The sequence below is a fragment of the Nocardioides marmorisolisilvae genome, from assembly GCF_003725775.1.
Lineage (GTDB): Bacteria > Actinomycetota > Actinomycetes > Propionibacteriales > Nocardioidaceae > Marmoricola > Marmoricola marmorisolisilvae.
This window is the reverse complement of the sequence record NZ_RJSG01000002.1, coordinates 2127454-2341384: the sequence shown is the minus strand read 5'-3', so window position 1 is coordinate 2341384 and position 213931 is coordinate 2127454. Positions and strand designations below refer to the sequence as shown.

Sequence of the window (213931 nt, the reverse complement as noted above, 5' to 3'; positions counted from 1 at the left end):
GGGATGCCCGACAGCGGGATGCCCGACAGCGGGATGCCGGAGAGCGGGATGCCCGACAGCGGGGACGCGCTGACCGCGGTGCCCTTCGGGGCCTGGGAGAAGTCGATGCTGCCGATCGGCGTGGCCGCGACGGCGCCGTCGGTGGCAGCGGCGTTGCTCAGCAGGGACGGCGGGATGCCGGTGGTCTTCACCGAGCTGGCGCCGACCTTCACGGCCGGGGGCAGGGTCACGTCGACGAAGGCCTGCGGGCCGGGCGGCGGGGTGACGTCCGAGGTCGGGAAGCGGTAGACCGCGCCGGCCTTGATCAGATCGGGGTTGTCGTGAGCGTTGGGGGCGCCCACCGTGACGCCACCGTTGGCCGGCCAGTTCGCGACTGCAGAACCGTAGTAGGTATCGATGTCCTGATCGGCGGCCGGCTGGCGCAGGTAGCCGTGGAAGGACCACTGGGCCGAGCCGTCGCCCTTGACCTTGGCGACGTACAGCTTGGCGTGGCCGCCCGGGTTCCCGTCGTACCCGCCCTGGGTTGCGGTGCGGCCGACGACCACGGTCGGCACCGATCCACCCCCGTGGTTGAGGTCCACGGCGTCGAACCAGCCGCAGCAGCCGGTCGCGGTGAACTCGGCCTCGCGCACCGCGGTGCCGTTGACCATCCGGTAGATCCGGGTACCGAAGTAGCTGCCGGAGGAGTCCGTGCCGTTGCCGTTGACGGCGAACCGGTTGCCCGAGACCGAGAGCCCGGTGTTGTGGTTCAGGGTGGCCTCGACCTGGAGGTTCATCGGGTAGTGCGCGAACGCAGCGAGGTTGGTGGTCACGTTCCCGTCGGTGTAGCGCCACACGCCGTTACCGGCGGTGTCGACGGCGAGCACCGTGGTCCCGTCGGCGGCGACGTTGACGCCGAAGCCGCTCGCGTTGGCCGAACCCTGGGTGATGACCTCCTTGTCGGCCCAGTCGGCGGTGGTGCTGGTCTGGTTGCTCCGGTCGTAGCGGTGGATGGCGCCGCCGTTGGGGGCGCCGGGCTCGCCGACGATCAGGGACCCGTCCGCGGTGAAGGCCACGGACCAACCGAAGTGACCGTCGACGTTGGCCCCCGTGGTGACCCCGGGGCTCGCCGTGGTCCCGGTCCGCCCACCGGCCCAGACCTCGGTGCCGACGTTCCAGGTCGCGCTGCTGCCGGCGCCGCGCTGGTAGATCTCGACGGTGCCGGCGTGGCTGACTTGCGTCTCTCCGGTCGGGTTGCTGCCGATGACGTCCAGTCCAGAGCTCATCGGAGCGCCGACGGCCACGACGGCGCCGCCGTCGGTGCCGTTGGCGTTCTTCACCTGGTGGATCGCCACGGACGCACCCCAGAACGTGTCCGCGCTGGTGCCGAAGGCGGGCGTGGCCCCGTTCGGGAACAGGTACTGGTCGAAGACCCACTGACCTGCGGCGGTGTCTCGGTGGTAGACCGACACGGCTCCGACGCCGTACCCGCTGCTGCGGTAGGCACCCGGCGACGTGATGGCAAGGATGTCGCCGTCCTGGGCGATCTGGAAGCCGAAGTCGTCAGCGGCGATCTCGCTCTGCGGCTTGATCTCGGTCAGCGCCGTGAAGGTGTTGCCGCTGCGGGAGAACGGGGAGACCCGCCCGACCAGCGTCTCGAAGTCGGTGCCGAACTGCGGAGCGCCCACGATGACCATGTCGTTGCGAGCGGCCAGGCCCCGACCGAAGCCCTGGGTGAGCCCGCCGTGGGTGTTGCTGGTGGTCGGCGGCGTCATCCGCGCGGCATACGTCGCGATGCCGCTCGCGCCGGCACGGCTGAAGGCGAAGACCGCTCCGAACGGACCGCTGGAGTTCGTGATCAGCTGGTTCGGGCCGCCGACGTACAGGTGGGTGCCGGCCGGGTCGCTGGCGACCGATGTACCGAGGGCAGCTGACGGGGTGGTGCCGTTGCTCGGGTCGCCGGACATCTTCTGGACCTGCGACCACGTGCTGGTGCCGTTCCAGTCGAAGAGGTAAGCGGCGCCGGCGCCGGCGACAGTTCCGATCTTCTCGGCGGGCGCACCGGCGAGCACGCCGCCACTGCTCCCGACGAACGTGACGCTCGAGCCGAAGACGGCATCGTTGGGGATCCCCGAAGGTGCCAGGCGCTGCACCTGGCTCCAGGTCCCGCCGCTCAGCTTGAAGACGTCGACCGCGCCGTTGTTGGTGCTGGTGCCCATCGCGGACGGGCTGGACTGGCTGCCTCCGGTCACAGTCTGGACGCCGTCGTCTCCCGGCGCGCCGACGGCGAGCAGGCCGTTGGTGGCGTCGATGTCGACCGCGGTGCCGAACTTCTGCAACACGTCACGACTGGCCTTGGGCGCGTTCAGACCATTGGGTGCGTCGATGCGCTGGTCGAACACGTAGTTGGTGCCGAAACCGGCGCTGCGGTGGAAGACGGCCACTCCGCCGATGTACTCGTTCAGCGCGTCGGGGTTGCCGTCACCGTTCAGGTCGGGTCCCCGGATACCCGGGTTGGACATGTTGGGGATGCCGATCGCCATCAGGTTGCCGTCGACCGCGAACGACTCCGGGAAGGTGTTGATGTTGACGCCGGGGAACATGGCCGAGGTGACCGTGACGGTCTGCTGCAGGTGCGGTGTCGCGGTGAGAGCTGCGCCCTCGGGGTCGCCCGCGAAGGTCCAGACGTCCACGCTGTCGAGGCTGTTGGTCAGACCGAGGACGGTGACGCCGGCGGGCTCCACCAAGAGCTCGACGCCCTGCTGCAGGTACCGGGTAGCACCGCTGGAGGCCGTGGTGGGGGACAGGGTCTGGAGGAGGTTCCAGGCGCCGTTGCCGGTTGAGTCGTGGTAGACGTCGATGCGTCCCTCGATGTCGTTGTAGCCGTTGGCGCGCGCAGACTCGTTGCGGTAGCCCGGCTCCTTGATGGCCATCCAGCGGCCGTTGACGGCGATGGCGGAACCGAAGCCGGCGCTCGCATTCGTGGACGCGGGGGCCAGTGTTTCGACCGAGGAGATGTCGGGGTCGACGACGACGGGGTAGTGGGCGTGCCGGTCGTCGACGACGATCCGGGCTCCGGTGGCGGTCTTGACGAAGCGGGCCGGCAGCTTGGTGCCGCGCGAGTCACGGACCAGCAGGTTGGCGTAGCTGATGCTGCTGCCGGTGCGCGGCTGGAGGTTGAGAGCATCCTTGCCGGTCACGGTGGTGACGGCGCCCTTGATGGCCAGTCCGAGCGAGAGCGAGCCGGTGCCTGCGGGGCGGTTCGAGATCGTCCAGCCCTGCTGCAGCCCGCCGGCGCGGTTCTGGAACCACTCGATCGCGGCCCCGCGGGTGATCGTCGCGGTGGAGTCGGTGGCGAGGGGGGCGGCGGTCGCGGTCAGCGGGACGACGTGGCCGGGGCGGGACAGGCTGGTGGTACGCAGGGTGACGGCGGCCTTGCTGCCGGCGGTGACGGAGAGCGCGCCGTTGCGCGCCACGGTGGCGGCGATCCCCGCCGCACGGTTCGTGACGTGCAGGTTCTCCCCGTCGGTGCGGAACCTCTCCGCAGCGGCCTTGGGGTGCTTGGCCGTCGTGGCGCTGCTGTGCAGCGCGGGGAGCTCCACCCGCGACAGCGCGTCGATCAGGCCGGGCGTGGTCGAGAAGACCATGCACACCAGGGCCATCAGCGCGGCGACCATGCCGACGCTGAGCTGGTTGCCCTGGCTCGTCGTTCCGGCCGGCCTCGCGCTCGCGACTGCCACCGTGCTGTTGCCGTTGCTGTACTGCATGACGTACCCCCGCTAGTTGGATGCAGAAGGAACGCTTTCACGGGTTCCAGACCCCGTACATAGCCCTCTAAGGAGGTTTGTTACATGGTCTGGTCCACTCACGCGGGGGCGTAACCGAACGCGTGCTCGGCGTCACATTCGGACCGTGCTTACGGGCACAGGACCCTTTACGTATCAACTTCGCCCGCGCCAGGATCCTCATCACCAAGGAGGCCGACCACGAGTTCGTGAGGAGTTGAGATGAGCACCGACGTCGTCACCACCCAGCGACCCGTGGCCGGCCAGTCCGGACGGGACAAGGCCGCCCTGGCGATCGCCTCGTTCGGAGCCTTCCTGGCCTTCCTGGACGCCACCATCGTCAACGTCTGCTTCCCGGCGATCGAGCAGACCTTCCACGGCTCCAGCACCAGCACGTTGTCCTGGGTGCTGAACGCCTACAACGTCGTCTTCGCCGCCCTCCTGGTGGCCGGCGGTCGGCTGGCGGACTTGATGGGTCGACGCCGGGTCTTCGTCACCGGCGTCGCGATCTTCACCTTGGCCTCGGTGCTGTGCGCGACGGCCGGGTCGGTGGAGATGCTCATCGTCTGGCGGATCATCCAGGCCGTCGGCGCGGCGCTCCTCGTGCCGGCCTCCCTCGGCGTGGTGATCCAGGCCGCGACGGAGGAGAAGCGCGCGCACGCGGTCACCCTGTGGGGTGCGACCGCCGCGCTCGCCGCCGGTCTCGGTCCGCCGATCGGCGGGCTCATCATCGGCGCCTCGGGATGGCGGCTGGCCTTCCTGGTCAACCTGCCGCTCGGCATCGCCGCGATCGTCCTCGGCATGCGGATGGTCGACGAGAGCCGCTCGCCGGGACGCCGCAAGCTGCCCGACCTGGCGGGCGTCGCGATCCTGGCCGCTGGTCTCGCGCTGCTGAGCATGGCCATCGTGAAGGGACCTGACTGGTCCTGGTCCGGGCCCCGCACCCTGGCGTGCATCATCGCGGGCCTCGCGCTGCTCACGGTGGTCGGCCTCCGGATCACCCGGCACCCCGTGCCCGTGATCGACCCGGGCCTGCTGAAGATCCCGAGCTTCGCGGTCGCGAACCTGGCCACCCTGGCGGCCGGCATGGGCATGTACGCGTACCTGCTCAACCACATCCTCTGGCTGCGCTACGTGTGGCACTACTCCTTGCTGCAGGCGGGATTCGCCGTCGCACCGAGCGCCCTGGTCACCGCCGTCGTCGCCTCGCGGATGGGCGACGTGGCCCACGAACGCGGGTACCGGACCGTCGCGTTCCCGGGCGCGATCATCTGGGCCACGGGCATGTGGTGGTTCGTGCACCAGGTCGGCACCTCGCCGGACTACCTGCGGGACTGGCTGCCCGGCGCGATCATCTCCGGCATCGGCTGCGGCATGACGTTGCCGATCCTCGGATCGGCCGCCGTGGCGGCGGTCCCGGGTGGCCGGTACGCCACGGCCTCCTCGATCGTCAGCGCCGTCCGCCAGCTCGGGGGAGTCCTCGGTATCTCGGTCCTGATCGCGATCGTCGGCGGCGCCAGTCCGCTCGACCCGGCCGGCGCCGTGGCGATGTTCCGCGACGGCTGGCGTCTGTCCTTCTTCTGCTTCCTGGCCGTCGCGGTGGTCGCGATCGCCGTCTCGCAACGGCCTCCGCAGGTCGACGAGCACGCGCCCGACGAGGCGCCGCCGGCGGTCCGCAGACGGCCGCTGGTGGAGGTGCCCAGTCAGGGCTTCGGGTCGGTCTCGGTGCTGCGCGACCTGGCGCCCGAGGCCACCGAGGACCTGGCCGCACGCGGCACTCCGGTCGAGCTGCGCGCCGGCGAGGTGCTGTTCCGCGAAGGGGATGAGGGGCACTCGGTCTTCGTGCTGCTCTCCGGACGGCTGCGGGTGGACAAGGACGGTGAGTCGATCCGCGAGATGGGCAACGGCTCGCTGGTCGGTGAGCTCGCCGTGCTGGCCGGAGCCCCGCGCGGTGCCACCGTGGTCGCGGTCCGCGACTCGACACTGCTGGAGGTCGCCGAGGACGACGTCCGCTCCGTGCTGGCCTCGCGGCCCGATGTTGCGATGTCGGTCGCCGGGATGCTGGCCGAACAGGTCCGCACCCTGCCGGCGCCGCCGGCGAAGAGGGCCGAGCCGTGCACGATCGCCGTGATCGCTGCCGAAGGCGCGGCCCCGATGGAGGTGGCCGAGGCGCTGCTGTTCCGGATGGTCCCGCACACCGAGGTCGCCCTGGTCCACGAGGAGATCACTCCCGATCGGCTCGTCGACCTCGAGGCCGACCACGACCGGGTGCTGCTGGTGGCAGGCCCGTCCGGCGAGTGGCACGACTTCTGCCGACGCCAGGCCGACGTGGTCGTGCTGGTCGTCGATGCGGGCACCCGCGCACTGCCGTCGGTCCCGGGGGCCGAGGTGCTGCTGCTCGGCCGGGTCGACCAGGACCGGGTCTGTGCCGTGCTCGCAGCGACCGGTGCCCGTCGGGTGCACCAGCAGCAGCACCAGGGAGTCGAGGCGCTGGCCGCCCGGCTCGCCGGTCGGTCCGTCGGGATCGCGCTGGCCGGGGGAGGCGCGCGCGCCTTCGCCCACGTCGGGGTGCTGCGCGAGCTGGAGGCGGCCGGCGTGGTCGTGCACCGGGTCGCCGGCACCAGCGTCGGCTCCTACATCGGCGCGTTCTACGCCTCCGGCTGGGCCGTCGCCGACATCGAGGAGCTGCTCCGCGAGGAGTTCGTCCGGCGCAACCCGCTCGGTGACTACGGACTGCCGAAGTACGCCCTGTCCCGAGGCCGGCGGATCGAGCGCGCCGCGATCCGGCTCTACGGTGACCAGGTCGCCGAGGCGCTCCCGCGCGAGCTGACCGTGATGACGACCGACCTGCTGGCCCGCGAGGCGGTCCCGATGCGCAGCGGGCTGCTGCGCGACATCACCCGAGCCTCGGCCGCGGTGCCGGGGTTGCTGCCCCCGGTCCGCGTCGGCGACCGGATCCTGGTCGACGGCGGTGTGACCGGGAACCTGCCGGTCGGCGCCCTCGCCTCCGAAGGCGTCGGTCCGGTGATCGCGGTCAACCTCTCGGTCGGCGCGCGCGACGACTCGCCGAGGACCGGACCGAAGCGGCCGCCGCGGATCCCGACGCTCGGCGAGACGATGGTTCGCACGATGCTGTTCGCCTCCGGCGACGCCGACCGCAGCGCCGCAGACGAGGCCGACCTGGTCGTCAACTGCCAGACCCGGGACATCGGCCTGCTCGAGTTCCACCAGATCGATGCAGCCATCGCCGCGGGTCGTTCCGCGGGCCGCGCGATCGTGGAATCCCTTGCTACGAGGGGCTTCTGAGGTATCGGCAGCGGTGGTGCTCGGTCAGCCCGAGGCTTTCGTACAGCTGCTGGGCCGGCTCGTTCGCGGTCTCGACGTGCAGCCAGACGGTGAGGGCGCCCCGTTCGGCGGCCGCGTCGAGCAAGGTCCTCACAACCGCGAGCCCGAGACCCTGGCGACGCAGCTCCGGGTCGACGTGCAGGCCATGCACACCGACCCAGTCGCCGTCGATGCCGCCCCGCACCACGGCACCCGCGGTTCGGACCACCAGGCGCGGCCCGTCGACGCTGACCTCACCCAGGGCGGCAGCATCGCTGCTGGAGCGCAGCGCCCGGCTGACCGACCCCATCCAGAACGCGGCCTCACCGTCAGGGAGCGGCTGCCAGCCTGAGTCGAGGAACGCCTGCTCGATCTCCGAGCCGACCTCGACCTGGACCTGGGCGGGACGCTCGCGGTCGGCGTACCAGGTCCGGACGGAGTCCACGGCCTCGGTGAACGCGGAGCCGGGGTCGCCGATCGCCAGGCACGAGTTGGTGCGCTTGAGCAGCCGTCCGTGGGGAACTGGGACGCTGCGCAGCTCCCACTCGCCCAGCGGCTCGCGATCCACCCCGGCCCACAGCACCGCGGCGTGACTCTCCGCCTCGCGGGTGCTGATCCGGGCCCGCACCGGGGGCCGCGGCGGCACCGGCTTGCCGGAGACGATGTCGGCCGTCGCGATCTCCACCCGGGTGCCGTCCTCGGTCCGGATCACCGCGATCCCGTCGCTCCACGACTCGCAGATCCCGAGCAGGTCGGTCATCGCCGGACCGCCGCTCGGACCGGTCTCGCCGGGCAGCACGCGCCGTACGACGACGCGCTGGCCGACCACGTGCGGGCCCAGGGAAGCCGCCTGTCCCGACGGCTGACCGGATTTGGTCACGTGTCGAAAAGCGGGACCGCCTGTAGGACTCATCTCCGGGATACTAGGCTTTGCCCCAGTCCGCCCCGGACGAGTAGCTGTAGGAGGAGTCAGGTGACCTACGTCATCGCCCAGCCTTGTGTTGACCTGAAGGACCGTGCGTGCGTCGACGAGTGTCCCGTCGACTGCATCTACGAGGGCAAGCGGATGCTCTACATCCACCCCGACGAGTGCGTCGACTGTGGCGCCTGCGAGCCGGTCTGCCCGGTCGAGGCGATCTACTACGAGGACGACGTCCCGGGTGAGTGGAAGGAGTACTACGACGCGAACGTGCACTTCTTCGACGAGCTGGGCTCCCCGGGTGGCGCCGCCAAGATGGGCGTCATCGAGCAGGACGCAGCGATGGTGGCGGCGCTGCCGCCGCAGGAGCACGACGAGCACTGAGCGTCTCGCGAAGCGTTTCCGGCCGGCTCCCGGACTTTCCCTGGGACCACCTGACGCCGTACGGCGATCGGGCGCGCGCGCACGCTGACGGGATCGTCGACCTCTCGGTCGGCACCCCGGTCGATCCCACCCCCGAGGTGGTGCAGCGCGCCCTGGTCGCCGCGGCCGACTCTCCCGGCTACCCGCTGACCATCGGTCTGGCGGAGACCCGGCAGGCCTGCGTGGACTGGCTGTCCCGCAGCTTCGGCGTCACCGGCCTCGGTCTGGACGGCGTGCTGCCGGTGATCGGGTCGAAGGAGCTGATCGCCTCCGTCGCCCAGCACCTCGGTGTGGAGGAGGGCGACCTGGTCGTCTACCCCGAGCTGGCCTACCCGACGTACGAGGTCGGGGCTGCGCTGGTCGGGGCGGACACCCTGGCCACCGACTCGCTGACCTCGATCGGTCCGCGCACGCCGAAGATCCTCTGGATCAACTCGCCGTCCAACCCGACCGGCCGGGTGCTGCCCGTCGACCACCTGAAGAAGGTCGTCGACTGGTGCCGCGAGCGCGGCGTGCTGCTGATCTCCGACGAGTGCTACCTCGAGCTGACCTGGACCGGCGAGCCGGCCGTCTCGGTGCTGCACCCGGACGTCTGCGGCGGGAGTGCCGAGGGCATCCTCGCGGTGCACTCGCTGTCGAAGCGGTCCAACCTGGCCGGGTACCGGTGTGCGTTCGTCGCCGGCGACCCGGCCGTCATCGGCGAGCTGCTGGCGGTCCGCAAGAACCTCGGTCTGCAGATGCCGGCCCCGCAGCAGCACGCGATGATCGCGGCCCTGAACGACGACGCGCACGTGGTCGAGCAGCACGCCCGGTACGCCGCGCGGCGCGTGAAGCTGAAAGCCGCGCTGGAGGGTGCGGGCTTCACGATCGACCACTCCGAGGGCGCCCTGTACCTCTGGGCTTCCCGGGGTGAGGACTGCTGGGAGACCGTCTCCTGGTTCGCCGACCGCGGCATCCTGGTGGCGCCCGGGTCGTTCTACGGGGTCGCCGGTCAGCAGCACGTCCGGGTGGCCTTGACCGCAACGGACGAGCGCATCGACGCCGCCGTCGCCCGCCTGGGATAGTCCCTACCGTTCTGGCGGCTTTCGAGCTCCGAACCCAGCCAGGTCGCTCGGCACTATCGCTTGACGCGCCACAACAAGCAGTCTTATCGTTTTTCGATATTAACGAAAAACGATAAGGAGGACGTGATGCGCAGCTTCCGTCCCGCTCGGCTCGTCGAGGCCAGCCTGTACCTCGTCGCCCTGCTCTGCGCGTTCTGGTCGACCCTCTGGATCCTCGGGTACACCGGCTTCCAGCGCATCGGCTACGCGGACCTCCCGCGCTGGTTGGACCCGATCAGCCTGGACGGCAGCAACAGCCAGTGGGTGACCAACCCGACCGTCCTGGTCCGCGTCGACCCCAGCCGCTTCGATGCGCTGCTCGCGTCCTACCGGGACCTGAACGGCGGCTTCCCCGATTCTCGTGGGGGAACTCCACCGCACTGGGCCGAGCTGCTGCCCGGCAGCAGCGTCGTCCAGCTCTGGGACTTCACCTTCCTCCAGAAGCTCAGCTTCATCGGCATCCAGCTCGCTGGCTACGCGGGCGTCGCGTTCATCGCGATCACCCTGGCCCGCCTGGTCGCGGACTCGCGCGGGGAGTCGCCGTTCGTCCTTCGCAACGTCAATCGGTTGCGCCGGATCGGCGTCGTCGTGCTGATCGGTGCGCCGCTGCTGTCTCTGGGCCACTGGTTCGTCGAGCGCTGGCTGGTCGAGTCCTCCTCGATGGGGGACACCGTTTCTGTCTACCCGTACCACTGGTCGTCGCTGCCGTGGTGGACGATGCTCGTCGGCGCCGCGGTCCTGGTGCTCGCCGACGTGTGGCACCGCGGCGTACGGATGGCCGACGACGTCGAGGGGCTGGTGTGAGCCCGGTCGACCCGGAGGAGGGTCACCGCATCGGCGTGCGGCTCGACGAGCTGCTCGAGGAACGCGGCATGACGCTGACCGAGCTCGCCGACCGCGTCGGCGTGACGATCGTGAACCTCTCGATCCTCAAGAACGGCCGTGCGAAGGCGGTCCGGTTCTCGACCCTGACCGCGATCTGCGACGCGCTGGGCTGCGACGTCGGCGACGTGCTCTACCTCAGCGAAGGATGACCCGGACGGCGCTGCCGTCGGCGTTCGAGTCCTGCCAGCCCTTCTCCGAGGCCCGGCCGCTGTGCCAGATCAGCCCGTCGAAGGCGATCGACTCGATCTTCAGGTTGCCGGCGTACGCGACCAGGTACGCGGCCGCGGCCCAGCCCTGGCGGTTGCCGTCCTGGCCGGTCGCCACCGGCAGCGTCAGGTCCTGCCGGGCGCCGGTGCGCCGCACCTCGAGCCCGGAGCCGAAAGAGCCGGCCAGCGACCGGGTGACCGCAGCAGCCGTCCCGTGGGTCTTCGGCTCGTGCACCACGCAGGTGAAGTCGCCACCCGGGCTGTAGCCGGTCAGGGCGGAGGCGAGGGCGCGGGCGTCGGGAGCGTGGTCCTCGTAGGCCTCGGGGAACCCGGAGCGCTGCACCTTCTGCGCAGCCTCGGTGATCCGCATGGTCTCGTAGCCGTCGATCTTCACCAGGGCGTCGTAGAACTTGTTGATCGCGTAGTGCTCGTCCTGGATCTGGGCCGCGGTGCCCCAGCCCTGGGAGGGACGCTGCTGGAAGATGCCGACCGAGTCCCGGTCGCCGTGGGCCAGGTTGCGGATCTTGCTCTCCTGGAACGCCGTCGCCAGGGCGATCGACGCAGCGCGCGCGGGCAGGCCACGTCGGACCGCGATGGCGGAGATCAGGGCGGCGTTGCGTCCCTGCTCGGGGTCGAGGTTGACGGTGCGTCCGCTGACGTTCGCCTTGCAGCCCTCCGGGTCCGGCAGCGGGCCGGCGCCCCGCCAGACGGCGAAGATGACCCCGCCGACCACCGCCAGGGTGGCCAGGAAGACGAAGGAGACGACTCCCGAACGGCGACGCTTCCGCGGCATCAGTTCGCGTGCAGGTCGGCGTTCAAGGTGATACCCGCGGCCTTCCACGGGACGGCCTCGACGGCACCGGTGACGGAGTTGCGGCGGAACAGGATGTTGCTCGCTCCGGAGAGCTCGAGCGCCTTCCGGGTGCTGCCGTCGTGCAGCGTCACCTTGGTCCCTGCGGTGACGTAGGTACCGGCCTCGACCACGCAGTCGTCGCCGAGCGAGATGCCGATGCCGGAGTTGGCGCCGAGAAGGCAGCGCTGGCCGATCGCGATGACCTGCGAGCCGCCGCCCGACAGCGTGCCCATGATCGAGGCGCCGCCGCCGATGTCGGAGCCGTCACCGACCACGACGCCGGCCGAGATGCGGCCCTCGACCATCGAGGTGCCCAGCGTGCCGGCGTTGAAGTTCACGAAGCCCTCGTGCATCACGGTGGTGCCCTCGGCCAGGTGCGCACCGAGGCGGACGCGGTCGGCGTCGGCGATGCGGACGCCGGTGGGGACGACGTAGTCGGTCATCCGCGGGAACTTGTCGATGCCGAAGACCTCGACCGGCCCGTCGGCCTTGAGCGCGGCGCGGACCTCCTCGAAGCCGGCCGGCGAGCACGGGCCGCGACTGGTCCACACGACGTTGGCGAGCAGTCCGAACTGGCCCTCGAGGCTCAGCGCGTGCGGGGCGACCAGGCGGTGGCTCAGCAGGTGCAGGCGCAGGTAGACGTCGCTGGCGTCAGCCGGCGCGGAGGCCAGCTCGATCGAGCGCAGGACCACCTCGGTGTGCACGCCGCGGGCCTCGTCCTTGCCGGCCAGCGCGGTCAGGTACGCCGGGGCGGTCGCGTCCGCGGGTGCCTCGCCGAGAGCCGGCGCGGGGTACCAGGTGTCCAGCGTGGTGCCGTCCGCGGCCACGGTGGCGAGGCCGAAGCCCCACGCGCGATCAGGGGTGCCAGAGGTCGCCGCAGACATGCCCTCAAGGCTACCGGGGCGACGGGAGCCGGAGCCTGTCGGTCTCAGGTGGCAGGGTGGCGCCATGGCCATCGCAACCTTCAAGGAGCTCTGCCTCGACACCCACCCGGCCCCGGGTCAGGACGTCACCGCGCTCAGCCGGTTCTGGGCCGCGGCGCTCGGGCTGGAGTTCAAGAGGTTCAGCGACGATCCGGCCGACCCGGGCGACGTGATCGGGCCGGAGGAGGGTCAGGGCATCGCGGTGTGTCCGGTCCCGGAGGCCAAGACCGTCAAGCACCGGGTGCACCCGGACATCAGCGTCCGTGACCTGTCCGAGGTGCTGGAGCTGGGCGCGACCGTGATCCGTCCGCAGGACGAGGAGATCCGCTGGACGGTGATGGCCGACCCCGAGGGTGGTGAGTTCTGCGCGTTCGTGCAGCCGCCCGAGCGGATCGCGACGTACCGGATGTTCGAGTTCAACGTCGACAGCGTGGACGCCGAGGCGAGCGCGCGCTGGTGGGCGGAGGCGTTCGGCGTCGAGGCCGAGCCGAAGGACGGCTACTGGTGGTTCACCGGTGCGCCGGGTTTCCCGTCGAGCGCGGTCTCGCCGTTCTTCGCGATGGTCTTCGGGCACGTGCCCGAGCCCAAGACGGTGAAGAACCGCTGGCACTGGGACGTGTACGGCGAGGTCGAGGACTTCCTCGCCCACGGTGCGACCCTGCTCTGGGAGATGCCGCGCTGGACGGTGCTCGCAGATCCTGAGGGGAATGAGTTCTGCGTCTTCCCGCCCGATGCTGGTTGAGGCGCGGACCCAGATCTAGGTTCCTGAGGAGGTTGCGCAGCAACCATCTCGAAGGACGAAACCCGGTGACCTGACAGGATGAACCCATGCCCCTCGACCTCACCGCGGACGTCGTCGACCTGACGGCTGCCCTGGTCGACCTGGAGTCCGTCAGCGGCAACGAGCGGGCGATCACCGACGCGATCGAGGCCGAGCTCGCGAAGGCCGCGCACCTGAGCGTCACCCGGATCGGCAACTCGCTGGTCGCGCGCACCGAGCTGGGCCGTTCCGAACGGGTGGTCATCGCCGGGCACGTGGACACCGTCCCGCTCAACGACAACCTGCCCTCGCGCAACGACGGCACCCTGCTGCACGGTCTCGGCAGCTGCGACATGAAGGGCGGTGTCGCGGTCGCGCTCAAGCTCGCCGCCGGTCTGCCGACGCCCGAGCGCGACATCACCTTCGTCTTCTACGAGTGCGAGGAGGTCGACGCGGTCCGCAACGGGCTGCGGATCATCTCCGAGCAGCGTCCCGACCTGCTCGAGGCCGACTTCGCGATCCTCATGGAGCCCTCCGACGCCGGTGTCGAGGCCGGCTGCCAGGGCACCCTGCGCGTCGAGGTCAGCACGACCGGCGAACGCGCGCACTCGGCCCGGTCCTGGCGCGGGAAGAACGCGATCCACGGCGCCGCCGAGATCCTCAACCGGCTGGCGGCGTACGAGGCCCGGATGCCGGTGATCGACGGCCTGGAGTACCACGAGGGGCTGAACGCGGTGCTCATCAACGGCGGCGTCGCGACCAACGTGATCCCCGACCGGTGCACGGTCACCGTGAACTACCGGTTCGCGCCGGACCGGAGCGAGGCCGAGGCGCTGGCCTACGTCACCGAGTTCTTCGACGGCTTCGAGATCGCACTCACCGACTCCGCGCCGGGTGCGTTGCCGGGGTTGGACCGCCCGGCGGCCAAGGCTTTCGTCGACGCTGTCGGCGGTCAGGTCGGTCCCAAGTTCGGCTGGACCGACGTCGCCCGTTTCACCGTTCTCGGCATCCCCGCCGTCAACTACGGCCCGGGGGATCCGACCCTGGCCCACAAGCAGGAGGAGTACGTTCCCTTGGAGCAGATCCGTCGTTGCGAGCAGACGCTTCGGACCTGGCTGACGTCCGGGCCGGGTGCCTGATGGTCGGCACGCCCGAGGAGTTCCGGAGCAAGCGCAAGGGCCCGACCCTGCTGCGCGGCAGCCAGGTCGACCTGTCCACCACCGACCAGCGCCTGCTGGACTCACGCGGTCCGTCGGACTGGGTGCACACCGACCCGTGGCGGGTGCTGCGGATCCAGGCCGAGTTCGTCGAGGGCTTCGGCGCGCTGGCCGAGCTCGGCCCTGCGGTCGGCTGCTTCGGTTCGGCGCGGACCAAGGTCGACGACCCCTTCTACGCCAAGGGTGTCGAGCTGGGCCGGGGCCTCGTGGAGGCCGGCTTCGCGGTGATCACCGGCGGCGGCCCCGGAGCGATGGAGGCGGTCAACAAGGGCGCCGCCGAGGCGGACGGGGTCAGCGTCGGGCTGGGCATCGAGCTGCCCTTCGAGCAGGGCGTCAACGAGTACGTGAACATCGGCATCAACTTCCGCTACTTCTTCGCCCGCAAGACCATGTTCGTGAAGTACTCCCAGGGCTTCGTGGTGCTGCCCGGCGGCCTGGGCACCTTCGACGAGATGTTCGAGGCGATGACGCTGGCGCAGACCCGCAAGGTCACCAGCTTCCCGGTGGTGCTGATCGGGGTCGACTACTGGACGGGCCTGCTGGACTGGCTTCGCGGTACGGTGCTTGCCGACGGCAAGATCTCGGAGGCCGACCTGGACATGCTCACGCTCACTGACGACGTCGACGAGGCGGTTTCCATCATGGAGGCCTCGCGATGATGTGGCTGTTCGCGCTCATCATCGTGCTGGTGGTCGGTGGCGTCGCCGTGGTCGCGGTCGGCACCGGCGGCTCGATGGCCACCGAGTACGACGACCGCCCGGACGCCCTGGTGCCGGCCGAAGGTCCGATCAGCGGCGACGACCTGCGCAACCTCCGGCTGAGCACCGCGGTTCGCGGCTACCGGGCCAGCGAGGTCGACGCGCTGCTCGACCGGCTGGCTGATCAGTTGGACGGCAAGCCCGCGGCTGCACCCCAGGCTGCTCCGGCACCCGCTCCTTGGCCGGCTCCCGTGTCCGAGCCCGAGGGTGGGAGCGCGGAGTGAACCCGGAGCGGATCTCGTTGGTGCTGACCGCGCTCGCCGCGGTCGTGGTGGTGCTGACGCGGGTCCGCATGGCGGCCAGCCACGAGGCCGCCGGCCGGCTCGACGTGCCGCACCGGCTCGTCAACCTGCACACCCTGTTCGGCGTACCGGCGCTGGCGCTGTGGGGCGCGTTCCTGCTCGTCGACTCGCTGCGCGAGGTCGTCGGGTACGCCGGCCTGCTGTGCTGGTGGGTGACCACCGTGGCCGGTCTCCTGCTCCTGGTCCGCTGGGTCCCGGCGCACGGACGGCACGCCGCGGATCCTGCCGCCGACTCCTGGGGCGAGGGGCCGGGCCTCTCGGTCCTCGGCCACGTCGGGCTGCTGATCGGGTCCCTGGTGTGGACCTGGTTCCTGGTCTCCGGGAAGCTCAGCTGACGGGATAGTCCCGAGCAGTCGGCACCATCTCAGCGGCCAGAACCAGCCATGTCGCTCGGGACTATCGCCCTTCGAAGACCGGCTTCTCCTTGGCCAGGAACGCGTCGACCGCGCGGCGGTGATCGGCGCTGGCGCCGGTGAAGTTCATCTTCTCGCCCTCGAACGCGAGCGAGGAGGCGAAGTCGTGGCTGCTCGCGTAGTTCACCGACTGCCGGATCGACGCGTAGGACAGCGTCGGACCTCCGGCCAGCTTGGTCGCCAGCGTGGTGACCTCGGCGACCAGCTCGTCGTCGGCGACGACCCGGGTGGCCAGCCCCAGGGCGAGGGCGTCCTCGGCCGGGATCGTGCTCGGGAAGTACAGCAGCTCGATGGCCTTGGCCCGTCCGACCAGGCGCTGCAGCGTCCAGGAGGCTCCGGTGTCGCAGGACAGCGCGACGCCCGGGAAGGCGAGGTTGAACCCGGCCGAGGCCGCCATGATCCGCAGGTCGCAGGCGAAGGCGAGGCTCGCGCCGGCGCCGGCCGCCACCCCGTTGAGCGCGGCGATCACCGGCTTGGGCATCTCGGCGATCGCCGTCACGATCGGGTTGTAGTGCTTCTCCACGGTGGTGAAGAGCGCCTCGGTGCTGCCCGAGTTCAGCAGCTCGACGTGCTCCTTGAGGTCCTGCCCGACGCAGAAAGCCCGGCCGGTGCCGGTGAGCACCACGCACCGCACCGCGTCGTCGGTGGCTGCGGCGGTGACCGCCTCGAGCAGGGCCTCCTTGGTCGCCAGGTTGAGACCGTTCATGCCCTCGGGTCGGTTCAGGGTGATCGTGCCGACGCCGTCGGAGATCTCGTAGGTCACCGGGAGGTCGGTCATCGGGTGGCTCCTTGCAGGTGGTGGTCGATGAAGCGGGACGCGGCGGGCAGCAGCCGGGTGGCGTGCTCGTCGAAGAACGCCGCGGCGCGGTGCCCCGGCCAGTCCCCGGGAAGCAGCTCGCGGGGGAGCCCGGGGTCGGAGAACAGGAACTTGCGCCAGCTGTGCAGCAATTCGGAGCGTACGACGAAGGCACTGACGTCGTCGCCGGTGCCCCGGCCGACGGTGGGGGCGACCAACGCCGCCGCCTCGCCCAGCCAGGCGTCGTACGCGCTTCCCAAGGCGGTCAGGTCGAATGCCCCGAGCAGCGCGTCGGTGGGTTCGGCGTCCTGGCTGGTGAACGCGATCGTGTCCACGCCCTCCTCCTCGAGGAGTCGGTCGACCTCGGCCGAGGCGCGCGGGCTGACCCAGGTGCTGTCGCTGACCGGTGCCATCCCGAGGAAGCGCAGCCGGCTGCGGACCCGCTCACGACGAGCCCGGTCGGTGATCGGGCTGAGCACCCGCAGGTGCCAGTGGCCGTCCCAGTCGGCCTCGTCGGTGCGGTAGATCCGGACCCCGGCCTCGTCGAGCCAGGTGCGGGCGTGCTCGGTCAGGGCGTACCCGCCGGCGTCATCCGCGGTCAGCCACTCCTGGGCGACCATCCGCGACAACGCGGTGCGAACGGCGGGCGCGCTGACGCCCAGCGGTTCGAGCAGCCGGATCAGCACGGCGACGGGCGCACGTCCGCCACGGCTGCGCAGGTGGTCGCCGTAGAGGTCGAACAACGCGGATCGGGCGTGCACGGGCACGAGTCTGCCGTACGGGCTTTCCCATCGATTGTTCGTGGCAAGGCGTCATAGGGAATAATGGGTGCGGCTGGCGTCACATCTGCTCGGGCGCTGGGTTCACACAGGAAGAGGTATGCGCATGGCGGCGATGAAGCCGCGGACCGGCGACGGGCCGCTGGAGGTCACCAAGGAAGGTCGCGGCATCGTGATGAGGGTTCCCCTCGAAGGCGGTGGCCGACTGGTGGTGGAGCTCAACGCGGAAGAGGCCGGCGCTCTCGGAGACGCTCTCAAGGCCGTGGTCGGCTGACGCCGGACCACCCTCCCCAGATTCAGCACGGCTGACGAAGGCCCCGACGCCCGCACGGGCGGTCGGGGCCTTCGGTATTGTCCCCTTTGTGTTCGTGCTGAGCTCGGAGGCGCCCACTGCCGCTGCTGGAGTCGTTGCCCTCGCGTTGCTCGACGACGAGGGCTCGCTCGTGCTGGGGCCTGGATCGGCCGCCCTGGCCGCAGAGCTCGGCGACGTCGACCTCCTGGAGCTGTTCGCTGAGGCGGGCGCCACGGCCACTGCCGGGGACGTGGTCCGGCTGGTCCTGCCCGTCTCGCGCGGGGCGCTCACGATCTTCGGGGTCGGTGTCGGTGACGCCGGTGCCGACGGCCTCCGCGCCGCGGGGGCGGGCGTGGTCCGCGCCGCCGCGGGCCAGGACGTCGTCACCTCGGCCGTCCAGGCCGTCGCCGACGACGCCGGATTGACCGCTTTCGTCGCCGGGGTGGTCCTCGGCTCGTTCCGGTACTCGCTCAAGGCCGACCCCGGTACGCCGGCGCCGCGGTTCGTGCTCGCCTGCGCTGCACCCGAGCTCGCCCCGGTCCTCGAGCGCGCCGAGGTGATCGCACGGGCGAGCAGCGAGGCCCGCCGGCTGGCCACCACCCCCTCGAACATCAAGTCGCCGGGCTGGCTCAAGGACCAGGTCCTCGAGCTCGCCGCACCGTCCCGGCTCAAGACCAAGGTCTGGGACGTCGCTGCGCTGACCAAGGAAGGCTTCGGCGGGATCCTCGCGGTCGGCCGGGCCTCGGCGACGCCTCCGTACCTGGTGCAGCTGGACTACACCCCGGCCAAGGTCACCCGCCGCACCCCGCACGTGGTGCTGGTCGGCAAGGGCATCACGTTCGACACCGGCGGCCTCTCGATCAAGCCGGGCGAGGCGATGACCACGATGAAGCGCGACATGACCGGCGCCGCGGTGGTCGCGGCGACGATGTCCGCGCTCGCGGCACTGGACTGCCCGGTGCGGGTGACCGGCCTGATGCCGCTGGCGGAGAACGCGATCGGCGGGGCCGCGCTGCGTCCTGGCGACGTGATCACCCACTGGGGTGGACGGACCACCGAGGTCACCAACACCGACGCCGAGGGTCGCCTCGTGCTCGCCGACCCGATGCAGTACGCCGTGGACAAGCTGAAGCCGGACCTGCTGGTCGACGTCGCCACCCTGACCGGCGGCATCAAGGTCGCACTCGGCCTGGGCCTCGGCGGGATCTTCAGCAACGACGAGGCCGCGGCCGCCACCCTGATCGCGGCCGGGGCCGAGGCGGGCGAGCCGCTGTGGCGGATGCCGCTGGCCGAGGAGTACGAGTCGTTCCTGGCCTCCAAGGTCGCCGACTCCGACAACGCCCCGGGCCGGGCGCCGGCGATCACCGCCGCGTTGTTCCTCCAGCACTTCGCCGGGGACCTGCCGTGGGTGCACCTGGACATCGCCTCGGCCGGCGACTCCGCCAAGGACGAGCTCGAGTGGTCCCAAGGGCCGACCGGCTTCGGCGCTCGCCTGCTGCTGCACTGGCTCGGGAGTCCCGAGCCGCTCGCGGGCATCGGCGCATGAGCAACCTGGCCGGCCTCACCGTCCGCTGGTCGCTCGTCGACGCCCCCGCCGGCGTCGAGGACGCGCTCGCCGACTACGTCGCGGGCACCTCGCACGCCCGCTTCTCGGCGATGGACGGCCTGCGCTTCAAGACCTGGCGGATGGTCTCCGGTCAGTGGTTCGAGGGTTGCTACGTGTTCGCGACCGCCGAGGACCGCGCCGCGTTCCAGGAGCAGTTCACCGCCACCGCGGACACCTCGCCCGGCTCGCAGATCATCGGCTCCTCGCCGATCCTCATCGAGGAGTGCGCGATCGTCTCCGTCGCCGAGGGTGCCTCGGGCTTCGAGGCGGCGGAGCGCTACTGAACGCTGGCCCGATCACGAGCGATCGGTCAGGATGCTTCTGTGAGCGGCGACCCCGGCGCGTTGCGTGCCCGCGAGGCGATCGGCCGGCGTGCCTGGGCCGAGGCTCGTGAGGCGTACCAGGCGTGCTCCGACCACACCGCCGCCGACCTGGAGTCCTGGGGCCTTGCGGCGTACCTGACCGGGCGCGACGACGAGGCGGAGACGATCCGGGCACAAGCCCACCAGGCCTACCTCGCGGACGGTGACCTCGACGGTGCCTCACGGACGGCGTTCTGGCTGGGCCTGTCGCTGATGATGGCCGGCGAGCCGGCACGCGCCGGTGGCTGGTTCGGGATCATGCGGCAAGTCACGGGCGACGGTCTTGAGTCGACGCGGTGGGGCGGGTACGCGGCGCTCAACCTCGGGATGATGGCTCTCTTCGCGGGCCGGTTCGACGAGAGCGCCGAAAGTCTCGGCCGCGCCCTCGAGGTTGCGCAGCAGTACGACGACCTCGATCTGCGACTGCTGGCCGCAAGCGGACACGGACAGGCACTGCTCGCTCTGGGGCGGCCCGCGGACGGGATGAGCGAGCTGGACGGGGTGATGGTGCTCGCGACCTCCTCCTCGGCCAGCCCGCAGGCGGTCGGTCAGGTCTACTGCGCCGTCATCTCGGTGTGTCGGGGGAGCCTTGACCTCGAGCGCGGCTCGGAGTGGACCGAGGCTCTGAGCCGGTGGTGCGACACGCAGCCGGACCTGATGCCCTACCGTGGGCAGTGCCTGGTGCACCGGTCAGAGGTTCTCCAGGTGCGCGGTCGCTGGGACGAGGCGATCACCGAGGCCGAGCGGGTCCTCGGCGACGACCGCCGCCGGGAGCGCGACGTCGCCCTGGGCATGGCGCTCTACCAGCGTGCTGAGCTGCACCGGGTCCGCGGTGACGACCGTGAGGCGGAGCGCGGTTACCGGGAGGCCCTGGCCGCTGGACATGACCCGCAACCGGGACTGGCGCTCCTGCGACTGGCCCAGGGAAAGGGGGAGTCGGCTCTGCTCTCGCTCCAGCGAGCGCTCGGGGAGACCGGAGTTCCGTTCCTGCGTGTCCGTCTGCTGCCCGCTCTGGTGGAGGTGGCGCTCGCGGTCGGCGACCTGACGGCGGCCGAGGTCGCTGTGAACGAGCTCGAGGATGCGGCGTCACGGCTCGGCTCGATCTACGCCCGGGCGATGGCGGCAACCTCTGCGGGCGCGCTCGCGATCGCTGAAGGCCGGAGCGGCGAAGCCTTGGGCGCGCTCCGAGCCGCCTTGGCCGACTGGGCGCGGCTCGATGCGCCGTACGACGCAGCCCGGTGCCGCTTGCTCCTGGCTCGCGCGTGCCAGGACGTCGGGGACCTGGAGACGGCCGAGCTGGAGCGGGCGGCCGCCCGAGTCGTCTTCACCGACCTCGGCGCCGAGCGCGACCTGGCAGGACTTCCTGGCTCGCCGCAGGCCGGCGTGCCGGCAGGACTGACGCCGCGCGAGGTCGAGGTGCTGCGCCTGGTGGCCACCGGAGCCAGCAATCGCGAGGTCGCGGCGGAGCTGGTGCTCTCTGAGAAGACCGTGGCCCGGCACGTCGCCAACATCTTCGTGAAGATCGGGGTGTCCTCCCGATCCGCAGCCACCGCCTTCGCCTACGACGAGAATCTGGTGTGAGCCTGGGCTGAGGCCCGGTCCCGCGATCTACACATCGATCTGCACAGTTCTGCCGACGTGGTGCGCCCGGTGCGCCTCCTACGTTCGCGTCAACGACGACGAACGAGGAGACGACGATGAAGGCAGTGGTGGCCGGCGGAGGACCGGTCGGCATCTACGCCGCGATCGCGCTGGCGCGACGGGGGCACGCGGTCACGCTCGTCGACCGGGATCCAGGACCTACGGGCTCCGACTGGCAGCGCGCCGGGGTGATGCAGTTCGAGCACGCGCACGGGTGGCGTCCGCAGGTGGTCGAGGCGCTGAGGGCCGAGATGCCGGACGTTCTGGACGCCCTCCTCGATGCCGGTGCTCGTCTGGAGCAGCTCCCCGGCATGCCGGGGATCGAGGCACTCGCGTGCCGGCGGCCTGTGCTCGAGCGGGTGCTGCGCCGCTGCGCCGCACAGGAACCCGACCTGCGCTGGCGGACCGGGCACGTCGACCGGCTCGAGGTGTCGGACGGGCGAACCTCCGGGGTCGTCGTCGACGGCGACCCGCTGCCGGCCGACCTCGTCGTCGTCGCCACCGGCCGCAACAGCCGCCTCGGCGACGAGCTGCGTGGTCCAGCCGAGGGCGGCTCCTGCGGCTTCTCCTACGTGACCCGGGTCTACCGGGCGTTGCCGGGGACGGCACCGTACCGGGGCTTCCCGTCCTTCCAGACCGGCCCCGGTTACGTCAGCGTGGTGATCGGCGGCGACGGGGACACCCACTCGGTGGTCATCGCGTATCCCTCGCATGACGAGACGTTCGGCGGGTTGCGCACCGAAGGTGGTTTCGCGACGGCGGCCCAGCTGGTTCCGAACCTGGCCCCCTGGACCACGCCGGACTCGTTCGAGCCGCTCACCGACGTCCTGGTCGGCGGCCACCTGACGAACACCTACCGCCTGCAAGGACCGGCCCTGGGTCTGCCCCCTGCTACCGGGTTGTTCTTCGTCGGCGACGCCGTCCTGACCACCAACCCGGCGGCCGGACGCAACCTCGCGCTGCTGATCCCGCACGTCCGCCACCTCCTGGGATCGCTGGACGATCACGCCCAGGACCTGGACGACGCCTCACTGGCGCTCGATTCCTGGGCCGAGCAGCACCTGCGTCCCTGGTACCTCGACCACGTTCGCTGGGACCGGACCCTTCTGGAGCGCTTCGACGGTCGGGACCTCGACCTGGCCGAGCGCCTGCCGTCGGACGTCATCTGCGCCGCTGCCGAGGTCGACGACAGCCTGCGCCCGTACGTCGGCATGTACTTCGGCATGGTCGCCGGCCCCGACATCCTCGACGCCGCCGAGCCGCGTGTCCGTGAGCTTCTCGCCGAGGGTTGGCGGCCGAGCACTCCCGGCCCGACCCGTGCCGAGCTCGCCGAAGCCCTGCACGTCCCGACCCGTTGATCGAACCCATCCCTCTCCACGAAACGAGGATCGTCATGAGCACCATCGCCACTGCAGCACCCCCCGTCCACTCCCGCGGCCTCGGTCTGCGGACCCTCGCCTGGGTTGCGCCGGCGCCGTTCGTGGCGCTCGCGATCGCCAACGCGGTCAACCCGGCTGACCTGGGTGGCTCCGCGGCTCAGGAGGTCGCCAGCTTCTCGGCACACGGCACGGCAGCGAGCGTGTCCATCGCCTTCAGCGCGCTGTTCGTCATCACCCTCGTCCCGGCGACGATCGCGATGCTCGTCGCTACCCGGGAGCGCGCCGGCCGGGGCACCGCGATCATCACCGGCTACTGGGTGATCGCCGCCTGCTTCGGCGCCACGGCCCCGGCGCCCGAGGTGATCTCCTGGCTCACCGCTCACTACCACCTGAGCACCAGCGTGGGGATCGCGATGAACAAGGCACTCGAGGGGTCAGCGTTGTACGCCGTGGGGATCCTTCCGTTCGCGCTCGCCATCACGCTGGGTCGCATCGCGCTCGGCGTCGTGCTCTGGCGCCTCCAGATCGCCCCCCGCTGGATGGCCGGCTGCCTGCTGGTTGCGGTTCCGGTCGAGTGGGGCGGGGCTGCCGCGGTCGGCAACGCAGGACCGGCGGTGGCGTACGTGCTCACGGCGATCGGCTTTGCCAGCGCGAGCCTCGCGCTGCTGCGGTCGACCAACGAGCGCACGGCGTGATCGCCGTGCGGGCGATGTGGGTCAGCCTGGGCGGGGCCGTCGTCGTGCTGGTGCTGTCGGGGTGCGGAGGAGGCTCGGAGGAGGCAGCGAACTCCCCTTCGGGGAGCGAAAGCGGTACTCCGGCAGCAGGCGCTCCCCGCAATGCGTGCCGACTGATCACCACTGACGAGGTCGCGCGGGTGCTCGGGGAGCACAGTTCCGACCACACGACGTACACGGTCACGTCGTCTTCCGGGAGCGACGGCTCGTGCACCTATGCGTGGACCGCGAACGGGGGCGGGGACGAGTTCACGGTGAACGAGTTCCCCGCCAGCAGCTACGTGGCGCAACCGGGCGTGGAGCCGCTCGAGATCCCCGGGATCGGGGACCGGGCCTTCGAGGAGGTGGGCAGCTTCTACGTGCGGGTGGGTGCCGAGATGGTCAACGTCGTCAACCTGCAGGAAGGCACCGGCTCCGACGAAGCGTTGCTCGCGATCGCGGCAGGTCGCATGGGTGGCTGAGCGTCAGGGCTTGCAGGCGTTGCGCCAGTTCTGTCCGAACGCGTAGAGCATCTTGCCGATGGTCTTGCACTGCGCGGTGTTCGCGACGTACGCCTTCACCACAGCGCTGCGGGCGGACTGCGGCTTGTAGCTGTCGCCCCAGTAGGGCCACTCCGGCTGATCGCAGTCGGCGTAGCACGCCTGGACGCTGTAGCTGCCCTGCGGGAGGAACGGGTTGGTGTCGACGAACGACAGGTTGCCCGGTCCGACCCGCCCGATGACGGCGTTCACGTTGTAGATCAGGAAGACCGGGGCGCCCGCCTGGGCACCCGGGGTGACGGTGATGTGCACGCCGGGGCTGGCCTTGGTACCCGACGTGGCGGTAAGGCTCGGCGGAGCCGCGTTCACCGAGGTCGGGATGGAGGGGTGGTTCCAAGGGCCGTAGGTGACGGTGGCCCCGCTTCCGAAGCAGGCCGGAGCGCAGACGCCGGCCCGGTAGCTCTTCCGACTGCGCGGACTGCCGGAGTCGGTCAGGATGCTGGTGACCGTGTCCGTCGAGGTTCCGTTGGTGGTCGTCACCCGGGCGTCGCCCCAGACCCGAAGTGCAGGGGGCACGCCGGCCCAGTCAACGGTGAGGACGTCCGGGTTCCCGTAGGCGACCGAGGTGACCACAGGGATCCCGGGGCTGTCGGCACTCGCGATCGGGGAGGCCGGTCCGGCGATCAGCGCGGCGGCGCCGAAGCCGGTGAGCAGGAAGCGTGCAAGCGGTGAGCGCATCGTTGTACCCCACAGTGCAGACGATCGATGCTGCGATCAAAACACGCGCGGTACTCCCGCGTACTGAAATTTGCGGGCCGAGTTCATCAGGACGCGTGGTCCGAGTCGGACTCCGCGGGCATCTCGGACTTCACGGGCGCAGGCCGGACGGTTCCCGGGGCCGGGAAGGCCAGCTCGACGACGATGCTGATGACCACCCAGCAGATCCCGACAGCGATCAGGTAGCGCGTCAGGGCGACGTCGAGCGGCATGGTGCCATCGAGGACGCCGGCCAGCGCGGGCGAGGCCACGACGGCTGCGCCGCCCAGGACCCCGGGCGAGAGCGGACTCACGAGGTCACCGCCATCCCGGACGGGGCCACAAAGGCGGCGCTGACGACACCGACCGAGCGCACCTGGTCGGCGCCGATCAGCTCGGAGTAGGACAGCACCGGGAGCTGGTGCAGGGAGGGCCGGACGAGGCGGCGGACCGCGGGCCGCAACGGCGGCGAGCAGACCAGCACCGGTCGCAGGTTCTGGTTCTCGGCCTCGGTGAGCATCGAGCTGAGCTGCAGCAGCACGCTCTGGCCGAGGTCCGGATCCATCGCGATGACAGCGCCGGCCTCGGTGGGGCGCAGGTCCTCGAGCATCTGCTGCTCGAGCTGCGGCTCCAGGCTGATGACGTGGACGGTGGAGTCGGTCACGTACGGCGCCACGATCGCCGGGCCGAGGGCGGTCCGGGACGCCTCGACCAGCGCGTCGGTGTCCTTGCTGGTGGCCGCCCGCAGCGAAAGCGCCTCGTAGATCCGGACCAGGTCGCGCACCGAGACGTTCTCGTCGAGCAGCGTCTGCAGCACCCGCTGCACCTCGCCCAGGGTCAGCTGCGCCGGGGTGAGCTCGTCGACCACCACCGGGTGCGAGCGCTTGACCACGTCGGTGAGCAGCTTGACGTCCTCGCGGCCGAGCAGGCGGGCAGCGTGGGTGGTGACGACCTCGGCCAGGTGGGTCGTGATCACCGAGGCGCGGTCGACCACGGTGGCACCGGAGAGCTCGGCCTGGTTGCGCAGCTCGGCCGGGATCCACTTGGCGTCCAGGCCGAAGACCGGCTCGCGGGTCGGCTCACCGGGCAGCGATCCCAGGAAGTCGCCGATGGCCAGCACCGTGCCGGCGGGCGACTCGCCCCGCGCCACCTCGATGCCGAACAGCTTGATCGCGTACGTGCGCAGCGGCAGGTCGAGGTTGTCGCGAGTGCGCACCGGCGGGACCACGATGCCGATGTCCCCGGCTACCTTCCGGCGCAGCGCCTTGACCCGCTCCAGCAGGTCACCGCCGGCGCTCGGGTCGACCAGGTCGATGATGTCGGCGGACAGCTCGAGCCCGAGCGGATCCACCTGGATCTCTGCGGCGAGCACCTCGGGGGAGTCCGGCGAGGGCAGCGCGGCGTGTGCCTCGTCCTCGGGCGAGGCCTGCTCGTCCTCCTCCTCGATCCGGGTGCTGGCCAGCAGCATCAGGCCACCGGCCACGATGAACGGGATCTTGGGCAGGCCCGGGATCAGGCAGAGCGCGAGACCGGCGAAGCCGGCCACCCGCAGCGGCGTGCGGCGGGCGGTGAGCTGGCGCAGGATGTCCGAGCCCATGTCCTGGTCGCCGACCGCGCGGGTGACGATGAGGCCGGTGGCGACCGAGAGCAGCAGCGCCGGGATCTGCGAGACCAAGCCGTCGCCGATGGACAGCAGGCTGTACGTCGAGACCGCGTCGCCGAAGCCCATCTTCTTCTGGCCGACGCCGACGCCGAAGCCGCCGATCAGGTTGACCAGGGTGATCACGATCGCGGCGATCGCGTCGCCCTTCACGAACTTGGAGGCACCGTCCATCGCGCCGTAGAAGTCGGCCTCGGCGTGCACCTCGAGGCGGCGCTTGCGGGCCTGGTCCTCGTCGATGAGGCCGGAGTTGAGGTCGGCGTCGATGGCCATCTGCTTGCCGGGCATGGCGTCGAGGGTGAAGCGGGCGCCGACCTCGGCGACGCGGCCGGCACCGTTGGTGATGACGACGAACTGGATGACCAGCAGGATCGCGAAGACGATGATGCCGACGATCAGCGAACCGCCGACCACGAAGTGTCCGAACGTGTCGATCACCTTGCCGGCGTACCCGTCGAGGAGCACCAGGCGGGTGGCGCTGACGTTGAGCGCCAGCCGGAACAGCGTCATCACCAGGATGACCGCCGGGAACGCGGCGAAGTCGAGCGGCTTGCTGATGAACATCGCCGTCAGCAGGATCAGCAGTGCGCCGGTGATGTTCATCGCGATCAGCAGGTCGAGCAGGATCGCGGGCAGCGGGACGACCAGCATCACCACGATGAAGACGATGCCCACCGGGACACCGAGCTGCATCAGACGCTTCATGGACGGACCTTTCTGCTACTTGTCCTGAGGAGGTTGCGCAGCAACCGTCTCGAAGGGCCGTCCGTGGCGCAGCGGCGAGATCGTCCTGACCTCGGAGTCCCTATCGGCCGGGCGCGAGCACAGCTGAGGGCTTTCTGCGGCGTCCGGCCGGGAGCACCGCCGGCAGCTCGCCCTCGCCGCGCGGTGAGCGGTGCGACCCCCCGTGCTGACCACGGCTGCGGCGGCTGATCACGAAGGCGAGCACCTGGGCGACCGCGGCGAACAGCTCGGCCGGGATCTCCTGGCCGACCTTGGTCGAGGTGTACAGGGCCCGGGCCAGCGGGACGTCGCGCACCAGCGGGACCGACTCCTCCCCGGCCCGCTCACGGATCTTCGCCGCGATGGCCCCGGCGCCGCGGGCGACCACCCGCGGAGCGCCCTTCTCGGGCTCGTAGCGCAGTGCTACCGCGACGTGGGTCGGGTTGACCAGCACGACGTCGGCCTGGGCGATGTCGGCCATCATCCGGTTGCGGGCCATGGCCAGCTGCCGGGAGCGGATCGCGCTCTTGACCAGCGGGTCGCCCTCGGCCTGCTTGTGCTCCTGCTTGACCTCGTCCTTGGTCATCCGGGTCTGCTTGCCGACCCGGCGGCGCTGCATCACGTAGTCGATGCCCGCCATCCCGAGCCCGGCCAGGCCGATGTTGCGGATCAGGGCGAGCGCCTCGGCCGAGGCGGTGTCGACCACGGTCTGCATCGGCACCATCCCGCCCAGCAGCGGCATGACCGAACGGATCGCGAGGTAGACGATCAGTGCCACGAAGCTGGTCTTCAGCAGCATCTTCGCGCCCTCCCAGAGCGCGTGCGGACCGAAGACGCGCTTGAAGCCCTGGAGCGGGTTGAGCTTCTTCAGGCTCGGCTTGACCTGCTTGGTGGCCAGGTAGAAGCCGCCCTGGGCGAGCGCGGAGGCCACGCCGATCAGCATGATCGCGCTGCCCAGCACCAGCAGGCTGAAGAACACGTGCTTGCCGGCCTGGCCGAGCAGCGCCAGCGCCTTTCCGGTGGTGGCCTCGTCGCCGAGGCTGAAGCTGGTGATCATCAGGTCGCGCATCGCGTTGATCTCGTGGCCGATCAGCATCGGGGCGGCCATCCCGACGGCCAGCATCGAGGCCCAGGCACCGAGCTCCTGGGTCCGCGCGACCTGGCCCTCCTTGCGCGACTCCTTGCGCCGCTTCGGAGTCGCCTTCTCGGTCTTCTCGCCGGTGCTGCCGCTCATCGCTCGCCCCTCACTGGGCACCCGCGATCGAGGCCATCGCCTGGTTGGCCAGGTCGACCAGACGCTCCATCGCGCCGGGCAGCACCGGGAAGGAGAGCCCGAGGAGCAGCAGCACCAGGCCGATCTTGGCCGGGAACATCACGTTGATCGCGTTGAGCTGCGGGGCGACCTTGGTCAGCAGCGCCAGGCCGAGGTCGGCGATGAACAGCACCGCGATCATCGGCAGCGCGATCTGCACGGCGGTGGTGAAGAACATGCCCATAGCGGTGACCAGGATGTCGGTCGGCTTGGCGACGTCCGGGGTGGTGCCGACCGGCAGGTAGTGGAAGGTGCGCAGCAGGCCGCCGATGACCAGCAGGTGCCCACCGGTGGCGAAGAGCAGCATCGTGGCCAGCATCTGGTGGAACTTGCCGAAGACGGTGTTCATGGTCAGCCCGAGCGGGTCGAAGCCCTGGGCCAGCGCGAACCCGCCGAAGATGTCGATCAGGCTTCCGGCCGAGGCGATCGCCTGGAACAGCAGGTAGGTCACGAAGCCCATGCCGGTCCCGATCAGCACCTGGGTCACGACGTTCACCGCCAGCGCCCAGAAGGTGAGCGGGACGTCGCCGCGCATCCCGGGTGTGATCGCGAACGCGAGGCCGAGGGAGAGCACCACCTTGGCCATCGCGGGGACGGCCTTGGAGGAGAACGGCGGCACGATCGCCAGCCAGGAGACGATCCGCACCGACGCCAGCAGGTAGGCGATCAGCGGCTCGCCGGCCAGGGTGATGGTCATGGGGGAGAGATCCTCAGCTCAGCAGGCTCGGGATCATGTCGAACAGGTCGTTGGTGAAGTCGATGAGCGTGTGGAGCATCCAGTTGCCGCAGACCAGCAGCGCGACGCCGACGCCGATCAGCTTCGGCACGAACGACAGCGTGAACTCCTGGATCTGGGTCATCGACTGGAACAGCGAGACCGTGAACCCGATCACCAGCGAGGTGGCCAGGATCGGTGCGGAGAGCTTCAGCGCGACCAGCATGGTCTGGAGCGCGAGCTGGATGACGGTGGTGTCGGTCATGAGCGCACCTAGGTGTTGTAGCTGGCGACGAGGGACTTGATGACCAGCGCCCAGCCGTCCACCAGGACGAACAGGAGCAGCTTGAACGGCAGCGAGACCATCACCGGCGGCATCATCATCATGCCGAGCGCCATCAGGGCCCCGCTGACGACGATGTCGATCACCAGGAACGGGATGAACACGATGAAGCCGATGATGAACGCCTGCTTGAGCTCGGAGAGCACGAAGGCCGGCACGACGGTCGCCATCGAGACCTCGTTGCGGTTCTTGGGCAGCTTGCGGTCGGCGACGTTGGTGAGCAGCTTGAGCTCGTCGTCGTCGGTGTGGTCGAGCATGAAGGTCTTCAGCGGCTTCACGCCGTCGTGGAACGCCTGCGCGCTGGTCTTGTCGCCCTTGAGGTAGGGCTGCACGCCGTCGTCGTTCATGCTGCCCAGCACCGGCGCCATGATGAACAGGCTCAGGAACAGCGCCAGTCCGGCGAGCACCTGGTTCGGCGGGGTCTGCTGCAAGCCGAGGGCGTTGCGCGTCAGACCGAGGACCACCAGGATCTTGGTGAAGCTCGTGCAGGTCAGCAGGATCGCGGGCAGCAGCGAGAGCAGCGTCATCGCGATGATCACGGTGACCGACGTACTGGGCTTGTTGGTCAGCCCGGACAGGTCGACGGTCACGTTGCTGTCGGTGCCGTTGCCGGTCCCGGCAGGACCGTTCGGCCCCTTCGGGCCCGTGGCCGTGCTGGGCGTCGGGTCGGCAGCCGGTCGGGCGGCCGTGCGCGCGGTCGGCGCCAGCACCTGCGACGTCGGGCTCGCGGTGGGCGTGGCGATCGGCGTCGTCTGCGGCGCCGCCGGTGCCAGCGAGTCGAGGTCGCCCGGGGACAACGCGGAGCTCCCCGCCTGGCCGGCGGCCGGCGGAGGCGGGGTGGGCGCTGCCTGGGCGCCGTACGCCGGGAGCAGCAGCAGACCGGCCGCCGCGACCAGCAGGACCGCGAGTCGGCCCAGGGTCAGGGCCAGGACCTTGATCACGACGCCCGCCGAGCACTTCCCCGGGAGACGGCGGAGAAGGCCTGCTTCCAGGTCTGCGGGGAGAGCACCGATCCGGCCAGCGGGCCGGTGGCCGCGACCTCGGTACGAGCGGCCGGGGCGGCGCGGTGCGAGCCGCTGTGCGCGCCGCGGTGCGACCCTCCGGTACGCCGGGCGGGCGTGGCCTGGACGACCTCGAGCAGCTCCTCGACCGGTGCCTCGGCGAGATCGGCCAGGTCGGTGACCTCGACGGACCCCAGGCTCGGGACCAGCGTCAGCTCGGCCCCGGGATCCAGGACGTCCTCGACGTCGAGCTCGTCGGGGTCCAACTCGGTGAGCACGCTGATCTGCTGCTCGGTGGTGCCCAGCACCAGCACCCGGCTGCCGACCGTGACGACGGAGACTGAAGAGGTCCGGCTCAGCGCCTGGCGGTGCACCACGTGCACCAGCGCGCCCGAGTTGCCGCGGAACTTGCGGGCACCGAAGCGCGCCAGCAGCAGCAGGAGTCCGACGACGATCGACAGCGAGACGACCAGCCGGATGGTGAGTTCCAGCATGACGGCCTCAGCCCACCGCGCTGTCGTCGACGATCTCGGTCACCCGGAGGCCGAAGTCCTCGTCCACCACGACGACCTCGCCGCGGGCGATGAGACGGCCGTTGACGAGCAGGTCGGCGGGGCTGCCGGCGGCGCGGTCCAGCTCGAGGACGGCGCCGGGGGTCAGGGCGAGCAGGTCGCGCACCGTCATCCGGGTGCGGCCGAGCTCGACGGTCACCTCCATGTCGACGCCGTGCAGCATCTCCAGGCCGCGCACCGGCAACGGCGTGACGTTGCTGGCCGGGGCAGGGGCCGAGCTTGTTTCCGTGCCGGTTGAGCTCGTCGAAACCTGTCCAAACGTTTCGACAGGCTCAACCAACGAAGTCGGGGGGACCGCCGGAGCGGGCTCGGCCGCGGGAGAGCCACCGTCGGCGAGCAGGTGGTCCTGGATCAGCACCGAGGCGGCGATGCCGGCGCCGATCAGCGGGACGACGGTGAAGTCGTCGCCGAGGTCGGAGACGACCAGGTCGAGCTCGACCGTGCGGGCGGCCTTGGCCGAGCCTCCGAGGGTCGCGGCGATGGCGTCCAGCGCGGGCTGGACGGCGGCGGCGAGGTCCAGGCCCTCGATCGGGCTGGAGGCCAGCGCCTCGGTCAGCTCGTCGCCGACCAGGACGGCGATCCGCCCGGACAGCCCGCCGTCGACCTCGGCGATCGCGGCGCCGGAGAAGGAGGCAGTCACGTTCTCGTTGCCCGGCTGGGCGCCGGCGGCGATCAACGGCTCGACGGACGGGAGGACGGCGGCGGCGGCGTTGGCGGCGGCGAGCGCGAGGTCGGTCATCGGATCTCCTTACGGGTGCCCACGATCAGGGCGGCGAGTCGCTGGCCCTGGGCGCCGGCGGTGGCGTGGGCGAAGGTCTCCCGCTCGACGCAGACGTCGAGCGGGGCGGAAGCGGGGTGGGACAGGCGCAGCACGTCGCCGGGCACCAGCGCCGACAGCTCGTCCGGATTCAGGTGGGTCGGGCGGAAGCGCACCGAGACCTCGAGCGGGACCTCGGAGAACTGCGCCTGCAGCAGCTCCGCGGCCTGGGCGCGCTTGGCGCGCTCGCGGTCCGAAGCGGGCGCCGGGGCGGCAGCAGAGGCCAGGTGCGGGAGCAGGCCGCTGAACGGCAGGCAGATCGTCATCCGGTAGGGGTGCTCGTCGACGCGGAGGTCGAAGGAAGCCACGACCATCACGTCGGCCGCACCGGCGACCTGGGCGAACTGGGGGCTGTACTCGGTGCCGGTGATGGCCGGCTCCAGCGGCACGATGCCGGCCAGGGAGTAGCGCATCTCGCCCAGCAGCCGCTCGATCAGGCCCCCGATGACGCCGCTCTCGATCTCGGTCAGCGGTCGCTGCGGCTGGTCGGCGTTGCCGGGCCCACCGAGCATGTGGTCGACGCAGGACATCGTCGCGGTCAGCGGGATCTCCAGCACGCCGAGACCCGGCATCGGGTCGGCGGCGAACATCGTCAGGTAGGTCGCAGCGTCCAGCGAGTCGACGTACTCGGCGTAGCTGCGCTGCTCGATGGAGGCGATCGCCACCTGGCACACGGTGCGCAGCGAGGACGTGAACACGGTGGTGGCCTGGCGCGCGAAACCGTCGAAGCCGAGCTGGAGGATCCGGGAGTGCTCCCGGGAGAGCTGGATCGGCCGGCGGAAGTCGTACAGGACCGGCTCGGCGCCGGTCCGGCGACGAGTGCGGGTGGACGCCCGGTTGGACGCAAGGAGGCTCACGCTGGGTCGTATCGGCTCGCGCCGGACCCACCTGAGCGGAAAACCTGGTGGTCTGTACCAGTTACTGGGTGACGAGCTCCGTGAAGTACACCCCCATCACTTCTCCCTCGTAGCGCTCCTTCAGCTCCTTGACCAGCTCCTTGCGGAGCAGCTCGCGGTGCTTCGGGTCGTTCACCTCCGACATCGGCAGCCCGGAGAACACCCCGATGGTGGCGTCCGCGGCCTTGCTGGTGTCGGTCTCCTTGACCCCCTTGACCAGCTGCAGACCGATCGCGATCCGCAGGTAGTGGTCGTCGGCCAGGTTGATCTGGATCGCGTCGAGCTTCACCACGTCACCGGCGACGGGCGGGCCGGGAGGTCCCTTGGGCTTGAGGAACATGACGTACCCGCCGCCCCCGAGCACCAGGGCCCCGACGATCATCATGATCAGCTTCTTCTTGCCGCCCTTGGCCTTCTCGCCGTCCTTGCCGGCCTTCTTCTTGGACTTGTCCTCGGTCGCCTCGGGCGCAGTCGGCATCGCAGTCACGGTCATGAGAGCCCTCCTTGAGCTCCGGGTCCCTTCGGGGTCTTCTTCAGCACGTCCTCGATGAGGGCGCGGGTGTCGCTGGGCAGTGAGGACAGCACGACGATGTCCACGCGCTTGTTGACCTCCTGCGAGCCGGGCTTGCTCGGGTCGACCAGGGGCTTGGTGTGCCCGAAGGCCGACGCGGTCAGGCGACCTGCCGGCACGTGGTCGACCTCGTTCAGGTGGCGCAGCACGGTGACCGCCCGGGCCGCGGACAGGTCCCAGTCGGAGGCGTAGAACTCCGGCTTGCCCTTCGCCTGGTTGGTGTGGCCGTCGATCTCGAGCGGGTCGGGCAGGTCGCGCAGCACGGGCGCGAGGGTGTCGACCAGCAGCCGACCCCGGTCGGTGAGCGTGGCCAGGTTCGGCTCGAAGACGACGTGCCGCGAGACCATGCTCAGCACCAGGCCGCGGTTGTCGATCGTGGCCTGGACGTCGTCCTCGAGACCGTGCGCGGCCAGCGCGGCGTGCAGCCGCTTGAGCAGCTCCTTGAGGCGGTCCACCTCCGCCTTCGCCTCGCTGTACTTGAGGTCCGCCTGGGCCTGGTCGTGCTCGGCGATCGCCTTGGAGGTCGCGGAGGTGGTGGCTGCCTGGACCTGCTTGACGTCGACCGCGAACTTGCTCGGCGCGATCGGCTCCGCAGCCGCCTCGCCGGGCTGGTCGAGGATCGAGCTGGAGCCGTCCTGGATCGAGGTGGACTGGCCGAACCCGGCGGCCAGGCCCTCCTTGAGCGCGTTGAACTTCTTCTGGTCGACCTGGCTCATCGCGAACATCACGATGAACAGCACCATCAGCAGCGTGACCATGTCGGCGTAGGTGACCAACCAGCGCTCGTGGTTCTCGTGCTCCTCGTGCTGCTCGTGACGTTTGCGGCGCGACATCAGGCAGCCTCCGCCTCGGGCTGCTGGCCCGAGGGCAGCAGCGAGCGCAGCTTCTGGGCGATGACACGCGGGTTCGAGCCGGCCTGGATCGCGGCGACTCCCTCGATCGCCAGCTCCATCCGGGCGCACTCGAGCTCGCCGAGGCGCTTGATCCGGCTGCCGATCGGGAGCCAGATGACGTTGGCCGAGGTGACGCCCCACAGGGTGGCGACGAACGCGCCGGCGATCAGGTGGCCGAGCTCCTCGGGGGCGGCCAGGTTCTCCAGCACGTGCACCAGGCCCATGACGGTGCCGATGATGCCGATGGTGGGGGCGTAGGCGCCGGCGTCGGCGAAGAACTTGGCGCGCTGCTTGTCCTCGGCGCGCTTGGCGTAGACCTCCGCCTCGAGGATGTCGCGGACCTCCTCGGGGTCGGTCCCGTCGATCGCCATGGTGACGCCCTTGACCAGGAACGGGTCGTCGATCGCGGTCAGCGACTCCTCCAGCGAGAGCAGGCCCTCGCGGCGGGCGCGCTCGGCCAGTCCGACGACCTCGGGGATCATCGCGCCCGGCGGGTCGACCTTGCCGGTGAAGGCCATCTTCAGCGAGCTGATGATGTTCTTGGCGTCGATCATGGTGCCGCCGGCGATGCTGATCAGGATCGTCGTGCCGAAGACGAGGATCAGCGGTGGGCCGAGCAGGAGGCTCATCGGGTTGCCGCCCTCCATCACGTTGGCGGCGATGACGACGACGAACCCTCCTCCGATACCGATCGCGGGTGCCGGATCCATCTCAGCCCTCCCCGTGCCCGAGCGAGTGGACCGCCGCGAGCGGGCGATCAGGGCCGGGGACGGGTGCGGACGAGTCGGGGACGGGTTGGTCGGCGATGTGGGCGCCGACAGCGATGACCTCGCCGCGGTAGGTGCGGACCAGGTCGATGATCTCCTCGAGGGTCTCCGCCACGACGTACTTCTTGCCGTCGATGAGGGTGACCACCGAGTCGGGGGTCGCGTCGATGCGCTCGATCAGATCGGAGTTCAGGACGAACGCCGATCCCGAGAGTCGCGTGAGCGTGATCATGGGGCGCACCTTCCTTGTGCGATGGAACCCGGGCCGTCCGTGGCCCTTCGTGTGTGTCCATCGGCCCCGCCCCGGCGTACTTGAGGACTTGGGCCGTACCGGTGCTCAGCAGGCCGGCCGAAGATCCGGCCGGAGCACCAGCCGGTACTCCGCGACCCCCTGGTTGCCCGGGACCCGCCCGAGCTCGCCGGGGACGTGGTGCAGCAGCCGCAGCGCGGCGAGGTTGTCGTGGGCCATCACGGCGGCGAGCTGCTCGACGTGCAGGTCGACCGCCCGGGCGACCAGGGCCCGGATCAGCAGGCTGCCGATGCCGCGGCGGTGCCAGGAGTCCACCACCTCGACGGCCACCTCGGCCACGTCCGGGTCCGCGGCCCCGCGCACGAAGCGGGCCACGCCGATCGGCCGCTCCTCGGGGAGCGCGAGCGCGACCACGGCCTCGTGCTGGTCGTGGTCGACCGCGGTGAGCACGCGGAGCTCGTAGGACGTCAGCCGGAGCTTCGGCACCAGGAACCGCTGGTAGCGGGAGTTCGGGCCGAGCTGGTCGAAGATCTCCTGGAGCAGGGCGCCGTCGTCGGGCTCCAGCGGTCGTAGCCGGATCTGGTCCATCGCGGACCTCCTCGTGGGGGAGGCGTCGTTGCCTCGGTACTTCTGTGTACGCCGCAGATGGCCCGTTCGGTTCACTCTTTTCTGGCCCGTACGCGGGCGACGTGACGCAGGTAACGCCCCCCGTCGGTGCTATTGCCGGGCTTCTGGGGCCGGGTGCACGGTGGAAAGGAGGGGAGCCGTGAAAGGGGAACCATGTTCGCTTCGACCGCCAAGGCCTGCGCCGCCGTCGCTGCCGCACTCGCGATGGTGCTGCTCGGCTCGCCGGGTATCGCCAAGCCCGTCCCGTACGCCGACCCGCAGGTCGCCTGGACCGGGCACAACATCATCCTGGCGCCGGACGGCAGTGCGGCGTACGTGCAGGGCAAGTACAAGTGCTACGGCGGCCGCACCGGCACCCACCTGTGGGTCTCGGTCAAGCAGGGGCCGAACCTGAGCGAGCCCGACCACACCAGCAGCTCGGATGCCGATGCCTGGTACGACACCAACTGGAACTTCCAGAACTCAGAGGCCGGCCTGACCGTGCCCTGCGACGGGCACTGGCACGTGACCCGCTACCTGCTGAAGCCGGAGTTCGGCGAGCTGCACCCGGGCAAGGCCTACGTGCAGTTCTGCCTGTTCGACCACACCGGGAACGAGGACAACTTCCCGCAGGGCTTCGCGTTCAACTACAGCTGGAAGCCGGTCCGGATCGGCTGAGAGTGACGAGGGTCTGAGCGCGCCGCGGACGGCACGCTCAGACCCTCGGTTCACTACCGCTTGATGTTGACCAGGTCCTCGAGCACCTGGTCGGAGGTGGTGATCACCCGCGAGCTGGCCTGGAAACCGCGCTGGGCGAGGATCAGGTTGGTGAACTCGGCCGCCAGGTCGACGTTCGACATCTCCAGCGCCCCGGCCGTGATGGTGCCGTTGCGGCCGACACCGGCGACGTCGATGGTGGCGGCGCCGGAGTTGGCCGACTCCCGGTAGGAGGTCTCGCCGACCTTCTCCAGGCCCATCGGGTTGTTGAAGTCGGCGATGGCGATCTGCGCCATGTCGCGCTGGACGCCGTCGTCGAAGATGCCGCGCAGCTTGCCGTCCGAGCCGATGTTGTACGACGTCAGGTTGACGCCGGACGGCACCGGCGGGGTCAGCGCGGTGGTGTCCAGCGTCACCGGGATCAGGCCGCCGGTCGGGGCACCGGTCGCGTCGAGGGCGTAGCCCATGACCCGGTTGCCGTCCGGGGTGACCAGGGTTCCGGTGTTGTCGAAGGTGAACGCGCCGGCCCGGGTGTAGAGCTGCTCGTTGCCCTTGGTGGTGACGAAGAAGCCGTCGCCCTGGATCATCAGGTCGGTCGGACGACCGGTGGTCTGCGTGGAGCCCTGGGTGAAGTTGGCGTTCGTGGCGGCGAGCTGCACGCCCAGCCCGATCTGGATCGGGTTGGTGCCGCCGCGGTTGGCGTTGGCCGCGGAGGCGCCGGTGAGCATCTGGCTCAGGGTGTCCTGGAAGACCGTCGAGCTCGACTTGAAGCCAGTGGTGTTGGCGTTGGCGATGTTGTTGCCGGTGACGTCGAGCATGGTCTGGTTGACGCGGAGGCCGGAGATGCCGGCGAAGAGCGAACGAAGCATGGTGGTGTCCTTACGGGTTGGTGGTCTGGGTCGGGGCGGTGGTGCTGGCGCCGTCGGTCACGGAGAGGACCGAGGCGATCGAGATGGGATCGGTGGCGCCGACGTCGAGCATCGGGCCGTCCTTGCCGAAGGTGACTCCGTGGACGGTCCCGGTCTGGGTGTTGCCGTCGGAGTCGGGCCAGGTGACCGTCTTGCCGATGAAGCCGCTGGCCCCGAAGGACACCTGGGCCTGGAACAGCTGGGCGGTCTTGTCGGCGACGTCCTGCATCTTCTCCAGCGCCGTGAACTGCGCCGACTGGGCCAGGAACTGGCTGGAGTCGGTCGGGTTCATCGGGTCCTGGTAGCGCATCTGCGCGACCAGGAGCTGCAGGAACATGTCCTTGTCGGCCGAGGCGCTCTTGCCGGTCGACGAGGACGAGTCGGCGGTGCCGAACATGCCCTGGGTCGTCACGGACTCGGTTGCCGGGACTGACATCTCTTCTCCCTCCTCACAGGGTCAGGTCGAGACCCGCTGCTGCGGACCTCGTTCCCGACCGGATCGGTGTGACGTCCCGACGCCCGCCTTCGCGGTGTCCTCGGGAGTGGTCATCGCCGTCCGTGGCGAGGTGGTCGGCACGCGTCCCTGCGTGACGATCGGGTGACCGGTCTCCACCGCCGAGCCCGGGGTAGTCCGTGCTCGTGGTGTCGGTCGCTGGGGTCTGGGTGGCGGACTGTCCCGCCTGCGGGGGCTGGTCGCCCTGCGCGTTCTGGTGGCCGTGCTGGGCGCTGGTCTGGGCCTGGGCGGCACCGTTCGGCTGCTGGACGGCGGCCACCGCACTGGTCGGCAGCTCGCGAACCACGACCTTCGCGTCGGTCGCGCCGGCCCGCTCGAGCAGCTGCTTGAGCTCGGGCGATCCCTCGAGCAGCGCGGCGCGGGCCTCCTGGCCCGCGGCGAGCCGGACGTGCACCGCGCCGTCGCGCACGGTCAGCACCACGCGCACCTCGCCAAGCGCCTCGGGCTGGAGCTTCATGGTGATCCGGTGGGTGCCGTTGCCGGCGCTCGTCAGCCCGGTGATCCGGTCGAAGACCTGGTCGGGGACCGAGACGGTGGTCGTGACGGCCGGCGTCGGGGCCGTCGTGGTCGTCGTTGTCATCGCGCTGGTCGGCTGCACCGTCGTGGGCGCGACCTGGGTGACCGGCTGCTCGACCCGCGCGTGCTGGGCCGGTTGCGGCAGCTCGAACCGGGGAGCCGCGGGAGCCTCGGGGGACTTGGTGGCCACCGGGGTGGTCGGGTCCTCGGGGGTGGTGGCCGTCGGCGGCTGTTCGCCGGTGCCGGCTGAACCGGTGTCGGTTCCGCGCTTCGGGTTCACCGGGTGCGTGGTGTGGCCCAGGCCCAGGTGCAGGCCGGGGTGCTCGGTGCGGTTCTGGCCGAGGTGCTTGCCCGGGTTGACCTTGTCGGACGGGGTGATCGGGGTGTCACCAGCGCCGACGCCGGCCCCGGTGGGCGCGGGTGCGACGGGCGGGGCGGCCGGGTTGTTCACGACCGGGTTGGTCACGACGGGGTTCAGGGTCGGGTCGGGCGTCGGCTGCGTCGGCGGCGTCGGCGTCGCGGCCGTCGGGTCGGGAGTCGGGGTCGTCGCGTCCGCGGTCGGGCACGGGTCGGCGGGCGTCCCGGGATCGGTCGCGGGCAGGGTCCTGGTGTCGACGGCGCGATCGTGCTTCGACCCACGAGCGGCCGGCGGGGTGGTGCCGGGGGTTTCGACAGGCTCAACCAGCCCAGGGGCGGGGGATTTGGCAGGCTCAACCAGCCCAGGGGCGGGGGTTTCGACAGGCACAACCAGCGCGGTGGGCCCGGGGGTCGGGGTTTCGACAGGCTCGACCACCGAGCCATCGGTGGCGGTGAGGGCCTGCAGGAACTCCGCCAGGAAGTCCCCGGGAGCCTTGGAGCCCGCCGCGACGCCAGGTGTGGGGACCGGCGCCGCGGCGGGAGTCAGGGGGGCGATCGTCATCAGGCGGCCGCCTTCATCAGGGACATCACCTTGGTGACGTACTGCTGGGTCTCGGGGTACGGCGGGACGCCGTGGTACTTCAGGACCGCGCCCGGGCCGGCGTTGTACGCCGCGAGCGCCAGGTCGGTGCGGCCGAACCGCTGGGTCAGGCTGTGCAGCAGCTTCGCGGCGCCGTCGATCGACTGGGCGGGGTCGAAGGAGTTCGTCACGCCCAGGCTCTTCGCGGTCCCGGGCATCAGCTGCATCAGGCCCTGCGCGCCGGCCGGGCTGACCGCGTTCGCGTTGTAGCTCGACTCGGTCCGCGCCACCGCCGAGAGCAGCGAGGCCGGGACGCCGTACTTGCGAGCCGCGGCGGTGAACAGGTCGGCGTACGGGGTCGCGGTGGCGACCCGGCCCGTGGTGACCGCGCCGGCTCCGGCGGCGGCCGCGTCGGTGGGCAGGATCCGGCGGATGTGGGTCGGGGTCTCGGTGACCTTGCTGATCCGCACGTCGGCGCCGGGGTGCGGCGCCTCGATCATCTGGCCGTCGCCGATGTAGATGCCGACGTGGTGGACCGGGGAGCCGAAGGCGAGCACGTCGCCCGGCTTCGCCGCGGCCAGGCCGCCGGTGACCTCGGTGCCGGCCTTCGCCTGGTCGCCGGAGACGCGGGGGAGGTCGTAGCCGAGGTTCTTGTAGACGAGCTGGACCAGGCCCGAGCAGTCCAGGCCGCTCTTCGGGTCGGTGCCTCCCCAGACGTAGGGGACCCCGAGGTACTTCTTGGCCTCGCTCACCACGTCGTCGCCGGTGGTCGCGACGGTGCTGCCGCTGGCCGCGTCAAGGCTGCTCGCGAAGGCCGCCGCCGAGCCGGTGCTCTGCGGTGCGAGGACGGCGAGCTGTGCCTGGATCTGTGCGATCCGTGCGGTGACGTCGGAAACGCTCATCAGGCCACCTCCCCCGTCCGTCGCAGCCAGCGCTGGGTCGCCAGGTCGTCGAGCTCACGGGCCTCACCCCGCGCCGCCTCGGTACGTCGGGCAGCCAGGCGTCGCTCCAGCAGACCCTCGATCGCGGCGAGCTTGGCGCGGTCGCGCTGCCACGCCTCCAGGGCCGCGGCGCTGATCGTGCGGGTCTGGTCGAGCTCCTCGACAGCGGCGAGTAGCACCATGCCGAGCACCTGGAGCGAGCCGCGCAACGCGACGAAGTCGGCGGCGGAGCCGGCGGCGAACCGGTCGGCGTCGTGGAGCCGGCGACGCAGGTCGTCGACCCGTTTCTGGGCGGCCCGCTGCTCGGCCAGAGCGGTCTGCAGGCCGATCCGGCTGTCGGTCTCGCGGACCCGGCGGACCCGGGCGACGGCGAGCAGGCCGGCGTCGTCAGCGGTGGCCGCGCTGCTCATGCCCTACCTCCGGTCTGTCCGTCGCCGACGAGGGCGGAGAGCCAGGCCCAGGACTCGGCGGGCGGGGTGCTCTGGTGCATCGGCTGGCGCAGGAAGTCGTTGATCGCGTCCATCCGGGCCAGCGCCCGGTCGGCGTCGCGGTCGGCACCGGAGACGTAGGCGCCGATCTCGACGAGCTCGCGGACGTTGCGGTACGCGGCCAGCATCCGGCGCAGCTCGAGGGCCACGTCCTGCTGACCGCGATCGGTGACCGCGGTGGTGACGCGCGAGATGGACTCGAGCACGTCGATGCTGGGGAAGTGCCCGGCGGTGGCCAGGGCCCGGGAGAGCACGACGTGGCCATCGAGGATGGACCGGGCGGTGTCGCCGATCGGGTCCTGGAGGTCGTCGCCCTCGACGAGGACCGTGTAGAGGCCGGTGATGCTGCCGGCCGGCGAGGTGCCGGCGCGCTCGAGCAAGCGGGGGAGCAGGTTGAAGACGCTCGGCGGGTAGCCGCGGGTGGCCGGGGGCTCGCCTGCGGACAGGCCGATCTCGCGCTGGGCCATCGCGACCCGGGTCAGGCTGTCCATCATCAGCACGACGTGCTTGCCGGAGTCGCGGAAGGACTCCGCGATGCGGGTGGCCACGAAGGCGGCGCGCAACCGCTCCACGGGCGGGGCGTCGCTGGTGGCGACGACGACCACCGAGCGGGCCAGGCCCTCGGGGCCGAGGTCGTTGTCGATGAACTCGCGGACCTCGCGGCCGCGCTCGCCGATCAGCGCGATCACCGAGACCTCGGCGTCGGTGCCGCGGGCGACCATGGAGAGCAGGCTGGACTTGCCGACGCCGGAGCCGGCCAGGATGCCGATCCGCTGTCCGCGTCCGCAGGGGACCAGGGTGTCCAGGGCCCGGACTCCCAGGCCGAGCTGGTGGTCGATCCGCGGGCGGCTGAGCGCACCGGGGGCGTGGTGCTCGACGACGACCCGGGTCAGTCCGTCCAGCGAGGGGCCGCCGTCGACGGGCCGGCCGAGGCCGTCCAGCACGCGACCCTGGAGCGCGTCACCGACGCCGATCGTGAGCGGTCCGCCGGTGTGTCGGACCAGGGCGCCGGCCTCCAGCCCCGCGGTGTGACCGAGCGGCAGGCAGACCAGGCCGCGCGGGGTGCTGGCCGCGACCTCGGCCAGGACCGGCACGGGGCCGTCGACCTCGACCAGGTCGCCGACGCCGGCGGGCAGGCCGGTGACGAGCAGGTGCAGGCCGACGAGCTCGGCCACCCGGCCGAGGCGCAGCGGTGCCGCGGCGCCGAGAGCGAGCTGCCGGGTCTGGAGGGTCAGGGCGGTCATCGGAGGGCCTCCCGGACGCGCTCGAGCGCCAGGTCCAGACGCAGGTCGAGGACGTGGTCGGCGGACTCGATGAGGGCGTCGCCGCGGCCGAGCGAGGAGTCGGCGAGCAGCGGCACGCCCTGCTCGGCCAGGGCGGCGGCGCCGGCGATGTCGTCGGGGTGCAGGCGGACGGCGACCACGGGTGCGTCGGGCAACAGGTTCAGCACCCGGCGTACGACGTCGACACCGTCGATGCTCAGCTCGTGGCCGAGCAGCTCACGGGTCAGCTCCCACGCGAGGTCGCTGGCCTGCTCCTCGATCGCGGCGCAGGTGCGGGCGGTCGCCGCGTGCAGGTCGGCGGCCGCGGCGGCCAGCGCGGCCAGCGCGCCGGCGTGCTCGGCGGCCCGGCGGTCCTCGGCGGCACGTCGGGCGTCCTCGGCAGCAGCCGCCTCGCGGGCAGCCTGCTGCCGCGCCTGGCGCTGACCCTCGGCCCACCCGATCGAGTAGCCCTGCGACCGGGCGGCGGCGCGGGTGCTCTCGGCGAGGGTGGACAGCGCGAGCTCGGTGACCGCGTCGCCCAGGACGCGCTCGGACCCGAACCGGGTCCACTCTCCGGTCCGCAGCTCGGGGGTGACCAGCGGGGTCACCGTGGCCTCACTCGACGAATTCATCGTCGTTCCCTCGCCGGACCATGATCTGGCCCTGCTCCTCGAGCTGGCGGATGGTGCGGATGATCGACTGCTGGGCTTCCTCGACCTGGGTCAGCCGGACCGCACCGAGCAGCTCGACCTCCTCGACCAGGTTCTCGGCTGCGCGGCTGGACAGGTTGGCGGTGATCTTCTCCCGCACCGCGTCGGGGACGCCCTTGAGCGCCAGCGCGAGCTCGTTGCTCTCTACCGAGCGCAGGACCAGCTGCACCGAGCGGTCGTCGAGGTTGACGATGTCCTCGAACATGAACATCCGGCTCTTCACCTCGTCGGCCAGGGCGGCGTCGAGGGCCTCGAGCCCGTCGACGATCTGGCGCTCGGTCGAGCGGTCGGAGCGGTTGATGATGTTGACCAGCGGATCCACGCCGCCGACCCGCGACATCTCGGCCGGCTGGAGCATCGAGGAGAGCTTGCGCTCCAGGGTGCTCTCGACCGCGCGGATGATCTCGGGGGAGGTCCGGTCCATCACCGCGATCCGGTGGGCGACCTTGGCCTGCTGGTCGGGGGCGAGCCCGGAGAGCAGCAGCGAGGCCTTGTCCGGGGTCATGTGTGCGAGCACCAGCGCGATCACCTGGGGGTGCTCGTCGACGATGAAGGAGCGCAGCTGCGCCGGGTCGGCGCGGTGCAGGAACTGGAAGGGCATCTGCACCGCAGCGGCCTTGACCCGCTCGATGATCTCGGCGGCGCGGTCGGAGCCGAGGGACTGCTCGAGCAGCTGCTGGGCGAAGCTCAGGCCGCCCTGGGCGATGTGCTGGCGGGCGGTGAACATGTCCTTGAACTCGCCGACGACCTGCTGGGTCTCGGCGGTGCTGATCGACTCCAGGCGGGCGATCTCGGCGGAGATGGCCTCGACCTCGGAGTCCGAGAGGTGGGAGAGCACGCTGGCGGCGCGGTCCTTGCCCATCTGGATGAGCAGGATCGCTGCCTTGCGGACGCCGAGACCGGCGATGGTCGCTGACGTCATGGGCGGTCCACCAGCCAACCGCGCAGCAGCGCCGCGACGTCCTCGGGCTGACGCTCCACGAGAGCGGCGAGCTCGTCCATCATGTCCTCGGTCTCGGAGCGCTCGCTGGTCTCCAGCGCGAGCATCGCCGGCGAGGACTCGATCGGCGCGGTCGTCTGCGCCCGCTCGAGCTGCTCGGCCTTGAGCTGCTCGACCACGTAGGTGGTCGCCTCGGCCCTGGCCTTGGCCCGCTTGCGGCCCTTGAGCCAGGCGAGCAGCAGGATCAGCAGGACGACGAGCACCAGACCGGCGTTGCGGTACAGGCCCATCTGCGCGGTCTTGGCGTCCGCCTTCTTCGCCGCCGCGAGGTCGGCCTTCGCGGACTTCTCGGCGGTGCGGTCGAAGGGCAGGGTGTCGACCTGGACCGTGTCGCCGCGCTTCGGGTCGATGCCGACGGCGCTGGCGATCAGGGTCTGGATCTGGTTGGGGTCGATCTTCCGCGCGGTGGCGGCATCGAGGACCACGCCGATGTGCAGATTGCGCACCGAACCGGGAGCGGCCTCGCGGGTCTCGATCGTGGTGTCGATCGCGTTGTCGTTGGTCTCCGAGCTCTTGGAGTACTTCGAGCCGGAGTCGGTGCCGGTGGTGCCCGAGCTGTCCATCTGGCCGTCGGGACCGACCACACCGTTCGCCTGGGCCGCGGCGCCGGCGCCGTTGTAGAGCTCGGAGGTCTTGGTCTGCGAGAGCGGTGGGTTCTTCGGGTCGTAGGTGTACTTCTTGGTCTGCACCGTGGACTTGTCGAAGTCGAGGTTCGCCGTCACGGCCACGGTGGAGTTGCCCGGGCCGACGACGCGGTCGAGCATCGCCTGGATCCGCTGGTTCATCTGGTCCTGGTAGGAGGCGACCTCCTGGTTGCGGCTGGCCGCTGCGGCTCCACCCGCGCCGTCGGCGCCGCCGGTCCCGGAGAGCACCTGGCCCGAGGAGTCCGCGACGGTGACCTTGGCCGGGTCCAGACCGTCGATGCTGGAAGCGACCAGATTGGTGATCGCCTGCACCTGCGAGCTGCTCAGCGTGACGCCGGCCTTCGGCTCGACGAGCACCGAGGCGGTGGTCGGGTCCTGGTTGTCGGAGAAGACCTGCCTCTCCGGGATCGCGAGGTGCACGACCGCGGTCTGCACGCCGTCGAGCGCCTCGATGGTCTTGGCGAGCTCGCCCTCCATCGCGATCTTGAAGTTGGTCTGCTCCTGGAACGAGGACGTCGAGAGGCTGTTGTTCTTCAGCGCGCTGTACCCGGTGTCGGTCGACGAGCTGGGCAGGCCCTGGCCCGAGAGCGAGATCCGGGTGGCGTAGACCTTGTCCTTCGGCACCATGATCGTGCCGCCGCCGTCGGTGATCTTGTACGGCGTACCGGCGGAGTCGAGCTTGTCGATGACCGCCGAGGCGTCCGAGGACGCCAGGTTGCTGAACAGCGGGGCGTAGCTCGGGGTGGAGGCCCACCGGAAGACCATGAAGCCGGCGAGCAGCAGGGCGCCGGTGCCGAGCACGGCGATGAGCTTCTGGCCGGTGGTGAAGGCCAGGAAGGTGCGCTGGTAGCGCGTGAACGCGCGGCTGATCGAGTCCTTCATCAGACCTGCATCCGCATGATCTCGTTGAACGCCTCGACGGCCTTGTTGCGGACCGCGACGGTGAGCTGGGTGGTGACGCTGGCCTCGGTCGCGGCGATCGTGTAGTCGTGGATCGCGTTGAGGTCACCGGTGGCGGCCTTGACCGCGAGCTGGTCGGACTTGTCCTGGACCTGCTCGAGCCGGTCGATGCCGTCGAGCACCATGTTGCCGAAGTCCTGGCCGGAGGCCGACTTCGCCGCGGTGGTGTTGCTCGGGCTGACCGTCGGCGCCACGTACGGCGTGAAGCCGACGCTCCCGACTCCGGAGACAGTCATGTCAACGTCCGATCTGGAGGGCTGCGTTGTAGGTGTCCTGCGCGGTCTTGGTGGTCTGCACCGAGGCCTGGAAGCCGCGCTGCGCCATCACCAGCTGGGTCATCTGGCTGGCCAGGTCGATGTCCGGGAGCCGGATGTTGCCCTCGGCGTCGGCCAGGGCGTTGCTCGGGTCGTTGACCACGCGGCCCTGGCCGTCGGTCAGCGCGATGCCGGCGACGTCGACGCCGCCGTTCGGGTCGGCCGAGGCGATCACCATCTGGCCCTGGAAGGCCTTCTGGTTGGTGCGGGTCGCGGTGTTGACGTTGGCGATGTTGTTGGCCAGCGCGTCGAGCCAGGTCTGGTGCATGCCCATCGAGGACCCGGCGATGCGCAGCATGTCGAAGGCGCCCATGTCACATGCCCGTCGCTGCGGTCTTGACGAGGTTGAACCGCTCGGAGACGGCGCGGGTCAGGATCTGGTACTGGTACTGGCTCTGCATCGCGGCCAACGTCTCCTTGCGCAGGTCGACGTTGTTGCCGTTGGCGCCGACCGGGGTGTCGGTCGGGGTCGTGATGACGCCGGTGTCGACCGGCTCGCCTGAGGCGAACTCCCCGTCGTTGATGGCGGCCTTGAGCTGGGACTCGAAGTCGACACTCGTGGCCCGGAAGCCGGGGGTGTCGGCATTGGCGATGTTGTCGGCGATCACCTGCTGGCGCTGGGTGACACCGTCGAGCGCGGAAGCCAGGACCTGGCTCACGGCGTCGGACACGGCGAACGGCACGGGATGCCTCCAGTTGCGCGAAGCGGGTGCCGATCCGTGGCGTGGGGTGAGCGATCCGTGCTCGGGGGGTTGTTCGGTCCTGCGCGGGACCGGTTAAGACAAAACGGACATTCCGAACCGTTCGGTTCGAGTCCGGAGGACGTAGGTCCCGGACGTGGTGGCGGTTTCCCACGTGAACAAGGGAAACCGTCACTTACCCGTCGTTGCATCGACGGGTAAGCGCATGAATCGACGGGTCAGTCCACCAGGACGACGGAGAACGGGTCAGGCCACCAGGACGACGGACAGCCGTCCGGGCCCGTAGCCACCCACCTCGACGGCGAGGTCCTCGCGGCGGCCCAGCGTCAGGGCGCGGGCCAGCACGTCACCGGGCAACGGGTTGCCGATGTGGTGCGCGTCGTAGAGGCGGACGTGGGTGGCCCCGTCCTTGTTGAACAGCGAGGCGGCGATGTTGAGCACCTCGTAGACGTTCTCGCGCAGGGTCTCGGACAGGACCCGCTCCTCGATCGCGGCCTGCGCGCCGGTCACCGGCACCAGCCCGATCGCGGCGCCAGCGTGCGCGGACAGCGCCAGGTCGAAGGCGATCACCGAGGTCACCTGCAGGGTGTCGTCGACGTACACGGCGACGGTGCACGGGTTGTTCGGGGTCGGTGCCAGCGGCGTGCTCGGCGAGACCTGGATGTCGCGGTCGAGCAGCTCGGTGAGCAGGTCGCGGATCTCCTTGGTGGCAGGGAGGTAGGAGGTCTGGACGTACACGGCTCAGCCCTTGAGAACGGGGGCGAGCGCCTCGTCGAAGGCCTCGGGGGTGAACGGCTTGGCGATGAGGAACAGCGCGCCACCGGCCTCGGCGCGGGCGCGCATATCGGCGGAGCCCTCCGAGGTGACGAAGCCGAACGGCACCGTCGAACCCGAGGAGCGCAGCGCGGAGAGGAAGTCGATCCCGGTCATCTCCGGCATGTTCCAGTCCGAGAGCACCAGGTCGGGCGCCTCGCTGCGGACCAGGTCGAGACCCTCCTTGCCGTTCTCGGCCTCGATGACCTCGTGACCGGAGTAGCCGGCCTGGCGCAGGGTGCGGATCACGATCTGCCGCATCACCCGGCTGTCGTCGGCGACCAGGATCTTCATCAGGCGTCCTTCCTCACGTAAACGCTGACCAGCAGGGGGGTTCCGGCCCATGAGGCGTCCAGGCGGCAGACCTCGACGCTGTCCGAGGGGCGTGCGACGCGACCCGCGGCGACCACGGGCAGGGAGAGCACGCTCGGGCCCGGCATCAGGCTCTTCACGTTGCCGCCGATCATGTTGACCAGCTCGCCCACGGCGTCGGCGACGTCCTCGTCGAGGGTCTCCTCGACCATGAGCATCCGGCGGGTGACCTCCTCGGCCAGGCCGGTGGGCAGCTCGACGCTGACCATGCCGTGCCACTCGCCGGAGACGGTGACCGCGGCCGACCAGCCGACGGCCAGGTCGGTCGGGGCACCGGGAAGCAGCGGCTCCTCGGAGCCCAGGAACGAGGTCCAGACCTCGTCGACCAGCATCTGCACGTCGTCGTACGACGGCTCCACCGTGATCGTCATGCCGGCACCGCCTTCGCGACCAGGCCGAGCAGCTCGAGCTTGTCGGCGATCGCGTCCGGGGTGAACGGCTTGATCACGTACTCGTGGGCGCCGGCGGCCAGCGCCTTCACGATCTGGCCGTGCTCGCTCTCGGTGGTGACCATCATCAGCGTGATGTCGCGCCACTCGGAGTTGGCCCTCACGTTGGTGATGAAGGTGTAGCCGTCCATCACCGGCATGTTCCAGTCGATCAGGCACAGGGTCGGGATCCGGCCCGCGTTGAGGTGGTCCAGGGCCTCCTGGCCGTCGGCCGCCTCGAGGGTCTCGAAGCCGAGGTCGGTGACGATCCGGCGCAGGATGCTCCGCATCGCTCGCGAGTCGTCGATGATCAGCGCGTACATGGGTCAGGCTCCCGTCATGGCGATGGACTCAGGGGTGGGCTGGGGGCTGAAGGCCGGCACGTTGGCGTAGCCGACCGGGCGGTGCACCTGGACCCGACCGTGGGCCTCGCGGTCCCAGTGGTCGTCCAGGTCGAGGGTGGTCTCCGAGGAACCGAGCAGCATGAAGCCGTCGGGGGAGATCACCTGGCCGACGCGGCGCAGGATGTCCCGCTTCACGTCGAGGTCGAAGTAGATGAGCACGTTGCGGATGAAGACGATGTCGAACGTCGGCAGCGGCGGGAAGCTCGTGGAGAGGTTCAGGTGCTGGGTGCGCACCATCTTCTTGAGGTTGTCGTTGACCTCCCACTCGCTGCCGGCCCGGCTGAAGTACTTCACCAGCGAGGTGGCCGGCAGGCCGCGGTTCATCTCGACCTGGCTGTAGCGACCGGCCTCGACGCGCGCGAGCATCTTGTGGGAGATGTCGGTGGCGAGGATCTGCGCGGTCCAGCCGGGGGGCAGGTGCTCGTCGAGCAGCATCGAGAGGCTGTAGGCCTCCTGGCCGCTGGAGCAGGCCGCGGACCAGATCGAGATGTGCCGGGTGTGCTCGCGGCGCGCCACGATCGAGGGCAGCATCAGCTCGGTGAAGGCCTGGTACGGCGCCATGTCCCGGAACCACGACGTCTCGTTGATGGTCAGCGCGTCGAGCGCTTTCGCACGCTCGGCCGCATCGACCTGGAGGCGGAGCACGTAGGCGTCCACGTCCGTGCACCCGGCTTCACGAGCGAGCGGCAGCAGCCGCGCCTCGACCAGGTACTCCTTGCCCGGGTCGTAGAGCATGGCGGTCTCACGACGGGCAAGGTCGGAGACGAACGCGAAGCTCGAGTCGGAAATCGTCACGGCGCACTCATCGGTCCCGGCCGATCGTTCTTGAGAGGAATGGCGCCCCGAGGGTCGAACGTCCCGGACGGCTCAGGCGTCGGGAGATCCTGCCGATGAGTTCGGGGTGATCCGGGTCCTGGTCGTCGACGACTCCGCGCTGGTGCGCCGCCTCGTCACCACCTCTCTCACGCTCGACACAGAGATCGAGGTCGCCGGGGTCGCGACCAACGGCCGCGAGGCGATCGGACTGGTCGAGGAGCTCGAGCCGGACGCCGTCACCCTCGACATCGAGATGCCGATCCTCGACGGGCTCGGCGCTCTGGACGAGATCCGCAAGCGGCACCCGCACCTGCCGATCATCATGTTCAGCACGCTGACCGAGAAGGGGGCGACCAAGACCCTGGAGGCGCTCTCGCTGGGAGCCTCGGACTTCGTCACCAAGCCGTCGAACACCACCTCGATGGCCGAGTCGATGGCCAGCGTCCGCGAGCAGCTGATCCCCAAGGTCAAGGCGCTGGTCGGCGCTCGCCGCATCGTCGGCCCGGGCCGGGAGAAGCCCGCACCACCGCCGGCACCGGTCAAGCTCGCCGAGCCGAGCAGCACGCCGCCCGAGGTGCTCCTGATCGGCTGCTCCACCGGGGGACCCGACGCGCTGTCCCGGGTGCTCGAGGGCCTGCCCGGCACCCTGCCCGTCCCGGTGCTGGTGGTCCAGCACATGCCGCCCCTGTTCACCACGATGTTCGCCGAGCGGCTCGACCGGGTCTCGCCGCTCACCGTCCGCGAGGCCGCCGAGGGCGACGTGCCCCGGGCCGGCGAGGTGCTCGTCGCGCCCGGCGGGTTCCACCTGCGGGTGAAGCGGTCCGCGGGCGTCGTACGGGCGCACCTGGACGAGGGCCCGCAGGAGAACTTCTGCCGGCCGGCGGTCGACGCGCTGTTCCGCTCCGCGGTGGAGGCGTACGGCGGAGCCGCCACCGCCCTGATCCTCACCGGCATGGGGTCCGACGGCCTGATCGGCTGCCGGCTGCTCGCCGAGGCCGGCGCCCGCATCGTCGTCCAGGACGAGCCGACGTCCGTGGTCTGGGGCATGCCCGGTGCCGTCGCCACCGCTGGCCTCGCCCACGAGGTGCTGGCCCTGGACGACATCGCCGGCAAGCTCACTGCCTACCTTGCTGGTTGACCGACCGGTGCTGGTCGACCGGCCGGTGCTGGTTGAGCGGCCCGTGCTGGTTGAGCCTGTCGAAACCCGGCGCGTGTCACAGCCGAGGACGGGAGGCTCTCTCGTTCATGCTTGAGCGGTGGAGATCCTGCTCTGGCTGCTGCCCGCCGCCCTGGTGACCGGGCTTGCCATGGTCTGGGCCGCCTGGGTCGGTCGCGAGCGCCCGGAGCGCGAGCGCACGCAGGCCGAGCAGGACCGGTTCGCGGAGGCGATCCTGCGTCCGTTGCCGCCCGCGGCGCGCAACCGACCGCGGCCGCGCGAGCGCAGCACCGGCGTCGCGGTACGCCGCACCAGCAGCGATCCGACCCGTCGGTCCGCGTAGTTGTCGGAATCTGACAGGCTGCTCCCATGAGTCGCCGCACGATCGCAGGCCTGCTCGCGTTCGGCCTGGTGGTCGCGCTGACGATCGGCGCTGCCCTGGTGAAGGTGCCCTACGTCCGCTTCCAGCCGGGTCCGACGATCAACGTGCTGGGCAAGTTCGACAACAAGCCGATCATCCAGATCACCGGGCACAAGACCTACACCGACACCGGCGGCCTGCGGATGGTCACGATCATCCCGGACGGACCGACCGACAACCTCAGCCTGATCCAGGTGATGCTGGCGTGGGCCGACCCGGACGTCGCGGTACTTCCGAAGGACGCGGTCTACAAGCCGACCCAGACCAGCAAGCAGGTCCAGCAGCAGTCCGCGGTGGAGATGACCTCCTCGCAGGACAACGCGACCGCCGCGGCGCTCAGCGCGTTGAAGATCGCCTACCGCGTCGACGTCTCGGTCAGCGGGGTCGACCCGAAGGGTCCGTCGGCCGGCATCCTCAAGAAGGGTGACGTGCTCACCTCGGTGGACGGCCTGCGCACCGCGAACGCCTCGAAGCTCGTCGCGGCGATCCGCGCGGTGACTCCGGGCCACAAGGTCGAGCTCGGCATCCGCCGGGGGACCGCGGAGAAGGTGGTCACCGTGGTGACGGTCCCGGCGGCGGACGACAAGAAGGCCTCCCGGGTCGGGGTGAGCATCGCCCAGAAGTTCGTCTACCCGTTCAAGGTCAACGTGCGGCTGTCCGACAACATCGGCGGGCCGTCGGCGGGCATGATCTTCGCGCTCTCCATCTACGACCTGCTCACGCCCGGTTCCCTGACCGGCGGGCAGTCGATCGCCGGCAGCGGTGAGATCAGCGCCGACGGCGTGGTCAGCCCGATCGGCGGCATCGGCCAGAAGCTGGTCGGCGCCCAGCGCGACGGCGCGCGGTTGTTCCTGGTCGCCCAGGAGAACTGCGCCGAGGCGGTGCGCTCGCACTACGACAAGAACAAGCTGCGCCTGGTGAAGGTGCACACGCTCTCCGACGCCATCAAGGCCGTGAACGCCTGGCGGGAGAACCCGAACGCCGCGCTGCCCAGGTGCACCGGGTGAGTGCGCTCGCGTCGGTGGTCCGCGAGCTCGAGGCCCATGCCAGCGAGCTCGGCTGGGACCAGCCGGAACGGATCTACGCGCTCGTCACCACCGCGCAGCTGGTCGCCCAGGAGCCCGGACTGGCCGAGGCGCTCGGCCTGGACGCGGACGACGACGGCCTGACCCCGATCGAGCAGGAGCCGTTGGCCCCGGGGCAGCTGCTCGAGGACGTGCTCGCCGGGATCGAGTGGCCCGAGGACGTCGCCGGCGTCGCCGCGGTCGCGGAGCGGCTGGTACTGCCTCCCGGTGCCGACGACGAGCTGCCGGCCGACGTCGCCGCGGCCCAGGAGTACGCCGCGCAGCACCCCGAGCGCCAGGAGGTCCGGATGGTCGCCGCGGTCCTGCGCGGGGGTGAGGCCGCTTGCGCGCTGAGGTTAAGGTCGCATGACGCGGACGACCTCGTTCTGACCGGGCCGGACCTGGTCCCCGGTTTGTTGGAGCAGTTGCACGCCACGCTTGAGTACGAGGAGACAGCCCGCGATGAGTGACTTCTTCGGCGACGAGCCGGAACAGCCCCGTCCGGCCCCGGTGCGTCACGAGCGCCGCCGCAGCCCGCTGATCCTCACCCTGGTCGTGATGGCCGCGCTGCTGATCGGCTTCTCGCTGTTCGCGGGCATCTGGACCGACAAGCTCTGGTACTCCTCGATCGGCTACGGCCACGTGTTCAGCACGCTGATCTGGACCAAGGTCGGCATGTTCGTGGTCTTCGGCCTGCTGATGGGCCTGATCGTCGGCGGCAACCTCTGGCTGGCCTACCGGCTGCGCCCGGTGTTCCGCCCGAACTCCGCCGAGCAGGCGAACCTGGACCGCTACCGCGAGGTGATCAACCCGCTGCGCCGGATCCTGCTGATCTCGGCCAGCATCGTCTTCGCGGTCTTCGCCGGCGCCTCGGCGACCGGTCAGTGGCGCACCTACCTGCTGTGGCAGCACCGGCAGTCCTTCGGGCAGAAGGACGCCTACTTCCACAAGGACATCGGCTTCTACGTCTTCACGCTGCCGTGGCTGCACTGGCTCGTCGACTTCTTCATGACCGCGTTCGTGATCGGCCTGGTCGCGGCCGTCTTCGTGCACTACGTGTACGGCGGGATCCGGCTGCAGGCGCGCGTCGACAAGGTCTCCGGGCCGGCGCAAGCCCAGATCTCGGTGGTCCTCGGCCTGCTGGTGCTGCTCAAGGCGGTCGACTACTACCTGGACCGGTTCGACCTGACCTCCGCGGGCGGGGGACTGGTCACCGGCATGACCTACTCGAGACAGCACGCGGTGCTGCCGAGCAAGAACATCCTCATCGCGATCGCGGTGATCTGCGCGATCCTCTTCTTCGTCAACGTCTACCGGCGCACCTGGATGCTGCCCGGCGTGGGCCTGGCACTGTTCGCGCTCTCGGCCGTGCTCATCGGCATGATCTGGCCGGCGATGGTGCAGAAGTTCCAGGTCAAGCCCGACGAGCCGGACAAGGAGTCGTCGTACATCGCGAAGAACATCACCGCGACCCGCGACGCCTACGGGCTGACCGACACCCAGATCACGCCGTACGACGCCAAGACCACGCTCAAGGCCTCGGACGTCGTCAACTCGAAGTCGATCCCCGGCGTCCGGCTGCTCGACCCGGGCGAGGTCCGCGACGCCTTCGAGCAGCTGCAGCAGCAGAAGGCGTACTACACGGTGCAGCCGGTGCTCGACGTCGACCACTACAAGGTCGACGGCACCAGCCGGGACATGGTCGTGGCCGCCCGCGAGATCAACGTCGACGGCCTGCCGGCGGCACAGAAGAAGTGGGCGAACCTGCACACGGTCTACACCCACGGCTACGGGATGATCGCCGCCTACGGCAACCAACGCGACGAGCAGAACAAGGAGGTCGCGACCACCACGAACGGTGGCCAGCCGGTCTTCGCCGAGCAGTCGCTCCCGCCGAGCGGCGTGCTCACCTCGCTCACCAACGGTGGCTACCGCGGGCAGATCTACTTCGGCGACAACAGCCCGTCGTACTCGATCGTCGGCAAGGCCAAGGGCGGCAAGGACGTCGAGCTCGACATCCCGCAGAACAACACCTCGGTGGGTACCGCGCAGACCTCGACGTACGAGGGCAAGGACGGCGTCAAGGTCGGCTCGGAGTTCCGCAAGCTCCTGTACGCCGTGAAGTTCGGCGAGCCCAACTTCCTGCTGTCCTCGCGCGTGCACGCAGACTCGAAGCTGCTCTACAACCGCTCGCCGCGGGTCCGTGTCCAGAAGGTCGCCCCGTGGCTGACCGTCGACAAGACTTCGCTGCCGGCGGTCGTGAACGGCCGGATCGTCTGGATCCTCGACGGCTACACGACCACCGACAAGTTCGCGAACTCCCAGAAGCGTTCGCTGCGCGACATGACCTCGGACGCGATCAGCCCGCGACCGACGTACGCGACGCAGCCGACCGACGACATCAACTACATGCGCAACGCGGTCAAGGCGACCGTGGACGCCTACGACGGCACGGTGACGCTCTACGAGTGGGACGACACCGACCCGATCCTGAAGGCCTGGGAGTCGGTGTTCCCGGACGTCGTGAAGTCGCGCCAGAGCATCCCCAAGGAGCTGCTCGACCACTTCCGCTACCCCGAGGACATGTACAAGGTGCAGCGGAACATCCTCGCCGAGTACCACGTCACCAACCCGAAGACGTTCTACGAGGCCACCGACCGCTGGGAGGTTCCGGCCGATCCCGACCAGACCGCGACCACCCAGCCGCCGTACCGGCTCTCGGTCGAGCGCGAGCCCGGTGGTGACCCGGTCTACTCGCTGACCTCGGTCTACAGCCCGGCCAACAAGTCCAACCTGACGGCGTTCATGTCGGTGGGTGCGGATGCCGCGGACACCTCGACCTACGGCAAGTTCCAGATCCTGCGGCTGCCCGACAACACCCAGTTCCAGGGGCCGGGCAACATCGCCAACCAGTTCAGCACCGACCCGAAGGTCGCGGCGGTGCTGCGGAACTTCAAGACCGGCACGGATGCCAGCGTCCGCTACGGAAACCTGCTCACGCTCCCGGTCGACGGCGGACTGCTCTACGTGCAGCCGCTCTACACGGTGCGCGAGACCGGGTCCGGCAAGTACCCGGTGCTGCTGCGGGTGCTCGCCTCCTACGGCAAGGACGTCGGCATCGGCACCACGCTGAGCGACGCGATCCGGAACATCGGCCAGTCCACCGGCGACACCGTGGGCACCGACGAGGGTCCGACCACGACCCCGCCGGACAACGGCGAGACTCCGGGGACGACGACCTTCGACCTGCTCACCCAGGCGGACGCCAAGTTCAAGGAAGCCGACGCCGCGCTGAAGAAGGGCGACCTGGCCGCCTACGCGCAGCGGGTGGCCGAGGCCAGGACGCTGGTCGACCAGGCACTCGCCGCGGAGCCGAAGCCGAAGACCACGAAGAAGAACTGACGTGCCGCGGCTCCCCGAAGCGAGGCCGCCGGCCAAGCCCAGCTCGCAGGGGCAGAAGGACCGGCACAGCCAGATGCTGCGCGCGGCGGTGAAGCTGGGGTCGCAGCAGGACTTCGAGCGCGTGCAGATGCAGGACGTGGCCGCCGAGTCGGAGGTCGCGATCGCGACGCTCTACCGGTACTTCCCGTCCAAGGTGCACCTGTTCGTCGGGGTGATGCGGGCCGAGCTGGAGAAGGTCGACCCGCGCGACCTCCAGGTCGACGCGGACCAGGACCTCGGTGCCGTGGTCACTGACCTGCTCATGCTCTTCACCAAGGAGATGTACGCCAACCGGCGGCTCTCGATGTCGATGATCCAGTCGATCATCCTGTCCGAGGGTCTCGACAGCCCGGACTCGGCCGTCATCGAGGAGGCCTTCCTGGCGCTGCTGCTCCGGGTCGCCGGCTGGCACCGGGACCCCACCGAGGACCAGCGGCGTCGCTGCTGGCTGGTGATCCAGTGCTGGTTCGGTGTGCTGGTCACCACGCTCTCGGGCAACCGCCCGCTGGAGTCGGCCGAGCAGGACCTGCGCCGGGCTTGCGAGCTGCTCCTCGCCGTTGCAGGTTGAGCCACTGGGTCTCGTTGGTTGAGCCTGTCGAAACCCGGCTGTGCTGGTTGAGCCTGTCGAAACCCTGGCCGTGCCGATTGAGCCTGTCGAAACCCCGCCTGTGCTGGTTGAGCTTGTCGAAACCCGGTGACCTTGGTCGCAAACCCGAGTACCGATTTGGGTCAGCCCGCCGCCACACGGTAATGTTCCGTTCACCGACGCGGGGTGGAGCAGCTCGGTAGCTCGCTGGGCTCATAACCCAGAGGTCGCAGGTTCAAATCCTGCCCCCGCTACTCGTCAGGGCCGTGGATCCAGTGGATCCACGGCCCTGTTTGGTTTGGTGATTTGATCGTGTGGGCAGAAAGTGCTCCTTTCCCAGCCACGAGCCACACCCGCGACACACCCCGGTTCCTGACGCCGGGACGGCACCGCAGGCCGCCCTGTGAACGGGCGGGGGAGATCGACCCCTACAACCTGTGGATGATCACCACCACCGCCGAGGCGCTGGCTGCCTCCCTGCCCGACAGTTCCGCTCTCGACCTACCTCACGGACTCACCGTCGACGACGCCCTCCGCATCGCCGAAGCGGTCGCCTCCACGCTGGCCGAGTCCACTCGCCACGTCTATGGGCATGGCTGGCGGCAGTGGGAGCGCTGGTGCTCGGCCAGGCAGACCTCGGCACTGCCCGCGAGTCCGGCGATGATCTGCGCCTACCTCACCGAGCGGGCCAGTGACGGTGCACTTGTTCCCACCCTTGACCTGGCGATCGGCGCCATCTCCTACGCCCACCGCAGCCGCGGCCTGGACGACCCGACCACGGTTGAGGCCGTCAGGCAGGTACGACGCGGATTGCGCCGCATCGTCGGAGCCGCACCCCGGCGCCAGGCACGCCCGCTGGACACCAACGACATCCGCCAAATCCTCGGACCCATCGACCGCACGACGGCGAAGGGAGCACGTGACGCCGCCATCATCCTGCTCGGCTTCGCCTCCGCATTGCGCCGCGGCGAGCTCGCCGCACTCGACCTGACCGACGTCCAGCCCAAACCTGGCGGGCTGCTGCTCCATGTCCGCCGCTCCAAGACCGACCAAGAGGCCATCGGTCAGGTCGTCGCCGTCGCTCACGGCCAGCGCGCCGAGACCGATCCGATCGCCGCGCTCGACGGCTGGTTCGCCCAGCGTGGCCACGACCCGGGACCGCTGTTCACGAGCATGCGCAACAAGACCGTCACCATCGAGCGTCTCTCCGGCAACGCCATCGCCCGGATGCTCCGCAACCGCGCCGAGCACGCCGGGCTGCCGGCCGAACGGATTACTCCGCACTCGCTGCGCGCCGGGCACGCCACCACCGCGGCCGTCGCTGGTGTGAGCCTGGATCGGATCGCGGCGCAGACCCGCCACAAGCGGCTCTCCACCCTGCTGGAGCGCTACATCCGCCCGGCCCAGGCCCTCGAGTTCACCTCCAGCCGCGACCTCGGGCTGTAGGGGCGCCACCGCCACCTGCATGCCCGCCTGAACTGGTCGCACGGCTACCAGACGATCCCGTGAGGACCGGGGTTCTGGCCAGACTGGGTCAAGATGTCCGGCGGGTCGCTGTCAACGCGGCTGCCGGAGTGACACCCTGCGCGGATCGCCAGATCGGTGCGTTTGATCTGCTTGTATCGGATCAGATATCCGATACGACGTCACTCGGCTCGAGTGGTTGAATAGCCCGTGCGGCTGGGTTGCCGTAGGTGGACACAGGTGAGCCGGGAAGTCTGGTCGGCGGCGTGGGCGGTCTCAGTGCCCAGGAAGTTGGCGTGCCCGGGTCATGAGCGACGTGCCGGTGTTCGGGGTGGTGATCCTGGTGGTCGCTGTCGCGGTGCTCGCGGCGATACTGTCCAATCACGTCAGCGAGCGGGTCCGCGTTCCGGCGCCGGTGCTGTTCCTGCTGGCCGCTGCGGCCGCGTCGGAGGTTGTTCCGCGGCTCGGCACCCTGTCGGTGATCACCGACGAGCGGGTCGTGACGGTGGCGCTGATCTTCATCCTGTTCGACGGCGGGGTCCAGATCGGGTGGCGCGAGTTCCGGGCATCGGCGGGCGCGATCCTGTGGCTCGGTGTGATGGGTACGGCGGTGACTGCGGGTGCGGTCGCGCTGGTCGCCCACGCCCTGTTCGGGTTCGACTGGCACCTCGCCCTGCTTCTCGGCGCTGCTCTGGCGCCGACCGATCCGGCGATGGTGTTCTCGGTTCTCGGGGGCAGGGAGATCACCGGGCGGGCTGGCACGATCCTCAAGGGTGAGTCCGGGGCGAACGACCCGGTCGGCATCGCGCTGATGGCGGTGCTGCTCGAGGCGGGCGGTTCCGGGTTCAGCTCGGTGGCGCACGGCATGGCGACCTTCGCACTGCAGATGGTCGTGGGTTGTGCCGTCGGGGTCATCGGCGGACTGTTGCTGGTGCAGTTCGTGCGGCACGTCCCGCTGCCGAACGAGTCGCTCTACCCGGTGCGAGCGCTCGCGGGCGCTGCGTTCATCTACGGCGTCGCGGACGTGCTGTCCGGTTCGGGATTCCTCGCGGTTCTGCTGGCAGGTGTTCTTCTGGGTGACGCGCGGGCGCCGTACAAGCACGACATCGAACGCTTCGCCTCCGGACTGAGCAGTCTCGCCGAGATCGTGGCGTTCACCATTCTTGGACTGACCATCGACCTGCACGACGTGTTCAGCGGAACGGTGCTCTGGGTCGGCTTGGGCATCACCGCCTTGCTGGTCCTGATCATCCGGCCGCTTCTCGTCGGTGTGATGATGCTCCGGATGAACCTCGAGCGGGGGGAGAAGGCGTTCATCCTCGGGGCCGGCCTCAAGGGTGCCGTTCCGATCCTTCTGGGTCTCTTCGCCCTGGGCGAGGGCGGTCCCGGAACGCACCGGCTCTACCTGGTCGTCTTCGTCGTGGTGCTCACCTCAGCCCTTCTTCAGGGGAGTTTGGTGCCGGCGATGGCCAACTGGTTCAAGGTCTCCATGAACGTGGTCGCTCTCGAGCCGTGGTCGCTCGGTCTTCGGTTCCGCGCCGAACCCACCGGGCTCCAGTTCCATGTCGTCGCAGCCGGCTCCGCAGCCGACGGCGTCGAGATCCGTCACCTGGCTGTGGGGGACGAGACCTGGGTCAGCCTGGTAAGGCGCAACGGCGAGCTCGTCGAAATCCACGGCGGCACCGAACTCCGCGGCGGCGACGAGGTGCTGATCATCGGCGGAACCGATGTGAATGGGCTCTTCGGGCCTTCGAGCAAGGCGGGGGACCACCCAGCACCGTGACCAGGCGCTCGGGAACCTCTCAGGTGCAGCGCCTACATTGGCCGGCATGCCGGGCATGGATCACTCGCGACTCCCCCCGTTCGGCTGGACCTCCTTGGTCCACGACTGGACCTTCTCCTTCGGATGGACCATCGGGATCCTGGTCTCCGTCGGCGCCTACCTGTACCTCGTCCACGTCGGCCGCCGTCACGGTGCGCGGTTCCCGGGCTGGCGCGTTGCCTGTTTCTCGGCGGGCGGGCTGCTCCTCCTGGCGACGCTCAGCTCGGCGATCGCTGTCTATGCGATGGCGGTGTTCTGGGTGCACATGGTGGAGCACCTGATCCTGATCATGGTGGTGCCGGCGCTGGTGATCCTCGGCCACCCGCTGACCGCGGTTCGGAATGCGCTTCGTCCCGGCGGGCGGAGGCGGTTCGACGGCGTGCTGCGATCGGGTCCGCTGTCGGCCCTGACCCATCCGCTCACCGCGCTGACCCTGTACGCCGTCGTCATCATCGGAACCCACCTGACCGGTTTCATGGACGCGATGGCGAACGACTCGCGGCTGATGACCGGGGAGCAGGTCGTGTATCTGGCGTCCGGCTGCCTCCTGTTCCTGCCGATCCTCGGACGTGAGCCGATTCGCCGCGACGTGCCCTACCTATTGCGGATCGTCCTGGTGCTGGTCGCCATGGTTCCGGACACCGTCGTCGGCATCGTGCTGCTCCAGACCGACCACGTGAGCTTCCCGGCAATGTTCGCCATGCACCCGTCCTGGGCCCCGGATCCGGTGCAGGATCAGCAGATCGCCGGTGCGTTGATGTGGGCGGCTGGTGACGGTCTGATGATGCTCGCGGGAGTCGGCGTCGTACTGATGATGATCCTCGACCCGCACCGCGAACGCGTCCTCGGCTCGTGGCTGGAGTCGGTGCGTCGCCAGACCCTGGCTGAACAGGCGCGCGCCGGGACCGGTGCGTCCTCGGAGGAGGTGGGTGCGGCACCGGACCCGGAGAGCGGCGAGGCGCTGGGGGCCTACAACGCGATGCTGGCAGCCCTGCACGAGCGCGAGCAGCACCACGGTGGTGTGCCCCGCTGAAGGTCGTCAGCCGACGCTCGCAGGAGAACCAGCAGCGGTGGTCCCGGCTCCCGAGAGTGCGTCGAGTGCGATCTGGTAGTCGAACCACCCGACGGCGTCGGTGCCGGTCCCGGACAGTACCGGGATCGCCCCGCAGCCGCTGCGGTCGAGAGCCTGGATGCCGACGTCGAGCGGATCGGTGACCCGGACCGCCACCGGGAGCTCGATGACCAGGTCCACGGGGGAGGTGTCGTGACGGCCGTCGCTGATCGCCTCGGAGACCGCGCGGGCGGTCACCACCCCGGCGTAACCTCCGCTGCGGTCGGAGACCGGAAGTACGCCGTAGCGCGACGCAGCCAGGGCGTGCGACGCCTCGACGAGCGACGCGTCGTGCGGCAACGCTTCCGGGACTGCTGCCATCAGCTCGCCGAGACTCCGGGACGCCGAGGCGATCGTCTCTCGTACCCCGAGGTCGACACCTCGACGGCGGAGCTTCAGGGTGTAGATCGTGTCGGCGCTGAGCCAGTGGCTGACCCCGGCAGCAAGAACGATCGCGGTCATCAGCGGCAAGATGATGCCGTACTCGCCGGTGAGCTCGAACATGATGATCACCGCAGTGATCGGGGCTCGGGCTGCACCCGCGAAGACAGCCCCCATGCCCAGGAGCCCGTAGACCCCGACGGCGCCGGCGGTGGCCGGGGTCAGGTCGTTCGCGACCACTCCGAAGGCAGAACCCAGCATGGCTCCGACGAACAGGCTCGGGGCGAACACGCCGCCGGAGCCTCCGATGCCGATCGTCAGCGAGGTGGCCACCATCTTCGCGATCAGCAGCACGACCAGGAACCCGAGCGCGTACCGCCCGAAGATCGCATGACCCAGGACGGGGTAGCCGACCCCGTACATCTCGGGGACCGCGACGAGCAGGAGGCCCAGGGCGAGCCCACCGACTGCCGGACGCAGCCACTCCGGTCCTCGCCACAGCGCGTCGCAGAGGTCTTCGATCGCGTAAAGGATCCGGGTGAAGATCACGCCCACGGCGCCGGCGAGGACCCCGAGCACGGCGAAGTACAGGTACTCGATCGGGTGGGCCACGGTGAAAGTGGGCAGGTGCAGGAAGGGGGCGTCTCCCAGAGCGGCACGGCCGATCGCCGAGGCGGTGACGGCGGCGATCACCACCATGCCGAACGACTGTGCCGCGAAGTCGGAGAGGATGAGCTCCATCGCGAAGAACACCCCGGCCAGGGGTGCATTGAAGGTAGCAGCGATGCCACCTGCGGCACCGCTGGCCACGAGCACCCGCAGGCGCGGCTCAGGAAGCCGGAGCAGCTGACCGCACGTCGACCCGAGGGCGGAGCCGATCTGCACGATCGGACCTTCGCGACCCACCGAGCCGCCACCGCCGATACACAGGGCGGAAGCCAGCGCCTTCACTCCGGCAACCTGCGGAGCGATCCGGCCCCCGCGTCGCGCCACCGCATACATCACCTCGGGGACCCCGTGGCCCCGTGCCTCCCGAGCGAAGAAGTGCACCAGGGGCCCGTAGAGCAAGCCGGCGATCACGGGCGTGCCCAGCAGGAACCAGCGGCCCAGTCCCTCCAGGCCAGGGTGCGACGCGCCCGGTACGGCGGCGTAGTCGGGGTGGCCCGCCAGCAGCAGCGTGAAGGTCTTGATGAGGAACCGGAACAGGATCGCGAAGCCCGCCGCGCCCGCACCGACGGTAACGGCCAGCAGTAACAGGCCGCCGCTGCCTGCTCGGAGCTGCACGGTCAGTCGTGATTTGAGGCCGCTCAACCCGGATTCGCTTGATCGCATGTGTTGCAGTATGCAACGATTGCGTACTGCAAGAGAAATGGGGTCTACATGCCGGACGCATCACAGCAGCCCGTGCCCGAGAGCGGGACCGACCAGGTCGGCGACCTTGTCGCTGCTCTCCTGACAGCCTCGAGGGCGCTGGTCGGCATCTCGGCCCGCTCGCTTGCCGGCATCGAGGAGACCGTCACGATCACCCAGTTCCGGACCCTGGTCGTCCTCGCCTCCCACGGGCCCAGCAGCCTGAACCGGCTCGCTGGCCGACTCGGCGTCAACTCCTCCACGGCGATGCGCACCGTGGACCGGTTGGTGGCCGCCGATCTCGTCGTCCGAAGCACGAACGAGACCAACCGGCGCGAGGTCGTGCTCGAGCTCTCGGGCCGCGGACAGCACCTGGTTGACGACGTGACCTCCCGGAGGTGGGAGTCCATCGAACGCATCGTCCGAGCGATGCCGGAAGCCCGTCGCTCGGAGATGGTCAACGCCCTGGTCGCCTTCGCTCAGGCTGCCGACGAACCACTGGTCATCGACGACGCGGCAGCGCTCGCATGGTGATCACCCAGCCCGCAGCACCCGGGCCTGCGATCCGCCTGGACGACCTCACCAAGACCTTCGGACCGCTTCATGCGGTCTCTGGTCTCACCCTCGAGGTCGCCGCCGGCCAGGTCTTCGGCTTCCTCGGCCCGAACGGTGCAGGCAAGAGCACCACCATCCGGATGATCATGGGACTCTCTGCGCCGTCGAGCGGGACAGCGACCGTTCTCGGGACGGACGCGTGGGACGACGGGCCCGGGGTCCGAGCGCGGATCGGGTACCTCGCCGGGGAGCTCGCGCTGCCGCCACGCCTGACGGGTGACGCGATTCTCGGCTGGACGGCTCGCGCCCGCAACGTCGAGAACCGCTCCAGGCGACACGAGCTGGCCGAGCGCTTCCAGGCGGATCTCCGGCGGCCGGTCGGCACGCTGTCGAAGGGCAATCGTCAGAAGATCGGGATCATCCGGGCGTTCGAGCACGATCCCGAGCTCTTGGTCCTCGACGAGCCGACCTCGGGGCTGGATCCGCTGCTGCAGAAGCAGTTCGACGACTTGCTGGCGGAGACAGTCCAGCGCGGACGGACGGTCTTCCTGTCCTCCCACGAGCTCGACGAGGTGCAGCGAGTGGCGCACAACATCGCGATCATCCGTGGTGGAGAGCTGGTCCTGGCCGACACGGTTTCGGCCCTGCGAGCGCGAGCACCGCGTTCTGTCGAGCTCACCTTCAGCGCTCCCGTCGACAAGGCGGAGTTCGATGCGCTTCCTGGCGTACAGGTCCTCGGCCAGCAGAACGGAAGGCTGGTCCTCGCCGTCAGCGGGGAGGTCGGGCCGCTGCTCGAGGCCGCCGCGTCGCACCACGCGATCGACATCCTCGCCCGCCCAGCGGACCTGGACGTGCTCTTTCGTAGCTTCTACCGCGCCCCGCAGGAGGTGCCCGTTGCTCGGTGACATTTCTCGGCTCGACCTGCGGCTGCGAAGGCAGAGCTCGATCGCCTACGCGGTCGGGGTCACCGCCTACGCCCTGCTCATCGTGGTGCTGTACCCCACCTTCCGCGTCGACACCTCCCTCAACAAGCTCACCGAGGGCGACAGCAGCCTGAGTGCGCTGTTCGGAGCAACCGGATCCCTGACATCGCCTGACGGCTGGATGAACGCGAACCTCTACGCGAACTTCCTGCCGCTCTTCGTGCTCTTCATGACCATCGGGTACGGCGCCTCGGCCGTCGCCGGCCAGAACGAGGACGGCACCCTGGGCGACGTGGCGGTGCTCCCGCGAACCCGCGCGGCGGTGCTGCTGGAGAAGGTCGCGACCCTTTCGCTCCTGTCGCTGCCGGTCCCGCTGCTGTGCCTCGTCGCCAGCCTCGCCGGGCACCACTGGCAGGTCGATCTCGCCGTCGGTGCCCTCATCGGGACGACGATCGGCGTCGCCCTGCTCGGCGTCAACCTGGGCCTGGTCGCGTTGGCGTGGGGCTCGTGGACCGGGAGGCGGGGCGGCGCGCTCGGTGTCGCCACCGGCCTGGCCGCGGTGTCGTACATCGTGAGCTCCCTGGCTCCGGTCGTGAGCTGGATCCACCCGCTGCGGTTCTACTCGCTCTTCTACTGGGCCGTCGGCGACGACCAGCTGGTCAACGGACTTTCCGCACCTGGCGTGGCCGTCCTGCTCTCGAGTGCGGTCGCGCTCGGCGCTGTCGCCTGGCGGGGGTTCCAGCAGCTCGACATCCGCTAGGCCTGCGGATCAAGCCTGCGCCGCGGGCAGACCAGCGTGCGGGGCGCCGCAAAGGTGCTACATGAGGAGACCCCGACCGCTTCTCGGGGTCGCGGTCGGGGCTATCACCAACCTACACCGAACTAGGTCGGGCCAAGCTCTGAGTGTCCCCGAGTTGGCACCCACGACGTGAGCCTTCTGCCTGGGATCCTGCGACGGGGAACTCCCTCGGTCTCCTGGCGGAGAGTCAGAGGCCGACACTTCCCTGCATGATGCCGCCGTCGATGACGACAGTCGTGGCTGTCAGGTAGCCGGCCTTGCCGGAGGCGAGGAAGATGACAACGTCGGCGATCTCCGACGCCTTCGCCATGCGCCCGAGCGGGATGGCCTTGTCGAGCGCCTTCATCTCGCTGGGATCGGCCATCGTGGTGGAATTGATCGGTGTTTCCACCGCTCCGGGCGCAACGTTGATGACTCTCACGTCGTGCGGGCCGAGCTCGACTCCTGCGGTGCGGGTGAGCATCCTGACGCCACCCTTGGAAACGCAGTAGGCGATGTTTCCCGGCATGGGCCAGTCCTCATGCACCGAGGAGATGTTGATCACCAGCCCTCCGGTGCCCTGACTGATGAATTGCCTGGCCGCCGTCTGGGTGCCGAAGAACGCACTCTTGAGATTGATCGACATGACCCGGTCGAACTCGGTCTCAGTCGTCTCGAGCAGCGACGCACGGGTCTCTATACCGGCGTTGTTGACCAGTACGTCGAGCCGCCCGTACTGGTCGACCGCGGCCTGGATCATCTTCTGCAGGTCGTCGGCCTTCGACACGTCTGCGTGGACTCCTGTCGCGTGTCCGCCGGCCGCCTCGACCGCGGCGATGAGGTGGGCCGTCTCATCTGGGTGATTGATGTAGTCGATGACGATGCTCGCGCCTTCGGTCGCGGCTGCGAGCACGATTGCCTCACCGATGCCGCTGTTGCCTCCGGTCACAACCATGGATGTTCTTTCGAGCAGCATGCTGGTCCTCCGATCGCAGCTCTCCACGGTAGCTGGCAGTCCTGAGGGGTTGCTCAGCGTCGGCTCTCGTTCTTCAGGATCAGTGGGTTCAGACGGGTCGGTGACACGATCGTCATCATGGCGCTCATCGAGGATTACGCCCTGCTCGGAGATCTGCATACGGGGGCTCTGGTAGCCACGGACGGATCCATCGACTGGTTGTGCCTGCCGCGGTTCGACTCCCCAGCCGCCTTCGCGGCCCTCGTGGACGCTCCAGATGCAGGCCGGTGGCTCGTCGCCCCCGCGCAAGGTGGCACCTGCACCAGCCGTCGTTACGTCGACGCGACGTTGGTGTTGGAGACCGAGTGGGTGACGCCTGAAGGGACCGTGCGTGTCCTCGACTTCATGCCTCCGCGCGGGCTCGCACCCGACGTCGTCCGACTGGTGGTGGGAGTCGCAGGCGCCGTGCCGATGCGTTCCGTGCTCGGGCTCCGTTTTGACTATGGCCGCGTTGTTCCGTGGGTACGCCGTCAAGGCGACCAGATCCTCGCCGTGGCCGGTCCCGACGCGGTCCGGTTGCGCACACCGGTGCCGACCGAGGGACGCGACCTGACCACCGTGTCGGAATTTGTCGTCCGCGCCGGTGAACGGATCCCGTTCGTCCTCACTTGGTTCCCGAGTCACGAGCCGGCGCCAAAGGTCGTCGACCCGGAACAGGCGCTGGTCGACACCCTCGACTTTTGGACCAGCTGGTCCGATGGTGGCACCCCGATCCGCGGGCCTTACCGCGATGCCGTCAAGCGTTCGCTGCTCACGCTCAAGGCCCTCACCTACAAGCCCACCGGCGGCATCATCGCCTCGGTCACCACGTCGCTGCCCGAGCAGATCGGCGGCCCCCGCAATTGGGACTACCGCTACTGCTGGTTGCGTGACGCGACGTTCACCCTCCAGGCACTCCTTTCGGCCGGCTACCTCGGCGAGGCGAAGGCCTGGCGCGAGTGGCTGCTCCGCGCCGTGGCCGGCGACCCTGCGGACCTGCAGATCATGTACAGCGTCGACGGCACCCGCCGACTCCCCGAGATCGAGCTCCCCTGGCTCAGCGGGTACGAAGGGTCTCGGCCCGTCCGCATCGGAAATGCAGCCTCGGGCCAGCTCCAGCTCGATGTCTGGGGCGAGACCCTCGATGGATTCGCACTGGCTCGGGACGCCGGACTTAGCCCGAGTACCGATGCCTGGGATCTGCAGGTTCTGCTCATGGAGCACCTCGAGGGCGCGTGGGACAAGCCGGACAACGGCCTTTGGGAGATGCGTGGCGAGCAGCGTCACTTCACCCACTCCAAGATCATGGCCTGGGTCGCGGCCGACCGGATGGCCAGAGCAGTCCGCACCCACCGACTCGAGGGCCCCGGGAAACGGTGGGAGGAGCTCGGCGCGGCAATCAAGACCGATGTGCTGCAGCGCGGATTTGACGCGGAGCGGCACACCTTCACCCAGTCCTACGGTGCGTCTGGACTCGATGCCTCTCTTCTGCTCATTCCGCGGGTCGGGTTCCTACCGCCGACCGACTCCCGCGTCCTCGGCACGATCGCAGCCGTCAAGAACGAGCTCACCGAGGACGGCTTCGTCAAGCGCTACGAAACCACCGGCTCCGGAGACGGTCTGACCGGCGGCGAGGGACTCTTCCTGGCGTGCTCGTTCTGGCTGGTCGACGCGCTGAACCTCGCCGGCGAGCGGGCCGAGGCCACGGCGCTGTTCGAGCGTCTCCTGACCCTGCGCAACGACGTGGGCCTCCTCAGCGAGGAATGGGATCCCAAGTCCGGTCGGCAGTTGGGCAACACACCCCAAGCCTTCAGCCACTTCCCCTTGGTGACCAGCGCATTGCAGCTCCATGTCGGGCGCGGCCACCACAGCAACCAGCCGATCCGTCACTGACGCTCAAGCGGCAGGCGGCTTCTCCAAGGACTATCTGAGAATCTGCGACCGCGAAAGTCTGTCCTGTCTCGCAGCCGTATCGTCGGGCGTTATGAGAGATATCGGTGCGCCGGAGTTGATGATTGTTCTAGTTGTCTGTGTCCTCATGTTTGGTTCGAAGAAGCTCCCGGACCTCGCACGCGGTTCTGGTCGAGCTCTCCGGATCTTCCGTTCCGAGGTCAGAGATACCGCCGACGACGTGGAGTCGCCGCCGCTGAGCCCTTCACCCGGTCTCATCGACGCGGAGTTCCTGAAGTAGCGCTTCTGACTCGTATGCTCGAGCGCTTGGCGGTGCTGGCGGAGAGCTCATTCCGATCGAGATGCGTACCCGAACATCACTGGCTCGCTGGTGGAGGGCACGATCACCCCGGTTCGTCCCCGGCCCTCCAACCATGCGGCGGCGTCCGCACCCATGACGAAGGCGGCGGTTGCGTCGATGTCGGCCCAGGTGAGGTCGTCGGCGAGGACGGTGACCGAGGCGAGTGTGGTGGGGACATCACCGGTTCGCGGGTCGGTGATGTGGGCCCCCCGCTGGGCCAGCCCGGAGGTGGCGACGGCACCGTCATGGACGGGGAGGACGGCGAGGATCCGCGTGGGGTCGTGAGGGTCCTCGATCCCTACCCGCCAGCCGGGGGAGCTCGAGGTGCGCACCCTGCAGACCATGTCGCCACCACCTGACAGGCAGGAGTCGGTGTCGGCGAGGTCGTCGAGGATGCTGGCTGCTCGTTGGATCGCCCATCCTTTGACGACGCCGCTGGGGTCCAGTTGGATGCCGCCACCGGCTGTCGATCGGCGTACGTCGAAGGCACCGTCGGACTCGACCCGGGCTTGCTCGCCGAGCTCCAGTACCTCGTGGACCTCGCTGGGGCAGTCAGCAAGGGCGAGCTCGCCACGCCCGAGCCTGGAGATCACCGAGTCCGGGCGGTAGGTGCTGAACACGGCATCGACGCTGCGGAGGAACTCCACGATCTCGGCCCAGGCCCAGTCCGCCTTCTCGCCGTTGGCGAACCTTCCGCGCAGAGCGAGGTTCACGGGCATCCCCATCAGGTGCTCGACCCGGCGTTCGATCCTCTGCTCGCTGGTCACAGGGAGGCGTTGTCGAGGGCACTTTGCAGGGAACTGATGTACCCGTCGCTGGTGTAGGTCGCGGTCGTGACGATGTCGATGTGCGCGCTCTGGGACTTGAGGGTTTCTTTGATGAGCGTGGGAATGCTGCGCTTGGCGATGAACTGGTCCATGGCGCCGGTCGGCAGTTTGAGCAGCTTGACGGCCACGATCTTTTTGGCCTGGACGCTGAGCTGGACCTGCACGGGGCCGTAGCGGGTCGGGACTGCCTTGCCGTCGAAGGTCGTGACGGGTCCCTTTGAGGCGTCGACCTTGGCGCTCGACGCGCTGCCGACCGGGGCCGAGTTCGCCGAGGCGACCGAGCCTGCAGTCGAGGTGTAGTAGCTGAAGGCCAGCGCCAGCCCGGAGATCGTGCTGAGGAGCCAGAAGGAGATGCGTTTCATCGGGTCACCATGCGAACGTTTCGATGTGGACGTGAGCGTCGGGGACCCCGGCGTCACGGAGTGTTTTCAAGACCAGTTCCGACCAAGGCACCGGCCCGCAGATGTAGACGTCGCGCTCAGCGATGTCAGGGATCCACGCCTGCAGCGTGGTGAGGTCGTCACCATCGCCGGACGCTGAGCCGATCCAGGAGTCCGGCGCGCGGCGAGGTCCACCGGAGCGGATCACCTGGAGCCCTCGCTGCTGGGCCAGCAGGGTGCTCTCGGAGGGGAAGAGCGGATCGTAGGTGAACCGCTCGAGGTAGACAGCACTGCCGGGCTCGTAGTCCAGCCCCTCGGCCAGCGCGCGCAGCGGGGTGATCCCGACGCCGGCGCCGATGAAGGCCAGTCGGCTCTGTGTCCTCGGCCTGTTGCTGAGACGACCGTAGGGGCCTTCGACGAAGACGCGCGTTCCCGGGCGGAGGCTGGAGACGGCGTTGCTGCCGTCCCCGACGCCTTGCACGGTGATGCGCAGCGTCCGGCCATCGGGAGCGGCGGAGAGCGAGTAGGGGTTGGATCGGGACCACCCGGGCCCGCTCATGAACCGCCAGTTGAAAAATTGCCCGGCTTCAACCTTGAGGCGTCCCAGATCGCGACCGGTGACGTTGACCGACCACATGTCGTGGCCTTCGTCGACGACCGACTCGACCTTGAGCCGGTGACGCAGGTTCACCGTGACCGGCAGACCGACCCGCCAAACCAGGACCGTCCCCATCGTCACTCCCCAAGCCGTCCACCAGAAGAGGGTCTTCGAGGGCGAACCGACGAACTGCTGTCCGGTCCAGAGCTGGTGAGGTATCGCGAGGCCCACGCCGAGGTAGGCGTAGAGGTGCATCAGGTGCCAGGACTCGTAGCGCAGCTTGCGCCGTGCGGCCTTGATGCTCGTGACCGTGACGCCGACCAGGTAGGCGGATCCCAGGACGGAGAGCAGCACGCCGGGGAAGGTGGTCACCAGGTTCCAGAACTGGCGGGGGAACGCGGGGAGGGTGCCGCCGTCATAGCCCCATGTGATCGTGACGATGTGGGCGACCATCAGGTTGAACGAGGTGAACCCGATCCAGCGGTGCAGACCGACCAACCGGTCCTGGCCGAACGCGCGCTCTATCGCCGGAAGACGTGCCATCAGCAGGATCTGCGCGAGGAGCAGGACCGAGGCCACCAGACCGGTGATCCGGCCCACGGATGTGAGTCCGCTGGCCCAGCCGCCGAGATCGGTCAAGCCGCCTCCGTCGATCCACCAGTAGGTGACGAGCGCCAACGCGGCGACCAGGATCACCGTGCTCAGGATGCGGACGTCAGCGTCGTACCGAGCTCGCTGCCCAGGCCTATTCAGCGATCGACCGGGCTTCGCGGGAACCTTGCCTACTGAGATCATCAGGACTGGCCCGCTCTCGCGCCATTGTGGGGAACATGCGCAGCTGCTCCAGGATCTGGTCCACAGTGATTCGGCGCCCCGCGCCGATTAGATGGGTAGGTCACGAGGATTTGTTTGGGGCGCGGGTCCCTTTCGTCGCGAACCGAGGGCTCTGAGGAGGCCGCCTGTATTCAAGGCCCCTTGAGCTTGTCGCCCCGATCCGACGGCTCAGTCCGAGTCGACCTAAGACTGTCCGCTCATCGGCAGGTCCGGGCGTCCGTGACGCGGCGGTTTGACGCACCTCCAGTTCGCCGCGACATCGTCCGGCAGGGCCCGCTGCAGGTGCACGTGTTCGACACTGTGGCCCGCCTGACGAGACGTCTCACCAGGTAGGGGGCACTGGAGGACGTCTAGGAACCCAAGACGACCCTGCGCGGCAGCCTCGCTCCGTTGTCATGCGAGCGAGTAGCGACCGGGGAAGTGGGTATCGACCTGGGAGTCGCTACTTGTGGAGGAATAGGCCATGAGTGACCCAGATATCGACCCAAATGCGATCGATGACCCGGAGATGGTGGACGACATCGAGCAGGAGGCACGACCGCCTGGCGATGCCGACCTCGACCCGGAGGCGCCTCTCGACCGGGTGGACCCGGTCGACGAGGAGGCTGAGGAACCGATGGAGGCTGGACTGAGGGATGTGCCGCACTGACGGCAGGTTTCAGCGTTGCTGTGAGGAGTTGACGTGAGGATCGCGATCGTGGGCGGTGGCCTTGCTGCCGCTCATGCCATCGAGGAGCTGCGGCGACTCGGGCACGAGGACCAAGTCGACCTGTTCTGCGCGGAGGAACACGTCCCGTACAACCGGCCACCGCTGTCCAAGGGCGTGCTGCTCGGCAAGGACGACGAGTCCTCGATCTTCGTCCACGACGAGCAGTGGTACGTCGACAACGCCGTCGAGCTGCATTTCGGCGACGAGGTCACGGCTCTGGACCTCGAGGGCAAGCGGATCGCGGTCGGATCCGAAACCTTCGGCTACGACCAGCTGTTGATCAGCACCGGGGCGGCCCCAAAGCGCTTGGCCGATGCCGACCAGAACGCCGGATCCGTGGCGTACCTGCGCACGCTCGAGGACTCACGGGCCCTCAAGGCTGCCTTCGGCCCCGATCGGTGCGTCCTGATCGTGGGCGCCGGTTGGATCGGGCTCGAGGTCGCCGCGGCAGCCCGGACGGCCGGATCGTCCGTCACCGTGGTGGAGTCTGCGGAGCTGCCGTTGCTGCGGGTCCTCGGACCGGAGGTCGCCACCATCTTCGCCGAGCTGCACCGGTCGCACGGCGTCGACCTGCGCCTGGGCGCCGGCATCGAGAGCTTCAAGTCGGACGGTTCCGGCACGAGCGCCGTCCGCCTCGAAGACGAAGCCGAGATCGAGGCCGACCTCGTCGTCGTGGGCATCGGCGTGACACCCAACGACGGCCTAGCAGCCGCTGCCGGCCTGGAGGTGGACAACGGGATCCTTGTGGACGAGCGGCTGCGCACCCTGGACCCGAACGTCTTCGCGGCCGGTGACGTCGCCAATCACCTCCACCCTGTCCTCGGGCGCCGGATCCGCGTGGAGCACTGGGACACCGCCATCGAGCAGGGGAAACTCGCCGCCCACAACCTCCTCGGCGCCGAAGAGCCCTACAGTCGACTGCCCTACTTCTTCACCGATCAGTACGACCTCGGCATGGAGTACGTCGGCTACGTCGGCTCGGACGGCTATGACGAGGTGATCCTGCGTGGTGATCCGCGTGACCAGTTCACCGCGTTCTGGCTCAAGGGTGACCAGGTACTCGCCGGCATGCATGTCAACGACTGGGACGCGATCGATCCGATCAAGGCGATCGTCGGAAGCAGCGTGCCTCCCGGTCGGCTGCGCGATCAGTCGGTCGATCTTGCAGCGATCGCCCCCTAGGAGCTCCGGCGCACGCTAGTGGGCGAACAGCCAGACGACTACGAGGATGGCGAGCACGGACATGATGATGAGCGGCAGGATTCCTGCCAATCCGGCTCCGTCGCCCGTGTCCTCACCGTCGTCGTGATCCATGTCGGTTGCCGGCCCTTCTTGGGTGGCACCGCCCTCCGTTGACCAGTCGCTGCCGGTGCTGTCGTCGCGAGCCGGGTCGGAGGTTACGTCGCCTAACGGCTCATCGGGGTCGTGGTTCCGGTTCGTCATGACGGCTCCTTCCGTTGGGCCTGCTGCCTTCTCAGCGATACCCGATCTGGGGACCTTCTCAGCGATACCCGATCTGGGGACGATCACGCGCCCGTGCGCATGCGTCGGTCTGGAACCGGGCACGAGAACCACGGAGGTGCGCATGCTGGACACGGTTGTCTTCGATGTCGACGGGACTCTCGTCGATTCCTCGTACCACCACCTGCTCGCGTGGTCGCGTGCCTTCCGTGCTGTCGGAGTTGTGGTGCCGTCTTGGCGCCTGCACCGGTGCATGGGGATGGGGGGTGACCAGTTGGTCACGGAAGCCGCTGGCGAAACGGTGGAACGCATGGTCGGGGACGAGGTGCGCGATCGCTGGCGGTCTGCCTACGATGAATGCCTCGCGGAGGTGAAACCGTTCCACGACGCGGTTGCCGCGCTCGAGAGCTTTCGCCACTCGGGTGTGGAGGTGGTCCTGGCCACCTCTGGGAACCAGGCGCACATCGAGCGGACCCTGGAGATCCTGGAGCTCGCTCCGGATACGTTCCCGCTGGTCAGCAGCGCAGACGTCGACGCCACCAAGCCCGCTCCAGACTTGATCGAGCTCGCCATGGACGCAGTGAACGGCAACGTCGGCGTTCTGGTCGGCGACACCGTGTGGGACGTACGCGCTGGGGAGCGTGCTGGCACGCCCGTGATCGGCGTTCTGACTGGCGGAGTCAGCCGCGCAGCGCTCCTCGACGCCGGTGCGATCCGCGTCTTCGACGACGTCTCAGCACTCCGACGAACCATCCCCGAGGTGCTCGCCCAGTTCGCTTCCGTGACTGTGCGACGAGCCTGAACCGACGAATGAGCCCGGACCCGACGGGTACCACCCCACCAACGAAGGAGGATCACAGATGAGCACAATTGAGAAGGCAATCGACGTCGAGGTGCCGGTCCGGACGGCATATGACCAGTGGACCCAGTTCGAGTCGTTCCCGAAGTTCATGGAGGGCGTCGAACAGGTCCGTCAGCTCGACGACACCCACGTGCACTGGAAGGCCGAGATCGATGGCATCACCCGGGAGTGGGACGCCGAGATCATCGACCAGACCCCCGACGAGCGCGTCACCTGGCGCTCCACGGACGGCACCACGAACCAGGGGACCGTCTCGTTCACCCCCGAAGCACCGGGCACCCGCGTGACGCTGCGCCTCGAGTTCGAACCCGAGGGCATCATCGAGAAGGCTGGGGACGTCCTCGGCATCGTCGAGCGTCGCGCCGAGGGCGATCTGAAGCGATTCAAGTCCTTCATCGAGTCACGTGGCGTCGAGTCCGGCGGATGGCGTGGCGAAGTGGCTCCCGGTGAGGTGGGAAACCAGTGAGCGGTCCGCAGATCGACCCTCCCGTCGACCCCGGTCCTGAGCCGCAGATCGTGCCGGGCACCTCCCGGCCGATCCCGGTCGACCCGAACCTGGACCCGCAGACCCACCCCGCGCCGGCGGAGAGCTGAGGAGAACCCATGAGCGATGTCGTCGACCTGATCATGAGCGACCACCGCGAGGTGGAACGCCTATTCGACGTACTCAAGAACGACCCATCCACACGGGCACTGAACCTGCCAGTACTCACCGCCCTGCTGACCGCGCACAGCCGCGCCGAGGAAGCGGAGGTCTACCCCGCGGCCGCCGAGGCTGGAGGTGCCGAAGACGTTGAACACGGCCAGAAGGAGCATCTCGAAGCCGACCAGCTCCTCGCTCGGCTCGCCGAGACCGACCCTGACGCCCCCGAGTTCGAGAGCCGACTCCAGGATCTCGTCGATGCCATCAGCCACCACGTGGAGGAGGAAGAGACGACCGTGCTGCCCGCGATGCGCGAGCGCATGAGCCAAGACGAGCTGCGCGACCTCGCTGAGCGGTTCTCGCAGGTGCGCGCAAACCTTCTGGGCGAGCAGCCCGACGACATCACCCGGGAACAACTGGTCCAGCAAGCCCAGAATCTTGATCTGGACGCTGCGTCTGGCAGGAGCAAAGCAGAGCTGGCCGCCGAACTCAAGGATCAGGCCGAGCTCTAGGCGAGCAGCTCGGGAGACGCCGCAGGAAGGCTGCGGGTTTCAACGAGTTGGCGTGCAACCTCGCGCAGTTTGATGTTGTTGTCCTGGGAGTAGCGGACAAGGACGGCGAAGGATCGTTCGGCGTCGAGGTCATAGCGCTCCATCAAGATCCCCTGGGCCTGGCCGATGATCTTGCGGGCATCGGCTGCCAGCCAAAGGCCTTCCTGTTTGCGTGCGGCGGCGATGGCGACAGCGGCGTGACGAGCCAGGACGTGCGCGACGGCCTGGTCGTCGAGGTCGAACTTCTGGGGTAGGCGACTGTAAAGATTCAGCGTGCCGAGGAGTTCCTCGCTAGTCGCGAGGCGGACACCGAGCAGGCTGCGGATCCCGGCGCCGGCTACCCGAGCGGCCCATGCAGGCCATCGGGACTCGTTCTCAGTGTCGTCAACGACGATGACGGGGCCGCCCTCGAGGGTGTCGATGTCCGGGCCCTGTCCGATGTCGAGCTGGACCTGGTCGATCTCCTCGATGAGGGGGTGGGTCGCGGCGACGGTCTCGATCCTGGGCCCTTTGTGCACGAACGTGACGCCGGCGAAATCACAGTCGACCGCTTGAAGGGCGTAGTCCAGGACCCGGTCGAGGGTTTCGATTGTGCTGGGTTCGCTGTGCAGTTGCAGCGCCATCTCTGCGATGGAGTCGGCGTCGAAGAACTGGCCACCCATGATCTAAGCCCCCCACGAAACCACGTGAACCCCGCGGCCGCGCTGCTCGAGCCGCATCACATTTCGGACGATAAACCGCAAGCGCCGACTGTGCCAAGCACCCGGCTCGCTTCGCGGAGGCTGATTTGGATGGATCTATCGGGGCACATGTCAGTCAGGGCGATTGCTGAGGCGCCTCGGCGATTGGTTAGGGCTCGAGCGTCAAACCCAGAGCGCACGGGCCCGCCCCCTTATCGGGTTTGACCCCGCTCGCGTCGGGCAACTCAATTTCGAAGGACACCAACGCAGGAGCAGGACCATGTCCAAGAAACCCGCCGAAGAGGCACAGCAGAACTACGAAGATCTCAAACGGGCTGGCGAGAAGCGGAAGAACGACCAGAAGGCCACTCATCGTCCGCCGATCCAGAACTCTCGAGCAGCGGCCAAACGAGCGCGCAAGGATTCCAACTCCGAGCGCCTCAAGCGGTCGTGGATCGCGCGCGAACGTGCTCTCGCCACGGGCTCGCCCACCCTTATCGAGCTGGCTGTTGCCACAGCTCTGGGAGTGGGGCGCCGGCTCGTTTCACTACGTTGAGCGGACCCCGTTGCGCACCGACGCAGTTGTGACTACAAATGCATCTAAGGTCTCAAGAAGGCGGGACCGACGGTCTCGGGCTGTTGCCCGGCTCCGCCAGGAGTCAGCATGTCTCTTCCACACATCTCCCGATCAGAACACGGCGACACGATCGTCCTTCGCCCCGTCGGAGAGTTCGACCTCTCAAACCTCGACCTGCTCCGCTCCACCTTCCTTGAGGCAGCGACCCCCGAGACGAGCAGGATCGTGATCGACCTCTCGGGCACCACCTTCGTGGACTCGATGGCCATCGGGACGATGCTGGGCGTCGCCCGGCGCGCGAACGGGTGGGGCGGATGGGTACGTCTCGTCGGACCACGTCCCAACGTCCGCCGGGTGCTGCACCTCACGGGCCTGGACAAAGTGTTCGCGATGTACGACACCGTCGACCAAGCGGTGATGCACGTCCAGACCTGAGCCCGCGCGAGTTTCGATAACGCGGTTCTGGGCACTGCAGGAGGGCATCCATTCCGCGATTACGCATCGCGGACGAGGAAAGGAACGAACATGTACATCGGACTTGGAATCGTTCTTCTCGCGGCTGGTTTGATCCTGGCCTTCGACGTTGTCACCGTGGACTTGAACTTCATCAATGACGGAGCGCTCGGAGCGATCCTGATCGTCTGCGGAATCCTCGCCATCGTCCTTTCCCTGGTGGTGAGCGACCGCTACCGACGTCGCACGGTTGTCGACGAGCCGCCGGTCGTGGAAGAGCGTCGCATCCGTTGAGCCGCCTGCGGTTGACGACCATCGGGTTGAAGCCGCTACGTCGAGCAGCGGGGGCGCTTCTGGTGCTCCCGCTGCTCTGTTCTGGCTGTGCTGTCCAAGCCGGAGCTCCGGCATCGGAGTCGTCGTGGAAGTCCGACACCGACAAAGCCCTCGGATCAGCACTGAGCGGCCTCGGCACAGCCCGACTGATACTGGACAACCAGTCCCACGGGCGCCTTCCCGCCCGGTACGCCGCGGTGTCTCTGCGTGACGCCCTCCGCGTCCTCCAGACCGAGACCTCGGGCTACCTGGCCGCTCAACCGCCGGCATCCAAGGAGACCGAGAACACTGCCGCGGTCCGGGCGATCGAGGAATCCCTGACCGCGCTGAACCAGGCTGCCGTGGCCGACCCCACCTCGAACGCACAGCGCCGCACGGCGTACCGGGCCGTTGACGCGGAGTACCAGCGCGTCGAGAAGCTGCAGAAGAAGCTGGTCGGCTGATGAAGAAGGTCTTCGCCCTCGCCCTGGGCATCCTCACCGCGATCGGCGGTTTCGTCGACATCGGTGACCTGGTCGTCAACGCCCAGGTCGGTGCCCGGTTCGGCCTCTCCCTTGGTCTCGTGGTGGTGGTCGGTGTTCTGGGGATCTGCGTGTTCGCCGAGATGTCCGGCCGCGTCGCTGCGTGCAGCAAGCGCGGCACCTTCGACCTCGTCCGGGAGCGACTCGGTCCCCGGATGGGTCTGCTCAACCTCCTGGCCTCTTTGATCGTCACTGTGCTGACCTTCATCGCCGAGGTCGGCGGTGTCGCGCTGTCGCTGACCTTGGTCAGCTCGGTGAACGAGGTCCTGGTCGTGCCGCTGGTCGGGCTGCTGGTGTGGCTGGTGCTGTGGCGAGCCAAGTTCTCACTGATGGAGAACGTCCTCGGCCTCCTCGGACTGTGTCTCGTCGTCTTCGCCGTGGCGCTCTGGAAGCTGTCACCCGCCTGGGGGGACCTGACCCACCAGATGGTCGCGGTCGCCAAACCCGGTGACGAGACCTGGCTGACATATTGCTACTACGTGGTTGCGCTGTTCGGCGCTGCGATGACGCCGTACGAGGTCTTCTTCTTCTCCTCCGGAGGCGTGGAGGAGAAGTGGGGGATCAAGGACCTGACGACCATGCGCGCCAACGTGTTCGTCGGGTTTCCGCTTGGCGGGCTACTCTCGCTCGCGATCGCCGGCTGTGCGTCCGTCGTCTTCGGACCGGCGAACATCGACGTCGCCTCGTTGAGCCAGGTCGGGATGCCGATCGGGGTGGCGTTCGGCAAGGTCGGCATCGCGATCGTGCTGGTCGGGTTCGTCGCCGCGACGTTCGGTGCGGCGTGCGAGACCGGACTCTCCGCCGGCTACAGCCTCGGCCAGTACTTCGGCTTCCAGTGGGGCAAGTACGTCGGCCCGGGCAAGGCGACCAGGTTCCACCTCGTGATCGTGGTCTGCACCCTGCTCGCCGTCGCCGTCCTGATGACCGGCGTCGACCCGATCATGGTCACCGAGATATCGGTCGTCGGTTCGGCCGTGGCGCTGCCGTTGACGTACTTCCCGATCTTGGTGGTGGCCAATGACCGTGACTACATGGGCGAGCACACCAACGGGATGCTCGCGAACACCCTCGGCAGCGTCTACCTGGTCCTAGTCGTGGTCGCCTCGATCGTGGCTATCCCATTGCTGATCGTCACGGGAATGGGGTCGTGATGGACAACCGACTGGACGGAGGGCGCTTCGACGCCGCGCTCCATCTGCTGGATCGCCAGGTCGGCGACTGCGACGGTCTGCTGGTCTGCAAGGTCGACGACCTGGAGCTCTCCTACTACGACGACGGCTCGCCGGCGGCGGTGACCCGGGTGCTCGCCGGCCATGCTGCCCTGGTGCCGCGGATGTCGAGCCGCACTGGTCACTGGCTCCGCAAGCGCTGGGTCAGCCTCGGGATCCAGTACGCCGACCGGGACGTACCGCTCTCCTTCCCCTTGGAAGCCATCGAGCACCTCGGCTCCGGCATCGAGTTGAACGTCGAGCGCGCAGGACTGCTCGACCGGCAGCCAGCGGCAACATCGGGAGTGACGCTGCACCGAATGGGGGAACTGCTCGGGATGCAGATCGAAACCGAGCACCCGGAGCTGCGCGGCAAGGTCCTCGACGTACGCCTGGAAGCGACCAGGAAGGACCGCTGGCCGATGCGACAGCTCGTGATCGGACCCGGCCGCCCGGGATCACTGCTCGGCTACGACCGTGGTGACTTCAACGGGCCGTGGATGGTGCAATCCCTGGTGGAGCGGCTGCACCGGCACATCCGGTTGATCGACTGCGACGCCGTTGAGGACATCGATTGGGACGCCGGCGTGGTGCGGATCGCCTCGGATGCTGTCGCCGAGGACGCGTCCCTGGCCAAGGCTCCGGGGTGAGGCTGCGGACCGTCTCGTGCCAGCAGCCCGGTTGGCGCAGGATCCGGCACGGCCGCGGCTTCCGCTACCTCGACGAGCACGGCGAGCCCCTGGCGGCGGACGACGTCGAACGGGTCCGCGACCTGGTGATCCCGCCGGCCTGGACCGACGTCTGGATCTGCCCCTACCCACGCGGTCACCTTCAGGCCGTCGGTACCGATGATGCCGGCCGGCGGCAGTACCTGTACCACCCGCAGTGGCGCGAGCAGCGCGACCTCGAGAAGTTCGAACGAGTCACTGCACTGGCGAGCACGTTCCCCGGCATGCGGCGCAAGCTGCGCCACCAGCTGCTGGCGCCCGCGGGCGACGACGACGTCGAGCGGCGCCGCGTTCTCGCAGCCGGCGTACGGCTGATCGACCTCGGGTGTTTTCGACCAGGGTCCGAGGAGTCGGCCGACGAGTTCGGGAGTCACGGACTGACCACACTCGAGCGGCACCACGTACGACGCGAGCACAGCGTCCTGATGTTCCGGTTCTCCGGCAAGGCCGGAATCGAGCACGAGGTCCTTGTTGAAGACCCGAACCTGGTCTCGGCCCTGGAATCTGCCTTGAAGCGGCCGGGGGGCGCGCGTTTGCTCGCCTCGAAGGTCGGTGCCCGCTGGAAGCCGATCACGGCCGAAGAGCTCAACGAGCACATCCGCGCGGTGACAGGGCTCGACATGACGGCGAAAGACTTCCGAACCTGGCACGCAACCGTGACCGCTGCCGTCGTGCTCGCAGAGAGCCCGATCCCGACCTCAGCCAGCGGACGGAAGAAGCGCATCCGCGAAGCCGTCGTCGCGGCATCCGAACTGCTCGGGAACACGCCCACCGTAGCCAGATCAGCCTACGTAGATCCGCGGATCATCGACCTGTTCGAGTCCGGAACCGTTCTGGACCCGATCCCCGGAGGATCCGACGCACTCGACCGCGCCGTCGTCCGACTGCTCAACGACTAACCGCCCGCCCCGCATACGCGCGGCGGGCGGCAGTCACATCACCGGTCAGATCAGGACGTCACAGGACGTCGTCGATCTTGTCCTTGACCTTGTCCTTCGCGTCCTCGACCTTGTCGCTGACGTCCTCGACCTTGTCCTTGACGCTGGCCTTCGCCTGATCGGCCTTGCCCTCCGACTTCAGTGACTCGTCATCGGTCATTGCGCCGGCGGCTTCCTTGCCGCGACCGGCAAGGTCCTGAGCACGGTTCTCCAGTCGGTCATCGAGACCCATGGTCATCTCCTTCGATCGGTTGTTCATGTGAGGTACCCGATCCGGACTGGCGCATGCGTGTGAGCGGACGTACGGCCGGGCCTTCGAGCACGGCGCCGTCCGCGGCAAATCGGGATCCGTGCAGCGGACAGTCCCAGGACCGTTCGGCGTCGTTCCAGCGCAGCGTGCCACCCAGGTGCGTGCAGATCGCGCGGACTGAGCAGCCTTCCGCCACGACACCTACCGGCCGCGGGTCGACCCCACTACGGCCCACGTCTCCGGTGCGCTGTGGGAAGTCTTCCGAAACTGTCTGTGTCTGCGCTGAGATCAGCCGAGCGACGGCGGTCGCTCCGACGTTCAGGTTGCGCCGCACCAGGTTGACTGCACTCCTGGGCCTGGTGATCCGACGTTCAAGCGGACGGGCCCAGGAGGGCGCGCTTCCGAGGATCGAGCCGCTGATCCGAAGAGCAGCGCAAACTCCGTTGGACAGGCCCCACTTGTTGTAGCCGGTGGCCACCCAGATGCTGCCCATGCGTCGGGGGAGCCGGCCGACGTACGGGATGTCATCGTGAGAGGCGTAGTCCTGCGCTGACCAGGAGTGGGTCTCGACTGCGCCGGGGTATGCCTCCGCGGCCCAGGCCCGCAAACGCTCCACCTGATCAAGTTCTGGGATACCGCGGCCGACGACGTGCCCGCCCCCGCCGACAAGAAGTACGGATGGATCTCCGGGGACGTCACGCAGAGAGCGCACATCGGACCCCGCCGAGATCATCATCCCGGCAGGGATGTCGGCTCCGGTGAATGCCAGGAGGTAGGACCGGTGTGCTTCGAGCTTGGCGAAGTACAACCCGCGATCCAGGATCGGGGAACCCGTGGCCATGACAACCTGCTGGCAACCGAAGTCTTGGTCGTCTTCGGTGCGGACGACCGGGTGCTTGGCCCAGGAGACGTCGACGACGCGCTGTCCCTCGCCGATCCTGCCCCCATGACGCTCTACCTCGTTGGCAAGCACGAGGACCAGCTCAACCGGGTCAAGCTGGAACTGATCGGCGACCGTGACCGCTGCATGTACCTCGAACGGCGTGGCCAGCGATGTCTGCCAACTAGCTGAGAGGCCGAGCAGTTCCGCCGCACGTAATTCGGCAGCGACAGCCGGGATCTGATCGGTGCTGGCGGCGTACGTGATGGCCGAACGGGGCTGGTAGGCCACTGAGTGGTCCTCGCAGAAACGCCGGAGCCAGGCGGCGCCCTCCTGATTCCCTTCAACGTACGCGCGCGCCACGGACTGAGGATGGGCGCCCAACAGTCGTGAAAGCTTGGTGCCCTGAAGCACAGAAACTTTCCCGGTGTTGCGGCCTGACGCGAGGGACCCGACGTGGTTCGCCTCGAGGACGACGACGTCCTTTCCCGCTCGAGCTAGGAGGAGGGCCGCGCACAAGCCAGTAACGCCGGCGCCGATCACCACCACGTCGGCCTGGCTGGAGGGAACCCGCGCGCGTGACGGTCCTCGGCTGTCCCAGAGGGACAAGCTGGTCAGCGGCCGACCGCCCTCTCCAGCTCGGCCTTGTTCATCGACGAACGGCCCTTGATGTTCTTCTTACGCGCTTCGGCGTACAACTGGTCGCGGGTGCGGCCTCCGGGTCCCTTGTGGGAGCGCAGTCCGCCCCGCCGACCCGAGGAGATGTCGTCGGTGGATGTCCGGCTCTTCTCGCGCGCTTCGCCACTCCTGGCTCGTTCCTTGTTCACCGTGCGGGCGGCGATCTCCTCTGCTTCGTCCTCGCTGCGACCGCGGTCTTCCAGTCCGTCCTTGATGTGTTCGTACTGACGCTCGCGCTTGGCGCTCCACTGACCTCTCGGCATGGCTACCTCCTCGATCAACGATCTGGTACCCGGCCCGATCGTGTGCAAACGCGCGCTGGACCCGGAGGACGATGCAGTGTTTCTCGAAGCCTGTTCCGGGTACTGCCCACCTAGTGCCACAACCGTGTGGTCAAGCACAGATAGGAGCAGTCCCATGGGCACCATCCTTTGGCTCATCTCCGTCGTACTGGTCGTCGTCGGCATCGTCGAGCTCATCCAGGGAGCGATCCTCTTCGGACTCGTCCTGATCATCGTCGGCCTCCTCGTCGGTCCAGGTGGCGTCTCGATCTTCAACGGCCGAGCACGGGTCTGAGCGCGGAGCTTGCGATGACCACCGAACCGTTGGACCCGAGCAATCCGCAGACCCAGCCGCCGGGCGATCCGATCTCACCGGGGAACCCGGGCGACCCGCTGGACCCAGCCACAGATCCAGACATCGACGACGACTAAAGAGGCAGTCCCCTCAGCCCTCCGGTTAGGGGCTCTTTGGCTGTCCCCGATGGTGGAAGAAGAGCGGGACCAAACCCCACAGCGATCCGAAATGCCCAAGGCCAGCACGAAGGCGACGATCCCGGTTCGTTCCTCGGACTACGTCGAAGCGCTCGATGACGGCCTCAACCTCGCGGGGATCGAGCGGGTCCTCGAGCTCGAGGCAGAGATCGCCGGACTCCACGCCTCACTTTTCAGGATGTAGCCGAGCCCAAGCAAACAGGTCACTCACGTGGGTCGCATGCACCGATGCGGACCGGTAACCCGCGCGACGAGTACACCCCCGCGGGCATTCGTCGCGCAGGCGGTAGCCGCGGAGGTGGCCGGAATCGGGTCTTGGTAGATCAGTGACGTCTCCGCCCGCGGAGTTGCCCGCTCATCGGCTGATTCGGGCATGTCCGGGACGCGACGGCTGTTCACCGATGTCGTCGGATCGACCCGCTGTTCCAAAGCACGGGCCTACTCGACGTGCAGTCCCGCTTCGCGGGCGATCACGATGGCTCGGGACCGGTCGGCGACGTCGAGCTTGGCGAAGATGCGGCTCACGTAGTTCTGCACGCTCTTGGTCGTCAGGTGCAGGCTTCGTGCGATGTCGGCGTTGGCTTCTCCGCGGGCCATGAGCTGGAGGATGGTTCGCTCACGCTCGGTCAGCTCCGGGAAGGCCGAGCTCGGCGTCGGTGCTTGCAGGAGCCCGGCCAGCTGTACGGCGAGTTCGCGGCCGATGTAGGCGTCCCCCAGGCCCACAGTCGAGACGGCCTGGATGAAGTTCTCGCCGTCGGTGTCCTTGAGCACGTAGCCGCGGGCGCCGAGCACAAGAGCCTGCCGCAGCGCAGTGCTGTCCTCCCGCATCGTCACGACCAGGATCGAGGAGCTGGGCGACTCGTTCAGGATCGCTGGGATGGCGTCGAGCCCACCGCCGCCGGGCATCTGGAGATCGAGCAGGACCAGGTCAGGTTGGAGGCTGCGCGCCTCATCGACCGCGGCTGGACCGCTGTCGGCCTCTCCCACCACCTCAACGTCGGGCATGGTCGCCAGCAGCGCCCGCACGCCTCGGCGGAAGAGGGCGTGATCATCGACGAGAAGGGTCCTGATCACGGCGCGTCTCGTATCTCGGCAACCACGGCGGTGCCTCCTCCGGGGTGAGAACCAATCGAGAGGGAGCCGCCCACCTCGTCGGCGCGCTCGCGCATGGCCGCGAGGCCGATGCCGGGTCGGGCGTCGGCGGGGATCCCGGTCCCATCGTCGGACACCGTGAGCCGGATGAGCTCGCCCTCGCGGACGATGGTGACCTCGACCCGATCGGCTCGGGAGTGCTTCACGACGTTGTGCACCGCCTCGGTCGCGATCCGCAGCAGTGCGACCTCGACGGCTGCAGGCAGCGCCTCGGTCTTCACGTCGATGATCAGACTCGGTCGGTCGAGGGCGGCGAACTGGTGCTCCAACGCCCCGGCGATGCCGAGCTCATCGAGCAGCGGGGGACGAAGTCCGTAGACCAGTCGGCGCAAGTCGCTCGAGGTGTGCTCGAGATCGGCAAGCAGCCCATCGACCGTCGGTCGCAGATCCTCCTGATCGTGGACCCGGCGCTGCAACGCCTTGAGCTGCAGCTGGATCGAGGCGAGCGACGGAGCCAGCCCGTCATGCAGGTCACGCCTGATCCGGAGGCGCTCCTCCTCGCGAGCCGTGACGACCTGGTTGCGGGACTCCACTGCGCGTACGGCCGCCCGCTCGGCGATGACTCGGAGAGCGAGCTGGTGCGCCAGCTCGCTCAGCACCGCGTGGTCGGCACGGGTGATGCCGCGACCCTGGCGCCGCTCGGCGGTTCGGATGACACCGAGCTTCTGGTCTGCGTACGCGATCGGGATTTCGACGCTGGTCGTTCCAGATCGCCGTGCGCCGCTCGACTCGATGCCGTCGAGGTCGACCTCGACCCAGTCCAGGTGCGTGGCACGCGCAATGGCCTCCGCCAGGGTGGGTGCGTCGCCCCTCGGGCCGGATATCGCCTGGATCGCGGCGTACGGCTCGTGGTGCTGAGAGGCGAGCTCGTGAACGCTCTCGTCGAACCAGCGCCAGGCCGGCACCGCGGCCGCGGCGACGAGCGCGAATGCCACGAGGTTCCGCCAATCTGCGGCAAGCGGTCGACCGCCGGCACCGAGGACTGCGCCGACGGTGACGTCGACGGTCACCAGCAACGACACCGTCAGGACGCCGGCAACGACCGAGGGCCATCGGGTGGCCCTCGGCGTCGCCTGTCCCGTGGCCGTCACGACTCAGCCGGTTCCTGGTCTCGGCGCAGGATCAGGAAGATGACGAGCACGGCCGCCGCAACGCTCAGGATGGCGAGTGATCGCAGGGTCAGGTCGTCCGCGGTCACACCGAACAACGAGCTGAGCCCGTCCAACCCGCGAACGGCGATCGTCAGGAACGCGCCCCAGCGCAGCCCCCGCCAGATGCCGAGGCTGCCGACCAGGCCGAGGACGCCGAGGATGACGCCGACGACCAGGACGGCGAACGGGGGCTGGTCGGTGCGGTCAGAGACGCCGTCGGACCCGAGGGGGAGCGGTGCGATCGAGACAGCGAGACCGACGAGACTGATCATCGCGTTGATAACCGCAGCAGCGGCCTTCGAGGTGGAGATTGGAGGAATAGACATGATGACTCCTGGACTCGGGAGGCCGGGCGGCCTCGGTGCTGTCGAGTCTGGTGGGGTCACTTTCCCACGCACGATGGTGCGAAGTCCTCGGATGCGTGGGAAGTTCTCCCCGGGCGGGCCTGCAGAGGTCGCGGGAAGAATCGGCAATGCTGCCGTGCGCATCAAACGGTCCTGGGCCGTGGGCGCAACATCGCGTAGAGCCTGTCGGCCGCAAGCCAACGACTTTCATCTGCTCAAGCGTCGCGACGTCGATCAGTTCCGGAGCGCTTGGCAGCGAAGACGAGGCTCGAACCCAGTGCGAGCAGCAACAGGTCGATCCCGAGCATCCGGGCGGTGATCGGGTTGCCAGACGCAGGTAGCACGCCGCCATGCCCAGGGCTCGCTGTGACCCCGTTCGAACCGACCGTGCTCGCCGGCGCGCTCACCGCTGTGCCGCCGTTTTCGCTCTTTGCGGAGAAGCGCAGCTCGAACGCCGTCGAGTCAGACATGGTGTCGTTGCCAGCACTGCGCGGGAACTCCAGGGACATGGCCAATGTCTCGGTCTCTCCGGGGTCTATCGACCCCAAGGCGGCCCCGGAGGAACCGAGGCTGGCCAGCGTGCCTTGCCAGAGCTGAGCACCAGCCGCAGTGCGCACCGTGAGCACCAGCCACTTCGAGAGCTCGCCGCCGTTAGGGTCGCAGGTGACGTCACCGTCGTTGGTCTCCGGTCGGAGACACCCGTTCTCGAGGTCGCGCAAGTCCGTTGCCCGCAACGTGAGGTCCGCCGCAAAGCTAGAGCTGTCGCGTACGGACACTGTGCCGCTGGTGGTCAGACCTGGCGCCAGGTTGAGATCGCTGAAGACCGGGGTGTTGCTGACATGCACGAAACCGTGGGCGTCGCCCGGGACGTCGATCAGCAACGAGCCGCCGGAGGCCGTCGCCGGTGAGAGCCCCACCATTGGTGCAGATGCGAGCACCACGAGCACGACGAACCTGTACGACGTGGACAGCAGCCCCACGACATGCTCCTCACGTTCTCGATGAGATCGCCCGGGCTGGTCGACCTCGCGCTCAGCATCCCTGCGGGACGCGAGGTGTCGCATCGTCAGATTTGTTGAAGTTGCTACCCCCGAGATTCAACAACTTTGACGATGCGCGACGGGGTCGACCACGGCGATCCTCGACGAGATCAAGGCCGACGGTGGCCGCGGTCGGAGCCACATCGGGCCTAGTGCAGGCGTCATCCGGAGGCTCGCCAACCCCTCTCGCCCTATGGAGAAACCATGAACAGCAAACTCGTCAAGGGCGCCCTTGCCGGCGTCGCGTGCATCACCCTCGCAGCCGGCGGTGCTACCTACGCGGCCTGGTCAGACTTCGGCAGCGTCACCGGCAATGTCGCGGGAGCTGGTCACTTGGTGCTCAACGTCAACCAGGGCACACAGACGGCCGAATCGATGACCCTTGCGCCAGGCCAGGGCCAGTCGAAAGACTTCTACATCGCTAGCAACGACGGCCAGTCGGTTCCCAACGGAGAGCTCTACATCACCCTGAAGAACCTGGTGAACCACGAGGACGGCTGCACGTCCAACTCCGAAGCAGCTGCCGAGAACGGTGGGAACGAAGCCATTATCACGGCTCCTGGCTACAGCCCCTCGACCTCATGTGGTGACAACGCCGCTGGCAACAACAACGGCGAGTTGGGTTCCGAGGCGCGCATCGAGATCATCCAGTACGGCCCGTCGAGTACCGGTCAGTGCAGCAGCGTTGCCCCGCTGGCAGGGATCCCGAACTCGGTGGTGCAGAACTTCACCTACGTGAACACCTTCGCCAACACCAAGATCCCGGTCGTGGCGCTCGCGCCCGGACAGGCCACCTGTGTCCGTGCGGTCGTGCAGCTTCTCTCGACTGCGGACAACAAGGTCCAGGGCGACTCCATCACCTGGGACTTCCGGTTCGACCTCGAGCAGATCTGATCCATCACGCCTGACGGAGGGCCGCTCCTCCCCCGAGCGGCCCTCCCCAGCGAACCGACCGTCTACCGAAGAGGCAACGTGACACCGGAACGCACGTCAGCAACTCGACACTGGCTCCGCGCGAGTCTGCGTTGGGTGGCTGTTGCCGTGCTGGCTCTATTCGGACTCGTTGTCCTGGGCGCGGTCGCCGTGCTGATCGTTCTTCCCCGGGCGACACACGGCTCGGCCCTGACAGTTCTCACCGGGAGCATGACACCGGCCATCCCGGTGGGATCCGTCGTGCTGGATCGACCGGTGGACACCAGAACGCTGCAGGTCGGGGACATAGCGACCTACCAGGCGAAGCCGGGGGTCGCCGAGTTCATCACCCACCGGATCGTCCGGATCGACAGGAGCACCGTCCCGGCATCGTTCATCTTCAAAGGCGACGCGAACCGTGGCGCGGACGCAGACCCGGTCCCGGCCACGGCGATCCGCGGGCGGGTATGGTTCCACCTGCCCTACCTCGGTGCGGTCCGGGATGCACTCCACGGCACCAGTGGGCTGGGCCTTCTGGCGATGCTAGGCCTGGGAGGGTATTCGATTGCCCAGTTCTGGAGCCTTCTCCGCGAACGCCGTCGCAACACGGATGGTCAGGTTGATCCTGACACCTACGTAGCGCCGGCGCTCGTTGTCCGCCCGATGATCCTGGTCTCGCTGCAGCGCTCCGAGCTGGCGAGCGCCGGCGGGTCACCTGAGGACTGGGCTCACTCGCACGACGCCATCTTGGTGGGCCAGGACGAGGCCACGTGCCAACTCCTGCTCGCGCCTGCCGAGGACGAGGTCGAGGCAGCCGTCGATCTCCTTCGCACCCTCAAGCCGATCAGCCTGCTCGTCACTGAAAGGCCCGTCCATGCGTAGGCCACGTTTGCGCAGCGTCTTCCTCACCGGCATCGTGTGTCTCTTGCTCGGCGTCGCGCTGAGTCCAGCGGGAACCACGACCGCGCAGTTCTCCGATTCCGTTTCGGTCCCGGCTTCGGCAGGGGCCGGGGTCTGGGACAACGGTCCACCAGCCTGTCCCGTCAGCGGCACGGGGAGTCTTCATCTCGAGCTCTACGTCGACCAGCCACTGCTTCAGGCAGTCCTGCTGACGAGGATCAACGTGCAATTGGCGTTGGGGCTCGTCGGCGTCGATGTCCTGGTCGCCCTCGGAATCACTGACGATCCTCGAGGCGCCGGAAACGGTTCTCCGTGCGTGCCAGCCCCGTGCCTCAACCCACCATCGAGCGGGTTGTCGGTCGCACTGTGCGCGACGCTCGAGGCTCTGCTTCTCCCCATTGCGCACTCGTCGTCGGCAGCGACTCCGGGGCACGTGAGCACCTTCTCGTCGACCGCGAAGCCGGCACCGGTCGATCCGAGACCGGGCAGCCCCGTAGCCAGCGATCCGGCTCCGGCAGANCATCCGTTCCGACTCCATCCGTTCCGACTCCATCCGTTCCGGCACCGTCGGATCCGGCACCGTCGGATCCGGCACCGTCGGATCCAGCACCCTCGGATCCAGCAGTGTCCGACCAAGTTCCGTCTGGCGTGCAATAGTCGAGAGATGGTTCGGCTCTCGGGTGGTTTCAGTCGACGTGCACGTCTGCTGTGCAGGTCGACCTGCCGCGCGAGAAGGGTTCTGCCGGTAGCCGCTGGCGCGGTCTCCCTGGCAGTTCTCTGCGGACTGGTGCTCGCTCGGCTGATCAGCGCGCCGACGAGGGCTCACGCGGTGGCGGACTCGATCAACGTCTTCCTGCTGGGGTCTGCGGCATTGTTCATGGGCGCGGGCGTGATGTGGCTCGTTTGTTGGCGGCTCCAGAGGGACGCGCGGAGCGCGACCCTCGGCAGTGCCATCACATTCTTCGGCGGAGTCGGCATTCCGTTGACGGTGACTGTGCGTGTGGTGTCAGGTGATCCGAGTCATGGGATATGGCTGACCCTCTTTTGCTGTGGGCCTTCGTGTCCGTGCTGTGCATGACTCTCGTTGTCCACGCCCATTGGGGTCGTGCGCTGAGCGACCACAACCGCCCCCGACGTTTGTTGGTCCGTCTCGGTGGTGGTCTGGTCGTAGCCCTTGTCGCGCTCCTGGCGCTGCAGCGCCTCCGCCCGGAGCTTCACGATCTCGCCGCACCGACGCAGGCCGGCATGATTGGGCTGGCGGGGGGCTGGTTGGCGACTGCTTACGCCGTTCGACGAACGGGAACCCACGTGCACTCCTTCGATCTGACCCGGGGACTCGTGGGGATGGCAGTCTCCCAAGTCCTGGTCGGCATCGGTCGCGCCGATCGTGACCTTCCGACGTTGGCAGGCATTGCAGTGATGTGCTCAGTTGCTGCGTCGTTCGTCGACCGCGCATCCGGGGACCTGGACACTGCGCTCGCTGCCACCCGCTCGCGTGTCAGGGAGGTCGTCGACGAGCTCGCCGATGCGCGGGAGACCGTGGATACCTCGAACCGCAGGCGGGCAGACGTCACCCACGACGCACGGAATGCGATCGTGGCGATTCGTGCAGCGATGTTCACCCTGCGACGGCACGGCCACGAGCTCGAGGCCGAAACCGTCGAGCGGTTGCGATCCGGGGTCGTCCAGGAGACCGGGTTGCTCGAGGCTCTCTTGGTCGAGAACTCTCCGCCGCCTGAGGTCTTCGACTTGGGCGTGAGCATTACCGGGATCGTCGCGGGCCAGCAAGCTCTCGGGGGCACCGTCACGGTCATTGGTTGTGCGGAAGCGCAGTTGGCCCTGGGCCGGGAGTCCGACTTCGCACGCGCTTTCCAGAACATCTTGGTCAACGCGAGAGAGCATGCTCCGGGGACTCCCGTCACCGTCAGCGTGGCCCGACGCCGGAACAGGATGAAGGTCGCCGTCTCCGACATGGGTCCCGGGTTGAGTCCTGCCATGGTCGACGTGGCGTTCGAGCGACGCGTTCAGGGCGACGGTGGTTCCGGCTCCGGCCTTGGATTGAGCATCGTCCGGCAACTCCTCCTTGACCAAGGAGGAAGTGTGGAGTTCGAGCCAGCGGTACGGGGCGCGAGGGTCGTGATGTGGTTGCCAAGGCCCGGCGCCACGTCGCCCGGGCCGGTGCTCGCGCGAAACCCGGATTCTCGATCGCGGTGACCGGCGGGCCACGTAACGACATGAGTCGAGCGCGAGTTGTCATCGTCGACGATCACCAACTGCTCGCCGAAAGTGTCGCGTTGGCATTGAGCGCCCTGGGGGTTGAGACGGCGGTGTTCGACCTGCCCAGAGCGGCGTCCAAGCTCACGTCGATCCTTGCTCTCACGCCCGACCTCGTCCTGCTAGACCTCGACCTTGGCCAGGGAATCGCCGAGGGGCTGGCCTTGGTCGCACCGCTCGTCGACGGCGGTTGCCGGGTACTGGTAGTCACTGCCTGGATGGATCCGGAGGCGATCGGCGCTGCACTCGCTGACGGAGCCGTCGGAGTCGTCGACAAGAGCGCTCCCTTGGAGCATTTGATCGCAGTAGCGACGGCGTGTGCCCAAGGCGTCTATTCGGTCCCGCGCGCCGAGAAGCGTCGTATCGACGATGCCGCGAGACGTCAGCGAACAAGCCGAGAACGCGAGCTAGCGCCGTTCGCAATGCTGACGTTGCGCGAGGCGGAGGTTCTGCGGTGCCTGATCCGCGGGGAGAACGTCGCAGGGATCGCTGGCCGGGCCCACGTCTCGGAAGCCACGGTCCGAAGTCAGGTCCGAGGCATCCTGACCAAGCTTGACGTTGCCTCCCAGCTCAGTGCGGTTGCCCTTGCTCGCAGGGTCGGGTGGTCCGCGCCATCGGAGTGATCGGACCTCGCAACTGGGGTTCGACCTACCGTTCCCTGCGACTTGTCGAGCAAACACCTGCGCTCGCCCATCGGCTGATCCGGACCTCCGTGAAGCGGCGGTGTGGGTATCTCGCGACGCGCAGCGTCGGAACCTGGCCTGGCCCTTGGTGAGATTCGATCAGGGGCCATCAACGGGCCAGATACTCCTGCGCGACGGTGGGCATTGACGGGATACAGTGAGCATCGTCAGAGCGCCCCATCGCAAGCGCTACCAGCATGGATGCGCTGGACCGGGCACTGACGAGCAACGGCGGGTAGGTGGCTGACTTCATCCAGAGGTCGCAGGTTCAAATCCTGCCCCCGCTACAAAGAACAGGGCCTGACCTGCGGAAACGCAGATCAGGCCCTGTTGCTTGTTTCGGCCATTTCCTTGGGCACGTTGTCGATGTTCAGGGCCGGGAACGTAGCGGTCAAATGAAACGCGATTGATGCTCGCAATCTCGCGAAGAGCGAAGGCTAGAAGGCCGTGCTGGCGCTGGTGTTCGCTCCGGTCGCTCCGGTCGCTCCGGTTTCGCGGCTTGCCGCCGATGGATGGGGGCGAGTTTGCGGCCGAGTTCGCGATGCGAGTCGAGTCGGCAGTTCGGGAGCGCCTTACCGGCCTCGTGCACCTGCGCCGCAGCCAGCGCAAGGCTCGCCGTCTCGACTGCAACGCAAACTCACTCGGAGACTGTCCGGTGTCTGTGGTCATCTTGATCCGTGACGAACAAGCGCAGGGCTGCACGCAACAAGAGGCAGAAGAAGGCGAAGTTGAACGCCCCTCTCCTTGACGTGCATGCCGAACACTTCTTGGGGCAGATGCAGGACCTTGAGGCGATCCTGAACTCGCTTGGGGGGTCTGACGACCGTGCGGCTTCCATACAGGATCAGTTCGACGAGAAGTTGCAGGAGTTCGTAGAGCGCACGCGCAGGTTTAGCGCGGTTTCGCTGATCGAAGCAGCGCGGATGGCTGTGCTCCCGTGGATGCGTGAGGACGAGTACCACGTGGACCCGGACGCGTCGGCCGCCCACGTCGAGTTGCTAGCCCTGATCGCGCTCTCCGCTGAGGCGCAAGCGGGCGGTCCGCCTACCGGCCCAGCCCCGGAGGTGCAGGAGATGAGCGAGCTGATCTCGCGCGCCAAGGAGGACTTGGACCTCCTGTTCAATCTGTCCCACCTTCGCGCCGCGATGACCGCCGACCGCTCGGACAAGCTCGCGTTCATCTCCTTGTTGGCGAGAGGGTCGCAAGTGCTAATTCGCAACACCTCGTACGCCGACATGGCGGAGCGCACCGTGACCGACCTTCTCGACGGTGTCGCGTCTGTGCGCGAAGAACTAGTTTCCGGCCTCGGTTTCGACGCACACGACGCTATCCGGGTTCTAGCCGCCGTGCACAAGATCCAGCAGGACCAGGTCAACGACCGCGGTGCAACCTTTGCTGAGGCCGTGAACAGTCTCCGAGAAGCCGCAGTGAGCGCCACTGAAAGTAGTGACGAAGCTGCCGAGCACAGCGAAGAACTCAAGGCACAGCTGCGCGCCAGTTGGCTTGAGGCCGTTGGAGACTTCTTCGAGCCGAACCAGGAAGCGTCAACTGTTCCGGTTGCGGAGGTTGTAGCTGAGACCGGACTCGAGGAGCTGCGCGTACGTGCCGTTGTCGAACGGTTCACGGTCGATATCTCAGGACAGACTCCTGCGGATGTCGTCGAAGCGTTCACGGCCGGAGACAATCCTCTACGGCCACGCCCCTTCATCGCCGCTGACGGCGACCGTGTCCTGCTCCCGCACCACACGCTCTCGGCTGACGCGGTCAAGGAGAACCTTGAGGAGTATCTGAAGACCACCGACCTCTGGGAGGCGTATCAGCAGCATCGAGGGGATCTCGTCGAAGCGCGGGTACACGCAGCTCTCGAGCGAGTGCTTCCGGCCAGCGCCGTGTTCAGGGATGCGTTCCACTACTTCGTTCCTGCTAACCAGGCCGAGGAGCAGGAAGGTGATCCGGCCAAGTACACCAAGCGGGTGGAGGGCGATCACCTGGTCGTAGTCGATGACGTGGCCCTAGTCGTAGAGGACAAGGCAGGCGCGGTCAGCGCAGTTGCGAAGGCTGGGAAGACGCAACGCCTGCGGACCGACTTGACCAGCATCATCACCAAGGCTGCCGATCAAGCGAGGCGGTTGGGCGCCCTCATTGAACGCGACGGGGGAGTGCGCACCGACGACGGATGGGTCGATCTTTCCGAAATCCGTGAGATCCACACGGTGGCAGTCAGCCTGGACGACCTCATGAGCGTCACCACTGCAACCGCCGAACTGGTGCGCGCCGGACTCGTCGACCCCGCCAATATCCCTTGGACTGTCTCCCTGCACGATCTCGAACTCATCAGTGAACTCGTCGACAAGCCTGCCGAGTTCCTCCTGTACCTCCGGCGCCGGCGCGATCCGCTGACGACTCGCATCTTCATGGCTCCTGACGAACTCGACCTGTTTCTGCTGTTCTTCGACGGCATGCTCTGGGCCGAGCCTGACCCGGAGGAAGTGCAAAGGACCTTCCCGTTCACCGGTCATCCCACCCCTGCTGCTCGCCGTCGGTTCCGTGAGCAACGGGTCGCCTTCGTCACCAGTAGGACTGACCAGCTCGACGCGTGGCACTACTCCAAGAACCGACCAGGCGGGCCGATTGTGCCGAAGCCGACGATGATTGACTCGCCAGCGGGGCCACTCATTGACGAGGTCATGAAGCGCGGCGTCTTCGGTGCGCTGAGCCTGGGGGCGACTCTTCTCAGCGGGTCCACGGCGTTCCAGGAGCAGATCGCAACCCAGGCGAACATTCTCCTGGACAACCCTCACCCCGGACGCAGCCGGCAGGTAGCGGTTCCGATCACCCAGATGACCAACGCCGCAGACGGCTGGCTACTTGTCTGGTCAACGCACCCGACGGGCGCCGTTGATCTAGCGGCAACGATCGCGGATCAGGAGCGGTATCTCCGGTTGAAGAAGCACCAGTTGGGCCTGCCTCGCGGGGCTCTGTTCGTGTTCGATCAGAAGAGTCGCGAATTGGTGCACGTCAGCTATGACGGGAATGCTGGCGAACTACCAGATGAACTCAAGCCATTGCTGGATCGCCTTCGGCCACCGGAGGCGTTTCAGAACCGTCCGCCGCCGTCCGCCAAGCGGCCTCCCAAGAAGCGCCGCCGCCGTGACTAGGCCGCCCTCTGATTTCGTGCCAGAGGCGGGTGCAGTCTCGCTCCCGGCGAAGAAGGCCGTTGCGCAGTAGGCCCCACCCCCATCGCAGGTTCAAATCCTGCCCCCGCTACAAGGAAAGAACCCGCTGGCCCGTGGCCAGCGGGTTCTTCGCTTCCGGCTGTTCGGCTCCCGGGACTCGCTACCGTGAACTGACCGACCGAAGGAGACGGCAATGTGGGCACAGCTCATCAAGGTGCGGGTGAAGCCGGGGACCGACCTGTCGGCCATGGCAGACGTGCTGAAGTCGGCCGAGCAGCCCGATTCGGGCCTCGTGCGGGAGACGTTCATGCACGACCAGAAGGACCCGGAGTCGGTCTACGTCCTGGCCGTGTTCGAGAGCGAGGAGAAGGCACGTCTTCGCGAGCAGGACCCGCGGCGGGCCGCGGGTCAGCAAGCCATCCAGGCCTTCCTGGCGGGCGCACTCGCCGCTCCGCCGGAGTTCGTCGACCTGACCGTCACCCACGACTGGATCCCGTAGCCGGATCGTCGACGGGGAACGCTCTCGGGCCGACCCAGCCCAGCGCGGGTACAGCGCCGAGGGGTGCGACCGCTTCGCTAGGGCCGCCTCAGATTTCCTGGCCATTTCTAGCGACGCCAGGACATTCCTGGGGTTAAGGTCCATTCACTCGCGGCTCGGGCCCCGAACTTCAGACAGCGTTCACCTGCGGTCTGATTCTCGGTCGTTCAGCCACGGATAGCCTCGCCCGGTTCCCCCCGGAGCATCCTCCCGACGTGGTGAAGAACGGATCCTCATGTCTGCTCGGCGCATCTTCGCGACCCTTGCCTCTGCTGCCATCGCCCTGACCGGCCTCCAGGTCCTCGCGGGCCCGCCGGCCCAGGCGAGTTCGGCACCCTACGCGAACCTCATGATCAGCGAGGTCTACGGTGGCGACGGCTCGGCCAACGCGAGCTACCACCACGACTTCGTGGAGCTGTTCAACCCGACCGCGAACCCGATCACGTTCGGCAACAACAGCCTCTACATCTCCTACATCGCCGCGACCAGCACGACGCCGGGTGCGCCGGTCGCCATCCCGGGTGCCACGATCCCGTCCTTCACGCACTTCATGATCGAGCGCACGGCCAACGGCTCCGGCGCGACCCCGGTCAACCAGAACGTGCCGCACGCCGACGCCTCCATCGCGCTCCCGGACATCGCCGGCGCCGGTGGCCGGGTGTACCTGCAGGACATCTCGACCGCCCAGACCACGACGGGTGACGTCTCCGGCAACGCGCACATCATCGACGCCATCAGCGGCAACGCGTCGGGAACCCTGTCGTACGAGGGCTCGGTCGGCACGGTCGGTGGCGGCGCCACCACCTCGCTGCAGCGCAAGGACGACGCGACCCACGGCTACCTCGACACCAACACGACAGCGACCGACCTGAAGGCAGCCACGCCGACGCCGAAGAGCCTGGTGGACGGCCCGCTGTCGACCGGTCCCGTCCCGCTGGCGCTCGCCGCGATCTCCAACAAGAGCGGGTTCCGCAACACCCCGCTGGCCGCGATCCCGATGACCGCGACCGGAGGCACGGCGCCGTACACCTACAGCGTCTCCGGTGATGACGGCATCAGCCTGAACGTCAACGCGAGCGGTGTCATCAGCGCGATCCCCGGAACCGCGGGCACCTACCACGTGACCGCGAAGGTCACCGACAGCGCTGCGAGCCCGGTCTCCAAGACGCAGAGCTTCACCATCACCGCGGCCGAGGGCGACGCGGCCAACCACGTCGTGGTCGCCCAGGTCTGGGGTGACGGCGGCTTCGGCAACGCCTCGTACAAGAACAGCTTCATCGAGCTGTACAACCCGACCGACAACAACGTCGACCTGTCCGGTGACTCGATCGCCTACCTGCCGGCGAACAACTCCACCAACACCGGCACTCCGGCCGCCACCCAGCAGACCTCGCTGACCGGCACCATCCCGGCGCACGGCTACTACCTGGTCGCGGGCACGTCCTCCAACGGCGGCGCCGCGGGCGTCGACCTGCCGGCCCCGGACGACAACTCGACGATCAACTGGAACTTCGCCGACGGCACCATCGCGCTGATCGACACCCAGGACCCGTTCACGATGCCGACCGGCGACCTCACCGGAGCCGACCACGTCATCGACGCGCTCGGCTACGGCGTGTCCACCAGCTTCACGCCGTTCGCCTACGAGGGCGCGCTCTCCGGCTTCATCACCGGCGTGAACATCGCTGCCCAGCGCACCCCGGTGGGCACCGACACCAACAACAACCACACCGACTTCGCCTCGATCGCGCCGGTCGCGATCAACTCCAACGGCGACACCCAGCCCGCGATCTCGCTGGCCGGCGTCACCGACCAGACCGCCCTGGTGAACCAGCCCGCCACGATCGCGGACCTGCAGGCCACCGGTGGCGTCGGCGACATCACCTACTCGATCACCGGTCAGCCCAGCGGCATCAGCGTCGACCCGCACACCGGTGTCATCTCCGGTACGCCGACCAGCGCCGGCGTCTCGACGATCAAGGCGACCGCCACCGACACCCTGAACGCCAAGGCGTCCGTCCAGTTCAAGCTCACCGTGGGCACGTTCCTGGCGCCCAACCCCGGGGACCAGACCCTGGCCGTCGGCAGCCCGGCGGACATCCAGCTGACCGCGTCTCCGGCGAACAGCTCGGGCTACGGCTTCGCGCTGAAGGCGGGCAGCACGCTGCCCAACGGCCTCTCGCTGGACGCGAGCACCGGGGACATCACCGGCACGCCGACGGCGACGCAGTCCGCGACCCCGGTGACCGTCACCGTCACCAACAAGGACGACTCAACGACCATCGACGTCACCTTCAGCATCACCGTGACCAACAGCGTCATGTCGATCGCCACCATCCAGGGGACCGGCCCGCGCTCGTCGTACGCGCCGGCCTCCGGCACCACCGCCGGTCAGACCGTGAGCACCCAGGGTGTCGTCACGGCCGTCTGGAACAAGGGCTACGCGGGCACCGGCAACACCGCCGCGCTCGGCGCCGCGAACTCCGGTCTTTCCGGCTTCGTGATCCAGACCCCGGACGCGAACGTGGCGACCTCGCCCGCCTCCGAGGCGATCTTCGTCTTCTACACCGGTACCAGCTTCACCGGGAAGGACGCGGGCGGTTCCACCATCGCCGTGGGCGACTCGGTCAAGGTGAGCGGCACGGTCAGCGAGTACAAGGCCGCCAGCGCGGTCTCCGCCGAGAGCGCCACCGAGATCACCGCGACCGTCGCGAACACCCACAAGCTCGGTGCGAGCCTGGGCACGGTCACGCTGCAGACCTCCCTGCCGGCGACGTACGCCGACCGCGAGGCGAAGGAGTGGGAGGCGTTCGCGCCGACCGACACGGTCGTCACCGACACCTACCAGTACGAGACCAACGGTGAGCTCGGACTGGCCAGCGGGGACAAGCCGCTGGTGCAGCCGACCGAGATCTGTGGCGCCGACGGCTCGCCCGCCAGCACCACCTGCATCCAGAACGCCGAGAACGACATCGTGAACCGGGGCTACTTCCTCGGCACCGGCACGAACGTGTTCTTCACCTCTGCCAGCTCGCACTACAACCCGAGCAAGAGCGGCAACAGCGCGATCCCGCTGCCCTTCATGGACCACGACCACTCGGTCCGCGTCGGCGCCCACGTCACCGCGGCCGCCGGCCAGGGCCTGATCCTCGGCTTCTGGCCCGACCTGTCCTCGACCGCCGCCTCGCGCGCCGGCAAGTGGTACCTGCAGCCGAACCGCCCGGTCCTGGGCACCCCCGGCTCGGCCACCGACCAGGGCACGCCGGACCTCGGCACCGGCGCGGTCTCCTTCGAGAACACCCGCACGGCCAACGCCGCCCCGAGCCCGGCGAACATCAACAAGGAGGGCACCTCGAACATCCGGGTGGCCACCTTCAACGTCGAGAACTTCTTCCCGGAGACCGGTGAGCAGTTTGCCGCCGACAACCCGGCGATCGGCAACTCGGCCGCCGGCGTGACGTCCTCGACGACCAAGGGCTGCCAGTACGACTACGACCGCCTCGGTAACCGCACCCTGCTCTTCCAGTGCGTCTCGCCGTTCGGCCAGGCATCGGCCTGGGACCCGGTCTCGGGTGCGGTGACGGCGTACAAGGCCGGTCTGGCCAACGCTCCGCGCGGTGCTGCCCGCGCCGAGGACTTCAGCCGTCAGGTCGCCAAGATCGTGACCGCGATCAACGGCCTGGGCGGCATCGACGCCAACGCCGTGAACCACGGCTCGGGCGCGGACATCGTCTCCCTGGAGGAGATCGAGAACCCGAACAAGCTCAAGCAGGGCATCACCAACTCACCCCTGTCCCCGGACCTGTCCAACCTCAAGGACCAGGGACAGGGCACGCCGATCGCGAACCGCGACGACGCGCTGAAGTACCTCGTCGACAAGCTCAACGACGCGGCCGGTGCGGACGTGTGGGGCTACGTGAAGTCGCCGGAGGAGGCCACCGACGCCACCTCGATGGTGCACATGTGCTCGATCCTGCGCGGTGACGGCATCAGCCCGATCGACGGCAACGCGGCGTCGCGCGCCAACGCGAGCTGCTCCTACTCCTCGATGCAGGACGTCATCCGCTCGGCCTTCATCTACAAGAAGAACACCGTCGTCCCCGTCGGCAACGCCGACCTGGACTTCCCGTCCAACCCGCTGAGCCCCGACAACCCGGGCAACAACGCGCAGCCGACGTACCACGGCGCCTCGCCGTTCGACGTGGCGCGCGAGCCGCTGGCCCAGTTCTTCAAGCGAGTCGGCGACCCGAACTCGGCGGGCTTCGCGGTGATCGTGAACCACTTCAAGTCCAAGGGCGGCACCAGCACCTCGGACGACCCGAACATCACCATCAGCGGGGACAACAAGTCCGATCCGCTGGTGGGCGCCTACAACGAGGCGCGCACCAAGGAGGGCCAGGAGCTGGTCCGCTTCGCCAACCAGTTCGCCAAGAAGTGGAACACCGACAAGGTCCTGATCCTCGGTGACTTCAACGCCTACACCCAGGAAGATCCGATCAAGGCGATCCTGGCGGCCTCCCAGGCCGACCCGGGCAACGGCCGGGACCCGCTGAACTTCTCGCTGCTGGAGTCGAGCGACCCGAACGACATCACCTACAACTTCACCTCGAACGTCAACGTCGGGACCGACGCTGCCGGCGCGGTGAAGGTGGCGACCCCGAACACGAGCGGCACCACCGGCACCGACCAGGTCGGCTACGGCACGGTCGGCTCGATCGACCACGAGTTCATGTCGGCCGGCTTCAAGGCCGACTTCACCGGCGCGGACGTGTGGGAGATCAACGCCAACGAGACCGACGCCTACGACTACGGGCGCTACAACGCCAACGCGACGAACTTCTACTACGGCACCTCGCAGGGCCACGGCATCCCGACGGACGTCTCGTACGCGACCGACCTCGCCGGCGCGACGCCGTTCCGCAGCTCGGACCACAACCCGATGGTGATCGGTATCGACCTGCCTACCGTGGCCGCTGCGAACAAGGTCACCGACGTCCAGATCGTGGGGGTCAACGACTTCCACGGGCGTCTGATCGCGGACTCGGCCGACGGCGGCGCGGCCGCGCTCGCGGGTGCGGTCAACGAGCTGCGCGACCAGTACGGCGACGACAAGACGATCTTCGCCTCCGGCGGTGACAACGTGGGCGCTTCGACGTTCGAGTCGTTCACCGCGCACGACAAGCCGTCCCTGGACGCCCTGTCGACGATGGGTCTCGACGTCTCGACCGTGGGCAACCACGAGTTCGACGGTCAGGCCTCCCTCGGGGCGGACCACGTCGGTTGGAAGGACCTCGTCAACCGGCTGATGAAGAAGTACGACGCCACGACGAACCCGTTCGGCGCCGACGCCAGCGTCAAGGACCCCGACGGGCTCCCGTACCTGGCGGCGAACGTCACCTACTCGGTCGACCCGGACGGCTCCGGCCCGATCCAGGTCGGTGACACCGTCGCCCCGGCGACCAAGACGATCCCGGTCACCCTGGACTCCGGCCAGACCGTGAAGATCGGCTTCGTCGGCACCGTGACGCCCGACCTGAACTCGCTCGAGAGCCCGGCGAACCTGGCCGGCGTCCACGTCGACGACGAGGCGGACACGATCTCGGCGATCAACCACTACGCCGACCAGCTCAAGTCGGACGGCGCCACGATCGTCGTGCTGCTCACCCACGAAGGTGCGGCCTCGACCGACTGCAGCGCGATGCTGGGCAGCGGGTCGTCCTTCGCCGACGAGCTCAACGGCCTCAACGACAACGTCGACGCCGTCCTCTCGGGTCACACCCACCTCGAGTACGCCTGCTCCTTCCCGGTCGACGGCTGGGCGGGTCGCGCGATCACCGAGCGTCCGGTCCTGCAGGCGGGCTCCTACGCGGTGGCGCTGGACCAGCTCGTCTACTCCTTCGACGCCGACGGTGACCCGGTCGACGTGACCTCGAACCTCGTGGGCGTGAAGGGTCCGGTCAGCACGCTGTTCAGCGCGCCGCAGGACCCGGCGGTCGCGAGCATCGTGGCCGACGCGGTCGCCGCCTCGGCGGTGGCCGGGGCGCAGACCCTCGGCAAGCTCGGCGGTCCGTTCGACCGTGCGCGCCTGTCGGACGGCACCGAGAACCGCGGTGGCGAGTCCACGCTGGGCAACCAGATCGCGGAGATCCAGCGCTGGGCGACCGACAGCGACCTGGCCTTCATGAACCCGGGAGGCCTGCGGGCCGACCTGCGGGGCCAGAACGCCGACGGCTCGGGTGACCTCACCTACCGGACCGCGGCCGACGTGCAGCCGTTCGCGAACGAGCTGACCAACATGTCGCTGACCGGTGCGCAGATCAAGAAGGTGCTCGAGGAGCAGTGGTCGCGCGACAACATCGTCAACGCGAACGCCAACATCCCGGCGCGCCCGTTCCTGAAGCTGGGCGTCAGCCAGGGCTTCTCGTACACGTACCACGAGGTCACCGACCCGGTTCACCCCGGAGCGACCCTCGGGGTGGTGGACCAGATGTTCCTCAACGGGAAGCCGATCGACCTGGCCAAGCACTACAGCGTCACGGTCAACTCGTTCCTGGCCAGCGGCGGTGACAACTTCTGGGAGCTCGCGAACGGCGCCAACCCGGTCGACACCGAGCAGACCGATCTGGCGGCGCAGGTGGACTACATGAAGCAGTACCAGTCCACCCCGCTGCCGGTCGACTACGCCCAGCGCGGCGTCCGGGTCACCTTCCCGGGCAACGCCCCGTCGTCCTACAGCGGTGGTGACACGGTGGCCTTCGCCCTCAGCTCGCTGCTGATGACCGGTCCGCACGACACCCAGGACACGACCATCACGATCAAGGACGGCAGCACCGTGCTCGCCGCCTCGATCCCGGTCACCGTCGGCAACAGCACCCAGCCGTACGACGACCGCGGCAACGCCTCGGTCAGCGTCCAGCTGCCGGCCGGTGTCGCGGGCGCCCAGACCCTGAAGGTCTACGGCAACCAGACCGGCGCGCTGCTGGCCACGATCAAGATCCCGGGCGTCAAGGCGGACTCGACGCTCGCGGCCGACGACCAGGACGCGACCTACGGGTCGGCCGGATCGTTGACCGCGACCGTCTCCGGGGCGACCGAGCCGGGTGGCACGGTCACCTTCTCCGAGGGGTCGACCACGCTGGGCACGGCGGATGTCGCCTCCGACGGGACCGCCACGCTGCACCTCGACGAGGTGACCCTGGATGCCGGTGCGCACACGATCACCGCGGACTACGGCGACAGCGACGCGCTCAACGACTCCTCGACCACCTTCACGCTGACGGTCGCGAAGGCGACGACGTCGGTCGACGCTGACGACCTCAGCTCCGACCTCGGCGTCCCGGCGCAGCTCCCGGTCACCGTGACCTCGCCGGCCACGGCCAAGCCGGGCGGCACGGTCACGGTGTTCGACGGTCTGACGGCCATCGGGTCGGGCGTCCTGATCAACGGAACCACCAAGGTCTCGGTGGACACCAGCGGGCTGAGCGAGGGCGACAACACCCTCACGGTCTCCTACGACGGTGCGACCAACTTCGCCTCGTCGGGCACCACCGTCACGCTGACGCTCTCGAAGGGGACGTCGACGGTGTCGGCCGAGGACCAGACGGCCACCTACGGTTCCGCCGGGTCGCTGACCGCGACGGTGAGCGCCGAGGCGGACGTGACCGGCACGGTCACCTTCTCCAGCGGTGGGAACACCCTGGGTCAGGCGAACGTCGCCTCCGACGGAACCGCCACGCTGAGCCTGGACGAGGTGACGCTCGCAGCCGGCTCCCACGGGATCACCGCGACCTACGGCGGCAGCGACGTCCTGTCCGGTTCGACGACCTCCTTCACCCTGACCGTCGGCAAGGCTGCGACCACGGTCGTGGCCGACGACGCCAGCGGTTCGGTCGGTACCCCCGCCTCGGTCCCGGTGACGGTGACCTCGGCGGCCACGGCGAAGCCGGGCGGCACGGTCACCGTGCTCGAGGGCTCGACCGGCGTCGGCACGGGCACCCTGTCCGGTGGTTCGGTCACCATCTCGGTGAACACCATGGGCATGGCCGCCGGTGACCACACGCTGACGGTGAAGTACGCCGGCGCCGGCAACTTCGCCGGTTCCACGAAGGACATCACGCTGACCCTGGGCAAGCTGACCTCCTCGGTCAGCGCCGACGACCAGAGCGCGACGTACGGGGCAGCGGGTTCGCTCACCGCCACCGTGACCGCGGACTTCCCGGTCGAGGGCACGGTGACCTTCTCCGAGGGCAGCAACGAGCTCGGGGACGCCACCGTCGCGCTCGGCGGCTCGGCCACGCTGAACCTCAACGAGGTGACGCTGGGCGGCGGGACGCACACGATCACGGCGACGTACGGAGGCAGCAGCCAGCTGCAGTCCTCCTCGACCACGTTCACCCTGACGGTCGCCAAGGCGGCCACCACGGTGGTCGGGTCGAACGGTTCCGGCACGGTCGGCACCACGGCCTCGGTCCCGGTCTCGGTGACCTCGGCCGCGACGGCCAAGCCGAACGGCACCGTCACGGTGATGAACGGCATGGCCGCGGTCGGGACGGGCGTCCTGGTCAACGGTGCGACCACGGTCCAGGTCAACACCAGCTCGCTGGTGGGTGGTGCCAACAGCCTGAGCGTGGTCTACGGGGGAGCGGACAACTTCGCCACCTCGGCGAAGACCATCACGCTGACCCTCGCCAAGGCGTCCTCGACCACGACGGCGGGCAACCAGACGGGGACCTACGGGGCGCCCGGCTCGGTCACCGCGACGGTGAGCGCGGCCGTGGCTCCGACCGGCAAGGTCACCTTCTCCGAGGGCTCGACCACGTTCGGCCAGGGCGACGTCGGCTCCGACGGCTCGGCGACGCTCTCGGTGCCCGCGGTGACGCTCGCACCGGGGGCGCACACGATCACCGCGACCTACGGTGGCAACACCCAGCTGCAGGCCTCGTCGACCACGTTCACCTTCACGGTGGCCAAGGCCGCGACGACGGTGGTGGCCGGCAACGCGACGGCGGCGAAGGGGAGCACGGCGAGCGTTCCGGTCACGGTCAGCTCGACCGCGGGAGTGCCCGGTGGCACCGTGCGGGTGCTGGACGCCGGAAACAACCAGATCGGCACCGGCACGCTCACCAACGGCCAGGTCACGGTCGCGGTGAGCACCGCGGGTCTGGCGGTCGGCGCGAACACGGTCACGGTCTCGTACGGCGGCGCGGCGAACTTCGCCACCTCGTCGAAGACGATCACGATCACGGTCACCTCCGGCAAGAAGACGCCGACGGTGACCGCGGCCAACGTGTCGGTGGTCTACGGCAAGACGGTGAGCCTGGCGATCACGGTGACCGGCGTGGCCGGGAGCCCGACCCCGACCGGCCAGGTGCAGGTGAAGTACGGCACCCAGCTGCTCGGCAGCGGAACCCTCTTCGGCGGTCACGTCCGGGTGACGCTGGCGGCCAAGAGCCTCCCGCCGGGCGGTCGCGCGCTCTCCCTGGTCTACGGCGGCAACACCGTCTACGACCCGGCCACCGGTACGGCGACCGTGACGGTCACCAAGGTCGCCTCGACGACCTCGTACCAGCTGCAGAGCGGGCCGATCAAGGTGAACAAGAGCGGCCCGAAGCTGCTGGTGACCGTCAAGGCCACGGGGGTCACGCCGACCGGCACGGTGGCCCTGGTGATCAACGGGCACACCTACACGGGCGTGCTCTCGGGTGGGCAGACGACCATCCTGCTGCCGACCTTCACCACCGCCGGGACGGTGCACGGGACCCTCACCTACAGCGGTGACGACTTCACCGGCACCTCGACCAAGGCGGTCACGCTGACGGTCAACCGCTAGGCGACACAGCAGCAGGAGGCCCGGACCGCTGGTCCGGGCCTTCTGCGTGCCCGGGCTCCTGAAACATAAGGTGCGTTACACTTGAGATGTAGACCCCGACGGATCGAGGACCGATGGTGCGGCTGCTCGTCACGCGCGAGGAGTACTTCGACGCGGCGATGGAGATCCTGGCGACCGACGGCGCGGGCAGCCTGAAGATCACGGTGCTCTGCAAGCGCCTCAAGGTCACCTCGGGCTCGTTCTACGGCTACTTCGGCAGCTTCGACGGCTTCGTGGTCGAGCTGCTGGAGTTCTGGGAGGACGCCCAGACGCTGCGCATCGAGGAGCTCTCCAACGCTCCTGACGACCCGGCCGAGCGGATCCACACGATGCGGGTGCTGGCCGGCACGGTGCCGCACGAGGCCGAGGCCGCGATCCGGTCGTGGGCGCACACCCACCCGATCGTCGCGGTGGCGCAGAAGCGGGTCGACGAGCGTCGGCTCGCGGCGCTGACCGACATCATCCGGCCCGCCTGCCGCACGCAGGCGGAGGCGCACCAGCTCGGGATGATGGGGATGACGCTGCTGGTCGGCATCCAGCAGTGGCGCAGCCCGGTGAAGAAGAAGGAGTTCGACGCCCTCTTCGACGAGTACGAGGCCGTCGTGATGGGCAAGTACGCCGTCACCCACGGCTGAGACTCCCGATCCCGGTCAGGCCAGCAGGTCGCTGCGGCCGTCGGCCTCGAGCCGTGCGATGTAGCGGGCGTTCAGCGTCTTCGCGCTCGGCAGCAGGGCCAGCAGCTTGGGCAGCGCCCCGTCGATCTTGATCTGCCCGCGCGCGACCGCGAGCGGGACGCCGACCTTGCCCTGCCAGAACCGGTTAGCGGTGTCCGAGGACAGCGTCAGGGTCATGTTGGGCTCGAGCTCGGTGTCGCCGACGACGATGGAGCCGGTGTGCATGTCGACGGTCATCACCAGGTCGGGGTCGGAGATCTCCATCCGCAGCACCAGGCCGGAGGCCTCGAGCTTGGTGCGGATCTGCGGGTCGTCGAAGCCGGCCTGGAAGACCGAGCCGATGTACTTGGCGGCTTCGTCGGTGTCGGCGAACGTGGCGGTCATGGGTGCTCCCTCGGTCGAGAAGGTCGGGTCAGAAGATCTTGCGCAGCAGGCGCTCGGTGCGCTTGCTGTACGGCGGGTAGGCGAACCGGGGGTCGAGCCACGTCGGCCGGTGCAGGTTGGCCTTGCGGTGGCTGAACGCCTCGAAGCCCCACTTGCCGTGGTAGGCGCCCATCCCGGAGTTGCCGACTCCGCCGAACGGCAGCTCCGGGACGAGCACGTGCATCGCGATGTGGTTCTCGACGATCGCCCCAGCGGCGACGTTCTCGCGGAACGCGCGCTGGGTGGACCGCGACCCGCTGAACAGGTACGCCGCCAGCGGCTTGGGTCCGGCGCCGATGTGCTCCATCGCCTGGTCGACGCTGCGCACCGGGACCACCGGGAGCAGCGGGCCGAAGATCTCCTCGGTCATCAGGGGTGAGTCGAGGGCCGGGTCCAGCACGACGGTCAGATCGGCGGTGCCCTTCCCTGTGTCGAATCCTGGGTCCACGTCGCCACCGGTGATGACCGTGCCGCCGTGCCCGGTGAGCAGGCCCTCGAGCCGCGCCGCGTGCCGGGGGCTGACGATCGGCAGCGCGCGCCCGCCGTCACCGTTCGGGCTGAGCTCCTTGAACGCGGTGAGCAGCTCGGAACGGAAGTCCGACCACACCGTCTCGTCGACCATCAGGTAGTCCGGCGCGATGCAGGTCTGGCCCGAGTTCATCAGCTTGGTCCAGGCGATCCGCCGGGCCGCGACGCCGAGGTTCGCGTCCGGGGCGATCACCGCCGGGCACTTGCCACCGAGCTCGAGGATCACCGGGGTCAGGTGCGGGGCGGCGGCCGCCATCACGGCCTTGCCGATCTCCGGGCCACCGGTGAAGAAGGCCAGGTCCATCGCCTGGGCGAGGATGTCCTGGGTGACCTCGGGGCCGCCCTCGAGGACCAGGAAGGCGTCCGGGTCCAGGTACTGCTCGACCAGCTCGCGGATCACCCGGGCGGTGCTCGGGGCGTGCTCGGAGGGCTTGATCACCGCGCAGTTGCCGGCCGCGATCGCTGCGACGAGCGGGCCGATCGTCAGGTAGACGGGATAGTTCCACGGGCCGATGACGAGCACCACACCGAGCGGCTCGTAGGAGTACCAGGCCTTCCCGGGGCGCTGCGAGAGCGGCAGGCCGACCCGGCGCGAGCGCATCCAGCGCCGCAGGTGCTTGCGGGCGAACCTCACCTCCGCCAGCGGGGGAGCGATGTCGCCCAGGAAGGTGTCGTTCGGCGGTCGGCCGAGGTCGACGGCGAGCGCCTCGGCAATCTGCGGCTCACCCTCGGTGAGCATCCGCTCGAGCGCCTCGAGCTGCTTCAGCCGCCAGGCGACCGGACGGGTGGTGCCCGCGTCGAACGTCTTGCGGACCAGGGCTACTTGTTCGGAGATGCTCATGACTGCGCGATCCTGTCGTCGTAGCGGGCGCGGGCGCCGTGGTCGAAGTCGAGGAAGGCCCGGTAGGCGCCGAGACGGCGGTTGATCGCGTCCCGCACGGTGCGCCCCATCAGCGGCTGGGTGGCCAGGACGGTGCCGATCACCTTGGGCACGTAGACGTCCGGACGTGGTTTCTCGATCGCGTAGCAGATGCCCTTCGCCACGTCGTCCGGCTCGACCACGGGGATGCCGCGGGTGCCGCTGGTCCCGGCGATGAGCTCGGTGTTGGTGAAGTGCGGCAGCACGCAGGTGAAGTCGACGCCGGTGCCGGCGTACTCGACGCGGGTGGTCTCGGTGAAGGCGACCACGGCGGCCTTCGTCGCGCAGTAGGTGGCGCCACCGGGCACTGGTGCCTTGCCGGCGGTGGAGGCCACGTTGATGATCTGGCCGGCACCGCGCTCGAGCATCGCGGGCAGGGCGGCGTGGGTGCCGAAGATGGCGCCGAGCACGTTGATCTCGACCGCGCGCCGGTAGGCGGCGGGGGAGAGGGCGAGGAACTCGCCGATCGGCATGATGCCGGCGTTGTTGACCAGCACCGAGAGCGGGCCGACAGCCTCGGCCGCCTTCACGAACGCGGCCATCGAGTCGGCGTCGGAGACGTCGACCTGGACCGGGTGCGCTCCCTGGCCGAGCTCGGCGGCGGCCATCTCGACGGACTCGCCGTCCACGTCGCCGACCACGACGGTCGCGCCGCGGCGCAGCGCTTCCCGGGCGGTGGCGAGCCCGATGCCGCGACCGGCGCCGGTGATGGCGACGACCTTGCCGGCCAAGGACTGGGTGCTGCTGCTCATCGGGTGCTCCTTGTGGTGGGTTCGAGTGCTGCGGCAGTGGCGGTCAGGAGGACGAGCTCGTCGGCCAGGTCCGCGACCAGGTCCGAGCCGTCGGGCAGACGACGTGGGTCGGTGGTCACCGAGAACGTGAGCTCTCCGGCGTAGCTGAGGACGGCGATGGTCAGGGCGTGCCGCTTGGTCAACGGCGTCGAGCCGATGATCCGCAGCAGTCGGCGGCCGAGGAAGTACACCGGCACCGGCGGCCCGGGCACGTTGGTGACGGTGAGGTTGAACAGGCCGCCGTCGAACTGGATCAGCCGGTTCAGGGCGGCCGCCACCGGTTCGGGCGCCAGGCCGCTGACCGAGAGCAGGGCTGCGGTGTCGTCGGCCTGACCGGTCCGCACGCACTCCGCGACGGAGGCGACCACCTTCGCCACGCGCGCCACCGGATCTGCCTCTCCGACCGGGAGCGCCGGGTAGGTCATCCCGATCTGGTTGCCGTGGAACCCGGGACCTGCATCGGTGCGCCGGTTCACCGGGACGAACGCGTACAGCTCGGGAACCAGCTCGTCGTGGCGCTCGAGGTAGCGGCGCAGCGCGCCGGTCACGGTTGCCAGGACGAGGTTGTTCACGGTGGTCCCGAAGGCGCGCCGGGTGCGGTGGATCTCCTCGAGCGGCACGGTGGTGAAGTCGGTCGCTCGGGTCGGCCCGGACGGCCCGGTGTTGAACCGGGTGCGGGGCGCCACCCGGACCGAGGCTGCCGCCCGGCCGAGCCGCTCGGTCAGCGGCGGCCGTGGCGCGGTCGGAGCGGCTTGACGCGGCGGGGGAGCGGCCAGGGCCAGCGGGGAGTCCGACGCGGGATCCGCGGAGAACAAGGTGGCGAAGATCTGCATGATCGAGAGTCCGTCGACCATGCAGTGGTGCACCTTCAGCGCGATGCCGAAATGTCCGTCCTCCAGACCTTCGACCAGCGTCATCTCCCACAGGGGCCGCTGCAGGTCGAGCGGGGCCGAGGTGAGCTCGTCGACCAGCGCCAACAGCTCGGTGCGGCCACCGGGGGAGGGAACGGCGGTCCGGCGCAGGTGGTAGTCGAGGTCGAACTCGGCGTCCGGCGTCCACGAGGGCCGGAGCAGCCCGCCCAGACCGCCGGTCAGGCGCTGGCGGAAGTGCGGGAGGGAGGGGAGCCGCGTCTCGACCGCCTCGCGGAACTCGGAGAACGTCGGGGCCGCACCGTCGAAGACGAGGATCCCGGCCAGCTGCATCCGGTTGGACCGGTCCTCGATGTGCAGGAAGGCGGCGTCGAGGGCGCCCAGCCGGGTGCTCATCGCCGTGCCGACATCTTCCGCTCCGATCCTTGACGTTCAAATATAATGTAGTTTATGTTTCGTTTCGTCAAGGTCTCGTGAGGAGGAGCACATGCTCACCGACAGTCAGAGCCGGATCGGAAACGGGCCGGGTTTCGACCCGGTCGATCTCTCCGGCCACAGCTTCTGGGCGAAGTCCGCCGAGGAGCGCGATGCCGCGTTCGCCGAGCTACGCCGCGAGCGACCGATCTCGTGGCAGCGGCCGGCCGAGGGCTCGCTGCTCGAGGACGAGGACGACCCGGGTTACTGGGCGGTGGTCCGGCACGAGGACGTCGTCACGGTGAGCCGGAACAACCAGGTGTTCTCCTCGTCGCCGGACAACGGTGGCGTGATGTTCGAGAACGTCCCGGCCCAGCTGCTCGAGGAGACCCAGTCGATCCTCGCGATGGACGAGCCCCAGCACACGGTGACCCGCAAGCTGGTCGGCTCGGCGTTCAACCCGCGCCAGATCCGCAAGATCGAGGAGCAGATCCGCAACCAGGCCAGGTCGATCGTCACCGACCTGATCGAGGCCGGGCCGAGCGACTTCGTGGACCAGGTCGCCAAGCGGCTGCCGCTGTGGACGATCTCGGAGATGCTCGGCGTCCCCGACGACGAGCGCGAGCGGATGGTCCAGGCCGTCGACGAGATGGTCGGCCTGCACGACCCCGAGTTCAAGGGCGAGGGCGGCGACCCGCTGATGGCGCTGCTCGGCGGCATCGCGACGCTGCACGACGTCGCGCAGAACCTGATCGACGCGCGCCGCTCCCGGGCCGAGGACGACCTGATGACCGCGCTGGTCCAGGCCGACATCGACGGCCAGCGGCTCTCGGACGACGACATCCGCTCCTACTTCGTGCTGCTCGCGGTCGCCGGCAACGACACCACCCGGAACACCACCAGCCACGCGATGAGGGCCCTCACCGACTACCCCGAGCAGCGCGCGCTGCTGATGTCGGACTTCGACCGGCACATCGTCCCCGCGGTGGAGGAGTTCATCCGCTGGGGGACCGCGGTGATGACGTTCCGCCGCACCGCCATCGAGGACTTCGACCTCAACGGCCAGCGGATCGCAGCCGGCGACAAGGTGGTGATGTTCTACAGCTCGGCCAACCGCGACGAGACCGTCTTCGCCGACCCGTGGCGCTTCGACATCACCCGCAGCCCGAACCCGCACGTCGGCTTCGGCGGCGGCGGGGTGCACACCTGCCTCGGCAACCACGTGGCCCGCCTCCAGCTGAAGGCGATCTTCGGCGAGCTGCTCACCCGGGTCCCGGACCTGACGGTCTCGGACCCCGAGTTCGTGGTCGGCCACTTCATGCACGCGATCAAGCGGATGCCCTGCACGTGACCGGGTCCAGCGTGACCGAGCGCACCCAGGAGCGGATGTGCCACGACGTGTGGCTGCCCGCGGAGACCTCTGCGCTGCGGGCGCAGGCCCGTGCCGCGGTGGAGAAGCACGTCGCCCCGGTGGCCCGGGAGATCGGCGCGGCCGAGGAGTCGCCCGAGTCGTTCCCGTGGGAGGCGTTCCGCGGGTTGGCCGACGAGGGGCTGTTCGCGGTCCCGTTCGCCCGCCCCGAAGGAGCCGGCCTGCAGTACCCGATGCTCGGCACCTGCACGGTGACCGAGGAGATCGCGTACCACTCCTCCAGCCTGTCCGGGGTGTACGACGGCCAGTGCATCCTGGTGCCCCAAGCGCTGAGCTTCGCTCAGGCCCAGGTCCGCGCCGCGGTGCTGCCGGACCTCATCTCCGGACAGGGGGCCTACGCGTTCGCGACCACCGAGCCCGACGCCAGCAGCGACCTGAGCAACGAGACCCTGCGCACCGAGCTGACCGACACTGCTGACGGCTACGTGCTCAACGGTCGCAAGCGCTGGATCACCAACGCCTGCGTCGCGCGGTGGGCGGCGGTGCTCTGCAAGCACGGTGACCGCGCCAGCATGGTGCTCGTCGACCTGCAGAACACGCCCGGCGTCCGGGTCGGCGCGCCCGACCTGAAGATGGGGCACCGCGGCCAGCTGACCTCCGACATCGTCTTCGAGAACGCGCACGTCCCCGCCGAGAACGTGCTCGGCGAGCCCGGTCGCGGACTCGCGGTCGCGCTCTCCTGCCTGGTCCGGGGCCGGATCGGGATCGCCGCGGCCGGCGTCGGCGTCGCCCAGGCCGCGATGGACCTGGCCGTCGAGCGGCTGCGGACCCGGCACGTCTTCGGCAAGCCGCTCGGCGCGATGCAGCACTGGCAGTTCGTGCTCGCCGAGCGGGCGACCGAGATCGAGTGCGCCCGGTCGCTGTACCAGAAGGCGGCCTACCTGCTCGACACCGGCGACGCGACCGCCGAACCCGAGGCGGCGATGGCGAAGAGCTACGCCACCCGGCTCGCGGTCGACCTGGTCCGCGAGGCGATCCAGATCCACGGCGCGCTCGGGTTCGCCCGCTCGGTGAGCGAGTCCGGGGAGTCGGTCAGGCTCGAGGAGCTCTACCGCGACGCGAAGATCCTGGAGATCTTCGAGGGCGCCAACGAGCTGCAGAAGTGGATCGTCGCCCGCCGCCTCATCGGCCGCGAGATCACGGGATAGGGAGAGCGATGCACCCCGCACTCTGGTTGGCAGGTCGCGCCGCGACGGTCGGCGGCGCCATGGTGGGCGAACGGCTCGGCCGTTCGGTCCCGCGCACCGCGCAGGACATCCCGCGCAGCGGCACCGACCTCAACGCCGAGTGGCTGACCGCCGTGCTGTGCGCGGACACCCCGGGCGCCGAGGTGGTCTCCTTCGACGTACCCGAGGCGCACGCCGGCACCACCAGCCGGGCCGCGCTGCGGGTCGTCTACAACCAGGCCGGGACCGACGCCGGTCTCCCGACCGACCTGTTCACCAAGTCCTCGGAGAGCTTCGCGCAGCGGCTGATGCTCGGCGGCGCCGACGTGCTGCACGGCGAGACGCACTTCTTCATGACCTTCCGCCCCAAGATCGAGATGGAGGCGCCGCGCGGGTACTTCGGCGGCGTCGACCCGACGTCGTGGCGCAGCCTGCTGATCATGGAGGACATCGCCGTCTCCAAGGGCGCCCGGTTCGCGATCCCGACCACGCCGATCGACCGGTCCCAGATCGAGGACCTGCTCGGCAACATGGCCAAGTACCACGCGGCCTGCTGGGGCGACCCGGACCTGTCGATCCTCAAGACCCCCAACGACTTCTACCGGAACCTGTCGACGTTCGTCCGGATGGGCCCGCGCACCGCGGTCGGGATGGAGCGCGCCAAGGCCGTCATCCCCGACACCCTGTACGGCGAGGCCGCGGCGATGTGGGAGGGCACCCGCCGGGCGCTCGACATCGCGACCACCCAGGTCCCGCACACGCTGCTGCACGGCGACGGGCACGTCGGCCAGGTCTACATCACCGCGGAAGGCCGGATGGGCCACACCGACTGGCAGGGAACGATGCGCGGCGGCTGGTCCTTCGACTACGCCTACCTGGTCAGCACCGCGCTCGAGCCGGAGCAGCGCCGTGCCTGGGACCACGAGCTGCTCGAGCACTACCTGACCTGCCTGGCCGCCGAGGGCGCTCCCGCGCCGGGCTACGACGAGGCGTGGCTGCGCTACCGGCAGGGCGTGTTCTACCCGTACTCGGCCTGGGCGTTCACCATCGGGCGGGCCTTCTACCAGCCGAAGATGCAGCCCGACGAGATCAGCCTGGCCTGCATCAAGCGGGTGGCCGCCGCCATCGACGAGCTGAAGTCCTTCGATGCGGTCGGCCTGTAGCCGCCCCGGCGCCGATCAGGCGGTCGTGAGCTCCGTGCGGCGGCGCCGCTCGGCGAGGCGTTCCGCGGCACTCGGCTCGGGAACAGCGAGGAACAGGTCGGAGATCAGTCCGAAGACCAGGCCCAGCACGGGGAACAGCAGCGGGCTGAGCATGATCGCGAACACGGGGCCGGCGGTGAGCAGGAGGTCGGTCATGTCTCCAGCGTGCGCCGAGGCCGGGAGGGCCCGACAGAGCCGCGACCACCAACTTCCGGTCCGCCTTTGTGCTCGCCGGACAACTCAGAATCACTACGGCCCGGGGGCTTGCCGAAATGGCATGCGGAGGACAAAGGTGAGCCCAGGCTTTGTGTCCCCAGCACAGGCGCGGCCCCTCGGACCCGCCTTAGGTTGCGGCCACAAGGGAGAACCGAGAGGACTCACCATGGAGCGTGGGGCGACATGGCCGGCGGGGCGCGCATGAGCGCCGACGTCGGGGTCCGGGCGTTCCCCGGTCGGGCCGGGCTCGAGCACGTCGGGCGCATGTACGCGATGGCGCTGGACGTCATCGTCGGCATGTTCCGGCGCCCGTTCCAGTGGACCGAGTTCCTCGAGCAGGCCTGGTTCGTCGCCAAGGTGTCCACGCTGCCGACCGCGCTGTTCTCGATCCCGTTCGGCGCGACCATCTCGCTGCTGCTCTACCAGCTGCTCGACCAGTTCGGCGCCGGCTCGGCCACCGGTGCCGGTGGCGTGCTGGCGATCACCCAGCAGGCAGCGCCGATCGTCACCGCGCTGCTGATCTCCGGCGCGGGTGGCAGCGCGATCGCGGCCGACCTCGGTGCCCGCACCATCCGCGAGGAGATCGACGCGATGAAGGTGCTGGGCATCGACCCGATCCGTCGCCTCGTCGTCCCGCGGGTGCTGGCGATGATGTTCATCGCCGCGGTGCTCAACGGTCTGGCCAGCGTCGTCGGCGTGGCCGGCGGCTACGTGTTCAACGTGATGATCCAGGGCGGAACCCCGGGTGCCTACATCAGCAGCTTCAACCTGCTCGCCCAGTCGACCGACATCATCGTCAGCGAGATGAAAGCGGTCGTCTTCGGCTTCGTCGCCGGCGTCGTCGCCGCCTACCGCGGCCTGAACCCGCCGCCGGGCCCCAAGGGCGTCGGTGACGCGGTGAACCAGACGGTCGTGATCTCGTTCATGCTGGTCTACTTCATCAACCTGGTGATGACCCAGCTCTACCTCTTCATCGTCCCGGCGAAGGGGATGTGAGCCGATGAGCACCTTCTCGAACTTCCGGATCGGCACCAGCCGGGCGATCTCCAACGGCCTCGGCACCCTGGGCGACCAGCTCTGGCTCTACGGCCGCGCGGCCGCGGGCATCCCGCGCACGATGCGCCGCTACCGCAAGGAGGTCTTCCGGCTCATCGCCACGACGACCTTCGGCTCGGGCGGTCTCGCCGTCATCGCCGGCACGGCCGGGGTGATGTTCGCGCTGTCCCTGTTCGTCGGCAGCCTCGTCGGCCTCCAGGGCTTCCGCGGCCTGGACACCCTCGGCGCCGCGGCCCTGACCGGCTTCATCACGGCGTTCTTCAACACCCGTGACATCGCCCCGCTGATCGCCGGCATCGCGCTGACCGCGACCGTCGGCGCCGGCTTCACCGCGGAGATCGGTGCGCAGCGGATCTCCGAGGAGATCGACGCCCTCGAGGTGATGGCGGTGCCGAGCGTGCCGTACCTGATCACCACCCGGGTGATCGCCGGCTCGATCGCGGTGATCCCGCTCTACGTCGTCGGCCTGTTCGCGTCCTACCTCGCCTCGAGGTTGAACGTCGTCTACGTCAACGGGCTCTCGGCGGGCACCTACGACCACTACTTCTCGCTGTTCCTACCGCCGCACGACGTGCTGCTGTCGTTCCTGAAAACGATCGTGTTCGCGTTCTACGTGATGCTCGTGCACTGCTACTACGGCTACCGCGCCAGCGGCGGCCCGGCGGGTGTGGGCGTCGCGGTCGGCCGTGCCGTGCGCCTGTCGCTGGCCGGTATCGGCATCATCGACTTCTTCCTGACCCTGGTCATGTTCGGGACCGCGCCCTCGGTGACGGTGGCTTGATGAACACGGTGCCCCGATGAACAACACGCCCAGCGCCTCCCGGCTCCGTCTCCTCGGGGTCGGCTTCGTCGCCGTCCTGGTGACGGTGCTGGTGCTGTCCGTGCTCGTCTACCGGGGCACGTTCCGCTCCCACCGCGACGTGACCCTGTACGCCGGCCAGGGCGGTGACCAGCTCTCGGTCGGCGCCCAGGTGAAGTACCACGGCGTCGTGGTCGGCACGGTGCGCAAGCTCGACGTCGCGGGCAGCGACGCCAAGCTCACGCTCGGCCTGAACCCGGACTACACCCACCTGATCCCGAAGAACGTCACCGCGCGGATCCTGCCGAAGACGCTCATCGGCCAGGACTACGTCGACCTGGTCACACCGTCGCACCCCACGGCGGCGCGGATCCAGGCCGGTGACGTGATCACCAAGGACCGCAGCGCCACCGCGGTCGAGCTGGAGACCGCGCTGAACAGCCTGCTGACCACCCTCAACGAGGTCCCGCCGCAGAAGCTCGCGGTCACGCTGAACGCCATGTCCAGCGCCCTGGACGGACGGGGTGAGGAGCTCGGTCGCACCGTCGACACCTTCGAGCAGTACCTGGCCGGGCTGAACCCGTCGGTGCCGACCTTCGTGGCCGACCTGAAAGCCACCGTGAAGACCGCGGCCACCTACGACAAGGCCTCGCCCGAGCTGCTCCAGGCGCTCGACAACTTCACCACCACCGCCAAGACCCTCACCGCGCAGCGGGCCAACCTCGACACCTTGTACGCCGACGTCACCAGTGCCTCCGACCAGACGCACGCGTTCCTCGCGGCCAACGGCGACAACATGATCAACCTGGTCGCCGACGGCCGCAGCACCCTGGAGATCCTGGCGCACTACGCACCCGAGTACCCCTGCCTGATGAGCCAGCTCGCCGGCCTGGTCCCGCGGGTCAACGAGGCCTTCGGCGACGGCACGGCCAGCCCGGCCCTGCACGCGACCATCCAGGTCACCGTGGCCCGCGGCAAGTACAAGCCGAACCAGGACGAGCCGAAGTACACCGACAACCGCGGGCCGGCCTGCTACCCGATCATGCGGCTGGCTCCGCAGTACCCGCCCGGCGGCCCGGTGCAGGACGGCTCGGTCGCCCCGAAGAACGGCGCCCCCGGCTCCGGTCCGGTCATCGGGCAGGGACCGGGTGGCGCGACGACGAGCGCCGCCTCGGTGCCGAACTCGCCGGCCGAGTCCGACCTGATCAGCCTGCTGTTCGGCGGCAGGGGCGCCGCCGCCCCGAGCTTCTCCTCGCTGCTCCTCGGACCCCTGCTCCGCGGGAACGAGGTGGACGTCCAGTGAGCGAGCACCTCGACAAGTACGACGGCCCGGACCTGCGCGCGAAGCTGCGCTGGCTGCCGCCGCTGCTCAAGCTGACCGTCTACACCAGCGTGATCGCCTCGCTGACCGTCCTGCTCGCGCTGATCATCGTGAACGCGCGGTCCGGACCGGCGACCGGCTACAAGGCGCTGTTCACCGACGCCAGCGGTGTCTCGGCCAACGACAACGTGAAGATCGCCGGCGTCGTGGTCGGCCGGGTCAACAGCGTCAAGATCGTCAATCACGGCACCGCCCAGGTCTCCTTCTCCGTCGACTCCGACGTGGCCGTCCCGGCCGACGTGCACGCGACGGTGCGCTACGAGAACCTGGTCGGCGACCGGTTCATCGAGCTGCAGCGGGCCGCGGACGACGTCGGCCGGCTGAGGTCCGGCGCCACCATCCCGCTGACGCGCACCGCCCCGGCGGTCAGCCTGACCGTGCTGTTCGGCGGCTTCCAGCCGTTGTTCCAGGCGCTCGAGCCGGCCCAGGTCAACCAGCTCGCCGACGAGATCCTGCGCACCCTCCAGGGGGAGAGCGGCACCGTCAGCGACCTGCTCGAGCACACCGCGTCGCTGACCAGCACGCTCGCGGACCGCGACCAGGTGATCGGCTCGATGATCACCAACCTCAACTCGGTCCTCGGGGTGGTCTCCTCGCGCGACACCCAGCTGTCCACGCTGGTGGTGCAGCTGCAGAAGTTCGTCACCGGTCTCTCCGACAACCGCCACGCGGTCGGGTCCGCGATCTCCTCGCTCAGCGACCTGACCAACAGCGTCGGCGACCTGCTGGTCGACGCGCGGCCGCCGCTGAAGTCCGACGTCGCCTCGCTCGGCAAGCTGGCCACGGCCCTCAACCTGGGCAGCGACACCATCGACGAGCAGCTCAAGGCGCTGCCGGACTACCTCAACAGCGTCGACCGGACCGCCAGCTACGGCTCCTGGTTCCAGTTCTTCCTCTGCGACCTGGGCGGCTCGTTCAGCGTCCCGGCCAAGCGGGACCCGATCGCCATCAGCCCGTACCACTCCACCGCGGGGAGGTGCGACTGATGAGGTCCTTCCAGAGCCGGCCGCCGATCCCGATCGCGATCATCGGCTCCGTGCTGCTCGGCGTGCTCCTGGTCGCGGCGTACAACGTGGGCAACCTGCCGCTGATCGGCAAGGGCAAGGTCTACCGCGCCGAGTTCTCCAACGCCGCCGGCCTGCGCCACGGCGACCCGGCGAAGATCGCCGGCGTCATCGTCGGCCACGTCGACCAGGTGAAGCTCAAGGGCAAGCACGTCGAGGTCACCTTCGACACCGGCGGAGCCTGGATCGGCGACACCTCGCACGCCTCGGTGCAGCTGAACACCCTGCTGGGCCAGCGCTACCTGGCGATCGTGCCGACCGGGTCGAAGAAGCTGGACCCGGACGTCGCGATCCCGCTGGACCGCACCGAGACGCCGTACGAGATCGTGCCGACGCTGAACAAGCTGTCCGAGACCCTCGGTGACATCGACGTGCAGAAGCTGCGGGCCGCCTTCGACGCGGTCTCCGACACCTTCTCCGGGACCCCGCAGCACGTCCGCGGAGCCCTCACCGGGCTGTCCCGGCTCTCGCGCACGGTCGCCACCCGGGACGCCGAGCTCCAGCAGATGCTGCAGCGCGCGAACGCGGTGGCGACGACGATCGGCGACCGCGACGCCCAGGTGGCGGCGCTGGTCACCGACCTCGACCCGCTGCTCTCGGAGCTGCAGAAGCGACGCGACGCGATCCACGGCCTGCTGGTCGGGGCCCAGGTGCTCGCCACCCAGCTCGACGGGCTCGTCGCCGACAACGACCAGACCCTGCGACCGGCCCTCGACCAGCTCGCGCAGGTCGCCGGCGTCCTGGAGAAGAACCAGCAGAACCTGGAGGCCGGCATCAAGGTGCTCGCGCCGTACACCCACCTGTTCAGCAACACCGTCGGCGTCGGCCGGTGGTTCGACGCCTACGTCTGCGGCATGGTCCCGCTGTCGTTCGGCGGCGTGAACGAGAAGGGGTGCTGAGCGTGATCGAGACTCGCATCAATCCTCGCAAGGTGATCGCCGTCGTCGCCGTGCTGGCCCTCGTCCTCGGACTCGGCCGGTGGCTGCTCATGGGCAAGGGCGACCGCAGCGTGACCGTCTACTTCACCTCGGCCGCCTCGCTCTACAAGGGCAACCCGGTGCAGGTGCTCGGCGTCCCGGTCGGCAGCGTCGCCTCGGTGACGCCGCAGTCCGGCCGGGTCAAGGTGGTGCTGCACCTCGACAAGGGCGTGAAGCTCCCCGCCGACGTGCACGCGCTGCAGGTCGCGCCCAGCCTGATCAGCGGCCGCAGCATCGAGCTGGCCCCGGTCTACGGCGGTGGCGCGGTCCTGGCCCCCGGCGCCGTGATCCCGGTCGAGCGCACCGAGGTGCCGCTGGACGTCAACGACCTGTTCCGCAGCGCCGACAGCGTGGCCAGCGCACTCGGACCGCAGGGTGCCAACTCCAACGGCAGCCTGACCCGGTTCCTGGACGTGCTGGCCGCGAACCTGAACGGCAACGGCAAGGAGATGGCGGCCGCTCTGCACGACCTCAGCGACGCGACCTCCACCCTGGCCGGGTCCCGCAACGACATCACCGGGACCATCGACGGCTTGCAGAAGTTCTTCGGCACCCTTGCCGCGCACGACAGCAGCGTCCGGTCGTTGAACGAGAAGCTGGCCTCGGTCACCGGCACGTTCGCCGACGAGCGCTACAACCTGTCGGCGGCCCTCGAGCAGCTCTCGGTCACCCTCGGCACCGTCGCGAAGTTCGTCCAGGACAACCGCTCGGCGATCCGGCTCAACGTGACCCGGCTGAGCAAGGTCTCCCAGGTGCTGGTCAAGGAGCGGGCGCTGCTGGGGCAGATCATGGACGAGGCCCCGACCGGTCTGACCAACCTGCTGAACTCCTACAACGCGACCGGCGGCACGCTCGATGCCCGCCTGAACGTCAACGAGCTCTCCGACGCCCCCGGTGCGCTGCTCTGCATGCTCGCGGACCGGAGCACGCCGGGCGCGCTGCCCGCTCCGCTGCGTGACGCGTGCAACCGCTTCGCCGAGGCGCTCGACGGCAAGGGCACGCTGCCGAGCATCTCCGACATCCTCGCCGCGCTCCAGGGCGACAAGGCCCCGACGGGCACGGCCCCGAAGGAGGCGGCGCGATGAGGACCGCGACGAACTCCGGGCGCACGCTCGCGGCGGCACTGCTCGCCGTTCTCCTGATGGTCGCCGGCAGCGGCTGCGGCCTGCTCAAGAACGGCGCCTACGACCTGCCGCTGCCCGGCGGCCCGGACGCCGGCAGCAACCCGCGCACGATCACGGTGAAGTTCGACAGCGTCGACGGACTGGTGCCGAAGTCGATGGTCAAGGTCGGCAACATCGCGGTCGGCGAGGTCGAGAGCATCGACGTCGACCAGTCGACCTGGACCGCCGTGGTCACGTGCAAGATCCGCAACGACGTGGACCTGCCCGCGAACGCGGTGGCGCAGGTCCGGCGCAGCAGCCTGCTCGGCGAGTGGTTCGTCGAGCTGTCCCCGCCGGCAGGCAAGGCCGACGCGGCGCAGCTCGCGGACGGCGCCACCATCGGGCTCACCAGGACCACCCAGTCGGCCCCGGTCGAGGAGGTGCTGGGCGCGCTGTCGCTGCTGCTCACCAACGGCGGCGTGCCGCAGCTGAACACGATCGTGAAGGAGCTCAACGCCGCGTTCGACGGCCGCGGCCCGCAGTTCCGCTCGCTGCTCACCCAGCTCGACGGGTTCGTCGGTCAGCTCGACGACAACAAGGGCGACATCGTCCGCGCGATCGACGCGCTCGCGAAGCTCAGCCAGACCCTGGACTCCAACAAGACCCAGATCGCCAAGGCCCTCGACGAGCTGCCGGCCGGCGTGAAGGTGCTGGCCGACCAGCGCCAGCAGCTGGTCACCATGCTCAGCTCGCTGGACCGGCTCTCGACGGTGGCGACCCGCGTGGTGAACGAGAGCTCCGCGAACACGGTCGCCGACCTGCGGGCCCTGGTGCCGACGCTGTCCAAGCTGGCCGAGGCCGGCACCGACATCCCGAACGCCCTCCAGATCATGCTCACCTTCCCGTTCACCGCAGGCACCCAGGGCGCGATCCACGGGGACTACGTGAACCTCGACGCCCGGGTCGACCTGGACGGCACCACGCTGCTCAACGTGCTGCTCCGCACTGTCGGCGGGCAGGGCCTCGGTGCGCCGCTGGCCTCGGACCCGTCCTCGATCATCGGGGGCAAGACGGCCTCCGGGTCGACCGACCGCACGCCGACGACCCCGCCGGCGACCTCGCCGACACCGGCGCCCGGCAAGAACGGCCTGGCGAACCTGCTCGGCCTGCTCGGACTGGGGGCGAAGAAGTGATCAGCCGACGGATCCGGATCCAGCTGGTGGCCTTCGTGCTGCTGGCCGTGATCGGCATCGTGTACGCCGGCGCCAAGTACGCCGGCATGGCCAGCCTGGTCCAGCAGACGACGTACACGGTGCACCTGGACCTGGCCGACACCGGCGGCATCTTCACCAACGCCGAGGTGACCTACCGCGGCGTCGGGATCGGCCGGGTCGGCAAGCTCAAGCCGACCGAGCAGGGCGCCGACGTCGAGCTGGTGATCCGCAAGAGCGCCCCGCACATCCCGTCCGACGGGCTCAAGGCCGAGGTGAAGAACCTCTCCGTCATCGGCGAGCTGTACGTCGACCTGACCCCGACGGCGTCCGGGAGCCCGTACCTGCGCAACGGATCGGTGATCCCGGCCTCGGCGACCCGCACCCCGATCGCACCGGCACGGCTGCTCGCGGGCCTGAACAACCTGCTCCAGTCGGTCCCGCCGGAGCAGACCACGACCGTGCTCGACGAGCTCTCCGCGGCGTTCGCCAACGGCGGCGGCGACCTCGGCCGCCTGCTCGACTCCTCCTCGGAGCTGCTGACCTCGGCCCGCGCCTCGCTCGAGCAGACGCAAGCGCTGATCGACGCCAGCGAGGTGGTGCTCCGCACCCAGAACGCGAGCGCCGACAACGTGCTGGCCTTCAGCACCAGCCTGAAGCTGCTCTCGCAGCGGCTCAAGGCCGCCGACCCGTCGCTCAACCGCCTGATCGGCAACGCCCCGCTGCTCACCACCGAGGTCTCCGACCTGCTGCGCGAGAGCGGGACGGGGTTCAGCCACCTGATCGCCGACCTGCTCACCACCAGCCGGCTGGTCGACCCGCGCGGCGACGGGCTGCGCGAGCTGCTGGTCACCTACCCGGTGCTCTCGCGGGCGGCGTACTCGGCCGTCCCCGGCGACGGGACCGCCCACTTCGGCCTGGTGCTGAACGCCTTCGACCCGCAGCCGTGCACCCGCGGCTACCAGACGACCGCGCACCGCGCCGGGTCCTCGACCGCGGGCGGACCGGTCAACAAGGAGGCGACCTGCGCCGAGCCCCAGGGCAGCCCGATCGACGTCCGCGGGACGCAGAACGTGCCGCGCGAGCCGATCCCGGACGCGGTGCCGTACCCCTCCTCGAGCAGCGAGGGCACCACCGAGGTGCCGGGCTGGGGATGGCAGCCGCGGTGGGTCACCGGACCGGACCAGATCCTGAGCGGACACTGATGCGTCGACCGAAACCCCTGACCGCGGTGGTCCTCCTGGCCGTGGTCCTGCTCGCCGGAGCCGTGCTCACCGGCATCCGCTGGCACCGGGCCGAGCACGACCCGGGGATCGCGACCGCCGATGCCCGCGACCTGGTGCTGGTCAAGGCCGAGAACGCGGCGATCCGGCTGAGCAGCCTGGACTACCGCGCCACGACGCCGGCGGCGACGTGGAAGCAGGTGGCTACCGGCGACCTGTACAGCTCGCTGGTCGCGGGGAAGTCCGACTACGAGCAGCTGATCACCGAGGGGAAGGTGATCAGCACCGCGACCACGACGGGGGCCGCGGTCCAGTCGCTCACCGACCACGACCGCACCGCCGTCGTGCTGATCGGTCTCGACGTGACGGTCACCCCGGAGCAGGGCGCGCCCTCGGTGCAGCACGAGCGCCTGGTGCTGACCATGCAGCACACCAAGAACGGCTGGAAAGCCAGCGCGATGCAGCCGGTGGGTGCCTCGTGACCCGCGCGCGCGCCGCAGTCGGGATCGCCGCGGTGCTGGTCTGCCTGGCCAGCACCGCGTACATCGTGGCGGGCACGGTGAGCGTGCACCGGCTGCACTCCACGACCGCGGCGAGCAACCACGCCCTGGTCGACGTCGGCGGCACCCGCGACCTTGCCCGCCAGGTGCAGTCGGCGATGACGACGCTGTGGTCCTACGACTACCGCGACCTCGACCAGAGCAAGACCGACGCGGCGAAGCTGGGCACGAAGGGCTTCACGAAGCAGTACGCGAGCGTCTTCGCCAACATCCTCGAGCTCGCCCCGGAGCAGAAGGCCGTGGTCACCGCGACCGTCACCCAGGTCGCGGTCCAGCGCCTGCACGGCGACAAGGCCACCGCGATCGTGTTCCTCAGCCAGTCGGCCACCAAGGCCGGCTCGGACACCCCGTCGACCGCGGCTGCTCGGCTGAAGGTCGGGATGCAACGCCAGTCAGGGACCTGGAAGGTGGCGTCGGTTGTTCCCTTCTGACGCCCTCACTGTGAGGATCGCCGCATGACCGAGACCACCATCGACGAGAGCATCTTCGACGTCGCCAGCCTGTGCGAGGCCTTCCAGAACACGGTGGCGCGGTGCGGCGACATGCCGGCCCTGCGCACGCCGGGCGGGGAGCAGGAGATCAGCTGGACCGAGTACGGCGACCGGGTACGCGGGATCGCGACCGGCCTGGCCTCCCTCGGCGTCGGCCCGGGTGACACCGTCGGGATCATGCTGCTCAACCGGCCGGAGTTCGCGCTGGTCGACACCGCCGCGCTGCACCTGGGCGCGATCCCGTTCTCGGTCTACAACACCTCCTCGCCGGAGCAGGTGAGCTACCTGTTCGGCAACGCCGGCAACAAGGTCGTGATCACCGAGCAGGCCTTCCTGCCGGTCCTCACCAGCGCCGCCACCGGGGTCGAGACCTTCATCAGCCTCGACGGGGGAGACGGCACGATCTCGCTGGCCGACGTCGAGGGGCGCGAGCTCGACGGCTTCGACTTCGAGGCGTCCTGGCGAGCCGTGAAGCCGGAGGACGTGCTGACCCTGATCTACACCTCGGGCACCACCGGACCGCCCAAGGGCGTCGAGCTCACCCACGGCAGCATGCTGGCCGAGCTGCGCGGCTGCAACGCGATGTTCACGGGTCGGGTCGGCGACCGCAACGTCTCCTACCTGCCCTCGGCGCACGTCGCGGACCGCTGGGGCACGCACTACACCTCGATGGGGATCGGGCACACGATCACGTTCGTCCTCGACCCGCGCCAGGTGATCGCGGCCCTGCCGGAGATCAGGCCGACGATCTGGGGCGCGGTGCCGCGGATCTGGGAGAAGCTCAAGGCCGGCCTCGAGGCCAACGGCATCACCGACCCGGCCGCTCTCCCCGAGGAGACCCGGCAGGGCGTGCGCCAGCTGGTCGGGCTCGACGAGGTGCGGTGGACAGCCTCCGGTGCGGCCCCGATCGCGCCCGAGGTGCTGCAGTTCTTCAGCGACCTCGGCATCCCGATCTGCGAGCTGTGGGGGATGTCCGAGCTGTCCTGCTGCGTGACGATCAACCCGCCCGACGACATCCGGATCGGCACCGTCGGCGTCGCGGTCCCCGGGGCCGAGATCGCCGTGGCCGACGACGGCGAGCTCCTGGTCCGCGGACCGCTGCTGATGCGCGGCTACCGCGGCCAGCCGGACAAGACCGCGGAGACGATCGACGCCGAGGGCTGGCTGCACACCGGCGACATCGGCACGATCGACGAGGACGGCTACGTCCGGATCGTCGACCGCAAGAAGGAGCTGATCATCAACGCGGCCGGCAAGAACATGTCGCCGGCCAACATCGAGCAGACCGTGAAGGCCTCGCACGCGCTGATCGGCCAGGCCGTCGTCATCGGCGACGCGCGTCCCTACAACGTCGCGCTGATCGTGCTCGACCCCGACGTGCTGGCCACGTACGCCGGACCGGGTGTCGAGCAGGAGGTCGCGGACGCGATCGAGGCGGCCAACGCCCGGCTGTCCCGGGTCGAGCAGGTCAAGAAGTACCGGATCCTGGAGACCGACTGGCTGCCCGGCGGCGACGAGCTCACCCCTACGATGAAGCTCAAGCGGAAGCCGATCGGGGAGAAGTACGCCGCCGAGATCGAGGCGCTGTATTCCTAGGCGGAGGCGTGCAGCGGCTCGACCCGTTGGCGCTCGGCTGCCGGGGGCACGAGCTCGAAGACCTTGATCTGCCGGTGGGTGCGCTGCTCGTAGCGCGCGAAGTTCGGCCAGGTCCGGACCATCACCGGCCACGCCTGTGCGCGCTCCTCGTCCACGAGCTGGCGCGAGACCAGGGCGGTGGTCTCGTTGCGGAAGCGCACCGTGACCTCGGGGTTCGCCTCCAGGTTCTTGACCCAGAGCGGTTCCCTCGGCCCGCCGAAGTACGAGCCCGCGATCAGGATGCGCTCCCCGTCCGGCACGCACAGCAACGGGTTGCTCCGCTTCAGACCGCTCTTGCGCCCGGTGGTGGTCAGCATCATGTTGGGCAGCCCGGCGATGTCGAGGATCGTGACCCGGCCGCTGGTGACGCGCTGGAGCAGCTTGTCGGTCCAGACGATCTGGGGGAGCAGCTTCGGCATCCAGGAGATGGCGCCGACGCGGACGCCCAGGGGCATCAGCAGACCGGGCTTGCGGGGCGGGAACGGCGGGTTGCTCATCGTGCTCTCTTCTCATCGGTGGTGCGGTCTCGGAACAGGGGTGGCAGGTAGCGGACCATCAGGGCGGACCAGGTCAGGTGGGTGATCACCGGAGCCTGGATGCCGCCCGAGGCGCGGCGCTGGAGCGCGAACAAGGTGCCCATCACGCCGGCGGCGAGCACCAGCGCTGGGTTGCGGGTGGTGGTCGTGGCGAGCGCGTAGACCGCCGTCGAGGAAGCGACCGGGTGGGCGTCGGCGAGCGCGGAGTACAGCGCGCCCCTGAAGAAGACCTCCTCGGCCAGACCGTTGGCCAGGGTCGTCGCCAGCACCAGCCGGTCGTCGCCCTCGTCGGCGAAGCGCAGCACCCGGGCAACGGCATCGCCCAGGACCGGGACCTCGCGGGCGACCAGGGCGCCGCCGTAGAAGAGGCCGAACGCGCCGACCCCGGTGGCCACCGGGGTCACCAGCGGGCGACGCAGGGTGGCGTCGCGGTTCTGGATCCAGCCCAGGTGCAGGGGGCCGGAGAGCGCCCCGCCCAGGGTCCAGGTCGCGGCGACCGCGGCCGTCGAGGCGTAGAACTGGCGTGAGCCGGGCCGGGTCGAGAGCGAGGCGCCGAGCAGGGCCGCACCCCCGAGCGCGGTGCCGGTGACCACCCGCCGGCGTCGGCGGCGCACCTTCGTGGTCTCGACCTGGTCCAGGTCGACGACGTGCGTCAGCGGCATCGGCAGGATCCGGTCCAGCCGTTCGAGGAAACGGCTCACCGCTCACCGCGCCGTTCGGCCAGTGCGACGCGGACGGCGTCGTCGTAGCTCATCGGCGGGAACGGAACCACCTCGCGGATGCTGGGGTCGTTGACCACCACGGTGTTGGTCATCGAATCGACGAGGTTCCGGCCGGTGCGGGTGTCGACGTCGGTGACGAAGGCGAGCCAGCGCGACGACAGCCCGGGGGTGAGCAGCGGGACCGGGAGGATCGGCAGCGTGCGCTCCTCGATCGCGGCGACGCGCTTGAGCATGTCGGCGTACGCGAGCACGTCGGGTCCGCCGATCTCGAAGGTCCGCCCGACCGCGTCCGGGTTGTCCAGGACTCCGACGAGGTAGCGGACGACGTCGGCCACGGCGATCGGCTGGGTCCGGGTGCGGACCCAGCGCGGGGTGACCATCGCGGGCAGGTGCTCGACCAGCTGCCGGGTGATCTCCCAGGAGATGCCCCCGTGCCCGACGACGATCCCGGCGCGCAGGACCGTGACCGGAACTCCCGCCTCGCCGAGCAGGTGCTCGACCTCGCGCCGGCTGCGCAGGTGGGCCGAGAGGTCGTCGGCGTCGTCGCCCAGGCCGCCGAGGTAGACGATCTGCCCGACCCCGGCCGCAGCTGCCTGCTTGCCGAAGGTGGCGGCCGCCTCGGCGTCCCGCGACTCGAAGTCCGCGCTCCCCAGCGAGTGCACCAGGTAGTACGCCGAGGAGCAGCCCTCCAGCGGTTCCGCGAGCGTCCCCGGGTCGGTCACGTCGCCGTGGACGGCGGTCCCGGGACCTCGGTGGTTCCCGGGACGCCGGGTCAGCACCCGGATCTCGCGCCCGGCCTCGTCCAGCGCCGCGACCAGCCGTCGACCGACGAACCCGCTCCCGCCGGCCACCAGGACCGGACCTGCCACGTTCTCAGGCACAGGCGACCTCGGCGCTCTCCACAGCCGGACCGCCCGACAGCGAGAGCAACCAGGCCAGCGGTGAGAGCCCGGAGCCTGCGTGCTCGGCGCACCGGGCCCAGGCGTGGACGTACGCGTCCTCGACGTCCCGATCCGCGGCTGCATGCACCCCGGCACCGCGCAACCCCCGCGACCGTGCCCGGGTGAGCGCCAGGCAGAACACCTGTCCGCTGGTGGCGTCGTAGAACCGCATGAAGGCGTCGGTGTCGCCGCCGGCTGCCCGCGTGAGCAGGTCAGCCAGCGGCGCAGGGTCGGCGTCGTACCGCGGGGCGCTCACGTCGACCCCGCCGTCCGGGGAGCGGACTGGCTGCGTTGGTGGCCGAGCTCGCCCCCGACCCTGCCGCCGTAGGGGCGGCCGTGGTCGGCGTACTCGGCCCTGCGGTACCCGAGGATCCATGCCCCCACCGTTACCCGGGCGCCGGTGCGCAACACCCGGCCACCGTCGGAGACCCGGGCGCCGTTGACGAGCGTGGAGGAGTCGGGGGAGCGGTCGTGCAGGACCAGCTCGTCCCGGTCGTCGTGGATGACGACGGCCTGGATCGGCGCCAGGCCGTCCAGCCGGATGTCGCAGCCGGCGTCGCTGCCGATCGTGGTCGCGTCGCCGCGCAGCGGGAACAGCACCCTGCGGTCTGCGGGCAGGCGGTGGTTCCCGGTGGTCAGCACCAGGCGCGGGTTGCCGCCGCGGCGTCGGTCGTGGGTGGTGCTCACCAGGCGGTCCGAGGGTCCGAACGTCGGCGCCAGCGGCAGCAGGGTGGTCGGCGGCAGGAGCTCGGCTCCAGGCAGGACGGCTCCCGCCGCCGACCCTCGGACGCGCCCGAGCGCCCCGGTCAGAGCGCCACGCACGCTGGCCACCCGCAGGTGCCGGGAGCGGGTGAACGCACGCTGCCACCAAGGGGCGTGCGTGGCGCCGATCTCGAGCAGCACCGTGTCGCCGGCGATGACGACCATGGTGATGCCGCGGGCGGCCAGGCCTGCGGCAAGGCCCCGCAGGTGGCCGGCGTCCCTCCCGCCGGCGAAGGACGCCGGATCGCTGAGGCGGACCTCGAGGCGGTCGCCCGTTCCCGCGACGGTCCCCTGCACCGTCGCGCGCCCGGGCGAGGTGACGCTGAACCTCAGGTCCGCGGCGACCTCGGTGGTCATCGTGCCGAGGCGTTGTCGCTGGTGGTGACCCGCAAGGTGCCGTCGACCTTCCAGACCGCGCGGGGTGCGTCCGGCCCGGTGTCGCGCGGGATCTCCACCGTGAGGTCGTCGAACCGGTAGTTGATCTCGGCCTGGCGGCCGGTCAGGAAGGACCACATCTCACGCCCGAGGTCGGACCAGTCGACGACCCCGTCCTCGGCCCTGCTCATGTTGCTCATCGCGACCTCCACAACCTCAACATAGAACCTAAACAGTTTGTTTAGGTTATGGTGTCAGCATGGACCAGGACCGGGACGTTGCGCAACCCCAGCTCACGATCGGCGATCTCGCCGAGCGCACCGGGCTGAGCCCCGCGGTGCTGCGCATGTGGGAGACGCGGCACGGGTTCCCCGAGCCGCAGCGGATCGCCTCCGGGCACCGCCGCTACACCGAGGCCGACGTGGACCTGGTCAAGCAGGTGCTGCGCCGCAAGGAGGCAGGCATCCGACTCGAGGTAGCGATCGCCGAGGCGTCGGCGACGCAGGCCCCGTCCTCGCCGTCGATCTTCGCCGAGCTCCGCCGCAGGCACCCGACGCTGGTCACCCACCGGCTGCGCAAGTCGACGCTGATCGCGCTGTCCTGGGCGATCGAGGACGAGTGCTGCGCGGTGGCGGAGTCGCCCGTTCTGTTCGGCGCCTTCCAGCGAGGCGACTTCTACGGGCCGTCGGCCGCGCGCTGGACCGAGCTGTCCCGGGTAGCGCGCTCGGCGATCGTCTTCGCCGATCACTGGGGAGGCACCGCCGACGAGGCGGAGGGACCGATCCGGGCCACGCTCGCCGAGGATGCGCCGATGCGACGGGAGTGGGCGGTGGTCTGCGACGCCTTCGACTCGACCGCCGCCTTGTCCGCCTGGGAGCTGCCCGGCCAGAGCGAGGTGCCCGACCGGCAGCGGCTCTTCGAGGCGGTCTGGACGGTGGACCCGGTCGCCGTGCGCGATGCCGCCCGGGTCGGTGCCAACGTGGCCGCCTCCGCCGGGGTGCTCGCCGCACAGCCGCTGCTCTACGAGCTGGCCGACCCGCCAACCCCGCGCTCCACCACGCCGACCGGCGTCACGGCGCTGTTCAACCGGGTCGTCGCGTACGTCGACCGGCTCACGTAGGCCGGGCTCGCCTAGAACCCGAGGATCGACAGCTTCGCGTCGACCAGGCTGCGCACCAGGTCGTCCGGCAGCGGCTCGTCGACCGCGAAGTGCAGCGAGCCCTTGGTGCGGGTGTAGCCGTCGACCAGTGCGCCCACGTCGGTGAGGACCTGGCTGCTGTGCGGCAGGTAGGAGAGGTGGTTCTTGAACGCCGCGAAGCCGGCGACCACCTTCCCGCGCACCTTGAAGGCCGGCATCCCGTAGGACAGGCACTCCTCGGCGTCGGGGACCACTGCCAGGATCGAGCGCCGCAGGGCCGCGAGCGTGCTGCGCTTGGGCTCGGGGACCCCCGCCAGGTAGGCGTCGATGTCCGCGGCCGCCACGGGCTCAGCCCTCGACGTGTACCGGGACGGTGTCGTCCCACGGCTGGCGGGTGACCATGTCGGCCACGTTCACGTAGCCGCGCTCGAACTCGCCCGTGGCGGCGTCGACCAGCCGGTACTGCTGGGTCTGCCGGTGGATCGGCTGGGCGTCGATGAGCACGATCCGCACCTCGCCGGGCTCGAAGTTGCAGCGCTTCTGCAGCGCGGCGATCAGCTGCTCGTTGTGCATGTGCCCGTCACCGAAGTTCCAGCCGATCGCGGTGCTGCAGATGCGCTCGCCGTCGAGCAGCAGGTACTCCGACTCGTCGGTCCCGGCCATCGCCCGGTGGGCGAGGGTGAACATCGCGCGGCCGTGGGTGTTGAAGCAGCGGAACGCGTAGCCCATGTAGAGCATCATCATCGCGTTCTCGGGGCTGCCGTAGTACCGCTCCATCTGCGACTGCGGCATGCTCGCGATCGAGACCACGTTCGCCTCGATCTTCGCCGACGCCGACGGCTTCACGCACCACAGCCCGGTGTCCCAGTTGCCGGCGTAGTAGCGCATGCCCGGCAGGAACGAGACCTTGCGCGGGAACAGGTTGCCGATCACCACGGTGCCGGCGACGACCGCCCACAGCAGCACCGGCCACGGGCTCGTCATGTCACCCAGTCCGACGTCGCTGTTGCCCACGAACAGCGCGAGCACGCTGAACATCATGAAGACGTTCCACTCCAGCGGCACGCCCATCGGGATGGCGGACAGGATGCCGAAGTGGAAGAGCAGCATCACGATGGCGGCGATCGTGGTCAGCGTGCCGCCGTGGCTGAAGAACAGCACCAGCGGCACCAGGCCCTCGATCGCGGTCGAGACGTGCGCCAGCAGGCGTGACGGCCGCCCCGGACGCAGGTCGTCGGGGAAGTTCTCGAAGAAGCGCCGCTTGATCCAGCGCGGGCGCAGGACCGGGTTGTTGCTCATCATCGTGGAGATGACGAACGGGAAGTGCTTGTTCAGCTTCGAGGTGGCCGCGCCCATCCAGATCGTCAGGCAGACCAGCTTGAGGGCGAGGACGGTGTCGACCGGCGACTTCGTCCAGAACAGGAAGGCCACGGTCAGCGAGGCGTACACCTCGCCGCGGCAGGCCAGGAAGATCACCTTGTCGCGCAGGCTGATCGCGGCCAGGACGCCGAGGATCGTCCAGATCTCCCACATCGGCAGCACGCCGGCCCCGCTGCCGCTCGTCGCCGGGTCGGAGAACAGCGCCACCACGAGGGCGACCAGCAGGGCGCCGTACAGGGCGCAGTCCACGGGGGTGCGGGTGTCACCCTTCGTCAACGGGATCCGGCCCGGCCACGGTGGCAGCCGGATGGTGCCCGGGCGCAGCCAGTAGAGCGGGGAGCCCATCGGCGGGAAGAAGCGGTTGTTCAGCGGCCCGAACCCGCAGCCGAGGCCGAGGACCTCGAACAGCATCGTGAACAGCACGACCTTCTCGTAGACGACCGGTGCGTCGTACCAGTCCTTCACGCTGGTGAAGCCGTCGATGCCGCTGGTGCTCAGCGCGAGCAGCCAGGCGACCAGCACGTAGAGCAGGATCTTGACCACGTAGAACACGTGCAGCACCACCGGCGTGCCGAACCCGACCTCGGCCCAGTGCCGGGCCATCGGCCGGATCTTCTCGGACCGGGTACCGGTGACCCACGTCGAGAAGTCGACCTGCGGTGCGTCCTGCTTCAGAAATCCCACAGGGGCACTCAACCAGAACTTGTTCTAGTACGTAAGACCGTCGCAGTGGTAGGCGCGCCCCTCGACCGGGACCCAGGCCTTGCCGTTCCACTGGATGAACCGCCAGCAGTCGCCGATCTTCTTCGAGCCGACGTGCTGCGGGGCGTGTGCACCGTTGGAGGTCCAGTTGTCGACGCCGCGCATCGAGGCGATCAGCGAGGCCCGGTTCAGCTTCCCGCCGAGCTTCACCGCCTGCTGGACGAAGAGCCGGGTCGAGGACCAGGCGAAGAGCCCGAAGAACGTCGGCTTGGCGCCGGGGGCGACCTGCTGGAGGTAGCGCTCGTAGAGCGTGATCTCGGGGTTGCGGGACGCCTCCTCGAACGGCACGAAGTTCATGAAGACGTAGGTGCCGACCACGGCCGAGCCGCCCGGTCCGGTGAAGTCGGAGTTGTAGGCCGACGGATCGAGCATGACCACCTTCGGGTGGAAGTCCAGCGACACCATCGCCTGGGCCAACCGCACGAACTGGGCCGAGGAGGCGATGAACTGCACCGACTGGACGTTCTTCTCCTTCATCTGCTGCACGTACGGCGAGTAGTTGAAGTCGGTGATGTCGATGCCCTGGTTGACGACGTAGTGCATCCCGCGCTTCGCCATGTGCTGGGCCTGGCTCTTGCCGTTGGCGGCGGAGGCTCCGACGTTGATGTAGAGCATCGCGGCGTTCTTGCCGCCGGTGCGCCGCTTGATGAAGTCCGGGACGGCGTTCTGGAAGGCGTCCGGACCGGCCGGCTGGGCGCTGAAGCAGGTCTTGCACGTGCCGCGCTCAACGGTGGTCGAGATGGCCCGGATGTCGGGGATCCCGCAGGACTCCGCGGTCTTGGCCCCGCCGGAGTCGAAGGCCGACATCGAGCCGACCATGGCAAAGTCGCTCTCGCAGCCCTTGGCGTAGGCGATCTGGTCGCCGCCGGCGTCGGTGTGGGAGTCGTAGAGGTCGAGCTGGAGCTTGCGCCCGCAGATCCGTCCACCGGTGCTGTTGAAGTAGTTCACGTAGGCCGCGGTCGCCTGCTGGGCGGCCGTGAACAGACCGGGGACCGGTCCGCTGATGTCGGACGAGTTGCCGATCCGCAGGGTGTCGTTGGTGATGCCCTTGCTGTTCTTGAAGCCGGCGCACGAGGCGCCACCGGGGGCAGCAGGTGCCCCGGGTCCGCTGGTGCCCTGGCCCGAGGGTCCACCCGGTCCACCCGTGCTCGAGCCGCTCGGTCCGTTGGTCGCCCCGTCGGAGACGACCGGGCCGTTGGAGGAGACCGGTCCGTTCACCGAGGTCACCTGCTGGCCGTTCCCGGAGGTCAGGCCGAGGTTGTTCGCGCGCGCGGCGGTCTTCGGGTCGATCGCACTGCCGCCGCAGCCGGCGAGCACGAGAGCCAGGCTCGCGACGAAGGTCACGAGCACAGGGGCATGGACGCCCCGGAGGGTCGGGCGGGGGTGCATTCCGTGAACGTACAGATCTGATCAGCCGAGCAATAGGGGGCCGGAACAACCTGTGGAGACTGACTAGACCGTGTTCTAGTTTTGCGTAACCCTCGGCGCAGCCCGGTGACTGGCGCCGGGCATCCGAAGGCGGACTGATAAGATAGCCTTATGAGCCTGGTGACCGAGTATCGCGAAGCGCGTCGAGGCGAGGAAACAGCGCGGCTCCGACGACTGCTGGCCCTGCGTGCCCTGGTCGCCGACGGCCTGAGCCAGCGTGAGATCGCCGACGAGCTCGGCGTATCGCAGCCAGCGGTGAGTCAGCAGCTGAAGAATGGTCCGGAGCTGACCGGTGTCCACCCGCAGGACCTCCTGGAGGCAGCCGCTCCCGTGCTCAAGGCCATGGCTGCAGAGCGAGCCTACGAACGCCTTGCCGTGTTCGGCTCGGTCGCCCGGCGCGAGGCGCGCCAGGACTCGGATATCGACCTCATCGTCGAGGCGCCCCCCGAGACGTCCTCGTTCGACTTCGTGGCCTTCAAGATGAAGATCGAAGAGGTGCTGGGTCGGGAGATCGACCTGATCGACTACGGCGGGCTGAAGCCGCGCATCGACGACGACATCCGGCAGGATGCCGTGCTGCTCTGATGGATCGTTCCGTTGCCAAGGAGCTTGCGCACATCGAGGGCTGGCTCGACCGCGCACAGGAGATCGTCGAGCGTTCCAAGAACGTCCCTTCGTCCCCTGTTCCAGGCCGCTGACGCCTTCCTCGGACCGAACGAACTCGGTTAGCGCCAAGCCGTCTTCGAGAACCGCTCCGAGAGCGCGTAGCGCAGCAGCACCACGTCCCCGATCTGCCGGGTCTCGACCAGCCCGGCCCGGTTCCCGCCCGAGAACGGGAACGGGCCCGGGCCGACGAACCGGGTTGCCTCCCGGTCGCCGACGAAGATCGGCGCGACCACCAGGTGAAGCTCGTCGGCGAGCCCCTGGGTGAGCAGCTGGGTGAGCACCTCGCCGCCGCCCTCGACCATCAGCCGGCGCACGCCGCGGCGGTGCAGGTCCGCGGTGACCCAGGCCAGCTCGACGGGGCGACCAGCGTCGACGACCTCGGCGCGGTCGCCGAGCTCGCCGGCGGCCATGTCCGTGGTGTCGCTGGCGCAGTAGACCAGCTTCGGGGCCGTCCCGGCGAAGAACCTCGCCTCGGGGTCGAGCTTCGCGCGGTTGGTGACCGTGACCTTGGCCGGCTGCGCCGGCAGACCCTGCTCGAGGCGGGTCCTGACCCGGTCGGCCGAGCGGACCTGGAGGCGCGGGTCGTCGTTGCGCACGGTCGCCGCGCCGACCAGGATCGCATCGCTGCCCGCGCGCACCGCGTCGACCCGGTCGAAGTCGGCGTCGTTGGACAGCAGCAGCCGCTGCTCGGACGCGTCGTCGAGGTAGCCGTCCAGGGAGATGCCGCAGGACAGCAGCGTGTAGGGGCGGGGCCCGGTCGTTCTCAGCTCAGTCATCGCGCCTCCCGAGCAGGGCGAGGCCGGGGAGTGTGGCCAGCGTGCTGATCACGCCGTAGGCGACCGCCACGGTCAGTCCGGTCTCCGCCGTCGAGCCGAAAGCCGTGAACGCCCAGGCAGCCATGCCCTCGCGCGGACCCCAGCCGGCGAAGTTCAGCGGGATCGAGGCGCCGAGCAGGACCAGGGCGCCGACCACGACCAGCGAGGTGGGCGACAGGTGCACCCCGACGGCGGCGGCTGCGGCGAGGAAGACCAGCAGGTGCCCCGTCGTGCTCAGCGCCGACAGCACGGTGATCGGGCCGCCGGCCGCGACCAGCACGACCACGGCAGCCAGTCCGACCCACCGCCAGTCGCCGGGCAGCAGCAGGGCCCCGATGAGGCCGAGCTGGGTGACCTGACCGATCCCGCGCTCCCAGATCACGGCCTTCCAGCCGTGGCGGACACCGCGGTAGACGTCGCCGACGACCCCGCCCGGCAGGGTCACGTTGAGCAGCTGGGAGCGGTAGTACGTGGCGTACGCCGTGCGCAGGGAGAGCTCGCCGCCGAGGCGCTGGGTGACCAGGGTCCACCGCAGGGCGCAGCAGTAGGTCGTCCCCGCGGTGACGACCAGGGCGACGCCGACCGACCACGGTCCGGCAGCGCGCAGCCCGTCGAGGAACGGAGAGATCCCGAACCGCAGCGCCAGCACCGCGAGCACCATCGCGCCCGCGGTGAACTGGAGCGTCGTCTGGAGGGACCGGGTGGCGGCGGGGGCCCGGACGTCGAGGACCTGGCTCATCCTGCGCCCTCCAGGGCCCGGGCCACGGCAGCGGCAGTCGCCTCCCAGCGCGGCAGCGTCGCGATCCGCTGCCACGCGGTCCGGCGCAGCCAGGTCCGCAGCACGGCGTCGTTCAGCCACCGGTCGAGCGCGGTCGCGAGGGCGTCCGGGTCATCCGGACGGACGAGCATCCCCGGGTGCGCGCCGGCGACCTCGCCGAGCGCCTCCGGTACGCCGCCCACCGCGCTCGCGATCACCGGGACGCCGTGGGCGAGTGACTCGGTGACGACCATCCCGTAGGACTCGGCCAGCGTCGGCAGCACGACCGCGTCGGCAGCCCGGTAGGCGTCCTCGAGCTCGCGGCGGTCCAGGGCGCCGGTAAAGGTGACCCGGTCGGTGATCCCGGCGTCGGCCGCCGCCTTGTGCAGCTCGTCGACGTAGTCCGGGTCGACGTCGGTCGCGCCGACCAGCGTGCAGGTCCAGCCCCCGGTGCCGCACCGGGCGAGTGCCTCGAGCAGCACGTGCTGGCCCTTGGACGGGGTCAGGGTGCCGACGCAGAGCAGGTTCCCCCCGGTCGCGCTCGGCGATCCCAGCCGGGCACGGTCGGTGCCGGGTACCGCGACCACGACGCGGCGCGGGTCCACCGACCGGTGGGCGAGCACCTGGCTCCGGGTCCAGGCGCTGGTCGTGACGACGGCCGGCGCCGCCGCGAGCAGCTCGCGCTCTCCCGGCGTACCGAAGAGCATGTGGACCAGCGGGACGGCACGGGCACCGGAGCCGAGCAGCGTGCCGGCCGCCCAGGACGCGACCAAGCTGTCGACCAGCAGCAGGCCGTCCACCGGAACCGGGTCGCCGGGGTCGAGCTCGTGGGTCGCGACCGTCCAGCCGCGCGCGACCAGCCCGGCACGCAGGTGCCGGTCGTAGACGTTGCCGCCGGTGGCCCGGGTGTCGAGCCCGCGGGGGACGAGGAGCGCGACGCTCACAACGGCCTCTCGTACGCCGCCCACGCGACGTGCGACTCGTGCAGCGTGACCTGGAGGCCGGTGAGCAGCGGGTCGTCGCCCAACCGGTCCGCGAGCCGGTCCGCGACCCAGCGGGCGACGGCCTCGGTGGAGGTGTTGGTGCCCTTGAACTCGTCCTCGTCGTCGAGGTTGCGGTAGTTGACCGCGGCCAGCACGTCCTTGAGCTCGCTGGCGGCGAGCCCGATGTCGAGCAGGATCCCGTCCGGGCCGAGGTCGGGCCCGCGGAAGGTGGCGTCGACGACGTAGGTCGCACCGTGCAGGCGCTGCGCCGGTCCGAAGACCTCGCCGGTGAAGCTGTGCGCGATCATCACGTGGTCGCGGACGGTCACGGAGAACAGGGAAGCGGACATCAGCGGGGACCTCCCGGGTAGGTGATCGTGTGGCAGAGAGCGGGGCGGCCGGACGCGAGGTCGGCCATCACGTCGGGCAGGTCGTCGAAGTCGGAGGCGCCGGAGAGCAGCGCGTCGAAGGCGTCGTCGCGCAGCAGCTCGAGGGCCAGGGCGAGCCGTTGGGCCCGCGTCCGGCGGTGCCGGCGGGCCAGGGCGACCTCGCCGACCTGGCTGGCCCGGACCCGCAGCCGCCCGGAGTGGAACGCTCCACCCAGCTCGAGGGTGACCGGCTCGTCGCCGTACCAGGAGAGGTCCACGACCTCGCCGTCCGGACCGAGCAGCTCCAGGGAGCGCTGCAGCCCGGCCGCGGTCGCGGTGGCGTGCAGGACCAGGTCGCGGTCGCCGGGGACGTCGTCGGGGTGCGCGAACGCGACGCCGAGAGCCGCGGCCACCTCGGCCCGGGTCGGGTCGACGTCGGCGAGCACCACCTCGGCGCCCGGGATGCCGGCGGCCAGCCGGGCGACGCTGCAGCCGACCATGCCGGCACCGACGACCGCGATCCGGTCGCCGAGCCGCGGGCCGGCGTCCCAGAGGGCGTTCAACGCGGTCTCGACGGTCCCGGCCAGCACCGCTCGTGTGGCCGGGACCTGCTCGGGGACGGGCGTCACCTCGGACGCCGCGACGACGTACGCCGTCTGGTGGGGGTGCAGGCAGAAGACCGTGCGGCCGACCAGCGCGGGCTCGCCCGCCTCGACGACGCCGACGTTCAGGTACCCGTACTTGACCGGGCCGGGGAACTCGCCGTCCTGGTGCGGAGCCCGCATCCGCTCGTGCTGGTCGACCGGAACGGCGCCGCGGAAGACGAGGGTCTCGGTGCCGCGGCTGACGCCGGAATGCAGCGAGCGCACCCGGACCTGGCCGGGTCCGGGCTCGGCGACGTCGACCGTGCGGATCTCGCCGCGGCCGGGGCTGACCCAGAACGCCCGCTCCTGCATCGCTGAACCTCCCTGGTGCGTGGACCGTATTGATGGGTGTCACCCCTAGATACGGAGGCACGGTGCACCAGGTTCATCGGACGCAGGATTCCCTGACCGGGGCGAACCTGGTCACCGCCTTCCGGTTCCTGCTCGCGGGCGCTCTGGCCGTTGCTGCTGTGCTCGACGCCCCGCGCCCGCTGCTGGGCGTTCTGGCCGGACTCGCCCTGCTGAGCGACTTCGTCGACGGCCGGCTCGCCCGCGCGACCGGGACCGTCACCCGCCTGGGCTCCCGCCTGGACCCCGAGGCCGACGCGCTGCTGATCCTGGTGCTGAGCTCGATCGCCGCGGGCGACCTCGGGCTGTGGGTCGTGGCCCTGGGGCTTTCCCGCTACCTGTTCGGTGCCCTGTTCGCGGCCGTGCCGGCGCTGCGCACGCCCCCTGCGGGACCGCGCCCGTGGTGCCGCACGGTCGCCGCGACCACCGGGATCACCCTGGCCGCGGTCGTCGCGCTGCCCCTGCCGCACCTGGTCGCGGAGGTCGCGGTGGTGGTCGTGGCGGTGCTGCTGGGGGAGTCCTTCGTGCACGAGGGGGTCGACCGCTGGCGGGCGCCCCGAGGACCGCTGGTGCTCCCGTACCCGACGATCCTGGCCTTCGGCGCGCTCTGGGCGGCCGCGGCCGCCTCCCACCCGTTCCGGGCGCCGCTCGAGCTCCTGGTCATCGTGCCCCTCGCGCTCATCCCGGTACGTCGCCTGCGGATCGCCCTGACCGCCGTCCTCGGCCTCCTGCTCGGTGTGCTGGTGCTGGTCACGATCCTCAACGCGTCCTTCCAGACCGTCTTCGAGCGCGACTTCGACCTCGTCGGCGACTGGTCCTACCTCGGGCCGGGTGTCGGCGTGCTCGGTGACTCGATCGGGATGGGCCTGGCCCGGGTGGTCGCGGGGCTGGCGGTGTTCGCCGCGGTCGCCGTGCTGGTCCTGGTTCCGCTCTGTGCCGTCCGGGTGGTCGCGGCTGCCCGGCGCCAGCGCCGCTTCGTGAACCCGGCCGTCGGCGTGCTGGCGACCGTGGGCCTGCTCGGCGCCGCCACCGGGATGCCGCTGGCCGCCGCGGGCGCCAGCCGCCTCACCGCCGACGAGGTGCACCAGCTGAGGTTCGACGTGGCCGACACGCGGGCCTTCAACCAGCAGATCGCGGTCGATGCCTACGCGAGTCAGGCGAAGGCCGACCCGAAGAGCCTGGTCGCCGGGCTGGCCGGCAAGGACGTGCTCGTCGTCTTCGTCGAGTCCTACGGCCGGGTGGCGGTCCAGGGAACGTCGTACTCGAAGGGCATCAACCAGGTGCTGGCCACCGGGACCCACCAGCTGAACCAGGCCGGCTACACGATCCGCAGCTCGTTCCTGACCTCCCCGACGTTCGGCGCCGGGTCCTGGCTGGCGCACTCGAGCTTCGAGTCCGGGCTGTGGGTGAACAGCCAGCGCCGCTACCGCCAGCTGCTCGGTGCGGACCGGGTCACCCTGACCAGCCTGTTCGGCGCGGCCGGCTGGCACACCGTCTTCGACGTGCCGGCCGACACCCAGGACTGGACCCAGGGCCAGGACTACTACAAGTTCCAGCAGTACTACGACTCGCGCAACGTCGGCTACCGCGGCCCGAAGTTCGGCTACGCGCCGATCCCCGACCAGTACACGCTCTCGACGTTCCGCAAGCTCCAGCTGGCTCCCGGGTTGGACCATGGGCACCGCAAGCCGGTGTTCGCCGAGATCGACCTGGTCTCCAGCCACCACCCGTGGACGCCGCTTCCGACGATGATCCCGTGGAGCCAGGTCGGCAACGGCTCGGGGTACGACGCGATGCCGCAGCGCCCGACGCTGGCGCAGGTCTTCTCCGATCCGGCTCGGGTGCAGACGATGTACGGGAAGTCGATCGAGTACACCTGGCAGGCGCTGACCGGGTTCCTGACCACCTACCCGGATCCGAACCTGGTGGTGATCGCGCTCGGGGACCACCAGCCGCACGGCTACGTCAGCGGCCCGCACCCCGGGCACGACGTGCCGATCAGCGTGATCGCGCAGGACCCGAAGGTCATCCAGCGGATCGCGGGCTGGAACTGGCAGCCGCAGCTGCAGCCCACCCCGGACGCAGCGGTGTGGCGGATGGACACCTTCCGCGACCGGTTCCTCGACGCCTTCAAGCGCTGAGGACCAGGGCCGCGCTCAGTCGTTGACGAGCCGCAGCACGGCGCGGCCGCCGGCGGTCCGCACGGACACGCTGGCGATGTCGCCGGGCGCAGCGGCGGTCGCTGCCTCGATCTTCAGCGTCTTCCCGGGCTGCGCCTTCCAGGAGGCGACCTGCTCGGTGGTGCCGTCGGTGCGGGTGACGAACATCGAGTAGCTCACCGGCCGGGTGGCGCCGTACGCGTCGGCCGAGGCATACGAGCAGGTCAGGTTCAGCCGGGTGCCCCAACCGACCCTGGTGAGCGAGACCCAGCCCGAGATCGGCACCGTGCCCACCGGCGTGAACCGCTGCGCCTGGGAGGTCGCCACGACGCTGGAGCCCGTGTCGTTCGAGGAGTGGTCGACGGTGACACCGGCGACCACGCCGGCAGCAGTGGCTGCGGCGGCGACCAGGCCGACCGTCGCCCAGGTGCGCCGACGCCGGGCGCGGCGCACCCGGAAGAGCAGGCCGGGCAGCAAGGTGGCAGGCACCGGCTCCGGCTGGTGGTCCGCGTCGAGGGTCTCCACCGGCACGCGGGCCAGCAGCCCGGGGAGCCCGGCCAGCTCGCGCACCGAGCGGGTGCAGGAGTCGCAGTCCTCCAGGTGCCTCTCGAACGCGGCCCGGTCCTCGGGCGAGAGCGCCCCCAGGACGTAGGCGCCGTCGTCGTGCTCGAATCCGCAGCTCATCGGCCGACCCCCATTTCCTCCAGCGCCAGGCGCAGGGCGCGCAGCGCGTAATGGGTGCGGCTCTTCACCGTGCCCGGCGGTACGCCGAGCCGGGTGGCCGCCTCCGCGACCGATCGCCCCCGGTAGTAGCACTCGAGCAGCACCGCGCGGTGCTCCTCGGACAGCTGGGTCACGGCCTCGGCGACCACCCAGGCCTGGAGCAGGGTGTCGGTCTCGTCGACCGTCTCCCGCGGCTCCGGCACGTCGTCGGTGCTGCGCTCGTTCTGGAAGCGCTTGCTGCGCCACTCGTCGATCGTCAGGTTCCGCGCCACGGTGAACAGCCAGGAGCGCGCCGAGCGTCGTGACTGGTCCAGCACCTCAGGGTGCTGCCAGGCGCGCAGCAGCGTCTCCTGGGCGAGGTCCTCGGCGCGCAGCCGGTCCCCGGTCAGGTGCAGGCAGAAACCCCACAGCGCGGCTGCGTGCTCGTCGTGCAGCTGCTGCATCAGCGCGGTCGGGTCGTCGGCCATGGCTCGGTGTCCACCTCCACACCAGTACACGTAGATGGTGGCACTTTGGTTCACACCGGTGCGATCGGGAACTTTTCGGGTCCCAGGACTCCCTGTCCGCGCGCACAGGAACGGGACAGGCAACGCCTCCACCGTGGGTCGGGCAAGCAACACGACACCAGGAGGAAACGAGATGGACCGATCGACGATCGTGCGCACCGGCGTAGCCGGGGCCATCGCGGGCATGGGGCTCGCGGTCGGCGGCGTGGCGATGGCGAACGCCGACACCGGCACCGCCACCGACACAGCCACCACGTCCACGACCCAGCAGCAGCCCGGCCCGCGTGACGGCGGGCAGCTGGCCGCCACGCTGGCCAAGCAGCTGGGCCTGAGCGAGAGCAAGGTCAAGGCCGCGCTCGACGCCGTGCGCGAGGACCAGAAGCCGACCAAGCCGGCCGACGGCACCAAGCCCACGCCGCCGACCGCGGCCGAGCGGGCTGCGCACCAGGCCGCCTTCATCAAGGCGCTGGCGGCGAAGCTCGACGTGTCCGAGGCCAAGGTCAAGGCAGCCCTCGCGGTCGCGCAGACCGAGGCCCGGGCGGACGAGCGGGCGCAGCTGAAGACCAAGCTCGACGCCGCGGTCAAGGCCGGCACGCTGACCGACGCCGACGAGGCCTCGGTGCTGAAGGCCTTCGACGCCAAGGTCATCGGCGGAGGCGGCTTCGGCGGCCCGGGCGGCCCGGGCGGCCCGGGCGAGCACGGAGGCCCGCCGCCGGCCTCCTGACGGAGGCACGCGGGGCCCGGGCGGATCAGTCCGCCCGGGCCTTGCCGTTCACCTGCCGCGTTCATCGCAGGTTCAGGTGGACCTTCGTACGTTCCTGGCATGAACTCAGCACTGGCAGTCGACGCCCAGGGCGTCTCGAAGTCGTTCGGCGCGGTGCGGGCCGTCGTCGACGTCTCCCTCCAGGTCGCTCCCGGCGAGGTCTACGGAGTCCTCGGCCCCAACGGCGCGGGCAAGACGACCCTGCTGCGGATGCTCTTCGGGCTGATCCAGCCCGAAGAGGGGGAGATCCAGATCTTCGGCCGGACCTGGAAGGACTCCGGGGTCTCGGTCCTCGACGGGGTGGCCGGATTCATCGAGAGCCCGCGGTCTACCCCTACCTGACCGGACGGCAGAACTTGGTGGGCATGGCCCGCCTCGATGGCGGCGCGCCCAAGGGTCTGGTCGAGGAGGTGCTGGACGTCGTCGACCTCTCAGACCGCGCCGACCGCAAGGTCGGCGGCTACTCCTACGGCATGAAGCAGCGCCTCGGCGTGGCAGCGTCGCTGCTGCGCCGCCCCAGCCTCCTCGTGCTCGACGAGCCGGCCAACGGCCTGGACCCGGCCGGTATCCGCGACATGCGGGCGCTGGTGAAGCAGCTGGCCGACAGTGGACTGACGGTGCTGCTCTCCTCCCACCACATGGACGAGGTCGAGGAGATCTGCGACAACGTCACCATCATGAGCAGGGGCAGCGTCTCCTTCCACGGCTCGATCACCGACCTGCGTGCGATGGCCCCGGACCCCGGCCACCTGCTGCGCACCTCCGCGGACGACAGGGCGCTCGGGCTGTCCGAGCAGAACCCGGGCGTCACCGTCACGCGAACCGAGGATGCGCTGCGGGTGGCCGGCCAGGAGGACGCCGTGGCGGCGTACGTCGCGGACCTGGTCCGCAACGGTATCCGGCTGCGCGCGTTCACCCCGACCGAGACGCCCTTGGAGGCGCTGTTCTTCATGCTCACCGACGATGCCGAGCACGCGGACGCCGAGCACCGTCACCTGCTGAAGGGGGTGACTCGATGACGAACCTGTCCGCCGCCGAGAAGCGGATCATCACTGCCGGCCCGGCCCCGGGGTCCGGCCGGACCGCCGGGCTGGGCGCCGTGCTCGTCTGGGAGCTGCGCAAGCTGAGCTCCCAGCTGCGGGCCAAGCTGGTGCTGCTCGGTGCCCTGCTCGGGCCGATCCCGGTGGTCGCCGCGATCAACGCCCAGGCCCAGGCGCCCAAGGACACTCTCTTCGGGCGCTACGCCACGACCTCGGGGTACTCGCTCTCGCTGCTGATCCTCGGCTTCGCCGGGCAATGGGCGCTCCCGCTGCTCACCTCGATCGTGGCGGGGGACATCTTCGCCAGCGAGGACCAGCACGGCACCTGGAAGACGGTGCTGACCCGCTCGGCCAGCCGGACGACGATCTTCTGGGCCAAGGTCATGACCGCCTTCGGCTTCGCCACGGTGATGGTCGCGGTGCTGTCCGCCTCGACCATCGCCGCCTCGGTGCTCCTGGGCGGCAGCGACCAGCTGACCGGGGTCTCCGGCCAGCTGATGAGCAACCACGAGGCACTGCGTCTGGTCGCGGAGAGCTGGGCCAGCACCCTGCTGCCCACACTCGGCTTCACCTGCCTCGCCATCCTGATCTCGGTGGCCACGCGCAGCACGGCGGCCGGCATCGCGGCCCCGGCCGTGCTCGGCATGCTGATGCAGCTGGTCGGCTCGCTCGGCAGCATCGCCGGCCTGCGGGCCGTGCTGCTGAGCACGCCGTACGAGGCCTGGCACGGATTGCTGGCCGCGCCACGGTTCACCGGACCTCTCGTTGACGGACTCGTGGTCTCGGCCGTCTGGTCGGTCGTCTGCCTGGCCGTCTCGTTCGTCCTCGTCCGTCGTCGCGACATCACGGGAGGCTGACATGCGACGCATCATCATCACCCTCGTTCTGGCCCTGGCTGCGATCGGCTGCGCTGCGGCGATCGCCAGTGCTGTGGGCGGCGGCACCTCGATCACCCGGGCGCGCCTCGAGCGGTCCCTGCCGGCCACGTTCGCGAACCAGTACGTCCAGCAGGCAGCGCTGCTCGGGCACACCGGCATCACGCCGGCGTCGCTGCAGGCCAAGGCGATGTGCGAGAAGGGCGGACCCGGCATGCCCGACAAGGGTCCGGGCTCCGACTGGATCTGCCTGGTCGGCTGGCAGGACCCGAACGTGCCGATGCCTCCCGAGGGCTACGGCAAGTTCGAGCTGACGGTGCACTCCAACGACTGCTACACCGCTGGCGGTCCGAGCAAGCTGGTCGGCTTCCAGACCATCAACGACACCCAGGGCCGCACGGTCAACAACCCCGTCTTCGAGTTCGACGGCTGCTTCGACCCCAACGGTGACGACCAGCCGACCGGGAACAGCTACCCGTCCGTCCTCCAGGTGACCAGCACGGTGCTGTCGGCGGACGTGTCCGGCAGGACGGGCGTCCAGGTCAGCTGTGGAGCGGGGGCCAACGGCTGTGCCGGGGTGATGACGATCTCCGACGGAACCCGGTCACTCGGTTCGGTGCACTACGACCTGCAGGAGCAGGCCACACCGACCCTTTCGCTTCCCCAGGCCGTCCCGGTGGACGCGCAGGAGCTGACGTTCACGTTCGCGCCGAGCACCGGGATCGCGCCGCCGAAGCCGACGACGATCCCGGTGCAGCGCTGAGGCGCCCGCGGCTCAGGCCGCGTGCATCCCGCGGAACGGGCTCCGACGCCGGCCGTACAGCACCAGCAGGCCACCCAGGGTGAGCAGCCCGAGGTCGAGCAGCAGCATGGCCGGGGTCACCGAGGTTCCCGTCGGCGGCAGCGGGCTCGGGGTCGGCGTCGGCGGCGTCACGATCACGCAGCCGTTGACCTCGACGCTCGCGCTGGCCGTCAGGTCGTCGGCGTTGGTGGCGGTCAGCGTGGCGGTGTTGTCGTACGTCGCGCAGCTGTCGTTCGTGGTGTCGCTGACGACGTGGATCACCTCGCTGTCACCCGGGCCCAGGTCCACCGCGTCGCAGTGCAGCGTCTGACCGGAGTCACCGTCGGTGATCGCGCAGTTGTCCGGAGCCGTGTCGATGCCCCAGCTGATGCCGTCGCCGCCCGGCAGCGGGTCGTCGATCTCGACGCCCTTCGCCGTGCCGGTGCCCTCGTCGTCGCCGTTGGAGGCGGTGACGGTGAACCCGATCTGGTCACCGGCGGTGACGGTGTCGGCGTCGGCGACCTTGGTCAGCGCCGGGTCCGGGCAGAGCACCGCGGTCGAGGCCGAGGACTCCTTGCCGGGCGCGTTCGTCGTGGTCAGCGTGGCCGTGTTGTCGTAGGCGGCGCAGCTCTGCGGCGTCGTCTGCGCGGACACGTGGATGACCGCGTCGAACTCGATGCCGACGTCGCCCAGCGTGCAGTCGAGCGTCTGGGCGCCCTGGGCCCCGTTGATGGAGCACAGCACGTTTGCACCGTCGCCGGTGACCACCACGTCACCCCAGGTGACGTCGGATCCGGTCGGGGCGGGCAGCGGGTCGTGGATCTCGACGCCCTTGGCGGTGCCGTTGCCGCTGTTCGCCACCTCGATCGAGAAGCCGATCGGGTCGCCGGCGCTCACCGAGTCGGCGTCCGCCGTCTTGGTGAACGTCAGGTTCGGGCAGAGCACCTGGGTGGTCGCCTCGTTCGAGGAGATCGTCGCGTCCGGACCGTTGTTCCAGGTCAGGGTCGCGGTGTTGTCGTAGGTGCCGCACGAGTTGAGGTCGGCGTTGAACACCGTGCTGCTGGTGATGTGCACCGTCTGGGTGTCACCGGCCTGGCCGGTGGCGTCCAGGTCGCCGGTGCAGCTCAGGGTCTGGTCCGGGGCACCGGTGATGGCGCAGTTCAGCGGGCCGGTGGACCCGTCGATCGACCAGTGCACGCCCTGACCGCCCGGCAGCGGGTCCTCCACGTCGACACCCAGCGCCTGGCCGGAGCCGTTGTTGGAGATCGTCACCGAGAACCCGATGTCGTCACCGACGTCGACCGAGCTGTCGTCGGCGGCCTTCTGGACCACCACGTCGGCGCAGAGCACGTGCGTGGTGTCCTCGCCCTCAGGGGCCTGCGGGGTGTTCGACGCGGTCAGCGTGGCGGTGTTGTCGTAGGTGCCGCACTGCAGGAACGACGTCGGAGCGGTGATGTGCACGATCTGCGTGGCGCCGGCGGCGAGCGTGCCGGTGCAGGTCAGCGTGTTGTTGTCGATGCCGCAGTCCAGCGGTCCCGAGGTGTTGGCGTCGTCGATCGTCCAGGTCACGCCCGCCGGCAGCGGGTCGTTGATCACTGCGCCGGTGGCAGCGCCGTCCCCGGTGTTGTGGGCGGTGATCGTGAACCCGATGTCGGTCCCGGCGTTCACGTTGTCGGCGTCAGCCTTCTTCGCGAGGTCCAGGTCCGGACACAGCACGTCGGTCGACGCGGTCGCGTTCGGGGCGTTGTTGACGTTGTCAGCGCTCACCGTGGCCGTGTTGCTGTAGGTGCCGCAGGAGTTGTGGTCGGCGTCCCACGACGTGCCGCTCACCACGTGCACGGTCTCGGAGGCCGCGGCGTTGAGGCTGCCGGTGCACTTGAGCGTCTCGGTCGGGGGGTTCCCGTCGATGGAGCAGGTCAGCGGACCGGTCGAGGTCGCGATCGTCCAGTTGATCCCGCTGCCGGCGGGCAGCGGGTCGTTGACGAGCACGCCGCTGGCGGTGCCCTGGCCGTCGTTGGTCGCGGTCACGGTGAACCCGATCTGCGATCCGACGTTCACGGTGGCGTCGTCAGCCGTCTTCGAGATCGCCAGGTGCGGGCACAGCACGGTCACCGTCGCGACATCGCTGTCGGTGCCGGTTCCGTTGGTGGTCGTGATCGTGGCCTTGTTCTTCACCGTGCCGCAGTCGGCCGGCGAGGTGGTGGCGCTGATGTGGATCACCGGGAGCGAGCCCGGGCCGTCGACCTGCGTGAAGTCGCAGTCGAGCACCTGGCTGCCGACCGCTCCGCTGATCGCGCAGTCGGTGTAGGCCGGGTCCAGGGCCCAGTTCAGGTCGCCGTTCGCGACGCCGTCCGCCCCGACCGGCAGGGTGTCGTGCACGTGCACGCCCTTGGCCGGGACCGCGCCGTCGTTGGTCACGGTGAGGTCGAAGCCGATCTTCTCCCCGGCGCTCACCGGGCCCGGCGGGTTGGCCGACTTGGCCACGTCCACCTGGGCGCCGACGACGTTGACGGACTCGTTGGCGTCGTCACAGGCGCCCGAGACCGGGTCGTTGAAGCTGTTGCCGGCGTACGAGGCCACCCAGACGTACTTCCCGGCCGCGGTCGGGTCGTAGGTGCCCGAGGTCGTCGCCGCACCGGAGGCGTTCAGGGCGCCGGTGGTGGTGAAGACCGGGGTGTCGTTGGTGCAGGTGGCCGGGATGGTCACGTAGGGGCCGTAGAGCTTGAAGCTCACGTTCTCGCCGGTCACGGTGCCCGGCACGAAGTCGGTCAGCTGCGCGGTGTCACCCAGGGTGGTGAAGCCCAGGCCGGGGGAGTGGTCCCCGGTGACGGCGATCTGGGTGGAGATCTTCGGCGTCGCGTGGGAGATCGTGAAGCACTCGGTGGTCTTGTTGGTGTGCGAGCCCGGCAGGTAGTTGTGATCGTTCGCGCTCGGGGTGAATTCCGCGCGCCAACAATAGGTACCGACCGCTGTGGTCGCAGCTCCGGAGGCGTTGTCCGAGGTGGCTTGTCCGCTGCCGTCCAGGGGCTTGGTGGCGCCGACCTTGGTGCCGCCGGTCGAGCAGTCGCCGCCGTTGGTGGTCACCGTCGAGGGCGAGCACAGGAAGAAGTCGACCGAACCGACGCCCGGGGCCTGACCGGTTCCGACAGTGACCGAGTCGCTCTGGGAGGAGCCCGGGGCGTTCAGGTTCCCGTTGCCGCTCGCGGTGGTGCTGATCGGGGGCGCGACGCAGGTGGAGTCGGGGGCGACGCTCAGCGGTGCCATGTAGCCCTTGAGGTTGCCGTTGTGCGTCTGGCCGGTGATCGAGCGCAGGTAGACGCTGGCCGCAGAGGCACCCGGACAGCTCGGCTCGATACCGGTCAGCGCGGTGATGTCGAGCGCGGTCTCGAAGAAGCTGCCGGCTACCTGGGTGGTGCCGCGCAGCGGGTCGCTGATCGAGGCGGTGTTGATGGCCGTGGTGATGCTGGCGTTCGAGCTGGTGCACGTCGTGCCGTAGTTCGACTGCGAGGTGAACGAGCAGGCGCTGTCGAAGGTGGGGGATCCGGAGCCGACCGACGAGATGTAGAAGACGGCGCCGCCGTTGCTGCGGTTCGGCTGGGGGGTGCCGTCACCGCCGACGTTCGCGCCGGAGTTGTCGATCTCGATGGCGTAGCCCTGGGTGCCCGAGGTGTCCGTGCGCTCCCAGGCGACGAAGACGTAGAAGTGGCCGCCGACCACCCGGCTGGTGGCGTAGGCCTGCTCGAAGTTGGTCTTGTCGGGGGTCGACCCGGAGGACTGCCAGCCCGAGGGGTCGGCGTCGTCCTTGCCGGCGGTCTTGTAGGTGCCGCCCTGGTTGGTCGACTGGACGGCGATGCCCGGGGTGTTCCAGTCGTCGCCGGCGGGCGTGCACGTCGCCTGCGTCATGTCGCCGTCGATCTCGAAGTTCCCCGGGATCGGGCACGGCGACGCGGCCTGCGCGGGTGCCCCGAGGAACGCGATGCCGGCCCCAGCCAGCGCGAGTGCCGAGATGATGCTGCCGACCCGACGGAATCCGGTCGACCTACGATGTGCCCCCATGGTTGAAACCCCTTATTCCGCAGTTGTCCGTGCAGTCTGCTTCCGGGGGCGGCTCATTGGCGAGACAGGCAGTGTTCTGTAGCCCAACTGGTCTAGGCGGGTTCGACCGTTAGGTTGGACAACCGCGACGAACGGAGGATCCGGTGGAGCTCTACGAGGTGATGCGGACGACCGCCGCGGTGCGCGAATTCACCGCCGATCCGCTCCCGGACGAGGTGCTCGCGAGGATCCTCGAGAACGCCCGGTTTGCCCCGAGTGGCGGCAATCGTCAGGGCGCGCAGATCCTCGTCGTGCGTGATCGGGAGACCCGCGAACGGCTCGTCGAGCTGACCGCGACGGGCGCCCGGCGCTACACCGCCCAGGTCGTGGCGGGTGAGGGGCCGTGGAACTCGGTGACTCCGACCGCGGTTCCGGCCGAGCAGATCGCCGCGACCGACGTCCTGCCGCACTTCACCGAGCCGTTGCGCAACGCAGCGGTCGTTCTCGTCGTCTGCGTCGACCTCCGGCTGGTCGCGTCCGTCGACCAGGACCTCGACCGGGTCGGCGTGATCAGCGGAGCCTCGGTCTACCCGCTGGTGTGGAACATCCTGCTGGCCGCGCGCAACGAGGGCTTCGGCGGGACCATCACCACGATGGCGGTCGCCGAGGAGCCGGCGGTCAAGGAGCTGCTCGGCGTGCCGGACCCGTACGCCGTTGCGTGCGTGGTGCCGATGGGCAAGCCTGTGAAGCAGCTGACCAAGCTGCGCCGGGTCGAGGTGGCCGACCTCGCCCGCCGGGAGAACTGGGACGGAGGCCCCTTCGATGCCTGAGCCAACAGGAGCCGAGCTCGACGCCATCAACGCCGAGCGGGAGCGGATCCGGGACCAGTACCTGCTCGAGGGCGACGCCCGACCGGCGTCGACGGCGCGCGGGCTGCACCACTTCGCGATCGTTGCCCGCGACGTCGAGGAGACCGTGCAGTTCTACTCAGGGCTGCTCGGCTTCCCGCTGACCGACATCTTCGAGAACCGCGACTACACCGGGTCGAACCACTTCTTCTTCGACATCGGCAACGACAACCTGATCGCGTTCTTCGACTTCCCCGGCCTCGACGTGGGCCCGTACGCCGAGGTTCTCGGCGGTCTGCACCACGTGGCCATCTCCGTCGAGCCGGAGAAGTGGGAGGTGCTCAAGAAGCGTCTCGAGGACGCCGGTGTGGAGTACCAGAGCGAGAGCGGCACCTCCATCTACTTCCGCGACCCCAACGGCGCCCGGCTCGAGCTGATCGCCGACCCGCTGGGGGAGATGTACGGCACGAAGGTGCTCTGAACACCCAGCACTGAGGTTGCTCCGACAGTGAAGCGCCCCGGGGCCGACAGGGGTCGGCCACGGGGCGCTTCGGACCTTCGGCGCACACTTTGGGGGCGTTAAAGCCTCCGGTCCCAACCCCGCCGCCCTGCTCTGGGGGACACAACGGCGGGACGAAGACCGGCGCCGTACGAGCCGGCCTTCATCCAAGTGACGAACGTCCGCGCGATCGATGACGCGCGAGCCGGTGAACTTTTACTGGCTGCGGTCGGCCAGGGCGCGCTCGACCTTCTCCCGGATGTCGGGAGCGTCCTCGAGCAGGCGTCGGAACGCGTGGCCCTCGATGACCAGGGCGTGCACGCTGGTCCGGGCTGTCACGGTCGCGGTGCGCGGCCCACCGGTGAGCAGGGCGATCTCGCCGAAGAAGTCGCCGGCGCCGAGGGTGTTGATGACCTCGTCGCCCTTGATCACGTCGGCCTCGCCGTCGACGATCACGACGAACTCCTGGCCGTCGGCGTCCTGGGTGGTCAGCTTGCGCCCGGCGCTCAGGTCGATCTCGTCCGCGATCGCCGCCACCTCGGCGACCTCCGTCGGCGTGCAGTCGCCGAAGAGCGGGAGCGAGCGGATGAGCTCGGCCTTGGCGTCCTTGTGCAACCTCATGGGGGGAACCTAGACCGAAGGCGGGGGTCCTGTCTTCACCTGCGGCGGCGCAGCGCGACCGGTCTAGGCGGACCGCGCGTCGGTGTATCAGGCGCGGCGCCGGTACCTCATCACGCAGTCGCCGTCCGACCGCGCCACCCCGCCGATCTGCGCCGGGACCGGCACCGGGTACGTCGGCCACAGGGCGTCGACGTCGTACTCGCCCAGCAGGTGGGTCACCGCCATCGACATCGCGGAGACCGAGAAGGGCTGTGCAGGGCAGGTGTGCTTGCCGTGCCCGAAGGCGGTCACCAACGTCACCGAGGCCAAGGCGCTGGGGTCGGCGAGCCGGCTGCGGTTCCACCGCTCGGGCCGCCACTCGTCCAGGCCGGGTGCTGCCGACGTGTTGGTCAGCGGCAGCAGCGTCGCGATGGTGGCACCGGCTCCGACCCGGTACGTCGTGCCGCCGACGTCGAGGTCGACCGGCTCGAGCACGGTCCGGCCCATGATCGAGCGTTGCGCCAGCCGGGTGGATTCCAGGGTGCACTGGTGGGCCAGCTCGGTGTCGCCGGCGCGGATGGCGGCCTGCTGCTCGGGGTGCTCGACGAGGTCGACCAGCGCCCAGCCCAGGGCTGCGGCCAGGTTCGACATCGACGCCACGTGGATCAGCGCCACGTCCCACGCGATCCCGCGCTCGCGGTCCGGGTCGCCGTCCCAGGCCGCGACGATGCGCGCGAACAGGTCGCTGGCTCCCGGGCGGTCGATGCTCGCGCCGACGACCGCGGTGATCTCGTCGAGGGCAGCCTTCTCGGCGGCCTTGCCCGACGCCGCCACGGCGGCCATCGCGTCCGGGTGCACGAAGGCATCGGAGCCGTCGAGGGTGTCGAAGGCGGCGACCAGCCGCTCGAAGTCGTCGCCGCTCGCACAACCCGGTCCGGCCCAGGAAGCCAGACCCATCCGGTGGGCGAGCCGCCTGGTCAGGCCGAAGACGTCGACGGTCCCGGACGTGCCGAGCTCGGAGGAGGTGGTGTCCAACGCCTCGCCCAGGTTGTCGAGGTAGGTGGCCACGTCGCCCTTGCGGAACAGCGAGCCGGGGAGCGTCCGGCGTCCCTCGAAGATCTCGTCCGGGAGCTTGCGCCGCAGCATCAGGTAGTCGGCGACGCCCTTGCTGGCCTTCTCCTCGGGCAGCGCGTAGAACGACTCGACGCCGGTCGGGGAGAACGTGAAGAGGTAGCGGTCACGCCCGGTCTCCACGACGAAGGTGTCGCCGTACGCCGCGCGCGCCCGGGCCAGCACCGCGACGGCGTCGTCGACCGGCACGTCCCAGGGCAGGCCGACGCCTTCGGCCAGGGGAGGAGAAGGAGTGATGTCGGCCCGCACAGGCCGGATCCTAGGACGCCGATCAGTCGAAGGGCACGCCCATCGCGATGATCTCGCAGGCGACGGCCAGCTGGTGGCGGAGACCGGCGCGCATCTCCGGGTAGGCCATCAGCAGCATCAGCGCAGCCGCCGACCGGGCCCGCTGGCCGACGTGTCCGTCGGGGAGACGCTTGCTCAGCGTCCAGCTGAAGGTGATCGCCTCGTTGCAGAGGGTGACCAGGAGCTCGCGGTCGTAGGCACCCTCCGCTCCTTCGTGCTGGGCCAGCCGCGCGTAGACGGCTGACCGGACCGAGGTGAGGAGCTCGGGAGAAGGAAGTGCGCTCATGCCAGGTCAACGAGCCGACTGGCTATTTGTTACGGAATGTCCGATTAACAGGTTCCCCTAGGGTGTCCCCGTGCAGCAGAGCAACCGCGGTCCGGGCCGGACCCGTCAGGAGCAGATCTACCGCGACGGCGTGTTCGGGCGGGTTCCCGCGGTGCCGGCGGACTTCGCCACGCTCGAGGCGCGGGCGAAGGAGGTCAGCACCCCGCGGGCCTGGGCCTACGTCGCCGGCGGTGCTGGCGAGGGCCGGACGATGCGCAACAACCGGGCGGCCTTCGACCGGTGGGCGATCGTCCCGCGGATGGCGCACGGCAACACCACCCGCGACCTGTCCCTGGACCTGCTCGGCAGCCGCCTGCCGGCGCCGGTGCTGCTGGCCCCGGTGGGAGCGGGCGCGCTGATGGGCGAGGACAGCGACCTCAAGATCGCCCGCGGTGCCGCCGCCAACGGGATTCCGTACGTGTTCTCCAACCAGGGCTGCAACGCGATGGAGGACACCGCTGCCGAGATGGGCGAGACCCCGCGCTGGGTGCAGCTCTACTGGAGCACCGACGAGGGTCTGGTCGACAGCATGCTCGCCCGGGCCGAGGCGATCGGTGCCGGCGCCCTGGTGGTCACCCTCGACACCACCCTGCTCGGCTGGCGCCCGATGGACCTGAACATCGGCTCGCTGCCGTTCAGCCAGGGGCTCGGCATCGCGCAGTACACCTCCGACCCGCGGTTCGCCGAGATCGTGCGCGAGCGCATCGCCGCCGCGGCCGGGGCGGCCAAGGAATCGACCGAGGTGACGCTCGGCGCGATCAAGACCCTGCTCGCGATGACCCGCAACCACCCCGGGGCGTTCCTGGAGAACCTGCGCTCCCCGGTCCCGCGCGCCGCCGTCGAGACCTTCCTCGACATCTACTCCAACCCGGGCCTGAGCTGGGACCACCTCGCGACCCTGCGGGAGCGCACCCAGCTCCCGGTGGTGCTCAAGGGGATCCTGCACCCGCACGACGCGAAGCGGGCCTTCGACTCCGGGGTCGACGCGATCGTGGTCTCCAACCACGGCGGCCGCCAGGTCGACAACGCGATCGCCTCCCTCGACGCGCTGGTGACGATCCGGGAGGCGGTCGGCGACGACCCGACCGTGCTGCTCGACAGCGGCATCCGCACCGGCGCCGACGTCTTCACCGCGCTGGCCCTCGGTGCGAACGCGGTGCTCCTCGGCCGGCCGCACATGTACGGACTGGCCATCGCCGGTGCCCAGGGTGTCGCGGAGGTGGTCGCCAACGTGATCGCCGAGCTGGACCTGACCATGGCTCTCTCGGGAACGGCCGACCTCGCCTCGATCACGCGCGAGTGCGTGGTGCCCAACCCTTCCGCGTAGGAGACCCCATGCAGACCGTCCGCACCCCCGACGAGCGCTTCGCCGACCTTCCCGACTACCCGTTCGCGCCGCACTACGTCGACCTCGCCGGCGACCTGCGGCTGCACTACGTCGACGAAGGTCCGCGGGACGGCAAGCCGGTGCTGATGCTGCACGGCGAGCCGTCGTGGTCCTACCTGTACCGGTGGATGATCCCGGTCTTCGCCGAGGCCGGGTACCGCGCGGTCGCCCCGGACCTGATCGGGTTCGGGAAGTCGGACAAGCCGACGAAGATCTCCGACTACTCCTACCAGCAGCACATGGACTGGATGACCGCCTGGCTCGAGGCGATCGACCTGCGCGGGATCACGCTGATCTGCCAGGACTGGGGCTCGCTGCTCGGCCTCCGGCTCGCGGCCGAGAACGCGGACCGCTTCGACCGCATCGTCGTCGCGAACGGGTTCCTGCCGACCGGCGACCGCGACCCCGGTACGGCGTTCAAGATCTGGCGGGCGTTCGCGACGTACTCCCCGGTGCTGCCGGTCGGCCGGATCGTCGCGCAGGGGACCCGGCGCACGTTGAGCCCGGCCGAGCGGGCGGCGTACGACGCGCCGTACCCGTCGTCGAAGTACAAGGCCGGCGCTCGCGCCTTCCCGCGGCTGGTGCCGATCAGCCCGAACGACCCGGCGGCTCCGGCCAACCGCGAGGCCTGGGCCGCGCTCGGTCGCTGGGAGAAGCCGTTCCTCACGCTGTTCGGTCGCAACGACCCGATCCTCGGCAACGCCGACAAGCCGCTCCAGGAGCACGTCCCCGGTGCGGCCGGTCAGCCGCACGACCGGGTCGCCGGAGGGCACTTCGTGCAGGAGGACGCCGGCGAGGAGATCGCCCGGCGCACCGTGGAGTGGATCGCCCAGGCTGATTGAGCCTGTCGAAATCCCGCGGGTACCGTCGGGAGATGGGCCGAGCCCCGCGACGTCGCCTCTACTTCTGGCTGATGGGCAGCTGCATCGCGCTGATCCTGCTGGCCTGGAACGTGGTGCGCTTCTGGTCGATCCCGGCCGCCGTGATCATGAGCATCGTGGCGGCCGTGATCCCGCCGGTCGCCGCGATCGCCGGCAACTGGGGGGCGATGCGCGACTCAGAGCCGCCCACCGTGCACGACTGGCACGAGCGGCCCGACCCGGACCGCTAGGTTTCGGGGCTCGCGGGCGCTCGCACCTCAACCAGCGACAGTGATGGAGCCGTTGTTGTCCTTGTCCAGGGCGCGGCCGATGACCATCCGCTGGATCTGGTTGGTGCCCTCGAAGATCTGCATCACCTTCGCCTCGCGCATGTAGCGCTCGACCGGGAAGTCGCGGGTGTAGCCGTAGCCGCCGAGCACCTGGACCGCGTCGGTGGTCACCCGCATCGCGTTGTCGGTGGCCACCATCTTGGCGATCGAGGCCTCCTTGCTGAACGGGAGGCCGGCGTCCTTGAGGCGGGCGGCGTGCAGCATCATCGCCCGCGCGGCCTGGATGCCGGCCTCGGCGTCGGCGAGGATGAAGGCCAGACCCTGGTGGTCGATGATGCGCTCGCCGAAGGTCTCGCGCTCCTTCGCGTAGGCGACCGCCTGGTCCAGCGATCCCTGGGCGAGGCCGGTGGCCACGGCGGCGATGCCGAGGCGGCCGGAGTCGAGTCCGGCCAGCGCGATCTTGAGCCCGTCGCCCTCGTTGCCCAGCCGCCGCTCGACGGGGATCCGGACGTTCTCGAAGAGCATCGTCGCGGTCGGGGAGCCGGTCAGGCCCATCTTGTGCTCGGCCGGGTCGGCGCTCAGGCCGGGGGTGTCGGCCGGCACCAGGAAGCAGGAGATGCCGGTCCGCTCGTCCGACGTACGGGCCATCACCTTGTAGTAGTCGGCACGGCCGCCGTGGGTGGTCCAGGCCTTGGTGCCGTTGAGGACGTACTCGTCGCCGTCGCGCCGGGCGGTGGTGCGCATCGCCGCCGGGTCCGAGCCGGCGTGCGGCTCGGAGAGGCAGTAGGCACCGAGCAGCTCCCCGCCGAGCATGTCCGGGAGCCACTCCTGCTTCTGCTCCTCGGTGCCGTAGCTCACGAGTCCGAAGCAGGACAGCGCGTGCACCGAGACACCGACACCGACGCTCGCCCAAACGGCGCCGATCTCCTCGAGCACCTGCAGGTACACCTCGTACGGCTGCCCGCCACCGCCGTACTCCTCGGCGTACGGGAGGCCGAGGATGCCGGCCCGTCCGAGCATCCGGAAGGCCTCCCGGTCGAAGGCGTCGTTGCGCTCGGCGGTGGCCGCGCGGGGGAGCAGCTCCTTGGTCGCCAGGTCGCGGACCAGCTTGAGCAGGTCGGTCGCCTCCGGGGTCGGCAGCACGCGGCGCGCAGTCATTCCTCGAGGGTAGTGCTGACCGGCCGCCGGACCCCGGTCAGGGGCGCCCGGAGCGCGTGAGAGAGTCCTGCCCATGAGCAGCCTGCCTGAGTCCATCGCCGGTAAGACCCTCGCCGTTCTCGGCGGCACCGGCCCGCAAGGTCGTGGCCTGGCCCGCCGCTTCGCGCAGGCCGGTTTCGCGGTGATCATCGGTGGACGCAACGCGATGCGCAGCTCGGAGGTCGCGGACGCGCTGTCCGCCGAGATCGGCATCGGGGTCGCCGGCACCGACAACCTGACCGCTGCCACCAACGGCGACATCGTGCTGGTCGTGGTGCCCTGGGAGGGCCACGCCGAGCTGCTCACCGAGCTGAAGCCGGCGCTCGCGGGCAAGATCGTCGTCGACTGCGTGAACCCGCTCGGCTTCGACAAGCAGGGCGCCTACGCCCTGCCGGTCGAGGAGGGTTCGGCGACCCAGCAGGCTGCCGCGATCCTGACCGACAGCACCGTGGTCGGCGCCTTCCACAGCGTCAGCGCCGTCGTGCTCGAGGACCCGGAGATCACCGAGGTGAACACCGACGTGCTGGTGCTCGGCGACGACCGCGAGGCGACCGACACCATCCAGGCGCTCGCCGACGTGATCCCCGGCGTGCGGGGCGTCTACGGCGGCCGGATCCGCAACGCCCACCAGGTCGAGGCCCTCACCGCGAACCTGATCAGCATCAACCGCCGCTACAAGGCGCACGCGGGCATCCGCGCCACCGACATCTAGCCACCGGATTCCGGCCCCATGTCCGACCAGCCCGGCGACCTGCGCGACCTGCTCCAGCTGGAGAAGGTCGAGGAGGACACGTTCCGGGCGAACTACGTCTTCGACGAGGACTGGCCGTTGTACGGCGGGCAGGTCGCGGCGCAGGCCCTGCTGGCCGCCGGCCTGACGGTCACCGATCGTGCCGGCGGGAACGGTCGGCACCCGCACTCGCTGCACGGGTACTTCCTGCGCCGCGGTGACGCGTCGATGCCGACGCTGTTCAAGGTCGACCGCGACCGCGACGGGCACTCGTTCTCGGCCCGCCGCGTGGTGGCGATCCAGCGCGGCGAGGTGATCTTCTCCACCGCGGTCTCCTTCGCCGACCCGGCCTACGGCATGGAGCGCCAGGCACCCGAGCTCCCTGCGGTGACCGCCCCCGAGGACAGCCTGACCTGGGTGGTGCCGCGGATGTTCTCGATGGAGGTCCGGATCCCGCCGGAGGACGGGATCACCGCCTGGCCGGCCCGGTTCTGGTCGCGGTTCACCACCGAGATCGGCGACGACGTGCTGCTCAACGCAGCAGCGCTGACCTACCTCTCCGACGTCTCGGCCGACCTGCACAGCTTCTCCACCGACGGCTTCATCCCGGCGGCGAGCCTGGATCACGCGGTGTGGTTCCACCACCCGGCCCGGCTCGAGGACTGGATGTTCACCGACCACACCGCGCGGGCCATCGCCGGTAACCGTGGCCTGTACACCGGGTCGGTGTTCGACCGCTCCGGCCGGCTGGTCGCGACCATCGCCCAGGAAGCGCTCTACAAGAGGTTCGCCCGAACGGAAGGCTCCGTCTGATGCCCGTCTCCTACGCGTTCTCCGACGGGATCGCCCGGATCACCCTCGACGACGGTGACCGCGGCAATCCCATCCACCCCGACTCCGTCGCCGCCCTGCGCGACGCCGTCCGGCGCTCCGGTACCGACGGAGCCCGGGTGATCCTGCTCAGCGCGACAGGTCGGTTCTTCTCCGTCGGCGGCGACATCGCGAAGTTCGGTGCCGCGGAGGACATCAGCGCCTTCGTCGACGACCTCGCCGAGGACCTGCACCGCACCGTCAGCGAGCTGGTCCGCTCGCCGGCGATCGTCGTCTCCGCGGTGCACGGGATGGCCGCCGGCGCCGGCTTCCCCCTGGCAGCGGCGGCGGACGTCGTGCTCGCCGCGCGGTCCGCGAAGTTCACCCTCGGCTACACCAAGATCGGCTTCAGCGTCGACGGTGGCACCAGCCTGCTGGTGCACAGCCTCGGCCTGCACCGGGCGCTGCGCCTGGCGCTGCTCAACGACGTGATCACCGCCGACGAGGCGTACGCCGCCGGCCTGGTTGCCCGGGTCGTCGAGGACGACCAGCTCGCCGCGACGGCTGAGGCGATCGCGGTGCAGCTCGCGTCCGGTTCCGCGACCGCGCAGGCCGCCACCAAGCAGCTGCTGCGCGCGGTGGCCGAGGAGTCGCCGGAGAGCGTGCTGCGGGCCGAGTCGCTCTCGATCCGCGCCCGGGCCGCCGAGCCCGACGGTCGCGAGGGCGTGCGGGCCTTCCTCGAGAAGCGCCCGGCCACGTTCTAGGGCATGAGCTCGAGCGCGAGGCGCCGAGCCTCGGCGAGGATCTCCTCGTCGGGGGCGTCGATGCCCGAGCCGACGAAGCCGGCCATGTTGATCGTCATCAGCGCCAGGCGCACCCGCAGCTGCTCCTCGACCGACGCGGTCTCCGGGGCCAGCAGGCTGTAGAGCTCGGTCATGCACGCGACCATGCCGCTGCGGTCCGGGCGGATCTGGTGGATCACGTGCCGGTTGGCCATCACGAAGCGGAACGCGGTGATGCCGTGCGCCTGCATGATCGTGGTCCAGCGCTCGAGCACGTCGCGGCGCAGCGTCTCGTCGACCGGCTGCTGGCGGGCCCAGGCGACGAGCTCCTCGACCTGCTCCTCGATGTCGGCGAGCAGGGCGAGCACGATCGCGTCCTTGCCCTCGAAGTGGTAGTACAGCGCGGCCTTGGTCATGCCGAGCTGCTCGGCGATCTCGCGCATCGAGGTGGCGTCGTACCCCTTCTCAGCGAAGAGCGCGAGGGCAGCGTCGAGGATCCGCTCACGGGTGAGGGTCGGCGCCTGGGTGCTGGTCACGGGGAGGAGCATAATCCGCTTGCTGACCGATCGGTTAGTAGATTAGTTTACCGATCGGTAAGCGGCGGGTGAACACGGCGGAGGGCGCAGGAGATCATGGCGGAGCAGGTTCCGGATCCGGGTCCGGCGACCATCACGGCAGACGGCCAGGCGGCGCTCACGCCCCGGCAGATCATCACCGCGATGAGCGGCCTCGTGGTCGCGATGCTGCTGGCGCAGCTCGACAACATGATCGTCGCGCCGGCGCTGCCGACCATCGTCGGCGACCTCGGCGGGCTCAACCACCTCTCGTGGGTGGTGACCGGCTACATCCTGGCCTCGGCGGTGGCGACGCCGCTGTGGGGCAAGCTCGGGGACCTGATCGGCCACAAGTACACGTTCATGGCCTCGATCGTGCTGTTCCTGATCGGCTCCGCCCTCTGCGGCCTCTCGCAGAACATGACCGAGCTGGTGCTCTTCCGCGCGTTCCAGGGCCTGGGTGCCGGCGGCCTCCTGGTCGGCATCATGTCCGTGGTCGGCATGCTGGTCCCGCCGCGCGAGCGTGGCAAGTACATCGGCGTGATGATGGCCGTGATGCCGGTCGCGATGATCGGCGGGCCGCTGGTCGGCGGGTTCATCACCGACCACATGTCGTGGCGCTGGAACTTCTACGTGAACCTCCCGCTCGGCGCGCTCGCGCTGATGGTGATCTGGTCGACGCTGCACCTCTCCCACGAGACCCGGCCGCTGAACAAGGTCGTCATCGACTGGTGGGGCGCGGGTGTGCTGACGACCTGGATCGTCGCGCTGGTGCTGGGCATCACCTGGGGTGGCACCGAGTACCCGTGGGGCTCCTGGCAGATCGTCTCGTTGTTCTCGGTGGCGGCCGTCGGCCTGGTGGTCTTCCTGCTCATCGAGCGCCGCGCCGAGGAGCCGGTCATCGGCCTGCACCTGTTCTCGAACTCCAACTTCCGGCTGTCCACCGCACTCGGCTTCGTGGCCGGGTTCGCGATGTTCGGCACGATCACCTTCCTGCCGCAGTTCCAGCAGTTCGTGCAGGGGCAGTCGGCCACGAACTCCGGCCTGCTGCTGATGCCGATGATGCTCTCGGTGATGGCGCTGTCCCTCGGCGGCGGCCAGATCATCAGCCGCACCGGTCGGTACAAGGCGTTCCTCGTCGTCGGCATGGTGCTGCTCGGCGCCGGCCTGTACCTGTTCTCCACGATGGACGTCGGCACCTCGACCGGCCGCACCGCGATCTTCATGGTCGTCCTCGGCGCCGGCCTCGGCTGCCTGATGCAGACCACGAACCTGGTGGCGCAGAACAGCGTCCCGGTGCGCGACCTGGGCGCCGGCACCGGCACCTTCACCTTCGTGCGGACCCTCGGTGGCTCGATCGGCGTCGCGGCCCTGGGCGCGATCTACACCCACCAGCTCAACGGCTCGCTGAGCGACAAGTTCGGCGCGAAGGCCGACCTCGGCTCCAAGGTCTCGGGCCTGACCCCCGCGGCGCTGAAGGGGCAACCGGAACAATTCGTCTCCGCCTTCAGGGGTGCCGTGGCGACCGGGACGCACTCGATCTTCCTGATCGCCTCGACCCTGACCGTCGCCGGATTCGTGATCGCGTGGTTCGTCCGCGAGGTTGCCCTGCGAGGAAGTGGTCCCTCGACTGCCGAGAATGCCGTCACAACGGTCGAAGAAGTGGGAGTCTGATCCAATGGCCGTCATCGAGACCACGGGGACCTCGGGGGCAGCAGCTGCTGCTGCGCCCTCTTCCCGGCGTCTGTTCTCGGTCCGCGGACTGGTCGAGATCGGGTTCCTGGTCGGCCTCGCGATCATCTACAACCTCGTCCGCGCCGGCGGCGGCGCTGCCCACGAGATCGCCGGCAAGACCCACGCGCGCCACATCGTCGACGCCGAGGGCTGGTTCTTCGACAAGGTCGAGCTCGGCATCAACCACTGGATCGCCGGCGTCACGGTGCTGGCCGTGGCGGCCTGCTACTTCTACGCGCTGATGCACTACGTCGCCACCCCGGTGGTGCTGCTGGTCTCGCGCAAGAAGGGCGGCTGGAAGTACTGGCGCGGCTACTGGGCCCTGGTGCTCGCCTGCGCCATCGCGCTGGTCAGCTACGCGAACTTCCCGGTCGCCCCGCCTCGACTGCTCTCGGGTGACGGCGCGATCGACATCATGCGCCAGTTCTCGCAGTACGGCTGGTGGGGCGATGCCGCGTCGGCGCCGCGCGGGCTGGGTGACGCCACCAACCAGTACGCCGCGATGCCGTCGCTGCACTTCGGCTGGTCACTGTGGTGCGGGATCCAGATGTGGGGCTTCGGCTCGAAGAAGTGGAAGATCGCCGCGGTGGCGTACCCGACCCTGCAAGCCCTGGTCGTGATCGCCACCGCGAACCACTTCGGTCTCGACGTGCTCGGCGGCGCGGTGTGCACGCTGCTGTCCTTCGGGATCGTCACCGTGGTCGGCCGGGCGCTCGGCAAGACCGGCCCCAAGGCGAAGGCGAAGCAGGAGCTGGAGGACGCGGTCGCCGCTTGAATTCATACCCCAGGGGGGTATGGTTGAAGCATGAGCACGCACCAGCACTCCTACCTCGCCCACGACACCAAGGGTGACTACCTCAAGCGGCTGCGCCGGATCGAGGGCCAGGCCCGCGGTCTGCAGCGGATGGTCGAGGAGGAGCAGTACTGCATCGACATCCTCACCCAGGTCTCCGCGATGACGAAGGCACTGCAGGCGGTCTCGCTCAGCCTGCTCGACGAGCACCTCGGGCACTGCGTCCTCGAGGCCGCGAGGGCCGGCGGCCCCGAGGCGGAGGAGAAGCTCAAGGAAGCCTCCGACGCGATCGCCAGGCTGGTGCGGTCGTGAACGGGGAGGGCATGACGACCGCTACCTACACCGTCACCGGGATGACCTGCGGCCACTGCGTCGCCTCCGTCACCGAGGAGCTCAGCGAGGTCCCCGGGATCAGTGCCGTCGACGTGGTGCTGGAGACCGGAGAGGTCACCGTCACCAGTGCCGAGCCCCTCGACGAGGCGACCGTGCGCGCCGCCGTCGAGGAGGCCGGCTACCAGCTGGCGTGAGGCCCGTCATGACGTCCGAGGTCGACCTCGAGCTCACCGGGATGACGTGCGCCTCCTGTGCGAACCGGATCGAGCGCAAGCTGAACAAGCTCGACGGCGTCGCGGCCACGGTGAACTTCGCGACCGAGAAGGCCCACGTCGCGTTCCCGGACACCCTCACCCCGGCCGACCTGGTCGCGACCGTCGAGGCTGCCGGGTACGGGGCGTCCCTGCCGGCCGGCGAGCCGCGCGCCACGGGCGACGACGGGCGTACCCGGCTGCTCGTCTCGGCGCTGCTCACGGTGCCGGTGGTCGTCCTCGGCATGGCCTGGCACGTCGACGGCTGGCGCTGGATCTCGCTGGTGCTGGCCACCCCGGTGGTGTTCTGGGGCGGCGCGGGCTTCCACCGCGCGGCCTGGACGAACCTGCGCCACGGAGCCACCACGATGGACACCCTGGTCTCGCTCGGCACGCTGGCGGCGTACGGGTGGTCCGTGGTGTCCCTGGTCGGGGGCGGCGAGCTCTACCTCGAGGCCGCGGCGGTCGTGACCACGTTCCTGCTCGCCGGTCGCTTCCTGGAGGCGCGCGCCAAGAGCCGCTCGGGCGATGCGCTGCGAGCGCTGCTCGAGCTCGGAGCCAAGGACGTCGCGGTGCTCAGGGACGGCGTGGAGACCCGGATCGAGGTGGCCGGGCTCCGGGTCGGCGACCTGTTCGTCGTGCGTCCGGGGGAGAAGCTGGCGACCGACGGCGTCGTCGAGGAGGGCGCCTCGGCCGTCGACGCCTCCCTGCTCACCGGCGAGCCCGTCCCGGTCGAGGTCGGTCCCGGCGACGACGTGGTCGGTGGCTGCATCAATGCCGGCGGTCGCCTGGTCGTCCGGGCGACCCGGGTCGGCGCCGACACCCAGCTCGCGCAGATGGCCCGTCTCGTCGAGCAGGCGCAGTTCGGCAAGGCGCCGGTGCAGCGGCTGGCCGACCGCATCTCGGCGGTGTTCGTCCCGGTCGTCATCGCCCTCGCGATCGCCACGCTGCTCGGCTGGCTGCTCGCGGGGCAGTCGGCGACCGATGCGTTCACCGCGGCCGTCGCCGTGCTGATCATCGCCTGCCCGTGCGCGCTGGGCCTGGCCACGCCCACCGCCCTGATGGTCGGCACCGGGCGCGGCGCCCAGCTCGGCATCCTGATCAAGGGGCCCGAAGTGCTGGAGCAGACCCGGCGGGCGAACGTCGTCGTCCTCGACAAGACCGGCACCGTGACCACCGGCCGGATGACGGTCCAGCAGTTCACCAGCGACGAGACGTTGCGATTGGCCGGCGCCGCCGAGTCGGGCTCCGAGCACCCGATCGCGAAGGCGATCGTCGCGGCTGCGGGCGAGGTGCCGCCCGCGACCGAGTTCGCCAGCACGCCCGGGGTCGGAGTCACCGCGACGGTCGGGGGGCATCGCATCGAGGTCCGCCGAGCCGCGACGGCCGCCGCCGGCACCACCGTCGACGTCGTCTGCGACGGTGAGACGGTCGGCAGTATCGTGGTCGCCGACGAACCTCGCCCGACGTCCGCGGAGGCGGTCGCGCGGCTGAAGGGACTGGGCCTGCGGCCGGTGCTGCTGACCGGCGACAACCGCAGCGTCGCCACGAGCATCGCGACCGCGGTGGGGATCGAGGACGTGGTGGCCGAGGTCCTCCCGGCCGACAAGGTCGACGTCGTTCGACGCCTCCAGTCCGAGGGCGACGTGGTCGCCATGGTCGGGGACGGGGTCAACGACGCCGCCGCGCTCGCCCAGGCCGACCTCGGCATCGCGATGGGCACCGGCTCCGACGTGGCGATCGAGGCCAGCGACCTCACGCTGGTGCGCGACGACCTGCTGGTGGCGGTTGACGCGATCCGGCTCTCCCGGCGGACGCTCGGCATCATCCGCGGCAACCTGTTCTGGGCCTTCGCCTACAACGTCGCCGGGCTCCCGCTCGCGGCGGCCGGCCTGCTGAACCCGATGATCGCCGGCGGTGCGATGGCGCTGTCCTCGGTCTTCGTGGTCGGCAACAGCCTGCGGCTGCGGTCGTTCAGGACGACGAGCTGACCACCAGCTGCATGCCCGACTCGATCAGCTCCTGCTGGTAGGCGGCGTACGCGGCCCGCAGCTTCGGCGCCACCCAGTCGGCGGGCAGCAGGTCGCCGGGGAGTGCAGGGTCCCGGCGCAGGTGCCGGACGACGGCGGCGGCGACGGTGAGCCGCTCGGCGTTGGTCCGGGCCGCGGCGATGTCGCCGAGCAGGTGCCGACCGTCCAGGTTCCAGGCGTCGAGGTCCCAGAGCCGTCGGGCCAGCGCCCTCGGGTCCTCGCTCGGCGTCCCGAAGAACGTGGTGATCAGGTCCGCCGGCCACCCGGGCAGGGGACGGGCGAGGTTGGCCGGACGCAGCCACACGCCTTCGCGCAGCTCGGCCAACCGGAGCTCGGAGAGCTGGGCGCGCAGCTCGGCGCGGTCGCTCGCACTGCGGCCGACCGAGGTCACCACCACCGTCTCCCAGGTGCCGTCCCAGCGGCCGGCGGGATCGAGCGCGGCGTCCTGCTTGCGCTGGCGCTCGAGCATCCTGGGGCTGAGCCGGTAGCTGCCGTCGGTGCGGTCCAGGTCGCCGTTCGCGACCATCCGGGTCAGCGCGACCCGCAGTGTGGAGTCGGAGATCCCGAACATCTCACCGGCGTCCACCAGCGCACTGACCGGGAGCTCGGGCGGGTGCGCGCCGAGCAGCAGCGACAGCACGACCGAGCGTGCACTCAGCGGTCTCAACGGGCCTCCTCCACGGGGGACACCTTACACTCTTGAAACAGTTGTTCGGATTCAGTAATACTGATGGCATGACGACGAGTCTCGAGCCGACGGCTGACCAGTACGCCACGCACGACGTCACGAACCAGCCGCCGCCGCACGCCCCGTACGACGCCGGGGCCGACGCCGCGCTGCTCGAGGGCTTGCACCGCGAGGGGGCGGGCTGGGCCGAGGCCGACGTCCGTCGTCTCGGCCTGCTGGCCGGCAGCGAGGAGGCGCAGCGGTGGGCCGAGGAGGCCAACCGCTTCGAGCCGGAGCTGCGGACCGTCGACCGGTACGGCAACCGGATCGACGAGGTCGAGTTCCACCCGTCCTGGCACAACCTCATGCGGGTCTCGGTCGCCGAGGGCGGCGCCGGCGCCCCGTGGGCCGACCCGCGTCCCGGTGCCCACGTCGCCCGCACGGCCGGTGGGCTGGCCTGGCAGCACACCGAGGCCGGGCACGGCTGCCCGATCACGATGACGTACGCCGTCATCCCGGCGCTGCGCCACCAGCCCGACCTGGCCGCGACGTACGAGCCGCTGCTCACCAGCCGCGTCTACGACCCGGGCCTGCGGGTCCCGACGACCAAGCGTGGGCTGCTCGCCGGCATGGGCATGACCGAGAAGCAGGGCGGCTCGGACGTGCGCACCAACTCCACCGTCGCGGTGCCGACTGCCGAGCCCGGCGTCTACACGCTGACCGGGCACAAGTGGTTCACCTCGGCACCGATGTGCGACCTGTTCCTGGTGCTCGCCCAGGCTCCCGGCGGACTGTCGTGCTTCCTGGTTCCGCGGATCCTCCCCGACGGCTCCCGCAACACCTTCCGGATCGTCCGGCTCAAGGACAAGCTCGGCAACCGCTCGAACGCCTCCTCGGAGCCGGAGTTCGACGGCACCGTCGCCTGGCTCGTCGGCGAGGAGGGGCGCGGCGTGAAGACCATCATCGAGATGGTCAGCTGCACCCGCCTCGACTGCGTCACCGGTTCGGCCGGGATGATGCGCAAGGCGCTGGTCGAGGCCGGGCACCACGTCAAGAACCGCGCTGCGTTCGGCAAGACGCTGATCGACCAGCCGCTGATGCGCAACGTCGTCGCGGACCTGGCGGTCGAGTCGGAGGCCGCGACCACCCTGGCGCTGCGCCTGGCCGGTGCCGCTGACCGGGCGATCCGCGGCGACGAGGGCGAGCAGGCCTTCCGTCGGATCGCCACCGCGATCGGCAAGTACTGGGTCACCAAGCGCGGAGCCGCGTTCACCGCTGAGGCGATGGAGTGCTTCGGCGGCAACGGCTACGTCGAGGACTCCGGGATGCCGCGCCTGTACCGGGAGGCGCCCCTGAACTCGATCTGGGAGGGCTCGGGCAACGTCAACGCCCTCGACGTGCTGCGCGCCCTCGGCCGTGAGCCCGAGTCGCTCGACGCACTGATGGCCGAGCTCGCGCTGTCGGCCGGTGCCGATGCCCGCCTCGACGCAGCCGCAGCCCGGATCGGCGAGGCCCTCGCGCCGAGTCGTTCCGGGGCCGAGGAGATCGAGTTCCGGGCCCGCGGCCTGGTCGAGCAGATGGCGCTGGTGCTGCAAGGATCGCTGCTGGTCCGCCACGCGCCGTCCGCGGTCGCGGACGCATTCTGCGCGACCCGCCTCGACGGTCAGGGCGGCCTCGCGTTCGGCACGCTGCCGGCGGGCACCGACGTGGGCGCGATCCTGGACCGCGCACTGCCTGAAGGCGCCTGACTTGAGCGAGTACCGCACGCTGACCTACGAGGTCGACGACCGGATCGCCCGGATCACCTTCAACCGACCCGAGCACGGCAACGCGATCACCGCGGACACCCCGCTCGACCTCGCGCACGCGGTGGAGCGGGCCGACGTCGACCCGGCGGTGCACGTGATCCTGCTCAGCGGGCGCGGCAAGGGTTTCTGCGGCGGCTACGACCTGTCGATCTTCGCCGAGCGGAGCTCCGAGGACGGCAGTGCGGACCCGCGCACCGGCACGGTCCTCGACCCGACCACGCAGCTGGAGAACCACGACCCGGGCCGGACCTGGGACCCGATGGTCGACTACCAGATGATGAGCCGCTTCAACCGGGGCTTCGCGAGCCTGCTGCACGCCAACAAGCCGACGGTCGCCAAGCTGCACGGCTTCGCGGTCGCGGGCGGGACCGACATCGCACTGCACTGCGACCAGATCATCTGCGCGGACGACACCAAGATCGGCTACCCGCCGACCCGCGTCTGGGGTGTTCCGGCGACCGGCCTCTGGGCGCACCGGCTCGGCGACCAGCGCGCCAAGCGGTTGCTGCTGACCGGTGACTGCCTGACCGGCAAGCAGGCCGAGGAGTGGGGCCTGGCGATCGAGTCCTGCCCCGCCGACGAGCTCGACGCCCGCACCGAGGCCCTGGTCGCGCGGATCGCGGCGATGCCCCTCAACCAGCTGATCATGGTCAAGCTCGCGCTCAACTCCGCGCTGCTCGCCCAGGGGGTGGCGACTAGCGGGATGGTGAGCACCGTCTTCGACGGCATCTCCCGGCACACGCCCGAGGGCTACGGGTTCGCCCAGCGGGCGATGGAGGCCGGGTTCCGCGAGGCCGTGCGCGAACGTGACGAGCCGTTCGGGGACCACAAGCAGAACCGCCCGAGCTGATGGCCAACGGGCAGGTCGACGCTGCCGTCCTCATCCCGATCTTCGAGGGCGACCGCGGTCCGGTGATCGTCTACACCGAGCGCAGCGCCGACCTGCGCAAGCACGCCGGCGAGATCTCCTTCCCGGGCGGTCGTCAGGACCCGGGGGAGACCTTGCTCCAGACGGCTCTGCGCGAGGCCGAGGAGGAGATCGGACTGCCGCGCGACTCCGTGGAGATCGTCGACGAGCTCGACCCGATCGGCACCTTCGTCAGCGGATTCCGGGTCTTCCCGTTCGTCGGGCGGATCCCCGCCGGCTCCACCTGGACGCCGCACCCGGTCGAGGTCGCGGCCGTGCTCGAGCTGCCGCTGGTCGACGTACGGGCGGGGCACCGGTTCGAGCGGCTCTGGTCCAAGGGCGTCCCGGTGCGCACCGACACCTACACCGTCGACGGCCACCTGATCTGGGGCGCAACGGCACGAATCACCCGCCAGCTGCTCGACCGGTTGCCAGGCTGACGTACGCCCGTCACGATTCGGGCATGCGACACCTGACCGCCTACGGACTGCACGGCCCGGACATCCGTGGCGTGCGCCCGTACCAGGTGATCGGGCTGGTCTGGTTCGCGAACTTCATCGGCGCGATGGTGCTGTTCGTCGACTACCTGGTGGTGCTGCCGTTCCCGGCCAAGTACGCCACCCACGACATCGTCTTCCCCAACGTCGTCCTCGGCCTGGTGCTGATGGTGCTCAGCTGGCTGGTGCTCGGCGTGGTCGGTGCACCGCGGACCCACAAGGCGCTCGACTGGACGGTGCGCGGGATGGCGCCCGACGAGGAGGAGCGCGAGCTCACCCTCAACCTGCCGTGGTGGCTGTTCTGGATGCAGGTCGTGATCTGGATCGTCTCCTGCATCGTGTTCTTCTACGCGAACATCGACGTCGGCGCGATGTACGCGCTCCAGCTCTCGACGACCGTGATCATCTCGGGCCTCGCGACGGCCGCGACGACGTACCTGCTCTGCATGCGGCTGTTCAAGTCCGCGATCACCCGGGTCCTCGAGCTCTCACCGCCGCAGCAGGGGAGCACCGCGGGCGTGGGACAGAAGGCGGTCTTCATCTACACGCTGACCACCGCGGTGCCGATGGTCGGCCTGATCGGGATGGTCGCGTTCGCCGGCGAGTCCGGGGTCTCGCTCAGCCAGCTCTCCGCGAGCGGCCTGGTGATCGGGCTCGGTGCGCTGCTCACCGGCCTGTTCGCGACCGTGCTGTTCGCCAAGTCCGTCGGGGAACCGCTGGGCGGGCTGACCGAGGCGTTGGCCGCGATCGAGAACGGCGACCTGAACGTCTCGGTGATCGTCGACGACGCCGGCGAGATCGGGCAGCTGCAGACCGGCGTCAACAAGATGGTGCACGCGCTCCGCGAGCGGGAGCAGCTGCGCGACCTGTTCGGCCGGCACGTCGGTGAGGACGTCGCGCGGCTCGCCCTCTCCCAGGGTGTCGAGCTCGGCGGCGAGGAGCGCGAGGCGGCGGCGCTGTTCGTCGACGTCATCGGCAGCACCCGGTACGCCGCCACCCACCCGGCCGCCGAGGTGGTCGCGGCGCTGAACCGGTTCTTCGAGGTCGTGGTCTCGGTCGTCTCCGAGCACGGGGGACTGGTGAACAAGTTCGAGGGCGACGCTGCTCTCTGCATCTTCGGCGCCCCGCTCGAGCTCGACGACCCGGCGGCCTCGGCACTGGCCGCGGCGCGCACGATGGCGGCCCGGCTCAAGGAGGCGGTGCCCGAGCTGGACGCCGGCATCGGGGTCTCGCACGGGCTGGTGATCGCCGGCAACATCGGGTCGACCGAGCGGCTGGAGTACACCGTCATCGGCGACCCGGTGAACGAGGCCGCCCGCCTGACCGAGCAGGCCAAGGAGCGCCCGGAACGGGTCGTCGCGTCGCAGCGCATCGTCGACAAGGCCGCCGACGGCGAGAAGGCCCGGTGGAAGCTGCTCGAGCCGATCCTGCTGCGCGGGCGGCTGGAGACCACCACGCTCGCGGTGCCGGTCTGAACCTGCCGGTCTGAACCTGGAGCTGACTCCGTTCGTGTCTCCGGATGACGAACGGAGAAACCCATGTACGCACGCTTGGTCGCAGCCGCCGCTGTCACGGTCTCGGCGCTCCTGCACCTGAAGATGTGGTTCGACGGGGTCCGGCACGAGAACGTCGGCCCGCCGTTCCTGCTCAACGCGATCGGTGGCATCGCCATCGCCGTGCTGCTGCTCACCTGGCAGCACTGGGTCCCGCCGCTGTTGGCGGTCGGCTTCGGCATCTCGACGATCGGCGCCTTCACCATCGCCGCGACCGTCGGGCTCTTCGGCGATCACGAGCAGTGGGCAGGCGGCTACGTCTGGACTGCCGCAGCCTCCGAGGCGATCGCGATCGTCGCCGGAGGGCTGGCGCTCGTGGCCTCGATAGTCCCGAGCGATCAGCACCACTCTCCGCGGGTAGAGCAGCCAGTTCGCTAGGGACTATCCCTCCCGGAGGGCGTCGCCGAGGGCGCGGATCGTCTCCGCCGGGTGGCTCGAGCCCGGGAAGTAGGCGCAGATCCGGTCGGCCACGTCGCCGAACCGTGCCGTGATCTCGGCCGCGGCCTCCGCAGGGGTGCCGACCACGGCCAGGGTGCGCAGCACGTCGTCGTCGATCAGGTCGACCATCGCCATGATGTCGCCGGTCTTCGACAGGGCGTTCAGCTCGGGCTGCAGGTCGCCCCAGCCCTCGACGTCGAGGACGGGCTTGTACGCCGGGGTGGAGCCGTAGAACGCCAGCAGGAACCGGACGCCGACGCTGGCCGCCTCGATCTCCTCGGGCGTGTTGCCCATCGCGACGATCGCCTGCGGGTAGAGGTCGAAGCTCCGGTCGGCGAGCGGAGCACGCCCGGCCAGCGACAGGCCTTCCTCGACCGCGGGCAGGGTCCGCTCGCGGAAGTGCCGGACGCTGTGGAACGGCATCACCAGCAGACCGTCCGCGACCTCGGCCGCGGTCCGGGTCATCACCGGGCCCAGCGCGCCGAGCAGGACCGGCGGGACGCCGTACGGGTTGGGGCCGGGGACGAACGTCGGGGGCATCAGGGTGTGCTTGGTGAACTCGCCGCGGAAGTCGAGCCGGGTGCCGTCCTGCCACGAGGAGAGGATCGCCTTCACCGCCAGCACCGTCTCGCGCATCCGTGCTGCGGGTCGGCTCCACGCGCTGCCGTAGCGGTTCTCGATGTGCGGCTTGATCTGCGATCCCAGCCCGAGCCGGAACCGGCCGCCGCTGAGCAGGTGCAGGTCGTAGGCGAGGTTCGCCAGGTGCATCGGGCTGCGCGGCAGCGCGATGGCGACGTTGGTCATCAGGTCGGTGGCCGGTACCTCAGAGGCGCCGGCCGCCACGATCAGCGGCAGGAAGACGTCGTGCGGTCCCTCGAACGTGAACAAGCCGTCGACGCCCGCCGCCAGCAGCTCCTGGGCTCGCGTGGCCGCCTGGTCGGGGCGGGCGTCGAGCTGGACGTCGAGCTTCATCGGCGCCTCCTCGGCGTCAGCAGTCCCTCGGCGACGAAGAAGTCGACCAGGTCGCCCAGAGTCTCCTCCAGCGGGCGCGGTGCGTAGCCGAGCTCGGTGGTCGCCTTGGCGTGGTTCACGATCGGGCTCAGCGCGATCGCCTCGATCGTCCCGGGTCCGAACGAGTCCGACCCGAAGCGACGGGCGATCGGGTCGAGGACCGGCGCGATCCGCTTCAGCGCCTTGAGCGGCATCTCGAAGCGGGGGCCGGACCGACCCACCAACCGGGCGGCCATGATCTGCACGTCGACCAGCGCGTGCCGGTGCCCGCCGAGCAGGTAGTTGTGGCCGCTGCGGCCGTGCTCGGCGGCGAGCAGGAACCCGGCCGCCACGTCGCGGACATCGACCATGTCGAAGTAGCCGCGCACGCTGGCGGGGAGCCGTCCGGCGGCCGAGTCGAGGATGCCCTGGTTCATCCGGCTCAACCGGCCGGCGTGGTCGCGCGGCCCGTAGATCCCGGTCGGGTTGCAGATCACCGCGTCCAGGCCGTCGTCGACGACCTTGAGCAGCTCGACCTCGCCCTGGTACTTCGAGCGGTGGTAGACGGGCAGGTGCGCAGCGGTCGCTCGCGCGGTGCCCTCGTGCACGATGATGTCGGAGTAGTAGTCGAACGAGGCCAGCGAGCCGCAGTGCACCACGCGCCGTACGCCGGCCCGCAGGGCGGCTCGCGCGACGCATGCGACGCCCTCGGTGTTCACCCGCCAGGTCGCCGGGTCCTCCTGGCGCAGGCTGATCAGCGCCACCAGGTGGTAGACGACCTCGATGTCGTCGAGCGCGGCGACGACCGCGTCCTCGTCGAGGATGTCGACCGCGGCCCAGCGCAGCAGCCCGTCCCCGTGCGCGCCCGCGGGGATCGTGGCCGGCGCCCGGTCGAGGGCCAGCACGTCGTGCCCGGCGTCGAGGAGCGCGGCCAGGAGATTGAGCCCGAGGAAGCCGGCAGCACCGGTGACGGCGACCTTCATGAGTTCCCCCTGATCAGTGCTGCTCGGACTGCGGTGCGACGAGCTCGAGGGTGCCATGCTCGCGCATCGCGGCGCAGGAGCGCGCGACCATCGCCGCGAACATCGCGTCGCCGCGCTCGGACCGGGCGCCGTACGCGCAGCCGAAGACGCTGACCAGCGGCCCTTGGAGCAGGGCGAACCGGTAGTCCTCCCAGCAGGTCTCGAGCGGGTAGCCGGTGACGCCGTGGCTGATCAGGGCCTGGTGGTACGCCGCCACCAGGTCGCGCTCGTGGACGCGCCGGTCCTCGACCGAGAGCCCGGTGCCGAGCAGGTAGGCCAGATCGCGCACCGGCAGGCCGAGGCTGAGGGTCTGCCAGTCGATCGCCCAGACCGCGTCCGGGTCGTCGCTGCGGAACAGCAGGTTGTCGAGCCGGTAGTCGCCGTGCACCAGGCCGAACCGCTCCTGGCGGGCCAGGCTCCACGTCTCGGCCACCTCGACGCAGCCGCGCAGCACCTCGGCCGTCTCCGCGGACACCGCCTCGCCGAGCTGCTCCAGGAACGTGTCGGTCGCCGGGCCGTAGACCGAGGCGAGCAGTGCCGCGTCCTCGGGACCGTTGAGGGTCAGACCCTCGACCTCGAGGAGCGAGGGGTCGCACCAGCGCGGACCGTGCAGACCCGCCAGGTTCACCGCGGCGGCACGCGCCTGCTCCGGCGTGCACCCGGCGATCTGGTCGCCCTGCTCGGCCGGTGCGAGGTCCTCCAGCAGCATCGCGAAGTCGCCGTCCTCGGTGACCTCGGTGGTGAAGTGGCAGGTCGGCACCCGCGCGGCGACGGTGCTCGCGAGCTCGGTGTAGAAGCGCACCTCGGACCGGTACGCGCCGGCGACCATCGCGCGGGTGCCCGGATCGGCGGCAGGCAGCTTGAGCAGCACGGTGGGCGGCAGCTCGGCCCCGCCCTCGAGCACGATCCGGAAGCACGACCCCATCTGGCCGGTGCCGACGGGTTCGGAGGTGAAGCCGGTGACCTCGGCGCCGAGGGCGTGGGTCAGCCAGGCGGTGGTCAGCTCCATGCGCGACCCGGGTTGGCGGGCAGGTGGTCGAAGCGGCCCGCGGGACGGATCGCCTTCCAGGCCTCGACGACCGGGGCGAGCTCGGTCGGCGTCGCGCCGTGCAGGATCACCGAGTCGGCCCCGGCGTCGAACTGGTCGAGCACCCGGCGGGCGCACTGCTCCGGCGTACCGGTCGCGGACGCTGCCAGCCAGTGCGCCGGGATCGCCTCCTCGCGCAGCCGGTTCAGCTCGTCCGTGGTGCCGATCGCGTCGAAGGCGCCGGGGTAGCCGACCACCTGCGGGTGGCTGCGGAAGGCCTCCAGGTCGGCGGGGTCCCAGCCGTTGGCCTCGACCAGTGCCGCGCCGTAGCCCTGCAGGTAGGTCGCCAGCCGGCCGACGAGCTTGCGCAGCCGCAGCTCCTCGGGAAGGTCGTCGTGGACCGTGGCGAGCACCGACCAGATCCGCACCGAGGACGGATCGCGTCCGGCCTTCTCGGCGGAGGCCCGGATGATGCCGACGGCACGCGCCAGGGTCTCGTCGCTGAAGAAGGTGTGCAGCACGACCCCGTCGGCGATCCGGCCGGCGAGCTCGAGGGTGTTGTCTCCGATCGCCATCAGCAGCACCGGGATGTCCTCGTCGAAGGAGGAGTCCTGGTTCAGGTAGGGGAAGGTGCCGGCCGGGCCGTCGTGACCCGCCACCGCCTCGCCGTGCCACAAGCGCCGGTAGATGCCGACCGCGTCCTCGAGCTGGGCGCCGGTCACCTTCGGCACGCCCATCAGGTCGAAGAGCAACCCGAAGCCGCGACCGAGCCCGAAGGCGTAGCGACCTCCGGAGATCCGGTGCGCGGTGACCGCCATCGTCGCGGTGACCAGCGGGTGCCGGGTGTTGTGGTTGGTCGCCGCGGTGCCGATCCCGAGGGTCGCGGTGGCGGCGGCGACCGCGCCGGCGAGCACCCCGGCGTCCTTGGTGTTGAAGCGCTCGGAGAGGAACATCGAGCCCAGCCCGAGCTCCTCGGCCTGGCGGGCCTCGGTGATCACGTCGGCCGGCGAGGCCGAGTGCCCGGCCAGCCCGTAGCAGCCGAGCTCGGGGAAGCTGCTCACCGCAGCAGACCCTCGGCGGCGAAGAAGGCGACGAGGTCGGAGATGGTCTCCTCGACCGGCCGCGGTTCGTAGCCGAGCTCGGCGCCCGCCTTGGTGCGGTCGACCACCGGGCTCATCGCGATGTTCTCCAGCGCCGCCGGTGCGAACGACTCGGACCCGAACTGCTGCGCGATCGGGTTGATCAGCGGCGAGAGCGCCTGCAGCAGCTGGACCGGGATCCGGATCCGCGGGCCGCGCTGGCCGTTCAGCCGGGCGGCCTGCACCTGCGCGTCGAAGAGGTCGTGCCGGTGCCCGCCGATCAGGTAGTTGTGACCGGTACGGCCCTTCTCGGCGGCGAGCAGGAAGCCCTGCGCGACGTCGCGGACGTCGACCATGTCGAACTCCCCGGGCACGCTGGCCGGCAGCTTGCCGAGGGCGGCGTCCAGCATCATCTGGTTCATCCGGGAGAGCCGGTCGGGATGGTCGACCGGTCCGTAGATGCCGGTGGGGTTGCAGGTCAGCGCGTCCAGGCCGGCGTCGACGACCTTGAGCAGCTCGACCTCGCCGAAGTACTTGGAGCGGTGGTAGACCGGCAGGCTCGTGCGGGTCGATCGCTTCGAGCCCTCGTGCACGGTGCCGTGCTTCTCGTAGTCGAAGGAGGCGAGCGAGCCGCAGTTCACCATCCGCCGGACGCCGGCCCGGTGCGCGGCGCGCGCCACGGCACCGACGCCGTGCACGTTCACGCGCTCGGCCAGCGGGTCCTCCTGCTTCAGGCTGATCACCGCGACGAGGTGGTGGACGACCTCGGTGTCGTGCAGGGCCCGGGTCATCGCCTCCTCGTCCAGCACGTCCACCGACGCCCAGCGGAGAACCCCGCTGCCGTGGGCTCCGGCCGGGATCGTGGCCGGCACCCGGTCGATCGCGAGCACGTCGTGGCCCTCGGCGAGCAGTGCGGTGACGACGTTCAGGCCGAGGAACCCGGCTGCGCCGGTGACGGCGACCTTCATGAAGCACCTCCGAGGGCGTGTTCCGGCGTTTCGACGAGCTCAACGACCACGGCGCGGTAGCTGCGGCCGCGTTCCGCGCGCTCCCACAGCGGGTCCGCGGTGTTGGTGCCCTCGGCGCGCAGCGCACGCTTGAGGACCTTGTTCGTCGCGGTGGTCGGGACCTCCTCGGCGAGGCGCACGTAGCGCGGCCAGGCCTTCGGCGAGAGGTCGGCCTGCTCGGCGAGGAACGCCTCGAAGGCGGCGGGTTCCAGTGACGCACCGTCGCGCAGCACCAGGGTCACCATCAGCTGGTCGCCCACGTTCGCGTCCGGAACGGCGTACACGGCAGCCTGGCTGATCGCGGGGTGCCGCAGCAGCAGCGCCTCGATCGGCGCTGCGGCGAGGTTCTCCCCGTCGACGCGCAGCCAGTCGTCGGTGCGGCCTGCCAGGAAGATGAACCCGGCCTCGTCCCGGTAGGCGAGGTCGCCCGACCAGTACATGCCTCCGTCGAGCCGGTCCGAGGTGGCCTTCTCGTCGTTGTAGTAGCCCGAGAAGAACCCGGCACCCTGGGTGTTGACCAGCTCGCCGACGGCCTCGTCCAGGTTGGTCACCGCGCCGTTCGCGTCGAAGACCGCCCGCGGGCACTCGGTGCGGGTCTCCTTGTCGTAGACGGCGACGCCGTCGAACGGCTGGCCGATCGAGCCGAGCGGGGTGTCCTCGGTGCGGGTGATGATCACCGCGGTCTCCGTCGAGCCGAAGCCGTCCCAGACGGTGCAGCCGAACCGGCGCCCGAAGTCGGCGATGTCGCGGTCCGAGGCCTCGTTGCCGAACGCGGTGCGCAGCGGGTTGTCCGCGTCGTCGGGCAGCTCGGGGGTGGCGAGCACGTATGCCAGCGGCTTGCCGACGTAGTTCATGTAGGTCGCCCCGAAGGCACGTACGTCGGTCAGGAACCCGGTCGCGCTGAACTTGCGGGCCAGGGCGATCGTCGAGCCGCCGACCAGAGCCGGGGCCAGCGACGCCATGATCGCGTTGGAGTGGAACAGCGGCATCGCGCAGTAGCAGACGTCGTCGGGGGTGAGCCCGTACTTGTCGGCCAGGACGCTGCCGGACATCACCACCATGAAGTTGCTGACCTGCACGGCCTTCGGCTCGCCGCTCGTGCCCGAGGTGAAGATCAGCATGAACGTGTCCATGGCGCCGACCTCGGCGAATCCCTCGGTGCTGCGCGGGGCGGCAGCTGTGAGCGCCGCCCACTCCTCACCGTCGGTGTCCACCACCCGGGCGCCGCCGAGGTCGAGGCCCGCGAGCAGCGGCAGGTGCTCGGCATCGGTGAGCAGCACCTGGCAGTCCGCACGCCGTACGTCGGCCGCGAGCGCCTCGCCCCGACGGGTCGCGTTGATGCCGACGGTGACATGCGCACCGATGGCACCGGCCAGCAGGGCCCGGATCATCTCCGGCGTGTTCTCCAGCAGCACTCCGACGTGCAGGGGGCGGTCGGGGGCTGCCCAGCCGCGCAGCACGTGGGCGCGGGCCGCGGCGTCGCCGACGGTCTCGGCCCAGGTCCAGGCGCTGGTCTCGAAGGCGAGGCCGGTGGTGGGGGAGTCCGCGAGGGCGCGGACGAGCTGCTGGACGGTCTCAGCCACCGACGACCTCGCTCTCGGGCGCGGCGGTTTCGACAGGCTCAACCAGCACACTGGGCGAGTCCGCCCCTGTGCTGGTTGAGCTCGTCGAAACCTCCAGGTGCCGTTCCAGGAACCGCACTGCGTGCTTCACGGCGGCCTCGTGGAACGGCTTGCCCGGGAACAGGTCGAAGTGGTCGCCGGGGTAGTGCCGGACCTCGGCCTGGGCCGCGAAGGCGGCCTTGGCAGCGGCGTGCGGGGGAGCGCTCGCGTCGAAGTCGGCGATCTGCATGAGCACCGGGCAGCTGATGTTCTTCGCGGCCTTCGCCGGCGCGCGGGTGCCGAGCTCGAGGCTGACCTCGGCGGCGATCTCGTTGCGCCACGTCGGGCCGGCGACGCTGAGCATGTCCTCCAGCGCGCCCGGCAGGGTCAGGGCTCCGACCTCACCGGGACGGGCGACGACCGGCATCATCCGCGAGCCCTTCCCGCGGGCCGCGGCCACCTTGCTGGCGATGCCGAGCCCGGTGGCCCGCGCGAGCTCGAGAGGCGTGTGCGACTTGGTGGCGTGCGCGGCGGCGGCCAGGCCGTCGACCATCGGGACCACGGCGATCACGGCCGCGACATCCGCGCGCCCGGCTGCCACCGACAGCACGTGGCCACCCGCCAGGGACACGCCCCAGAGCACGATCCGGTTGCGGTCGACCCCGGGCAGGGAGCCCGCCGCGGTCACGGCCGCCTGGTAGTCGGCGATCTGCCCCGCGAGCGAGACGGTCTGGCGGGGGGTGCCCTCGCTGGCGCCGAAGCCGCGGTAGTCGAAGAGCAGCACGTCCAGGCCGGCGGCGGCGAACGCCTCGGCGAACGGCTCCAGTCCGGAGTCCTTGGTGCCGCCGAGGCCGTGCGCCATCACCACGGCCGGGCGGCCGGCGGAGGTCGCCAGCCGGTCGTCGGCGGCGGGGAAGTGCCAGGCGGCGCAGGTGGTGCCCGGCCCGTTCGCGGGCGACGTGAAGGTCAGGTCCTGCCGGGTCATGCGGTACTCCCAGGTGCGTAGAGGGCGTGGAGCCAGAGGTAGGTGATCGCGTCGATGTGCTCGGTGCGCGGCGGTCCGGAGCCCAGCGAGTGCCGCTCGACGGCGTGGTCGTTGAGGTCGAGGAGGACCGAGGCCAGCGCAGCGGCCGGAGGTCCCTCGACGGCGCGGCCCGCGGCCCGCTCGGTCTCGATCATCCCGGCGATCACCCCGGCGAACTCGGCCCGGCCGGCGTCCCACATCTCCCGGACGGCCGGGCTGGAGGCACGCGCCTCGAGCAGGGCGCGGTAGGTGTGCGGGCTGGCGTCGACCGAGTCGAAGAGCAGCGTGATGGCGGTGCGGATCCGCGCCTCCGGCTCGCCCTCGGCCTTGACCAGCAGCTCGTTCGCGTCCGCGGCGGCGTCGTAGAGGTCCTGCATCAGGGCCATCACGGCGATCGGCTTGTTCTCGAAGTAGAAGTAGAACGCCGACCGGGTCACCCCCGCGCGCTCGGAGATGTCGGCGACGTTGACCTGGTCCAGCGACTGCTCGCGGAGCAGCTCGTCGAACGCCTGCAGCAGCGCGTCCCGGCGGGCGTCGCCGCGGTTCGAGCCGCGACGGTCGACCAGCCGGTTCCAGGCGCCGGGGTCGGTGGTCATCGACCGGCCGCCGCGGCCGCGCGCTTGCGCCCGGCCGGGATCTCCCGCGCACGGATGTCGTGCTCGTAGATGAAGTAGTCCACCTGCTGGGTGTGCCGGGCGGTCTTGAGCACGTGGCCGATGTACTTCTGCTCGTCCTCGACGATCACCCGCTCCATCTCCTCGACGCCCGGCAGGGCGTAGGCGCCGACGAGGTGCGCGGCCGCGAGCCGGGCCTGGCTCTCGACGAAGGGGAACAGCGTCGGCGTGCTCTGCGCGAAGCCGATGAAGGTCAGGTCCTCCATCCCCGGCTTGTACATCCGCTTGTAGAGCGGCAGGTGGTTGTCCGGTGCGGACAGGAAGTCGCGGTCGAAGAACGGGAAGGTGATGTTGTAGCCGGTGGCGTAGACGATCACGTCGAACTCGTCGCTGGTGCCGTCGGTGAAGTGCACCGTGCTCCCGTCGAGCAGGGCCACGTTCGGCTTCGGGACGACGTCGCCGGAACCCAGTCGCAGCGGCAGCTCGACCGACTGGGTCGGGTGCGCCTCGAAGAACTTGTGGTTCGGCTCCGGCAGCCCGTACAGGGCGCCGTTGGAGCCGTTGAAGACCTGGCCCCACTGCATCACCTTGCGCTGCCAGGCCAGCGGCAGGTGCGGGGTGGTCTTGTACATCGTGTCGGCCGGCTTGCCGGCGACGTACTTCGGCACGATCCACGCGCCGGAGCGGCTCGAGAGCGTGACCTTGGTCTGCAGCGACTTGCTGGAGAGCTCGACCGCGATGTCGGCCGCGGAGTTGCCCAGGCCGACGACCAGGATCCGCTGGCCGAAGAAGTCCAGCGGGGTGCGCGGGTCGATGTAGTGGTGGGAGTGGATCGAGACGCCGCTGAACTCGCCCGGGAAGTCGGCGAAGCGCGGGTCCCAGTGGTGGCCGTTGGCGACGACGAGGTGGTCGAAGTGCCGGGTGGTGCCCGCCTGGTCGAGGATCTCCCACGCGGTGCTGGTTGAGCCTGTCGAAACCCGCTTCGCGCTGACCACGCCGTTCTCGAACTCGATGTTGTCCTTGAGGTCGAACGCCTCGGCGTAGGACTCCAAGTAGTCCTTGATCTGGGTGTGGTGCGGGAAGTCCGGGTACTCCGGCGGCATCGGGAAGTCGCGGAACGAGAGCCGCTCCTTCGAGGTGTCGATGTGCAGGGAGCGGTAGGCGCTGCTGTGCCCGTTCGGGTTGCCGAACGCCCAGTTGCCCCCGATCCGGTCCGAGCTCTCGAAGCAGGTGTAGGGGAGCCCGTAGTCCCCGAGCATCTTCCCGGTGGTCAGACCGCTGATGCCTGCGCCGATGATCGCCGTTGTCTTCGCTGGCTTCTTCACAACGAGCACGCTAGGCGTTAGTTTTGACACGTGTCAATGAAATCCGACAAGTGTCAGGAGAACGGATGAGCGGGCTCACCACCGTCGTGATCGGCGGCGCCTCAGGGATCGGCGAGGCGACCGCCGCGGCGCTCGAGGCGGCCGGCCACACGGTCGTCGTCGCCGACCTCAACGCCCCCGACGGCGCCATCACGGTCGACGTCGCGGACGAGGACAGCGTCGCCGCGCTGTTCGACCGGGTCCTCGCCGAGCAGGGCGGTTTCACCGGCGTCGTGAACTGCGCCGGCGTGAGCACGCTGGCCCCGGTCGTCGAGCACGACGCGGCCGAGTTCCGCCGCGTGATCGACGTGAACCTGACCGGTGCGTTCCTGGTGGTCAAGCACGCCGGGCAGCGGATCGCCGACGGCGGCGCGATCGTCTCGCTGTCCTCGCTCAACGCCCGCCAGCCCGGCACCGGCATGGTCGCCTACTGCTCGGCGAAGGCCGGCATGGTGATGCTGACCGAGGTCGCGGCGCTCGAGCTCGGTGGGCGCGGCATCCGGGTGAACGCGGTCTCGCCGGGCCTGGTCGTCACCCCGCTGACGGCGCCCGCGATGGACATCCCCGGGGTGCGGGACGGCTACCTGGAGAACACCCCGTTGGGTCGCAGCGGCGAGCCGTCCGAGATCGCGGCGCTGATCCGGTTCCTGCTGTCCGACGACGCTGCCTGGATCACGGGGGAGAACATCGACATCAACGGCGGTGCCCACCTCCAGCGCTACCCGGACCTGCACGGACTCGTGATGAAGGCGTTCTCGTGAGCCGGGCCAAGGACTTCCCCGAGGGCTACTTCGCGCGCAAGGTCGCCATCGTCACCGGCGGCGGGTCCGGGATCGGCGCATCGCTGGTCAAGGCGCTGCGTGCGGCCGGAGCGACCGCGGTCGTCGCCGACCTCGAGCCCGGCGCCGACGGCGTCAAGCTGGACGTGACCGACGCCGCCGCGGTCCAGGCCCTGGTCGACACCGTCGTCGCCGAGCACGGGCGCCTCGACCTGATGTTCAACAACGCCGGGATCAGCCTGATCGGCGAGACCCAGGACCTGACGTTGGCGCAGTGGGACTCGATCATCGACGTGAACATCCGCGGTGTCGTCCACGGCGTCGCCGCGGCGTACCCGCAGATGATCAAGCAGGGTGGCGGGCACATCGTGAACACCGCTTCGATGGGCGGCCTGATGGCGGCCGGCCTGCTGACGTCGTACGTGATGACCAAGCACGCGGTCGTCGGGCTCTCGCTGGCACTGCGCTCCGAGGCCGCTGCCCACCACGTCGGGGTCACCGCGATCTGCCCGGCCGCGGTGAACACTCCGATCCTGGACAAGGGCGAGTTCGGCGCGGTGAAGGGGCGCGACTACTTCCTCAAGGGTCAGGGCGTCCGCAAGCCGGTCGACCCCGATGCCCTGGCCCGGCGCGTGCTCGCCGCAGTTGCCGCGGGGGAGGCGCTGGTCGTCGAACCGGTGCAGGCCAGAATGGCGTGGCGCCTCCAGCGGCTGGCACCCGCCGTCACGCAGAAGGCATCGATCAGCTTCGTCGCCAAGCAGCGCAAGCTCGCCGTGAAGAAGGCCCAGAGGGCCGCACGAAAGGGATACCGCGGATGACCGCCGACCACGCAGGGACCAAGCCCCGACCGGACGGGCTGGACGCCCCGATCCTCCCCAAGATCTTCAAGTACGCCGGCAAGGCGCACGTCCGGGTCTACCGGCTGACCCGGGGCCGGATCGGCGGCAAGTGGCGGATCGGCGCCGGCTGGAAGAAGCCGGTCCCGACGCTGCTGCTCGACCACGTCGGTCGCAAGTCGGGGACGCAGTTCACGACCCCGCTGCTCTACCTGCTCGACGGCACGGACGTGGTCATCGTGGCCAGCCAGGGCGGGCTGCCGAAGAACCCGCAGTGGTACGCGAACCTGATGGCGACCCCGGACACGAAGGTGCAGATCAAGGGCGAGGTGCGCGCGGTGCACGCGCGCACGGCGACGGCCGACGAGCGCGCGGCACTGTGGCCGCGGCTCGTCGACCTGTACGCCGACTTCGACAACTACCAGGCGTGGACCGAGCGGGAGATCCCCGTCGTCATCCTTCAGCCTCGCTGATCCTGTCGAGACGCGGTGACGCTCACCCGGTGCTGAACCACCGCCCCGGTGCGGCGAAGCGTCGGATCACCAGCTGGTCGAGCAGCAGCACGGCCAGCAGGGTCGCCCCGAACAGCGGCAGCAGCACGCCCAGCACCACCAACCCGGCGCTGAGCCACCAGGTGCTGCGCACCGGGAGCCGTCCGCGCGGGGCGCCGAGCGACCGCGACGGTCGTCGCCGCCACCACATCACCGGGCCGGTGACGCACAGCGCCAGCACGAGCACGCAGAACGCCGCCGAGGCGATCATGTTCGGGACGCCGAAGCTGCGCCCCTCGTGCACGCCGATGCCCTGGGAGACCACCTGGGCGGCCGCCGGGTAGTCGGCGAACCCGTAGCTGGCCCGGACCTGACCGGAGTACCGGTCGACGTGCACCGTCCGCTCCTTCGTCGGGTCGCCGAACGCGTCGCCCATCACCGAGTAGACCCCGCGCGTCTCCGACGGCAGCACGATCGAGAACGGGTGCGCGAGACCCTGCTTCTCGGCCACGACCACCGCGGTGTCGACGTCGGCGACCGAGCGTCGTTCGGGTCCCGAGGACGGCACCTGCCCGTCCTGCTGCGCCCACGGCACCTCGACCGCGTGGCTGTGCGGTAGCGACTCGTCCAGCCGTGATGCCGGCTCGGAGGTCGCGCCCGGGTCGGTCGACCAGAGCGAGCTGCCGTGCGAGGTGGCGAGCTCCTGCACCTTGGCTCCCCAGAAGCCGGTCCAGGGCAGCCCGGTGACCACCATGGCCAGGAGCCCGATACCGGTCACCGCCCCGATCAGGCCGTGCCGGTGCCGGGTGGCCGCTCCCTTGGCCGCCCTCGCCATCCGTCGCAGCCGCGCCTTCCGCCCCGAGAAGAAGAGCGCGTAGCCGGTCAGCGCCATCACGATCGCCCAGCAGGCGGCGACCTCGATCAGGCCGTCACCCCAGCGCCCGGCCATCAGGTCGCCGTGCAGCCGGACGGCGTAGCCCGACACGGTCGTGTCCGGGTCGAGCGTGCCGAGCACCTTCGAGCGCCACGGGTCGACGTACACGTCGGTGGTGGAGCCGTCGGGGTTGGTGAAGGAGAAGGCGTTGGTGTCGTTCGCGCCGCGGCCCTCACGCACCAGGCTGAAGGACGCGGACGGGTGGGCCTTCTGGGCAGCGGCGAGCTGCGCGGACAGCGGTTGCTGGTACTGCTCACCGGCCGGTGCGCTCGCGCGCATCAGGTCGTGGTGCAGCACCGGTTCGAGCTGGAAGCGGAACAGGTAGATCAGCCCGGTCACCGCCAGCAGTGCGAAGACCGGGATCACCAGGAAGCTGGCGTAGAAGTGCCAGCGCCAGAACGCGCGGAACAGGCCCGGTGGCCCGGTGCGCGCGGGTACGTCTGTGGACATGCAGAAACTCCTCGAGAGTGCGTCGACTGATCCGCGCGGCAGTCGCCCGCGCGGAGATGAAGGGATTCAGTGAGCTGCGAGGAGGAGCGGGGGGCCGCGGCGGGAGACGCCGGGGGAGTGCTGCAGCGTCCGCGAGATCCGCGGCTGCATCAGGCTGCGCCGCAGGCGCAGGACGGGAATGGCCGGGGGCACGGAGAGACCGGCGAGGGCACGGACCAGACGGACGGCGAGGGCGGCGGTCAGCGCGAGCACCGCCCACAGGGCACGTTCGCCGACGGACAGCCAGAGCCCGACCGCGACCGCGGCCAGGACGTGCGCAACCGCCATCGCCGGGTGCGCGGCGATGTCGACGGCGGTGTGGACCATCCAGGCGGGCACCGCGGGACCGGCGGCCCCGTTCGGCTGCGCCTGGGACCACTGGTCGAAGTAGGAGCCGGTGCGCGGGCCGGTCCCCATCGGGACGATGGCCGGGTGCGGGGTCGGGACGCTGACCGGGTCGCCGCGGTGACCGGCCATCGCCGCCAGCCCGGAGTGGATGAACGCCTGTCCCGCGACGACGAGGGTGACCACCCGCAGCGTCGAGGCGCGTCGTCCGAGGAAGATCGCGGTGAGCGCGGTGCACAGCACCACGAGCACGGTGATGCCGCGCGGACCGGGCAGCAGGCCGTCGGCCGAGACGTGGGCGATGACGCCGGTACTCACCGCCACCGAGGCGATCGCCAGGGCACGCAGCCACCGCAGCGCGGGGGAGGCGTGCGACGGCATGCGGTCAGTCTGCCGCAGGCGCCGCGACCTCGAGGTCGACGGGATCGCCGACCGAGATCGTCCCGCCCTCGAGCACCCGGAAGATCGTGCCGGCCCGGCGCCGCAGCGCAGTCATCGCACCCGGTCCGAGGTTGTCGTCCAGGAGCCGGCACGGAGCCGCCACCCGGACCACCTCGAGCAGGACCGGTCCGATCCGGATGCGGGTGCCCGGCACCGTCGGCACCTCTCCCAGGTCGATGGTGATGTTGCGCCTGGTTCCCTCCGGGCCGATCGGCCGGCCGAGCTCGCCGGCGGCGACGTCGAGAGCCGCCTGCGACTGCACGCTCACGTGCCGGTGCTTCGTGCCGTGGTAGCGGTCGCCGACCAGCCCCTTGCCGGTCTCGGCCTCGACGACCTGGACCGACTTCATCGGCAGGCGAGCGCCGGGGGCGATGGTGATCGCGCTGACCCGGGGCTGCATGGGACGAGCCTCGCACGTCAAGATCCCGTCAAGAACGCCGACGCGGTCCTGCGGCGGTTCCACGATCGAGGCATGGAACAACCTCTGCTTCCCGTCCTCGCCCACCACCTCGGGGGCCGCCTCTTCGTCGTGCTCTGGGGAGGGATGGCCGCGGCATCGGTCAGCGCCGGTCCCGCCGATGTGCGCCCGGCCCTGGTGCTCGGCCTGATCGGCGCCTGCGCCCTCGGTCTCCCGCTGCTGCAGGTGCTCGCGGTCGCCGGGGTCGGCTGGCTGGTGCTGGACGGCTTCGTCGCGCACTCGTACGGCGACCTCGCGTTCGGCGGTTCGGACCTGGCACTCCTGCCGCTGGTGCTGCTCGTGGTCGGACTCGCCGCGCTCGTCCCGGGAGCACGCCGATGACCATCGAAGCCGCACCCGCGACCGGCCCTCTTCCGGTGCGCCGCCCGGTGGAGCGCTGGCTGATGGAGTCGCCGGAGGCGACCGCCGAGGCCGGGGAGCGCAAGCACCCGTGGTGGAAGGTGATGTGCCTGACCGGCGTCGACTACTTCTCCACCCTCGGCTACCAGCCGGGTATCGCAGCTCTGGCCGCCGGCGCCCTCGCCCCGTTCGCCACGCTGGTGCTCGTCGCGCTCACGCTGTTCGGGGCGCTGCCCGTCTACCGACGCGTCGCCCAGGAGAGCCCCCACGGGCAGGGCTCGATCTCGATGCTCGAGCGGCTGCTGCCCTTCTGGCGCGGCAAGCTGTTCGTGCTCGCCCTGCTGGGGTTCGCGGCCACCGACTTCATGATCACCATCACCCTCTCGGCCGCCGACGCGAGCGCACACGTGGTGGAGAACCCGCACGTGCCCGACTTCGTGCACGGCCAGGAGGTGGCGATCACCTTGTTCCTGGTCGCCCTGCTGGGCGCCGTCTTCCTGCGCGGCTTCCGGGAGGCGATCGGCGTCGCTGTCGCCCTGGTCGTCGTCTACCTGGTGCTGAACCTGGTCGTCATCGGCGTCGCCGGGTGGCACGTGGTGCAGCACCCGCACGTGATCGGCGACTGGACCAACCTGCTGCACACCGAGCACAGCAGCGTCCTCGCGATGGTCGGCGTCTCGCTGCTGCTGTTCCCGAAGCTCGCGCTGGGCATGTCCGGCTTCGAGACCGGCGTCGCGGTGATGACCCACGTCGACGGGGCCGACCTCGCCGCCCGGATCCGCAACACCCGGCGGCTGCTGACGACGGCGGCGATCGTGATGAGCGGCTACCTGATCACGAGCAGCTTCGTGACCACCTGGCTGATCCCGCCGAAGGAGTTCGAGGACGGCGGCCACGCGAACGGCCGTGCGCTGGCGTACCTGGCCCACGAGTACCTCGGCAACGTCTTCGGGACGGCGTACGACATCTCCACGATCGCGATCCTCTGGTTCGCCGGCGCCTCCGCGATGGCGGGCATGCTCAACCTGGTGCCGCGCTACCTCCCGCGCTACGGGATGGCCCCGGAGTGGTCGGCGGCGGTGCGCCCGCTGGTGCTGGTGCTCACCGCGATCGGGTTCCTGATCACCTGGGTCTTCCACGCCGACGTGGACGCGCAGGGCGGTGCCTACGCCACCGGCGTGCTGGTGCTGATGACCAGTGCTGCGGTCGCGGTGACCCTGGCCGCGCGCAGGCGCGGCGAGAAGAAGTGGATGGTCGCCTTCGCGGTGATCTCCGTGGTGTTCGTCTACACGACGGTCGACAACGTGCTCGAGCGCCCCGACGGCGTGCGGATCGGTGGCCTGTTCATCGCGGCGATCCTGGCGGTCTCCCTGCTCTCCCGGATCCGGCGCGCCTTCGAGCCGCGGGCCACCGGGGTCGAGATCGACGCGACCGCGCAGATCTTCCTGCGCGACGTCGCCCGCCGGACGATCCGGCTGGTCGCCCACGAGCCGGGGCTCAACACGGTGGCGGCGTACTCGGCCAAGGTCCGCCAGATCCGCCAGGACCACGACCTGCCGCAGGACCCCGACGTGGTCTTCGTGGAGGTGACGGTCGGTGACCCGTCCGACTTCGCGGCACCGCTCTCGGTCACCGGGGTCGTCGAGCACGGCCAGTACCGGGTGCTGCGGCTGGAGGCTTCCTCGGTGCCGAACGCGCTCGCGGCGCTGCTGCTGGAGGTCCGGGACCGCACCGGCGCGATCCCGCACGTCTACTTCGAGTGGACCGAGGGCAACCCGGCGACGCACCTGCTGCGGTTCCTGCTGTTCGGGCAGGGCGAGGTCGCCCCGGTGACCCGCGAGGTGCTCCGCCGGGCGGAGCCCGACCGGGCACGCCGACCGCACGTGCATGTGGGCTAATGGACCCGTGAGGTCCCCGATCGGCTCCACCCGGCTGCTCGCCGGCTACCTGCTCGCGGCGCTCGGAACGGTGTTGGTCACCGTGCTCCTGGTCGGGGTCGACTCGGACTCCAAGCTCTCCCTGGAGGCGCTCGTCTACCTCGCGCTGGTCGTCGCCTGCGCCCTGGTCGGAGGACGCGGGCCGGCCGTGCTGGCGGCGCTGGCCTCCTCGTTCGCCCTGAACTGGTGGTTCTCCCCGCCGCTGCACGAGCTGCGGATCGCCAGCGCCGAGGACGTGGTCTCGCTCGTCGTCTTCCTGGTCGTGGCGCTCGCGGTCAGTGCGGTGGTCGACGCCGCGGCGCGGACCGCGCGGCTGGCCCGGATCGCCCGCAGGGAGGCCGACACCCTGGCCATGCTCAACGCCGCAGCGCTCGTGGACGACGACGTGGCCCGGCTGCTCGGCGTGGTCACCCGCACCTTCGGGTTCACCGGGGCCGCTCTGGACGCACCCGGCGAGACCGCCGACGGCACCCGGTTCGCGCTCCCGGACGGCAGCGCGCTGCGGGTGACCGGGCGCGTCCCGGACGAGGCGGAACGCCGGGTGCTCGGCTCGTTCGCCGGGCACCTCGGGCTGTTGCGGGACCGGGTCGAGCTGGCCCGGCAGGCCCAGGCGGCCCGCGAGCTCGAGGAGGGCAACCGGATCCGCACCGCACTGCTCGCCGCCATCTCCCACGACCTGCGCACCCCGCTGGCCGGGGCCAAGGTGGCCGTCAGCACGTTGAGCTCGCCCGGGATCAGCGAGGACGACCGACGCGAGCTCCTCGACACCGTCGAAGGTTCGGTCGACCGGATGTCGGCGATCGTGGCGAACCTGCTGGACATGACCCGGCTCGAGGCGCGCGGCATCGAGCCCGGCGGGGACGACGTCGACGTCGAGGACCTCGTCGCCCGTTCCCGGGGGACCGAGCCGCTGACCGTCGACGTGCCGGACGACCTGCCCGCGGTCCGGGTGGACGCCGGACTCGTCGAACGGGTGCTGGCCAACCTGATCGAGAACGCTCACCGGCACGGTGCCGGCCCCGTCGGGATCGTCGCCCGTGCCGACGGGGCACAGGTCCGGGTCGCGGTGGTCGACCACGGTCCCGGCGTACCGGAGGAGCAGCGCGCGGCGATGTTCCTGCCGTTCCAGCGCCTCGCCCCGGGTGGCGACGGCGTCGGCCTCGGTCTGGCGGTCGCGCGCGGACTGGCGGAGACCCAGGGCGGCCTGATCGAGGTCGAGGACACCCCGGGTGGCGGCCTGACGATGGTGCTGGTGCTGCCCGCCTCCCGGGAGGACGGATGATCCGCATCCTGGTCGTCGAGGACGAGACGGCGATCCGCCGCTCGCTCGAGATCGGGCTGCGCGCGCACGGGTACGACGTGCTCATCGCCGCCGACGGCCGGACCGCGATCCAGGCCTGCACCGAGGACGCGCCGGACCTGGTGCTGCTCGACCTGGGCCTGCCGGACCTCACCGGGTTCGAGGTGCTGCGCCAGCTGCGGACCTGGAGCACGGTGCCGGTGATCGTGCTCTCGGCGCGGCACGGGTCGGGGGACAAGGTGGAGGCGCTCGACCTCGGCGCCGACGACTACGTGACCAAGCCGTTCGGGCTCGACGAGCTGCTCGCCCGGGTGCGCGCGGCCGGGCGGCGGGCGCAGACCTCCGAGCGGATCGTCACCGACGACTTCGTGATCGACCTGGGTGCTGCGCAGGTCCTCGTCGACGGCGAACCGGTGCGGCTCACGCCCATCGAGTGGAAGCTGCTCGCCGTGCTGGCGGCCAGCCCGGGGCGCCTGGTCGGGCGGGTGGACCTGCTCCACCAGGTCTGGGGGCCGGCCTACGAGGGGGAGACCAACTACCTGCGGGTCTACGTCGCCAACCTGCGCCGCAAGCTCGAACCCGAGCCCGCCCGACCCCGCTACCTGCACACCGAACCCGGCCTGGGCTACCGCTTCACGCCCTGACGCAGGTCCCTTTCGGGCGCTGACCTGCGAAAACTCCTGTGAATCCGGGGTGTGGACCTTCCCCCGGAGCGGTCCTGGGGCCGATACTCTCCAAATAGAACACGTTTCAGAAAGTAACCTCAGCCCCCTTGTGCAGTTATGTGATGCACATCTACTTTCTGTTCGATCTCACCTCAGAAGTTCTGGCGTCAGGAGTACAGCTGTGCGAAGCGTTGCGGGGTCCACTCGGGCCCGCCGACTGCTGGGAGTAGGTGCAGTGGCGCTCATGCTGCTGGTGCCGACCGCGTGCGGAGGATCGGCGATCTCTCCGAAGAAGGCGCTGGAGGCCAATCAGCGCGTGCTCGGCCAGGGCGGTGGCACCGGTAACGGCACCATCGTCGACCCGAACACCGGCACCAACGTGGACCCGGGCACGGGCACCGGCGTTCCCGGCTCGGGCAACAGCGGCACCGGCGGGACGGGCGGCACCGGTGGATCCGGTGGCACCGGCGGCACGGGTGGGACCGGCGGCAGCCAGCCCCCGGCCGGCAGCGGCATCAAGGCCGGCTCGTGCGCGGGCTTCAAGAACGGCAAGGGCATCACCGACAAGGTGATCAAGATCGGCAACTCCTCGGACATCTCCGGTCCGGTTCCGGGCCTGTTCACCGCGGCCCAGCAGGCCACGCAGGCCTACGTCGCCTACTTCAACGCGACCTCGAGCATCTGCGGGCGCAAGCTCCAGCTCGACCTCTACGACTCCAAGACCGACGCCGGCGCCGACCAGCAGTCGTACCAGAAGATCTGCGAGAACGACTTCGCCGCGGTCGGCTCGATGTCGGCCTTCGACTCCGGCGGCGCCGGGACCGCGCAGAGCTGCGGCCTGCCGGACATGCGCACCGCCTCGGTGACCGGCGCCCGCAACGACTGCTCGTCCTGCTTCGGCGCCCAGGCGACCGGCAAGCACGAGTTCTCCAACGCGGTGCCGGACTTCATCGTGAAGAACTACCACGCCGCCAGCCAGAAGGCTGCGTTCCTCTACCTCAACGCCGGTGCCGCCGCCGAGAACGGCAAGTACCAGCAGAAGGTCGAGGAGCAGCGCGGGATGAAGTTCCTCTACAGCGCCGGCATCGACGTGGCGGCCTTCAACTACGGCCCGTACGTGCAGAAGATGAAGGACCTCGGCGTCCAGTACGTCCAGTTCATCGGCGCCTACCAGCAGTCGGTGCGGCTCGCCCAGGCGATCCAGGCGGCCGACTACCACCCGACGGTGCGGATGTACGACCCCTCGGTCTACGACTACAACTTCCTCAAGACCGGTGGCTCGGCCATCGAGGGCGCGTTCATGTTCATCAACTTCACGCCGCTCGAGGAGAGCCAGCCGGAGCTGAACCTGTACAAGAAGTGGCTCAAGCAGGTCGCCCCGTCGGCCCAGCCGACCTTCTTCGGCGAGTTCGCCTGGTCGGCCGCCAAGCTCTTCGTCCAGAACGCGATCGCTCTCGGCGGGAAGCTCAACCGGTCCACCCTGACCGCGAGCTTCAAGCCGGTGCACGCCTGGACCGGAGGCGGGATGCACGGACCGATGGACGTCGGCGGCAAGCACTCGCCGTCGTGCGTGCGGTTCCTCCAGGTGAAGGGCGGCAAGTTCGTCCCGCTGGGCCCGACCAAGTACATGTGCAACGGCAGCAGCGTCGGTCGGTGATCTGATGGGTGCCTTCCTGTCCTACACCGTCATCGGGATCTTCACCGGTGCGGCGTACGCGATCGCGGCCAGCGGCCTGGTGCTGACCTACTCGACCACCCGGGTGTTCAACATCGCCCACGGCGCGGTCGGCATGGTCTTCGCCTTCCTCTACTGGGACTTCTCGGTCAAGCAGGGTCTGCCCGTCTGGCTCTCGCTCATCCTGGTGCTCGGCGTGTGCGCTCCGCTCACCGGCGTGTTCATCCAGCGCGTCATCACCCGCGGCCTCGGGAACGCGCCCGTGGGCGCCTCCCTGGTCGTGACCGTGGCGATGACCGTGATGCTGATCGGCATCGCGCGACAGATCTGGCCCCCGGACGCCCGCTCGCTCGAGCAGTACTTCCCGGACCACCTGATCCACATGGGCAGCGTGATCGTGACCTGGCAGCAGATCATCACGGTCGTGGTCTCGATCCTGGTCGCAGCCGGGCTCTACGTGCTGCTCTCGCGCACCCGGATCGGCACGGCGATGCGCGCCAGCGTCGACAACCCCGACCTGCTGCACCTCTACGGCGGCCGCTCCGACATCGTCGCCGCTCTCGCCTGGGCGGTGGGCACCTCGCTGGCAGCCCTGGGCGGCATCCTGCTCGCGCCGGTGATCGGCCTGCAGTACTTCGACCTGACCCTGCTGGTCATCTCGGCGTACGCCGCGGCGATGCTCGGCAAGCTCACCAACCTGCCGCTGACTTACGTCGGCGCGATGGGGCTCGGCCTGGGCCAGTCCTACATCGTCGGATACCTGCAGTACATCCCCGGCCACGACAAGCTCACGGGTCTGCCCGCGGTGATGCCGGCTCTGTTCCTCTTCGCGATCCTCGTGCTGCTGCCGCAGGCGCCGCTGCGGATCGGTCAGGTCAAGGGCCTCGTGTCCGCGCCGGTGCCGACGCTGGGCCGGTCAGCGGTCTTCGGCGGCGGTCTCATCGTCGTGGTGATCCTGATGGCCGCCGGCATGGCCGACTCCGACCTGCTGCTCGTGGGCACCGCCGCGACGTACGGCATCGTGATGCTCTCGCTGGTGCTGCTCACCGGCTACGGCGGCTTCGTCTCGCTGGCGCAGTTCACCTTCGCCGGTGTCGGCGCGGTCGCCTACGCCAAGCTCGACCAGCCGAACCTCTTCGGACTGCTGGTGGCGGTGCTGATCTCCGCTGCGGTCGGTGCGCTGGTGGCGCTGCCTGTGCTGCGTCTGACCGGCCTCTACCTGGCGCTGGCGACCATGGCTTTCGGCCTCCTGATGGACAAGGTCGTGTTCACGTCCTCGTGGGCCTTCGAGTTCAACAACCCGCTCAACGCCAAGCGGCTGTCGATCTTCGGCACGCACGTCAACAGCATCGGGAACTACACGATCATGATGACGGTGTTCTTCGTGCTGATCTCACTGGTCGTGGTGGCGGTGCGTCGCGGGCCGCTGGGCCGGATCCTGATCGCCACGCGCGACAGCCAGGCTGCTTGCGGCACCCTCGGGCTCGACATCCGCTGGGTGCGGGTCGCGCTGTTCGCGTCGTCGGCCGGCGTCGCGGGTCTCGCGGGCGCCTTGCTGGCGGGTCTGCGGGGCACGATCGTGTCGAACGACTTCATCTTCTTCAACAGCCTGCTCCTGCTGGTGTGCGTCGCGATCTGGGGTGTCACCTCCGTCTCGGGTGCGGCGATGGGCGCGATCTTCCTGATGCTGCTCAACTACCTGCCCGGGTTCCTCGGCAAGAACGAGTCCACCCAGGGCCTGCTGTTCATCCTGCTGGGCGCCGGCGCGATCCTGATCGGCCGGAACCCGAACGGCTTGATGTTCTGGGTCTTCAAGATCCCCTCGTGGATCCAGGGCGGTTTGTTCCCGGTGCTCGCCGACCGGTTCCCGGGGATGGCCCTCAAGGTCCGTGACTTCGCGGGCGGGGACCGCGACGATGAGGTGATCGGCGAGCCGGGCGGAGCCCACGCCCACCGCGACGAGGAGGAGGTGGACAGCGATGCCGTTGCTGCACGTTGACGACGTCGTCGTCCAGTTCGGCGGCGTGACCGCCGTCAACCACGCCCAGTTCGAGGTCGAGGAAGGCACCATCACCGGGCTGATCGGCCCGAACGGTGCCGGCAAGACCACCTGTTTCAACGTGATCACCGGCCTGCAGACCCCGACCTCGGGCAAGGTGCTGCTGGACGGCCGGGACATCACCCGGATGCCGGTCCACCGCCGTTCGCGCCGCGGGATCGGCCGCACCTTCCAGCGGCTGGAGGCCTTCGGGTCGCTGACCGTGGCGGACAACGTCCGCACCGCGCTGGACATCCACGACGGGTTCAGCGGGATCTTCCGCTCGGCCAACGCGGACATCGAGCACCTGCTGGACCGGGTCGGGATCGCCGGCTACGCCCAGGAGCGGGCCGACTCGGTCCCCACCGGCGTGGCCCGGCTCCTCGAGCTGGCCCGGGCACTGGCCTGCGACCCGCGGCTGCTGCTCCTCGACGAGCCGTCCTCGGGTCTGGACGAGTCCGAGACCGAGGCGTTCGGGGACCTGCTCAAGGAGCTGGCCTCCGAGGGACGCACGGTGCTGATGGTCGAGCACGACATGGACCTGGTGATGGCGGTCTGCGACGCCATCCACGTCCTCGACTTCGGCTCGATCATCGCCCAGGGCACCCCGGCCGAGATCCGGGCGAACAAGCTGGTGCAGAAGGCCTACCTCGGCTACGCCGACGAGGCAGATGCCGCAGACGAGACGAAGGTGATGTCGCTGTGAGCGTCCCGATCCTGGAGTGCGTCGACGTGCACGCCGCCTACGGGCGGATCGAGGTGCTGCGCGGCGTCGACCTGAAGGTTCCGCGCGGCGCCGTGGTCGCGCTGCTCGGCCCGAACGGCGGCGGCAAGTCCACCCTGCTCAAGGTGATCTCCGGTCAGATGGAGAAGACCTCCGGCCACGTGCACATGGCCGGCGTGAACGTGCACGGCGCCAGCGCCGACGACCTGGCCCGCCTGGGGCTGACCACGATCCCCGAGGGTCGCAGCGTCTTCCCGAACCTCACGGTCGAGGAGAACCTGCTGCTGATGTCGTACGCCGGAGTGGCGCCCGACAAGGTCTTCGACACGGCGTACTCCTACTTCCCGCGGCTGCACGAGCGCCGCTACCAGCTGGCCGGGACGATGTCCGGCGGCGAGCAGCAGATGCTGGCGATGGCCCGCGCGCTGACCTCGGACCCGGCGCTGCTGCTGCTCGACGAGCTCTCGATGGGCCTCGCGCCGCTGATCGTCGACGAGCTCTACGAGACGGTGGCGAAGATCGCCGAGTCGGGCGTCTCGATCCTGTGCGTCGAGCAGTTCGCACGCACGGCGCTGCGGGTCTCCGACTACGCAGCAGTGATGACCGGTGGTCGCGTCGTCGCGACCGGGGAGCCGAACGAGATCAACGAGATCATGGCCGACGTGATCCTAGGGGGAGCAGCATGAGCTGCAACGAGTGCCAGACCGGCAAGACGTTGTACGACAAGACGGTGGTCCGACGGGCCGCTGCCACGAGCCGACGTGCCCGACGCACGATGGCGAGCGGGCTGGTGCTGTCGCTGCTGGCGCTGGGGGGCGCCGCAACGCTGGCCCCGGCCCACGCCGCCGACTTCTCCGGCTTCAGCACGCACGCGCAGGCGACGCCGCTGCGCATCGAGCTGCGCGAGCCCGCCATCCCGATCCCGGCGGACCCGCAGGCGGAGTTCAACTTCTCCTACACCAAGGTCGACGGCACCTCCGGCCCGATCGGCACCGCACGCGCCTCGGCGATGTGGCCCGGCGACTCGGTCGGTGAGGGTCTGAAGACCTTCGGCGAGCAGCTCGGCCTGCCGGCCCCGCTGCTGGTGCTGACCAACGGCGGCTACCCGGTCCAGGTCAACGCCCAGTCGCCGGGAGACACCACCTCGCAGACCCAGGAGTTCTTCGCGGGGATGACCGGCAAGGTCAACACCAGCGGGAAGCAGGCGGTCGCCAAGGTCGGCTACGGCACCTCCGGTGACGTCGACCCCGGTGACAACGGCACCACCACCGCTCCGTCCAGCCCGAGCCTGCTGGACTCGCTGAAGAACGGCGACCTGAGTGCGCTGGGCAACGCGCTGACCGGCACCAAGTCCGGTGGCGCGAACGACCCGCAGCCTTCCGCCGGTCCGCTGGGCAACCTGAGCCTCCTGGTCAACGCCGGGGGCATGGACAGCATCTCGACGACCAACTACGACCCGGACGCCGACAAGGTCACCGCCACGGCGACCAGCCGGCTGGGCAACATCTCGCTGCTCGCCGGCATCGTCCAGCTCACCGGCGTCGAGGTCATCACCACGGTGACCAGCAACATCGCCGAGGGCGCGAAGATCTACAAGAAGGTCAACGTCGGCGGCATGTCGATCGCGGGCAACAAGTTCGTCTTCACCGGCACCGGTATCGAGGCCCAGGGCAAGCAGACCCCGATCCCGGGTCTGCCGGACGCTCCGGCGGCCGCGCTCAAGGCGCTGGGCATCAGCTTCCACCTCGGTGAGGTCACCCAGGACAAGTCCGGCTCCTCGGGCACGATCACCGCCGAGGGTCTGCGGATCACCATCGACACCGCGCCGCTGCGCTCCAAGCTGCCGTCGCTGCCGCTGGGAGACCTCATCAACAAGCTCCCCGACCTGCCGGGCCAGGCCAGCATCCTCAAGGGCCTGCTGCTCGCGCTGACCGAGGCGCACCCGCGCCTGGACCTGGTGCTCGGCCAGTCGACCGCGTCGGCCCAGACCGTCCCCGCGATCGACAACGGCAGCGTGACGCCGCCGGACCTCGGTGGCGTCGTGACCCCGCCCTCGACCGGCGACACCCCGATCACCGCGCCGCTCCCGGGCGAGAACGCCCCGCTCCCGACCGGTGAGCAGCAGAACAACCCGAACATCAAGTACACCAACGCACCGGGGCTGCCGCCGCTGGGCAGCATCCCGATGTGGCTGCTCCTCCTCGGGTTGGCCGCTGCGCTCGGCGTCGGCTGGTACGTCCGCACCGCGGGACTCCTCCTCTTCGGTGCCGCAGGAGCCTGCGGCCACGGGCTCAAGTCCGGAATCCCTGACCTCAGGAAGGCATGAGATGGCAACCATGGACACGACTGCAGGCGCGCTGAGCGCCGGCGGCCACGCAGAGTCGATCCCGAAGGCCGCGAAGGCCGACGGCGTCGCACCGCTGCGCAGCAACAACGCGCAGCTGCTGCAGATGGTGCTCTTCGTCGCCGGAGCCGTGCTGCTGCCCGGCGGCCTGGTCGTCATCGGCCTGGGCTGGTACGGGACGGCGCACACGCCGTACGAGTACAACCAGAACGCCTACCTGATCTCCGGCGGCATCCTCGGCCTGGGCATCACCCTGGTCGGCGGCTTCCTGTACTTCGGGTCGTTCCTGGCCCGGCTCGCGATCGACCAGCGCGAGTCCTCCCAGCACCTCGCCGAGGCGCTCTCCAAGCTGTCCGACAGCCTGGAGAAGAACAGCGCTGCGGCGGCCGAGGTCGCCGAGGCTCCGGCTGCGGCGACGACCGCGAAGCGGGCCGCCCGCAAGGCGGCCGCCCCTGCCCGGGCCAAGGACGCTGGCGCCTCCCTGGTGGTGGCCGGCAACGGCACGACCCTGCACCGTGCGGACTGCGACCTGATCGCCGGTCGTGAGGACCTGGTTCCGGCTCCGGCCGACTCCAGCGGCCTGACCCCGTGCCGGCTCTGCCAGGGCTGACCGAGACGGTCCGAGCAGCACCGTGACCACCAGTCCGCTGCGGGCGCACGTCCAGCCGCGAACGACCGCACGCCCGATCCCGCAGCAGCGTCGCACCCAGGCGCAGCGTCGTGCGGAGAGCGAGCGCCGGCTGCTCGACGCTGCCGCCGAGCTGATCGTCGAGCGCGGCATCGAGGGCACCTCGCTCGCCGAGATCGGCCGGGTGGCCGGCTACAGCCACGGCTTGGTGCACCAGCGCTTCGGTTCCAAGGAGGCGCTCGTCGAGCGCTTGAACACCGAGGCCGTGCGGATGTTCACCACCGCGACGCTGGCTGCGGTCGGCACGACGCGGGGGCTGGCCGCGCTGCGCATCGTCGCTGACACCTACCTCGACCTGGTCCAGGCCGAGGACCCGCTGGGACGGGTGCACCTGGTCGTCTGGACCGAGGCGGTCGCCCGCGCCTCGGAGCGCCGCTCCTACCGGGTGACCTGGGACCGCTACTTCCGTTCCGCGTTCGCCCAGCTCATCCTCGATGCGGCCGCCGACGGCACGGTCCGCTCGGACGTCGACGTGGACGCGATGTCGATGGTCGTCGTCGGGTTGCTGCGCGGCGTCGCGCTCCAGCTGATGCTCGACCCGGCCGGTGCCACGGCCGAGACCCGGGCAGCGGTGCTGGACCACCTCACCCGGATGCTGGCCGCCGACTAGCGGGGGCGCAGCGCGTCGCGCACCATCACGTCGAGTGCCGCCTGAGCCGTGGACAGGTCGGTCTGTCCTGGATCCAGCAGCAGCTGCATCGCGATCCCGCGCAGGCTGCCGACGATGCTGATCGCGGCCTGGGGGACGGGGAGCCTCGCATCCACCGATCCCTGGGCGACAGCGTCCTGGAGCAACGTCTCGATGAAGTCGCGCAGCCGGCGGTCCCAGTCCAGGTGCGCGGCGCGGCGCTCGGCGGTGTGCGCGACGGCCTCGCTCCACAGCACCACGTGCACCCGACCGATCGGGTCCGGTCCGTCGACCAGGTCCAGGTACAACGCACAGAGCTCCATCAGGGCGTCGATCCCGGTGAGCCCGCGCAGCCGTCCGCGGGCGGTCGCGGCGTAGTACTCGCCGGCCTGTTCGATCAGCCGGTCGACCAGCTCGTCCTTGGACCCGAAGCGGTGGTTGACCGCGGCGTGCGAGGCTCCGGCCCGGCGCCCGATGTCGGCGAGCGAGGTCAGCTCGAGACCGCGCTCGACGATCAGCTCGGCCGAGGCCTGGAGCAGGCGGCGCTCACTCTCCGCGCGGCGCTCCGCCTGGGTACGGCGCTCCGCCGGCGGAGTGCTCACGGGTGCATCGCTCACGGGAGCGACGCTACCGGCCTCAGCCCTTGTGGACAGGCGGTTCGCGGCGTAGACAGGAAGGGCACCGCCGCCGGAAAGGCTGAGAAAGGATGGTGCTGCGATGGTGGGCATGATCATCGTGGTCGGAGTCGTGACCCTGTGCTTCGGGATCGCCATGGTCTGCGCGGAGTTCGCCGATCGCCGGCGCTCGATCGAGGTCGATCACGACCCGAGCCGGTTCAACGCGAAGCCGCCCAAACCGCTGCTGCCCTAGCTAGCTCGCCAGGTACCCGACGATCGCGGCGTTGACCTCTGCCGGCTTCTCGAGGTGGAGGAAGTGCCCCGTGCCCTCGACCAGGCGCAGCACGCTGCCCTCGGGGAGCCGTGGCTCCGAGGAGGCCGCCAGCCGGACGTCCATGCAGCCGTCGTCGGTGCCGTGCAGGTAGAGCATCGGCATCCGCGGCTCGCGCATCTCCGCGCCCTTCCAGCGCCGGTACGCCGGCGGCGGTCCGAACGGGCTGACCAGCGCCCGGTAGTAGCCGAAGATCTGCCGCCGGTTCTGCTCCCAGGACATCGCCTCGAAGACCGAGCGCAGGTCCGCCTCCGCGTCGTACCCGGGGGACCAGGTGCGCCACAGGTAGCGGACCAGGCGCTGGTGGTGCCGCTCGGGCAGCCGCGGCAGCCGGTTGAAGCCGATGTACCAGCTGTTCCGCATCTGCCGGGGGAGGATCTTCGGGTCGGGCTTCACCGCGGTGAACGGCGGCACCGACATGACGACCGCCTTAGCGAACGGGTTGTCGTCGTGGGCCAGCAGCGCATTGGTGGCAATGGCGCCCCAGTCGTGGCCGACCACGATCGCGTCAGCACCACCGTCGAGAGCGCGGTGGATGCCGAGGACGTCGGAGACCAGCGCTGCGACGTCTCCGCTGCCGTCGGCAGGAACAGCAGAAGGGGCGTACCCGCGCATGAACGGAGCCACCACCCGGTAGCCGGCGTCGGCCAGCACGGGTCCGAGGTGGCGCCAGGTGTGTGCGGTGTCCGGGAACCCGTGCAGCAGGATCGCCAGCGGACGCTTCCCGGATTTCTTGGTCGACTCCATCGGCCCCCAGGTGAGCGCGGCCAGCGAGACCTCGGGCAGCTCGATGCGGATCTGTTCCATGGCCGACATCCTTGCGGGTCGCGGTCGGTGACGTGGGGCTTCCGTGCCGATAGCCTTCTTGAGACACCGAGTCACGGGTACTCACCACCACGCGACAGGGGGAACGGCATGACAGTCCTGGAGACCACGCCCACGGCAGGCGGAGCCGCCTTCAGCGAGATCCTGATCGCCGCCGCGATGGTGGGCGGGGTGATGCTCGCCTTCGGCTGGGTGGTGCTGCGCGAGCGGACCGGGCACACCACGCTGGTGGGCCAGCTCGCCGACAAGCTCGCGCAGATCGACGGCCTGCCGCGCTGGGTCGGGCTGCCGATGTACCTGCTGCTCGCCGCGCTGCTCTGCGCCGCGTTCGGGGTGTGGTGGGACGTGCCGATCCACATGCAGAACGGCCGGGACACGGGTCCGCTGGCCAACCCCTCGCACTACTTCATCCTGTTCGGCATCCTCGGGTTCACCCACGCCGGCGTGCTCTCGATGGGCCTGGCACGCGACCCGCTGCCGCGGCGTACGGTCCGCCTGACGAAGACCTGGCGGGTGCCGATGGGTTCGCTGGTCATCCTCGGCGCGGGTCAGATCGCCCTGCTCGGGTTCCCGGCCGACGACGTCTGGCACCGGCTGTTCGGGCAGGACGTCACCGAGTGGGGTCCGACCCACGTGATGATGATCGGCGGGGCGGTCACCTGCATCCTCGGCATCCCGCTGCTGCTCGCCGAGGCCTACCAGGTCGGCGCCCCCGGCACCCGGACCACGATCGGCCGGCTGCGCTCGACGCTGATGCTGGCGCTCTGCTTCATCCCGGTGGCGTTCCTGATGGAGTTCGACCTCGGCGTTCCGCAGTACCCGGCGGCGACGGAGTTCATCATCGCCGGCTTCATCTTCGCCTGGATCGCGACCGCGGTCCGGACCTGGTTCGGCCCCGGAGGTGCGCTGTTCGCGGTCGCGGTCTACCTCGGGGTGCACGCCTACCTCTGGATCACCGTCGGCGCGCTGCCGCACGTCCTGACCGCGCGGTTCCTGCTCTTCGTGCCCTCGGCGATCCTGGTCGAGCTGGTCGCCCTGGTCCTGGCGCCGACCCGGCGCCGGGTCGCGTTCGCGCTCGTCTCCGGGCTCCTGGTCGGCACCCTCGGCCTGTACGCCGAGTGGTGGTGGACCAAGGCCTTCCTGCCGTACCCGCAGCCGATCGCCTCGAGCGCGCTGCCGCTGATGCTCACGGTCGGGACGCTGGCCGCCCTGGGCGGTGCATCGCTCGGCCTCTGGCACGTCGCGCGCCTGCACGACGTGGCCGGGGCGACCCCGACCGTCGCGGAGCCGCCCGCGGCGGCTCCGGGTCACACGTTCCGCTGGGCCGGGCTGGCCGGCGTCGGCGTGGCGCTGGCACTGATGGTGGTCTTCGCGCCGCCCTCGGGTGGCGACGGCAAGATCACCGCGACGATCGGTCTCGACAACGCGTGCGACGGCACCCAGCGGTGCTCCTCCGGCGTCACGGTGCGGTTCTCGCCGGCGGACGCGGTCGACGACGCGGTCTGGGTCTACGGCCTGTCGTGGCAGGGGCGCGGCCCGAAGGCGGACGCGGTGAACCCGCCGGTCGACCCCGAGGCGAAGGTGCCGGGCATCGTCCGCGTTGCCATGGAGCCGACGGGGGAGCCCGGCGTCTACCGCAGCTCCGACGACCTGCCGATGTACGGGCACTGGAAGACCTTGATCCGGGTGCACCTGCTGCCCACCACGATGCTGGCGGTGCCGCTGCACGCGCCGAACGACCCGGCCATCACGAGCACCCGCGGGCGCGAGGTGCTGGCCCACGACGGCGACAAGGTCCAGCTCCGCGCCGAGAAGCAGTTCCTCCAGCGCGAGATCAAGGACGACGTCCCCGGGTGGCTGAACACCGGCGCCTACCTGGTGGTGATCGGCTCCTGGCTCTCCCTGGTGCTGTTCTTCGGCTGGTGCTACGCCCAGGCCGCCAAGGGCGTCGGCACGGGCGCTCCGCGGGCCCGCGAGACCGTCGACGCGTGAGCGGTTCCGGAAGTCTTCGAATGGGACTTCCGGGCGCTCCTGTCAAGGGCTGAACGGACATAACTGCCTTCGAGAATTCCCTTGCCCACAAGGCGAAACTGCCGATCTTCGGGGTACGGGACCGGTAGCGTTCTTGGGACCGGCACACGTGAGGAGAGCCAGTGATGAGCAGGGCTGACGGAGCGGTTGCACCGCTGCGCCTGGTGACACCGCTCGAGCGCGTCGAGAAGGCCGCGAGCCGTCTGCGTCGTACCGAGTTCGGCGGTGGCAGTGCCCGCTCCGCGATGCTCAACGCCGCCCTCGCGCACACCGTGAAGCCGTTCATCTCCGTCTGGGCGCGGATGCCGCTGGCGCCGTGGCCGTACTTCCTCGTCGACTACGCCGGCCTGGCGCTGAAGCCGGTCGAGGGCACCACCTTCGAGCGCATGGAGCTCCCGAGCTGCAAGGCCGAGGTGACCCGGACTCCGTCCTGTGAGGACCGCGTGGTCGTCTACCTGCACGGCGGCGCGTTCGTGGTCGGCGGCCGGTTCCTGCACCGCCAGCTGGTCTCCCGGATCGCGGAGGCCACCCGCTCCAGCGTCATCGCCGTCGAGTACCGCCAGCTGCCGGACCACCCGGTGAGCGCGTCGATCGCGGACGGCCTGGACGCCTACCGCTACGTCCTCGACTCCGGCGTGCCGGCCTCCCAGGTCGTGATCATGGGTGACTCCGCCGGCGGCTACCTGACCTTCCAGGTCGCGCTCGCGGCCGAGAAGGCCGGGCTGCCGATGCCGGCCGGGCTGATCGCCCTCTCGCCGCTGATCGACTTCGACGGCACCGCGAAGGTGACCGCCGAGTCCGCCGAGACCTGCGCGCTGTTCCCGAAGAACTGCTTCGACGGGCTGTCCCAGGTCGTCCTGCGGGCCTCGCTCCGCGCCGGCGAGGGGCACGCCCTGCCGGATGCGCCGTCGCGCGCGCTGCTGCACGGCCTGCCGCCGTCGCTGATCCAGGTCAGCTCGGCCGAGATGGTCTACCCGGACGCGGTCTCGATGGCCGAGTCGCTCGAGGTGGCCGGGGTCGACGTCGAGCTGCAGGTCTGGGACCACCAGGTGCACGTGTTCCAGGCCGCGGCCGGGATCCTGCCCGAAGCAGCCCAGGCGATCGAGGAGATCGCGGACTTCTTCGACCAGGTCATCCCGGACACGCTGCTCGCCTACGCCTGACCAGCGCCTGGGCACAGCAGGCGCTGGGTCCCGGCCCGAGCCGGGTCAGCACCCTGCCAGGGTCTATCCGAACGCCGTGTCGGCGTGCGCCTCGGCGGCGATCACCTCGATGCCGGGGTTGAGCTTGAGCAGCTTGTTCAGCACCGTCACCACGATGTGGATCGACCGCACGGTGATGCCGCTCGCATGCGTTCCGGCGCAGCTGTGGTTCGCCAGCCCGTCGTTGTCGCAGAACTGCTCGTTGAGGACGATGAACCCGATCCCGGGCAGCGTGATCACCGTGTTCGGCGCCGGTGTCCCGCTGATGGGGATGCCGAGCACCTTGAGGTCGACGAACTTGGTGCCGCCGTCGGTCGACAGCGAGCCCTGCCCGCCGGCCAAGGACTTCGCCTGGGCCCGCACGAGCGTCGCGCTCACCACGCAGCCGGCACCGCCGAGCAGGCACAGCGGGGTGCTGCCGTTGCCGGCCACCTCGGCATAGCTGTCGGAGGCCGCGCCGGAGGCGGTCGTCACACCGAACGAGCTGCTGTCGGCCACCAGGGCCCGCAGGCCGGCACCGTCCGGAGCCGGGAAGACGACCTGCGCGACGTGCTCCTTCTCGGAACCTCCCAGTGGCGAGATCCCGACGTAGCCCTGGGTGAGGTCCGCCAGCAGCACGTTGGTGTTCAGGCTGGCCACGTAGGCGTGACCGCTGACCTGCTGGTGCTGGGACCCCTCGCAGACGAACGTCTTCGGGAAGTCGCTGTGCGCGATCGCCTGACCCACGACCAGGTCGACGGCCTGGACGCCGAGCAGGACGCCGGTGATCTTTACGTGGATCATGTTCACGGTCAGATCGGCACCGTAGGTGTTGCCGCTCAGGCCCGCCGACGAGGTGCGCTCGTTGATCGCCACGTAGCTGTTGGCGCCGAAGATCGCCTTGTTGAGCGGGATCTTCGTGGTCTGGTTCAGGTTGACCGGCTCGAGGATGTTGGTCACCCTCAGGCCGACGATCGCCGAACCTGCCGAGCTCACGCCGGCGTACTCACCGGTGGCGTACGTGCTGGCCACCGCCCGGACGGCGTCCACCTGGACCGTGCAGATCCCGGCCACCGGCACCAGGCAGACGTTCGCCACCTCCGAGGTGCTGGTCTGTGCCGCCAGGTTCTGCGCGACACCGCTGCGGGCCAGGGAGTTGAGCACCCCGGCCGACAGGATGCCGTTGATGTTGGCCGACAGCACGCTGTTGTTGTTCACCACGGGTCCGCCCAGGCCGCTCTGGCTGGAGGAGGCCCGCGAGATCACCAGGCTGTTGCTGTTGACCCCGAACGGGTTGAGAAGGCCGTTCAGGAGGACGTTGATGATGCCCTTCGACTTCAGGTCGACCCCGACCGAGGAGCCCCACGCGTGCGCACCGCTCGGGTCCGGCTGCGGCGTGATCGCGTCGGTCACCGGGTTGGACGAGATCGGTGCCCCGTTGCCGATCCGCAGCTGGGCCACGTTGGTCACCGAGCAGGTCTGGTTGCTGGTCACCCGGACCACCAGGGTCACCGACCCGGAACCGCCCTTCGGCGCGATCGAGCCGACGTTCCAGGTCGCCGTCCCGGTGGCGCCGTTCGTGGTGCACTCGGCGCTGCAGGACTCGAACCGGGTCCCTGCCGGGATCGCGTCGGTCAGCGTCACCGGGATCGCCTCGGCGTCACCCAGGTTGGTGTAGCCGATCGTGTAGGTGATGAGCTGCTGTCCGAGCGAGTTCGTGTCCACCGAGCTCGACTTGATCACCGTCACCGAGGGAGCCGCCGTGACGCAGACCGTGGCTCCGGCTGCGTCCTCGCCGTCCACCCGGACCGTGTTCACGACCGGGTAGGTGCCGTCCTCGCAGGTGCCGCCACCGGACTCTCCGGTGTAGCGGTCCGGCAGCACCACCGAGTAGGTGAAGGTGACGCTGTCGCCGGCGCCGATCGTCCCGGTCTCGCAGGTGATCGTGTCGCCGTCGTCGACGCACGGTGCGCCGTCGTTGCTGCGGTGCACCGCGCTCGGGTCGAGCCGGTTGTCGTAGTCGTCGGTGAGGGTCGTCGACCCGGCCGCGTGGCCGTTGTTGGTGACGGTGATCGTGTAGCTGATCGTGTCACCGGGCCGTGCATCGGTCTTGTCGGCGGTCTTGGTGACGACCAGGTCCGGCGAGGCCGAGACGCAGACCGTCGCGGAGTCGTCCGGGCCGTCGCCGCCGTCGTCGCCGGCCAGGGTCGCGGTGTTGTCGATCGCGAACTGGCCGTCGCCACAACCCTCCGTGCTGTCGCTGTCGGAGTACGACGTGGGCAGCACGGCCGAGTAGCTGAAGACGACCTGGCTGTGGCCGGCGATGTCCCCGGTGTCACAGCTGAACGAGCCGCCGTTGTCCGTGCAGCTGCCGGTCCCGGTGTCCGGGGTCGGCAGCGACGGGCTCAGCCGGTTGTTGTAGTCGTCGGTGAAGCTCGTCGAGCCGCTGGCCGACCCCAGGTTCTTCACGGTGACCGTGTAGTTCACGGTGTCGCCCGGCTGGGCGTCGGTCTTGTCGACCGCCTTGGTGATCGAGAACTGCGCGCTGGCGTCCACGCAGACCGTCGCACCGTCGGTGGCGCCGCTCGCGGTGGTCACGTCGTTGTGGATCGCGAACTGACCGCCGTCGCAGCCCGATCCCGGGTCACCGGAGAAGGTGTCCGGCAGGGTGCCGCTGTAGGTGAAGGTCTGCGAGCCGCCGGCCGGGATCTCGGCCGTGCCGCAGTCCTTGAAGGCACCGTCGGTCAGGGCGCAGTCGTTGCCGCTCGGGTCCGAGGTGGCTCCGGTGACCGTCAGCCGGCTGTCCGGGGTGTCCGACCAGGTCGTCACGCCGGACGCGGTGCCGGTGTTCTCGACGGTGATCGTGTAGCCGATCGTGCCGCCCGGGGTCGCGACGTCGGTGTCGGCGTCCTTGGTCACCTTCCACTCCGGCGCCGCGGTGACACACGTCGTCACCGAGTCGCTGGACTCGTTGCTCAGCGAGACGCCGTTGACGACCGGGTACTGACCCGGCTCGCAGCCGCCGGTGCCGGAGTCGTTTCCGTCGAACGCGGAGGGCATCGTGGCGTCGTAGCTGAACGAGGTGTGGTCGCCGGCCTCGACGGTGCCGCTGGCACAGGTGAGCACGTCACCGTCGTCGGTGCAGGCGCTCGGGTAGCCGCTGACCGTCACGCCGTCGGCGTAGTCGTCCGTGGCGGTGGTGCTGCCGGGAGCGGTGCCGTTGTTGGTCACCGTCAGCGTGTAGTGCACCGTGTCACCCGGCTCGACGACCGTGGCGTGCTCGGCGGTCTTCTTCACCGTCAGGTCCGGGGCCGCGCTGGTGCAGACGGTCACACCGTCCGAGGAACCCTCGTTGTCGGCACCGTCGATCGAGACGGAGTTGACGACCGGGTACGCGCCGTTGCCGCACTCACCGTGGTCGTCCCCGGTGAAGGTGGCGGGCATGTTCACGGTGTAGGTGAAGTCCTGGTGGTCGCCGGCGACGAGCTCGTCGGTCGAGCAGGACAGCACCTTGTTGCCGCTCACGGTCTCCTTCGTGCAGCCGGCCGGCGGGTTCGCGATGTCGAGCGAGTCCGCGTAGTCGTCGGTGAAGTCCGTCGACCCGGCGGCGTTGCCGGTGTTGGTGACGGTGATCGTGTACGTGACCGGGTCGCCCGCGGACACCGTGGTGTCACTCGCGCTCTTGGACACGGTGAACTTCGGGCCGGCGCCGATGCAGATGACCACCGAGTCGGTCTTCGCGTCAGCATCGGCGTGGGCACCGCTCAGGGTGGCCACGTTCTTGAAGCCGTACTGGTTCGCGCCGCAGCCGAGGTTGCCCGGCGTACCGGTGAAGGTCTCCGGCACGGTCACGTCGTAGGTGAACGTCTGCTGGCCGAGCGCCGGGATCACGCCGGTGGTGCAGTCGAACTTCCCGGCCGCCGGCGAGCAGTTGTTGCCGCTCGGGCTGCTGGTCGCGTCTCCCGGGGAGAGCGCGTCGTCGTAGTCGTCGGTGAACGACGTGGAGCCGGCCGCCGTGCCGGTGTTCGACACGGTCACCGTGTAGGTGATCGTGTCGCCGGGCATCGGCGTGTTGTTGCTGACCGACTTGTCGATCGTGAACGTCGGGCTCGCGTCCACGCAGACCTCGGCACCCGCCGGGTCGGCGTCCACGCCCACCAGGGAGGCCGCGTTGGCGATCCGGTAGCCGCCGTTGTCGCAGACGTCGTTGCCGCTGAACGTGGCCGGGACGGTGGCCGAGTAGGTGAAGACCTGCGAGGAGTGCGCGGCGATGACGCCGGTGCTGCAGGTCATCGTCAGGTTCGAGCCCGCGGTGATGAAGCAGGAGCCCACCGACGGGTCGGTCGGGGTGAGCCGGTCGTCGAAGTCGTCGGTGAAGCTGGTTGCCCCGGCCGCGTCACCGTCGTTGAACACGGTGACCGTGTAGGTGATGGTGTCGCCCGGGTGCGCCGAGGTCTTGTCGACGCTCTTGGTGATCCGGAACTCCGGCGAGGCCGCCACGCAGACGACCGCGGTCGAGGCCGGGTTGGAGGCCAGGGTCGCGGTGTTGCTCACCGGGTAGGTCCCGTCGGCGCAGTCGTCGCTGCCGGAGACCGGGCCGAACGAGGTCGGCATCTTGGCGGTGTAGGTGAAGACCACCGAGTCGCCCGGGTCGACGGACCCGGTCGAGCAGGAGAACGATCCGCTGCCGGGCGTGCAGGACGCGCCCGAGGTGGTCGACGTCGGCAGGGTCGGCGCCAGGGCGTCGTCGTAGTCGTCGGTGAAGCTCGTCCCGCCCGGCGCCTGGCCGTCGTTGGTCACCGTGATCGTGTAGGTCACGGTGTCGCCCGGGTTCGCGGTGTCGGTGCTGGCCTTCTTGTCGATGCTGAAGTTCGCCGAGGCGCCGACGCAGACCGTGACGCTCGAGCTGCTGGAGCCGGAGGTCGCGGTGTTCTTGAGGGCGAACGACCCGGACGGGCAGTCACCGCCGGACATGCCGGTGAAGCTGGTCGGCATCTTCGCGGTGTAGGTGAAGGTCTCGGTGCCGCCGGAGAGGAGCTCGACCGTGGCGCAGTTGGTGAAGTCGCCGCCGGTCGGGGCACAGGTCGTGCCGTTGGCGTTGTCCGAGGTCGCCGAGCTGACGTCGGTCAGCCGCGGGTCGAGGTTGTCCGACCAGGTCGTCGAGCCGGCCGCCAAGCCGGTGTTCTGGACCTTGATCGTGTAGGTCACGGTCTGGCCCGGGTCGGCGGTCTCGTCGTCGACCGTCTTGGTCACCGTGAACGCCGCAGCGGCGCTGACGCAGACGTCGACGCTGGCCGTCGAGCTGCCGGTGCCGAGACTGACCGCGTTGTTGAAGCGGTACTGGCTGCTGGTGCAGGTGCCGCCGCCCTTGGCGCCGGAGAACGTGCCGGGCAGGGTCGCGGTGTAGGTGAACGTCTGGGACGCACCGGGAGCCAGGCTCGCGGTCGCACAGGCGTTGAACTGGCGGTCCCCGGAGGTCGTCGGGGCGCAGTCGTTGCCGGTTGGGTTGGCCGACACGGCGTTGCTGACGCCGATGAGCCGGTCGTCGTAGTTGTCGGTCCAGGTGGTCGAGCCGGGCGCGCTACCGGTGTTCTTGACCGTGACCACGTAGGTCAGGTTCCCGTTCGGCGCCTGCGTGCCCGAGACGCTCTTGGTGACGGTGAACGTCGAGCTGGCGCTGACGCAGACCGTCGCGGTGGCCGGGCCGGTGCCGGAGGTGACGTTGGTGCCCGCGGCGAAGGTCGCCGTGTTCTTCACCGCGAACTGACCAGCGGCACAACCGGTGCCGGCGCTGCTGAACGTGGTCGGCAGCTTCGCGGTGTAGGTGAAGGTCTGGGTGCCGTTGGGGAGCAACGAGTTCGTCGTGCAGCTCATCGAGCCCGAACCCGCGGTGCACCCGGCGGGCGTGGTGACGTTGGTGAGGTTGTTGTCGTAGTCGTCGGTGAAGGTCGCGGTGCCGGCCACGCCACCGGTGTTCGTCACGGTGACGTTGTAGGTGACGGTGTCGCCCGGCGCGGCCGAGGTCGGGTTCGCGGTCTTGGCGATCGTGAAGGCGGCCGGCGGCGGCGGCGGGGTCGAGCTGCCGACCTTGATGTTGTGCGTCTTGGCACCGCCGATGCTGGCCGCGAGCTGGGCGTTGCCGTTCACGGTCGAGGCGCCCTGCGCCCAGGCGCGCGGGGTCGAGGCCGGACCGGTCAGGGCCAGGTGGGCTCCGAACATCAGGATCGCGGTGACCGGACCACTGGTGGTGAAGGTGACGGTCGCAATGCCGGTGCTCCCGCTGTGCGTCACGGTCGAGCCGGTGATGGTGCCGCCGTACAGGGTCCACTGGCGGTCGGCCTGGGCGAGCTCGTGGGTGGAGACCACGATGTTGTAGCCGGCCACCACCGGTCCGCGAGACGCGGTGTCGGAGGGGATCGGGAACGTCGAGGGGGAACCGGCGCAGATCGAGGCCGCGTAGCCCAGGCAGGGCTGGGCACCGGTGACGGTGTAGTTGTACGTCGCGAGGTAGTCGATGATGTGCGAGCTGCCCGAGAGGTCGTCGTACGTCGTGGTGAACGAGTAGGTGCCGGCACTGTCGACGTTCAGCTCGACCCGCTGGGGGACGACCTGGTCCTCGCTGTACCCGCCGATCAGGTTGCCGCCGGTGTAGCCGCTGCAGACCGTGGTGGGGGTGCCGCGCTGGCACTGGTCGAAGGTGCCGACCGACGCAGCAGCGCCGGCCGGGGGAGCGACCACGATGGAGATTCCGAGAGCAGCCAGAGCACCGGCGAGGATGATTCGGAACGTACGCACAACTACCCCCAGATGGGTTCGGGAACAACGGCGTACCCCCCGAGAGGCCTCATTCCGCGAAAAGGGAGGGACGGAACGAGACGGGTGCGTACTCATTCGAATGACCGATCGGCCTAGTGTCAACGGGTGTCCGGTATCAGCCGTTCGGCTGGATAGACCACTCCAAAAGGCTGATTGGAACCGGTAGGTCTCGCTTGTCCGGGTCTGTCCTCGGGCACGGTTTCCGCGACGGATTCCGCGGCCGTCGCAGGTCCTCGGGGTGGGGGTCGCTAACCTCGAACGCGTGTCCGGCGACGTCGACTCCTGGTTCCGCACCCACACCTCGTCGTGGTGCGACCGCACCGTCGCCGAGCTGCTCGAGGCCAAGGCGTCGAGCGGCTCGGTGGTGAGCCTCGTCGTGCCCGCGCGCAACGAGGCCGCGACCGTCGGGGACGTCGTCACCCGGGTGCGCGAGGCCCTGGTCGAGACGACCGACCTGCTCGACGAGATCGTGGTCATCGACTCCGACTCCACCGACGACACCTACGCGGTCGCGGCCGACGCCGGCGCGGTCGTCCACCGGGCCGCCGAGATCCGTCCCGACCTGGGCTCGCACCCGGGCAAGGGCGAGGCGATGTGGAAGTCGCTCTTCGTGACCCGCGGCGACGTGCTCGTGTTCATGGACGCCGACCTGCTCGACTGGGACACCCACTTCGTGCCCGGTCTGCTCGGTCCGCTGCTGACCCGCCCGGAGGTGGCGCTGGTCAAGGGCTTCTACGAGCGCCCGCTGGCCGACGGGACGCTCGCTGACGACGTCGCGGCCTACGAGGGTGGACGGGTGACGGAGCTGGTCGCGCGCCCGCTGCTCAATCTTCTCTTCCCCGAGCTGGCCGGGCTGGTGCAGCCGTTGGCCGGGGAGTGGGCGATCCGCCGCGACCTGTTCGCCTCGCTCTCGGTGCCCACCGGGTACGCCGTCGAGCTGGCCGCGCTGATCGACACGCTCGAGGCCCGCGGGGTTGGCGCGATCGCCCAGGTCGACCTCGGGAGCCGGGCGCACCGGCACCAGGCGCTGCGCGACCTCGGGGGGATGGCCACCCAGATCATCGCCACGGCCCTGGAGCGGGCCGGCAAGCAGCCGCCGGGCGATGCCACCGTGCTGCGGCAGTACCACCGCGTCGACGGCGTCATCGAGCCCGTCGACCGGATGGTCCCCGAGGTGGAGCGCCCGCCTGCGGCAGGATTCCTGGCATGACCCTCAAGCTCGGGCGGCAGTCGTTCTCGGACGAGGCGACGCTGATGATGGCGATCGTCAACCGGACGCCGGACTCCTTCTACGACAAGGGTGCGACCTGGGCCGAGGACAAGGCCTTCGACCGGGTCGCCCAGGTCGTCGACGAGGGCGCCGAGATCGTGGACATCGGCGGCATCAAGGCAGCCCCCGGCGTCTTCATCGACGCCGCCGAGGAGAAGGAGCGCGTCGTCTCCTTCGTCGCGCGGGTCCGGGAGAAGTACCCGGACCTGGTCATCTCGGTCGACACCTGGCGCGCCGAGGTCGGACGTGCGGTGTGCGAGGCCGGGGCCGACGTCCTCAACGACGCTTGGGGCGGTGCTGACCCGGAGCTGGTCGACGTCGCCGCCGCGTTCGACGCCGCGATCATCTGCACCCACACCGGTGGGGTCACCCCGCGCACCCGGCCGTACCGGATCGAGTACGACGACGTGGTGGCCAGTGCCATCGCCGACACCACCGCCTACGCCGAGCGGGCACTGGCCGCCGGCGTCGCGCGGGAGAGCATCGTCATCGACCCGGCCCACGACTTCGGCAAGAACACCTTCCACTCCCTGGAGCTGACCCGGCGGCTGGACGAGATGGTCGCGACCGGCTGGCCGGTGCTGGTCTCGCTGTCCAACAAGGACTTCGTCGGCGAGACCCTGGACCTGCCGGTCGGCGAGCGGCTGACCGGAACCCTGGCCGCCACCGCGATCAGCGCGTTGGCCGGCGCACGGATCTACCGGGTGCACGAGGTCGTCGAGACCCGGCAGGTGGTCGACATGGTGAACACCATCGCCGGACGCCGGCTCCCGCAGCGAGCGATCCGGGGGCTGCAGTGAAGCTGCTCATCGTCCCCGGCGTGCTGGCCCTGCGCCCCGAGTACGCCTCGATCGAGGACCCGGTGGCCGAGCTGCGCAAGGCGGTCGCCGAGGCCACGGACTGGCTCGGGGACGGCCGGCTGGTCACCGCGAACGGATCGGCCATGCGGACCGAGAAGGCACCCGGCCACTTCGACGCCAGGGCCGAGACCTTCGACGCGGCCCTGGGTGCTGCGCTGCGCGCCGGGGATCTGGCCGCACTCCGGCGTCTCGACACCGTCCTGGCCGAAGAGCTCTGGGCCGACGTCGCCGCGCTGGTCGCGATCGCCGGCGAGCTGTCCGAGGTCACCAGCGTCGAGGTCGACTACGACGACGACCCGTACGGCGTGCAGTACTGGGTCGTGCGCTGGGAGTGCTCGTGAGCCTGCGGATCCTGATCGACGCCGGTGGTCGGACCGGCGAGGTGGCCGAGGCCGACCTCGAGGACCTCTACCGCCCGCCGCACCTGCCGTGGCTGCGGGTGAACATGGTCAGCACGCTGGACGGGGCGGCCAACGGCGAGTCCGGCAAGAGCGGCTCGATCAACAACGAGGTCGACAAGCTCGTCTTCCACGCCTTGCGCGCTCAGTGCGACGCCGTGCTGGTCGGTGCCGGCACCGCGCGCACCGAGAACTACCGCGAGGCCGCGGTCCCGCTGGTGCTCGTCTCCCACCAGGGCCAGGTCCCCGAGCAGCTGGCCGGGGCCACGCCCGGCAAGGTGCTGATGGCGACCTGCGCGTCCTCGCCGGGCCTGGACGCGGCCCGTGAGGTGCTCGGTGCGGACCACGTGATCGTGGCCGGCGACAGCCAGGTCGACCTGGTGGCGGTGAAGGCCGCGCTGGCCGAGCGCGGGTTGGGCAACGTGCTCAGCGAGGGCGGCCCGAGCCTGCTGCGCGACCTGCTGGGGTCCGGTGCCGCCGACGAGCTCACCCTGACCTGGGTGCCGCGGGTGATCGGTGGCGTGCACCCGCGGATCGTGATGGGGGAGTCGCTCGACCTCGACCTGGCGCCCGCCCTGCTGCTCGAGCAGGACGGGACGCTGCTGGGTCGCTGGCTGGTCCGGCGCTAGAGACCGAAGCGACGCGCGAACGCGTCCGCGAGGATCTGGTATCCCTGCGGTGTCGGGTGGATGTTGTTCTGGCTGCACATCGAGGTGAACTCGCAGATGTCCGCGACGTTGCGCGGCAGCTTGCCGTAGGGCGCGACCACGCGCTTGTTCGCGAAGTCCAGGGTGTGGAGGGCGGTCATCGCGTCGGCGACCTTGAACCCGTGCGCCAGGTACGCCGTCGTCTCGGCCGTGTTGATCGCCACCAGGAGCGACACCGACGCGGTGGCGAGGACCTGACCCTGGGCTCCGGTGAGCCAGTAGGCGAGGAACGGGTCGTAGTAGTTCATCCCCACCGACAGCGGTAGCTTCCCGTCCGCGGCGGTGAGCCGGTCCAGGATCGTCTGCAGGTTGGTCCCGATCTTCACGGTCCCCTGGGTGACGCAGGCGAAGTCGATCGATCCGCCCTCGGCGCAGCCGGCGACGTCGTTGGCCCCGATGTCCAGGGTCAGGTGGGTGACCTGCCCCCGGTGCGCGGAGAGGAACTGGGCGGCGACGTCGAGCTGCGAGGTCCCGACCGGGTAGCGGTCGGTGCAGCGCCCGCCGTCGATCATCGTCGAGGTGGTCTCACCGCTGCAGCCGAGCTTGACCAGCTGCAGCGAGGGGTCCTTGGCCTTCAGCTTCGCGTAGAGCAGGTCCGCGTACCCCTGGTCGGTGTCGCCGACGCCCGCCAGGTAGCCCTGCGACAGCGAGTCGCCGAGCGAGACGTAGTAGTGCGGGGTGTCCGCCGACGACGTGGACACCGGGACGAGGGCCGAGGCGGCCACCGCGGCGAGGGACGCGAGCGTGAGCAGGATGCGAGGTGAGCGCATGGGTCGAGCCTCCGGGAGGTGAGAGAACCTCGACCTTAAGCAGACCAGGGATCCTCGCGCTGCCAAACGGTCGGGAAGGACAGCGTCACGCCGTCGCGCTCGGCCAGCCGGCCCAGCACCCGCATCGTCACGTCCAGGTCGTCGCCGGCGTACGGAAGAGCGCGCAGCGGCGGGTCGTCCGGGCCCATCGGGAGCGGGGAGAAGAAGTCGTCCCAGTGGGTCAGCACGGCGCGGCGTGCCCCGGTCCGGCGCACGGTCTCGTCCCAGTAGGTCTGGATGTAGGACTCCGGCTGGATGCCGAGCTGCCCGATGCCGAGGTAGGCGACCTCCGCCTGGTGCCCGGCGAGCGACCCGACGACGTACCCGGCGCTGCCCTGGATCAGCGCGGTGCGTCCGGAGTCGTGCGCGACCAGGATCGACCAGGCCTCACCGCACAGGTAGGCGCCGACCTTCGCAGGCGGCACGACCGGCTCGGTGATCACGCCGGGGTAGCGGTCCGGCGGGCAGTGGTGCGAGACGACGAGGGTCAGGGTCCAGGCGCCGAAGCGGGTCGGCGTCCCGGGGGGCGGTGTGGCGATCCGGTCCCCGGGCAGGCCGGCGCCGCGGCCGAGATTGGCCACCGAGGTGCCGCCGACGAGCACCGCTCCGGTGCGCTCGGCGACCGCGGCCGAGTCCAGGGCGTGGTCGACGTGGCCGTGCACCGGGATCACCGCCTCGAGCCGGTCGATCCCGGCCTTGGCCAGGCAGGCCTCGATCCGGGACGCATCCGGCGCGAGCCTCCGGGTGAGCACGCTGACCATGCCGGGCCGGCTGAAGAAGCCGTCGGTGAGGATCGCCGACGTGCCGTCGTGGAGCAGCAGGCTGCTGACGCCCAGGAACGTCACCGACAGTCCGTCGCCGGCGGCCGGCACGTCGAACCGGTCGGCGTACGGAGCCAGGTCGGGGCGGCCGAGCTTGAGCCTCACCGTGCTGCCCTCACCGGCCGGTTCCGACGTGGAACAGCTCCTGCGGACCCTCGAAGCCCTTGAGCTCGACCGCCCCGGCGGGCGGGAAGTCGAACTCCTCCTCGAGCGCCTCGGCGATCTCGGCGGTCACCAGGATCTCGCCGCCCTGCGCCTGTCCGGCGACCCGGGCCGCGAGGGCCACGTTCTGGCCGAAGTAGTCGCCGTCGCGCTCGATCGCGGTGCCGGTGTGCAGGCCGATCCGCACCCGGATCGGGGTCCGGCGCAGCTCGCGGCTCCGGTTCCAGTTCGCACTCAGCGCCCGCTGGATGTCCAGGGACGCGGAGATCGCGAGCGTCGGGGTCGAGAACACCACCATGTGCCCGTCGCCGAAGCTCTTCACGATCAGGCCGCGGTACTTGTCGACGTAGGTCTCCACCAGCCGGTCGTGGGCGCTCAGCACCTTGAGCCAGCGCGCGTCGCCGAGCTGGGTGTTGAGCTGGGTGGAGTTCTCGATGTCGGAGAAGAAGATGGTGACGGTGCCGTCCTCGCCGGCGACCCGCCCGATCGCGGCGCGCTGGTCCGCGGCCCAGCGGTTGAAGTCCTCCAGGGTGCTGACCAGCATCCCGCCGACGCCCTGCTCCCGGACCCGGGCGACCGCCTCGACGACCGAGCGCACGGCGCTCGCGGTCCGCACGGCCCGCGGGGAGGAGCCTCCGGCGAAGGGGGGCGGTACCCGGCGGTTGGCCTCGGCGAGCTCGGCGCGGGTGGCCCGCAGCTGGAACAGTGCCCAGCCCAGCGCGGCGCTGACCAGCAGCAGCGCGATCCCCAGGACGAGTGCGAGCACGCGTGAACTCTGGCACAGGCGGATGACGCCCGCGTTACCGCGTGAGATAGTAAGAACCTGTTCT

Annotated in this window: 215 protein-coding genes and 1 tRNA gene; 118 read left to right on the top strand and 98 right to left on the bottom strand. The window is 69.8% G+C overall.

Annotated elements, in window-relative coordinates; genetic code table 11:
- Positions 1 to 3746 (bottom strand): hypothetical protein (locus EFL95_RS15410; RefSeq protein ID WP_148045068.1); only part of this gene is annotated, 3746 nt, incomplete at its 3' end.
- 240 nt (positions 3747 to 3986) lie between these two features.
- Between EFL95_RS15410 and EFL95_RS15405 the strand changes: the two genes are divergently transcribed.
- Complete coding sequence (locus EFL95_RS15405; RefSeq protein WP_123234778.1) at positions 3987 to 7070, top strand: MFS transporter; 3084 nt, start codon at positions 3987 to 3989, stop codon at positions 7068 to 7070.
- On the opposite strand, the gene EFL95_RS15400 is transcribed toward EFL95_RS15405, so the two are convergent.
- A complete protein-coding gene (locus tag EFL95_RS15400) occupies positions 7054 to 7968 on the bottom strand; it encodes a GNAT family N-acetyltransferase (RefSeq protein ID WP_148045067.1) in 915 nt (304 codons plus the stop codon). The two genes, EFL95_RS15405 and EFL95_RS15400, sit on opposite strands and share 17 nt — an antisense overlap.
- A gap of 93 nt (positions 7969 to 8061) precedes the next feature.
- Here EFL95_RS15400 and fdxA point away from each other — a divergent pair, with 93 nt between their 5' ends.
- The 4 genes from fdxA (at position 8062) to EFL95_RS15380 (ending at position 10567) form a co-directional block, all read left to right on the top strand.
- On the top strand, positions 8062 to 8391 hold the full coding sequence (gene fdxA, locus EFL95_RS15395) for a ferredoxin (RefSeq protein ID WP_123234776.1): 330 nt from the start codon (positions 8062 to 8064) through the stop codon (positions 8389 to 8391).
- Positions 8388 to 9494: a succinyldiaminopimelate transaminase gene (dapC, locus tag EFL95_RS15390; RefSeq protein WP_123235010.1), complete on the top strand. Its 1107-nt coding sequence runs from the start codon at positions 8388 to 8390 to the stop codon at positions 9492 to 9494. The genes fdxA and dapC overlap by 4 nt, the downstream gene beginning before the upstream one ends.
- 126 nt (positions 9495 to 9620) lie before the next feature.
- Positions 9621 to 10337 (top strand): hypothetical protein, encoded by a 717-nt coding sequence (locus EFL95_RS15385; protein ID WP_123234775.1) that lies wholly within the window; start codon positions 9621 to 9623, stop codon positions 10335 to 10337.
- Complete coding sequence (locus tag EFL95_RS15380) at positions 10334 to 10567, top strand: helix-turn-helix domain-containing protein (RefSeq protein WP_123234774.1); 234 nt, start codon at positions 10334 to 10336, stop codon at positions 10565 to 10567. Before EFL95_RS15385 ends, EFL95_RS15380 begins: the two co-directional genes overlap by 4 nt.
- On the opposite strand, the gene EFL95_RS20120 is transcribed toward EFL95_RS15380, so the two are convergent.
- Together EFL95_RS20120 and dapD are read right to left on the bottom strand one after the other, a co-directional pair.
- Complete coding sequence (locus EFL95_RS20120; RefSeq protein ID WP_123234773.1) at positions 10554 to 11417, bottom strand: hypothetical protein; 864 nt, start codon at positions 11415 to 11417, stop codon at positions 10554 to 10556. The genes EFL95_RS15380 and EFL95_RS20120 overlap by 14 nt on opposite strands.
- Positions 11417 to 12361 (bottom strand): 2,3,4,5-tetrahydropyridine-2,6-dicarboxylate N-succinyltransferase, encoded by a 945-nt coding sequence (gene dapD, locus EFL95_RS15370; protein ID WP_123234772.1) that lies wholly within the window; start codon positions 12359 to 12361, stop codon positions 11417 to 11419. The genes EFL95_RS20120 and dapD overlap by 1 nt, the downstream gene beginning before the upstream one ends.
- Before the next feature lie 64 nt (positions 12362 to 12425).
- On the opposite strand from dapD, the gene EFL95_RS15365 reads away from it, so the two are divergent.
- The 5 genes from EFL95_RS15365 (at position 12426) to EFL95_RS15345 (ending at position 15772) form a co-directional block, all read left to right on the top strand.
- Positions 12426 to 13142, top strand: a complete 717-nt coding sequence (locus EFL95_RS15365; protein WP_123234771.1) for a VOC family protein — start codon at positions 12426 to 12428, stop codon at positions 13140 to 13142.
- 86 nt (positions 13143 to 13228) lie between these two features.
- On the top strand, positions 13229 to 14299 hold the full coding sequence (gene dapE, locus EFL95_RS15360; RefSeq protein ID WP_123234770.1) for a succinyl-diaminopimelate desuccinylase: 1071 nt from the start codon (positions 13229 to 13231) through the stop codon (positions 14297 to 14299).
- A complete protein-coding gene (locus EFL95_RS15355; protein WP_123234769.1) occupies positions 14299 to 15036 on the top strand; it encodes an LOG family protein in 738 nt (245 codons plus the stop codon). The genes dapE and EFL95_RS15355 overlap by 1 nt, the downstream gene beginning before the upstream one ends.
- Positions 15033 to 15359 (top strand): DivIVA domain-containing protein, encoded by a 327-nt coding sequence (locus EFL95_RS15350; protein WP_246004968.1) that lies wholly within the window; start codon positions 15033 to 15035, stop codon positions 15357 to 15359. The genes EFL95_RS15355 and EFL95_RS15350 overlap by 4 nt, the downstream gene beginning before the upstream one ends.
- The gene (locus tag EFL95_RS15345; RefSeq protein ID WP_123234767.1) at positions 15356 to 15772 is read left to right on the top strand and encodes a hypothetical protein; all 417 of its coding nucleotides are present in this window, start codon (positions 15356 to 15358) and stop codon (positions 15770 to 15772) included. The genes EFL95_RS15350 and EFL95_RS15345 overlap by 4 nt, the downstream gene beginning before the upstream one ends.
- A gap of 61 nt (positions 15773 to 15833) precedes the next feature.
- Here the strand turns inward: EFL95_RS15345 and EFL95_RS15340 are convergent, their stop codons facing one another.
- Entirely contained in the window at positions 15834 to 16628 is a 795-nt protein-coding gene (locus EFL95_RS15340; RefSeq protein ID WP_123234766.1) for an enoyl-CoA hydratase-related protein, read from the bottom strand.
- A complete protein-coding gene (locus EFL95_RS15335) occupies positions 16625 to 17407 on the bottom strand; it encodes a PaaX family transcriptional regulator (RefSeq protein ID WP_123235009.1) in 783 nt (260 codons plus the stop codon). Before EFL95_RS15335 ends, EFL95_RS15340 begins: the two co-directional genes overlap by 4 nt.
- A gap of 124 nt (positions 17408 to 17531) precedes the next feature.
- Between EFL95_RS15335 and EFL95_RS15330 the strand changes: the two genes are divergently transcribed.
- The 7 genes from EFL95_RS15330 (at position 17532) to EFL95_RS15300 (ending at position 23900) form a co-directional block, all read left to right on the top strand.
- Complete coding sequence (locus tag EFL95_RS15330; RefSeq protein ID WP_166191440.1) at positions 17532 to 17699, top strand: DUF3117 domain-containing protein; 168 nt, start codon at positions 17532 to 17534, stop codon at positions 17697 to 17699.
- 88 nt (positions 17700 to 17787) lie between these two features.
- Entirely contained in the window at positions 17788 to 19263 is a 1476-nt protein-coding gene (locus EFL95_RS15325) for a leucyl aminopeptidase family protein (RefSeq protein ID WP_246004967.1), read from the top strand.
- Positions 19260 to 19607, top strand: coding sequence for a hypothetical protein (locus tag EFL95_RS15320; protein WP_246004966.1), 348 nt, complete (start codon positions 19260 to 19262; stop codon positions 19605 to 19607). The genes EFL95_RS15325 and EFL95_RS15320 overlap by 4 nt, the downstream gene beginning before the upstream one ends.
- Before the next feature lie 39 nt (positions 19608 to 19646).
- Positions 19647 to 21266 carry a LuxR family transcriptional regulator gene (locus EFL95_RS15315; protein WP_123234764.1) on the top strand — a complete coding sequence of 540 codons (1620 nt, stop codon included), beginning with the start codon at positions 19647 to 19649 and terminating at the stop codon, positions 21264 to 21266.
- Positions 21267 to 21382: 116 nt separating this feature from the next.
- On the top strand, positions 21383 to 22684 hold the full coding sequence (locus EFL95_RS15310; protein ID WP_123234763.1) for an FAD-dependent oxidoreductase: 1302 nt from the start codon (positions 21383 to 21385) through the stop codon (positions 22682 to 22684).
- 35 nt (positions 22685 to 22719) lie between these two features.
- Positions 22720 to 23400, top strand: coding sequence for a hypothetical protein (locus EFL95_RS15305; RefSeq protein ID WP_123234762.1), 681 nt, complete (start codon positions 22720 to 22722; stop codon positions 23398 to 23400).
- The gene (locus tag EFL95_RS15300; RefSeq protein WP_123234761.1) at positions 23397 to 23900 is read left to right on the top strand and encodes a hypothetical protein; all 504 of its coding nucleotides are present in this window, start codon (positions 23397 to 23399) and stop codon (positions 23898 to 23900) included. Before EFL95_RS15305 ends, EFL95_RS15300 begins: the two co-directional genes overlap by 4 nt.
- 3 nt (positions 23901 to 23903) lie before the next feature.
- On the opposite strand, the gene EFL95_RS15295 is transcribed toward EFL95_RS15300, so the two are convergent.
- The 15 genes from EFL95_RS15295 to EFL95_RS15225 all read right to left on the bottom strand — a co-directional run bounded on the left by EFL95_RS15295 (position 23904) and on the right by EFL95_RS15225 (position 35782).
- Positions 23904 to 24656, bottom strand: a complete 753-nt coding sequence (locus tag EFL95_RS15295; protein ID WP_123234760.1) for a hypothetical protein — start codon at positions 24654 to 24656, stop codon at positions 23904 to 23906.
- A gap of 86 nt (positions 24657 to 24742) precedes the next feature.
- Positions 24743 to 24988, bottom strand: a complete 246-nt coding sequence (locus EFL95_RS15290; protein WP_123234759.1) for a hypothetical protein — start codon at positions 24986 to 24988, stop codon at positions 24743 to 24745.
- Positions 24985 to 27039 (bottom strand): flagellar biosynthesis protein FlhA, encoded by a 2055-nt coding sequence (gene flhA, locus EFL95_RS15285; RefSeq protein ID WP_123234758.1) that lies wholly within the window; start codon positions 27037 to 27039, stop codon positions 24985 to 24987. The genes EFL95_RS15290 and flhA overlap by 4 nt, the downstream gene beginning before the upstream one ends.
- Positions 27040 to 27139: 100 nt before the next feature.
- The gene (locus tag EFL95_RS15280) at positions 27140 to 28291 is read right to left on the bottom strand and encodes an EscU/YscU/HrcU family type III secretion system export apparatus switch protein (RefSeq protein ID WP_123234757.1); all 1152 of its coding nucleotides are present in this window, start codon (positions 28289 to 28291) and stop codon (positions 27140 to 27142) included.
- A 10-nt stretch (positions 28292 to 28301) separates the two neighbouring features.
- The gene (locus tag EFL95_RS15275; RefSeq protein WP_123234756.1) at positions 28302 to 29066 is read right to left on the bottom strand and encodes a flagellar biosynthetic protein FliR; all 765 of its coding nucleotides are present in this window, start codon (positions 29064 to 29066) and stop codon (positions 28302 to 28304) included.
- Between the two features lie 13 nt (positions 29067 to 29079).
- Positions 29080 to 29349 carry a flagellar biosynthesis protein FliQ gene (gene fliQ, locus EFL95_RS15270; RefSeq protein WP_123234755.1) on the bottom strand — a complete coding sequence of 90 codons (270 nt, stop codon included), beginning with the start codon at positions 29347 to 29349 and terminating at the stop codon, positions 29080 to 29082.
- 8 nt (positions 29350 to 29357) lie between these two features.
- Entirely contained in the window at positions 29358 to 30368 is a 1011-nt protein-coding gene (fliP, locus tag EFL95_RS15265; RefSeq protein ID WP_246004965.1) for a flagellar type III secretion system pore protein FliP, read from the bottom strand.
- Positions 30365 to 30922: a flagellar biosynthetic protein FliO gene (locus EFL95_RS15260; RefSeq protein ID WP_123234754.1), complete on the bottom strand. Its 558-nt coding sequence runs from the start codon at positions 30920 to 30922 to the stop codon at positions 30365 to 30367. Before EFL95_RS15260 ends, fliP begins: the two co-directional genes overlap by 4 nt.
- A 7-nt stretch (positions 30923 to 30929) precedes the next feature.
- Positions 30930 to 31739: a flagellar motor switch protein FliN gene (gene fliN, locus EFL95_RS15255; RefSeq protein ID WP_123234753.1), complete on the bottom strand. Its 810-nt coding sequence runs from the start codon at positions 31737 to 31739 to the stop codon at positions 30930 to 30932.
- Positions 31736 to 32674 carry a flagellar motor switch protein FliM gene (locus EFL95_RS15250; protein WP_246004964.1) on the bottom strand — a complete coding sequence of 313 codons (939 nt, stop codon included), beginning with the start codon at positions 32672 to 32674 and terminating at the stop codon, positions 31736 to 31738. Before EFL95_RS15250 ends, fliN begins: the two co-directional genes overlap by 4 nt.
- A gap of 61 nt (positions 32675 to 32735) precedes the next feature.
- On the bottom strand, positions 32736 to 33206 hold the full coding sequence (locus EFL95_RS15245; RefSeq protein ID WP_123234751.1) for a flagellar basal body-associated FliL family protein: 471 nt from the start codon (positions 33204 to 33206) through the stop codon (positions 32736 to 32738).
- Positions 33203 to 34117: a flagellar motor protein MotB gene (locus EFL95_RS15240; RefSeq protein ID WP_123234750.1), complete on the bottom strand. Its 915-nt coding sequence runs from the start codon at positions 34115 to 34117 to the stop codon at positions 33203 to 33205. The genes EFL95_RS15245 and EFL95_RS15240 overlap by 4 nt, the downstream gene beginning before the upstream one ends.
- Positions 34117 to 34887, bottom strand: a complete 771-nt coding sequence (locus EFL95_RS15235) for a motility protein A (protein WP_123234749.1) — start codon at positions 34885 to 34887, stop codon at positions 34117 to 34119. Before EFL95_RS15235 ends, EFL95_RS15240 begins: the two co-directional genes overlap by 1 nt.
- Before the next feature lies 1 nt (position 34888).
- Positions 34889 to 35176: a flagellar FlbD family protein gene (locus EFL95_RS15230; protein WP_123234748.1), complete on the bottom strand. Its 288-nt coding sequence runs from the start codon at positions 35174 to 35176 to the stop codon at positions 34889 to 34891.
- 105 nt (positions 35177 to 35281) lie between these two features.
- On the bottom strand, positions 35282 to 35782 hold the full coding sequence (locus tag EFL95_RS15225; RefSeq protein WP_123234747.1) for a GNAT family N-acetyltransferase: 501 nt from the start codon (positions 35780 to 35782) through the stop codon (positions 35282 to 35284).
- A gap of 192 nt (positions 35783 to 35974) precedes the next feature.
- Between EFL95_RS15225 and EFL95_RS15220 the strand changes: the two genes are divergently transcribed.
- Complete coding sequence (locus tag EFL95_RS15220; RefSeq protein ID WP_123234746.1) at positions 35975 to 36478, top strand: hypothetical protein; 504 nt, start codon at positions 35975 to 35977, stop codon at positions 36476 to 36478.
- A gap of 53 nt (positions 36479 to 36531) precedes the next feature.
- Here EFL95_RS15220 and EFL95_RS15215 read toward each other — a convergent pair whose 3' ends face one another.
- The 17 genes from EFL95_RS15215 to EFL95_RS15130 form a co-directional block, all read right to left on the bottom strand.
- Positions 36532 to 37386: a flagellar hook-basal body complex protein gene (locus EFL95_RS15215; protein ID WP_123234745.1), complete on the bottom strand. Its 855-nt coding sequence runs from the start codon at positions 37384 to 37386 to the stop codon at positions 36532 to 36534.
- A 10-nt stretch (positions 37387 to 37396) separates the two neighbouring features.
- Positions 37397 to 37861 carry a flagellar hook capping FlgD N-terminal domain-containing protein gene (locus tag EFL95_RS15210; RefSeq protein WP_123234744.1) on the bottom strand — a complete coding sequence of 155 codons (465 nt, stop codon included), beginning with the start codon at positions 37859 to 37861 and terminating at the stop codon, positions 37397 to 37399.
- Between the two features lie 13 nt (positions 37862 to 37874).
- Positions 37875 to 39374 carry a flagellar hook-length control protein FliK gene (locus tag EFL95_RS15205; RefSeq protein ID WP_183407179.1) on the bottom strand — a complete coding sequence of 500 codons (1500 nt, stop codon included), beginning with the start codon at positions 39372 to 39374 and terminating at the stop codon, positions 37875 to 37877.
- Positions 39374 to 40294: a transglycosylase SLT domain-containing protein gene (locus tag EFL95_RS15195; RefSeq protein WP_123234742.1), complete on the bottom strand. Its 921-nt coding sequence runs from the start codon at positions 40292 to 40294 to the stop codon at positions 39374 to 39376. Before EFL95_RS15195 ends, EFL95_RS15205 begins: the two co-directional genes overlap by 1 nt.
- Positions 40294 to 40743, bottom strand: coding sequence for a flagellar FliJ family protein (locus EFL95_RS15190; RefSeq protein ID WP_123234741.1), 450 nt, complete (start codon positions 40741 to 40743; stop codon positions 40294 to 40296). The genes EFL95_RS15195 and EFL95_RS15190 overlap by 1 nt, the downstream gene beginning before the upstream one ends.
- Positions 40740 to 42065 (bottom strand): FliI/YscN family ATPase, encoded by a 1326-nt coding sequence (locus tag EFL95_RS15185; RefSeq protein ID WP_123234740.1) that lies wholly within the window; start codon positions 42063 to 42065, stop codon positions 40740 to 40742. Before EFL95_RS15185 ends, EFL95_RS15190 begins: the two co-directional genes overlap by 4 nt.
- Entirely contained in the window at positions 42062 to 42715 is a 654-nt protein-coding gene (locus EFL95_RS15180) for a FliH/SctL family protein (protein ID WP_123234739.1), read from the bottom strand. Before EFL95_RS15180 ends, EFL95_RS15185 begins: the two co-directional genes overlap by 4 nt.
- Positions 42699 to 43715 carry a flagellar motor switch protein FliG gene (fliG, locus tag EFL95_RS15175; RefSeq protein WP_123234738.1) on the bottom strand — a complete coding sequence of 339 codons (1017 nt, stop codon included), beginning with the start codon at positions 43713 to 43715 and terminating at the stop codon, positions 42699 to 42701. The genes EFL95_RS15180 and fliG overlap by 17 nt, the downstream gene beginning before the upstream one ends.
- Positions 43712 to 45319: a flagellar basal-body MS-ring/collar protein FliF gene (fliF, locus tag EFL95_RS15170; protein WP_123234737.1), complete on the bottom strand. Its 1608-nt coding sequence runs from the start codon at positions 45317 to 45319 to the stop codon at positions 43712 to 43714. The genes fliG and fliF overlap by 4 nt, the downstream gene beginning before the upstream one ends.
- Positions 45319 to 45633, bottom strand: a complete 315-nt coding sequence (gene fliE / locus EFL95_RS15165; protein WP_123234736.1) for a flagellar hook-basal body complex protein FliE — start codon at positions 45631 to 45633, stop codon at positions 45319 to 45321. The genes fliF and fliE overlap by 1 nt, the downstream gene beginning before the upstream one ends.
- 1 nt (position 45634) lies before the next feature.
- A complete protein-coding gene (locus tag EFL95_RS15160) occupies positions 45635 to 46024 on the bottom strand; it encodes a flagellar basal body rod protein FlgC (RefSeq protein WP_123234735.1) in 390 nt (129 codons plus the stop codon).
- Between the two features lies 1 nt (position 46025).
- A complete protein-coding gene (flgB, locus tag EFL95_RS15155; RefSeq protein ID WP_123234734.1) occupies positions 46026 to 46394 on the bottom strand; it encodes a flagellar basal body rod protein FlgB in 369 nt (122 codons plus the stop codon).
- 264 nt (positions 46395 to 46658) lie between these two features.
- Positions 46659 to 47150, bottom strand: coding sequence for a hypothetical protein (locus EFL95_RS15150; protein ID WP_123234733.1), 492 nt, complete (start codon positions 47148 to 47150; stop codon positions 46659 to 46661).
- A gap of 3 nt (positions 47151 to 47153) precedes the next feature.
- Positions 47154 to 47519 carry a response regulator gene (locus EFL95_RS15145; RefSeq protein WP_123234732.1) on the bottom strand — a complete coding sequence of 122 codons (366 nt, stop codon included), beginning with the start codon at positions 47517 to 47519 and terminating at the stop codon, positions 47154 to 47156.
- On the bottom strand, positions 47519 to 47968 hold the full coding sequence (locus EFL95_RS15140; protein WP_123234731.1) for a chemotaxis protein CheX: 450 nt from the start codon (positions 47966 to 47968) through the stop codon (positions 47519 to 47521). The genes EFL95_RS15145 and EFL95_RS15140 overlap by 1 nt, the downstream gene beginning before the upstream one ends.
- The gene (locus tag EFL95_RS15135; RefSeq protein ID WP_123234730.1) at positions 47965 to 48348 is read right to left on the bottom strand and encodes a response regulator; all 384 of its coding nucleotides are present in this window, start codon (positions 48346 to 48348) and stop codon (positions 47965 to 47967) included. Before EFL95_RS15135 ends, EFL95_RS15140 begins: the two co-directional genes overlap by 4 nt.
- Positions 48349 to 48351: 3 nt before the next feature.
- On the bottom strand, positions 48352 to 49224 hold the full coding sequence (locus EFL95_RS15130; protein WP_123234729.1) for a CheR family methyltransferase: 873 nt from the start codon (positions 49222 to 49224) through the stop codon (positions 48352 to 48354).
- A gap of 106 nt (positions 49225 to 49330) precedes the next feature.
- On the opposite strand from EFL95_RS15130, the gene EFL95_RS15125 reads away from it, so the two are divergent.
- The 10 genes from EFL95_RS15125 to EFL95_RS15080 all read left to right on the top strand — a co-directional run bounded on the left by EFL95_RS15125 (position 49331) and on the right by EFL95_RS15080 (position 60232).
- Positions 49331 to 50383 carry a protein-glutamate methylesterase/protein-glutamine glutaminase gene (locus EFL95_RS15125; protein ID WP_123234728.1) on the top strand — a complete coding sequence of 351 codons (1053 nt, stop codon included), beginning with the start codon at positions 49331 to 49333 and terminating at the stop codon, positions 50381 to 50383.
- A gap of 118 nt (positions 50384 to 50501) precedes the next feature.
- Complete coding sequence (locus EFL95_RS15120) at positions 50502 to 50744, top strand: hypothetical protein (protein WP_123234727.1); 243 nt, start codon at positions 50502 to 50504, stop codon at positions 50742 to 50744.
- Between the two features lie 26 nt (positions 50745 to 50770).
- Positions 50771 to 51829, top strand: coding sequence for a YlbL family protein (locus EFL95_RS15115; RefSeq protein WP_123234726.1), 1059 nt, complete (start codon positions 50771 to 50773; stop codon positions 51827 to 51829).
- Positions 51826 to 52356, top strand: a complete 531-nt coding sequence (locus tag EFL95_RS15110; protein ID WP_246004963.1) for a PPA1309 family protein — start codon at positions 51826 to 51828, stop codon at positions 52354 to 52356. Before EFL95_RS15115 ends, EFL95_RS15110 begins: the two co-directional genes overlap by 4 nt.
- Positions 52349 to 55288 carry a UPF0182 family membrane protein gene (locus tag EFL95_RS15105; RefSeq protein WP_123234724.1) on the top strand — a complete coding sequence of 980 codons (2940 nt, stop codon included), beginning with the start codon at positions 52349 to 52351 and terminating at the stop codon, positions 55286 to 55288. Before EFL95_RS15110 ends, EFL95_RS15105 begins: the two co-directional genes overlap by 8 nt.
- 1 nt (position 55289) lies before the next feature.
- The gene (locus EFL95_RS15100; RefSeq protein WP_123234723.1) at positions 55290 to 55895 is read left to right on the top strand and encodes a TetR/AcrR family transcriptional regulator; all 606 of its coding nucleotides are present in this window, start codon (positions 55290 to 55292) and stop codon (positions 55893 to 55895) included.
- Between the two features lie 198 nt (positions 55896 to 56093).
- Positions 56094 to 56167, top strand: a tRNA-Met gene (locus EFL95_RS15095).
- A gap of 187 nt (positions 56168 to 56354) precedes the next feature.
- Positions 56355 to 57359 (top strand): tyrosine-type recombinase/integrase, encoded by a 1005-nt coding sequence (locus EFL95_RS15090; protein ID WP_123234722.1) that lies wholly within the window; start codon positions 56355 to 56357, stop codon positions 57357 to 57359.
- A gap of 325 nt (positions 57360 to 57684) precedes the next feature.
- Positions 57685 to 59160 carry a cation:proton antiporter domain-containing protein gene (locus tag EFL95_RS15085; RefSeq protein ID WP_123234721.1) on the top strand — a complete coding sequence of 492 codons (1476 nt, stop codon included), beginning with the start codon at positions 57685 to 57687 and terminating at the stop codon, positions 59158 to 59160.
- A 46-nt stretch (positions 59161 to 59206) separates the two neighbouring features.
- Positions 59207 to 60232, top strand: coding sequence for a cytochrome c oxidase assembly protein (locus EFL95_RS15080; protein WP_183407178.1), 1026 nt, complete (start codon positions 59207 to 59209; stop codon positions 60230 to 60232).
- 6 nt (positions 60233 to 60238) lie between these two features.
- Here the strand turns inward: EFL95_RS15080 and EFL95_RS15075 are convergent, their stop codons facing one another.
- Positions 60239 to 61975 (bottom strand): chloride channel protein, encoded by a 1737-nt coding sequence (locus EFL95_RS15075; RefSeq protein WP_221176402.1) that lies wholly within the window; start codon positions 61973 to 61975, stop codon positions 60239 to 60241.
- A gap of 96 nt (positions 61976 to 62071) precedes the next feature.
- Between EFL95_RS15075 and EFL95_RS15070 the strand changes: the two genes are divergently transcribed.
- The 3 genes from EFL95_RS15070 to EFL95_RS15060 are packed head-to-tail and all read left to right on the top strand — an operon-like array spanning position 62072 to position 64279.
- Positions 62072 to 62575, top strand: a complete 504-nt coding sequence (locus EFL95_RS15070; RefSeq protein WP_123234718.1) for a MarR family winged helix-turn-helix transcriptional regulator — start codon at positions 62072 to 62074, stop codon at positions 62573 to 62575.
- Positions 62569 to 63501: an ABC transporter ATP-binding protein gene (locus tag EFL95_RS15065; protein ID WP_123234717.1), complete on the top strand. Its 933-nt coding sequence runs from the start codon at positions 62569 to 62571 to the stop codon at positions 63499 to 63501. Before EFL95_RS15070 ends, EFL95_RS15065 begins: the two co-directional genes overlap by 7 nt.
- A complete protein-coding gene (locus EFL95_RS15060) occupies positions 63491 to 64279 on the top strand; it encodes an ABC transporter permease (protein WP_123234716.1) in 789 nt (262 codons plus the stop codon). Before EFL95_RS15065 ends, EFL95_RS15060 begins: the two co-directional genes overlap by 11 nt.
- Positions 64280 to 64505: 226 nt before the next feature.
- Here EFL95_RS15060 and EFL95_RS15055 read toward each other — a convergent pair whose 3' ends face one another.
- Positions 64506 to 65432 (bottom strand): SDR family NAD(P)-dependent oxidoreductase, encoded by a 927-nt coding sequence (locus EFL95_RS15055; RefSeq protein ID WP_246004962.1) that lies wholly within the window; start codon positions 65430 to 65432, stop codon positions 64506 to 64508.
- Here EFL95_RS15055 and EFL95_RS15050 point away from each other — a divergent pair.
- Positions 65391 to 67184, top strand: a complete 1794-nt coding sequence (locus EFL95_RS15050) for a glycoside hydrolase family 15 protein (protein WP_123234714.1) — start codon at positions 65391 to 65393, stop codon at positions 67182 to 67184. The genes EFL95_RS15055 and EFL95_RS15050 overlap by 42 nt on opposite strands.
- Entirely contained in the window at positions 67141 to 67482 is a 342-nt protein-coding gene (tatA, locus tag EFL95_RS20150) for a twin-arginine translocase TatA/TatE family subunit (RefSeq protein ID WP_425463962.1), read from the top strand. The genes EFL95_RS15050 and tatA overlap by 44 nt, the downstream gene beginning before the upstream one ends.
- Before the next feature lie 47 nt (positions 67483 to 67529).
- Here tatA and EFL95_RS15040 read toward each other — a convergent pair whose 3' ends face one another.
- From EFL95_RS15040 to EFL95_RS15030, 3 genes are read right to left on the bottom strand one after another with little or no spacing between them, the layout of a single operon-like run.
- Positions 67530 to 68309 (bottom strand): FAD:protein FMN transferase, encoded by a 780-nt coding sequence (locus tag EFL95_RS15040; protein ID WP_246004961.1) that lies wholly within the window; start codon positions 68307 to 68309, stop codon positions 67530 to 67532.
- A complete protein-coding gene (locus EFL95_RS15035) occupies positions 68306 to 68731 on the bottom strand; it encodes an FMN-binding protein (protein WP_123234712.1) in 426 nt (141 codons plus the stop codon). Before EFL95_RS15035 ends, EFL95_RS15040 begins: the two co-directional genes overlap by 4 nt.
- Before the next feature lie 4 nt (positions 68732 to 68735).
- Positions 68736 to 70043, bottom strand: coding sequence for a ferredoxin reductase family protein (locus tag EFL95_RS15030; protein WP_221176401.1), 1308 nt, complete (start codon positions 70041 to 70043; stop codon positions 68736 to 68738).
- Positions 70044 to 70644: 601 nt separating this feature from the next.
- Here EFL95_RS15030 and EFL95_RS15025 point away from each other — a divergent pair.
- The gene (locus tag EFL95_RS15025; protein ID WP_123234710.1) at positions 70645 to 70830 is read left to right on the top strand and encodes a hypothetical protein; all 186 of its coding nucleotides are present in this window, start codon (positions 70645 to 70647) and stop codon (positions 70828 to 70830) included.
- A 33-nt stretch (positions 70831 to 70863) separates the two neighbouring features.
- Positions 70864 to 72072, top strand: coding sequence for an NAD(P)/FAD-dependent oxidoreductase (locus EFL95_RS15020; RefSeq protein ID WP_123234709.1), 1209 nt, complete (start codon positions 70864 to 70866; stop codon positions 72070 to 72072).
- A gap of 15 nt (positions 72073 to 72087) precedes the next feature.
- Here EFL95_RS15020 and EFL95_RS15015 read toward each other — a convergent pair whose 3' ends face one another.
- Positions 72088 to 72333 carry a hypothetical protein gene (locus EFL95_RS15015; protein WP_123234708.1) on the bottom strand — a complete coding sequence of 82 codons (246 nt, stop codon included), beginning with the start codon at positions 72331 to 72333 and terminating at the stop codon, positions 72088 to 72090.
- A gap of 142 nt (positions 72334 to 72475) precedes the next feature.
- Here EFL95_RS15015 and EFL95_RS15010 point away from each other — a divergent pair, with 142 nt between their 5' ends.
- From EFL95_RS15010 to EFL95_RS15000, 4 genes are read left to right on the top strand one after another with little or no spacing between them, the layout of a single operon-like run.
- A complete protein-coding gene (locus EFL95_RS15010) occupies positions 72476 to 73153 on the top strand; it encodes an HAD family hydrolase (protein WP_123234707.1) in 678 nt (225 codons plus the stop codon).
- A gap of 58 nt (positions 73154 to 73211) precedes the next feature.
- The gene (locus EFL95_RS15005; protein WP_123234706.1) at positions 73212 to 73679 is read left to right on the top strand and encodes an SRPBCC family protein; all 468 of its coding nucleotides are present in this window, start codon (positions 73212 to 73214) and stop codon (positions 73677 to 73679) included.
- A complete protein-coding gene (locus tag EFL95_RS20075; RefSeq protein ID WP_281272220.1) occupies positions 73676 to 73807 on the top strand; it encodes a hypothetical protein in 132 nt (43 codons plus the stop codon). Before EFL95_RS15005 ends, EFL95_RS20075 begins: the two co-directional genes overlap by 4 nt.
- A 9-nt stretch (positions 73808 to 73816) precedes the next feature.
- The gene (locus tag EFL95_RS15000; RefSeq protein ID WP_123234705.1) at positions 73817 to 74368 is read left to right on the top strand and encodes a hemerythrin domain-containing protein; all 552 of its coding nucleotides are present in this window, start codon (positions 73817 to 73819) and stop codon (positions 74366 to 74368) included.
- Here EFL95_RS15000 and EFL95_RS14995 read toward each other — a convergent pair.
- Positions 74365 to 75069, bottom strand: a complete 705-nt coding sequence (locus tag EFL95_RS14995; protein ID WP_123234704.1) for a GAF and ANTAR domain-containing protein — start codon at positions 75067 to 75069, stop codon at positions 74365 to 74367. The genes EFL95_RS15000 and EFL95_RS14995 overlap by 4 nt on opposite strands.
- A 298-nt stretch (positions 75070 to 75367) precedes the next feature.
- On the opposite strand from EFL95_RS14995, the gene EFL95_RS19270 reads away from it, so the two are divergent.
- The 7 genes from EFL95_RS19270 (at position 75368) to EFL95_RS14965 (ending at position 79806) form a co-directional block, all read left to right on the top strand.
- Positions 75368 to 75643, top strand: coding sequence for a hypothetical protein (locus EFL95_RS19270; RefSeq protein WP_148045066.1), 276 nt, complete (start codon positions 75368 to 75370; stop codon positions 75641 to 75643).
- Between the two features lie 108 nt (positions 75644 to 75751).
- Positions 75752 to 76099: an STAS domain-containing protein gene (locus tag EFL95_RS14990; protein WP_123234703.1), complete on the top strand. Its 348-nt coding sequence runs from the start codon at positions 75752 to 75754 to the stop codon at positions 76097 to 76099.
- Between the two features lie 90 nt (positions 76100 to 76189).
- Positions 76190 to 76411 (top strand): DUF6458 family protein, encoded by a 222-nt coding sequence (locus EFL95_RS14985; RefSeq protein ID WP_123234702.1) that lies wholly within the window; start codon positions 76190 to 76192, stop codon positions 76409 to 76411.
- Positions 76412 to 76647: 236 nt separating this feature from the next.
- Complete coding sequence (locus EFL95_RS14980; protein ID WP_123234701.1) at positions 76648 to 76893, top strand: hypothetical protein; 246 nt, start codon at positions 76648 to 76650, stop codon at positions 76891 to 76893.
- Complete coding sequence (locus EFL95_RS14975; protein ID WP_123234700.1) at positions 76893 to 78122, top strand: NRAMP family divalent metal transporter; 1230 nt, start codon at positions 76893 to 76895, stop codon at positions 78120 to 78122. Before EFL95_RS14980 ends, EFL95_RS14975 begins: the two co-directional genes overlap by 1 nt.
- Positions 78122 to 78829 carry a hypothetical protein gene (locus tag EFL95_RS14970; RefSeq protein ID WP_123234699.1) on the top strand — a complete coding sequence of 236 codons (708 nt, stop codon included), beginning with the start codon at positions 78122 to 78124 and terminating at the stop codon, positions 78827 to 78829. The genes EFL95_RS14975 and EFL95_RS14970 overlap by 1 nt, the downstream gene beginning before the upstream one ends.
- Positions 78826 to 79806, top strand: a complete 981-nt coding sequence (locus EFL95_RS14965) for a DNA topoisomerase IB (RefSeq protein ID WP_183407177.1) — start codon at positions 78826 to 78828, stop codon at positions 79804 to 79806. Before EFL95_RS14970 ends, EFL95_RS14965 begins: the two co-directional genes overlap by 4 nt.
- Positions 79807 to 79864: 58 nt before the next feature.
- On the opposite strand, the gene EFL95_RS14960 is transcribed toward EFL95_RS14965, so the two are convergent.
- The 3 genes from EFL95_RS14960 to EFL95_RS14950 all read right to left on the bottom strand — a co-directional run bounded on the left by EFL95_RS14960 (position 79865) and on the right by EFL95_RS14950 (position 81916).
- On the bottom strand, positions 79865 to 80077 hold the full coding sequence (locus tag EFL95_RS14960; RefSeq protein ID WP_123234697.1) for a CsbD family protein: 213 nt from the start codon (positions 80075 to 80077) through the stop codon (positions 79865 to 79867).
- Positions 80064 to 81518: an FAD-dependent oxidoreductase gene (locus EFL95_RS14955; RefSeq protein ID WP_246004992.1), complete on the bottom strand. Its 1455-nt coding sequence runs from the start codon at positions 81516 to 81518 to the stop codon at positions 80064 to 80066. Before EFL95_RS14955 ends, EFL95_RS14960 begins: the two co-directional genes overlap by 14 nt.
- 71 nt (positions 81519 to 81589) lie before the next feature.
- A complete protein-coding gene (locus EFL95_RS14950) occupies positions 81590 to 81916 on the bottom strand; it encodes a plasmid stabilization protein (protein ID WP_123234695.1) in 327 nt (108 codons plus the stop codon).
- Positions 81917 to 82070: 154 nt separating this feature from the next.
- Here EFL95_RS14950 and EFL95_RS19585 point away from each other — a divergent pair, with 154 nt between their 5' ends.
- The 3 genes from EFL95_RS19585 (at position 82071) to EFL95_RS19580 (ending at position 82610) form a co-directional block, all read left to right on the top strand.
- Positions 82071 to 82229 carry a GPGG-motif small membrane protein gene (locus tag EFL95_RS19585; RefSeq protein ID WP_183407175.1) on the top strand — a complete coding sequence of 53 codons (159 nt, stop codon included), beginning with the start codon at positions 82071 to 82073 and terminating at the stop codon, positions 82227 to 82229.
- A 14-nt stretch (positions 82230 to 82243) separates the two neighbouring features.
- Positions 82244 to 82366, top strand: a complete 123-nt coding sequence (locus EFL95_RS20070; protein ID WP_281272218.1) for a hypothetical protein — start codon at positions 82244 to 82246, stop codon at positions 82364 to 82366.
- A 91-nt stretch (positions 82367 to 82457) separates the two neighbouring features.
- The gene (locus tag EFL95_RS19580) at positions 82458 to 82610 is read left to right on the top strand and encodes a MerR family transcriptional regulator (protein ID WP_183407174.1); all 153 of its coding nucleotides are present in this window, start codon (positions 82458 to 82460) and stop codon (positions 82608 to 82610) included.
- Positions 82611 to 82864: 254 nt separating this feature from the next.
- Here the strand turns inward: EFL95_RS19580 and EFL95_RS14945 are convergent, their stop codons facing one another.
- From EFL95_RS14945 to EFL95_RS14930, 4 genes are all read right to left on the bottom strand, one after another.
- Entirely contained in the window at positions 82865 to 83500 is a 636-nt protein-coding gene (locus EFL95_RS14945; RefSeq protein ID WP_123234694.1) for a response regulator, read from the bottom strand.
- Positions 83497 to 84669, bottom strand: a complete 1173-nt coding sequence (locus EFL95_RS14940) for a sensor histidine kinase (RefSeq protein WP_123234693.1) — start codon at positions 84667 to 84669, stop codon at positions 83497 to 83499. Before EFL95_RS14940 ends, EFL95_RS14945 begins: the two co-directional genes overlap by 4 nt.
- The gene (locus tag EFL95_RS14935; RefSeq protein WP_148045064.1) at positions 84666 to 85055 is read right to left on the bottom strand and encodes a hypothetical protein; all 390 of its coding nucleotides are present in this window, start codon (positions 85053 to 85055) and stop codon (positions 84666 to 84668) included. Before EFL95_RS14935 ends, EFL95_RS14940 begins: the two co-directional genes overlap by 4 nt.
- 233 nt (positions 85056 to 85288) lie before the next feature.
- Entirely contained in the window at positions 85289 to 86053 is a 765-nt protein-coding gene (locus EFL95_RS14930; protein WP_123234691.1) for a hypothetical protein, read from the bottom strand.
- A gap of 264 nt (positions 86054 to 86317) precedes the next feature.
- On the opposite strand from EFL95_RS14930, the gene EFL95_RS14925 reads away from it, so the two are divergent.
- From EFL95_RS14925 to EFL95_RS14885, 8 genes are all read left to right on the top strand, one after another.
- Complete coding sequence (locus EFL95_RS14925) at positions 86318 to 87007, top strand: hypothetical protein (protein WP_123234690.1); 690 nt, start codon at positions 86318 to 86320, stop codon at positions 87005 to 87007.
- A 135-nt stretch (positions 87008 to 87142) separates the two neighbouring features.
- On the top strand, positions 87143 to 87907 hold the full coding sequence (locus EFL95_RS14920; RefSeq protein ID WP_183407173.1) for a signal peptidase I: 765 nt from the start codon (positions 87143 to 87145) through the stop codon (positions 87905 to 87907).
- Positions 87908 to 88954: 1047 nt separating this feature from the next.
- The gene (locus EFL95_RS14910; RefSeq protein ID WP_123234687.1) at positions 88955 to 90139 is read left to right on the top strand and encodes a sensor histidine kinase; all 1185 of its coding nucleotides are present in this window, start codon (positions 88955 to 88957) and stop codon (positions 90137 to 90139) included.
- Entirely contained in the window at positions 90067 to 90822 is a 756-nt protein-coding gene (locus EFL95_RS14905) for a response regulator transcription factor (RefSeq protein WP_148045062.1), read from the top strand. The genes EFL95_RS14910 and EFL95_RS14905 overlap by 73 nt, the downstream gene beginning before the upstream one ends.
- 737 nt (positions 90823 to 91559) lie before the next feature.
- Positions 91560 to 94040: a hypothetical protein gene (locus EFL95_RS14900; RefSeq protein ID WP_221176400.1), complete on the top strand. Its 2481-nt coding sequence runs from the start codon at positions 91560 to 91562 to the stop codon at positions 94038 to 94040.
- A 211-nt stretch (positions 94041 to 94251) separates the two neighbouring features.
- On the top strand, positions 94252 to 94557 hold the full coding sequence (locus EFL95_RS14895; RefSeq protein ID WP_123234685.1) for an antibiotic biosynthesis monooxygenase: 306 nt from the start codon (positions 94252 to 94254) through the stop codon (positions 94555 to 94557).
- A 274-nt stretch (positions 94558 to 94831) separates the two neighbouring features.
- Positions 94832 to 104425: an Ig-like domain repeat protein gene (locus EFL95_RS14890; protein WP_123234684.1), complete on the top strand. Its 9594-nt coding sequence runs from the start codon at positions 94832 to 94834 to the stop codon at positions 104423 to 104425.
- A 116-nt stretch (positions 104426 to 104541) separates the two neighbouring features.
- On the top strand, positions 104542 to 105099 hold the full coding sequence (locus EFL95_RS14885) for a TetR/AcrR family transcriptional regulator (RefSeq protein ID WP_123235003.1): 558 nt from the start codon (positions 104542 to 104544) through the stop codon (positions 105097 to 105099).
- 15 nt (positions 105100 to 105114) lie between these two features.
- Here EFL95_RS14885 and EFL95_RS14880 read toward each other — a convergent pair whose 3' ends face one another.
- From EFL95_RS14880 to EFL95_RS14865, 4 genes are read right to left on the bottom strand one after another with little or no spacing between them, the layout of a single operon-like run.
- Entirely contained in the window at positions 105115 to 105522 is a 408-nt protein-coding gene (locus EFL95_RS14880; protein WP_123234683.1) for an SCP2 sterol-binding domain-containing protein, read from the bottom strand.
- A 28-nt stretch (positions 105523 to 105550) separates the two neighbouring features.
- The gene (locus EFL95_RS14875; RefSeq protein WP_123234682.1) at positions 105551 to 106930 is read right to left on the bottom strand and encodes an aldehyde dehydrogenase family protein; all 1380 of its coding nucleotides are present in this window, start codon (positions 106928 to 106930) and stop codon (positions 105551 to 105553) included.
- Positions 106927 to 107760 (bottom strand): SDR family oxidoreductase, encoded by an 834-nt coding sequence (locus tag EFL95_RS14870; protein WP_123234681.1) that lies wholly within the window; start codon positions 107758 to 107760, stop codon positions 106927 to 106929. The genes EFL95_RS14875 and EFL95_RS14870 overlap by 4 nt, the downstream gene beginning before the upstream one ends.
- Positions 107757 to 109064: a wax ester/triacylglycerol synthase domain-containing protein gene (locus EFL95_RS14865; protein WP_123234680.1), complete on the bottom strand. Its 1308-nt coding sequence runs from the start codon at positions 109062 to 109064 to the stop codon at positions 107757 to 107759. Before EFL95_RS14865 ends, EFL95_RS14870 begins: the two co-directional genes overlap by 4 nt.
- A gap of 91 nt (positions 109065 to 109155) precedes the next feature.
- Here EFL95_RS14865 and EFL95_RS14860 point away from each other — a divergent pair, with 91 nt between their 5' ends.
- The 3 genes from EFL95_RS14860 to EFL95_RS14850 are packed head-to-tail and all read left to right on the top strand — an operon-like array spanning position 109156 to position 112840.
- Positions 109156 to 110433, top strand: coding sequence for a cytochrome P450 (locus tag EFL95_RS14860; protein WP_123234679.1), 1278 nt, complete (start codon positions 109156 to 109158; stop codon positions 110431 to 110433).
- A gap of 11 nt (positions 110434 to 110444) precedes the next feature.
- Positions 110445 to 111659 carry an acyl-CoA dehydrogenase family protein gene (locus EFL95_RS14855; protein ID WP_221176399.1) on the top strand — a complete coding sequence of 405 codons (1215 nt, stop codon included), beginning with the start codon at positions 110445 to 110447 and terminating at the stop codon, positions 111657 to 111659.
- An 8-nt stretch (positions 111660 to 111667) separates the two neighbouring features.
- On the top strand, positions 111668 to 112840 hold the full coding sequence (locus EFL95_RS14850; RefSeq protein ID WP_123234678.1) for a phosphotransferase: 1173 nt from the start codon (positions 111668 to 111670) through the stop codon (positions 112838 to 112840).
- Positions 112841 to 112855: 15 nt separating this feature from the next.
- Here EFL95_RS14850 and EFL95_RS14845 read toward each other — a convergent pair whose 3' ends face one another.
- Positions 112856 to 113035, bottom strand: coding sequence for a hypothetical protein (locus tag EFL95_RS14845; RefSeq protein ID WP_123234677.1), 180 nt, complete (start codon positions 113033 to 113035; stop codon positions 112856 to 112858).
- Positions 113036 to 113296: 261 nt separating this feature from the next.
- Here EFL95_RS14845 and EFL95_RS14840 point away from each other — a divergent pair, with 261 nt between their 5' ends.
- Genes EFL95_RS14840 through EFL95_RS14790 form a run of 11 tightly spaced genes read left to right on the top strand, consistent with a single transcriptional unit; the run spans position 113297 to position 124556 of the window.
- A complete protein-coding gene (locus tag EFL95_RS14840; protein WP_123235001.1) occupies positions 113297 to 114091 on the top strand; it encodes an MlaE family ABC transporter permease in 795 nt (264 codons plus the stop codon).
- A gap of 4 nt (positions 114092 to 114095) precedes the next feature.
- Entirely contained in the window at positions 114096 to 114932 is an 837-nt protein-coding gene (locus EFL95_RS14835) for an MlaE family ABC transporter permease (protein ID WP_123234676.1), read from the top strand.
- 16 nt (positions 114933 to 114948) lie between these two features.
- Complete coding sequence (locus tag EFL95_RS14830; protein ID WP_123234675.1) at positions 114949 to 116253, top strand: MCE family protein; 1305 nt, start codon at positions 114949 to 114951, stop codon at positions 116251 to 116253.
- The gene (locus EFL95_RS14825; protein WP_123234674.1) at positions 116250 to 117317 is read left to right on the top strand and encodes an MCE family protein; all 1068 of its coding nucleotides are present in this window, start codon (positions 116250 to 116252) and stop codon (positions 117315 to 117317) included. Before EFL95_RS14830 ends, EFL95_RS14825 begins: the two co-directional genes overlap by 4 nt.
- A complete protein-coding gene (locus tag EFL95_RS14820; protein ID WP_123234673.1) occupies positions 117317 to 118294 on the top strand; it encodes an MCE family protein in 978 nt (325 codons plus the stop codon). The genes EFL95_RS14825 and EFL95_RS14820 overlap by 1 nt, the downstream gene beginning before the upstream one ends.
- 2 nt (positions 118295 to 118296) lie before the next feature.
- Positions 118297 to 119457 carry an MCE family protein gene (locus EFL95_RS14815; RefSeq protein ID WP_183407172.1) on the top strand — a complete coding sequence of 387 codons (1161 nt, stop codon included), beginning with the start codon at positions 118297 to 118299 and terminating at the stop codon, positions 119455 to 119457.
- Positions 119454 to 120668, top strand: a complete 1215-nt coding sequence (locus EFL95_RS14810) for an MCE family protein (RefSeq protein ID WP_221176398.1) — start codon at positions 119454 to 119456, stop codon at positions 120666 to 120668. The genes EFL95_RS14815 and EFL95_RS14810 overlap by 4 nt, the downstream gene beginning before the upstream one ends.
- Positions 120665 to 121891 (top strand): MCE family protein, encoded by a 1227-nt coding sequence (locus EFL95_RS14805; RefSeq protein WP_123234671.1) that lies wholly within the window; start codon positions 120665 to 120667, stop codon positions 121889 to 121891. The genes EFL95_RS14810 and EFL95_RS14805 overlap by 4 nt, the downstream gene beginning before the upstream one ends.
- Positions 121891 to 122391 carry a hypothetical protein gene (locus EFL95_RS14800; RefSeq protein WP_123234670.1) on the top strand — a complete coding sequence of 167 codons (501 nt, stop codon included), beginning with the start codon at positions 121891 to 121893 and terminating at the stop codon, positions 122389 to 122391. The genes EFL95_RS14805 and EFL95_RS14800 overlap by 1 nt, the downstream gene beginning before the upstream one ends.
- A complete protein-coding gene (locus tag EFL95_RS14795; protein WP_123234669.1) occupies positions 122388 to 122900 on the top strand; it encodes a hypothetical protein in 513 nt (170 codons plus the stop codon). Before EFL95_RS14800 ends, EFL95_RS14795 begins: the two co-directional genes overlap by 4 nt.
- A 24-nt stretch (positions 122901 to 122924) precedes the next feature.
- Positions 122925 to 124556 carry an AMP-binding protein gene (locus tag EFL95_RS14790; RefSeq protein WP_123234668.1) on the top strand — a complete coding sequence of 544 codons (1632 nt, stop codon included), beginning with the start codon at positions 122925 to 122927 and terminating at the stop codon, positions 124554 to 124556.
- Here the strand turns inward: EFL95_RS14790 and EFL95_RS14785 are convergent.
- From EFL95_RS14785 to EFL95_RS14765, 6 genes are read right to left on the bottom strand one after another with little or no spacing between them, the layout of a single operon-like run.
- Positions 124553 to 125092 carry a nitroreductase family deazaflavin-dependent oxidoreductase gene (locus EFL95_RS14785; protein WP_123234667.1) on the bottom strand — a complete coding sequence of 180 codons (540 nt, stop codon included), beginning with the start codon at positions 125090 to 125092 and terminating at the stop codon, positions 124553 to 124555. The genes EFL95_RS14790 and EFL95_RS14785 overlap by 4 nt on opposite strands.
- Positions 125089 to 125832 carry a CPBP family intramembrane glutamic endopeptidase gene (locus EFL95_RS14780; protein WP_221176397.1) on the bottom strand — a complete coding sequence of 248 codons (744 nt, stop codon included), beginning with the start codon at positions 125830 to 125832 and terminating at the stop codon, positions 125089 to 125091. The genes EFL95_RS14785 and EFL95_RS14780 overlap by 4 nt, the downstream gene beginning before the upstream one ends.
- Positions 125829 to 126734 carry an NAD(P)H-binding protein gene (locus EFL95_RS14775; RefSeq protein WP_246004960.1) on the bottom strand — a complete coding sequence of 302 codons (906 nt, stop codon included), beginning with the start codon at positions 126732 to 126734 and terminating at the stop codon, positions 125829 to 125831. Before EFL95_RS14775 ends, EFL95_RS14780 begins: the two co-directional genes overlap by 4 nt.
- Complete coding sequence (locus EFL95_RS19935; RefSeq protein ID WP_246004959.1) at positions 126727 to 127050, bottom strand: hypothetical protein; 324 nt, start codon at positions 127048 to 127050, stop codon at positions 126727 to 126729. The genes EFL95_RS14775 and EFL95_RS19935 overlap by 8 nt, the downstream gene beginning before the upstream one ends.
- Positions 127047 to 127913 carry an FHA domain-containing protein gene (locus EFL95_RS14770; protein WP_123234665.1) on the bottom strand — a complete coding sequence of 289 codons (867 nt, stop codon included), beginning with the start codon at positions 127911 to 127913 and terminating at the stop codon, positions 127047 to 127049. Before EFL95_RS14770 ends, EFL95_RS19935 begins: the two co-directional genes overlap by 4 nt.
- Entirely contained in the window at positions 127910 to 128131 is a 222-nt protein-coding gene (locus tag EFL95_RS14765) for a hypothetical protein (protein ID WP_123234998.1), read from the bottom strand. Before EFL95_RS14765 ends, EFL95_RS14770 begins: the two co-directional genes overlap by 4 nt.
- 59 nt (positions 128132 to 128190) lie before the next feature.
- Here EFL95_RS14765 and EFL95_RS14760 point away from each other — a divergent pair, with 59 nt between their 5' ends.
- A complete protein-coding gene (locus EFL95_RS14760) occupies positions 128191 to 129051 on the top strand; it encodes a DICT sensory domain-containing protein (RefSeq protein WP_123234664.1) in 861 nt (286 codons plus the stop codon).
- 11 nt (positions 129052 to 129062) lie between these two features.
- On the opposite strand, the gene EFL95_RS14755 is transcribed toward EFL95_RS14760, so the two are convergent.
- The 3 genes from EFL95_RS14755 to EFL95_RS14745 are packed head-to-tail and all read right to left on the bottom strand — an operon-like array spanning position 129063 to position 132555.
- On the bottom strand, positions 129063 to 129413 hold the full coding sequence (locus EFL95_RS14755) for an iron chaperone (protein ID WP_123234663.1): 351 nt from the start codon (positions 129411 to 129413) through the stop codon (positions 129063 to 129065).
- A gap of 4 nt (positions 129414 to 129417) precedes the next feature.
- A complete protein-coding gene (locus tag EFL95_RS14750) occupies positions 129418 to 131133 on the bottom strand; it encodes a DUF3556 domain-containing protein (RefSeq protein WP_123234662.1) in 1716 nt (571 codons plus the stop codon).
- 24 nt (positions 131134 to 131157) lie between these two features.
- Positions 131158 to 132555, bottom strand: a complete 1398-nt coding sequence (locus tag EFL95_RS14745; RefSeq protein ID WP_183407171.1) for an ABC transporter substrate-binding protein — start codon at positions 132553 to 132555, stop codon at positions 131158 to 131160.
- A 195-nt stretch (positions 132556 to 132750) separates the two neighbouring features.
- Between EFL95_RS14745 and EFL95_RS14740 the strand changes: the two genes are divergently transcribed.
- Positions 132751 to 133224 carry a nucleotidyltransferase domain-containing protein gene (locus tag EFL95_RS14740; RefSeq protein WP_123234660.1) on the top strand — a complete coding sequence of 158 codons (474 nt, stop codon included), beginning with the start codon at positions 132751 to 132753 and terminating at the stop codon, positions 133222 to 133224.
- Between the two features lie 140 nt (positions 133225 to 133364).
- Here the strand turns inward: EFL95_RS14740 and EFL95_RS14735 are convergent, their stop codons facing one another.
- From EFL95_RS14735 to EFL95_RS14715, 5 genes are read right to left on the bottom strand one after another with little or no spacing between them, the layout of a single operon-like run.
- Positions 133365 to 134081, bottom strand: coding sequence for a RibD family protein (locus EFL95_RS14735; protein ID WP_123234659.1), 717 nt, complete (start codon positions 134079 to 134081; stop codon positions 133365 to 133367).
- Entirely contained in the window at positions 134074 to 134859 is a 786-nt protein-coding gene (locus tag EFL95_RS14730; protein WP_123234658.1) for a lysylphosphatidylglycerol synthase domain-containing protein, read from the bottom strand. Before EFL95_RS14730 ends, EFL95_RS14735 begins: the two co-directional genes overlap by 8 nt.
- Positions 134856 to 135821: a glycosyltransferase family 4 protein gene (locus EFL95_RS14725; protein WP_123234657.1), complete on the bottom strand. Its 966-nt coding sequence runs from the start codon at positions 135819 to 135821 to the stop codon at positions 134856 to 134858. The genes EFL95_RS14730 and EFL95_RS14725 overlap by 4 nt, the downstream gene beginning before the upstream one ends.
- Positions 135818 to 136210 (bottom strand): 6-pyruvoyl trahydropterin synthase family protein, encoded by a 393-nt coding sequence (locus tag EFL95_RS14720; protein ID WP_221176396.1) that lies wholly within the window; start codon positions 136208 to 136210, stop codon positions 135818 to 135820. The genes EFL95_RS14725 and EFL95_RS14720 overlap by 4 nt, the downstream gene beginning before the upstream one ends.
- Complete coding sequence (locus EFL95_RS14715) at positions 136210 to 137184, bottom strand: zinc-dependent alcohol dehydrogenase (protein ID WP_123234656.1); 975 nt, start codon at positions 137182 to 137184, stop codon at positions 136210 to 136212. The genes EFL95_RS14720 and EFL95_RS14715 overlap by 1 nt, the downstream gene beginning before the upstream one ends.
- Before the next feature lie 62 nt (positions 137185 to 137246).
- Between EFL95_RS14715 and EFL95_RS14710 the strand changes: the two genes are divergently transcribed.
- Positions 137247 to 139361: a CDP-alcohol phosphatidyltransferase family protein gene (locus EFL95_RS14710; protein WP_246004958.1), complete on the top strand. Its 2115-nt coding sequence runs from the start codon at positions 137247 to 137249 to the stop codon at positions 139359 to 139361.
- Between the two features lie 15 nt (positions 139362 to 139376).
- Here the strand turns inward: EFL95_RS14710 and EFL95_RS14705 are convergent, their stop codons facing one another.
- The gene (locus EFL95_RS14705) at positions 139377 to 140063 is read right to left on the bottom strand and encodes an anti-sigma factor family protein (protein ID WP_123234654.1); all 687 of its coding nucleotides are present in this window, start codon (positions 140061 to 140063) and stop codon (positions 139377 to 139379) included.
- Positions 140060 to 140569, bottom strand: coding sequence for a sigma-70 family RNA polymerase sigma factor (locus EFL95_RS14700; RefSeq protein ID WP_123234653.1), 510 nt, complete (start codon positions 140567 to 140569; stop codon positions 140060 to 140062). The genes EFL95_RS14705 and EFL95_RS14700 overlap by 4 nt, the downstream gene beginning before the upstream one ends.
- Positions 140570 to 140741: 172 nt before the next feature.
- Here EFL95_RS14700 and EFL95_RS14695 point away from each other — a divergent pair, with 172 nt between their 5' ends.
- The 5 genes from EFL95_RS14695 to EFL95_RS19575 all read left to right on the top strand — a co-directional run bounded on the left by EFL95_RS14695 (position 140742) and on the right by EFL95_RS19575 (position 144049).
- Positions 140742 to 141332, top strand: a complete 591-nt coding sequence (locus tag EFL95_RS14695; protein ID WP_123234652.1) for a hypothetical protein — start codon at positions 140742 to 140744, stop codon at positions 141330 to 141332.
- Between the two features lie 99 nt (positions 141333 to 141431).
- Positions 141432 to 141713, top strand: a complete 282-nt coding sequence (locus EFL95_RS19750) for an ATP-binding cassette domain-containing protein (protein ID WP_221176395.1) — start codon at positions 141432 to 141434, stop codon at positions 141711 to 141713.
- A gap of 23 nt (positions 141714 to 141736) precedes the next feature.
- Positions 141737 to 142390 carry an AAA family ATPase gene (locus tag EFL95_RS14690; protein WP_281272217.1) on the top strand — a complete coding sequence of 218 codons (654 nt, stop codon included), beginning with the start codon at positions 141737 to 141739 and terminating at the stop codon, positions 142388 to 142390.
- Complete coding sequence (locus EFL95_RS14685; RefSeq protein WP_123234651.1) at positions 142387 to 143268, top strand: ABC transporter permease; 882 nt, start codon at positions 142387 to 142389, stop codon at positions 143266 to 143268. The genes EFL95_RS14690 and EFL95_RS14685 overlap by 4 nt, the downstream gene beginning before the upstream one ends.
- 1 nt (position 143269) lies before the next feature.
- Positions 143270 to 144049 (top strand): hypothetical protein, encoded by a 780-nt coding sequence (locus EFL95_RS19575; RefSeq protein ID WP_183407170.1) that lies wholly within the window; start codon positions 143270 to 143272, stop codon positions 144047 to 144049.
- Positions 144050 to 144061: 12 nt separating this feature from the next.
- On the opposite strand, the gene EFL95_RS14675 is transcribed toward EFL95_RS19575, so the two are convergent.
- The gene (locus EFL95_RS14675) at positions 144062 to 148123 is read right to left on the bottom strand and encodes a DUF11 domain-containing protein (protein ID WP_123234650.1); all 4062 of its coding nucleotides are present in this window, start codon (positions 148121 to 148123) and stop codon (positions 144062 to 144064) included.
- A gap of 143 nt (positions 148124 to 148266) precedes the next feature.
- Here EFL95_RS14675 and EFL95_RS14670 point away from each other — a divergent pair, with 143 nt between their 5' ends.
- Both EFL95_RS14670 and EFL95_RS14665 read left to right on the top strand, forming a co-directional pair.
- Positions 148267 to 148932, top strand: coding sequence for a nitroreductase family protein (locus tag EFL95_RS14670; RefSeq protein WP_123234649.1), 666 nt, complete (start codon positions 148267 to 148269; stop codon positions 148930 to 148932).
- Complete coding sequence (locus EFL95_RS14665; RefSeq protein ID WP_123234648.1) at positions 148925 to 149431, top strand: VOC family protein; 507 nt, start codon at positions 148925 to 148927, stop codon at positions 149429 to 149431. Before EFL95_RS14670 ends, EFL95_RS14665 begins: the two co-directional genes overlap by 8 nt.
- 234 nt (positions 149432 to 149665) lie before the next feature.
- Here EFL95_RS14665 and EFL95_RS14660 read toward each other — a convergent pair whose 3' ends face one another.
- From EFL95_RS14660 to EFL95_RS14650, 3 genes are all read right to left on the bottom strand, one after another.
- Complete coding sequence (locus EFL95_RS14660) at positions 149666 to 150070, bottom strand: cyclic nucleotide-binding domain-containing protein (protein WP_123234647.1); 405 nt, start codon at positions 150068 to 150070, stop codon at positions 149666 to 149668.
- An 87-nt stretch (positions 150071 to 150157) separates the two neighbouring features.
- Positions 150158 to 151429, bottom strand: a complete 1272-nt coding sequence (locus tag EFL95_RS14655; RefSeq protein ID WP_123234646.1) for a cytochrome P450 — start codon at positions 151427 to 151429, stop codon at positions 150158 to 150160.
- Positions 151430 to 151451: 22 nt separating this feature from the next.
- Positions 151452 to 151754, bottom strand: a complete 303-nt coding sequence (locus EFL95_RS14650) for a hypothetical protein (protein ID WP_123234645.1) — start codon at positions 151752 to 151754, stop codon at positions 151452 to 151454.
- 70 nt (positions 151755 to 151824) lie between these two features.
- Here EFL95_RS14650 and EFL95_RS14645 point away from each other — a divergent pair, with 70 nt between their 5' ends.
- From EFL95_RS14645 to EFL95_RS14635, 3 genes are read left to right on the top strand one after another with little or no spacing between them, the layout of a single operon-like run.
- Positions 151825 to 153120, top strand: a complete 1296-nt coding sequence (locus EFL95_RS14645) for an alpha-hydroxy-acid oxidizing protein (RefSeq protein ID WP_246004957.1) — start codon at positions 151825 to 151827, stop codon at positions 153118 to 153120.
- 8 nt (positions 153121 to 153128) lie between these two features.
- Positions 153129 to 154022 (top strand): haloalkane dehalogenase, encoded by an 894-nt coding sequence (locus EFL95_RS14640; RefSeq protein WP_123234644.1) that lies wholly within the window; start codon positions 153129 to 153131, stop codon positions 154020 to 154022.
- Positions 154023 to 154054: 32 nt separating this feature from the next.
- On the top strand, positions 154055 to 154291 hold the full coding sequence (locus tag EFL95_RS14635) for a DUF3099 domain-containing protein (protein ID WP_123234643.1): 237 nt from the start codon (positions 154055 to 154057) through the stop codon (positions 154289 to 154291).
- A 27-nt stretch (positions 154292 to 154318) separates the two neighbouring features.
- Here the strand turns inward: EFL95_RS14635 and EFL95_RS14630 are convergent, their stop codons facing one another.
- On the bottom strand, positions 154319 to 155488 hold the full coding sequence (locus tag EFL95_RS14630; protein WP_123234642.1) for an acyl-CoA dehydrogenase family protein: 1170 nt from the start codon (positions 155486 to 155488) through the stop codon (positions 154319 to 154321).
- A 73-nt stretch (positions 155489 to 155561) separates the two neighbouring features.
- On the opposite strand from EFL95_RS14630, the gene npdG reads away from it, so the two are divergent.
- Genes npdG through EFL95_RS14615 form a run of 3 tightly spaced genes read left to right on the top strand, consistent with a single transcriptional unit; the run spans position 155562 to position 157831 of the window.
- Positions 155562 to 156239 carry an NADPH-dependent F420 reductase gene (npdG, locus tag EFL95_RS14625; RefSeq protein WP_123234641.1) on the top strand — a complete coding sequence of 226 codons (678 nt, stop codon included), beginning with the start codon at positions 155562 to 155564 and terminating at the stop codon, positions 156237 to 156239.
- 18 nt (positions 156240 to 156257) lie between these two features.
- The gene (locus tag EFL95_RS14620) at positions 156258 to 157070 is read left to right on the top strand and encodes an acyl-CoA thioesterase (RefSeq protein WP_123234640.1); all 813 of its coding nucleotides are present in this window, start codon (positions 156258 to 156260) and stop codon (positions 157068 to 157070) included.
- Entirely contained in the window at positions 157070 to 157831 is a 762-nt protein-coding gene (locus EFL95_RS14615) for an enoyl-CoA hydratase/isomerase family protein (RefSeq protein WP_221176393.1), read from the top strand. The genes EFL95_RS14620 and EFL95_RS14615 overlap by 1 nt, the downstream gene beginning before the upstream one ends.
- Here the strand turns inward: EFL95_RS14615 and EFL95_RS14610 are convergent.
- Positions 157828 to 158385: a TetR/AcrR family transcriptional regulator gene (locus EFL95_RS14610; protein ID WP_183407169.1), complete on the bottom strand. Its 558-nt coding sequence runs from the start codon at positions 158383 to 158385 to the stop codon at positions 157828 to 157830. The genes EFL95_RS14615 and EFL95_RS14610 overlap by 4 nt on opposite strands.
- A gap of 96 nt (positions 158386 to 158481) precedes the next feature.
- On the opposite strand from EFL95_RS14610, the gene EFL95_RS14605 reads away from it, so the two are divergent.
- The 5 genes from EFL95_RS14605 to EFL95_RS14585 are packed head-to-tail and all read left to right on the top strand — an operon-like array spanning position 158482 to position 163505.
- Entirely contained in the window at positions 158482 to 160077 is a 1596-nt protein-coding gene (locus EFL95_RS14605; protein ID WP_221176392.1) for an MDR family MFS transporter, read from the top strand.
- A gap of 4 nt (positions 160078 to 160081) precedes the next feature.
- Complete coding sequence (locus EFL95_RS14600; RefSeq protein WP_183407168.1) at positions 160082 to 160912, top strand: phosphatase PAP2 family protein; 831 nt, start codon at positions 160082 to 160084, stop codon at positions 160910 to 160912.
- A 30-nt stretch (positions 160913 to 160942) separates the two neighbouring features.
- The gene (locus tag EFL95_RS14595) at positions 160943 to 161242 is read left to right on the top strand and encodes a metal-sensitive transcriptional regulator (RefSeq protein WP_123234636.1); all 300 of its coding nucleotides are present in this window, start codon (positions 160943 to 160945) and stop codon (positions 161240 to 161242) included.
- Between the two features lie 11 nt (positions 161243 to 161253).
- On the top strand, positions 161254 to 161457 hold the full coding sequence (locus tag EFL95_RS14590; RefSeq protein WP_123234994.1) for a heavy-metal-associated domain-containing protein: 204 nt from the start codon (positions 161254 to 161256) through the stop codon (positions 161455 to 161457).
- An 8-nt stretch (positions 161458 to 161465) separates the two neighbouring features.
- Entirely contained in the window at positions 161466 to 163505 is a 2040-nt protein-coding gene (locus EFL95_RS14585) for a heavy metal translocating P-type ATPase (protein WP_123234635.1), read from the top strand.
- Here the strand turns inward: EFL95_RS14585 and EFL95_RS14580 are convergent.
- Positions 163489 to 164211, bottom strand: a complete 723-nt coding sequence (locus EFL95_RS14580; RefSeq protein ID WP_123234634.1) for a PaaX family transcriptional regulator C-terminal domain-containing protein — start codon at positions 164209 to 164211, stop codon at positions 163489 to 163491. The genes EFL95_RS14585 and EFL95_RS14580 overlap by 17 nt on opposite strands.
- Before the next feature lie 68 nt (positions 164212 to 164279).
- On the opposite strand from EFL95_RS14580, the gene EFL95_RS14575 reads away from it, so the two are divergent.
- From EFL95_RS14575 to EFL95_RS14555, 5 genes are all read left to right on the top strand, one after another.
- Positions 164280 to 165959 carry an acyl-CoA dehydrogenase family protein gene (locus EFL95_RS14575; RefSeq protein WP_123234633.1) on the top strand — a complete coding sequence of 560 codons (1680 nt, stop codon included), beginning with the start codon at positions 164280 to 164282 and terminating at the stop codon, positions 165957 to 165959.
- Position 165960: 1 nt separating this feature from the next.
- On the top strand, positions 165961 to 166869 hold the full coding sequence (locus EFL95_RS14570) for a crotonase/enoyl-CoA hydratase family protein (RefSeq protein ID WP_246004956.1): 909 nt from the start codon (positions 165961 to 165963) through the stop codon (positions 166867 to 166869).
- Positions 166869 to 167366: an NUDIX hydrolase gene (locus EFL95_RS14565; protein WP_123234632.1), complete on the top strand. Its 498-nt coding sequence runs from the start codon at positions 166869 to 166871 to the stop codon at positions 167364 to 167366. The genes EFL95_RS14570 and EFL95_RS14565 overlap by 1 nt, the downstream gene beginning before the upstream one ends.
- A gap of 23 nt (positions 167367 to 167389) precedes the next feature.
- On the top strand, positions 167390 to 168898 hold the full coding sequence (locus tag EFL95_RS14560) for an adenylate/guanylate cyclase domain-containing protein (RefSeq protein ID WP_123234631.1): 1509 nt from the start codon (positions 167390 to 167392) through the stop codon (positions 168896 to 168898).
- A 63-nt stretch (positions 168899 to 168961) separates the two neighbouring features.
- Positions 168962 to 169354: a hypothetical protein gene (locus EFL95_RS14555; RefSeq protein WP_123234630.1), complete on the top strand. Its 393-nt coding sequence runs from the start codon at positions 168962 to 168964 to the stop codon at positions 169352 to 169354.
- Positions 169355 to 169357: 3 nt separating this feature from the next.
- Here the strand turns inward: EFL95_RS14555 and EFL95_RS14550 are convergent, their stop codons facing one another.
- Genes EFL95_RS14550 through EFL95_RS14510 form a run of 9 tightly spaced genes read right to left on the bottom strand, consistent with a single transcriptional unit; the run spans position 169358 to position 179103 of the window.
- Positions 169358 to 170386, bottom strand: a complete 1029-nt coding sequence (locus EFL95_RS14550; protein ID WP_123234629.1) for a TIGR03617 family F420-dependent LLM class oxidoreductase — start codon at positions 170384 to 170386, stop codon at positions 169358 to 169360.
- Positions 170383 to 171387, bottom strand: a complete 1005-nt coding sequence (locus EFL95_RS14545) for an NAD-dependent epimerase/dehydratase family protein (RefSeq protein ID WP_123234628.1) — start codon at positions 171385 to 171387, stop codon at positions 170383 to 170385. Before EFL95_RS14545 ends, EFL95_RS14550 begins: the two co-directional genes overlap by 4 nt.
- A 13-nt stretch (positions 171388 to 171400) precedes the next feature.
- Positions 171401 to 172435 carry a phosphotransferase family protein gene (locus tag EFL95_RS14540; RefSeq protein ID WP_123234627.1) on the bottom strand — a complete coding sequence of 345 codons (1035 nt, stop codon included), beginning with the start codon at positions 172433 to 172435 and terminating at the stop codon, positions 171401 to 171403.
- Complete coding sequence (locus EFL95_RS14535) at positions 172426 to 173514, bottom strand: TIGR03857 family LLM class F420-dependent oxidoreductase (protein WP_123234626.1); 1089 nt, start codon at positions 173512 to 173514, stop codon at positions 172426 to 172428. Before EFL95_RS14535 ends, EFL95_RS14540 begins: the two co-directional genes overlap by 10 nt.
- Complete coding sequence (locus tag EFL95_RS14530; RefSeq protein WP_123234625.1) at positions 173511 to 174500, bottom strand: NAD-dependent epimerase/dehydratase family protein; 990 nt, start codon at positions 174498 to 174500, stop codon at positions 173511 to 173513. The genes EFL95_RS14535 and EFL95_RS14530 overlap by 4 nt, the downstream gene beginning before the upstream one ends.
- Complete coding sequence (gene fadD1, locus EFL95_RS14525; protein WP_123234624.1) at positions 174497 to 176122, bottom strand: fatty-acid--CoA ligase FadD1; 1626 nt, start codon at positions 176120 to 176122, stop codon at positions 174497 to 174499. Before fadD1 ends, EFL95_RS14530 begins: the two co-directional genes overlap by 4 nt.
- Positions 176115 to 177125, bottom strand: coding sequence for an alpha/beta hydrolase (locus tag EFL95_RS14520; RefSeq protein ID WP_123234623.1), 1011 nt, complete (start codon positions 177123 to 177125; stop codon positions 176115 to 176117). Before EFL95_RS14520 ends, fadD1 begins: the two co-directional genes overlap by 8 nt.
- Positions 177122 to 177760, bottom strand: coding sequence for a TetR/AcrR family transcriptional regulator (locus tag EFL95_RS14515; RefSeq protein ID WP_123234622.1), 639 nt, complete (start codon positions 177758 to 177760; stop codon positions 177122 to 177124). Before EFL95_RS14515 ends, EFL95_RS14520 begins: the two co-directional genes overlap by 4 nt.
- The gene (locus EFL95_RS14510; protein WP_123234621.1) at positions 177757 to 179103 is read right to left on the bottom strand and encodes an NAD(P)-binding domain-containing protein; all 1347 of its coding nucleotides are present in this window, start codon (positions 179101 to 179103) and stop codon (positions 177757 to 177759) included. The genes EFL95_RS14515 and EFL95_RS14510 overlap by 4 nt, the downstream gene beginning before the upstream one ends.
- 65 nt (positions 179104 to 179168) lie before the next feature.
- Between EFL95_RS14510 and EFL95_RS14505 the strand changes: the two genes are divergently transcribed.
- From EFL95_RS14505 to EFL95_RS14495, 3 genes are read left to right on the top strand one after another with little or no spacing between them, the layout of a single operon-like run.
- Complete coding sequence (locus tag EFL95_RS14505) at positions 179169 to 179903, top strand: SDR family NAD(P)-dependent oxidoreductase (RefSeq protein WP_123234620.1); 735 nt, start codon at positions 179169 to 179171, stop codon at positions 179901 to 179903.
- A complete protein-coding gene (locus EFL95_RS14500; protein ID WP_123234619.1) occupies positions 179900 to 180739 on the top strand; it encodes an SDR family oxidoreductase in 840 nt (279 codons plus the stop codon). Before EFL95_RS14505 ends, EFL95_RS14500 begins: the two co-directional genes overlap by 4 nt.
- The gene (locus EFL95_RS14495) at positions 180736 to 181230 is read left to right on the top strand and encodes a nitroreductase family deazaflavin-dependent oxidoreductase (protein ID WP_123234618.1); all 495 of its coding nucleotides are present in this window, start codon (positions 180736 to 180738) and stop codon (positions 181228 to 181230) included. Before EFL95_RS14500 ends, EFL95_RS14495 begins: the two co-directional genes overlap by 4 nt.
- A 22-nt stretch (positions 181231 to 181252) precedes the next feature.
- On the opposite strand, the gene EFL95_RS14490 is transcribed toward EFL95_RS14495, so the two are convergent.
- The 3 genes from EFL95_RS14490 to EFL95_RS14480 all read right to left on the bottom strand — a co-directional run bounded on the left by EFL95_RS14490 (position 181253) and on the right by EFL95_RS14480 (position 183857).
- Entirely contained in the window at positions 181253 to 182632 is a 1380-nt protein-coding gene (locus tag EFL95_RS14490) for a PepSY-associated TM helix domain-containing protein (protein ID WP_123234617.1), read from the bottom strand.
- Positions 182633 to 182698: 66 nt separating this feature from the next.
- Positions 182699 to 183397 carry a hypothetical protein gene (locus tag EFL95_RS14485; RefSeq protein ID WP_123234616.1) on the bottom strand — a complete coding sequence of 233 codons (699 nt, stop codon included), beginning with the start codon at positions 183395 to 183397 and terminating at the stop codon, positions 182699 to 182701.
- Between the two features lie 4 nt (positions 183398 to 183401).
- The gene (locus tag EFL95_RS14480) at positions 183402 to 183857 is read right to left on the bottom strand and encodes an MOSC domain-containing protein (protein WP_123234615.1); all 456 of its coding nucleotides are present in this window, start codon (positions 183855 to 183857) and stop codon (positions 183402 to 183404) included.
- Positions 183858 to 183929: 72 nt separating this feature from the next.
- On the opposite strand from EFL95_RS14480, the gene EFL95_RS14475 reads away from it, so the two are divergent.
- The 11 genes from EFL95_RS14475 to EFL95_RS14425 all read left to right on the top strand — a co-directional run bounded on the left by EFL95_RS14475 (position 183930) and on the right by EFL95_RS14425 (position 196255).
- Positions 183930 to 184256: a hypothetical protein gene (locus EFL95_RS14475; protein ID WP_123234614.1), complete on the top strand. Its 327-nt coding sequence runs from the start codon at positions 183930 to 183932 to the stop codon at positions 184254 to 184256.
- Positions 184253 to 186172, top strand: coding sequence for an APC family permease (locus EFL95_RS14470; protein ID WP_123234613.1), 1920 nt, complete (start codon positions 184253 to 184255; stop codon positions 186170 to 186172). Before EFL95_RS14475 ends, EFL95_RS14470 begins: the two co-directional genes overlap by 4 nt.
- A gap of 7 nt (positions 186173 to 186179) precedes the next feature.
- Positions 186180 to 187493, top strand: a complete 1314-nt coding sequence (locus tag EFL95_RS14465; protein ID WP_183407167.1) for a sensor histidine kinase — start codon at positions 186180 to 186182, stop codon at positions 187491 to 187493.
- Positions 187493 to 188155, top strand: coding sequence for a response regulator (locus EFL95_RS14460; RefSeq protein WP_281272232.1), 663 nt, complete (start codon positions 187493 to 187495; stop codon positions 188153 to 188155). Before EFL95_RS14465 ends, EFL95_RS14460 begins: the two co-directional genes overlap by 1 nt.
- A 265-nt stretch (positions 188156 to 188420) precedes the next feature.
- Entirely contained in the window at positions 188421 to 189833 is a 1413-nt protein-coding gene (locus EFL95_RS14455; RefSeq protein ID WP_246004990.1) for an ABC transporter substrate-binding protein, read from the top strand.
- Between the two features lie 4 nt (positions 189834 to 189837).
- Positions 189838 to 191850: a branched-chain amino acid ABC transporter permease gene (locus EFL95_RS14450; protein ID WP_123234609.1), complete on the top strand. Its 2013-nt coding sequence runs from the start codon at positions 189838 to 189840 to the stop codon at positions 191848 to 191850.
- Positions 191831 to 192595, top strand: a complete 765-nt coding sequence (locus EFL95_RS14445) for an ABC transporter ATP-binding protein (protein ID WP_123234608.1) — start codon at positions 191831 to 191833, stop codon at positions 192593 to 192595. The genes EFL95_RS14450 and EFL95_RS14445 overlap by 20 nt, the downstream gene beginning before the upstream one ends.
- On the top strand, positions 192592 to 193299 hold the full coding sequence (locus tag EFL95_RS14440; RefSeq protein WP_123234607.1) for an ABC transporter ATP-binding protein: 708 nt from the start codon (positions 192592 to 192594) through the stop codon (positions 193297 to 193299). Before EFL95_RS14445 ends, EFL95_RS14440 begins: the two co-directional genes overlap by 4 nt.
- Positions 193296 to 194939, top strand: a complete 1644-nt coding sequence (locus tag EFL95_RS14435; RefSeq protein WP_123234606.1) for a hypothetical protein — start codon at positions 193296 to 193298, stop codon at positions 194937 to 194939. The genes EFL95_RS14440 and EFL95_RS14435 overlap by 4 nt, the downstream gene beginning before the upstream one ends.
- A 10-nt stretch (positions 194940 to 194949) precedes the next feature.
- Positions 194950 to 195567, top strand: a complete 618-nt coding sequence (locus EFL95_RS14430; protein WP_148045061.1) for a hypothetical protein — start codon at positions 194950 to 194952, stop codon at positions 195565 to 195567.
- A gap of 22 nt (positions 195568 to 195589) precedes the next feature.
- Positions 195590 to 196255 (top strand): TetR/AcrR family transcriptional regulator, encoded by a 666-nt coding sequence (locus tag EFL95_RS14425; protein ID WP_123234604.1) that lies wholly within the window; start codon positions 195590 to 195592, stop codon positions 196253 to 196255.
- Here the strand turns inward: EFL95_RS14425 and EFL95_RS14420 are convergent.
- A complete protein-coding gene (locus EFL95_RS14420) occupies positions 196252 to 196890 on the bottom strand; it encodes a TetR/AcrR family transcriptional regulator (RefSeq protein ID WP_221176391.1) in 639 nt (212 codons plus the stop codon). The genes EFL95_RS14425 and EFL95_RS14420 overlap by 4 nt on opposite strands.
- 100 nt (positions 196891 to 196990) lie before the next feature.
- Here EFL95_RS14420 and EFL95_RS19570 point away from each other — a divergent pair, with 100 nt between their 5' ends.
- Complete coding sequence (locus EFL95_RS19570) at positions 196991 to 197143, top strand: hypothetical protein (protein ID WP_183407166.1); 153 nt, start codon at positions 196991 to 196993, stop codon at positions 197141 to 197143.
- On the opposite strand, the gene EFL95_RS14415 is transcribed toward EFL95_RS19570, so the two are convergent.
- Positions 197144 to 198028, bottom strand: coding sequence for an alpha/beta fold hydrolase (locus EFL95_RS14415; protein ID WP_123234602.1), 885 nt, complete (start codon positions 198026 to 198028; stop codon positions 197144 to 197146).
- A gap of 108 nt (positions 198029 to 198136) precedes the next feature.
- Here EFL95_RS14415 and EFL95_RS14410 point away from each other — a divergent pair, with 108 nt between their 5' ends.
- Both EFL95_RS14410 and EFL95_RS14405 read left to right on the top strand, forming a co-directional pair.
- Positions 198137 to 200038, top strand: coding sequence for an ABC transporter permease (locus tag EFL95_RS14410; protein ID WP_123234601.1), 1902 nt, complete (start codon positions 198137 to 198139; stop codon positions 200036 to 200038).
- A gap of 164 nt (positions 200039 to 200202) precedes the next feature.
- The gene (locus tag EFL95_RS14405; protein ID WP_123234600.1) at positions 200203 to 201240 is read left to right on the top strand and encodes an alpha/beta hydrolase; all 1038 of its coding nucleotides are present in this window, start codon (positions 200203 to 200205) and stop codon (positions 201238 to 201240) included.
- A 63-nt stretch (positions 201241 to 201303) separates the two neighbouring features.
- Here the strand turns inward: EFL95_RS14405 and EFL95_RS14400 are convergent, their stop codons facing one another.
- Entirely contained in the window at positions 201304 to 208053 is a 6750-nt protein-coding gene (locus EFL95_RS14400; protein WP_183407165.1) for a choice-of-anchor P family protein, read from the bottom strand.
- Positions 208054 to 208336: 283 nt separating this feature from the next.
- On the opposite strand from EFL95_RS14400, the gene EFL95_RS14395 reads away from it, so the two are divergent.
- The 4 genes from EFL95_RS14395 to EFL95_RS14380 are packed head-to-tail and all read left to right on the top strand — an operon-like array spanning position 208337 to position 211231.
- Positions 208337 to 209284, top strand: a complete 948-nt coding sequence (locus tag EFL95_RS14395; RefSeq protein WP_123234598.1) for a glucosyl-3-phosphoglycerate synthase — start codon at positions 208337 to 208339, stop codon at positions 209282 to 209284.
- Entirely contained in the window at positions 209281 to 210144 is an 864-nt protein-coding gene (gene folP / locus EFL95_RS14390) for a dihydropteroate synthase (RefSeq protein WP_123234597.1), read from the top strand. The genes EFL95_RS14395 and folP overlap by 4 nt, the downstream gene beginning before the upstream one ends.
- Positions 210141 to 210545, top strand: a complete 405-nt coding sequence (locus EFL95_RS14385) for a class III extradiol ring-cleavage dioxygenase family protein (RefSeq protein ID WP_123234596.1) — start codon at positions 210141 to 210143, stop codon at positions 210543 to 210545. Before folP ends, EFL95_RS14385 begins: the two co-directional genes overlap by 4 nt.
- Positions 210542 to 211231: a dihydrofolate reductase family protein gene (locus EFL95_RS14380; protein WP_246004955.1), complete on the top strand. Its 690-nt coding sequence runs from the start codon at positions 210542 to 210544 to the stop codon at positions 211229 to 211231. The genes EFL95_RS14385 and EFL95_RS14380 overlap by 4 nt, the downstream gene beginning before the upstream one ends.
- Here the strand turns inward: EFL95_RS14380 and EFL95_RS14375 are convergent.
- From EFL95_RS14375 to EFL95_RS14365, 3 genes are read right to left on the bottom strand one after another with little or no spacing between them, the layout of a single operon-like run.
- Complete coding sequence (locus EFL95_RS14375) at positions 211228 to 212079, bottom strand: SGNH/GDSL hydrolase family protein (RefSeq protein ID WP_123234595.1); 852 nt, start codon at positions 212077 to 212079, stop codon at positions 211228 to 211230. The genes EFL95_RS14380 and EFL95_RS14375 overlap by 4 nt on opposite strands.
- 35 nt (positions 212080 to 212114) lie before the next feature.
- A complete protein-coding gene (locus tag EFL95_RS14370; protein WP_123234594.1) occupies positions 212115 to 213044 on the bottom strand; it encodes an MBL fold metallo-hydrolase in 930 nt (309 codons plus the stop codon).
- 10 nt (positions 213045 to 213054) lie between these two features.
- The gene (locus tag EFL95_RS14365; protein ID WP_123234593.1) at positions 213055 to 213867 is read right to left on the bottom strand and encodes an adenylate/guanylate cyclase domain-containing protein; all 813 of its coding nucleotides are present in this window, start codon (positions 213865 to 213867) and stop codon (positions 213055 to 213057) included.
- Positions 213868 to 213931: the final 64 nt, after the last annotated feature.

What these genes read in the sequence shown, in the direction of transcription:
- EFL95_RS14435 (WP_123234606.1), top strand. Translation starts at nt 193,296, where the DNA reads ATGAGCTGCAACGAGTGCCAGACCGGCAAGACGTTGTACGACAAGACG.
- EFL95_RS14520 (WP_123234623.1), bottom strand. Translation starts at nt 177,125, where the DNA reads ATGACCCGGCAGGACCTGACCTTCACGTCGCCCGCGAACGGGCCGGGC.
- dapE (WP_123234770.1), top strand. Translation starts at nt 13,229, where the DNA reads ATGCCCCTCGACCTCACCGCGGACGTCGTCGACCTGACGGCTGCCCTG.
- EFL95_RS14650 (WP_123234645.1), bottom strand. Translation starts at nt 151,754, where the DNA reads ATGAGCGCACTTCCTTCTCCCGAGCTCCTCACCTCGGTCCGGTCAGCC.
- EFL95_RS15220 (WP_123234746.1), top strand. Translation starts at nt 35,975, where the DNA reads ATGTTCGCTTCGACCGCCAAGGCCTGCGCCGCCGTCGCTGCCGCACTC.
- EFL95_RS14785 (WP_123234667.1), bottom strand. Translation starts at nt 125,092, where the DNA reads ATGAGCAACCCGCCGTTCCCGCCCCGCAAGCCCGGTCTGCTGATGCCC.
- EFL95_RS14485 (WP_123234616.1), bottom strand. Translation starts at nt 183,397, where the DNA reads ATGCCGTCGCACGCCTCCCCCGCGCTGCGGTGGCTGCGTGCCCTGGCG.
- EFL95_RS14830 (WP_123234675.1), top strand. Translation starts at nt 114,949, where the DNA reads ATGAACAACACGCCCAGCGCCTCCCGGCTCCGTCTCCTCGGGGTCGGC.
- EFL95_RS14700 (WP_123234653.1), bottom strand. Translation starts at nt 140,569, where the DNA reads ATGGCCGACGACCCGACCGCGCTGATGCAGCAGCTGCACGACGAGCAC.
- fliQ (WP_123234755.1), bottom strand. Translation starts at nt 29,349, where the DNA reads ATGACCGACACCACCGTCATCCAGCTCGCGCTCCAGACCATGCTGGTC.
- EFL95_RS14410 (WP_123234601.1), top strand. Translation starts at nt 198,137, where the DNA reads ATGACAGTCCTGGAGACCACGCCCACGGCAGGCGGAGCCGCCTTCAGC.
- EFL95_RS14560 (WP_123234631.1), top strand. Translation starts at nt 167,390, where the DNA reads ATGCGACACCTGACCGCCTACGGACTGCACGGCCCGGACATCCGTGGC.
- EFL95_RS15085 (WP_123234721.1), top strand. Translation starts at nt 57,685, where the DNA reads ATGAGCGACGTGCCGGTGTTCGGGGTGGTGATCCTGGTGGTCGCTGTC.
- EFL95_RS15245 (WP_123234751.1), bottom strand. Translation starts at nt 33,206, where the DNA reads ATGACCGTGACTGCGATGCCGACTGCGCCCGAGGCGACCGAGGACAAG.
- EFL95_RS14595 (WP_123234636.1), top strand. Translation starts at nt 160,943, where the DNA reads ATGAGCACGCACCAGCACTCCTACCTCGCCCACGACACCAAGGGTGAC.
- npdG (WP_123234641.1), top strand. Translation starts at nt 155,562, where the DNA reads ATGAGCAGCCTGCCTGAGTCCATCGCCGGTAAGACCCTCGCCGTTCTC.
- EFL95_RS14660 (WP_123234647.1), bottom strand. Translation starts at nt 150,070, where the DNA reads ATGAGGTTGCACAAGGACGCCAAGGCCGAGCTCATCCGCTCGCTCCCG.
- EFL95_RS14695 (WP_123234652.1), top strand. Translation starts at nt 140,742, where the DNA reads ATGGACCGATCGACGATCGTGCGCACCGGCGTAGCCGGGGCCATCGCG.
- EFL95_RS15195 (WP_123234742.1), bottom strand. Translation starts at nt 40,294, where the DNA reads ATGAGCGTTTCCGACGTCACCGCACGGATCGCACAGATCCAGGCACAG.
- EFL95_RS14880 (WP_123234683.1), bottom strand. Translation starts at nt 105,522, where the DNA reads ATGACCGCCACGTTCGCCGACACCGACGAAGCCGCCAAGTACATCGGC.
- EFL95_RS15210 (WP_123234744.1), bottom strand. Translation starts at nt 37,861, where the DNA reads ATGTCAGTCCCGGCAACCGAGTCCGTGACGACCCAGGGCATGTTCGGC.
- EFL95_RS15115 (WP_123234726.1), top strand. Translation starts at nt 50,771, where the DNA reads ATGAGTCGCCGCACGATCGCAGGCCTGCTCGCGTTCGGCCTGGTGGTC.
- EFL95_RS14515 (WP_123234622.1), bottom strand. Translation starts at nt 177,760, where the DNA reads ATGACCACCGACCCCGGCGCCTGGAACCGGCTGGTCGACCGTCGCGGC.
- dapD (WP_123234772.1), bottom strand. Translation starts at nt 12,361, where the DNA reads ATGTCTGCGGCGACCTCTGGCACCCCTGATCGCGCGTGGGGCTTCGGC.
- EFL95_RS14555 (WP_123234630.1), top strand. Translation starts at nt 168,962, where the DNA reads ATGTACGCACGCTTGGTCGCAGCCGCCGCTGTCACGGTCTCGGCGCTC.
- EFL95_RS15225 (WP_123234747.1), bottom strand. Translation starts at nt 35,782, where the DNA reads ATGGACCAGATCCGGCTACGACCGCTGGAGCCCGACGACGGCGCCCTG.
- EFL95_RS14740 (WP_123234660.1), top strand. Translation starts at nt 132,751, where the DNA reads ATGAGCCTGGTGACCGAGTATCGCGAAGCGCGTCGAGGCGAGGAAACA.
- EFL95_RS15205 (WP_183407179.1), bottom strand. Translation starts at nt 39,374, where the DNA reads ATGACGATCGCCCCCCTGACTCCCGCCGCGGCGCCGGTCCCCACACCT.
- EFL95_RS15215 (WP_123234745.1), bottom strand. Translation starts at nt 37,386, where the DNA reads ATGCTTCGTTCGCTCTTCGCCGGCATCTCCGGCCTCCGCGTCAACCAG.
- EFL95_RS15330 (WP_166191440.1), top strand. Translation starts at nt 17,532, where the DNA reads ATGGCGGCGATGAAGCCGCGGACCGGCGACGGGCCGCTGGAGGTCACC.
- EFL95_RS14505 (WP_123234620.1), top strand. Translation starts at nt 179,169, where the DNA reads ATGAGCGGGCTCACCACCGTCGTGATCGGCGGCGCCTCAGGGATCGGC.
- EFL95_RS14895 (WP_123234685.1), top strand. Translation starts at nt 94,252, where the DNA reads ATGTGGGCACAGCTCATCAAGGTGCGGGTGAAGCCGGGGACCGACCTG.
- EFL95_RS14720 (WP_221176396.1), bottom strand. Translation starts at nt 136,210, where the DNA reads ATGTCCGCTTCCCTGTTCTCCGTGACCGTCCGCGACCACGTGATGATC.
- EFL95_RS15260 (WP_123234754.1), bottom strand. Translation starts at nt 30,922, where the DNA reads ATGCTGGAACTCACCATCCGGCTGGTCGTCTCGCTGTCGATCGTCGTC.
- EFL95_RS15275 (WP_123234756.1), bottom strand. Translation starts at nt 29,066, where the DNA reads ATGACCATCACCCTGGCCGGCGAGCCGCTGATCGCCTACCTGCTGGCG.
- EFL95_RS14765 (WP_123234998.1), bottom strand. Translation starts at nt 128,131, where the DNA reads ATGAGCAACATGAGCAGGGCCGAGGACGGGGTCGTCGACTGGTCCGAC.
- EFL95_RS14450 (WP_123234609.1), top strand. Translation starts at nt 189,838, where the DNA reads ATGGGTGCCTTCCTGTCCTACACCGTCATCGGGATCTTCACCGGTGCG.
- EFL95_RS14790 (WP_123234668.1), top strand. Translation starts at nt 122,925, where the DNA reads ATGACCGAGACCACCATCGACGAGAGCATCTTCGACGTCGCCAGCCTG.
- EFL95_RS15365 (WP_123234771.1), top strand. Translation starts at nt 12,426, where the DNA reads ATGGCCATCGCAACCTTCAAGGAGCTCTGCCTCGACACCCACCCGGCC.
- EFL95_RS15145 (WP_123234732.1), bottom strand. Translation starts at nt 47,519, where the DNA reads ATGAAGATCCTGGTCGCCGACGACAGCCGGGTGATGCGGCAGATCGTG.
- EFL95_RS14730 (WP_123234658.1), bottom strand. Translation starts at nt 134,859, where the DNA reads ATGAGCCAGGTCCTCGACGTCCGGGCCCCCGCCGCCACCCGGTCCCTC.
- EFL95_RS14990 (WP_123234703.1), top strand. Translation starts at nt 75,752, where the DNA reads ATGTCTCTTCCACACATCTCCCGATCAGAACACGGCGACACGATCGTC.
- EFL95_RS15280 (WP_123234757.1), bottom strand. Translation starts at nt 28,291, where the DNA reads ATGAGCGGCAGCACCGGCGAGAAGACCGAGAAGGCGACTCCGAAGCGG.
- EFL95_RS14715 (WP_123234656.1), bottom strand. Translation starts at nt 137,184, where the DNA reads ATGCAGGAGCGGGCGTTCTGGGTCAGCCCCGGCCGCGGCGAGATCCGC.
- EFL95_RS14590 (WP_123234994.1), top strand. Translation starts at nt 161,254, where the DNA reads ATGACGACCGCTACCTACACCGTCACCGGGATGACCTGCGGCCACTGC.
- EFL95_RS15105 (WP_123234724.1), top strand. Translation starts at nt 52,349, where the DNA reads ATGAGTGACTTCTTCGGCGACGAGCCGGAACAGCCCCGTCCGGCCCCG.
- EFL95_RS15005 (WP_123234706.1), top strand. Translation starts at nt 73,212, where the DNA reads ATGAGCACAATTGAGAAGGCAATCGACGTCGAGGTGCCGGTCCGGACG.
- EFL95_RS15320 (WP_246004966.1), top strand. Translation starts at nt 19,260, where the DNA reads ATGAGCAACCTGGCCGGCCTCACCGTCCGCTGGTCGCTCGTCGACGCC.
- EFL95_RS15080 (WP_183407178.1), top strand. Translation starts at nt 59,207, where the DNA reads ATGCCGGGCATGGATCACTCGCGACTCCCCCCGTTCGGCTGGACCTCC.
- EFL95_RS14540 (WP_123234627.1), bottom strand. Translation starts at nt 172,435, where the DNA reads ATGGAGCTGACCACCGCCTGGCTGACCCACGCCCTCGGCGCCGAGGTC.
- EFL95_RS15190 (WP_123234741.1), bottom strand. Translation starts at nt 40,743, where the DNA reads ATGAGCAGCGCGGCCACCGCTGACGACGCCGGCCTGCTCGCCGTCGCC.
- EFL95_RS14605 (WP_221176392.1), top strand. Translation starts at nt 158,482, where the DNA reads ATGGCGGAGCAGGTTCCGGATCCGGGTCCGGCGACCATCACGGCAGAC.
- EFL95_RS14615 (WP_221176393.1), top strand. Translation starts at nt 157,070, where the DNA reads ATGCCCGTCTCCTACGCGTTCTCCGACGGGATCGCCCGGATCACCCTC.
- EFL95_RS14835 (WP_123234676.1), top strand. Translation starts at nt 114,096, where the DNA reads ATGAGCACCTTCTCGAACTTCCGGATCGGCACCAGCCGGGCGATCTCC.
- EFL95_RS19585 (WP_183407175.1), top strand. Translation starts at nt 82,071, where the DNA reads ATGGGCACCATCCTTTGGCTCATCTCCGTCGTACTGGTCGTCGTCGGC.
- EFL95_RS14475 (WP_123234614.1), top strand. Translation starts at nt 183,930, where the DNA reads ATGGAACAACCTCTGCTTCCCGTCCTCGCCCACCACCTCGGGGGCCGC.
- EFL95_RS14550 (WP_123234629.1), bottom strand. Translation starts at nt 170,386, where the DNA reads ATGAAGCTCGACGTCCAGCTCGACGCCCGCCCCGACCAGGCGGCCACG.
- EFL95_RS14455 (WP_246004990.1), top strand. Translation starts at nt 188,421, where the DNA reads ATGCTGCTGGTGCCGACCGCGTGCGGAGGATCGGCGATCTCTCCGAAG.
- EFL95_RS15035 (WP_123234712.1), bottom strand. Translation starts at nt 68,731, where the DNA reads ATGAAACGCATCTCCTTCTGGCTCCTCAGCACGATCTCCGGGCTGGCG.
- EFL95_RS14800 (WP_123234670.1), top strand. Translation starts at nt 121,891, where the DNA reads ATGCGTCGACCGAAACCCCTGACCGCGGTGGTCCTCCTGGCCGTGGTC.
- EFL95_RS14865 (WP_123234680.1), bottom strand. Translation starts at nt 109,064, where the DNA reads ATGAGCACCCGGCTGGGCGCCCTCGACGCCGCCTTCCTGCACATCGAG.
- EFL95_RS14910 (WP_123234687.1), top strand. Translation starts at nt 88,955, where the DNA reads ATGGCTGACCCTCTTTTGCTGTGGGCCTTCGTGTCCGTGCTGTGCATG.
- EFL95_RS15070 (WP_123234718.1), top strand. Translation starts at nt 62,072, where the DNA reads ATGCCGGACGCATCACAGCAGCCCGTGCCCGAGAGCGGGACCGACCAG.
- EFL95_RS15015 (WP_123234708.1), bottom strand. Translation starts at nt 72,333, where the DNA reads ATGACGAACCGGAACCACGACCCCGATGAGCCGTTAGGCGACGTAACC.
- EFL95_RS15230 (WP_123234748.1), bottom strand. Translation starts at nt 35,176, where the DNA reads ATGATCACGCTCACGCGACTCTCGGGATCGGCGTTCGTCCTGAACTCC.
- EFL95_RS15160 (WP_123234735.1), bottom strand. Translation starts at nt 46,024, where the DNA reads ATGGGCGCCTTCGACATGCTGCGCATCGCCGGGTCCTCGATGGGCATG.
- EFL95_RS15305 (WP_123234762.1), top strand. Translation starts at nt 22,720, where the DNA reads ATGAGCACCATCGCCACTGCAGCACCCCCCGTCCACTCCCGCGGCCTC.
- EFL95_RS14665 (WP_123234648.1), top strand. Translation starts at nt 148,925, where the DNA reads ATGCCTGAGCCAACAGGAGCCGAGCTCGACGCCATCAACGCCGAGCGG.
- EFL95_RS15055 (WP_246004962.1), bottom strand. Translation starts at nt 65,432, where the DNA reads ATGCAGATCTCCGAGCAGGGCGTAATCCTCGATGAGCGCCATGATGAC.
- EFL95_RS14600 (WP_183407168.1), top strand. Translation starts at nt 160,082, where the DNA reads ATGGCCGTCATCGAGACCACGGGGACCTCGGGGGCAGCAGCTGCTGCT.
- EFL95_RS14735 (WP_123234659.1), bottom strand. Translation starts at nt 134,081, where the DNA reads ATGACTGAGCTGAGAACGACCGGGCCCCGCCCCTACACGCTGCTGTCC.
- EFL95_RS19270 (WP_148045066.1), top strand. Translation starts at nt 75,368, where the DNA reads ATGTCCAAGAAACCCGCCGAAGAGGCACAGCAGAACTACGAAGATCTC.
- EFL95_RS14640 (WP_123234644.1), top strand. Translation starts at nt 153,129, where the DNA reads ATGCAGACCGTCCGCACCCCCGACGAGCGCTTCGCCGACCTTCCCGAC.
- EFL95_RS19570 (WP_183407166.1), top strand. Translation starts at nt 196,991, where the DNA reads ATGGTGGGCATGATCATCGTGGTCGGAGTCGTGACCCTGTGCTTCGGG.
- fliN (WP_123234753.1), bottom strand. Translation starts at nt 31,739, where the DNA reads ATGACCGACCTCGCGCTCGCCGCCGCCAACGCCGCCGCCGCCGTCCTC.
- EFL95_RS20070 (WP_281272218.1), top strand. Translation starts at nt 82,244, where the DNA reads ATGACCACCGAACCGTTGGACCCGAGCAATCCGCAGACCCAGCCGCCG.
- EFL95_RS14970 (WP_123234699.1), top strand. Translation starts at nt 78,122, where the DNA reads ATGGACAACCGACTGGACGGAGGGCGCTTCGACGCCGCGCTCCATCTG.
- EFL95_RS14585 (WP_123234635.1), top strand. Translation starts at nt 161,466, where the DNA reads ATGACGTCCGAGGTCGACCTCGAGCTCACCGGGATGACGTGCGCCTCC.
- EFL95_RS14415 (WP_123234602.1), bottom strand. Translation starts at nt 198,028, where the DNA reads ATGGAACAGATCCGCATCGAGCTGCCCGAGGTCTCGCTGGCCGCGCTC.
- EFL95_RS19750 (WP_221176395.1), top strand. Translation starts at nt 141,432, where the DNA reads ATGAACTCAGCACTGGCAGTCGACGCCCAGGGCGTCTCGAAGTCGTTC.
- EFL95_RS20120 (WP_123234773.1), bottom strand. Translation starts at nt 11,417, where the DNA reads ATGCCGCGGAAGCGTCGCCGTTCGGGAGTCGTCTCCTTCGTCTTCCTG.
- EFL95_RS14685 (WP_123234651.1), top strand. Translation starts at nt 142,387, where the DNA reads ATGACGAACCTGTCCGCCGCCGAGAAGCGGATCATCACTGCCGGCCCG.
- EFL95_RS15025 (WP_123234710.1), top strand. Translation starts at nt 70,645, where the DNA reads ATGAGTGACCCAGATATCGACCCAAATGCGATCGATGACCCGGAGATG.
- EFL95_RS14530 (WP_123234625.1), bottom strand. Translation starts at nt 174,500, where the DNA reads ATGAAGGTCGCCGTCACCGGCGCAGCCGGGTTCCTCGGCCTGAACGTC.
- EFL95_RS14690 (WP_281272217.1), top strand. Translation starts at nt 141,737, where the DNA reads ATGGCCCGCCTCGATGGCGGCGCGCCCAAGGGTCTGGTCGAGGAGGTG.
- EFL95_RS15340 (WP_123234766.1), bottom strand. Translation starts at nt 16,628, where the DNA reads ATGACCGACCTCCCGGTGACCTACGAGATCTCCGACGGCGTCGGCACG.
- EFL95_RS14480 (WP_123234615.1), bottom strand. Translation starts at nt 183,857, where the DNA reads ATGCAGCCCCGGGTCAGCGCGATCACCATCGCCCCCGGCGCTCGCCTG.
- flhA (WP_123234758.1), bottom strand. Translation starts at nt 27,039, where the DNA reads ATGAAGCGTCTGATGCAGCTCGGTGTCCCGGTGGGCATCGTCTTCATC.
- EFL95_RS14810 (WP_221176398.1), top strand. Translation starts at nt 119,454, where the DNA reads ATGAGGACCGCGACGAACTCCGGGCGCACGCTCGCGGCGGCACTGCTC.
- EFL95_RS14820 (WP_123234673.1), top strand. Translation starts at nt 117,317, where the DNA reads ATGAGGTCCTTCCAGAGCCGGCCGCCGATCCCGATCGCGATCATCGGC.
- EFL95_RS14375 (WP_123234595.1), bottom strand. Translation starts at nt 212,079, where the DNA reads ATGCGCTCACCTCGCATCCTGCTCACGCTCGCGTCCCTCGCCGCGGTG.
- EFL95_RS14630 (WP_123234642.1), bottom strand. Translation starts at nt 155,488, where the DNA reads ATGACTGCGCGCCGCGTGCTGCCGACCCCGGAGGCGACCGACCTGCTC.
- EFL95_RS15010 (WP_123234707.1), top strand. Translation starts at nt 72,476, where the DNA reads ATGCTGGACACGGTTGTCTTCGATGTCGACGGGACTCTCGTCGATTCC.
- EFL95_RS14840 (WP_123235001.1), top strand. Translation starts at nt 113,297, where the DNA reads ATGAGCGCCGACGTCGGGGTCCGGGCGTTCCCCGGTCGGGCCGGGCTC.
- EFL95_RS14975 (WP_123234700.1), top strand. Translation starts at nt 76,893, where the DNA reads ATGAAGAAGGTCTTCGCCCTCGCCCTGGGCATCCTCACCGCGATCGGC.
- EFL95_RS15000 (WP_123234705.1), top strand. Translation starts at nt 73,817, where the DNA reads ATGAGCGATGTCGTCGACCTGATCATGAGCGACCACCGCGAGGTGGAA.
- folP (WP_123234597.1), top strand. Translation starts at nt 209,281, where the DNA reads ATGACCCTCAAGCTCGGGCGGCAGTCGTTCTCGGACGAGGCGACGCTG.
- EFL95_RS14995 (WP_123234704.1), bottom strand. Translation starts at nt 75,069, where the DNA reads ATGGGTGGCCAGTTCTTCGACGCCGACTCCATCGCAGAGATGGCGCTG.
- EFL95_RS15355 (WP_123234769.1), top strand. Translation starts at nt 14,299, where the DNA reads ATGGTCGGCACGCCCGAGGAGTTCCGGAGCAAGCGCAAGGGCCCGACC.
- EFL95_RS14870 (WP_123234681.1), bottom strand. Translation starts at nt 107,760, where the DNA reads ATGAGCAGCAGCACCCAGTCCTTGGCCGGCAAGGTCGTCGCCATCACC.
- EFL95_RS14620 (WP_123234640.1), top strand. Translation starts at nt 156,258, where the DNA reads ATGTCCGACCAGCCCGGCGACCTGCGCGACCTGCTCCAGCTGGAGAAG.
- EFL95_RS14925 (WP_123234690.1), top strand. Translation starts at nt 86,318, where the DNA reads ATGAACAGCAAACTCGTCAAGGGCGCCCTTGCCGGCGTCGCGTGCATC.
- EFL95_RS19575 (WP_183407170.1), top strand. Translation starts at nt 143,270, where the DNA reads ATGCGACGCATCATCATCACCCTCGTTCTGGCCCTGGCTGCGATCGGC.
- EFL95_RS15235 (WP_123234749.1), bottom strand. Translation starts at nt 34,887, where the DNA reads ATGGATCCGGCACCCGCGATCGGTATCGGAGGAGGGTTCGTCGTCGTC.
- EFL95_RS15310 (WP_123234763.1), top strand. Translation starts at nt 21,383, where the DNA reads ATGAAGGCAGTGGTGGCCGGCGGAGGACCGGTCGGCATCTACGCCGCG.
- EFL95_RS15135 (WP_123234730.1), bottom strand. Translation starts at nt 48,348, where the DNA reads ATGTACGCGCTGATCATCGACGACTCGCGAGCGATGCGGAGCATCCTG.
- EFL95_RS14565 (WP_123234632.1), top strand. Translation starts at nt 166,869, where the DNA reads ATGGCCAACGGGCAGGTCGACGCTGCCGTCCTCATCCCGATCTTCGAG.
- EFL95_RS15405 (WP_123234778.1), top strand. Translation starts at nt 3,987, where the DNA reads ATGAGCACCGACGTCGTCACCACCCAGCGACCCGTGGCCGGCCAGTCC.
- EFL95_RS14575 (WP_123234633.1), top strand. Translation starts at nt 164,280, where the DNA reads ATGACGACGAGTCTCGAGCCGACGGCTGACCAGTACGCCACGCACGAC.
- EFL95_RS14705 (WP_123234654.1), bottom strand. Translation starts at nt 140,063, where the DNA reads ATGAGCTGCGGATTCGAGCACGACGACGGCGCCTACGTCCTGGGGGCG.
- EFL95_RS14760 (WP_123234664.1), top strand. Translation starts at nt 128,191, where the DNA reads ATGGACCAGGACCGGGACGTTGCGCAACCCCAGCTCACGATCGGCGAT.
- EFL95_RS15090 (WP_123234722.1), top strand. Translation starts at nt 56,355, where the DNA reads ATGATCACCACCACCGCCGAGGCGCTGGCTGCCTCCCTGCCCGACAGT.
- EFL95_RS14675 (WP_123234650.1), bottom strand. Translation starts at nt 148,123, where the DNA reads ATGGGGGCACATCGTAGGTCGACCGGATTCCGTCGGGTCGGCAGCATC.
- EFL95_RS15140 (WP_123234731.1), bottom strand. Translation starts at nt 47,968, where the DNA reads ATGACGATCACGGTGGAGCCGTCGTACGACGACGTGCAGATGCTGGTC.
- EFL95_RS14985 (WP_123234702.1), top strand. Translation starts at nt 76,190, where the DNA reads ATGTACATCGGACTTGGAATCGTTCTTCTCGCGGCTGGTTTGATCCTG.
- EFL95_RS15295 (WP_123234760.1), bottom strand. Translation starts at nt 24,656, where the DNA reads ATGCGCTCACCGCTTGCACGCTTCCTGCTCACCGGCTTCGGCGCCGCC.
- EFL95_RS14430 (WP_148045061.1), top strand. Translation starts at nt 194,950, where the DNA reads ATGGACACGACTGCAGGCGCGCTGAGCGCCGGCGGCCACGCAGAGTCG.
- EFL95_RS14445 (WP_123234608.1), top strand. Translation starts at nt 191,831, where the DNA reads ATGCCGTTGCTGCACGTTGACGACGTCGTCGTCCAGTTCGGCGGCGTG.
- EFL95_RS15240 (WP_123234750.1), bottom strand. Translation starts at nt 34,117, where the DNA reads ATGTCGCGCCGCAAACGTCACGAGCAGCACGAGGAGCACGAGAACCAC.
- fliF (WP_123234737.1), bottom strand. Translation starts at nt 45,319, where the DNA reads ATGAAGGACTCGATCAGCCGCGCGTTCACGCGCTACCAGCGCACCTTC.
- EFL95_RS14635 (WP_123234643.1), top strand. Translation starts at nt 154,055, where the DNA reads ATGGGCCGAGCCCCGCGACGTCGCCTCTACTTCTGGCTGATGGGCAGC.
- EFL95_RS15065 (WP_123234717.1), top strand. Translation starts at nt 62,569, where the DNA reads ATGGTGATCACCCAGCCCGCAGCACCCGGGCCTGCGATCCGCCTGGAC.
- EFL95_RS14935 (WP_148045064.1), bottom strand. Translation starts at nt 85,055, where the DNA reads ATGTCTATTCCTCCAATCTCCACCTCGAAGGCCGCTGCTGCGGTTATC.
- EFL95_RS15385 (WP_123234775.1), top strand. Translation starts at nt 9,621, where the DNA reads ATGCGCAGCTTCCGTCCCGCTCGGCTCGTCGAGGCCAGCCTGTACCTC.
- EFL95_RS14405 (WP_123234600.1), top strand. Translation starts at nt 200,203, where the DNA reads ATGAGCAGGGCTGACGGAGCGGTTGCACCGCTGCGCCTGGTGACACCG.
- EFL95_RS14490 (WP_123234617.1), bottom strand. Translation starts at nt 182,632, where the DNA reads ATGTCCACAGACGTACCCGCGCGCACCGGGCCACCGGGCCTGTTCCGC.
- fliE (WP_123234736.1), bottom strand. Translation starts at nt 45,633, where the DNA reads ATGACTGTCTCCGGAGTCGGGAGCGTCGGCTTCACGCCGTACGTGGCG.
- EFL95_RS14875 (WP_123234682.1), bottom strand. Translation starts at nt 106,930, where the DNA reads ATGAGCATCTCCGAACAAGTAGCCCTGGTCCGCAAGACGTTCGACGCG.
- EFL95_RS14495 (WP_123234618.1), top strand. Translation starts at nt 180,736, where the DNA reads ATGACCGCCGACCACGCAGGGACCAAGCCCCGACCGGACGGGCTGGAC.
- EFL95_RS14545 (WP_123234628.1), bottom strand. Translation starts at nt 171,387, where the DNA reads ATGAAGGTCGCCGTCACCGGTGCTGCCGGCTTCCTCGGGCTCAATCTC.
- EFL95_RS14890 (WP_123234684.1), top strand. Translation starts at nt 94,832, where the DNA reads ATGTCTGCTCGGCGCATCTTCGCGACCCTTGCCTCTGCTGCCATCGCC.
- EFL95_RS15185 (WP_123234740.1), bottom strand. Translation starts at nt 42,065, where the DNA reads ATGACCGCCCTGACCCTCCAGACCCGGCAGCTCGCTCTCGGCGCCGCG.
- EFL95_RS19580 (WP_183407174.1), top strand. Translation starts at nt 82,458, where the DNA reads ATGCCCAAGGCCAGCACGAAGGCGACGATCCCGGTTCGTTCCTCGGAC.
- EFL95_RS14845 (WP_123234677.1), bottom strand. Translation starts at nt 113,035, where the DNA reads ATGACCGACCTCCTGCTCACCGCCGGCCCCGTGTTCGCGATCATGCTC.
- EFL95_RS15180 (WP_123234739.1), bottom strand. Translation starts at nt 42,715, where the DNA reads ATGAATTCGTCGAGTGAGGCCACGGTGACCCCGCTGGTCACCCCCGAG.
- EFL95_RS14470 (WP_123234613.1), top strand. Translation starts at nt 184,253, where the DNA reads ATGACCATCGAAGCCGCACCCGCGACCGGCCCTCTTCCGGTGCGCCGC.
- EFL95_RS14850 (WP_123234678.1), top strand. Translation starts at nt 111,668, where the DNA reads ATGCACCCCGCACTCTGGTTGGCAGGTCGCGCCGCGACGGTCGGCGGC.
- EFL95_RS14770 (WP_123234665.1), bottom strand. Translation starts at nt 127,913, where the DNA reads ATGACCACCGAGGTCGCCGCGGACCTGAGGTTCAGCGTCACCTCGCCC.
- EFL95_RS14950 (WP_123234695.1), bottom strand. Translation starts at nt 81,916, where the DNA reads ATGCCGAGAGGTCAGTGGAGCGCCAAGCGCGAGCGTCAGTACGAACAC.
- EFL95_RS15050 (WP_123234714.1), top strand. Translation starts at nt 65,391, where the DNA reads ATGGCGCTCATCGAGGATTACGCCCTGCTCGGAGATCTGCATACGGGG.
- EFL95_RS14860 (WP_123234679.1), top strand. Translation starts at nt 109,156, where the DNA reads ATGCTCACCGACAGTCAGAGCCGGATCGGAAACGGGCCGGGTTTCGAC.
- EFL95_RS15350 (WP_246004968.1), top strand. Translation starts at nt 15,033, where the DNA reads ATGATGTGGCTGTTCGCGCTCATCATCGTGCTGGTGGTCGGTGGCGTC.
- tatA (WP_425463962.1), top strand. Translation starts at nt 67,141, where the DNA reads ATGTCGGGCGCGGCCACCACAGCAACCAGCCGATCCGTCACTGACGCT.
- fliG (WP_123234738.1), bottom strand. Translation starts at nt 43,715, where the DNA reads ATGACGTCAGCGACCATCGCCGGTCTCGGCGTCCGCAAGGCAGCGATC.
- EFL95_RS14960 (WP_123234697.1), bottom strand. Translation starts at nt 80,077, where the DNA reads ATGGGTCTCGATGACCGACTGGAGAACCGTGCTCAGGACCTTGCCGGT.